Origin of the sequence: Nocardioides sp. cx-173, from assembly GCF_021117365.1 — a bacterium.
Lineage (GTDB): Bacteria > Actinomycetota > Actinomycetes > Propionibacteriales > Nocardioidaceae > Nocardioides.
In genome coordinates, this window is sequence record NZ_CP088262.1 from 1,237,038 (window position 1) to 1,461,792 (window position 224,755).

At 72.7% G+C, this 224,755-nt stretch carries 220 protein-coding genes, 2 tRNA genes and 1 pseudogene (2 of these 223 only partly in view); 154 read left to right on the forward strand and 69 right to left on the reverse strand.

Annotated elements, in window-relative coordinates; translation table 11 throughout:
- The 4 genes from proB to LQ940_RS05965 form a co-directional block, all read left to right on the forward strand.
- Nucleotides 1–687, forward strand: partial view of a glutamate 5-kinase gene (gene proB / locus LQ940_RS05950; RefSeq protein ID WP_231241969.1) — the 3' portion only. Its footprint begins 435 nt before the window's first position; only the last 687 of its 1,122 coding nucleotides appear in the window; the start codon falls outside the window, past its left edge; the stop codon is at nt 685–687.
- Nucleotides 688–784: 97 nt separating this feature from the next.
- Nucleotides 785–1,969, forward strand: a complete 1,185-nt coding sequence (locus LQ940_RS05955; RefSeq protein WP_231241968.1) for a cysteine desulfurase family protein — start codon at nt 785–787, stop codon at nt 1,967–1,969.
- Entirely contained in the window at nt 1,966–3,051 is a 1,086-nt protein-coding gene (mnmA, locus tag LQ940_RS05960) for a tRNA 2-thiouridine(34) synthase MnmA (RefSeq protein WP_231241967.1), read from the forward strand. Before LQ940_RS05955 ends, mnmA begins: the two co-directional genes overlap by 4 nt.
- A complete protein-coding gene (locus tag LQ940_RS05965; RefSeq protein WP_231241966.1) occupies nt 3,048–4,037 on the forward strand; it encodes a methionine synthase in 990 nt (329 codons plus the stop codon). The genes mnmA and LQ940_RS05965 overlap by 4 nt, the downstream gene beginning before the upstream one ends.
- Before the next feature lie 12 nt (nt 4,038–4,049).
- Here the strand turns inward: LQ940_RS05965 and LQ940_RS05970 are convergent, their stop codons facing one another.
- Together LQ940_RS05970 and LQ940_RS05975 are read right to left on the reverse strand one after the other, a co-directional pair.
- On the reverse strand, nt 4,050–5,654 hold the full coding sequence (locus tag LQ940_RS05970; RefSeq protein WP_231241965.1) for an MFS transporter: 1,605 nt from the start codon (nt 5,652–5,654) through the stop codon (nt 4,050–4,052).
- Nucleotides 5,651–6,286, reverse strand: a complete 636-nt coding sequence (locus LQ940_RS05975; protein WP_231241964.1) for a TetR/AcrR family transcriptional regulator — start codon at nt 6,284–6,286, stop codon at nt 5,651–5,653. Before LQ940_RS05975 ends, LQ940_RS05970 begins: the two co-directional genes overlap by 4 nt.
- A 210-nt stretch (nt 6,287–6,496) precedes the next feature.
- Between LQ940_RS05975 and ligA the strand changes: the two genes are divergently transcribed.
- From ligA to gatB, 5 genes are all read left to right on the forward strand, one after another.
- Nucleotides 6,497–8,638, forward strand: a complete 2,142-nt coding sequence (ligA, locus tag LQ940_RS05980) for an NAD-dependent DNA ligase LigA (protein WP_231241963.1) — start codon at nt 6,497–6,499, stop codon at nt 8,636–8,638.
- Between the two features lie 104 nt (nt 8,639–8,742).
- Nucleotides 8,743–9,171 carry a hypothetical protein gene (locus LQ940_RS05985; RefSeq protein ID WP_231241962.1) on the forward strand — a complete coding sequence of 143 codons (429 nt, stop codon included), beginning with the start codon at nt 8,743–8,745 and terminating at the stop codon, nt 9,169–9,171.
- Between the two features lie 112 nt (nt 9,172–9,283).
- Nucleotides 9,284–9,583 (forward strand): Asp-tRNA(Asn)/Glu-tRNA(Gln) amidotransferase subunit GatC, encoded by a 300-nt coding sequence (gatC, locus tag LQ940_RS05990; protein ID WP_231241961.1) that lies wholly within the window; start codon nt 9,284–9,286, stop codon nt 9,581–9,583.
- On the forward strand, nt 9,580–11,112 hold the full coding sequence (gene gatA / locus LQ940_RS05995; protein ID WP_231241960.1) for an Asp-tRNA(Asn)/Glu-tRNA(Gln) amidotransferase subunit GatA: 1,533 nt from the start codon (nt 9,580–9,582) through the stop codon (nt 11,110–11,112). Before gatC ends, gatA begins: the two co-directional genes overlap by 4 nt.
- Nucleotides 11,109–12,614, forward strand: a complete 1,506-nt coding sequence (gatB, locus tag LQ940_RS06000; protein ID WP_231241959.1) for an Asp-tRNA(Asn)/Glu-tRNA(Gln) amidotransferase subunit GatB — start codon at nt 11,109–11,111, stop codon at nt 12,612–12,614. The genes gatA and gatB overlap by 4 nt, the downstream gene beginning before the upstream one ends.
- A gap of 3 nt (nt 12,615–12,617) precedes the next feature.
- On the opposite strand, the gene LQ940_RS06005 is transcribed toward gatB, so the two are convergent.
- Nucleotides 12,618–13,748: an ATP-binding protein gene (locus LQ940_RS06005; RefSeq protein ID WP_231241958.1), complete on the reverse strand. Its 1,131-nt coding sequence runs from the start codon at nt 13,746–13,748 to the stop codon at nt 12,618–12,620.
- Nucleotides 13,749–14,058: 310 nt separating this feature from the next.
- Between LQ940_RS06005 and LQ940_RS06010 the strand changes: the two genes are divergently transcribed.
- From LQ940_RS06010 to LQ940_RS06030, 5 genes are read left to right on the forward strand one after another with little or no spacing between them, the layout of a single operon-like run.
- On the forward strand, nt 14,059–15,213 hold the full coding sequence (locus LQ940_RS06010) for a hypothetical protein (protein WP_231241957.1): 1,155 nt from the start codon (nt 14,059–14,061) through the stop codon (nt 15,211–15,213).
- Nucleotides 15,210–15,860 carry a hypothetical protein gene (locus LQ940_RS06015; RefSeq protein ID WP_231241956.1) on the forward strand — a complete coding sequence of 217 codons (651 nt, stop codon included), beginning with the start codon at nt 15,210–15,212 and terminating at the stop codon, nt 15,858–15,860. The genes LQ940_RS06010 and LQ940_RS06015 overlap by 4 nt, the downstream gene beginning before the upstream one ends.
- 7 nt (nt 15,861–15,867) lie before the next feature.
- On the forward strand, nt 15,868–16,947 hold the full coding sequence (locus tag LQ940_RS06020) for an energy-coupling factor transporter transmembrane protein EcfT (protein WP_231241955.1): 1,080 nt from the start codon (nt 15,868–15,870) through the stop codon (nt 16,945–16,947).
- The gene (locus LQ940_RS06025) at nt 16,944–18,515 is read left to right on the forward strand and encodes an ABC transporter ATP-binding protein (protein WP_231241954.1); all 1,572 of its coding nucleotides are present in this window, start codon (nt 16,944–16,946) and stop codon (nt 18,513–18,515) included. Before LQ940_RS06020 ends, LQ940_RS06025 begins: the two co-directional genes overlap by 4 nt.
- Nucleotides 18,512–19,327, forward strand: a complete 816-nt coding sequence (locus LQ940_RS06030; protein ID WP_231241953.1) for an ECF transporter S component — start codon at nt 18,512–18,514, stop codon at nt 19,325–19,327. Before LQ940_RS06025 ends, LQ940_RS06030 begins: the two co-directional genes overlap by 4 nt.
- 3 nt (nt 19,328–19,330) lie before the next feature.
- Here the strand turns inward: LQ940_RS06030 and LQ940_RS06035 are convergent, their stop codons facing one another.
- Entirely contained in the window at nt 19,331–19,819 is a 489-nt protein-coding gene (locus LQ940_RS06035) for a MarR family winged helix-turn-helix transcriptional regulator (protein WP_231241952.1), read from the reverse strand.
- A gap of 89 nt (nt 19,820–19,908) precedes the next feature.
- Between LQ940_RS06035 and LQ940_RS06040 the strand changes: the two genes are divergently transcribed.
- Complete coding sequence (locus LQ940_RS06040) at nt 19,909–20,700, forward strand: SDR family NAD(P)-dependent oxidoreductase (RefSeq protein ID WP_231241951.1); 792 nt, start codon at nt 19,909–19,911, stop codon at nt 20,698–20,700.
- A gap of 16 nt (nt 20,701–20,716) precedes the next feature.
- On the opposite strand, the gene LQ940_RS06045 is transcribed toward LQ940_RS06040, so the two are convergent.
- On the reverse strand, nt 20,717–21,904 hold the full coding sequence (locus LQ940_RS06045; RefSeq protein WP_231241950.1) for an MFS transporter: 1,188 nt from the start codon (nt 21,902–21,904) through the stop codon (nt 20,717–20,719).
- A gap of 31 nt (nt 21,905–21,935) precedes the next feature.
- On the opposite strand from LQ940_RS06045, the gene LQ940_RS06050 reads away from it, so the two are divergent.
- A complete protein-coding gene (locus LQ940_RS06050) occupies nt 21,936–22,979 on the forward strand; it encodes a LacI family DNA-binding transcriptional regulator (RefSeq protein WP_231241949.1) in 1,044 nt (347 codons plus the stop codon).
- A gap of 17 nt (nt 22,980–22,996) precedes the next feature.
- Here LQ940_RS06050 and LQ940_RS06055 read toward each other — a convergent pair whose 3' ends face one another.
- The 5 genes from LQ940_RS06055 to LQ940_RS06075 form a co-directional block, all read right to left on the reverse strand.
- Nucleotides 22,997–24,223, reverse strand: a complete 1,227-nt coding sequence (locus tag LQ940_RS06055; RefSeq protein WP_231241948.1) for an HNH endonuclease signature motif containing protein — start codon at nt 24,221–24,223, stop codon at nt 22,997–22,999.
- A gap of 237 nt (nt 24,224–24,460) precedes the next feature.
- Nucleotides 24,461–25,600, reverse strand: a complete 1,140-nt coding sequence (locus tag LQ940_RS06060; RefSeq protein WP_231241947.1) for a PQQ-dependent sugar dehydrogenase — start codon at nt 25,598–25,600, stop codon at nt 24,461–24,463.
- A 1-nt stretch (nt 25,601) separates the two neighbouring features.
- Nucleotides 25,602–26,516 (reverse strand): alpha/beta fold hydrolase, encoded by a 915-nt coding sequence (locus LQ940_RS06065; RefSeq protein WP_231241946.1) that lies wholly within the window; start codon nt 26,514–26,516, stop codon nt 25,602–25,604.
- Nucleotides 26,517–26,552: 36 nt separating this feature from the next.
- A complete protein-coding gene (locus LQ940_RS06070) occupies nt 26,553–26,771 on the reverse strand; it encodes a hypothetical protein (protein ID WP_231241945.1) in 219 nt (72 codons plus the stop codon).
- A gap of 112 nt (nt 26,772–26,883) precedes the next feature.
- Nucleotides 26,884–27,753: an EamA family transporter gene (locus LQ940_RS06075; RefSeq protein ID WP_231241944.1), complete on the reverse strand. Its 870-nt coding sequence runs from the start codon at nt 27,751–27,753 to the stop codon at nt 26,884–26,886.
- 49 nt (nt 27,754–27,802) lie between these two features.
- Between LQ940_RS06075 and LQ940_RS06080 the strand changes: the two genes are divergently transcribed.
- Nucleotides 27,803–28,879: a WD40/YVTN/BNR-like repeat-containing protein gene (locus tag LQ940_RS06080; protein WP_231241943.1), complete on the forward strand. Its 1,077-nt coding sequence runs from the start codon at nt 27,803–27,805 to the stop codon at nt 28,877–28,879.
- Here the strand turns inward: LQ940_RS06080 and LQ940_RS06085 are convergent.
- Both LQ940_RS06085 and LQ940_RS06090 read right to left on the reverse strand, forming a co-directional pair.
- Nucleotides 28,876–31,461, reverse strand: a complete 2,586-nt coding sequence (locus LQ940_RS06085; RefSeq protein ID WP_231242161.1) for a glycoside hydrolase family 65 protein — start codon at nt 31,459–31,461, stop codon at nt 28,876–28,878. The genes LQ940_RS06080 and LQ940_RS06085 overlap by 4 nt on opposite strands.
- A gap of 26 nt (nt 31,462–31,487) precedes the next feature.
- The gene (locus LQ940_RS06090; RefSeq protein WP_231241942.1) at nt 31,488–32,228 is read right to left on the reverse strand and encodes an HAD family hydrolase; all 741 of its coding nucleotides are present in this window, start codon (nt 32,226–32,228) and stop codon (nt 31,488–31,490) included.
- A gap of 85 nt (nt 32,229–32,313) precedes the next feature.
- Between LQ940_RS06090 and ilvD the strand changes: the two genes are divergently transcribed.
- Genes ilvD through LQ940_RS06115 form a run of 5 tightly spaced genes read left to right on the forward strand, consistent with a single transcriptional unit; the run spans nt 32,314 to nt 37,868 of the window.
- On the forward strand, nt 32,314–33,999 hold the full coding sequence (gene ilvD, locus LQ940_RS06095) for a dihydroxy-acid dehydratase (RefSeq protein WP_231241941.1): 1,686 nt from the start codon (nt 32,314–32,316) through the stop codon (nt 33,997–33,999).
- Nucleotides 34,000–34,011: 12 nt separating this feature from the next.
- Nucleotides 34,012–34,593 (forward strand): pyridoxamine 5'-phosphate oxidase family protein, encoded by a 582-nt coding sequence (locus LQ940_RS06100; RefSeq protein WP_231241940.1) that lies wholly within the window; start codon nt 34,012–34,014, stop codon nt 34,591–34,593.
- Nucleotides 34,590–35,612: a hypothetical protein gene (locus tag LQ940_RS06105; RefSeq protein WP_231241939.1), complete on the forward strand. Its 1,023-nt coding sequence runs from the start codon at nt 34,590–34,592 to the stop codon at nt 35,610–35,612. The genes LQ940_RS06100 and LQ940_RS06105 overlap by 4 nt, the downstream gene beginning before the upstream one ends.
- Before the next feature lie 34 nt (nt 35,613–35,646).
- A complete protein-coding gene (locus tag LQ940_RS06110; RefSeq protein ID WP_231241938.1) occupies nt 35,647–36,849 on the forward strand; it encodes a kynureninase in 1,203 nt (400 codons plus the stop codon).
- 5 nt (nt 36,850–36,854) lie between these two features.
- Nucleotides 36,855–37,868, forward strand: a complete 1,014-nt coding sequence (locus LQ940_RS06115; protein ID WP_231241937.1) for a S66 family peptidase — start codon at nt 36,855–36,857, stop codon at nt 37,866–37,868.
- A 20-nt stretch (nt 37,869–37,888) separates the two neighbouring features.
- Here LQ940_RS06115 and LQ940_RS06120 read toward each other — a convergent pair whose 3' ends face one another.
- Nucleotides 37,889–38,230, reverse strand: coding sequence for a UBP-type zinc finger domain-containing protein (locus LQ940_RS06120; protein WP_231241936.1), 342 nt, complete (start codon nt 38,228–38,230; stop codon nt 37,889–37,891).
- A 48-nt stretch (nt 38,231–38,278) separates the two neighbouring features.
- Here LQ940_RS06120 and LQ940_RS06125 point away from each other — a divergent pair, with 48 nt between their 5' ends.
- From LQ940_RS06125 to ilvC, 5 genes are all read left to right on the forward strand, one after another.
- Complete coding sequence (locus LQ940_RS06125) at nt 38,279–38,695, forward strand: VOC family protein (RefSeq protein WP_231241935.1); 417 nt, start codon at nt 38,279–38,281, stop codon at nt 38,693–38,695.
- The gene (locus LQ940_RS06130; protein ID WP_231241934.1) at nt 38,692–39,363 is read left to right on the forward strand and encodes a 4a-hydroxytetrahydrobiopterin dehydratase; all 672 of its coding nucleotides are present in this window, start codon (nt 38,692–38,694) and stop codon (nt 39,361–39,363) included. The genes LQ940_RS06125 and LQ940_RS06130 overlap by 4 nt, the downstream gene beginning before the upstream one ends.
- A 249-nt stretch (nt 39,364–39,612) precedes the next feature.
- A complete protein-coding gene (locus LQ940_RS06135; RefSeq protein WP_231241933.1) occupies nt 39,613–41,355 on the forward strand; it encodes an acetolactate synthase large subunit in 1,743 nt (580 codons plus the stop codon).
- A gap of 1 nt (nt 41,356) precedes the next feature.
- Nucleotides 41,357–41,899, forward strand: coding sequence for an acetolactate synthase small subunit (ilvN, locus tag LQ940_RS06140; protein WP_231241932.1), 543 nt, complete (start codon nt 41,357–41,359; stop codon nt 41,897–41,899).
- 54 nt (nt 41,900–41,953) lie between these two features.
- Nucleotides 41,954–42,982: a ketol-acid reductoisomerase gene (gene ilvC / locus LQ940_RS06145; RefSeq protein WP_269217234.1), complete on the forward strand. Its 1,029-nt coding sequence runs from the start codon at nt 41,954–41,956 to the stop codon at nt 42,980–42,982.
- A gap of 73 nt (nt 42,983–43,055) precedes the next feature.
- On the opposite strand, the gene LQ940_RS06150 is transcribed toward ilvC, so the two are convergent.
- The 3 genes from LQ940_RS06150 to LQ940_RS06160 all read right to left on the reverse strand — a co-directional run bounded on the left by LQ940_RS06150 (nt 43,056) and on the right by LQ940_RS06160 (nt 45,753).
- Nucleotides 43,056–43,862 carry an ABC transporter permease subunit gene (locus tag LQ940_RS06150; protein ID WP_231241931.1) on the reverse strand — a complete coding sequence of 269 codons (807 nt, stop codon included), beginning with the start codon at nt 43,860–43,862 and terminating at the stop codon, nt 43,056–43,058.
- Complete coding sequence (locus LQ940_RS06155; RefSeq protein ID WP_231241930.1) at nt 43,859–44,758, reverse strand: ABC transporter ATP-binding protein; 900 nt, start codon at nt 44,756–44,758, stop codon at nt 43,859–43,861. The genes LQ940_RS06150 and LQ940_RS06155 overlap by 4 nt, the downstream gene beginning before the upstream one ends.
- Nucleotides 44,759–44,853: 95 nt before the next feature.
- Complete coding sequence (locus tag LQ940_RS06160; RefSeq protein ID WP_231241929.1) at nt 44,854–45,753, reverse strand: hydroxymethylglutaryl-CoA lyase; 900 nt, start codon at nt 45,751–45,753, stop codon at nt 44,854–44,856.
- A 31-nt stretch (nt 45,754–45,784) separates the two neighbouring features.
- Here LQ940_RS06160 and LQ940_RS06165 point away from each other — a divergent pair, with 31 nt between their 5' ends.
- Genes LQ940_RS06165 through LQ940_RS06175 form a run of 3 tightly spaced genes read left to right on the forward strand, consistent with a single transcriptional unit; the run spans nt 45,785 to nt 48,219 of the window.
- Complete coding sequence (locus LQ940_RS06165; RefSeq protein ID WP_231241928.1) at nt 45,785–46,993, forward strand: CaiB/BaiF CoA transferase family protein; 1,209 nt, start codon at nt 45,785–45,787, stop codon at nt 46,991–46,993.
- A gap of 2 nt (nt 46,994–46,995) precedes the next feature.
- Nucleotides 46,996–47,631: an isochorismatase family protein gene (locus tag LQ940_RS06170; RefSeq protein ID WP_231241927.1), complete on the forward strand. Its 636-nt coding sequence runs from the start codon at nt 46,996–46,998 to the stop codon at nt 47,629–47,631.
- 9 nt (nt 47,632–47,640) lie between these two features.
- Entirely contained in the window at nt 47,641–48,219 is a 579-nt protein-coding gene (locus tag LQ940_RS06175) for a hypothetical protein (protein ID WP_231241926.1), read from the forward strand.
- 33 nt (nt 48,220–48,252) lie between these two features.
- On the opposite strand, the gene LQ940_RS06180 is transcribed toward LQ940_RS06175, so the two are convergent.
- Nucleotides 48,253–49,647, reverse strand: a complete 1,395-nt coding sequence (locus LQ940_RS06180; RefSeq protein WP_231241925.1) for an MFS transporter — start codon at nt 49,645–49,647, stop codon at nt 48,253–48,255.
- 71 nt (nt 49,648–49,718) lie between these two features.
- Here LQ940_RS06180 and LQ940_RS06185 point away from each other — a divergent pair, with 71 nt between their 5' ends.
- Nucleotides 49,719–51,362 carry a nitrilase-related carbon-nitrogen hydrolase gene (locus LQ940_RS06185; protein ID WP_231241924.1) on the forward strand — a complete coding sequence of 548 codons (1,644 nt, stop codon included), beginning with the start codon at nt 49,719–49,721 and terminating at the stop codon, nt 51,360–51,362.
- 6 nt (nt 51,363–51,368) lie between these two features.
- Here the strand turns inward: LQ940_RS06185 and LQ940_RS06190 are convergent, their stop codons facing one another.
- Nucleotides 51,369–52,076 carry a GntR family transcriptional regulator gene (locus tag LQ940_RS06190; RefSeq protein WP_231241923.1) on the reverse strand — a complete coding sequence of 236 codons (708 nt, stop codon included), beginning with the start codon at nt 52,074–52,076 and terminating at the stop codon, nt 51,369–51,371.
- A gap of 128 nt (nt 52,077–52,204) precedes the next feature.
- On the opposite strand from LQ940_RS06190, the gene LQ940_RS06195 reads away from it, so the two are divergent.
- The 15 genes from LQ940_RS06195 (at nt 52,205) to LQ940_RS06265 (ending at nt 67,231) form a co-directional block, all read left to right on the forward strand.
- On the forward strand, nt 52,205–53,494 hold the full coding sequence (locus LQ940_RS06195; protein WP_231241922.1) for a flavin reductase: 1,290 nt from the start codon (nt 52,205–52,207) through the stop codon (nt 53,492–53,494).
- The gene (locus tag LQ940_RS06200; RefSeq protein WP_231241921.1) at nt 53,491–54,819 is read left to right on the forward strand and encodes an acyl-CoA dehydrogenase family protein; all 1,329 of its coding nucleotides are present in this window, start codon (nt 53,491–53,493) and stop codon (nt 54,817–54,819) included. The genes LQ940_RS06195 and LQ940_RS06200 overlap by 4 nt, the downstream gene beginning before the upstream one ends.
- Nucleotides 54,816–56,339: an aldehyde dehydrogenase family protein gene (locus LQ940_RS06205; protein ID WP_231241920.1), complete on the forward strand. Its 1,524-nt coding sequence runs from the start codon at nt 54,816–54,818 to the stop codon at nt 56,337–56,339. The genes LQ940_RS06200 and LQ940_RS06205 overlap by 4 nt, the downstream gene beginning before the upstream one ends.
- 5 nt (nt 56,340–56,344) lie before the next feature.
- Nucleotides 56,345–57,244 carry an isocitrate lyase/PEP mutase family protein gene (locus LQ940_RS06210; RefSeq protein WP_231241919.1) on the forward strand — a complete coding sequence of 300 codons (900 nt, stop codon included), beginning with the start codon at nt 56,345–56,347 and terminating at the stop codon, nt 57,242–57,244.
- Nucleotides 57,241–58,434 carry an FAD-dependent oxidoreductase gene (locus LQ940_RS06215; RefSeq protein ID WP_231241918.1) on the forward strand — a complete coding sequence of 398 codons (1,194 nt, stop codon included), beginning with the start codon at nt 57,241–57,243 and terminating at the stop codon, nt 58,432–58,434. Before LQ940_RS06210 ends, LQ940_RS06215 begins: the two co-directional genes overlap by 4 nt.
- Nucleotides 58,431–59,870, forward strand: coding sequence for an aldehyde dehydrogenase family protein (locus LQ940_RS06220; RefSeq protein ID WP_231241917.1), 1,440 nt, complete (start codon nt 58,431–58,433; stop codon nt 59,868–59,870). The genes LQ940_RS06215 and LQ940_RS06220 overlap by 4 nt, the downstream gene beginning before the upstream one ends.
- A gap of 148 nt (nt 59,871–60,018) precedes the next feature.
- Nucleotides 60,019–60,831: a hypothetical protein gene (locus tag LQ940_RS06225; protein WP_231241916.1), complete on the forward strand. Its 813-nt coding sequence runs from the start codon at nt 60,019–60,021 to the stop codon at nt 60,829–60,831.
- Between the two features lie 3 nt (nt 60,832–60,834).
- Nucleotides 60,835–61,824 (forward strand): alpha/beta hydrolase family protein, encoded by a 990-nt coding sequence (locus LQ940_RS06230; protein WP_231241915.1) that lies wholly within the window; start codon nt 60,835–60,837, stop codon nt 61,822–61,824.
- 8 nt (nt 61,825–61,832) lie between these two features.
- Entirely contained in the window at nt 61,833–63,059 is a 1,227-nt protein-coding gene (locus tag LQ940_RS06235) for an aromatic ring-hydroxylating dioxygenase subunit alpha (protein WP_231241914.1), read from the forward strand.
- Nucleotides 63,056–63,826, forward strand: coding sequence for a hypothetical protein (locus LQ940_RS06240; RefSeq protein ID WP_231241913.1), 771 nt, complete (start codon nt 63,056–63,058; stop codon nt 63,824–63,826). The genes LQ940_RS06235 and LQ940_RS06240 overlap by 4 nt, the downstream gene beginning before the upstream one ends.
- Nucleotides 63,823–64,800, forward strand: coding sequence for a hypothetical protein (locus tag LQ940_RS06245; RefSeq protein ID WP_231241912.1), 978 nt, complete (start codon nt 63,823–63,825; stop codon nt 64,798–64,800). Before LQ940_RS06240 ends, LQ940_RS06245 begins: the two co-directional genes overlap by 4 nt.
- Nucleotides 64,797–65,630 (forward strand): SDR family oxidoreductase, encoded by an 834-nt coding sequence (locus LQ940_RS06250; protein ID WP_231241911.1) that lies wholly within the window; start codon nt 64,797–64,799, stop codon nt 65,628–65,630. The genes LQ940_RS06245 and LQ940_RS06250 overlap by 4 nt, the downstream gene beginning before the upstream one ends.
- Nucleotides 65,630–66,310 (forward strand): hypothetical protein, encoded by a 681-nt coding sequence (locus tag LQ940_RS06255; protein WP_231241910.1) that lies wholly within the window; start codon nt 65,630–65,632, stop codon nt 66,308–66,310. Before LQ940_RS06250 ends, LQ940_RS06255 begins: the two co-directional genes overlap by 1 nt.
- The gene (locus LQ940_RS06260) at nt 66,307–67,053 is read left to right on the forward strand and encodes a maleate cis-trans isomerase family protein (RefSeq protein WP_231241909.1); all 747 of its coding nucleotides are present in this window, start codon (nt 66,307–66,309) and stop codon (nt 67,051–67,053) included. The genes LQ940_RS06255 and LQ940_RS06260 overlap by 4 nt, the downstream gene beginning before the upstream one ends.
- Nucleotides 67,054–67,072: 19 nt before the next feature.
- Nucleotides 67,073–67,231, forward strand: a complete 159-nt coding sequence (locus LQ940_RS06265) for a hypothetical protein (protein WP_231241908.1) — start codon at nt 67,073–67,075, stop codon at nt 67,229–67,231.
- Nucleotides 67,232–67,244: 13 nt separating this feature from the next.
- Here LQ940_RS06265 and LQ940_RS06270 read toward each other — a convergent pair whose 3' ends face one another.
- A complete protein-coding gene (locus tag LQ940_RS06270) occupies nt 67,245–67,904 on the reverse strand; it encodes a class E sortase (protein ID WP_231241907.1) in 660 nt (219 codons plus the stop codon).
- Nucleotides 67,905–67,977: 73 nt separating this feature from the next.
- Here LQ940_RS06270 and LQ940_RS06275 point away from each other — a divergent pair, with 73 nt between their 5' ends.
- Genes LQ940_RS06275 through LQ940_RS06300 form a run of 6 tightly spaced genes read left to right on the forward strand, consistent with a single transcriptional unit; the run spans nt 67,978 to nt 76,891 of the window.
- Nucleotides 67,978–69,975 (forward strand): hypothetical protein, encoded by a 1,998-nt coding sequence (locus tag LQ940_RS06275; protein ID WP_231241906.1) that lies wholly within the window; start codon nt 67,978–67,980, stop codon nt 69,973–69,975.
- 36 nt (nt 69,976–70,011) lie between these two features.
- Nucleotides 70,012–71,406, forward strand: a complete 1,395-nt coding sequence (locus LQ940_RS06280; protein ID WP_231241905.1) for an ABC transporter substrate-binding protein — start codon at nt 70,012–70,014, stop codon at nt 71,404–71,406.
- Nucleotides 71,396–72,154: an ABC transporter ATP-binding protein gene (locus LQ940_RS06285; RefSeq protein WP_231241904.1), complete on the forward strand. Its 759-nt coding sequence runs from the start codon at nt 71,396–71,398 to the stop codon at nt 72,152–72,154. The genes LQ940_RS06280 and LQ940_RS06285 overlap by 11 nt, the downstream gene beginning before the upstream one ends.
- Nucleotides 72,151–75,012 carry a branched-chain amino acid ABC transporter permease/ATP-binding protein gene (locus LQ940_RS06290; RefSeq protein WP_231241903.1) on the forward strand — a complete coding sequence of 954 codons (2,862 nt, stop codon included), beginning with the start codon at nt 72,151–72,153 and terminating at the stop codon, nt 75,010–75,012. The genes LQ940_RS06285 and LQ940_RS06290 overlap by 4 nt, the downstream gene beginning before the upstream one ends.
- Nucleotides 75,013–75,032: 20 nt before the next feature.
- Entirely contained in the window at nt 75,033–75,653 is a 621-nt protein-coding gene (locus LQ940_RS06295; protein WP_231241902.1) for a neocarzinostatin apoprotein domain-containing protein, read from the forward strand.
- Nucleotides 75,650–76,891 carry a hypothetical protein gene (locus tag LQ940_RS06300; RefSeq protein ID WP_231241901.1) on the forward strand — a complete coding sequence of 414 codons (1,242 nt, stop codon included), beginning with the start codon at nt 75,650–75,652 and terminating at the stop codon, nt 76,889–76,891. The genes LQ940_RS06295 and LQ940_RS06300 overlap by 4 nt, the downstream gene beginning before the upstream one ends.
- Before the next feature lie 60 nt (nt 76,892–76,951).
- Here LQ940_RS06300 and LQ940_RS06305 read toward each other — a convergent pair whose 3' ends face one another.
- Nucleotides 76,952–77,821, reverse strand: coding sequence for an NAD-dependent epimerase/dehydratase family protein (locus tag LQ940_RS06305; protein WP_231241900.1), 870 nt, complete (start codon nt 77,819–77,821; stop codon nt 76,952–76,954).
- Nucleotides 77,818–78,642 carry a hypothetical protein gene (locus LQ940_RS06310; protein WP_231241899.1) on the reverse strand — a complete coding sequence of 275 codons (825 nt, stop codon included), beginning with the start codon at nt 78,640–78,642 and terminating at the stop codon, nt 77,818–77,820. The genes LQ940_RS06305 and LQ940_RS06310 overlap by 4 nt, the downstream gene beginning before the upstream one ends.
- Nucleotides 78,643–78,722: 80 nt before the next feature.
- On the opposite strand from LQ940_RS06310, the gene LQ940_RS06315 reads away from it, so the two are divergent.
- The 15 genes from LQ940_RS06315 to LQ940_RS06385 all read left to right on the forward strand — a co-directional run bounded on the left by LQ940_RS06315 (nt 78,723) and on the right by LQ940_RS06385 (nt 92,060).
- A complete protein-coding gene (locus tag LQ940_RS06315) occupies nt 78,723–79,052 on the forward strand; it encodes an antibiotic biosynthesis monooxygenase (protein ID WP_231241898.1) in 330 nt (109 codons plus the stop codon).
- Complete coding sequence (locus LQ940_RS06320; protein WP_231241897.1) at nt 79,049–79,738, forward strand: alpha/beta fold hydrolase; 690 nt, start codon at nt 79,049–79,051, stop codon at nt 79,736–79,738. Before LQ940_RS06315 ends, LQ940_RS06320 begins: the two co-directional genes overlap by 4 nt.
- The gene (locus LQ940_RS06325; protein ID WP_231241896.1) at nt 79,735–80,280 is read left to right on the forward strand and encodes a MaoC family dehydratase; all 546 of its coding nucleotides are present in this window, start codon (nt 79,735–79,737) and stop codon (nt 80,278–80,280) included. The genes LQ940_RS06320 and LQ940_RS06325 overlap by 4 nt, the downstream gene beginning before the upstream one ends.
- A gap of 2 nt (nt 80,281–80,282) precedes the next feature.
- Complete coding sequence (locus LQ940_RS06330; protein WP_231241895.1) at nt 80,283–81,317, forward strand: LLM class flavin-dependent oxidoreductase; 1,035 nt, start codon at nt 80,283–80,285, stop codon at nt 81,315–81,317.
- A complete protein-coding gene (locus tag LQ940_RS06335; RefSeq protein WP_231241894.1) occupies nt 81,314–82,519 on the forward strand; it encodes a CaiB/BaiF CoA transferase family protein in 1,206 nt (401 codons plus the stop codon). The genes LQ940_RS06330 and LQ940_RS06335 overlap by 4 nt, the downstream gene beginning before the upstream one ends.
- A complete protein-coding gene (locus LQ940_RS06340; protein ID WP_231241893.1) occupies nt 82,516–83,904 on the forward strand; it encodes an MmgE/PrpD family protein in 1,389 nt (462 codons plus the stop codon). The genes LQ940_RS06335 and LQ940_RS06340 overlap by 4 nt, the downstream gene beginning before the upstream one ends.
- Nucleotides 83,901–85,145, forward strand: a complete 1,245-nt coding sequence (locus LQ940_RS06345; RefSeq protein WP_231241892.1) for a RidA family protein — start codon at nt 83,901–83,903, stop codon at nt 85,143–85,145. Before LQ940_RS06340 ends, LQ940_RS06345 begins: the two co-directional genes overlap by 4 nt.
- Entirely contained in the window at nt 85,142–85,642 is a 501-nt protein-coding gene (locus LQ940_RS06350) for an FAS1-like dehydratase domain-containing protein (RefSeq protein WP_231241891.1), read from the forward strand. The genes LQ940_RS06345 and LQ940_RS06350 overlap by 4 nt, the downstream gene beginning before the upstream one ends.
- A complete protein-coding gene (locus tag LQ940_RS06355) occupies nt 85,639–86,067 on the forward strand; it encodes a MaoC/PaaZ C-terminal domain-containing protein (protein WP_231241890.1) in 429 nt (142 codons plus the stop codon). Before LQ940_RS06350 ends, LQ940_RS06355 begins: the two co-directional genes overlap by 4 nt.
- Nucleotides 86,064–87,224 carry an acetyl-CoA acetyltransferase gene (locus LQ940_RS06360; RefSeq protein WP_231241889.1) on the forward strand — a complete coding sequence of 387 codons (1,161 nt, stop codon included), beginning with the start codon at nt 86,064–86,066 and terminating at the stop codon, nt 87,222–87,224. The genes LQ940_RS06355 and LQ940_RS06360 overlap by 4 nt, the downstream gene beginning before the upstream one ends.
- Nucleotides 87,221–87,649 carry a Zn-ribbon domain-containing OB-fold protein gene (locus tag LQ940_RS06365; RefSeq protein ID WP_231241888.1) on the forward strand — a complete coding sequence of 143 codons (429 nt, stop codon included), beginning with the start codon at nt 87,221–87,223 and terminating at the stop codon, nt 87,647–87,649. The genes LQ940_RS06360 and LQ940_RS06365 overlap by 4 nt, the downstream gene beginning before the upstream one ends.
- A 16-nt stretch (nt 87,650–87,665) precedes the next feature.
- On the forward strand, nt 87,666–88,838 hold the full coding sequence (locus tag LQ940_RS06370) for an acyl-CoA dehydrogenase family protein (protein WP_231241887.1): 1,173 nt from the start codon (nt 87,666–87,668) through the stop codon (nt 88,836–88,838).
- Entirely contained in the window at nt 88,828–89,676 is an 849-nt protein-coding gene (locus LQ940_RS06375) for an HpcH/HpaI aldolase/citrate lyase family protein (RefSeq protein ID WP_231241886.1), read from the forward strand. Before LQ940_RS06370 ends, LQ940_RS06375 begins: the two co-directional genes overlap by 11 nt.
- 124 nt (nt 89,677–89,800) lie before the next feature.
- Nucleotides 89,801–91,177, forward strand: coding sequence for a hypothetical protein (locus tag LQ940_RS06380; protein ID WP_231241885.1), 1,377 nt, complete (start codon nt 89,801–89,803; stop codon nt 91,175–91,177).
- 85 nt (nt 91,178–91,262) lie between these two features.
- Nucleotides 91,263–92,060 (forward strand): SDR family oxidoreductase, encoded by a 798-nt coding sequence (locus tag LQ940_RS06385; RefSeq protein ID WP_231241884.1) that lies wholly within the window; start codon nt 91,263–91,265, stop codon nt 92,058–92,060.
- Between the two features lie 3 nt (nt 92,061–92,063).
- Here the strand turns inward: LQ940_RS06385 and LQ940_RS06390 are convergent, their stop codons facing one another.
- Genes LQ940_RS06390 through LQ940_RS06410 form a run of 5 tightly spaced genes read right to left on the reverse strand, consistent with a single transcriptional unit; the run spans nt 92,064 to nt 98,010 of the window.
- Nucleotides 92,064–93,065 (reverse strand): MDR family NADP-dependent oxidoreductase, encoded by a 1,002-nt coding sequence (locus LQ940_RS06390; RefSeq protein ID WP_231241883.1) that lies wholly within the window; start codon nt 93,063–93,065, stop codon nt 92,064–92,066.
- A gap of 10 nt (nt 93,066–93,075) precedes the next feature.
- Nucleotides 93,076–94,542 (reverse strand): dihydroorotase, encoded by a 1,467-nt coding sequence (locus LQ940_RS06395; protein WP_231241882.1) that lies wholly within the window; start codon nt 94,540–94,542, stop codon nt 93,076–93,078.
- Entirely contained in the window at nt 94,539–95,969 is a 1,431-nt protein-coding gene (locus LQ940_RS06400) for an MmgE/PrpD family protein (RefSeq protein ID WP_231241881.1), read from the reverse strand. Before LQ940_RS06400 ends, LQ940_RS06395 begins: the two co-directional genes overlap by 4 nt.
- Nucleotides 95,966–96,796 (reverse strand): cyclase family protein, encoded by an 831-nt coding sequence (locus LQ940_RS06405; RefSeq protein WP_231241880.1) that lies wholly within the window; start codon nt 96,794–96,796, stop codon nt 95,966–95,968. Before LQ940_RS06405 ends, LQ940_RS06400 begins: the two co-directional genes overlap by 4 nt.
- Nucleotides 96,793–98,010 (reverse strand): CaiB/BaiF CoA transferase family protein, encoded by a 1,218-nt coding sequence (locus tag LQ940_RS06410; RefSeq protein WP_231241879.1) that lies wholly within the window; start codon nt 98,008–98,010, stop codon nt 96,793–96,795. Before LQ940_RS06410 ends, LQ940_RS06405 begins: the two co-directional genes overlap by 4 nt.
- Nucleotides 98,011–98,036: 26 nt before the next feature.
- Here LQ940_RS06410 and LQ940_RS06415 point away from each other — a divergent pair, with 26 nt between their 5' ends.
- A complete protein-coding gene (locus LQ940_RS06415) occupies nt 98,037–99,485 on the forward strand; it encodes an FAD-dependent oxidoreductase (RefSeq protein ID WP_231241878.1) in 1,449 nt (482 codons plus the stop codon).
- On the opposite strand, the gene LQ940_RS06420 is transcribed toward LQ940_RS06415, so the two are convergent.
- Genes LQ940_RS06420 through LQ940_RS06430 form a run of 3 tightly spaced genes read right to left on the reverse strand, consistent with a single transcriptional unit; the run spans nt 99,460 to nt 103,015 of the window.
- Nucleotides 99,460–100,176: a hypothetical protein gene (locus tag LQ940_RS06420; protein ID WP_231241877.1), complete on the reverse strand. Its 717-nt coding sequence runs from the start codon at nt 100,174–100,176 to the stop codon at nt 99,460–99,462. The genes LQ940_RS06415 and LQ940_RS06420 overlap by 26 nt on opposite strands.
- Nucleotides 100,176–101,435 carry a DUF4437 domain-containing protein gene (locus tag LQ940_RS06425; RefSeq protein ID WP_231241876.1) on the reverse strand — a complete coding sequence of 420 codons (1,260 nt, stop codon included), beginning with the start codon at nt 101,433–101,435 and terminating at the stop codon, nt 100,176–100,178. Before LQ940_RS06425 ends, LQ940_RS06420 begins: the two co-directional genes overlap by 1 nt.
- A gap of 32 nt (nt 101,436–101,467) precedes the next feature.
- The gene (locus tag LQ940_RS06430) at nt 101,468–103,015 is read right to left on the reverse strand and encodes a class I adenylate-forming enzyme family protein (RefSeq protein ID WP_231241875.1); all 1,548 of its coding nucleotides are present in this window, start codon (nt 103,013–103,015) and stop codon (nt 101,468–101,470) included.
- Nucleotides 103,016–103,130: 115 nt separating this feature from the next.
- Here LQ940_RS06430 and LQ940_RS06435 point away from each other — a divergent pair, with 115 nt between their 5' ends.
- From LQ940_RS06435 to efeB, 4 genes are read left to right on the forward strand one after another with little or no spacing between them, the layout of a single operon-like run.
- On the forward strand, nt 103,131–103,844 hold the full coding sequence (locus LQ940_RS06435) for a DsbA family oxidoreductase (protein ID WP_231241874.1): 714 nt from the start codon (nt 103,131–103,133) through the stop codon (nt 103,842–103,844).
- Nucleotides 103,845–103,900: 56 nt separating this feature from the next.
- Nucleotides 103,901–104,779 carry an iron uptake transporter permease EfeU gene (gene efeU, locus LQ940_RS06440; RefSeq protein ID WP_231241873.1) on the forward strand — a complete coding sequence of 293 codons (879 nt, stop codon included), beginning with the start codon at nt 103,901–103,903 and terminating at the stop codon, nt 104,777–104,779.
- A complete protein-coding gene (gene efeO, locus LQ940_RS06445; protein ID WP_231241872.1) occupies nt 104,776–105,960 on the forward strand; it encodes an iron uptake system protein EfeO in 1,185 nt (394 codons plus the stop codon). Before efeU ends, efeO begins: the two co-directional genes overlap by 4 nt.
- Nucleotides 105,961–105,962: 2 nt before the next feature.
- Nucleotides 105,963–107,231, forward strand: a complete 1,269-nt coding sequence (efeB, locus tag LQ940_RS06450) for an iron uptake transporter deferrochelatase/peroxidase subunit (protein WP_231241871.1) — start codon at nt 105,963–105,965, stop codon at nt 107,229–107,231.
- A 34-nt stretch (nt 107,232–107,265) separates the two neighbouring features.
- On the opposite strand, the gene LQ940_RS06455 is transcribed toward efeB, so the two are convergent.
- Both LQ940_RS06455 and LQ940_RS06460 read right to left on the reverse strand, forming a co-directional pair.
- Nucleotides 107,266–107,745 carry a VOC family protein gene (locus LQ940_RS06455; RefSeq protein ID WP_231241870.1) on the reverse strand — a complete coding sequence of 160 codons (480 nt, stop codon included), beginning with the start codon at nt 107,743–107,745 and terminating at the stop codon, nt 107,266–107,268.
- Between the two features lie 126 nt (nt 107,746–107,871).
- The gene (locus LQ940_RS06460; protein ID WP_231241869.1) at nt 107,872–108,675 is read right to left on the reverse strand and encodes a DinB family protein; all 804 of its coding nucleotides are present in this window, start codon (nt 108,673–108,675) and stop codon (nt 107,872–107,874) included.
- Nucleotides 108,676–108,829: 154 nt separating this feature from the next.
- On the opposite strand from LQ940_RS06460, the gene LQ940_RS06465 reads away from it, so the two are divergent.
- The 6 genes from LQ940_RS06465 to LQ940_RS06490 all read left to right on the forward strand — a co-directional run bounded on the left by LQ940_RS06465 (nt 108,830) and on the right by LQ940_RS06490 (nt 114,349).
- Complete coding sequence (locus LQ940_RS06465) at nt 108,830–110,194, forward strand: HNH endonuclease signature motif containing protein (RefSeq protein ID WP_231365078.1); 1,365 nt, start codon at nt 108,830–108,832, stop codon at nt 110,192–110,194.
- A 118-nt stretch (nt 110,195–110,312) separates the two neighbouring features.
- Entirely contained in the window at nt 110,313–110,633 is a 321-nt protein-coding gene (locus LQ940_RS06470) for a hypothetical protein (RefSeq protein WP_231365079.1), read from the forward strand.
- 111 nt (nt 110,634–110,744) lie between these two features.
- Nucleotides 110,745–110,921, forward strand: coding sequence for a hypothetical protein (locus LQ940_RS21735; RefSeq protein ID WP_269215184.1), 177 nt, complete (start codon nt 110,745–110,747; stop codon nt 110,919–110,921).
- Nucleotides 110,922–111,214: 293 nt separating this feature from the next.
- On the forward strand, nt 111,215–112,639 hold the full coding sequence (locus tag LQ940_RS06480) for a hypothetical protein (protein WP_231245223.1): 1,425 nt from the start codon (nt 111,215–111,217) through the stop codon (nt 112,637–112,639).
- A gap of 409 nt (nt 112,640–113,048) precedes the next feature.
- On the forward strand, nt 113,049–113,612 hold the full coding sequence (locus LQ940_RS06485) for a hypothetical protein (protein ID WP_231245222.1): 564 nt from the start codon (nt 113,049–113,051) through the stop codon (nt 113,610–113,612).
- Nucleotides 113,609–114,349: a glycosyltransferase family 2 protein gene (locus LQ940_RS06490; protein WP_231245221.1), complete on the forward strand. Its 741-nt coding sequence runs from the start codon at nt 113,609–113,611 to the stop codon at nt 114,347–114,349. Before LQ940_RS06485 ends, LQ940_RS06490 begins: the two co-directional genes overlap by 4 nt.
- Here the strand turns inward: LQ940_RS06490 and LQ940_RS06495 are convergent.
- Genes LQ940_RS06495 through LQ940_RS06520 form a run of 6 tightly spaced genes read right to left on the reverse strand, consistent with a single transcriptional unit; the run spans nt 114,339 to nt 119,355 of the window.
- Nucleotides 114,339–115,238 carry a prenyltransferase gene (locus LQ940_RS06495; RefSeq protein ID WP_231245220.1) on the reverse strand — a complete coding sequence of 300 codons (900 nt, stop codon included), beginning with the start codon at nt 115,236–115,238 and terminating at the stop codon, nt 114,339–114,341. The two genes, LQ940_RS06490 and LQ940_RS06495, sit on opposite strands and share 11 nt — an antisense overlap.
- On the reverse strand, nt 115,235–115,540 hold the full coding sequence (locus LQ940_RS06500; RefSeq protein ID WP_231245219.1) for a lycopene cyclase domain-containing protein: 306 nt from the start codon (nt 115,538–115,540) through the stop codon (nt 115,235–115,237). Before LQ940_RS06500 ends, LQ940_RS06495 begins: the two co-directional genes overlap by 4 nt.
- Entirely contained in the window at nt 115,537–115,869 is a 333-nt protein-coding gene (locus LQ940_RS06505; RefSeq protein WP_231245218.1) for a lycopene cyclase domain-containing protein, read from the reverse strand. Before LQ940_RS06505 ends, LQ940_RS06500 begins: the two co-directional genes overlap by 4 nt.
- Complete coding sequence (gene crtI, locus LQ940_RS06510; RefSeq protein WP_231245217.1) at nt 115,866–117,434, reverse strand: phytoene desaturase family protein; 1,569 nt, start codon at nt 117,432–117,434, stop codon at nt 115,866–115,868. The genes LQ940_RS06505 and crtI overlap by 4 nt, the downstream gene beginning before the upstream one ends.
- Nucleotides 117,431–118,321: a phytoene/squalene synthase family protein gene (locus LQ940_RS06515; RefSeq protein WP_231245216.1), complete on the reverse strand. Its 891-nt coding sequence runs from the start codon at nt 118,319–118,321 to the stop codon at nt 117,431–117,433. The genes crtI and LQ940_RS06515 overlap by 4 nt, the downstream gene beginning before the upstream one ends.
- Complete coding sequence (locus tag LQ940_RS06520) at nt 118,321–119,355, reverse strand: polyprenyl synthetase family protein (RefSeq protein ID WP_231245215.1); 1,035 nt, start codon at nt 119,353–119,355, stop codon at nt 118,321–118,323. Before LQ940_RS06520 ends, LQ940_RS06515 begins: the two co-directional genes overlap by 1 nt.
- A 206-nt stretch (nt 119,356–119,561) precedes the next feature.
- Between LQ940_RS06520 and LQ940_RS06525 the strand changes: the two genes are divergently transcribed.
- Together LQ940_RS06525 and LQ940_RS06530 are read left to right on the forward strand one after the other, a co-directional pair.
- The gene (locus LQ940_RS06525; protein WP_231245214.1) at nt 119,562–119,981 is read left to right on the forward strand and encodes a YciI family protein; all 420 of its coding nucleotides are present in this window, start codon (nt 119,562–119,564) and stop codon (nt 119,979–119,981) included.
- The gene (locus LQ940_RS06530; protein ID WP_231245213.1) at nt 119,978–121,249 is read left to right on the forward strand and encodes an RNA polymerase sigma factor; all 1,272 of its coding nucleotides are present in this window, start codon (nt 119,978–119,980) and stop codon (nt 121,247–121,249) included. Before LQ940_RS06525 ends, LQ940_RS06530 begins: the two co-directional genes overlap by 4 nt.
- A 73-nt stretch (nt 121,250–121,322) precedes the next feature.
- On the opposite strand, the gene LQ940_RS21820 is transcribed toward LQ940_RS06530, so the two are convergent.
- Together LQ940_RS21820 and LQ940_RS06535 are read right to left on the reverse strand one after the other, a co-directional pair.
- Entirely contained in the window at nt 121,323–121,439 is a 117-nt protein-coding gene (locus LQ940_RS21820) for an excalibur calcium-binding domain-containing protein (protein WP_231272071.1), read from the reverse strand.
- Nucleotides 121,440–121,484: 45 nt separating this feature from the next.
- Nucleotides 121,485–122,147 (reverse strand): annotated as a pseudogene (locus LQ940_RS06535) (HNH endonuclease family protein); the annotation flags it as partial.
- A gap of 151 nt (nt 122,148–122,298) precedes the next feature.
- Here LQ940_RS06535 and LQ940_RS06540 point away from each other — a divergent pair.
- From LQ940_RS06540 to LQ940_RS06555, 4 genes are all read left to right on the forward strand, one after another.
- Nucleotides 122,299–123,309, forward strand: coding sequence for a hypothetical protein (locus LQ940_RS06540; protein WP_231245211.1), 1,011 nt, complete (start codon nt 122,299–122,301; stop codon nt 123,307–123,309).
- A 139-nt stretch (nt 123,310–123,448) separates the two neighbouring features.
- Nucleotides 123,449–124,498 (forward strand): IS30 family transposase, encoded by a 1,050-nt coding sequence (locus LQ940_RS06545; RefSeq protein ID WP_231365080.1) that lies wholly within the window; start codon nt 123,449–123,451, stop codon nt 124,496–124,498.
- 46 nt (nt 124,499–124,544) lie between these two features.
- Nucleotides 124,545–125,843, forward strand: coding sequence for an HNH endonuclease (locus LQ940_RS06550; RefSeq protein ID WP_231242192.1), 1,299 nt, complete (start codon nt 124,545–124,547; stop codon nt 125,841–125,843).
- Between the two features lie 87 nt (nt 125,844–125,930).
- On the forward strand, nt 125,931–126,344 hold the full coding sequence (locus LQ940_RS06555) for a YciI family protein (RefSeq protein ID WP_231242193.1): 414 nt from the start codon (nt 125,931–125,933) through the stop codon (nt 126,342–126,344).
- On the opposite strand, the gene LQ940_RS06560 is transcribed toward LQ940_RS06555, so the two are convergent.
- Complete coding sequence (locus LQ940_RS06560) at nt 126,302–126,859, reverse strand: GNAT family N-acetyltransferase (RefSeq protein WP_231242194.1); 558 nt, start codon at nt 126,857–126,859, stop codon at nt 126,302–126,304. The genes LQ940_RS06555 and LQ940_RS06560 overlap by 43 nt on opposite strands.
- Nucleotides 126,860–126,945: 86 nt before the next feature.
- On the opposite strand from LQ940_RS06560, the gene LQ940_RS06565 reads away from it, so the two are divergent.
- Nucleotides 126,946–127,095, forward strand: coding sequence for a hypothetical protein (locus LQ940_RS06565; RefSeq protein ID WP_231242195.1), 150 nt, complete (start codon nt 126,946–126,948; stop codon nt 127,093–127,095).
- Nucleotides 127,096–127,110: 15 nt separating this feature from the next.
- On the opposite strand, the gene LQ940_RS06570 is transcribed toward LQ940_RS06565, so the two are convergent.
- A complete protein-coding gene (locus tag LQ940_RS06570; RefSeq protein WP_231242196.1) occupies nt 127,111–127,647 on the reverse strand; it encodes a dihydrofolate reductase family protein in 537 nt (178 codons plus the stop codon).
- 168 nt (nt 127,648–127,815) lie between these two features.
- Here LQ940_RS06570 and serA point away from each other — a divergent pair, with 168 nt between their 5' ends.
- Complete coding sequence (gene serA / locus LQ940_RS06575) at nt 127,816–129,402, forward strand: phosphoglycerate dehydrogenase (RefSeq protein ID WP_231242197.1); 1,587 nt, start codon at nt 127,816–127,818, stop codon at nt 129,400–129,402.
- Nucleotides 129,403–129,410: 8 nt separating this feature from the next.
- Here serA and yczR read toward each other — a convergent pair whose 3' ends face one another.
- A complete protein-coding gene (gene yczR / locus LQ940_RS06580; RefSeq protein WP_231242198.1) occupies nt 129,411–130,853 on the reverse strand; it encodes a MocR-like transcription factor YczR in 1,443 nt (480 codons plus the stop codon).
- A gap of 61 nt (nt 130,854–130,914) precedes the next feature.
- Between yczR and yczE the strand changes: the two genes are divergently transcribed.
- From yczE to LQ940_RS06640, 12 genes are all read left to right on the forward strand, one after another.
- Complete coding sequence (gene yczE / locus LQ940_RS06585) at nt 130,915–131,577, forward strand: membrane protein YczE (protein ID WP_231242199.1); 663 nt, start codon at nt 130,915–130,917, stop codon at nt 131,575–131,577.
- 19 nt (nt 131,578–131,596) lie between these two features.
- Nucleotides 131,597–132,694: an NAD(P)H-binding protein gene (locus LQ940_RS06590; RefSeq protein WP_231242200.1), complete on the forward strand. Its 1,098-nt coding sequence runs from the start codon at nt 131,597–131,599 to the stop codon at nt 132,692–132,694.
- Nucleotides 132,695–132,772: 78 nt separating this feature from the next.
- Nucleotides 132,773–134,014: a toxic anion resistance protein gene (locus LQ940_RS06595; protein ID WP_231242201.1), complete on the forward strand. Its 1,242-nt coding sequence runs from the start codon at nt 132,773–132,775 to the stop codon at nt 134,012–134,014.
- On the forward strand, nt 134,011–134,541 hold the full coding sequence (locus tag LQ940_RS06600; RefSeq protein ID WP_231242202.1) for a hypothetical protein: 531 nt from the start codon (nt 134,011–134,013) through the stop codon (nt 134,539–134,541). Before LQ940_RS06595 ends, LQ940_RS06600 begins: the two co-directional genes overlap by 4 nt.
- Nucleotides 134,534–136,060, forward strand: coding sequence for an AAA family ATPase (locus LQ940_RS06605; protein ID WP_231242203.1), 1,527 nt, complete (start codon nt 134,534–134,536; stop codon nt 136,058–136,060). Before LQ940_RS06600 ends, LQ940_RS06605 begins: the two co-directional genes overlap by 8 nt.
- Nucleotides 136,057–137,361, forward strand: a complete 1,305-nt coding sequence (locus tag LQ940_RS06610; RefSeq protein WP_231242204.1) for a hypothetical protein — start codon at nt 136,057–136,059, stop codon at nt 137,359–137,361. The genes LQ940_RS06605 and LQ940_RS06610 overlap by 4 nt, the downstream gene beginning before the upstream one ends.
- Nucleotides 137,358–138,341, forward strand: a complete 984-nt coding sequence (locus LQ940_RS06615) for a glutamate ABC transporter substrate-binding protein (protein WP_231242205.1) — start codon at nt 137,358–137,360, stop codon at nt 138,339–138,341. The genes LQ940_RS06610 and LQ940_RS06615 overlap by 4 nt, the downstream gene beginning before the upstream one ends.
- Complete coding sequence (locus LQ940_RS06620; RefSeq protein WP_231242206.1) at nt 138,338–139,468, forward strand: hypothetical protein; 1,131 nt, start codon at nt 138,338–138,340, stop codon at nt 139,466–139,468. Before LQ940_RS06615 ends, LQ940_RS06620 begins: the two co-directional genes overlap by 4 nt.
- Nucleotides 139,465–141,831, forward strand: coding sequence for a serine/threonine-protein kinase (locus LQ940_RS06625; RefSeq protein ID WP_231242207.1), 2,367 nt, complete (start codon nt 139,465–139,467; stop codon nt 141,829–141,831). Before LQ940_RS06620 ends, LQ940_RS06625 begins: the two co-directional genes overlap by 4 nt.
- Complete coding sequence (locus tag LQ940_RS06630) at nt 141,828–142,988, forward strand: protein phosphatase 2C domain-containing protein (RefSeq protein WP_231242208.1); 1,161 nt, start codon at nt 141,828–141,830, stop codon at nt 142,986–142,988. Before LQ940_RS06625 ends, LQ940_RS06630 begins: the two co-directional genes overlap by 4 nt.
- The gene (locus LQ940_RS06635; protein WP_231242209.1) at nt 142,981–144,258 is read left to right on the forward strand and encodes a VWA domain-containing protein; all 1,278 of its coding nucleotides are present in this window, start codon (nt 142,981–142,983) and stop codon (nt 144,256–144,258) included. The genes LQ940_RS06630 and LQ940_RS06635 overlap by 8 nt, the downstream gene beginning before the upstream one ends.
- Nucleotides 144,255–144,974, forward strand: a complete 720-nt coding sequence (locus LQ940_RS06640; protein WP_231242210.1) for an FHA domain-containing protein — start codon at nt 144,255–144,257, stop codon at nt 144,972–144,974. Before LQ940_RS06635 ends, LQ940_RS06640 begins: the two co-directional genes overlap by 4 nt.
- Before the next feature lie 4 nt (nt 144,975–144,978).
- Here LQ940_RS06640 and LQ940_RS06645 read toward each other — a convergent pair whose 3' ends face one another.
- The gene (locus LQ940_RS06645; RefSeq protein ID WP_231242211.1) at nt 144,979–145,545 is read right to left on the reverse strand and encodes an O-methyltransferase; all 567 of its coding nucleotides are present in this window, start codon (nt 145,543–145,545) and stop codon (nt 144,979–144,981) included.
- Between the two features lie 508 nt (nt 145,546–146,053).
- Here LQ940_RS06645 and LQ940_RS06650 point away from each other — a divergent pair.
- The 3 genes from LQ940_RS06650 (at nt 146,054) to LQ940_RS06660 (ending at nt 149,012) form a co-directional block, all read left to right on the forward strand.
- Nucleotides 146,054–147,130 (forward strand): 3-isopropylmalate dehydrogenase, encoded by a 1,077-nt coding sequence (locus LQ940_RS06650; protein ID WP_231242212.1) that lies wholly within the window; start codon nt 146,054–146,056, stop codon nt 147,128–147,130.
- Between the two features lie 51 nt (nt 147,131–147,181).
- Complete coding sequence (locus LQ940_RS06655) at nt 147,182–148,255, forward strand: branched-chain amino acid aminotransferase (RefSeq protein WP_231242213.1); 1,074 nt, start codon at nt 147,182–147,184, stop codon at nt 148,253–148,255.
- A gap of 121 nt (nt 148,256–148,376) precedes the next feature.
- Nucleotides 148,377–149,012: a hypothetical protein gene (locus LQ940_RS06660; RefSeq protein WP_231242214.1), complete on the forward strand. Its 636-nt coding sequence runs from the start codon at nt 148,377–148,379 to the stop codon at nt 149,010–149,012.
- 36 nt (nt 149,013–149,048) lie between these two features.
- On the opposite strand, the gene LQ940_RS06665 is transcribed toward LQ940_RS06660, so the two are convergent.
- Nucleotides 149,049–149,375 (reverse strand): ArsR/SmtB family transcription factor, encoded by a 327-nt coding sequence (locus LQ940_RS06665; RefSeq protein WP_231242215.1) that lies wholly within the window; start codon nt 149,373–149,375, stop codon nt 149,049–149,051.
- 1 nt (nt 149,376) lies between these two features.
- Complete coding sequence (locus LQ940_RS06670; protein WP_231242216.1) at nt 149,377–150,003, reverse strand: SRPBCC family protein; 627 nt, start codon at nt 150,001–150,003, stop codon at nt 149,377–149,379.
- Nucleotides 150,004–150,107: 104 nt separating this feature from the next.
- Between LQ940_RS06670 and LQ940_RS06675 the strand changes: the two genes are divergently transcribed.
- The 6 genes from LQ940_RS06675 (at nt 150,108) to cimA (ending at nt 157,576) form a co-directional block, all read left to right on the forward strand.
- The gene (locus tag LQ940_RS06675) at nt 150,108–151,154 is read left to right on the forward strand and encodes a FecCD family ABC transporter permease (RefSeq protein WP_231242217.1); all 1,047 of its coding nucleotides are present in this window, start codon (nt 150,108–150,110) and stop codon (nt 151,152–151,154) included.
- On the forward strand, nt 151,151–152,215 hold the full coding sequence (locus tag LQ940_RS06680; protein WP_231242218.1) for a FecCD family ABC transporter permease: 1,065 nt from the start codon (nt 151,151–151,153) through the stop codon (nt 152,213–152,215). Before LQ940_RS06675 ends, LQ940_RS06680 begins: the two co-directional genes overlap by 4 nt.
- Nucleotides 152,216–152,226: 11 nt before the next feature.
- Nucleotides 152,227–153,036, forward strand: a complete 810-nt coding sequence (locus LQ940_RS06685; protein WP_231242219.1) for an ABC transporter ATP-binding protein — start codon at nt 152,227–152,229, stop codon at nt 153,034–153,036.
- A 40-nt stretch (nt 153,037–153,076) separates the two neighbouring features.
- A complete protein-coding gene (locus tag LQ940_RS06690) occupies nt 153,077–154,123 on the forward strand; it encodes an iron-siderophore ABC transporter substrate-binding protein (RefSeq protein ID WP_231242220.1) in 1,047 nt (348 codons plus the stop codon).
- Nucleotides 154,124–154,175: 52 nt separating this feature from the next.
- A complete protein-coding gene (locus LQ940_RS06695) occupies nt 154,176–155,798 on the forward strand; it encodes a serine/threonine-protein kinase (protein WP_231242221.1) in 1,623 nt (540 codons plus the stop codon).
- A gap of 182 nt (nt 155,799–155,980) precedes the next feature.
- Nucleotides 155,981–157,576, forward strand: coding sequence for a citramalate synthase (gene cimA / locus LQ940_RS06700; protein ID WP_231242222.1), 1,596 nt, complete (start codon nt 155,981–155,983; stop codon nt 157,574–157,576).
- Here the strand turns inward: cimA and LQ940_RS06705 are convergent.
- The gene (locus LQ940_RS06705; protein WP_231242223.1) at nt 157,475–158,167 is read right to left on the reverse strand and encodes a TetR/AcrR family transcriptional regulator; all 693 of its coding nucleotides are present in this window, start codon (nt 158,165–158,167) and stop codon (nt 157,475–157,477) included. The genes cimA and LQ940_RS06705 overlap by 102 nt on opposite strands.
- Nucleotides 158,168–158,240: 73 nt before the next feature.
- On the opposite strand from LQ940_RS06705, the gene LQ940_RS06710 reads away from it, so the two are divergent.
- Genes LQ940_RS06710 through LQ940_RS06720 form a run of 3 tightly spaced genes read left to right on the forward strand, consistent with a single transcriptional unit; the run spans nt 158,241 to nt 160,753 of the window.
- Nucleotides 158,241–158,789, forward strand: coding sequence for an NADPH-dependent FMN reductase (locus LQ940_RS06710; RefSeq protein WP_231242224.1), 549 nt, complete (start codon nt 158,241–158,243; stop codon nt 158,787–158,789).
- A gap of 31 nt (nt 158,790–158,820) precedes the next feature.
- Entirely contained in the window at nt 158,821–160,221 is a 1,401-nt protein-coding gene (locus tag LQ940_RS06715; protein ID WP_231242225.1) for an amidase, read from the forward strand.
- 4 nt (nt 160,222–160,225) lie between these two features.
- Entirely contained in the window at nt 160,226–160,753 is a 528-nt protein-coding gene (locus LQ940_RS06720) for a GNAT family N-acetyltransferase (protein ID WP_231242226.1), read from the forward strand.
- A gap of 4 nt (nt 160,754–160,757) precedes the next feature.
- Here LQ940_RS06720 and LQ940_RS06725 read toward each other — a convergent pair whose 3' ends face one another.
- The 3 genes from LQ940_RS06725 to LQ940_RS06735 form a co-directional block, all read right to left on the reverse strand.
- Nucleotides 160,758–161,333, reverse strand: a complete 576-nt coding sequence (locus tag LQ940_RS06725; protein ID WP_231242227.1) for a GNAT family N-acetyltransferase — start codon at nt 161,331–161,333, stop codon at nt 160,758–160,760.
- A 45-nt stretch (nt 161,334–161,378) separates the two neighbouring features.
- Entirely contained in the window at nt 161,379–161,993 is a 615-nt protein-coding gene (locus LQ940_RS06730; protein ID WP_231242228.1) for a M23 family metallopeptidase, read from the reverse strand.
- Between the two features lie 120 nt (nt 161,994–162,113).
- Nucleotides 162,114–162,356 carry a hypothetical protein gene (locus LQ940_RS06735; RefSeq protein ID WP_231242229.1) on the reverse strand — a complete coding sequence of 81 codons (243 nt, stop codon included), beginning with the start codon at nt 162,354–162,356 and terminating at the stop codon, nt 162,114–162,116.
- Nucleotides 162,357–162,733: 377 nt separating this feature from the next.
- Between LQ940_RS06735 and LQ940_RS06740 the strand changes: the two genes are divergently transcribed.
- Nucleotides 162,734–164,035, forward strand: a complete 1,302-nt coding sequence (locus tag LQ940_RS06740; protein WP_231242230.1) for an HNH endonuclease — start codon at nt 162,734–162,736, stop codon at nt 164,033–164,035.
- A 254-nt stretch (nt 164,036–164,289) separates the two neighbouring features.
- On the opposite strand, the gene LQ940_RS06745 is transcribed toward LQ940_RS06740, so the two are convergent.
- Complete coding sequence (locus tag LQ940_RS06745) at nt 164,290–164,766, reverse strand: VOC family protein (protein WP_231242231.1); 477 nt, start codon at nt 164,764–164,766, stop codon at nt 164,290–164,292.
- Between the two features lie 354 nt (nt 164,767–165,120).
- A complete protein-coding gene (locus LQ940_RS06750; protein ID WP_231242232.1) occupies nt 165,121–166,398 on the reverse strand; it encodes a hypothetical protein in 1,278 nt (425 codons plus the stop codon).
- Nucleotides 166,399–166,470: 72 nt separating this feature from the next.
- On the opposite strand from LQ940_RS06750, the gene LQ940_RS06755 reads away from it, so the two are divergent.
- Both LQ940_RS06755 and LQ940_RS06760 read left to right on the forward strand, forming a co-directional pair.
- Nucleotides 166,471–166,887, forward strand: coding sequence for a hypothetical protein (locus LQ940_RS06755; protein WP_231242233.1), 417 nt, complete (start codon nt 166,471–166,473; stop codon nt 166,885–166,887).
- A complete protein-coding gene (locus LQ940_RS06760; RefSeq protein WP_231242234.1) occupies nt 166,857–167,387 on the forward strand; it encodes a hypothetical protein in 531 nt (176 codons plus the stop codon). The genes LQ940_RS06755 and LQ940_RS06760 overlap by 31 nt, the downstream gene beginning before the upstream one ends.
- Before the next feature lie 201 nt (nt 167,388–167,588).
- Here the strand turns inward: LQ940_RS06760 and LQ940_RS06765 are convergent, their stop codons facing one another.
- Genes LQ940_RS06765 through LQ940_RS06775 form a run of 3 tightly spaced genes read right to left on the reverse strand, consistent with a single transcriptional unit; the run spans nt 167,589 to nt 171,262 of the window.
- Entirely contained in the window at nt 167,589–167,993 is a 405-nt protein-coding gene (locus LQ940_RS06765) for a hypothetical protein (RefSeq protein ID WP_231365081.1), read from the reverse strand.
- A 45-nt stretch (nt 167,994–168,038) separates the two neighbouring features.
- On the reverse strand, nt 168,039–170,564 hold the full coding sequence (locus tag LQ940_RS06770) for a DUF4153 domain-containing protein (RefSeq protein ID WP_231242236.1): 2,526 nt from the start codon (nt 170,562–170,564) through the stop codon (nt 168,039–168,041).
- Nucleotides 170,561–171,262 (reverse strand): response regulator transcription factor, encoded by a 702-nt coding sequence (locus LQ940_RS06775; RefSeq protein WP_231242237.1) that lies wholly within the window; start codon nt 171,260–171,262, stop codon nt 170,561–170,563. The genes LQ940_RS06770 and LQ940_RS06775 overlap by 4 nt, the downstream gene beginning before the upstream one ends.
- Nucleotides 171,263–171,376: 114 nt before the next feature.
- On the opposite strand from LQ940_RS06775, the gene LQ940_RS06780 reads away from it, so the two are divergent.
- Nucleotides 171,377–171,784: a VOC family protein gene (locus tag LQ940_RS06780; RefSeq protein WP_231242238.1), complete on the forward strand. Its 408-nt coding sequence runs from the start codon at nt 171,377–171,379 to the stop codon at nt 171,782–171,784.
- 21 nt (nt 171,785–171,805) lie between these two features.
- On the forward strand, nt 171,806–172,069 hold the full coding sequence (locus LQ940_RS06785; protein WP_231242239.1) for a hypothetical protein: 264 nt from the start codon (nt 171,806–171,808) through the stop codon (nt 172,067–172,069).
- Here LQ940_RS06785 and LQ940_RS06790 read toward each other — a convergent pair.
- The 3 genes from LQ940_RS06790 to LQ940_RS06800 are packed head-to-tail and all read right to left on the reverse strand — an operon-like array spanning nt 172,060 to nt 173,988.
- Complete coding sequence (locus LQ940_RS06790) at nt 172,060–172,677, reverse strand: energy-coupling factor transporter transmembrane component T family protein (RefSeq protein ID WP_231242240.1); 618 nt, start codon at nt 172,675–172,677, stop codon at nt 172,060–172,062. The genes LQ940_RS06785 and LQ940_RS06790 overlap by 10 nt on opposite strands.
- On the reverse strand, nt 172,674–173,369 hold the full coding sequence (locus LQ940_RS06795; RefSeq protein WP_231242241.1) for an energy-coupling factor ABC transporter ATP-binding protein: 696 nt from the start codon (nt 173,367–173,369) through the stop codon (nt 172,674–172,676). The genes LQ940_RS06790 and LQ940_RS06795 overlap by 4 nt, the downstream gene beginning before the upstream one ends.
- Before the next feature lie 10 nt (nt 173,370–173,379).
- Entirely contained in the window at nt 173,380–173,988 is a 609-nt protein-coding gene (locus LQ940_RS06800) for a biotin transporter BioY (protein WP_231242242.1), read from the reverse strand.
- Nucleotides 173,989–174,086: 98 nt separating this feature from the next.
- Between LQ940_RS06800 and LQ940_RS06805 the strand changes: the two genes are divergently transcribed.
- From LQ940_RS06805 to LQ940_RS06815, 3 genes are all read left to right on the forward strand, one after another.
- Nucleotides 174,087–174,659, forward strand: coding sequence for a TetR/AcrR family transcriptional regulator C-terminal domain-containing protein (locus tag LQ940_RS06805; RefSeq protein WP_231242243.1), 573 nt, complete (start codon nt 174,087–174,089; stop codon nt 174,657–174,659).
- A gap of 854 nt (nt 174,660–175,513) precedes the next feature.
- Nucleotides 175,514–176,740 carry an HNH endonuclease signature motif containing protein gene (locus LQ940_RS06810; RefSeq protein WP_231242244.1) on the forward strand — a complete coding sequence of 409 codons (1,227 nt, stop codon included), beginning with the start codon at nt 175,514–175,516 and terminating at the stop codon, nt 176,738–176,740.
- A 109-nt stretch (nt 176,741–176,849) separates the two neighbouring features.
- Entirely contained in the window at nt 176,850–177,242 is a 393-nt protein-coding gene (locus tag LQ940_RS06815; protein WP_231242245.1) for a hypothetical protein, read from the forward strand.
- A 10-nt stretch (nt 177,243–177,252) separates the two neighbouring features.
- On the opposite strand, the gene LQ940_RS06820 is transcribed toward LQ940_RS06815, so the two are convergent.
- Both LQ940_RS06820 and LQ940_RS06825 read right to left on the reverse strand, forming a co-directional pair.
- Entirely contained in the window at nt 177,253–177,591 is a 339-nt protein-coding gene (locus tag LQ940_RS06820; RefSeq protein WP_231242246.1) for a hypothetical protein, read from the reverse strand.
- Nucleotides 177,588–178,445 (reverse strand): 3-methyladenine DNA glycosylase, encoded by an 858-nt coding sequence (locus LQ940_RS06825; RefSeq protein WP_231242247.1) that lies wholly within the window; start codon nt 178,443–178,445, stop codon nt 177,588–177,590. Before LQ940_RS06825 ends, LQ940_RS06820 begins: the two co-directional genes overlap by 4 nt.
- 79 nt (nt 178,446–178,524) lie before the next feature.
- On the opposite strand from LQ940_RS06825, the gene LQ940_RS06830 reads away from it, so the two are divergent.
- The 5 genes from LQ940_RS06830 to LQ940_RS06850 all read left to right on the forward strand — a co-directional run bounded on the left by LQ940_RS06830 (nt 178,525) and on the right by LQ940_RS06850 (nt 182,053).
- Nucleotides 178,525–179,334, forward strand: coding sequence for a fumarylacetoacetate hydrolase family protein (locus LQ940_RS06830; RefSeq protein WP_231242248.1), 810 nt, complete (start codon nt 178,525–178,527; stop codon nt 179,332–179,334).
- A complete protein-coding gene (gene gltX / locus LQ940_RS06835; RefSeq protein WP_231242249.1) occupies nt 179,331–180,824 on the forward strand; it encodes a glutamate--tRNA ligase in 1,494 nt (497 codons plus the stop codon). Before LQ940_RS06830 ends, gltX begins: the two co-directional genes overlap by 4 nt.
- Nucleotides 180,824–181,762: a CPBP family intramembrane glutamic endopeptidase gene (locus LQ940_RS06840; protein ID WP_231242250.1), complete on the forward strand. Its 939-nt coding sequence runs from the start codon at nt 180,824–180,826 to the stop codon at nt 181,760–181,762. The genes gltX and LQ940_RS06840 overlap by 1 nt, the downstream gene beginning before the upstream one ends.
- A gap of 55 nt (nt 181,763–181,817) precedes the next feature.
- A tRNA-Gln gene (locus tag LQ940_RS06845) sits at nt 181,818–181,889 on the forward strand.
- 91 nt (nt 181,890–181,980) lie between these two features.
- A tRNA-Glu gene (locus tag LQ940_RS06850) sits at nt 181,981–182,053 on the forward strand.
- A gap of 63 nt (nt 182,054–182,116) precedes the next feature.
- On the opposite strand, the gene LQ940_RS06855 is transcribed toward LQ940_RS06850, so the two are convergent.
- Nucleotides 182,117–183,298, reverse strand: coding sequence for an LCP family protein (locus LQ940_RS06855; protein WP_231242251.1), 1,182 nt, complete (start codon nt 183,296–183,298; stop codon nt 182,117–182,119).
- Between the two features lie 126 nt (nt 183,299–183,424).
- Between LQ940_RS06855 and LQ940_RS06860 the strand changes: the two genes are divergently transcribed.
- Both LQ940_RS06860 and LQ940_RS06865 read left to right on the forward strand, forming a co-directional pair.
- Nucleotides 183,425–184,924 carry an AlkA N-terminal domain-containing protein gene (locus tag LQ940_RS06860; protein WP_231242252.1) on the forward strand — a complete coding sequence of 500 codons (1,500 nt, stop codon included), beginning with the start codon at nt 183,425–183,427 and terminating at the stop codon, nt 184,922–184,924.
- A gap of 1 nt (nt 184,925) precedes the next feature.
- Complete coding sequence (locus tag LQ940_RS06865) at nt 184,926–185,405, forward strand: methylated-DNA--[protein]-cysteine S-methyltransferase (RefSeq protein WP_231242253.1); 480 nt, start codon at nt 184,926–184,928, stop codon at nt 185,403–185,405.
- A 101-nt stretch (nt 185,406–185,506) separates the two neighbouring features.
- On the opposite strand, the gene LQ940_RS06870 is transcribed toward LQ940_RS06865, so the two are convergent.
- Nucleotides 185,507–186,229, reverse strand: coding sequence for an IclR family transcriptional regulator (locus LQ940_RS06870; protein WP_231242254.1), 723 nt, complete (start codon nt 186,227–186,229; stop codon nt 185,507–185,509).
- A 165-nt stretch (nt 186,230–186,394) separates the two neighbouring features.
- Here LQ940_RS06870 and leuC point away from each other — a divergent pair, with 165 nt between their 5' ends.
- The 3 genes from leuC to LQ940_RS06885 all read left to right on the forward strand — a co-directional run bounded on the left by leuC (nt 186,395) and on the right by LQ940_RS06885 (nt 189,278).
- Complete coding sequence (leuC, locus tag LQ940_RS06875) at nt 186,395–187,816, forward strand: 3-isopropylmalate dehydratase large subunit (protein ID WP_231242255.1); 1,422 nt, start codon at nt 186,395–186,397, stop codon at nt 187,814–187,816.
- Nucleotide 187,817: 1 nt separating this feature from the next.
- The gene (leuD, locus tag LQ940_RS06880) at nt 187,818–188,417 is read left to right on the forward strand and encodes a 3-isopropylmalate dehydratase small subunit (RefSeq protein WP_231242256.1); all 600 of its coding nucleotides are present in this window, start codon (nt 187,818–187,820) and stop codon (nt 188,415–188,417) included.
- 228 nt (nt 188,418–188,645) lie between these two features.
- Nucleotides 188,646–189,278 carry an HU family DNA-binding protein gene (locus LQ940_RS06885; RefSeq protein ID WP_231242257.1) on the forward strand — a complete coding sequence of 211 codons (633 nt, stop codon included), beginning with the start codon at nt 188,646–188,648 and terminating at the stop codon, nt 189,276–189,278.
- Between the two features lie 48 nt (nt 189,279–189,326).
- On the opposite strand, the gene cofC is transcribed toward LQ940_RS06885, so the two are convergent.
- Nucleotides 189,327–189,956 (reverse strand): 2-phospho-L-lactate guanylyltransferase, encoded by a 630-nt coding sequence (gene cofC, locus LQ940_RS06890; RefSeq protein WP_231365082.1) that lies wholly within the window; start codon nt 189,954–189,956, stop codon nt 189,327–189,329.
- A 72-nt stretch (nt 189,957–190,028) separates the two neighbouring features.
- On the opposite strand from cofC, the gene LQ940_RS06895 reads away from it, so the two are divergent.
- The gene (locus LQ940_RS06895; protein WP_231242259.1) at nt 190,029–190,793 is read left to right on the forward strand and encodes a lysophospholipid acyltransferase family protein; all 765 of its coding nucleotides are present in this window, start codon (nt 190,029–190,031) and stop codon (nt 190,791–190,793) included.
- Nucleotides 190,790–191,794 carry an NAD(P)H-dependent glycerol-3-phosphate dehydrogenase gene (locus tag LQ940_RS06900; protein ID WP_231242260.1) on the forward strand — a complete coding sequence of 335 codons (1,005 nt, stop codon included), beginning with the start codon at nt 190,790–190,792 and terminating at the stop codon, nt 191,792–191,794. The genes LQ940_RS06895 and LQ940_RS06900 overlap by 4 nt, the downstream gene beginning before the upstream one ends.
- A gap of 69 nt (nt 191,795–191,863) precedes the next feature.
- Here the strand turns inward: LQ940_RS06900 and LQ940_RS06905 are convergent, their stop codons facing one another.
- Nucleotides 191,864–192,940: a trans-sulfuration enzyme family protein gene (locus LQ940_RS06905; RefSeq protein ID WP_231242261.1), complete on the reverse strand. Its 1,077-nt coding sequence runs from the start codon at nt 192,938–192,940 to the stop codon at nt 191,864–191,866.
- Between the two features lie 32 nt (nt 192,941–192,972).
- Between LQ940_RS06905 and LQ940_RS06910 the strand changes: the two genes are divergently transcribed.
- The gene (locus LQ940_RS06910; RefSeq protein ID WP_231242262.1) at nt 192,973–194,115 is read left to right on the forward strand and encodes a D-alanine--D-alanine ligase family protein; all 1,143 of its coding nucleotides are present in this window, start codon (nt 192,973–192,975) and stop codon (nt 194,113–194,115) included.
- A gap of 6 nt (nt 194,116–194,121) precedes the next feature.
- Here LQ940_RS06910 and LQ940_RS06915 read toward each other — a convergent pair whose 3' ends face one another.
- Together LQ940_RS06915 and LQ940_RS06920 are read right to left on the reverse strand one after the other, a co-directional pair.
- The gene (locus LQ940_RS06915) at nt 194,122–194,640 is read right to left on the reverse strand and encodes a DUF3515 domain-containing protein (protein ID WP_269214537.1); all 519 of its coding nucleotides are present in this window, start codon (nt 194,638–194,640) and stop codon (nt 194,122–194,124) included.
- A 7-nt stretch (nt 194,641–194,647) separates the two neighbouring features.
- The gene (locus LQ940_RS06920) at nt 194,648–194,884 is read right to left on the reverse strand and encodes an Lrp/AsnC family transcriptional regulator (RefSeq protein ID WP_134738580.1); all 237 of its coding nucleotides are present in this window, start codon (nt 194,882–194,884) and stop codon (nt 194,648–194,650) included.
- A 115-nt stretch (nt 194,885–194,999) separates the two neighbouring features.
- Between LQ940_RS06920 and LQ940_RS06925 the strand changes: the two genes are divergently transcribed.
- Nucleotides 195,000–195,953, forward strand: a complete 954-nt coding sequence (locus tag LQ940_RS06925; RefSeq protein WP_231242263.1) for a thiamine-phosphate kinase — start codon at nt 195,000–195,002, stop codon at nt 195,951–195,953.
- A 177-nt stretch (nt 195,954–196,130) separates the two neighbouring features.
- Here the strand turns inward: LQ940_RS06925 and rpmB are convergent, their stop codons facing one another.
- Complete coding sequence (rpmB, locus tag LQ940_RS06930) at nt 196,131–196,316, reverse strand: 50S ribosomal protein L28 (protein WP_134738582.1); 186 nt, start codon at nt 196,314–196,316, stop codon at nt 196,131–196,133.
- 151 nt (nt 196,317–196,467) lie between these two features.
- Here rpmB and LQ940_RS06935 point away from each other — a divergent pair, with 151 nt between their 5' ends.
- The 14 genes from LQ940_RS06935 to ftsY all read left to right on the forward strand — a co-directional run bounded on the left by LQ940_RS06935 (nt 196,468) and on the right by ftsY (nt 211,448).
- Nucleotides 196,468–198,147, forward strand: coding sequence for a DAK2 domain-containing protein (locus tag LQ940_RS06935; protein ID WP_231242264.1), 1,680 nt, complete (start codon nt 196,468–196,470; stop codon nt 198,145–198,147).
- Nucleotides 198,148–198,157: 10 nt separating this feature from the next.
- The gene (locus LQ940_RS06940; protein WP_231242265.1) at nt 198,158–200,389 is read left to right on the forward strand and encodes an ATP-dependent DNA helicase RecG; all 2,232 of its coding nucleotides are present in this window, start codon (nt 198,158–198,160) and stop codon (nt 200,387–200,389) included.
- A 7-nt stretch (nt 200,390–200,396) separates the two neighbouring features.
- Complete coding sequence (gene rsmD / locus LQ940_RS06945) at nt 200,397–200,984, forward strand: 16S rRNA (guanine(966)-N(2))-methyltransferase RsmD (protein WP_231242266.1); 588 nt, start codon at nt 200,397–200,399, stop codon at nt 200,982–200,984.
- 9 nt (nt 200,985–200,993) lie between these two features.
- Nucleotides 200,994–201,518 carry a pantetheine-phosphate adenylyltransferase gene (gene coaD / locus LQ940_RS06950; RefSeq protein WP_231242267.1) on the forward strand — a complete coding sequence of 175 codons (525 nt, stop codon included), beginning with the start codon at nt 200,994–200,996 and terminating at the stop codon, nt 201,516–201,518.
- Nucleotides 201,519–201,642: 124 nt separating this feature from the next.
- Nucleotides 201,643–202,164, forward strand: coding sequence for a YceD family protein (locus LQ940_RS06955; protein WP_231242268.1), 522 nt, complete (start codon nt 201,643–201,645; stop codon nt 202,162–202,164).
- 74 nt (nt 202,165–202,238) lie between these two features.
- Complete coding sequence (rpmF, locus tag LQ940_RS06960) at nt 202,239–202,424, forward strand: 50S ribosomal protein L32 (protein WP_149751386.1); 186 nt, start codon at nt 202,239–202,241, stop codon at nt 202,422–202,424.
- On the forward strand, nt 202,345–203,181 hold the full coding sequence (rnc, locus tag LQ940_RS06965) for a ribonuclease III (RefSeq protein ID WP_269217235.1): 837 nt from the start codon (nt 202,345–202,347) through the stop codon (nt 203,179–203,181). Before rpmF ends, rnc begins: the two co-directional genes overlap by 80 nt.
- 1 nt (nt 203,182) lies before the next feature.
- Nucleotides 203,183–204,070, forward strand: a complete 888-nt coding sequence (gene mutM, locus LQ940_RS06970) for a bifunctional DNA-formamidopyrimidine glycosylase/DNA-(apurinic or apyrimidinic site) lyase (protein ID WP_231242269.1) — start codon at nt 203,183–203,185, stop codon at nt 204,068–204,070.
- Nucleotides 204,071–204,148: 78 nt separating this feature from the next.
- Nucleotides 204,149–204,355, forward strand: a complete 207-nt coding sequence (locus LQ940_RS06975; RefSeq protein WP_231242270.1) for a hypothetical protein — start codon at nt 204,149–204,151, stop codon at nt 204,353–204,355.
- Between the two features lie 68 nt (nt 204,356–204,423).
- Nucleotides 204,424–205,665: an MFS transporter gene (locus tag LQ940_RS06980; RefSeq protein WP_231242271.1), complete on the forward strand. Its 1,242-nt coding sequence runs from the start codon at nt 204,424–204,426 to the stop codon at nt 205,663–205,665.
- A 288-nt stretch (nt 205,666–205,953) separates the two neighbouring features.
- Entirely contained in the window at nt 205,954–209,511 is a 3,558-nt protein-coding gene (smc, locus tag LQ940_RS06985) for a chromosome segregation protein SMC (RefSeq protein ID WP_231242272.1), read from the forward strand.
- Nucleotides 209,508–209,954 carry an acyl-CoA thioesterase gene (locus LQ940_RS06990; RefSeq protein ID WP_231242273.1) on the forward strand — a complete coding sequence of 149 codons (447 nt, stop codon included), beginning with the start codon at nt 209,508–209,510 and terminating at the stop codon, nt 209,952–209,954. Before smc ends, LQ940_RS06990 begins: the two co-directional genes overlap by 4 nt.
- 78 nt (nt 209,955–210,032) lie before the next feature.
- Nucleotides 210,033–210,251, forward strand: a complete 219-nt coding sequence (locus LQ940_RS06995; RefSeq protein ID WP_231242274.1) for a hypothetical protein — start codon at nt 210,033–210,035, stop codon at nt 210,249–210,251.
- 63 nt (nt 210,252–210,314) lie between these two features.
- The gene (ftsY, locus tag LQ940_RS07000) at nt 210,315–211,448 is read left to right on the forward strand and encodes a signal recognition particle-docking protein FtsY (protein WP_231242275.1); all 1,134 of its coding nucleotides are present in this window, start codon (nt 210,315–210,317) and stop codon (nt 211,446–211,448) included.
- Nucleotides 211,449–211,467: 19 nt separating this feature from the next.
- On the opposite strand, the gene LQ940_RS07005 is transcribed toward ftsY, so the two are convergent.
- On the reverse strand, nt 211,468–212,217 hold the full coding sequence (locus LQ940_RS07005) for a sulfotransferase family protein (protein ID WP_231242276.1): 750 nt from the start codon (nt 212,215–212,217) through the stop codon (nt 211,468–211,470).
- A 113-nt stretch (nt 212,218–212,330) separates the two neighbouring features.
- Between LQ940_RS07005 and LQ940_RS07010 the strand changes: the two genes are divergently transcribed.
- From LQ940_RS07010 to LQ940_RS07020, 3 genes are read left to right on the forward strand one after another with little or no spacing between them, the layout of a single operon-like run.
- A complete protein-coding gene (locus LQ940_RS07010) occupies nt 212,331–213,263 on the forward strand; it encodes a class I SAM-dependent methyltransferase (protein ID WP_231242277.1) in 933 nt (310 codons plus the stop codon).
- 46 nt (nt 213,264–213,309) lie between these two features.
- Nucleotides 213,310–214,326: a glycosyltransferase family 61 protein gene (locus LQ940_RS07015; RefSeq protein ID WP_231242278.1), complete on the forward strand. Its 1,017-nt coding sequence runs from the start codon at nt 213,310–213,312 to the stop codon at nt 214,324–214,326.
- The gene (locus tag LQ940_RS07020; protein ID WP_231242279.1) at nt 214,323–215,108 is read left to right on the forward strand and encodes a class I SAM-dependent methyltransferase; all 786 of its coding nucleotides are present in this window, start codon (nt 214,323–214,325) and stop codon (nt 215,106–215,108) included. The genes LQ940_RS07015 and LQ940_RS07020 overlap by 4 nt, the downstream gene beginning before the upstream one ends.
- Nucleotides 215,109–215,120: 12 nt before the next feature.
- Here the strand turns inward: LQ940_RS07020 and LQ940_RS07025 are convergent, their stop codons facing one another.
- Entirely contained in the window at nt 215,121–218,300 is a 3,180-nt protein-coding gene (locus LQ940_RS07025; RefSeq protein ID WP_231242280.1) for a glycosyltransferase, read from the reverse strand.
- Nucleotides 218,290–219,213 (reverse strand): rhamnan synthesis F family protein, encoded by a 924-nt coding sequence (locus tag LQ940_RS07030; protein ID WP_231242281.1) that lies wholly within the window; start codon nt 219,211–219,213, stop codon nt 218,290–218,292. Before LQ940_RS07030 ends, LQ940_RS07025 begins: the two co-directional genes overlap by 11 nt.
- Nucleotides 219,214–219,501: 288 nt before the next feature.
- Here LQ940_RS07030 and LQ940_RS07035 point away from each other — a divergent pair, with 288 nt between their 5' ends.
- The 5 genes from LQ940_RS07035 to ffh all read left to right on the forward strand — a co-directional run.
- Nucleotides 219,502–220,794, forward strand: a complete 1,293-nt coding sequence (locus LQ940_RS07035) for an ammonium transporter (RefSeq protein WP_231365083.1) — start codon at nt 219,502–219,504, stop codon at nt 220,792–220,794.
- Nucleotides 220,791–221,129 (forward strand): P-II family nitrogen regulator, encoded by a 339-nt coding sequence (locus LQ940_RS07040; protein WP_231242283.1) that lies wholly within the window; start codon nt 220,791–220,793, stop codon nt 221,127–221,129. The genes LQ940_RS07035 and LQ940_RS07040 overlap by 4 nt, the downstream gene beginning before the upstream one ends.
- A 126-nt stretch (nt 221,130–221,255) precedes the next feature.
- Nucleotides 221,256–221,594, forward strand: coding sequence for a P-II family nitrogen regulator (locus LQ940_RS07045; RefSeq protein ID WP_231242284.1), 339 nt, complete (start codon nt 221,256–221,258; stop codon nt 221,592–221,594).
- 13 nt (nt 221,595–221,607) lie between these two features.
- Nucleotides 221,608–223,827, forward strand: coding sequence for a [protein-PII] uridylyltransferase (locus tag LQ940_RS07050; protein WP_231242285.1), 2,220 nt, complete (start codon nt 221,608–221,610; stop codon nt 223,825–223,827).
- A 52-nt stretch (nt 223,828–223,879) separates the two neighbouring features.
- Nucleotides 223,880–224,755: the 5' portion of a signal recognition particle protein gene (gene ffh / locus LQ940_RS07055; RefSeq protein ID WP_231242286.1), read on the forward strand. 717 nt of this gene lie beyond the right edge of the window; 876 of the gene's 1,593 nt are visible here — the first part of the coding sequence; its start codon is at nt 223,880–223,882; the stop codon falls past the right edge of the window.

Sequence of the window (224,755 nt, forward strand, 5' to 3'; positions counted from 1 at the left end):
ACGGTGGCGACCAACGAGATCCGCTTCGGCGACAACGACCGGCTCGCCTCGCTGGTCGCGCACCTGGTGCACGCGGACCTGCTGGTGCTGCTCTCCGACGTCGACGGCCTCTACGACGCCGACCCGCGGCAGCCCGGCGCCGCGCTGGTGCCCGAGGTGACGTCGTACGCCGAGCTCGAGCACGTGCAGATCGGCCGCGCCGGCGCGGCCGGCGTGGGCACCGGCGGCATGCAGACCAAGATCGAGGCGGCGCGCATCGCGACCGGCGCCGGCATCCCGGTCGTCCTCGCCGCCGCCGGCCAGGCCGCCGCTGCGCTGGCCGGTGACCCGGTCGGCACCCTCTTCCACGCCACCGGCCGTCGTCGCCCCACGCGCCTGCTGTGGCTCGCCCACGCCACCGACCCCCAGGGCACGCTGGTGCTGGACGCCGGGGCCGTCCGTGCCGTCGTCGAGCGCCGCGCCTCACTCCTGGCCGCCGGCATCACCGGCGTCCTCGGGCGCTTCACCGCCGGCGACCCGGTCAACCTGGCCGGCCCCGACGGCGCCGTCGTCGCGCGCGGGCTGGTCAACTTCGACGCCGACGAGGTGCCGCAGCTGCTCGGCCGCAGCTCGCAGGACCTCAAGCGCGACCTCGGCGCGGCGTACGAGCGCGAGGTCGTGCACCGCGACGACCTGGTGCTGCTGTAGGACCGCCCCCGGGATACCCGGGCAGCCGGTATCCATCCCGCCTCGACCGGCTCTGCCGACCGGCCGCGGAAGGCCGCGCCGTACGCTGGACCATGACATGAGCGCCACCAGCCCCGACCGGGTCGTCTATCTCGACCACGCCGCCACCACCCCGATGGTGAAGCCGGCCGTGGAGGCGCTCACCGCGCACCTGCTGGACGTCGGCAACCCGAGCTCGCTGCACGCCTCGGGACGCCGGGCGCGCCGGATCGTGGAGGAGTCGCGCGAGACCATCGCCCAGGCGCTCAACTGCCGCCCCGGCGAGGTGGTCTTCACCGCCGGCGGCACCGAGGCCGACAACCTCGCGCTCAAGGGCATCTACTGGGCCCGCCAGGCCGCCGACCCCCGCCGCAACCGGATCCTGGTCACCGCCATCGAGCACCACGCCGTCCTGGACCCGGTCTTCTGGCTCGGCGAGGACGAGGGCGCCCAGGTCGACCTGGTGCCTGTCGACCGCGACGGGCGGGTCGACCTCGACGCGCTGCGCGTCCTCGTCGAGCGGGAGCCGGAGACCGTAGCGCTGCTCTCGGTCATGTGGGCCAACAACGAGGTCGGCACCGTGCAGCCGATCGACGAGGTCGTGGCGCTGGTCGCCGAGTACGGCATCCCGGTGCACACCGACGCCGTGCAGGCCGTCGGGACGGTGCCGATCGACTTCGCGAAGTCGGGCGTCGACGCGCTCACACTGACCGGCCACAAGCTCGGCGGACCCTACGGCGTCGGCGCGCTCGTCGTACGCCGCGAGCTCGAGGTCACCGCGCTGGTCCACGGCGGCGGCCAGGAGCGCGACATCCGCAGCGGCACCATCGACACCCCGGCCATCGCCGGCTTCGCGGCCGCGGTCGAGCTCGCGGTGAAGCACCAGGCCGAGCACGCCGCCCGGGTCGCCGCGCTGCGGGACCGGCTGATCGCCGGTGTGCTCGAGGCGGTTCCCGACGCGATCGTCAACGGCGACCCCGTGCACCGGCTGCCCGGCAACGCCCACCTCAGCTTCCCGGGCTGCGAGGGCGACTCCCTGCTGATGCTGCTCGACGCCCGCGGCATCGAGTGCTCCACCGGCTCGGCCTGCTCGGCCGGCGTGCCGCAGCCCTCCCACGTGCTGCTGGCCATGGGTCGCGCCGATGACGAGGCGCGCAGCTCGCTGCGCTTCTCGCTCGGCCACACCTCGGCCGAGGCCGACGTCGAGGCGCTCATCGAGGCGATCGGCCCGTGCGTCGAACGGGCCCGGGCAGCATCCCGATGAGAGTCCTGGCCGCCATGTCCGGCGGCGTCGACTCGGCGGTCGCCGCGGCCCGCGCCGCCGACGCCGGCCACGACGTCACCGGCATCCACCTGGCGCTCTCGCGCAACCCGGCGTCGTACCGCTCCGGCGCCCGCGGCTGCTGCACGATCGAGGACAGCAACGACGCGCGCCGCGCGGCCGATGTCATCGGCATCCCCTTCTACGTGTGGGACCTCAGCGAGCGCTTCCACGAGGACGTGGTCGAGGACTTCATGGACGAGTACGCCGCCGGCCGCACACCCAACCCGTGCCTGCGCTGCAATGAGAAGATCAAGTTCTCGGCGGTGCTCGACCGCGCGCTGGCACTGGGCTTCGACGCGGTCGCCACCGGCCATTACGCGCAGCTGCGCACCGGAGCCGACGGGCTGATCGAGATGCATCGCGCGGTCGACCACGGCAAGGACCAGTCCTACGTCCTCGGTGTCCTCGACCAGCACCAGCTCGCGCACTCGCTGTTCCCGCTCGGCGACTCGCCCAAGTCGGCGGTGCGCGCGGAGGCGGCCGAGCGGGGACTGCTGGTGGCCGACAAGCCCGACAGCCACGACATCTGCTTCGTCGCCGACGGCGACAACGCCGGCTGGCTGCGCGAGAAGCTCGGCGACCGGGCGCCCAACCACGGCGGGGCGATCGTCGACGACGCCACCGGTGAGGAGCTGGGCCGCCACGACGGCACCTACGGCTTCACGATCGGGCAGCGCAAGGGGCTGCGGCTCGGCGTGCCTGCGGCCGACGGCAAGCCGCGCTTCGTGCTCGACATCGAGCCGGTCTCCGGCACGGTCACGGTCGGTCCGCGCGATCGCCTCGCGGTGCACCGGCTCAGCGGGATCAAGCCGCGCTGGTGCGGCAGCGTGCCGGTGCGCCTGGACGCCACCGTCCAGCTGCGCGCCCACGGCGACGAGCACCGCGCGGTCGTGGCGACCGACGGCGAGCACGTCGACATCGAGCTGCTCGACCCGGCCTTCGGCATCGCGCCGGGCCAGGCCGCCGTCATCTACGACGGCAGCCGGGTTGTCGGCTCCGCGACCATCGCGGCCACCGCATGATCGCCACCGGCGTCGGGTCGATGCCCGGCGGAGACCAGGCGTCGTACGACGAGGCGGTGCGGGTGGTCCTCGGGGAGCTGACCGACCTGCCGCACCTGCCCGAGGTGCCGGGTCGCGGCGCACCCGCCGGCATGCTCGGGCGCGCCTTGGCCGTGACCGACGGTCTCGGCGTCGACCTGCAGCCGGCCGGCTGGCGGCTCACCGACGCCTCCGGGGTCGACCATCGCCGCGCGCGCAGCCTGCTCGCGCAGGACCTCGACGGTCTCGAGGAGCGGGCCCAGGGGCTGACCGGGAGCTTCAAGGTGCAGGTCGCCGGCCCGTGGACGCTCTCCGCGAGTGTCGAGAAGCCGCGCGGCGACAAGGTGCTCTCCGACGTGGGTGCGCGCCGCGACCTCGCCCAGTCGCTCGCCGAGGGCGTGCGCAGCCACGTCCGCGACCTGCGACGGCGGTTGCCGGGCGTCGAGCGGCTGGTCGTCCAGGTCGACGAGCCGTCGCTGGCCGCCGTGCTGGGTGGCCGGGTGCCCACGGCGTCGGGCTTCGGCCGACACCGCACCGTGCACCCGCCCGAGGCCTCCGAGCACCTCCAGTGGGTCCTGGAGGCCGTCGCCGCCGAGGACGCCGAGCCCTGGGTGCACTCCTGCGCCCCCGAGACCCCGTGGGCGCTGCTGCGCGGCGCCGGCGCTCGCGGGCTCTCGGCCGACCTCGACACGCTCTCCGCGCGCGACCACGAGGCATTGGCCGAGGCGCTGGACGCGGGGGAGACGGTCGTCCTCGGCGTCGTCTCGTCACGCGAGCCCGCCACCGCGCCCACCGACACCGAGGTCACCGAGCGGGTGCTGCGCTGGCTCGACCTGGTCGGCCTGGACGTCGCCACCCTCGGCGACACGCTCGTCCTCTCGCCCACCTGCGGCCTGGCCGGCGCGACGCCCGGGTGGTCGGGGCCGGCGCTGCGCCTGCTCACCGCGAGCGCGCGCCACCTGTCCTGAGCCTGAGCGGCGTCAGCCGACGTGGACCCCGCTCTCGGGGCCGTCCGTGGCGAGCTCCTCGTGCTTGACGTTGAGGAAGGCCCAGATGGCCACCGAGCCGATCGCGATCAGCCCTGCGCCGACCAGGAAGGCCGCCGCCGCGCCCTCGGTGAACGAGCCGAGGAAGGCCAACCGCCCCGCATCGACGGGTGGCAGGCCCCGGGCGACCAGGTCGCCGGCGAGGGCGCTCTTGGTGCCCTCGGCGTAGTGCAGCGAGACCGTGCCCAAGATGGCCAGGCCGAGCGCGCCGCCGACCTGCTGCATCGTGTTGAGCACCCCCGACCCGATGCCGGAGTCCTCGGCGCGCAGGTGGTGCACCGCGGTGAGGGTGAGCGGCACGAACACCATGCCCATGCCGACCGACATCAGCATGATGAACGGGAAGATCGCGGTCCAGTAGTTGACGTCGGCGCCCAGCGGGTTGTCCGGGGTCACGGCCAGGAGGGCCTCGGTGCTGGTCGGGACGTCGAGCATCGAGAAGCCCACGAGCGCGGCGACGGACATGATCGTGCCGACGCCGGCGATGTAGCGCGGGTTGATCCGGTTCACCAGGTTGGAGGAGAGCGCCGCGCCGAACACGATGCCGACCGAGAACGGCAGGAACGCGAAGCCCGTGCGCAGGGGGCTGTAGCCCACCACGAGCTGGATGAAGAGGCTCAGGAAGTAGAACATCGCGAACATCGCCGCCGGGACCAGCGCCATCACCAGGAAGCTGGTGGCGCGGGTGCGGTTGGCGAAGACCCGGACCGGCAGCAGCGGGTGCTTCACCCGCGACTCGATGAGGGCGAAGACCGCGAGCAGCACGACCCCGGCGGCCAGTGACGCGATGGTCCACGTGTCACCCCAGCCGTGCGCCTCCTCGCCGGCGCGGCTGAAGCCGTAGACCAGGCCGAGCAGGCCCAGCGTGCCGGTGATGGCGCCGGGGACGTCGAGCTGGCCCGGGTGCGACTCGGACTCGTTGAGGAAGCGCGGCGCCAAGAACGCCGCCACGAGGCCGATCGGCACGTTGATCAGGAAGGTCCAGCGCCAGCCCTCGAGGCCCAGGACCGGGTCGAGGCCGGTGAGCCAGCCCCCGAGGATGAGACCGACCGCGGCGCCGGCGCCGGACATGGCGGCGTAGACGGCGAACGCCCGGTTGCGGGGCGGGCCGGCCGGGAACGTCGTCGTGATCAGGGCGAGCGCCGCGGGGGAGGCGAGCGCTGCGCCGAGGCCCTGCAGTCCTCGCGACCCGAGCAGCAGCGCCTCGTTCTGGGCGAACCCGCCCAGGAGCGAGGCGACGGCGAAGACGACCAGGCCGACCATGAAGATCCGGCGGCGACCGTAGAGGTCACCGAGCCGGCCGCCGAGGAGGAGCAGTCCTCCGAAGGCCAGGGCGTAGCCGGTGACGATCCAGGTCAGGTTGGCCTGGTCGATGCTCAGGTCCTCGCCGATGAACGGCAGGGCGATGTTGGCGATGGAGGCGTCGAGCACCACCATCAGCTGGGCCATCGAGATGAGCACCAGAGCCCACCCGAGGTGGAGCGTGCGCTCCTGTGTGGGCTCCGGGGTCTGCCCCCCGGCCGTCTTGACGTCGGTCATGAGTCTTCTTTCGTGACGGGCTGGGACTGCGCGCCGCAGGTGGCGGCGGGCAGGACGATCTGGTCGATGACACGGGTGACGAGGTCCTCGTCGGGGAGCTCCCCGAGCAGGAACAGGCGGTGCAGGACGATGCCGGGCACGGCGGTCGCGAGCAGGTCGACGTCGACGTCCGGGCCGAGCTCGCCGCGGGCCTGCGCCCGCTCGTAGACGAGCCGGCTCGTCTCGGCCTTGGGGGCGATGAAGTCGGCGCGGAACTTCTCCGCGAACGACGCGTCCCGGCTGATCGCGGTCAGCACGCTGGCGACGACCCCGATCTGCCGGGTGTCGGTCAGCCCCCCGATGCCGCAGAACGAGGCGACCAGGTCGCCGCGCAGGCTGCCGGTGTCGGGCGCCGCGAACTCGTCCTTCTGGGCCATCAAGGCGTCGATCACGAGGCTGGCCTTGTCGTTCCACCGCCGGTAGAGCGTCGCCTTCGACGCCCGGGCCCGGGCCGCGACGGCGTCCATCGTGAGCCGGTCGTAGCCGACCTCCGCGAGCGCCGCCAGGGCGGCCTCGAGGATCTCCTGCTCCCGGTCGCCCTCCACCCGGGGTCGCTGGGCGGCCCGCTCGCTGGGGGTGTCGACGTCGGTCATGGTGTCCTCCTCCGCGCTCGCATCCATGAAACGGAACTGTTCCGTTTCATCCCGAACACCCTAGGCACGTGACCCATTCCCCGCCAAGAGGTTTTTCTTTTCCGTTGGTTGAAATCCCGGTGGCGGGCGTCCCGCCGCGTGTGCTGGGGACCGCGGCCGTGCCCGGACCGGCCTGTCGGCACCGTCGGTGGCAGGCGGCAAGATGTCCCCATGAGCGACGCCGCCGAGGAGCCGACTGCTGCCCCGACCCCCGCGACCCCCGAGGCCCGCGACGAGCACCAGCAGCTGGTCGAGCAGGTCGAGGACGCCCGCTGGCGCTACTACGTCCTCGACGACCCCACGCTCTCCGACGCCGACTTCGACCGTCGGCTGCGGCGCCTCGAGGAGCTGGAGGAGGAGTTCCCGGAGCTGCGCACGCCCGACTCCCCGACGCAGAAGGTCGGGGGAGCGGTCTCGACCGAGTTCACCGCGGTGGACCACCTGCAGCGCATGGAGTCCCTCGACAACGCGTTCTCCTACGACGAGCTCGCCGGTTGGCACGCCCGGCTGGCCCGCGACGGCGTCGCGTCGCCCGACCTGCTCTGCGAGCTCAAGGTCGACGGCCTCGCGATCAACCTGCTCTACGAGAAGGGCCGCCTGGTGCGCGCGCTCACCCGTGGCGACGGCCGCACCGGCGAGGACGTCACGCCCAACGTCAAGACTATCGACTCCGTGCCGCACCGGCTGCAGCCGTCCGAGACCCACGCCGTGCCCGACCTGCTCGAGGTCCGCGGGGAGGTGTTCCTGCCGCGCGACGCGTTCGAGCGGCTCAACGAGTCGATGACCGACGCCGGCAAGCCGATGTTCGCGAACCCCCGCAACGCCGCCGCCGGCTCCCTGCGGCAGAAGGACCCCCGCGTCACCGCCACCCGCGCCCTGGGGATGGTCTGCCATGGCATCGGCGCGCGGCAGGGCTTCGAGCCCACGGCGCAGTCGATGGCCTACGACGCCCTGCGCGCGTGGGGGCTGCCGATCTCCGACCAGGTGCGGGTCCTGCCCACGCTCGAGGAGGTCCAGGCCTACATCGCCCACGCCGGCGAGCACCGGCACACGATCGTGCCCTACGAGATCGACGGCGTCGTGGTCAAGGTCGACGACGTGTCCCTGCAGCGGCGCCTCGGCTCGACCAGCCGTGCGCCGCGCTGGGCGATCGCCTTCAAGTACCCGCCCGAGGAGGTCAACGCCGAGCTCCTCGACATCCGGGTCAACGTCGGCCGCACCGGCCGCGTCACGCCGTACGGCGTGATGGTGCCGACGCTCGTGGCCGGGTCCACCGTCGAGAACGCCACCCTCCACAACGCCCACGAGGTCCGGCGCAAGGACGTCCGCCCCGGCGACACCGTCATCCTGCGCAAGGCAGGCGACGTGATCCCCGAGATCCTCGGCCCGGTGCTGGCGCTGCGGCCGGAGGGCCTGCCCGAGTGGGTGATGCCCACCGAGTGCCCTGCCTGCGCCACCCCGCTGGCTCAGCAGAAGGAGGGCGACAAGGACCTGCGCTGCCCCAATCACCAGTTCTGTCCGGCCCAGGTGCGCGAGCGGGTCTTCCACGTCGCCGGCCGCGGCGCCTTCGACATCGAGGGGCTCGGCTACGAGGCGGCCACGGCGCTGCTCGAGGCCGAGGTCATCGGCAACGAGGGCGACGTGTTCGACCTCGACGAGGACCGCCTGCTGCGCACCGATCTGTTCACCCGCGCGGCCAAGAAGACCGAGGCCGACCACGCCGTGGCGGGCCGGGTGCTGTCGGCCAACGGCCGCCGGCTGCTCGACAACCTGGACCAGGCCAAGTCCGTGCCGCTGTGGCGGGTGCTGGTCGCGCTGTCCATCCGCCACGTCGGCCCGACCGCAGCTCGGGCCCTGGCCCAGGAGTTCGGCTCCATGGCGGCGATCCGCGGCGCCACCGAGGCCGAGCTGGCCGCCGCCGAGGGGGTCGGGCCGACGATCGCCGAGGCGGTCATCGAGTGGTTCGCCGTCGAGTGGCACCGCGAGATCGTCGACAAGTGGGAGGCCGCCGGAGTCACCATGGTGGACGCCCGCGACGAGTCAACCCCCCGCACCCTCGAGGGGCTGAGCATCGTGGTCACCGGCTCGCTCGTCGACTTCTCCCGCGACTCCGCGAAGGAGGCGATCCTCAGCCGCGGGGGCAAGGCCTCCGGCTCGGTGTCGAAGAAGACCGACTACGTCGTCGTCGGCGAGAGCGCCGGCTCCAAGGCCGACAAGGCCGAGCAGCTGAAGGTGCCGATCCTCGACGAGGACGGCTTCAAGCGGCTGCTGGAGCAGGGCCCGGAGGCTCCCGAGCCGGACGAGGGCGACTGAGCGCGGGCCGGTCCGTGGCCGATCCTTGCCGCGACCGGATTCGGTCAGCCGCCGTGCGGAGATTTCACCCCGAGCCCGTCCGCAGCCGTGCCACAGTGCCTCCCATGATGACCACGACGCGAGCCATCGGGGCAGCCATCGCCGCCTCCGTCCTCCTGATTCCGACCCACGCGGCGAGCGCCGCTCCCGACGACGCCGCCCGCGCCGGCAAGAACTTCCAGAAGGTGATGGGCCTCTCCGGCGCCGAGCTGCAGGCCTGCAAGACCCGGGCCGGCGCGGGCAAGTACCGCGTGTTCGCCCGCCTGGACAACCGCAAGGGCGCCGGGCCCACCGGTGGCCAGGTCAAGGTCCTCAACAAGGGCGAGGCGACCAAGCAGAAGTTCAACTCCGGCCTGGTCGGGAAGGGCAGGATCTCCAGAGTCGGCTCCGTCGTCATCGCCGACAAGCCCGGCTTCCGCCTCGAGGTCTCGGTGTTCCAGGCCGCGATGGGCAACGGCGGCACCCGCGCGCTGGCCAAGATCAAGCCCTGCTGACCCGCCACGACCCAAGGAGGGCCGCTCGCCCGTGGGGTGGGCGGCCCCTCCTGCGTGGCGGCTCGCGCAAACCGCCGACGGGTGCGCGGGGGGCTCACCCTAGGATTGGCGCATGCCTGAAATCACCAGGGAGGAGGTCGCGCACCTCGCCGACCTCGCCCGGATCGACCTCGACGACGCGGAGCTCGACCACCTGGCCCCGCAGCTCTCGGTCATCCTCGACTCGGTCGCCTCGATCAGCGGGGTGGCCGGCGACGACGTGCCGCCCACGTCGCACCCGATGCCGCTGACCAACGTGTTCCGCGAGGACGTCGTCACGCCCAGCCTCACGGCCGAGCAGGCGCTGTCCGGCGCTCCGGCCTCCGACCAGCAGCGCTTCATGGTCCCGCGGATCCTGGGGGACGAGCAGTGAGCACCGGAGGCGACCTGACCCGGCGCACCGCCGCCCAGCTGGCCGACGCCCTGGCTGCGGGGGAGACCACCTCGGTCGAGATCACCCAGGCCCAGCTCGACCGCATCGGCGAGGTCGACGGTGCGGTCCACGCCTTCTTGCACGTCGACGCCGAGGGCGCGCTGGCACAGGCAGCCGAGTCCGACGCCCGCCGCGCCGCCGGCCGGCCCGCCTCGAGCCTCGACGGGGTGCCGATCGCGGTCAAGGACGTCCTGACCACCGAGGGCCTGCCCACGACCTGCGGGTCCAAGATCCTCGAGGGCTGGATCCCGCCCTACGACGCCACGGTCGTACGCCGCCTGCGCGCGGCCGGTCTGCCGATCCTGGGCAAGACCAACATGGACGAGTTCGCGATGGGCTCCTCCACCGAGCACTCCGCCTACGGGCCGACCCACAACCCGTGGGACCTCGACCGCATCCCCGGCGGCTCCGGCGGCGGGTCCGCGGCTGCCGTGGCCGCCTTCGAGGCGCCGCTCGCGCTCGGCACCGACACCGGCGGCTCGATCCGCCAGCCCGGTGCCGTGACCGGCACCGTGGGGGTCAAGCCCACCTACGGCTCGGTCTCGCGCTACGGGCTGGTCGCGCTGGCCAACTCCCTCGACCAGGTCGGCCCGGTGACCCGCACGGTCCTCGACGCCGCCCTGCTCCACGAGCTCATCGGCGGACACGACCCGATGGACTCGACGTCGATCACCCAGCCCGTGCCCGACCTCACCGACGCGGTGCGCCGCGGCGCCACGGGCGACCTCACCGGCGTCCGCGTCGGCGTGGTGAAGGAGCTCGGCGGCGAGGGCTACCAGGACGGCGTGCAGGCGCGCTTCCAGGAGGCCGTCGACCTCATGGTCGGCGCCGGGGCCGAGGTCGTGGAGGTGTCCTGCCCGACGTTCGTCCACGCGTTGGCCACCTACTACCTGATCCTGCCGGCCGAGGCGTCCAGCAACCTCGCGAAGTTCGACGCGATGCGCTACGGCCTGCGGGTGATGCCCGAGGGCATCGAGAGCCCGAGCGCCGAGGACGTCATGCGCGCCACCCGCGACGCGGGCTTCGGCGACGAGGTGAAGCGCCGCATCATCCTGGGCACCTACGCGCTGTCCAGCGGCTACTACGACGCCTACTACGGTCAGGCGCAGAAGGTCCGCACCCTGATCTCGCGCGACTTCGACGCGGCCTTCGAGCAGGCCGACGTGCTGATCTCGCCGACCGCGCCGACGACGGCGTTCAAGCTGGGGGAGAAGGTCGACGACCCGATGGCGATGTACCTCAACGACCTCGCGACGATCCCGGCCAACCTCTCCGGCGTCCCCGGCATCTCGGTGCCCGGCGGCCTCGCCGACGAGGACGGACTGCCCGTGGGCGTGCAGATCCTCGCCCCGACCATGGCCGACGACCGGGTCTACCGCGTCGGCGCCGCGCTCGAGGCGCTGCTCGCCGACAGGTGGGGCGGCCCGCTGCTCGACCGCGCACCGGCCCTGACAGGAGTGACCCGATGACCGAGACCCTCGTCCCGTGGGACGACGTGCTGGCGGCGTACGACCCGGCGCTCGGCCTCGAGGTCCACGTCGAGCTCAACACCGCGACCAAGATGTTCTGCGGCTGCCCGGCCGTGTTCGGCGGTGAGCCCAACACCCACGTCTGCCCGACCTGCCTGGGGCTGCCCGGGGCGATGCCGGTGGTCAACGGCAAGGCCGTGGAGTCCGCGATCCGGATCGGGCTGGCGCTCAACTGCGAGATCGCCGAGTGGTGCCGCTTCGCCCGGAAGAACTACTTCTACCCGGACATGCCTAAGAACTTCCAGACCTCCCAGTACGACGAGCCCATCTGCTTCGAGGGATGGATGGACGTGGAAGTCCAAGGAGAGACCGGCCCCGAGATTTTTAGGGTCGAGATCGAGCGCGCCCACATGGAGGAGGACACCGGGAAGTCGCTGCACGTCGGCGGCTCGACCGGTCGCATCCACGGTGCCGACTACTCGCTGGTCGACTACAACCGCGCCGGGATCCCGCTCATCGAGATCGTCACCAAGCCGATCATGGGCGCCGGCGCGAAGGCGCCGGCCGTGGCCCGCGCCTACGTCAGCCAGCTGCGCGACCTGATCCTCGCGCTCGGTGTCTCCGAGGCGCGGATGGACCAGGGCAACCTGCGCGCCGACGTCAACCTCTCCCTGGCGCCCAAGGGCTCGGGGACCCTCGGCACCCGCACGGAGACCAAGAACGTCAACTCCTTCCGCTCCGTCGAGCGCGCGGTGCGCTACGAGATGCAGCGCCACGCCGCGGTGCTGGAGGCCGGCGGCTCGATCTTCCAGGAGACCCGTCACTGGCACGAGGACACCGGGGTCACCACCAGCGGGCGCCCGAAGTCCGACGCCGACGACTACCGCTACTTCCCCGAGCCGGACCTGGTGCCGGTCGCGCCCAGCCGGGAGTGGGTCGAGGAGCTGCGTGGCACGCTGCCCGAGAACCCGGTCGAGCGCCGGGCCCGGCTCCAGGCCGACTGGGGCTACACCGACCTGGAGATGCGCGACGTCGTCGCCTCCGGCGTGCTGGTGCCCATCGAGGAGACCGTGGCCGCCGGCGCCTCGCCGCAGGCGGCGCGCAAGTGGTGGAGCTCCGAGCTCGCCCGGCGCGCCAACGACGCCGGCGTCGACGTCGTCGACCTGGGGGTGAGCCCGGCGCAGGTCGCGGCCGTCCAGGCGCTCGTGGACGCGGGCACGGTGAACGACAAGCTCGCCCGCCAGGTCTTCGACGGCCTGATCGCCGGCGAGGGCACCCCGGAGGAGATCGTCGCCGCCCGCGGGCTGGCCGTCGTGTCCGACGAGGGCGCGCTCGGTGCCGCGGTCGACGCCGCCATCGCCGCCAACCCCGACGTGGCCGACAAGATCCGCGACGGCAAGGTCGCCGCCGCGGGCGCCCTCATCGGGGCGGTCATGAAGGAGATGCGCGGCCAGGCCGACGCCGCCCGGGTCCGCGAGCTGGTCCTGGAGAAGCTGACCTGACCGTTACGCCTCAGGGGAGCGCGGCAGCTGCACGGTGACCAGCGTCCCGGCGCCGGGGTCGCTCGCGATGGAGACCGTGCCGCGGTGCGCCGTCACGATGGACTGGACGATCGACAGTCCCAGCCCGGCGCCCGGCGACTGGGCGGTCAGCGCGTTGCTGCCGCGGTGCAGACGCTCGAAGACCCGGCCCTGGTCCTCGAGGGGGATCCCCGCCCCGGTGTCGGCCACCGACACGATCACGCTGTCGGCGAGCCCCTCGGCCGACAGCGTGATGACCCCGCCGGCCGGTGAGAACTTCACCGCGTTGCCGACCAGGTTGTCCAGCACTTGCAGCAGCCGGTGCCGGTCGCCGTGGGCCGTGAGCGCCGGCGGAGCGTCGGGGTCCGGTCCGGCAGCGGAGACCACCAGCTCGAGGCCGGCCGCACGTGCGGTCTGCGTGTGGGCGGCACGGGCCTCGTGCAGCAGGCTGACGACGTCGACGGGAGCGAGGATGAGCCGGGTCTGGCCGAGCGAGCCCACTGCCACGTCGAGCAGGTCGGTGACGAGCTGGAGCTCGCGCTCTGCGTTGCGTTGCACCACGTCCAGCATCCGCCGCGCCTCCGGGCCGAGCTCCGCGTCGTCGAGGCCCTGCATCACCTCGACGTACCCGAGGATCGATGTCAGTGGCGTGCGCAGCTCGTGGGTCACATTGGCGAGCAGGTCGTGGCGCGCTCGCTCGGCGTCATCCTCCAGTCGCAGCCGCTCGCTGATGTCGCGCACCGTGGCCACGGTCAGCCGGTCGGCGTGCTCGGTCTCGATCGGCGAGAGCGAGATCTCGGCGGGGAACTCGTCGCCGTCCTTGCGGACCGCGGCGAGCTTGAGCAGCCCCATCGGACGCCGCGGGTAGCCGGAGCGCTGGTGGGGGTGCCCCTCCCGGACCCGGGGCGGGATCAGCATCTCGATCTGCCGGCCCTCGAGCTCGTCCTGCTCGTAGCCGAACACCTCCCGCACCTGGGTGTTGGCGAACCGGATGCACCCGGACCCGTCGACCACCACCACCGCGTCCGGGATGCCGTCCAGTGCCGCGCCGAACAATCGCAGGTCCGGTCCTGGAGCCACCACCGGCGCCGCGCGCTCGTCGTGGGCCTCGCTCATGCCTAGCTTCCCCCTCCGGACCGCCAGGGTCGCACCTCGGCGTGCATTTTCTCATGGGCCCGGAGGTGACCCGTGGCCGCCCACCGTTGCTAGGGTGTCGCCCGTAGTACTACGCCCACGCCAGGGGAAGCCGGTCCGATTCCGGCGCTGACCCGCAACCGTAGGCATCGTGATCCCTCCGGGGACCACGGTGCGAGCCGGAGCACCTGGGGTGACGCGTCCGATCACACGCTGTCGAGGACAAGCAGCGGTGGCGCCCCCCAGGCAACGGGCCTGGACGCCTCCGCTGCGTGCAGCGGAGAGGAACCCCATGAGAAAGCCTGCCTTCGGGCGACCCGGCCTGCTGGCCGCGGCCCTCACCCTCGTGGCCGGCACCGCGGTGTCGTGCGGATCGCCGGAGTCGGAGCCGGAGTCACCGCCGGCCGGCGACAGCTCCGGTCCCACGGCGGCCGACACCGCGGTGGCCTGGCTGAGCGAGCACATGACCGACGGGCTGCTGGACGGTGCGTGCCCCGACTACTGCGGCCGCAACATCGACGCCGCTTTGGCGCTCGAGGCGGCCGGCGCCGACCCGGCGGTGCTCGACGAGATGGAGAAGGGGTTCGAGCCCGTCGTGGCCGGCTACATCTCCTACAGCTACCCCGACGAGAAGGGCGGCGAGGTCACCGGTGACGTGGGCGGAGCCGCCGCCAAGTCGGCGGTCTTCGCGCAGCTGGTCGACGCCGCCCCCGGTTACGGCGGCGTCGACCTGATCGCGAGGGTCGCCGACCACGTCAGCGATGAGCCGGGACTGGAGGGCCGGCTCTTCGACCGTACGAACGGCAAGGTCGACTACCAGTACGCCAACACGCTCGGCCAGGCGTTCGCCGCCCACGCCCTCGACGCGGCCGACCACCCGGAGGCGGAGGCGGCGACGCAGTGGCTGGTCCAGCAGCAGTGCGAGGAGGGCTTCTTCCGGGAGAGCTTCAGCCCGGCGTCCTCACCCGACCAGGGCTGCGACAGCGACCCCGCGGCGGCCGGGAGCGTCGACACCACCGCGACCGCGCTGCTCATGCTGCACGACCAGGCCGACGACGCCGAGATCGAGGCGGTGCTCAGCGCCGGCGCGGCCTGGCTCGCCGAGGTGCAGAACGCCGACGGCTCCTGGGGCACCCAGCCGGGCGAGCCCGGCAACGCCAACAGCACGGGCGTCGCCGGTCAGGCACTGGGCGAGCTCGGCGACCGGGAGGCGGTGCAGCAGGCTGCCCGCTGGGTGGGCGGGGTGCAGGTCGACGACTCCGGCTCGCAGCCCCAGGGGCTCGCCGGTGAGGCCGGCGCCATCGCCTTCGACCGTGGCGCCTACGACGCCGCCCGGAGCAAGGGCATCGGGGCCGAGGGCCTGACCCAGTGGCAGTACGCCACGGCGCAAGGCCTCGGCGCCCTTGCGTTCGCCTCCGACACCGACGACGGAGCGACCTCGCCGTGACCTCTGCGGCGCGGCTCCTGACCGCCGCGGCCCTGGTGGTCGCGGCGGTCGGAGGCGCGTCCGCACCCACTCAGGCGGCAGCCGCGATGGCCGCCCCCTGCTCCGGCGGTGGCGTCACCGTCGTGGTCGACTTCCACGAGCTGGGCGGCGGTGTCGATGCCGACTGTGACCAAGACGGTGCCGGCAAGCGGGCCGCCGACCTCTTCGCCTCGGTCGGCCACCCGCTCACCTACGCCGCGCGCCAGGCCGGGTTCGTCTGCCGGGTGAGCGGTCTCCCGCAGGACGACCCCTGCGTCACGACCGCTCCGGCCGATGCCTACTGGGGGCTGTGGTGGTCCGACGGCGAGTCGGGGACCTGGACCTACTCGGGGCTGGGCGCGGGTGCGCTGACGATCCCCGACGGCGGCTACGTGGCGCTGTCCTGGGACCAGCGCGGCGGCGATGCGCGACCGCGCCTCGAGCCGGGGGCCGCCTCGTCGGGCGCGACCCCGGGCGCACCGGCCGATCGCGCCCCCGCCGACACGGCTCCGGCGACGGCTCCGGCCGGCGACGGCCTGCCCGCCTTCGTCGCCCCGGTGCTGATCGGCACGCTGTTCGGCGCCGCCGGCGTGGCGTTCCTGCTGCGGCGCCGGTCCGGCCGGACGTGAGCTCGCGATGAGCGGGGCCCGGCTCCCGCGCGACGTGCATCCCGTGGCCTGGTGGCTGTGGGCGGTCGGCCTTGCCACGGCCGCCTCCCTGACCACCAACCCGCTCGTCCTCCTGCTGCTCGTCGGCGTCGCGACCGTGGTGGTCATGGCGCGGCGCTCGGAGCAGCCGTGGGCCCGCTCGTTCCGCCTGTACGTCTGGCTCGGCGTGGTGATCGTGGTGCTCCGCGTCGTGCTGCGCCTGCTCTTCGGCGGCACCTACCCGGGCACCGTCCTGCTGGACCTGCCGACGATCCCCCTGCCCGACTGGGTCCTCGGGTTCACGCTCCTCGGCCCGGTCACCCGGGAGTCGCTGCTGGCCGGGCTCTACGACGGGCTGCGGCTCGCCACGATCGTGATCTGCATCGGGGCCGCCAACGCCCTGGCCAACCCCAAGCGGCTGCTGCGCTCGATGCCGCCGGCGCTGTACGAGATCGGCACTGCCCTGGTCGTGGCGGTGACCGTGCTGCCGCAGTTCGCCGACAGCGTCCGCCGGGTGCGCGCCGCCCAGTCGCTGCGCGCGGGGGAGACCGGGCGCGTGCGCCGGCTGCGCCGCACCCTGGTGCCGGTGCTGGAGGACGCCCTCGAGCGCTCGCTGGCCCTCGCCGCCGGGATGGACACCCGGGGCTATGGGCGCGCCGCGGGGCTCACGCCCGGCCAGCGGCGTACGACGGGCGCGCTGATGCTGGCCGGCCTCGGCGGGGTGTGCGTCGGTGTCTACGCGCTGCTCGACCAGACGGCCCCGAGGCTGCTCGCGCTGCCCATGCTCGGGCTCGGCGTGGTTGTCGCCGTGGCCGGCCTGGTGAGCGCGGGACGCCGGGTCGAGCGGACCCGCTACCGGCCCGACCGCTGGCAGTGGCCGGAGCTCGCCGTCGTCGCGTCCGGCCTCGCCGCCGGCGTCGCCGGCTGGTGGGTCAGCGAGCACCAGCTGCTCATCGCCTACCCCGACCTGTCGGTGGCACCCGAGATCAGCCTGGTCGCGCTGGTGGGGGTCCTGACCGGGGTGGTCGCCGCCGCGGCGGCCCCGCCCCCACGGGAGGTCGCGCCATGATCGAGCTGCGCGGCATCTCCTTCGCCTACGACGACCGGCGGGTCCTGGACGCGGTCGACCTCACGATCGAGGAGGGCGAGCTGGTCCTCGTCTCCGGCCCGACCGGCGTCGGCAAGTCCACGCTGCTCGGGGTGGTGACCGGGCTGGTTCCCCGGTTCACCGGCGGCACGCTCAGCGGCGACCTGCTGCTCGACGGCACCAGCATCCTGCACACGGCGCCGCGCGACCGCGCCCACGTCGTCGGGTACGTCGGTCAGGACCCGGCCGCCGGGTTCGTCACCGACACCGTCGAGGAGGAGCTCGCCTACGGGATGGAGCAGCTCGGGCTGGCGCCGGACAGCATGCGGCGGCGCGTCGAGGAGACGCTCGACCTGCTGGGCATCGCCGACCTGCGCCACCGCGACCTGCGCACGCTCTCAGGCGGCCAGCAGCAGCGGGTGGCCATCGGCTCGGTGCTCACCACCCACCCGCGCCTGCTGGTCCTCGACGAGCCGACGTCCGCGCTCGACCCCACCGCCGCCGAGGACGTGCTGGCCACGCTGACCCGCCTCGTGCACGACGTCGGGGTCTCGGTGCTGGTCGCCGAGCACCGCCTCGAGCGGGTGGTCCCGTTCGCCGACCGGATGTGCCTGCTCACCGGGGACGGCCGGGTCCAGGTCGGCCGCCCGGCCGAGCTCCTGGCGCACTCGCCCGTCGTACCCCCGATCGTGGAGCTCGGCCGGGCCGCCGGCTGGCACCCGCTCCCGCTGACGGTGCGCGAGGCCCGACGCGAGGCCCGCACCCTGGACCTCGCCCCACCGGGGCCCGACGCCGTGGTCGCCACCACGGACGCCCTGACGGCGCGCGAGCTGACCGTGACCCACGGCCGGACCGTCGCCGTCCGCGCCCTGGACCTCGGACTCGGGGCGGGGCGCGTCACCGCGCTCATGGGCCGCAACGGCTCCGGAAAGTCCTCGCTGCTGTGGGCGCTGCAGGGGACCGGCCGCCGTCAGCACGGCCGGGTCACCGCCGGCGGCACCGACCCGGCCGGGCTCGCGCCGGCCGAGCGCCGCAACGTCGTCGGACTGCTGCCGCAGAGCTCGGCGGACCTGCTCTACCTCGAGACCGTCGACGAGGAGTGCGCGGCCGGCGGCCCCGGCACCCGCGAGATCCTGGACGGCCTGGTCCCCGGGATCCCGGGCGACAGCCACCCGCGCGACCTCTCCGAGGGCCAGCGCCTGGCGGTGGCTCTCGCCCTCGTGCTCGTCGCCCGCCCCCACGTCGTCCTGCTCGACGAGCCCACCCGCGGCCTGGACTACGCCGCGAAGCGATCGCTGGCCGGCATGCTCCGCGCGCTCGCGGACGAGGGCCACGCCGTCCTGGTCGCGACCCACGACGTGGAGTTCACCGCCCTTGCCGCCGACGACGTCGTGGTGATGGCCGAGGGCGAGGTCGTATCCGCCGGCCCGGCGCGCCGCGTGGTCGCCGAGTCGCCCGCGTTCGCGCCGCAGGTCACCAAGGTGCTGGGCGCCCCCTGGCTGCGGGTGGACGAGGTCGTCGCCGCACTGGACACCGCGGACACGGCATGAGCGCGCCCGCCGTCCCCATCTCGCCGCGTTCCGTGGCCGTCCTCGGCGTGGCGTCGCTGGGCGGGCTGATGATGCTCTGCTGGCCGCTGCTGCTGCGGGTGCCGCAGGACGCGCGGGTGGATCCGCCGTTCCTGTTCCTGGCGCTGCTCCCGGTCATCGTGGCGGTCGTGCTGGCCGAGCTCAGCGAGGGCGGCATGGACGCGCGGGTGCTGGCCGTGCTCGGGGTGCTCAGCGCGGTCAACGCGATCCTGCGCACCGTCTCCGCCGGTACCGCCGGGGTGGAGTTCGTCTTCTTCCTGCTGATCCTCGGCGGGCGGGTCTTCGGGGCCGGCTTCGGGTTCGTGCTGGGGTGCACCTCGCTGTTCGCCTCCGCCCTGATGACCGCCGGCGTGGGGCCGTGGCTGCCGTTCCAGATGATCGTGTCGGCCTGGATCGGCATGGGGGCGGGGCTGCTGCCGCGACGGGTGAGCGGGCGCGCCGAGATCGCGATGCTCGCCGCGTACGGCGTGGTGGCGGCCTACGTCTTCGGGCTGCTGATGAACCTGTCCAGCTGGCCGTTCCTGCTCGGCATCCAGGTGCCCGGGCACGAGGGGTCGCTGTCCTATGTGCCGGGCGCGGCACTGCTGGACAACCTGACGACGTTCCTGAAGTACACGCTCATCACCTCGACCGGCAGCTTCGACACCGGCCGCGCGATCACCAACGCCGTCGCCATCGCGCTGCTCGGCCCGGCGATCCTGACGACGCTGCGCCGCGCCGCGAGGCGTGCCACCGTGACCGCGGACCCGGGGTCACGGGGCGCGCCCCGCTAGCGCTCAGGCCGGAGGCGTCCAGCCGCCCTCGTCCCGGATGGAGGCCAGGATGCGCCGGCTGATCTCGCGCAGCTGACGGGCCTGGGCGGACGTCAGCGGGTCGAGCACGAGGCGGCGGACGGTGGCGACGTGGCCGGGGGTGGCCTGGTCGACCTTCCGCGCCCCTTCCTCGGTGAGGTGGGCCAGGGTGTAGCGGCCGTCGGCGGGATCGGTCGAGCGCTGCAGCCAGCCCCGCGTCTCCAGGCGGGCGGCGGCACGGGACAGCCGGGACAGCGAGCTGTTCGCGTACCCGGCCAGGACGCTCATGCGCAGCGTGTGGTCGGGGGCACCCGCGAGGGCGTAGAGGACGCCGTACTCGAAGTGGGTGAGCTCGGCATCGCGCTGCAGCTGGGCGTCGAGAGCCGGGGGCAGCCACTCCAGGACGGTGGCCAGCGCGGCCCAGGTCTCGAGGTCCTCGCCGCTGAGCGGGGCGGTCGTGCGGTCGTCCGACATGGGCCGAGACTACGGGGTGATGACTTGATCAGGAAAGTCATTCGGCTAGGGTTCACTTTCCTGAGCAAGTCAACATGAGTGGAGATGACATGGACCTTCGACTGTCGGGCCGGACCGCCCTGGTGAGCGGCTCCACCCAGGGGATCGGCTACGCGATCGCGGAGGCCCTCCTCCGGGAGGGCGCCTCCGTCACCGTCAACGGCCGCGACCCCGAACGGGTGCGCGCGGCCGTGGCCGGGCTGACGGCCGCGGTGCCGGGGGCGAAGGCGTCGGGGCTGGCCGCCGACCTCGCGGATCCCGAGCAGGTGAGCCGGCTGCTGGGCGACCTCGGCTCCATCGACATCCTGGTCAACAACGTCGGCCTGTTCGAGGTCGCGCCGTTCGCCGACATTCACGACGAGGCGTGGCAGCGCTACTGGGAGGTCAACGTGATGAGCGGGGTCCGTCTCACGCGGCACCTCCTGCCCCTGATGCTCGAGCGCGGGTGGGGCCGGGTCATCTTCGTGGGGACCGAGTCGGGGGTGAGCGTGCCGGGGGACATGCTGCACTACGGAGTGACCAAGGCAGGCGTGCTCGCCCTGAGCAACGGGCTCGCCAAGCTGACCCGCGGCACCGAGGTCACGGTGAACACCATCCTCGGCGGTCCCACGTACTCCGACGGGGTCGCCGACGCCGTCGCGCAGATCTCCCAGGCGCAGTCGGTGCCGGTGGACGCCCTGAAGGCGGCCGTCATCGGCGGCAACCAGACCTCGCTGCTGGAGCGCTTCATCGAGCCGTCGGAGATCGCCCACCTCGCGGCGTACCTGGCCAGCCCGGTCTCGTCCGCGACGAACGGCGCCGCTCTCCGCGCGGACGGTGGGGTGCTGACCGGGATCCTCTGAGCCGGGTCGAGGGGGATCAGGTGGCCTCGCTCCGACGGCGGGCCCGGTTGCCGGCGAGGAGCAGGATCAGACAGAGCGCGATGAGCACCGGCTCGATGGCGTACGCGCGGGTGAGGCCCACGCGGTCGGCCAGGCTGCCGAGGGCGTACGGCGCCGCGACGACGAGGAGGCCGCCGAGCAGCTGCGAGCGGGAGTTGGCCTGGTCCTCGCGTCCCGGCGCGGCGGCGAGGCTGAGGGCCACCGCGAGCGGGTAGAGGTTCGCGATGCCGAGTCCGGCCACGAACAGGCCCAGTGTCACGGCGACGGTGTCGGATGCGAGCCAGAACAGTGCGAACCCCCCGGCGGTGGCGACGAGCGAGGCGTACAGCAGCTCGCCGCTGCGGCCCGGGCGTCCGGTCGCGACCGCGCCGACGATGCGCCCGAGCAGCAGGCCGACGTAGTGGCTGCTCATGGCGAGGACCGCGCTGCTGGTCGCCAGCCCGTTGTCCTTCAGCTGCTCGGTCCCGAAGTAGGCGAGGCAGAACTCCACGGCCATGCTCGCAGCGGCCAGGCCGGCGTACAGCCAGCAGGCCGTCGGCAGTGGCCCCGGGCGGGCGCCGTGGTGCGGGGACGCCGCAGGCAGCGGCAGGCGCCGAAAGCACAGGTAGAGCGCCGCGAGCGCGACCGCCGGGAACGCGAACGCCGCCCGCCACCCCACGGCGGTGACTGCGAGCGCACCCAGGGCGAGCGGCGCGGCGACGGCGCAGGCCGCCGCTCCGATGTTGGCCTCGACGAGCGCGCGCTCGCGCAGCTCGGCGTGGGTGTCTGACAGGAGCGCCTGGATGGTGGTGAGCAGCATGGTCCCGCCCACCCCGAGGACCGCCCCGCCCGCCAGTGTGGGCCCCACGCCGCTGCCGAGCACGAAGAGTGCCAGCCCCGCGGTGGCCACGATCGACGAGCCCCAGAGCAGCGCGGCGCGCGGCAGCAGGCGGGCGGCCGTGGGGAACAGTAGGCCGGTCAGGACCGTGCCCGCCGACCAGGCGGCCGTGTAGGCCCCCAGCACCGTGTAGGAGAAGCGCAGGTCGTCGCGCAGCAGCGACAGTGCGGGCCCGTAGCCGTAGACCCAGAACGCGAAGCAGAGCAGGGCCGCATAGGACAGCACGGTGGGGGAGTCGCGCACGAAGGACGAGCCCTGCGCCGTGCTCCCGGGTGGTCTGCCGGCCATTTGTGTAACGCTACACACCTAGACTGCGCGCATGCAATCCCCTGCACCGCGCCGCGTGACCATGTCCGAGGTGGCGCGCCTCGCCGGGGTCTCGCCGATGACGGTCTCCTACACCTACAACCGCCCCGAGCGGGTCTCCGGCGAGAGCCGCGCCAAGGTGCTGGAGGCCGCCGCCGTGCTGGGCTACCCCGGCCCCGACCCGAGCGCCCGCTCCCTGCGGTACGGCGCGACGCGCACGCTGGGCGTCGTGATGGGCGAGCACCTCACCTACGCCTTCGACGACGGTCAGGCCGTCGCCTTCCTCGCGGGCGTGGCCGAGGTGTGCGCCGAGCGTGGCTACGGCCTGCTCATCGTCCCGACGGGGACGGGCGAGGAGGACCCGGGCCGGGTGGTCGCCGCCGCGGTGGACGCCTACGTCGTGTGGACCACGACCGCCGACGACCCGGTCCTCGATGCGGCGTGCAGCACCCAACGGCCGGTGGTCGTGCACGGCGGCCCCGACCGTCCGGGGACGACCCTGGTCACCATCGACAACCGGGCCGCGGCCCGCGCGGTCGCGCTCGAGGTGTGGACCGGGGCGGGGCGCCCGGTCGTGCTCAGCCTCCCCGTCGACCGTCGGCGCGAGAGCTTCCTGCGCCCCGGCCTGGACCCCGATACGGTCGCCTACCCGGTGACCCGGGACCGGCTCGCCGGCTTCCGGGACGCGGCGGGCAACCTCGGTCTCCACTGGTCGCGCCTGCCGGTCGGCGTGTGCCACACCAACGACGAGGCCGACGCTCAGGCGGTCATGGCGCGACTGCGGGAGAGCGCCTCCGACCTCGATGCCGTCGCCGCGATGAGCGACCGGCTCGCCCTGGGTGCGCTGCGATCCGGCGGGGCGCCGCTGCGGGTCAGCGGCTGGGACGACTCCGCGCTCGCGCGCGAGCACGACCTGACCACCGTCGCCCAGTCCATGCGCGCGCAGGGCGCCTCCTGCGCCGCCGCGGCGCTGGGCGATGCCCCGACGGTCGACCACCGCGACGCCTGGCACGTCGTCCGCCGGGGCTCCACCGGCGGTGGAGCCGGCACTCGCTAGCGGCGGGACCGGGTGGCCTACTCGCGCTTGGTGAAGGCGACCTTCCCGCCGGGCAGGTGGGTCATCGAGTAGTTGGGGTGGTGGGCCAGGGTGTGGTGGCGTCGGCAGAGCAGGACGCCGTCCTCGACGGTGGTGTCACCGCCTTTAGACCAGGGGGTGAGGTGATGGGCCTGACACCATGCCGAGGGGCGTTCGCAGCCCTGGGCGTAGCAGCCGCCGTGCTGCACGGCCAATGCGATGCGTTGGGCCTTGGTGTGGAACCGGGCCTTGCGGCCGAGGTCGAGGACCTGGGACCGGGTGCCGAGGACGGCGGGGATGACTCCGGCCTGGCAGGCGAGCGTGCGGGCCAGGGCGGGGCTGATCCGGGTGCCGGTGTCGAGCTGGGCCGCCTTCAGCCCACCCATCAGCGTCTCGAGGGTCATGGTGACCACCACGGTGGCGTCCAGGCCGCCGGAGTCCGGGAGCCGGTCGACCGGGTAGCGCTGCACGTACTCGATCAGGGCGAGCCCCATCCCGTGCGGGGTACTGCCTTCCCCTCCGGCCTGGGGGTTGGCGATCGCGCCGAGCTGTTTGCGGAACCGGTCCGCGACGTGGGTGGGGATCTGGAATCGGCCGTAGGTGGCGCCGTGGCCGTCGTCGTGCAGCGTGAGCCGGGCCTTCTGCTCGGCCCGGCGTTCTTCGGCTTCGAGGGCCTTGGCCTCGTGGGCCTCGCCGACCTCGGGGGCGAGGACGTCGAGGATCCGTCTGCCCAGGATCCGCAACGCTCTCGCGTCGTGGTGCTCGGCCTGGCCCAGCAGGTGCGCGCGGGCCTCCGCGCGGACCTCGGGTGGCAGGTCCTCGGGCAGGGCGTCGACGGCTTCGACGATGACCTGGGCCTGGTCGGTGAGGATCACGCCTTTTGCGAGCGCGGCGGCGATGGTGTCGTGGCGCTCGAGGGCGTGGGCGAGCTTCATCGCTGTGGCGGTGGCGCGTTGGGTCTGGTGGGTGGTGTGGGCCCAGTAGACCGCGGTCGAGGTCGCGCCGGTCTCGACGCCGGCCTGGGTGGTGTCGGCGTGGGCGGCCAGGCGCAGCGTGAGCTCGTCGGCCTGGGCGCGCAGCCGGGTCGCGTCGGCCAGCGCCTGGGCGGTCTCGGTGGGGGTCATCGACCACACCGGGGTCTGGTTGAGGTCGGCGACTTGGGTGCGCAGCCGTGCCACTCCGGCGGCCACGGGGTGGCTCGCGGTGGGGGCGGCGGGGCTGCTCATAGGACTACTCAAGCAGGTGCCACCGACAGTGGGTGGGTTGAGAATCCCCTTTATCCACAGGGCATTCTCGCTCCTCGGTGGTCGAGGTGTGAAGGCGTGCAACGCCTGAGCCTCGAGACCTGGTGACCCGAGGTTGCTTGTCGGCTCACGGGGTCTCGAGGCTCGTCGCTGACGCTCCTCGCACCTCGACCACCGAAGCGCTGGCGCTCCTCGCGCCTCGACCACCGGGGGTGGAGGTCAGGGGGCGACGAGGAGGATCTTGTCGTCGCCGTCGCGGGGGGTGCCGCGGGTGTCGCGGTTGCTGGTCATGACCCACAGGTTGCCGTCGGGGGCGACGGCGACGGTGCGGACGCGGCCGTACTCGCCGATGAAGAAGCCCTCGGGCTCGACCGCGCGGTCGCCGTTGACGCGGACCCGCCAGAGCCGCTCGCCTCGGAGTGCGGCCATCCAGAGGTGGCCGTCGAGGTAGGCGAGGCCGGAGGGGGAGGAGTCGTCGGGGTTCCAGACCTGCTGGGGGTCGGTGAGGCCCTGACCGCCGCCCTCGCCCTCCACCTCGGGCCAGCCGTAGTTGGCGCCCGCGTCGATCCGGTTGAGCTCGTCGAACTCGTCCTGCCCGAACTCCGAGGCCCACAGGCTGCCGGCGTCGTCGAAGGCGAGGCCCTGGACGTTGCGGTGGCCCCACGACCAGACGGCGGTGCCGAACGGGTTGCCCGGCGCGGGCCGGCCGTCGGGCGTGAGGCGCAGGATCTTGCCGGCGAGGCCGTCTCGCTGCTGGGCGAGCTCCGGCTGCCCGGTCTCCCCGGTGGAGACGTAGAGGAGGCCGTCCGGGCCGAACTCCAGGCGGCCGCCGTCGTGGATGAAGCCGTTGGGGATGCCGGTGAGGATGGGCTCCGGGGTGCCGAGGCGGTCGCCGTCGAGGGTGGCGCGGACGACGCGGTTGTCGGAGTCGGTGCTGAGGTAGAGGTAGACGAGCCGGTCCTGGTCGAACTCGGGGGAGACCGCCAGCCCGAGCAGGCCGCCCTCGCCCTCCGGTGCGGCCTCATCCACGGTGCCGACCTCGGTGACCTGCCGGTCCTCTGCGGAGATCCGCAGCACCCTGCGGGTGTCGCGCTCGGTGACCAGCGCGTCGCCGTCGGGCAGGAAGTCCAGCCCCCACGGCGCCTCGAGCCCGGTGGCGACCTCCTCCACCACCTGCGGGCCGGCCGGGGCGGCGCTCGAGGGCGGCGCGGAGTCCGACGGGGACGGGGTCGAGGTGTCATCGGCGGACGGGGTGCCGGACGGGGTGCCGGTGATCGTCACCTCGCTCTCGTTGCCGCCCTGCCCGCAGCCGGCGAGCAGCAGCGCGGCAGCGGCGACGCCGGCGGTCAGCAGCCGCACCTCAGCCCACCCGCGCCAGGAAGTCGACCAGCAGGCGGTGGACCTGGTCGGGCTTCTCCATCTGGATGAAGTGCGACCCGCTCAGCTCGGCGTACGTCGCGTCCTTGACCCGCCCGGCCGCGGTCGCCATGTGGCGGGTGCCGGCCAGGACGTCGTAGCGCCCCGCGACGAAGGCGCACGGGACGCTCACCTTGCTGAGGGAGACCCGCCCGTGTCGCGAGGTGCTGAGGGCCAGCTGCATGTACCAGCCGATCGGCGTCGTGAGGAACTCGCTCACCGCCGTCGCGGCGAGCTCGGTGTCCGCCACCGGGAACATGAAGCCGGAGTGGGACAGCACCCGGATCGCACGAGGCCCGATCGGGAGCCGGGACGCGATCGGGGTGAGCGCCCAGTCGCTGTAGCGCAGGACGTGGGTCAGCCCCACGGTCACCGTGCGGGCGACCGCTCGGGGGAGCCGCAGGGGGCCCAGCATGGTGCCAAACGTGTCGCCCGGTACGCCGGCGACGGCGAACAGCCCCCGCACCCGCTCGGGATGGCGCACCGCCATCTCGAACATCGTGTTGACCCCCATCGACCAGCCCATCAGCACGGCCCGGTCGACGCCGAAGTGGTCCATGACCGAGAGCCCGTCCTCGACGAAGTGCTCGATCTCGATGTGGCTGGGATCCGCGGGGCGCTCCGAGCCGCCGGTGCCGCGGTGGTTCCACGAGACGACGCGCACGCCGCAGTCGGGGCGCAGCAGTGCCGGCCAGGCGTAGGCGCTGGTGCCGAGCCCGTTGCAGAGCACGACGGTGGGGCCCTCGATGGCGCCCTCGGGGTCGTTGGTCCAGGCGCGGATCACCGTCCCGTCATCGGAGAGCACGTCATGGAACGACAGGGCCGGGCTGGTCGTCGCCCGGGCTGCGGAGGTCGGCATGCACCGATTGTGCCCCAGCCGGCCGGTCGGAAGGGCTCAACCGTGCGCCGCGTGCGGCGCGGCGACCTCCTCGCGTGGCGCCAGCAGCGCCGCGAAGAAGTCCTCGACCTCCTGGCGCTCGGCCCGACGCTGGGCGCACTCGGTCGACGCCACGATGGCGTTGCGGCGGGCCGCCTGCTGGGAGCCGACGGCCCACCGATGGACGGCGTCGCGGGCCGATCCCACGAGGGCGGGTGGTGCGATCGCGACGAACATGGCGGCTCCCGAGCTTGCTGGCTGCGTCGGGGTCGACACTAGCGACGCGGGGCGTCGGGAGCGTCTCCTGCGTGTGACATCCAGGTGACGAGAGCGCTGCGGGACTCCCGTCCTAGTCCGGCACCGGCTCGGCGATGGTGGCACCGGACCGGGTGGCGCCGATGCTGGCGGCGACGACGCAGGCCATGGCGACGAGCTGGGCCGGGGTCAGCAGCTCGTGCAGGACGACCAGGCCGGCGAGCGCGGCGGCGGCCGGCTCCAGGCTCATCAGGATGCCGAACACCGCGGGGCGCAGCGAGCGCAGCGCGACCAGCTCGCAGGTGTAGGGGATCACCGAGCTGAGCAGGCCGACGGCGGCGCCGATGAGCAGGATCCGCGGGTCGGCGAGCGCCGTGCCGCCGGCGCCGAGCGCGAACGGCAGCAGCAGCGCTGTGGCGACCACGCTGGCCAGCGTGAGCCCGTCGAAGCCGGGCCAGCGTCGCCCGGTCGAGGCGCTGAGCAGGATGTACGCCGCCCACGCGGCGCCCGCGAGCAGCGCGAACAGGACGCCGGCGATCGACAGGTCGGCCCGCTCGAAGCCCAGCAGCGCCACGCCGGCGGCCGCGAGCAGCACCCACACCAGGTCGCGCGGTCGCCGCGACCCGATCACGGCCAGCGTGAGCGGACCGACGAACTCGATGGTCACCGCGATCCCGAGCGGGATCCGGGAGAAGGACTGGTAGATCGCCCAGTTCATGAGCCCGAGGCTGAGCCCGAAGCCGAGCACGACCAGCCAGTCCTGACGGGAGCGGCCGCGCAGCGTGGGCCGCGCGAGCAGCCAGAGGATGACCGAGCTGGCCACCAGCCGCAGCCACACGATGGCGGTCGGCGAGACCTCGTCGAAGAGGCTCTTGGCCACGCCGGCCCCGAGCTGGACCGACAGGATCCCGACCAGGACCAGCCAGATGGGCGAGACGGCCGGCGATGACTTTGCGGCGCTCACCAGGTCACCCTAGGAGCAGGTGTACCCGCGCGCGGACAAGGGAGCCAGGATGGGCACGGTACTGATGGTCGGGACCCGCAAGGGCCTGTGGGTGGGCCGGTCGGACGACGACCGGCAGGATTGGGAGTTCACCGGGCCCCACCACGACATGGAGGAGGTCTACTCCTGCCTCGTCGACCTGCGGGGCGAGACGCCGCGGCTCTACTCCGGCGCGTCCTCGATGTGGCTCGGCCCCCAGGTGCGCTGGTCCGACGACCTCGGCGCGACCTGGCAGGAGGGCGAGGGCGTCCGCTTCCCCGAGGGGTACGACGCCTCGGTCGAGCGGGTCTGGCAGCTGGCCCTCGGAGTGGACCCCGGCGTCGTCTGGGCAGGCACCGAGCCCGGCGCCGTCTGGCGCTCGACGGACGGCGCGCGCACCTTCGCACTCGAGGAGGCCCTGTGGCACCACCCGCAGCGGCCGGAGTGGGGCGCCGGCTTCGGCGGCCAGGCCTTCCACACGATCCTGCCGCACCCCACGAACCCCGACTCGGTGACGGTGGCGATCTCCACGGGCGGGGTCTACCAGACCACGGACGGCGGTGGCTCCTGGACGGCGCGCAACCAGGGCATCCGCGCGGAGTTCCTGCCCGAGGGCCAGCAGTACCCCGAGTTCGGGCAGTGCGTGCACAAGGTGACCCGCCACCCCTCGCGTCCCGAGCGGCTCTACCTGCAGAACCACGGCGGCGTCTACCGCTCCGACGACGAGGCCGGCAGCTGGGACTACATCGGCGACGGGCTGCCCTCGGACTTCGGCTTCCCCGTGGTGGTCCACCCGCACGATCCGGACACGATCTTCGTCTTCCCGATCGGCGCCGGCGACGGCCGCTACCCGCCGGCCGCGAAGGCGCGGGTCTACCGGTCCCGCGATGCCGGCGACACGTGGGAGGAGCTCGGCAACGGGCTGCCCGACGACTTCTACGTCGGGGTCATGCGCGACGCCATGACCGCCGACGGCCACGACGCCGCCGGCCTGTACGTCGGTGCCCGCAACGGTGCGGTGTGGGGCTCGGCGGACGCGGGGGAGAGCTGGCGCCAGCTGGTCTGCAACCTGCCGGACGTGCTGGTGGTCCGCGCGGCGAGCGTCTAGCGCTCGGTCAGCAGCGGGCCCATCGGCGGCGGGTCGGGCGGCAGCGGGGTCTCCTCCTGCCCGTCCTCGTGGAACACCATCGGCTCCGGCACGCCCGCGGTGATCTGGGTGCCGTCGGCGCGGTGACCGCCGACCAGCGGTCGGTAGTCCAGGTCGCCGTCGATGCGGGCGCCGTGGGCGTCCAGCTCGACCTCCAGCGGCTGGCCGGGGGTCACGACGTGGATGGCACCGCGTACGCGCAGGATCACCCGGTCCTCCGGCTCGACCGCGAGCCCGTCGGAGTCCTCGGTCACGGCCTCGCCGAGCTCGGTGTTGGCGCCCTCGACGCTCACCCGGAACCGCCCGGAGGTGACCTCGACGCGCATCCGCGAGCCGCGCCAGGTCAGGGGGAAGCGCAGCGCCTCCCAGCCGTCGGGCAGCCGCGGGTCAAAGGTGAGCTCCGCGCCGTAGGCGCGCATGCCGGCGAAGCCGAAGACCAGGGCGCTCCACACGCCGCCCGCGGAGGCGACGTGCAGGCCGTCGACGGTGTTGCCGTGCAGGTTCGCGAGGTCGACGTAGAGCGCGGCGCGGAAGTAGTTGAGCGCCTCGTCGTGGTAGCCGACCTCGGCCGCCATGATCGCCTGGGCCACCGCCGAGAGGGTCGAGTCACCGGTGGTGATGGGGTCGTAGTACTCGAAGTCGGCCCGCTTCTCCTCCCGCGTGAACCGGTCGCCGTGCAGGAACAGCGCCATCACGACGTCGGCCTGCTTGAGCACCTGGAACCGGTAGATCACCAGCGGGTGGTAGTGCAGCATCAGCGGCCGGTTCTCCGGGGGCGTGCGGGAGAGGTCCCACACCTCCCGGTCGAGGAAGAAGTCGTCCTGGGGGTGGATGCCCAGCCCCTCGTCGAAGGGGATGTGCATCCCCGCGGCGCACCGGCGCCACTCGTCGACCTCGTCCATGCTGACCCCGAGGCGGTGCACGAGCTGGGAGTACTCGACGGGGTGGTGGTCGCGCATCAGCTCCACGGTGGCGACAGCCTGCTCGAGGTTGAAGCGGGCCATCACGTTGGTGAAGAGGTTGTTGTTGACGACTGTCGTGTACTCGTCGGGGCCGGTCACGCCGTGGATGTGGAAGGAGCGCTCACCGTTGCTGCGCCAGAACCCGAGGTCGGCCCACATCCGCGCGGTCTCGACGAGGACGTCGATGCCGTCGCGCAGCAGGAAGCCGAGGTCGCCGGAGCCGGCGACGTACTGCATGAGCGCGTAGACGATGTCGGCGTCGATGTGCACCTGGGCGCTGCCGGCGGCGTAGTAGGCCGAGGCCTCCTCGCCGTTGATGGTGCGCCACGGGTAGAGCGCGCCGCTCTGGGCCATCTCCCGGGCGCGGGTCCGCGCCGCGGGGAGCATCCGGGTGCGGAAGTGCAGCAGGTTGCGGGCCAGGTGCGGCTGGGTGAAGGTCAGGAACGGCGCGACGTAGATCTCGGAGTCCCAGAAGTAGTGGCCCTCGTAGCCGGAGCCGGAGACCCCCTTGGCCGGCACGCCCTGCTGGTCGGCGCGGGCGCTGGCCTGCGCGAGCGTGAACAGGTTGAAGCGGATCGCCTGCTGCTGGGCGTCGTCCCCGGGGACCTGGACGTCGGTGTGCTGCCAGAACCGGTCGTACCACTCGCGCTGCTCGTCGGCGTAGTGGGCGACGCCGTGCCGCGCCGCGCGGTCGAGGGTGCGGTCGCAGCGGTCGGAGAGCTCGCGGACCGGCACGCCCCGCGAGGTGTGGTAGGCGACGGTCTTCTCCAGGCGCACGGTCCGCCCCTGGGTGGCGTCGACCCGGATCACCAGCTTGGTGAGGTCCTGGTGCTCGCGTACGACGGTCTCGTGCTCGTCCTCGGTCGTGAGCCGGTGGTCGGCGGCGACGGCGATCGTCATCCCCGAGTTGGCGCACCGGTAGCCGAGCATCATCCGGTCCTCGCGGGCGTAGTGCTCCTCGGGCATCAGGACCCGGCCCTCGAAGGTGGCGGTCTTGCGCGGGTCGCCCTTCTCGCCCATGGCGGCCGACGGGACGTGGTACTCGTCCTCGCCGTCCTGGCGGTTCAGCACCTGCGAGGAGATCACCAGGGGCGCGTCGCCCTCGAGCATGGTGACCTCGAGGGTCAGGATCGCCAGGTGGCGCTGGGTCATCGAGACCATGCGGGTCGAGTCGATGCGCACGCGCTTGCCCGACGGCGTACGCCAGATCAGGCTGCGGCGCAGCATGCCGTCGCGGAAGTCGAGGACCCGCTCGTAGTGCTCGAGGTCGGCGGTGCCGATGATGAGCGGCTCGTCGTCGACGTAGAGCTTGAGCAGCTTGGCGTCGGGGGCGTTGACGATGGTCTGACCGGTGCGGGCGAAGCCGAACGCGGCCTCGGCGTGGCGGATCGGCCAGGTCTCGTGGAAGCCGTTGACGAAGGTGCCGTGGGCGAACGCGTCGCGGCCCTCCTCGGGGTTGCCGCGCATGCCGAGGTAGCCGTTGGCCACGGTGAACAGGGTCTCGGTGACGCCGAGGTCCTCGGCGCGGTACGCGCACTCGACCAGGCGCCACGGGTCGACGGGGAACCGGCCCCGGTCCATGGGGTCCTCGGTCACGGCCTGGCCGATCACGCGAGCGTCTCCGCCAGGTCCGCGACGACGACGTCGGCGCCGGCGTCGGTGAGCGCCTCGGGGCCGGCTCCGCGGTCGACGCCGACGACCAGCCCGAAGCTTCCGGCCCGGCCGGCGCGCACGCCGGACACGGCGTCCTCCAGCACCACCGAGGTCGCGGCCGTGGCGCCGAGCACCTCCGCCGCGTGCAAAAAGGTGTCGGGGGCGGGCTTGCCCCGCAGCCCGAGCTCCTTGGCGACCGCGCCGTCGACGACGCTCTGGAACCGGTCGGCCAGCCCGGCCGCCTCGAGCACCACCGGTGCGTTGGCCGAGGAGGAGACCACCGCGAGCGGCAGGCCCAGGCCGCGGAGGTGGTCCAGCAGCCGAACGGAGCCGGGGTAGGCCGTCACCCCGTCGCGCGCCAGCACCTCGTTGAACGCGTCGTTCTTGCGGTTGCCCAGGCCCTTGATCGTCCGGGCCGTGCCGGGGTCGTCGTCCTCTCCCTCGGGCAGCTCGATCCCCCGCGAGGCGAGGAAGTCGCGTACGCCGTCGTAGCGCGGCTTGCCGTCGACGTGGGCGAAGTAGTCGGCGTCGGTGTAGGGGGCGGTGTCGCCGCCGCCGCCGTAGGAGCCGAGGAACCCGTTGAACATCTCAGCCCAGGCGCGCATGTGCACCTCGGCGGTCGGGGTGACCACGCCGTCGAGGTCGAAGAGGACCGCGTCGAAGTCGGTCCAGGGCACGGCGTGGGCGGAGGTCATGGCTCCAGCCTAGGGATGTGCCCGAGGTCACCGGCTGCTGAGATCCACAGGTCGTGTCGTGGGCCACGCCGATAGGCTCGTCAGCATGAGCGACGAGTCCCCGCAGCACGACCTGAAGCCCCGCTCCCGCGCCGTCACCGACGGCCTCGAGGCGACCGCCTCGCGCGGCATGCTCCGTGCCGTCGGGATGGGAGACGACGACTGGCAGAAGCCGCAGATCGGCGTGGCGTCCAGCTGGAACGAGATCACTCCCTGCAACCTCTCGCTCGACCGGCTCGCGAAGGCCGTGAAGAACGGCGTGCACGCGGCCGGCGGCTACCCGCTGGAGTTCGGCACGATCTCGGTCTCCGACGGCATCTCGATGGGCCACGAGGGGATGCACTTCTCGCTGGTCTCCCGCGAGGTCATCGCGGACTCGGTCGAGACGGTGATGATGGCCGAGCGCCTCGACGGCTCGGTGCTGCTGGCGGGCTGCGACAAGTCGCTGCCGGGAATGCTCATGGCGGCCGCGCGCCTGGACCTGGCGAGCGTGTTCCTCTACGCCGGCTCGATCATGCCCGGGCAGGTCGACGGCCAGGACGTGACGATCATCGACGCCTTCGAGGCGGTCGGCGCCTGCCTGGCCGGCAAGATGAGCCGCGAGCAGGTCGACAAGATCGAGCGCGCGATCTGCCCCGGCGAGGGCGCCTGCGGTGGCATGTACACCGCGAACACCATGGCCGCCGTCGGCGAGGCGCTCGGCATGTCCCTGCCCGGCTCTGCCGCCCCGCCGGCCGTCGACCGGCGCCGCGACGGGTTCGCGCACCGCTCCGGCCAGGCCGTCGTCGAGATGCTGCGCCGCGGCATCACCGCCCGCCAGATCATGACCAAGGAGGCGTTCGAGAACGCCGTGACCGTGGTGATGGCCCTCGGTGGCTCCACCAACGCCGTGCTGCACCTGCTCGCCATCGCGCGCGAGGCCGAGGTCGACCTCACCCTGGACGACTTCAACCGCATCGGCGACAAGGTGCCGCACCTCGGCGACCTCAAGCCGTTCGGCAAGTACGTCATGAACGACGTCGACAAGGTCGGCGGCATCCCGATGGTGATGAAGGCGCTGCTCGACGCCGGCCTCATGCACGGCGACTGCCTCACCGTCACCGGCCGCACCCTGGCCGAGAACCTCGCCGACCTCGCGCCCCCGACCGTCGACGACGACGTCATCCGCACCATCGACCGCCCGATCCACCGCACCGGCGGCATCACCATCCTCAAGGGCTCGCTGGCCCCCGAGGGCGCGGTCGTCAAGAGCGCCGGCTTCGACGAGTCGGTCTTCACCGGCACGGCCCGGGTCTTCGACGGCGAGCGCGCCGCCATGGATGCGCTCGCGGCCGGCGAGATCAAGCCCCAGGACGTCGTGGTCATCCGCTACGAGGGCCCCAAGGGCGGCCCCGGCATGCGCGAGATGCTCGCCATCACCGGCGCCATCAAGGGCGCCGGCCTGGGCAAGGACGTGCTGCTGCTCACCGATGGCCGGTTCTCCGGCGGCACGACGGGGCTGTGCGTCGGCCACGTCGCCCCCGAGGCCGTGGACGGCGGTCCGATCGCGTTCGTGCGCGACGGGGACCCGATCACCCTCGACGTCCTCAACCGCACCCTCGAGGTCGAGATCGACGACCTCGAGGCGCGCAAGGTCGGGTGGGAGCCGCTGCCGCCGAAGTACACCCGCGGGGTGCTCGGCAAGTACGCCAAGGTGGTCCAGTCGGCCGCCCACGGCGCCGTCACCTCGTGACGAGGCGTTGACGTGGGCAAGGTCCACGCCGCGATCACCGGTCGGGTCCGCTCGTTCATCGAGCGCCAGCCGGTGTTCTTCGTGGCGACCGCGCCGTCGGGTGACGGCGGGCACGTCAACGTCTCGCCCAAGGGGCTGGCCGACACCTTCGTGGTCGTCGACGAGCACACCGTGGCCTACCTGGACCTGACTGCCAGCGGCGCGGAGACGATCGCGCACCTGCGGCAGAACGGCCGGGTCACGGTCATGTTCTGCTCGTTCGAGGCCAAGCCCAACGTCGTCCGGCTGCACGGCCGCGGCCGCGTGGTCGGGCTGTACGACGACGACTTCGCCGCCTGGGCGTCGCGCTTCCCGGCCAACGCCGCGGCCCGCGCGGTCATCGTGGTCGACGTCGAGCGGGTCAGCGACTCGTGCGGCTACGCGCTGCCGCTGATGAGCCTGGACCAGGAGCGCGACCTGCTCACGCCCAACATGGAGCGCCGCGGACCCGACGGTGTGCTCGCCTACCGGCGGCGCAAGAACCGCACCAGCATCGACGGGCTGCCGGCCTTCGACGACGACGACGACCACGACGGACCCGGGTCTGACGAGTGACCTCCCGGCGGCTCGACCGCAACGCCCTGGCGCTCGCGCTGGTGCTGGTGCTGATCGCGGCGCTGATCGGGCTGGCCTGGGGCGCCGGGCGCACCGGCGGGGACCGGGAGCCGCCGGACGCGCGCGGCGAGCGGACCGGCGTACCGAGCGCGACGCCCACGCCGACGCCCACGCCGACGCCCACGCCGGCCGCGCCTCCGACGGCGGAGACGACGCCGGTCGACCCCGCGCCGGCGACACTGCCCGGCGGCCGGACGCGGGTCTTCGGCGGCGGCCACTTCCTGGTCGCCTACTACGGGACCGCCGGGACCGGCGCCCTGGGCGTGCTGGGGGAGACGGGGCCGGACGGGGCGCTGACGCGGGTACGCCGCGCCGCGGCGCCGTTCGCGGGACCCGGGCGGCCGGTGCAGCCGGTCTACGAGCTCATCGTCACCGTGGCCGACCCCAGCCCCGGCCGCGACGGGGACTTCAGCCACGACATCGACCGGGCCTCGGTGCTGGCCTACGTCCGCGCGGCGCAGCGCGACGGCGCGCTGCTGCTGCTGGACCTCCAGCCCGGCCGCTCGGACTTCCTCGACGTCGCGAAGCGGTGGCGTTGGGCCCTGGAGTACCCCCACGTCGGCCTGGCGCTGGATCCCGAGTGGCGCATGGGCAGGCGCGAGGTGCCGGGCGGCGTCATCGGGTCGGTGCGCGCGCCGGAGGTCAACCGGGTCTCGGCCTGGCTGTCCCGGCTGACCCGGGCCGGCCGGCTGCCGGAGAAGCTGTTCGTGCTGCACCAGTTCCGCACGGCGATGGTCGAGGACATCCACCTGGTCGAGCGCCGGCCGGGGCTGGCGATGGTCCAGCACGTCGACGGGTTCGGGACGCGCTCGCAGAAGCGGGCGACGTACGGCGCGGTGGCCCGGCCCGGCCGGTTCACGATGGGCTTCAAGCTCTTCTACGACGAGGACGTCAACCGGATGGGCCCGCGCGAGGTGCACGCCCTGCGTCCGCGGGTGCGCTTCATCAGCTTCCAGTGACCGGGGCCGCCGAGGGCGCGGCTACCCTCTGCCCGTGACCGACACCGACCTCGACCAGCGCGACCCCCTCGCGCCCTACCGCGACCGCTTCGTCGGCGCGGAGACCCCGCTGGTGTACTTCGACGGCAACTCGCTCGGCAGGCCGCTGCGCAGCACCGGCCCCCGGCTGGCGCAGTTCGTCACCGAGGAGTGGGGCGGGCGGCTGATCCGGGGCTGGGACGAGCGGTGGTTCCACCTGCCCGAGACGATCGGCGACGACCTCGGCCGCACGGTCCTGGGCGCGGCGCCGGGGCAGACCGTGGTCGGCGACTCCACGACGGTGCTGCTCTACAAGGCCATGCGCGCGGCCGTGGCGGTGCGCCCCGGGCGCACCGAGATCGTGGTCGACCGCGACAACTTCCCGACCGACCGCTACGTCGCCGACGGCGTCGCCCGGGAGTGCGGGCTGACCCTGCGCTGGATCGACGTCGACACCGCCGCGGGCGTCGAGGCCGAGCAGCTCGCGGCCGTCGTCGGGCCGCACACGGCGCTGGTGCTGCTCAGCCACGTCGCCTACCGCTCGGCGCACCTCGCCGACATGGCGACGCTCACCGCGATCGCGCACGACGCCGGCGCGCTGGTGCTCTGGGACCTCAGCCACTCGGTCGGCTCCGTTCCGGTGCGCCTCGACGAGTGCGGCGTCGACCTCGCCGTCGGCTGCACCTACAAGTACCTCAACGGCGGGCCCGGCGCGCCGGCGTTCGTGTACGTCGCCGAGCGGCTGCTCGACCAGGTCAGCCAGCCGGTCCAGGGGTGGATGGGCGCGAGCGACCCGTTCCTCATGGGGCCCGACTACCGCCCGGCGCCCGGCGTACGCCGGATGCTGAGCGGCACTCCGCCGGTGGTCGGCATGCTCGCGATGCAGGACATGCTCGCGCTGGTCGAGGAGGTCGGGATCGAGGCGGTGCGCGCCAAGTCGGTCGCGCTGGCCGAGCACGCGATCGCGCTCGCCGACGAGCGGCTGCCGGGCGTCACCGTCGCCTCGCCACGCGAGTCGTCGCGCCGCGGCGGCCACGTGACCCTCAACCACCCGCTGATGAAGGACGTGACCACGGCGCTGTGGGCCGAGGACGTGATCCCGGACTACCGCGACCCCCACGGCCTGCGCCTGGGGCTCTCGCCGCTGTCGACCTCCTTCGCCGAGGTCGAGGCCGGGCTGGAGCGGGTCCGGCTCACACTGGAGCGGCTGGGAGGGTGACGGGCGTGAGGTTCCCTCGCCCGCTCGCTCCCGGCGACCGGATCGGCGTCACGGCGCCCTCCAGCGGCGTCGGCGCCGACCTGCGACCACGCCTGGACGTCGCCGTCGACCACCTGCGCCGGCGCGGCTACGAGGTCGTCGTGGGGGAGTGCATGTCCGGGGAGGGGATCACCTCGGCGCCCAAGGACGCGCGGGCCGCCGAGCTCACCGCGATGCTCAGCGACCCGACGATCGCGGCCGTCGTGCCGCCGTGGGGCGGGGAGCTGGCCATCGACCTGCTGGACCGGCTCGACTGGGACGTCCTGGCCGCCGCCGAGCCGACCTGGCTGGTCGGCTGGAGCGACCTGTCCACGGTCATGCTCCCGCTCACGCTCCGCCTCGGCTGGGCGAGCCTGCACAGCCTCAACCTCATGGACACGCCGTACGACCCGGCGCCGGGCCTGGCCCACTGGCTCGACGTCGCGTCCGCGACCGGTCCGGTGACGCAGACCAGCCCCGGGCTCTACCGCGAGGGGTGGGACGACTACCGCGCCGATCCCGGCGCGACGACCATGGCGCTCGACCTCGAGGGGCCATGGCGGGTGCTCGGAGGCGGCGGCGTGGACGTCGGCGGCGTCCTCGTCGGTGGTTGCCTGGAGGTGCTGAGCCCGCTCGCCGGGACGCCGTACGGCGACGTGCCGGCCTTCGGCCGCGCGCACGCCGACGAGGGGCTGCTGGTCTACCTCGAGGCCTGCGCGGCGCCGGCGCCCGACGTCGCCCGGATGCTGCACGGGCTGCGCCTGGCCGGCTGGTTCGACGACGCGTCCGGGATCCTGATCGGCCGGACCGCGGCCCCGGACGCGCCCGGCCTGACCCAGCAGGAGGCGGTGGCCGACGCGCTCGGCATGCTCGACGTGCCGATCGTGCTGGATCTCGAGATCGGCCACGTCCAGCCGTTCCTGCCGCTGGTCAACGGCGCCAGCGCGCGGGTGGTCGCCGACGACCGGCGCCGGGAGATCACCCAGACCATCGGTGGCTGAGGAGGGACGAGCCCTACCGGTCAGTGCACGTGGTCGCGCCAGTCCGCGGGGACACGTCCGGCGGGGCCGGGGGCCGGCTGGTCCTCGGGGTGGGACCGCGGCGGCGCGAGCGGCTGGCCCAGGACGCCCACCTCGCGGGTGAAGTCCCAGAACCACTCCTCGCCGGGCTCGAAGCTGGCCATCACCGGATGGCCGGACTCGCGGAAGTGGGCCGTGGCGTGCTGACCGGGGGAGCTGTCGCAGCAGCCGACGTGCCCGCACTGGGCGCAGCGACGCAGGTGCACCCACCAGCCGCCCGCGTCGTCGCACTCGACGCAGCCCGTGCCGCTCGGAGGGACGGAGGGGTCGATGCCGTCGGTCATGCATCCGAACCTACGACAAGGTCGGCGGGGTGTGGCAGGGTCCGTGGGGTGGACCAGCGGATCAGCTTCGTGACCTTGGCGGTGACCGACCTCGACGCCACCCGCGCCTTCTACCTCGACGGCCTCGGCTGGCAGACCTCGCTCGACGTGCCGGGGGAGGTGCTGATGATCCGCGCCGGCGAGCACCTGGTGCTCTCGCTGTGGGACCGGGCGCAGTTCGAGGCGGAGGTCGGTCCCATCGCCCGCGGCGAGGGCGTGGCGCCGTTCACCCTTGCCCACAACGTCCCCACCCGGGAGGACGTCGACTCCGTCCTCGCGACCGCTCGCGCCGCCGGCGCCGACCCCGTCCACGACGCCTTCGAGCGCGAGTGGGGCGGCTACAGCGGTTACTTCGGCGACCCCGACGGGTATCGATGGGAGATCGCCTTCAACCCCGGACCGATAGGACAGGTGGTGCTGCCGTGAGTGACCAGACGAGCGACCCGAGGAAGATCCTGGACGGGCACGAGCTCGAGACCGAGCTCCTCGCCGACTGGCGAGTGCTGTTCTCCGCCCTGCACGGGCGCTTCGAGACCGGCGACTTCGCCACCGGCCTGCGGCTGGTGGAGGGCATCGGCGCGGCGGCCGAGGAGCTCGACCACCACCCCGACGTCGACCTGACCTACCCGCGAGTGACGGTGCGCCTGACCAGCCACGACGTCGGCGGCGTCACCAGCCGCGACGTCGAGCTCGCGCGGCGCATCAGCGACCTGGCCGGCAGCCTCGGCGCCAAGGCCGACCCGGGCGGGGTCTCGGTGCTCGAGCTCGGTCTCGACACCTGGGACGCCGACGAGATCAAGCCGTTCTGGGTGGCACTGCTGGGCTACGAGGCGACCGGGGACGACGTCGAGCTGGTCGACCCGACCGGCACCCGGCCGACCATCTGGTTCCAGGAGACCGAGCAGCACGAGACCCCGCGGCAGCGCTGGCACCTCGACATCCGGATCCCGCCCGAGGAGGCCGACGGCCGCATCAAGGCGGCGCTCGACGCCGGCGGGACCATGGTGAGCGACGCGGTCGCGCCCCGCTTCTGGGTGCTCGCCGACCCGCAGGGCAACCAGGCCTGCATCACCACCTGGATCGGCCGCTCCTGAGCGCCGCCGTCCTCCACATGGTGGGACCGGCGTCCCACACGCTGGGACGCCTGTCACACTTGGCTGACGGCACGTGACAGCGGCGATACGGTGGGCCCATGCACTTCGGACTCCTCGTACGCACGGGACGCGCCCGCTGATCTCTGACCAGCCAGCGCGTCGCCCCTCGTTGCCCCGGCAACCGAGGGGTTTTTTGTTGGGGAAACGCCAGTGACCGTGCCAGACCAGACGTAAGGAAAAGAGCACCAGATGAGCGAGCAGATGACGGGCGCACAGAGCCTGGTCAAGTCGCTGGAGGCGGCGGGCGCCGAGAACATCTTCGGCATCCCGGGGGGCGCGATCCTTCCGGCGTACGACCCGCTCATGGACTCCTCGATCCGGCACATCCTGGTGCGGCACGAGCAGGGCGCCGGCCACGCCGCGCAGGGCTACGCCTCGGCCTCCGGCAAGGTCGGCGTCTGCATGGCGACCTCCGGGCCGGGCGCGACCAACCTGGTGACGCCGATCGCCGACGCGCACATGGACTCGGTGCCGATGGTGGCCGTGACCGGACAGGTCGGCGCCAGCGCGATCGGCACGGACGCCTTCCAGGAGGCCGACATCCGCGGCATCACGATGCCGATCACCAAGCACAACTTCCTGGTCACCGACCCCGCCGAGATCCCGCGCACCATCGCGGAGGCGTTCTACATCGCCTCCACCGGCCGCCCCGGACCGGTGCTGGTCGACGTCGCCAAGTCGGCCCTGCAGGCGATGACGAGCTACGAGTGGCCGACCGAGCTGCACCTGCCCGGCTACCGCCCCGTCACCCGCCCGCACGCGAAGCAGATCCGCGAGGCCGCCCGGCTGATCCTGGAGTCGCGCCGCCCCGTGCTGTACGTCGGCGGCGGCACGATCCGCTCGGGCGCCTCGAAGGAGCTGCGCACCCTCGCCGAGCTCACCGGGATGCCGGTCGTGACCACCCTGATGGCGCGCGGCGCCTTCCCCGACAGCCACCCCCAGCACCTGGGCATGCCGGGCATGCACGGCACCGTCGCCGCGGTCGCCGGACTCCAGCGCAGCGACCTGATCATCAGCCTCGGCGCGCGCTTCGACGACCGGGTGACCGGCAACCTCGACTCCTTCGCGCCCGGCGCGAAGGTCATCCACGCCGACATCGACCCCGCGGAGATCGGCAAGAACCGCCACGCCGACGTCCCGATCGTGGGCGACGTCCGCGAGGTCATCAGCGACCTGGTCCTGGCGCTGCAGACCGAGGCCGACGCCGGCACGACCGGCGACTACGAGGGCTGGGTGGAGTTCCTGGCCGGCGTGAAGCGGACCTACCCGCTCGGGTACGACCTCCCCGCCGACGGCGGCCTGTCCCCGCAGTACGTCATCGAGCGGCTGGGCGAGATCGCTGGCGAGGACACGATCTACGCCTCCGGCGTCGGGCAGCACCAGATGTGGGCCGCCCAGTTCGTGCAGTACGAGAAGCCGCGCACCTGGATCAACTCCGGAGGCCTGGGCACGATGGGCTTCGCGGTCCCGGGCGCCATGGGCGCCAAGGTCGGGTGCCCCGACCAGACGGTGTGGGCCATCGACGGCGACGGCTGCTTCCAGATGACCAACCAGGAGCTGGCCACCTGCGCGATCAACGACATCCCGATCAAGGTCGCGATCATCAACAACGAGTCGCTCGGCATGGTGCGGCAGTGGCAGACGCTCTTCTACAACGAGCGCTACTCCAACACCGACCTGCACAGCAAGCGGATCCCCGACTTCGTCAAGCTGGCCGAGGCCTACGGCTGCGTCGGCCTGTCGTGCGACAGCCCCGGCGACGTCGACGCCACCATCCGCAAGGCGATGGAGATCAACGACGTGCCGGTCGTCGTCGACTTCCGGGTCCACCGCGACGCCATGGTGTGGCCGATGGTCGCCGCCGGCACCAGCAACGACGACATCAAGTACGCGCGCGACCTGGCGCCCCAGTTCGAGGAGGACGATCTCTGACATGAGCGCCACTCACACCCTGAGCGTCCTGGTCGAGAACAAGCCCGGCGTCCTGGCCCGGATCGCCGGGCTGTTCAGCCGCCGCGGGTTCAACATCGACTCCCTCGCCGTCGGCCCGACCGAGCACGCCGAGATCTCGCGCATGACCATCGTGGTCAACGTCGAGGACTCGCCGCTGGAGCAGGTCACCAAGCAGCTCAACAAGCTGGTCGAGGTCATCAAGATCGTCGAGCTCGACCCGCAGGCCTCGGTCAACCGCGAGCTGATCCTGGTCAAGGTCGCGGCCACGGCCGAGACCCGCGGCCAGGTGCTCGACACCGTCCAGCTGTTCCGCGCCAAGGTCATCGATGTCGCCAGCGACGCCGTGACCATCCAGCTGGTCGGCAACGCCGCCAAGATCGGCGACTTCCTGCGCGTGCTCGAGCCGTTCGGCGTGCGCGAGCTCGTCCAGTCCGGCCAGGTCGCCATCGGCCGTGGCTCCCGCTCCATCTCCGAGCGCAGCCTGCGCCCGGTTGTCGTGCCTGCCCCGCCCGCCGCGGGCTGAGCGCCGTACCCCCTGATCTTCCCGAGAAGAACCCACCAGAAGGAGAAGCCCGACGTGGCTGAGATGTTCTACGACGATGACGCCGACCTGTCCCTGATCCAGGGCAAGAACGTGGCGGTGATCGGCTACGGCAGCCAGGGCCACGCCCACGCACTGTCGCTGCGCGACTCGGGCGTCGACGTCCGCGTCGGCCTGCAGCCGGGCTCCAAGAGCCGCGCCAAGGCCGAGGCCGAGGGGCTGCGCGTCGTGACGCCGGCCGAGGCCGCCGAGGAGTCCGACTTGATCGTGATCCTGGCTCCCGACCAGCACCAGCGCAAGCTGTACGCCGAGGAGATCGCCCCCCACCTCGCCGAGGGTGACACCCTGGTCTTCGGCCACGGGTTCAACATCCGCTTCGGCTACATCACCCCGCCCGAGGGCGTCGACGTGTTCATGGTCGCGCCCAAGGGCCCCGGCCACCTGGTGCGCCGCGAGTACGTCGACGGGCGCGGCGTGCCCGTCCTCGTCGCCGTCGAGAAGGACGCGTCGGGCAACGCCTGGCCGCTCGCGCTGTCCTACGCGAAGGGGATCGGCGGCCTGCGCGCCGGCGGCATCAAGACCACCTTCACCGAGGAGACCGAGACCGACCTCTTCGGCGAGCAGGCCGTCCTCTGCGGTGGCGCCTCCAAGCTGGTGCAGTACGGCTTCGAGGTCCTCACCGAGGCCGGCTACCAGCCCGAGGTCGCCTACTTCGAGTGCCTGCACGAGCTGAAGCTGATCGTCGACCTGATGTACGAGGGCGGCATCGCCAAGCAGCGCTGGTCGGTCTCCGACACCGCCGAGTTCGGCGACTACGTCTCCGGCACCCGCGTCATCACCCCCGACGTGAAGCGCAACATGGAGGCCGTCCTCGAGGACATCAAGAACGGCAAGTTCGCCGAGCGGTTCATCGCCGACATGGACAACGGCTCCCCGGAGTTCACCAAGTTCCGCGAGGAGGGCGAGTCCCACCCGATCGAGAAGACCGGCCGCGAGCTCCGCAAGCTCATGGCCTGGGTGAAGAGCCACGACTCCGACTACGTCGAGGGCACCTCCGCCCGCTGACCGCCGTACGAACCGCTGACCCGTCAGAAACTTTCTGACGGGTCAGCGGTCATTTCGAGCAGTTGGTGACGGGTCACTTCACCTCGGAGCGCATGACCAGGGCCAGGCCGACGGCCAGGGGGAGGATCAGCCAGAGGGTGCCGGTGGTGGCGAGCTGGGCCCAGGCCTCCCCGGACATCTGCCCCTCGAAGAGCGAGCCCTGGGCGAAGTTGAAGTCGACCCAGCTCTGCAGGTCGGCGAACCACTCCTGCGTGGTGGCCAGCAGCATCGACAGGGTGGGCAGCACGAACGAGTAGACGAAGTACGCCACGATCGCGCCGGGGGAGTTGCGGATGAGCACCCCGAGCATGAAGCCGATCAGCATGCCGAGCACGTTGGCCAGGATGATGTAGGCGAACTCGGTCGCCGACACGTTCCAGACCGTGTCGGTGCCGGTGATCGCGGTCCCGACGACATTGCCGAGGGCGCCGATCGCGCCGGCGAGGAACATGGACACCACGCCGACCGCGACGGCGACGAGCAGCTTGGCGGCGATGACGCGCTCGCGGTGCGGCACGAGGGTGAACGTCGTGAGGCCCGTGCGCTGGCTCCACTCGCCGGTCACGGACAGCACGGCGACCATCGGCAGGATGACCGCGATCGGGAAGCCGATGGCGGAGGCGAAGGACTCGTAGGTGAGCTCGCTGTCGGGGGCGAACAGGATCACCGCGCCGGTGGCGAGGACGGCGGTGATCGCGATGCTGGCCATGAGCCAGAAGCCGGAGCGGGTGTCGAACATCTTGCGCAGCTCGACACCCGCGACGCGGGTGAGCGGGATCGGGGGATGGACGGGCCGGGTGGTGGCGCTGGTGTCGACCGCGTCGACGGTGATGGCGGTCATGCCGCTGCTCCTTCTCGTTGGGTGTCTGCGGTGAGCTCGAGGAACATCTCCTCGAGCCCGGCGCCGTCGGCGGCGCGGAGCTCGGTGAGGGCGACGCCGGCCGCGAGCGCGACCTTGCCGACGACCGACGCGTGGGCGTCGGTGCGCAGCGCGCCGTCGGCGTACGGCGTGCCGCCGATCTCGGCGGCGTCCAGCGCCCCGACCAGGCCGGCCAGGTCGTCGCTGCGCACGATCGTGCCGGCCGCCTCGAGCAGCTCGGCCTTGGTGCCCTGCGCGACGATGCGCCCGTGGCCGATGACCACGATGTCGTCGGCGATGACCTCGATCTCGTGCAGCAGGTGCGAGGACAGCAGCACGGTGCCGCCGCGGTTGGCGTAGCCGCGCAGCAGGTCGCGCATCCAGCGGATTCCGGCCGGGTCGAGGCCGTTGGCCGGCTCGTCGAGGATCAGCACCTGGGGGTCGCCGATGAGGGCGGTGGCGATGCCCAGCCGCTGGCGCATGCCCAGCGAGTAGTTGCGCACCCGCCGCGAGGCCTCGGCGTCGGTGAGGCTGACGACGTCGAGCATCTCGTCGACCCGCGCGGCGGGCAGGCCCATCGTGCGCTGGGCGATGGTGAGGATCTCGCGGCCGGTGCGGCCGGCGTGCTGCGCCGAGGCGTCGAGCAGCACCCCCACCTCCCGGCCCGGGTTGGGCAGGTCCGCGAAGCGGCGCCCCGCGATCAGGGCGGTGCCGGAGGTCGGGGGAGTGAGCCCGACCATGACCCGCATGGAGGTGGACTTCCCGGCCCCGTTGGGGCCGAGGAACCCGGTCACGCGGCCCGGTCGGGCCTCGAACGTGACGTCGTCGACGGCGGTGAAGGAGCCGTACGTCCTGGTCAGTGAGTCGATGGTGATCATGTCGAGAAGCCTCGTCCGCAGACGATCCTTCCCGCATCGGGGAACGCTCTGACCCGACCCCGGGCCGGACCCCGGGCCGCGACCCCGAGACGGGGTCAGGGGTGCGGGAAGAGTCCCGCGCGGCCGAGCTGTGCGGGGGCCTGGGGCAGGCCGAGGAGGCCGCTGACCCAGGTGCCGGTGGCGGCCAGGCAGGCGGCGTCCAGTCCGGTCTCGTGCCCGGAGCGGTGCAGCAGGTAGAGCAGGTCCTCGGTGGCGATGTTGCCGGTGGCGCCGGGGGCGAAGGGGCAGCCGCCGATGCCCCCGGCGGAGGCGTCGAGGACCGAGACCCCCGCCTCGACGGCGGCCAGCGCGTTGGCGTAGCCGGTGTTGCGGGTGTTGTGGAAGTGCGCGCGCAGAGGGAGCCGCGCGTCGAGGGCCCGCAGCCCGGAGACGATCGAGCGGACCTGCTGGGGGACCCCGACGCCGATGGTGTCCGCGATCGCCAGCTCGTCGGGCCCGCCCTCGAGCACCCCGCGGGCGACCTCGAGCACGCGCGCGGTCGGCACCTCGCCGTCGAAGGGACAGCCGAACGCCGCCGCCAGGATCACGGTGGTCGCCAGTCCGGCCGCTCTCGCGTCGTCGGCCATCGCCTGCCACGCGGCGACCTGGCCGGCGGTGTCGACCCCCTGGTTGCGCAGGGCCAGCCCGTCGCTGACGACCACGACCACCGTCACCTCGTCGCACCCCGCGGCGATGGCGCGCTCGAGGCCGCGCCGGTTGAGCACCAGCCCGATGGAGCGCAGCCGCGGGTCGTCGCGCACCTCGGCCATCACCGCCTCGGCGTCGGCCATCTGGGGAACGCGGTCGGGGTGGGCGAAGGCGGTGACCTCGACGCGCCGCGCCCCCGCGTCGAGGCAGCGGCGCACGAGGGCCGCCTTGTCCGCGGTGGACACCAGGCGCGACTCGTTCTGCAGCCCGTCGCGCGGGGACACCTCGACGATCTGGACCTGGCTCATCCCGAAACCCTATCGGATATATGATGCAGGCATGACGAACGCAGCCACCGGCCCCCTCGCGGGCGTCCGAGTCATCGAGGCCGGCCAGCTCCTGGCCGGCCCCTTCGCCGGCCAGCTGATGGGCGACATGGGGGCCGACGTGATCAAGGTCGAGCCGCCGGGCGTCGGCGACCCGATGCGCCAGTGGGGGCGCGAGAAGTCCGAGGGCAGCTCGCTGTGGTGGCCCGTCGTGGGCCGCAACAAGCGCTCGGTGACGCTGAACCTGCGCGAGGCGCCCGGCCAGCGGATCTTCGAGCGGCTGGTGGCCGAGGCCGACATCGTCGTCGAGAACTTCCGGCCCGGCACCTTCGAGAAGTGGAACCTCGGCTACGACCGGCTCCGCGAGCTCAACCCCCGGCTGGTCCTGGTCCGCGTGAGCGGCTACGGACAGACCGGCCCCTACTCCTCGCGCGCCGGCTACGGCTCGATCGGCGAGGCGATGGGCGGCCTGCGCTACATCACCGGCGAGCCGGACCGGCAGCCCTCGCGCACCGGCATCTCCATCGGCGACGCGCTGGCCGCGATGCACGCGACCATCGGCGCTCTGGCGGCGCTGCGGCACCGCGACGTCACGGGGCAGGGCCAGGTCGTCGACAGCGCCATCTACGAGTCCGTGCTCGCGATGATGGAGAGCACCGTGACCGAGTGGGACGTCCAGGGCTACCAGCGCGAGCGCACCGGCGCGGTGCTGCCGAACGTCGCGCCCAGCAATGTCTACCCGACCGCCGACGGCCAGCTGATCCTGATCGCGGCCAACCAGGACTCGGTGTTCCGGCGGCTGGCCGCGCTCATGGACGAGCCCGAGCTCGCCGAGCCGGGCAGCCGGTACGCCGACCACTCCGGCCGCGGCGAGCGCCAGCAGGAGCTCGACGACCACATCGCGATCTGGACCGCCAAGCACGACTCGGACGCGCTGCTCGCGCTCCTCCACGAGGGTGGCGTGCCCGCAGGCCGGATCTTCAAGGCGGCGGACATGCTGTCCGACCCGCACTTCCAGGCACGCGACGCGATCGTGAGGGTGCCGGACGCGCGCTTCGGCGAGCTCGCCATGCAGAACGTGGTGCCCAAGCTGTCGGCGACGCCGGGCAGCATCCGCTGGACCGGCCCGGAGCTCGGCCAGCACAACGACGAGGTCTACGGAGACCTGCTGGGCCTGGCGCCCGAGGAGCGCAGTGCCCTCGCCGCGGACGGCGTGATCTGAGGATGGACCGCGAGGCCGACTACGAGTCCGTGGGCTTCCGGGGCCGCATCGGCTTCGGCACGCGCCCGGCGGTGCTGGTCGTCGACGTCGCGCGCGCCTACCTCGACGGCCCGCTGGGCGACGGGGCGGGCCGCTTCGAGGCGGCACGCGCGAGCGCCGAGCGCGTGGTCGACGCCGCCCGCCAGGCCGGCCACCCGGTGCTGTTCACGCAGGTCGTCATCGCGGCGGGCGGCGCCGACGCCGGGTGGTTCGCGGTCAAGGTGCCGGGGCTGTCGGTGTTCGAGCCCGGCTCGCCGTACGCCGCCTTCCCGAGCGCTCCTGCACCGCGCGCCGGCGAGCTGGTGGTCAGCAAGCAGTACGCCTCGTCGTTCTTCGGCACCAGCCTGGCCGCCTCGCTGACCGCGGCCCGCGTCGACACCGTGGTCGTCACCGGCTTCTCGACCAGCGGCTGCGTGCGCGCCTCGGCGCTCGACGCGCTGCAGCACGGCTTCCGCCCCGTGGTCGTGGCCGAGGCGTGCGGTGATCGCGACGTGGCGGCCCACGAGCAGAGCCTCTTCGACCTCGACGCCAAGTACGCCGACGTCCTCACCGAGTCCGAGGTCGTCGCCCATCTCACCTCTCACCCGTCTCGACCCTAGGAGCAGCAGATGACCGTTCTCGACCTGGACGCCCCCGACCTGGAGTGGCGTGAGCACCAGATCGCGGGAGCCGAGAAGCCGGCCCGGATGGTGCTGCTGCACGCCGACGCCGAGCGCGGCACGCGCACGGTGATGGTGCAGTTCCCCGACGGCTGGCGGCGCGACGCCGTGGGTCACCAGCCCGCGGGCGAGGAGATGGTGCTGCTCTCGGGTGCCCTGAGCATCAGCGGCCACACCGCCGCCCTGGGCGACCTGCTCGTCGTCGAGCCGCGCGCGACCCGCTCCGCGACGTCGGTCGCCGACGGCACCCGCGCGCTGGTGTGGTTCTCCGGGCCCGGCGGCGGCTGGACCGACGGTCCGGCCGCGGACGCCGGCACCGCCCGGGTGGCCCCGCTCGCCGTGGGCGAGCAGCGGGCGGCTCACGACGAGCTCGTCGGGACGCTCAGCGTGCACGACGACCTGCCGGAGCAGAGCTTCGACGCCGACGTGGACGTCCTGTGGCTCGACGAGCGGAGCTGGCTCCACGCCCCGGCCGGTACGACGGTCCCCGCCCGGCCGGGCCGCGCGGTCGTCCGCCACTACGGCTGACCGCTCCGGCTGACCGCTCCGGGGCGGCAGCCCTCAGGTGGCGGCGAGGGCCCTGGCGGCGTCCTCGTCGTAGGTGTGGCGGATCTTCGCGGCCATCCCGATGCAGATGAACAGGGGCGGCAGCAGGGTCAGCATGGCGAACTGCAGCGAGTCGGCCTTGTTGAGGTCGAAGGTGTCGGCCAGCATCGTCGAGACGAACCCGATCAGCAGCGGGCCGGCCGAGCCGCCGAGGGTGACCAGAAAGGTCAGCACGGCGAAGCCCATGCCGCGGCCGTTGGCCGGCAGCACGTCGGCGTTGGCGGCGGTCATGTTGGGGATCGCGGCGGCGAAGCCGATGCAGGCCAGCGCGATCATCGCGCTGCGCACCCCGACGCCGGGCAGCAGCACGGTCCCGGTCAGGCCGAGGGCCCCCACGAGCAGGAAGACGGCGGAGACGTTGATCCGCCAGCCCTTCCGGACACCGTGGTAGCGGTCCCCGAACCGCGAGCCGAGCACGATGCCGATCACGATGCCGGTGCCGCCGACCGCGCCGGACAGGGCGGATCCGGTGGACTCGCTGACGCCCTCGACGCGGACCAGAAAGGTCGGGATCCAGTAGAAGAGGCCCGCGACCCCCAGCGACAGCATCGCCAGGGAGACGGTGACGCCGCGCAGGGTGGGGATCCGCAGCAGGTCGGCGGTCTGGGCCCAGATCGACCGGTCGTCGACGACGTGCACGCCGCGCGCGGCGTCCCGGTCTCCGGCGCGGGTCTGGTCGAGCCGGTCGCCGAGGCCACGCAGCGGGTCCTTGACGGTGAGGACGAGGACGGCCACGAGCAGCCCGGGCACCGCGGCGACGAAGAACACCGTGCGCCAGTCGTAGGCGTCGGCCACGGCTCCACCGAGGATGACGCCGCAGGGCAGGCCCATGTAGTAGCCGGCGCGCTCGAAGCCGTAGGCCTTGGCCCGGCTGCGCGCCGGGTAGTAGTCGGCGAGCAGCGAGGAGGCGGGGGGGTTGTAGAGCTGACCGGCGCCGCCGATGGCGATCCGGATGATGAAGAACATCAGGAAGCTGGTCGCCAGGCCGCTCGCCACCGAGCACAGGGCCCAGATCAGCACGACCAGCGAGATGGTCACCACGCGCGGCGCGCGGTCGGCGAGGCGACCGGCCGGCAGCACCAGGAGGGCGCCGGCGACCGAGGCGGCCGTGGGGATCGCGCCCGCCCAGGCGTCGCTGAAGCCGAAGTGGTCCTGGATCTGGGGCAGGGCGCCCGCGATCAGGTTGACCTCGACCCGGTCGATGAAGGCGACGAGGGCGATGACCACGGCCGGCCACCACCCGAAGGGGGCGGCCTTGGCGAGGTCCACCGTGACCGGCGGCCTCCCGGCGAAGGCCTGGACCTCCACGGTGTCGGACGGGGCGACTGTCTCACGGGTGGTGTCCGACATGCCTCATGCTCCTGTCCTCGGGATACTCTGCGGAGCGTATCGGCAATCATAGAAGATATATAGGAGTCGCCGTGACCGTCGTTCGTGTGGCCGCCGTCCAGTTCGCCGTCTCCGAGGACGTCGAGGCCAACCTCGCGACCGCGCTGCGGATGACCGACGCCGCCGCCGCGCGGGGCGCACGGATCGTGGTCCTGCCGGAGTTCACCCATCACGTCTCCTGGTACGCCGACCGCGAGCACGCCCGGCGCCTGGCCGTGACGCTGGACGGCGCCTTCGTCACCACGCTGGGGGAGCGGGCCGCGCGGCACGGCATCTACCTGATGGCCAACTGCGTCGTGGCCCGCGCCGACGGGCGCGCCACCGGCACGAACATCCTCTTCGCGCCGGACGGGAGCATCGCGGCCACCAGCGACAAGCAGGTGCTCATGGGCAGCGAGCGCGACCACCTCGACCCGGCGACGGAGGGCTCGCCGGTCGTCGAGACGCCGTACGGCCGGATCGGGCTCTACTCGTGCATGGACGGCGTCATCAACGAGACCCCGCGCATGCTCGCGCTCGGCGGGGCGCAGATCCTCCTCAACAGCCTCAACTCCTTCGCCCTCGACGAGGCCTCCCTGCACGTCCCGGTCCGCGGGGTCGAGAACCGCGTCTGGGTGGTGGCCGCCAACAAGGTGGGGCCGCTGGTGCCCGAGCACAGCATCGCCATGGTGTCCGAGCGCACGGGAGTGCCCGAGTCGCTGCTGCACGGGGCCGGTGAGAGCCAGGTGGTCGCTCCCGACGGGTCCGTGGTGGCGATCGCCCCGCATGCGGGGGAGGCCATCGCGGTCGCGGACATCGAGGTGGAGCTCGCCGACGACAAGCGTCGTGCCGACGGCACCGACGTCTTCGCCTCGCGCCGCCCCGAGCTGTACGGAGCCATCGTGGCGCCGCCGGTCGGGCGCCGCGCCCCCGCCGGTGCTGAGGAGCTGGTCGCGGCGGTCGTGACCCCGTCGTCGGACGCCGAGGTCACGGCGCTGGTGCGGGAGGCCCTCGACGCCGGCGCCGCCCTGGTCGTGCTGCCCGAGCTCGCCGGGCCCGCGCCCGAGGAGCTCGCCGCGCTGCTGGCCGGGAGCGACGCCCTGGTCGTGACCAGCGTCGCCGAGGGTGAGCGGCACGTCGGGCTCGTGATCGGCGCGGACGGCGTCCGGATGCGCCAGCCCCAGCTGCACCGCAGCGAGCGGCACGCCGCCTGGGCGACGGATCTCGGCGACGGCCTGGAGATCCACGACGCGCCGTGGGGGCGGCTGGCGGTGGTCGTCGGCGACGACGCCCTCTACCCCGAGACGTTCCGGCTGGCCGCGCTGCGGGACGCCGACGTGGTCGCCGTCCCATTCACCGTGGGCTCCGTGCACGACCTGGAGCTGCTGCTGCTCGAGCGCGCGGCGGAGAACCGGCTCAACCTCGCGGTCGCCAGCGTGCCGACCGAGCACGGCGCCGGAGGCCTGATCCCGCTCTCGGCCGACTTCACCCTCTGGACCGCCTGGGAGCGGCCGTTCGCGGGCGTGATCAGCCGCCCGGAGCCGGTGCCGGCGGACGCCGCCGTCACCGTGGCGACCCTGCGGCCGGCGTGTGCGGTCAACCGCTTCGTCACGCGCGGCACCGACGTCGTCGACGGGCGCCCCTGGGCGCTGGCCGGGAGCCTGGTGGCCGCGGCGGACCGGACGCCCGCGCTCTGAGGACCCTCAGGCCTCGAGCGCGGCGGTGCGGGCCTCGAGGGCGGCGCGCAGCGCGTCCTCGCTGGCGTCGAGGTGGGCCACCCAGGCCTCGCGCGTCTGCGCGGCGTCGCGCGCGCGAGCGTGCTCCAGGATCGTGCGGTGCTCGCTGATCCGGTGCTCGCGGGCCTCCGGGGCGACGTCGAGCTCGCCCATGAGCAGGTGCAGGTAGCGGTCGGCGGTGTGCCACAGCAGCTCGAGGACGCGCAGGTCGGTCGCGCCCATGACGTCCTCGAGCAGGACGGCGTGGAAGTGGTGGTGGGCCGCGGTGAGGGCGGCCGGCTCGCGCTCGATGGCGACGTAGTCCTCGAGCGCGTCCTCGGCCTCGGCGATGCGCTCGTCGGTCATCTGCGCCACGGCGCGCTCGACGAGGTCGCCCTCGATGATGCGGCGCAGGCGGTAGATGTCGGTGAGGTCCTGGACGCTGAGCGAGGCGACGAGGGCGGACCGGCCCGGACGCAGGCTGACGATGCCCTCGCTCTCGAGCCGGCGCAGGGCCTCACGGACCGGGATGTGGCTGACGTCGAACTGCTCGCACAGCTCCACGATGGAGACCGCCGAGCCGGGCAGGATGTCGCCGACCAGGATGGCGCGCCGCAGCTCGTCGGTCACCCGGTCCACCAGGGACAGGTGCTCGATCGGTCGGACGGTCGACGTTGACCGCGCTCGTCGCGCCATGGGGGGAGCTCCTCTATCCGGACACCGGACGGTGTTGCTGAGATTCTATATCCTCCTCAACCCTGCGCTCGATGAGGGCGTTCGCCGCACCTTGTCCCCGGCAGCCCGATATCGTATATTCTCTACAAATGAGAGGGGGAGCCATGGTCGATGCGGCCGCGTTCCGCGACATGCTGTCGCAGTGGCCCAGTGGGGTCACGATCGTGACCACGCTGGTCGACGGCGTGCGCCACGGCATGACGGCGAGCTCGTTCTCCAGCGTCAGCCTCTCGCCTCCACTGGTCTCCATCTGCCTGGACCGCAAGCTCTACACCCACGGCCTGATCGCCGACAGCGGCGTGTTCGGGGTCAGCGTGCTGGCCAAGGACCAGGCCGAGCTCGCCCGCCGCTTCGCCGGCATGGTCCCCGAGGTCACCGACCGGTTCGCGGGGGAGACGTGGTCGACGGCGACCACCGGGGTGCCGCTCCTGGACTCCGGGCTGGGCTGGGTCGACTGCACGGTCGTCCACCAGCACCCGGGCGGGGATCACACGATCTTCGTGGGCGAGGTGAGCGCCGCCCACACCGCGCGGCGTACGGCACCGCTGCTCTTCCACTCGCGCGGCTGGGGCCAGTTCGCCGACGTGCTGCCCGACGTCGCGGCCCTGTCCGACAGCGGCCTGGTGGCCGCTCTCGCGGCCCGCGACGGGGACGCGGCGTGGGTGGCCGAGGCCGCCGCCCGGGTGGCCGCGACCGGCATCCGGGTCCGGGTGCTCGACCTCACCACCGGCGACGCCGCTGCGGTGCCGCTCCCCGACGGGGCGAGCGGGTCCGCGCTCGTCGCGGACCCCGGGCAGGCCCGGCAGGCCCTCGACCTCGGCGTGCCGACGCTCGAGCTGGCTCTGGCCGACCCGCGTGAGGCCGCGCAGGTCGTCGAGCGGCTCGGTCCCCTCGCGCCGCGGACCTCCGTGATCGTCCCCCATGCCTTTCTGCCCCGGTGCGCCGACGACGTCCTCGCCGCCGTGCACGTGCTCTCCGGCGCCGGTGTCCTGGAGATCTGCCTCGACGACACCGCGGGGGAGGCGACCCTGCTCGAGATCCGCGCGACGCTGCAGGAGGCGGTCGGCGTCGCCCGGCCGGTGCCGCTGCGCGTGAGCCTGGAGGACCGGGACCGACTCGGCCTGGTCAAGGCGCTCACCGCCCTCAAGAGCGGGGTGAACCACTTCGACACCACCCTGGTCGGCCTCGACGGCGCGCTTGCCACGGAGGACCTGATCCGGCTGCTCGGAACCATCGACGTCCACACCCCGGTGGACGGCGCCGCCCTCGGTCTGCTGGCCGAGCACGTGCGGCGGCGTCTTGCCGACCGGGCGGACCTGCCGGCGCGGCGCCACGACCTCAGTCCATACCCACCCGACCACGTAGGAGCCGCAGGATGACGGCACGACTGACTGCTGAGCAACTTCTCTCCGACCTCACCGAGGCCGAGCGGGAGCGTGCCGCCCGCGTGGAGTCGGTGCTGCCGACGATCCGGGCCGCGGCCATGGAGGCCGACGCGCGCGGGGAGTTCCCTCCGGGCCACGTCAAGCTGCTCGCCGACGCCGGGCTGCTCGGCCTCGTCGTGCCCGTCGAGTACGGCGGTCTCGGTGGCGGCCTGCGCGACCTCGCGGCGACGACGTACGCCCTCGGGACCGCGTGCGGCTCGACGGCGCTGGCGTTCTTCTTCCACTGCTCGGCCTCCTCGCGGGGCATGCTGCCGCTGGCGGCGATCGAGGCCGGGCTGTACGCCGACGAGGAGCGCGAGGAGGTGCGGGCCTTCGCCGAGCAGGTGCTGCATCTGATGGGCCGCGACCAGCGGTGCCTGGCCAACTTCGCGAGCGAGGCGGTCAAGGCGAGCAACGCCAACGTGCTGATCAGCACCTTGGCGACCGCGACCGAGGGCGGCTGGCTGCTCAACGGCGAGAAGTCGTTCGGGTGCCTGTCCGGCACGGCCGACTACTACCTGGTGACCGCGCGGCGCGAGGACGTGGAGGGCCTCGACGCGCTCAGCCTCTTCCTGGTCGCCCGGGACTCCGCCGGGGTGCGTCCGCGCCAGCAGTGGAACGGCCTGGGCATGCGCGCCTCCGACAACCACGGGCTGGTGATGGAGGAGTGCTTCGTCCCCGCCGACAAGGCGCTCACCGTGCCCGGCGGCTTCGGCCGGGCCACGCAGATGTCGCGCGGCTCGTGGGTCGGCAACCAGATCGCGATCGCCGCGATCTACGCCGGGATCGCGCGCGGCGCGTGGGAGTACGCCTTCGACCGGACCATGTCGGCGACCTTCGCCGACACCGGCAAGCCGATCGCCTCCAGCCCGATGCACCAGGTGCTGATCGGGGACGGGGAGCAGCAGCTGGCCGAGGCGCACCTGTGGCTGCGTCGCCAGATCGAGCTCGAGGTCAGCGATCCGCCGATCCTGCCCAAGGAGGAGGTCGTGCAGAGCTGGAAGCTCGCGAAGGGCGCCATCTGCGAGCGCGCCTTCGCGGTCGCGATCGACGCCCTCAAGATGTGCGGCACCTCCGGCGCCCTGCTCGACAACGTCGTGGGACGCTCGGTGCGCGACACCGCGATGGGGCTCGTGCAGGCGTTCCCGGCCGAGCGCGGCCGGCTGGACCTGGCGCGGCTGCTGGTCGAGGAGGAATCATGGGCCGGGCTGACCACCAGCGACTCCTTCGACAAGCCGCCGGCCGCCCAGCCGGCCCTCGCAGGACAGGGTGAGGGGTGACGACCACGTCGTACGACGCCGGCGCCGTGCGCCTGGAGCTGCCGGAGGTCTCGCAGCTCGTGGCCGGGCGCTGGTCGGTGCCGAGCGAGCGGCTCGACCTGGTCCTGGAGGACCCGTTCCTGGGGACGCAGCTGGGCTCCGCCGTCGCGACCGGCGCCGAGGACGTCGAGCGCGCGGGCGCCGCGGCCGCCGCGGCCTACCAGTCGGGCGCGTGGGTGCGGATGTCGCCCGGCGCGCGCGCCGACGTGCTGGACGCGATCGCCACCGAGCTCGAGGAGGAGGTGCCCCGGCTCGCGGCGCTCGAGGCGTTCGCCACAGGCGTGCCGGTCAGCCAGACGAGCATCGTCGGGGTGATCGTGCCCGGCGCCTTCCGGCTCGCCGCGCAGATGCTGCGGGGCGGCGCCCTGCTCGAGGTGCTGGATGGCCCGGCCGGGCACCCGGTCGAGGTGCACCGGCTGCCTCTCGGCCCGGCCCTGTGCCTGGTGCCCTGGAACGCCCCCGCCCCCATGGCCGCCCACAAGGTCGCGAGCTCGCTCGCGGCCGGCTGCCCCACCATCCTCAAGCCGAGCGAGTTCGCCCCGTACGCGACCACGGAGATGGCGCGCGTCGTCTCCCGCGTGCTCGCGGACGCCGGCCTGGACAGCGGCGCCGACGTCGGCACCTTCCAGCTCGTGCAGGGCGGTCCTGCCGTGGGCGGGGCGCTGGTGCGGGACCCGCGGGTGCGGGCCGTCTCCTTCACCGGCGGCCTCGAGGGCGGGCGCGCCATCGCGACCGCGTGCGCCCCCGACTTCACCGCGACCCAGCTCGAGCTCGGCGGCAACAACGCGCTGATCGTGCTGCCGGACGCCGACCCCACCGACGCCGCCCGGGCGGCGGTCGACCTGCTGACCACCCTCAACGGCCAGTGGTGCCGCGCGCTGGGCCGGCTGATCCTGCCCGCCGACTCCGCCGACGAGATCCTCCGGCTCGCGCTGGAGCGGCTCGCCGGCCTGCGGACCGGCGACCCGCTCGACCCGGCCACCGAGCTGGGCCCGGTCGTGCACTCGGCCCACCTGGCCCGCCTGCGTGCGGCCATCGCGGACCGGGTCGCCCTCGGCGGGACGGCGGCGGCCACCACGCCGCTGCCCGACGGCGGCCACTTCCTGGCGCCGACCCTGCTGACGGGGGTGGCCTCCGAGGACGCCCTGCACGAGGTCTTCGGCCCCGTCGCCACCGTCCACGTCTACCGCGACGTGGACGGTGACGACGGCGCGGTCGCCCTGGCCAACGCGACGCCGTACGGCCTCGAGGGCTACGTCGTCGGCGCCGACACCGAGCGGGCGCTGAACGTCGCGCGACGGGTCCGCGCCGGCGAGGTGAAGGTCAACGGGTCGACCATCATGAGCCTGCACCTGATGACGCCGCGCCCCGCCTGGGGACTCTCCGGGCTGGGTGAGGAGGGCACGCTGGAGACCATCCGCGTGTTCACCGGTGCCCGGGTCGTCGGCCTCGAGGGTGGCTTCGCGCTGCACTCGCGGTGAGCGGCGTGACCTCTGACATCGGCGCGCCCCAGCGGCTGCGCGCGCTGGTCGGCGGGCCCGACGTGGTGCACCTGCCCGGCGTGTACGACGCGGTGACGGCGCTGCTCGCGGCCCGCGCCGGAGCCGCGGCGGTCTGCCTCTCCGGTGCGGCGACCTCCGCGGTGGCGCTCGGACTGCCCGACCTCGGCCACGTCCACGGCACCGACATCGCCGGGCGGGCCGCCGAGCTCACCGCCGTCCTGGGGGGCCTCCCCGTCCTCGCCGACGCCGACACCGGCTACGGCAGCGCCCTGCAGGCGCGCCGCACCACCCGGCTGTACGCGGCCGCGGGGGTCGGCGGCCTGCACCTGGAGGACCAGGCCTCGCCCAAGCGGTGCGGCCACCTCGCCGGCAAGGCGGTCGTCGGCCTCGCCGAGGCCGCGGGCCGGGTCCGGGCCGCCGCCGAGGCGGGCACCGACCTGGTCGTCGTGGCGCGCACCGACGCGCTGTCGGTCGAGGGGCTGGACTCCGTGGTCGAGCGCGCGGTCGCCTACGCCCGCGCGGGTGCCGACGCGATCTTCGTGGAGGGCGCCGACCTGACGGCCCACACCGCGGTGGCCGCCGCCCTCGAGCGGACCGTGGGGCCGGTGCCGCTGGTGCACAACCGCTCGGAGGCAGCGGGACCGGTCGACGCCGGTCCCACCGACGCCGAGCTGCGCGCCGTCGGGGTGCGCCTGGTCATCCACCCGGTCTCGGCGCTGCTCGCCGCGGCCGCCGCCGCCGCCGAGGTCTACGCCGCCATCGCGCGCGACGGCCACGCCGCCGCGACCTCCCGTCTGGAGTGGACGGGGCTCACCGACCTGCTGGGGCTGCCCGACCAGCTCGAGCTCGACCAGCGGTACGCCGCTTCCCTGGAGGTGCCATGAGCAACCCGGTCATCGTCGTGGGGGCCGGGCCGGTCGGCCTGACCGCCGCCCTCACCCTGGTCCGCCGCGGCCTGCAGGTGGTCGTCCTCGAGGCGGGGCCGGGCCTGGCGGCCGAGTCGCGCGCCTCGACGTACCACCCGCCGAGCCTGGAGATGCTCGCGGAGCTGGGCGTCCTGGACGCGCTCCTGGAGCGCGGCATCGTCTCCACCACCTTCCAGTACCGCGACCGGGTCGACGGGCCGATCGCCGAGCTCGACCTGGGCGCGCTCGCCGCGGACACGCCGTACCCGTTCCGGGTGCAGTGCGAGCAGAGCAAGCTCACGCCGATCCTGCTCCGGGCGCTGGAGGAGAGCGGGTCCGCCACCGTGCACTTCGAGCAGGAGGTGGTCGCGGTCGAGCAGGACCGGCACGGCACGGCCGTGCGCACCGGCAGCGGGCAGGAGTGGCGCAGCGACTGGCTGGTCGCAGCGGACGGCGCCAGCTCGGTGGTCCGCAAGAGCGTCGGCGCACAGTTCGAGGGGATCACCTATCCCGAGCGGTTTCTGGTCGTCTCCACGACCGAGGACCTGTCGACGGCGCTGCCGGGCATCGCGGCCGTCAACTACGTCTTCGACCCGCACGAGTGGCTGGTCCTGCTGCAGACCCCCGAGCACTGGCGGATCCTGTTCCCCACCGACCCGGACACGCCGGACGAGGTCGAGACCGGCGCCGTACGCGTCCAGGAGCGGCTGCGGGGGGTGGCCGACCTGGGCCGTGACTGGGACCTCCTGCATGCCTCGCTGTACCGGGTCCACCAGCGGGTCGCCGACCGGTTCCGCATCGGCCGGGCCCTGCTCGTGGGCGACGCCGCTCACGTCAACAACCCGCTGGGCGGGATGGGCATGAACAGCGGCATCCACGATGCCTGCCTGGCCGGTGCCGCGCTGGCCGACGTCATCGCCGGCGCCGACGCGGGCGTCCTCGACGCCGTGCTGGACGCGCGGCGCGACGTCGCCCTCTCCTACGTGCGCACGGTCACCCACGACAACTGGAAGCAGCTGCGCGAGACCGACCCGGACGCGCGCCGCGCCCACCACGACGAGCTGCGAGCCTTGGCGGCCGACCCGGCCGCCAGCCGTGCCCACCTCAGGCGGACCTCCATGATCGACTCGCTCCGTCCGCGCGACCTGGTCCCGGAGCCGCCGCGGTGATCACCCGCGAGAACCCCGCCCGCACCGACGAGCTGGTCGGCACCGTCTGCGTCACCACGCCCGCGCAGGTCGACCGGGCGCTCGAGCGGGCGCGCGACGCGCAGCGCGGGTGGGCGGCTCTGGCCGTGCCGGACCGGGCGGGCGCGGTGCGCGCCGCGACGGGTGCGGTCGAGCCGGTGCTCGAGGAGCTGGCCGAGTTGATGGCGCGCGAGACCGGCAAGGTGCTGGGCGACAGCCGGGGTGAGCTCGCGTTCGCGCTGACCGTGCTGCGGTGGGCGGCCGACCGCGCCGAGGCGCTGCTGGTCGACCGCGAGCTCGACGACACCCAAGGCAGGCTCCTGGTCCGGCACCGCCCGTTCGGGGTCGTCGGCGCCATCACCCCCTGGAACGCGCCGGTGGTGCTGGCCGCGCTCAAGGTCGGACCGGCCCTCGCGGCCGGCAACGCCGTAGTGGTCAAGCCGTCGCCACTGGCGCCGTTCGCCGTGCAGCGGTTTCTGGAGACCGTCGCGGCGCGGCTGCCGGCCGGGCTGCTCCAGGTCGTGCAGGGTCACGCCGAGACCGCGGCCGCCCTGGTCGGCAGCTCGCTGGTCGACCGGGTGGCCTTCACGGGCGGGGAGTCCGCCGGCCGCGCGATCGGCTCGCTGGCCGGTCGCGCCCTGACGCCGGCCCTGCTCGAGCTGGGCGGCAACGACCCCGCCGTGCTGCTCCACGACGTGGTCCTCGACGACGGCGCCGCCGACCGGCTGCTCATGGCGGCGTTCGCCACCAGCGGCCAGGTGTGCATGGCCGTCAAGCGGCTCTACGTGCACCGCTCCCGCTACGACGAGGCGGTCGAGGCCCTGCGCGCCGCCGCCGACCGGATGCTGTGCGTCGGCGACCCGCTGCACGACGGGGTCTCGATGGGCCCGGTGGTGAGCGGCCAGTCCGCCGACCGGGTCTCCGCGCTCGTCGCGCAGGCCGTGGCTGGTGGCGCAGAGGCACTGGTGCTCGGCTCGGTCGATGCACAGACCGACCTCGGCCGCGGCTACTTCGTCCGCCCGAGCCTAGTGCTCGGTGCCGGCGACGCGGACCCGCTGGTCGCGGCCGAGCAGTTCGGCCCGGCGCTTCCGGTGCTCGCCTTCGACGACGAGGAGGAGGTGCTCGCGCGCGCCAACGCCGGGGACCTGGGCCTCGGCGCGTCGGTCTGGTCGGCCGACGAGGAGCACGCCTTCGCGCTGGGCGCCCGGATGGAGGCCGGCTTCACGTTCGTGAACACGCACAACCGCACCGGCCTGACTCTGCGGGCGCCGTTCGGCGGGGTGAAGCGCTCCGGCTGGGGTCGCGAGTACGGCGACGAGGGCGTGCTGGAGTACGTCCAGCCGTGCGTCGTCCACGCTCCCGCGGCCTTCCGCGCCGGTGGCGCGCCCCTGGCGGCGGCGGCGTACCCCACCGGCTGAGCCGGCCGGATGACGATCGCGTAAATCGCCCCCGGCGGCAGCGCTGGGGGACGAGACTCGGGTCCACCCGGAGAGGCCCCGGACCCCCTTGCACTGCCTATAGATCATATATAGTCTCGGAAAGACCTCACCACAGGAGCCGCGCAAGATGAGCCAGAACCTGAAGTCCGTGCAGGAGCACTTCGACGCGGCTGCGCCGATCGACGTCTCGGAGACCTTCGCGACCTGGCTGGCGCTGGTCGAGCGGCTGCGGGCGCGGCTCGCCGAGCGGTTCGAGCTCACCCGCGACCCGTCCTCGGAGGTGCTCGAGTCCTTCGGCGGCAACGGCGGACCGACCGGCCGGGTGCGCACCTACGCCGGCCCGGAGATCGACTGGCTGGTGCACTCCCACATGGAGAACGCCGCACTCGGCTTCTGCAACGTGCACCTCACGGTGTGGCTCGGCCCCCAGGTGCGGGTGCCGCACTTCGGGATGGCGCTGGGCGCCTTCCCGCACGGCTGGGTCTACCTCGACTCCGTGCCTCGCTCGAACCTGCTGACCGACACCGACTCGTTCGACCGCTACTACGCGCCGATCAACGCCCGGTGGGAGCAGATCCGCACCGAGAACACCTTCCTCGAGCCGTTCGTCAGCCGCAGCGCCTTCGTGCGTGCGGGGCTCTCGCCCACGGCGCACTGCTACATGGCGCCGCCCGACAGTCGCACCACGGACCTGGTGGCCGAGATCGCCGAGGAGCACCTGGAGCGCTGGCTCGGCTGGGTCGACGAGGCGGAGCGGGTGCCGCTCGAGGAGCAGGCCGAGCTCGCCGCCAGCGACGAGGCGATCCGCCGCAACATCGCCGAGCGGGACCCGGCCAACGAGATGGGCGACCGGTTCTTCGGCCCCGACATGACCACCACCCTGGTGCGTGCCCTCTGGGGCGGCGACCGGGTCCTCGCCCGCGCGCACGAGCGGGGCTGACCCGTGTCGGTCTACGTCCGCACGGCGCGCACCGCCGTCCGCGTCCCCGGGGCACCCGCCCCCTACGACACGGTGCACGTGGTTGCGCGCTACCCGGCGCTGCCGGCCCAGGACGAGGCCCAGCGCATGAGTGGCCGGCTCGACGCCGACGCCGCCGGCGCGCCGTACCCGGTCGTGGTGATCGCCTCCGGCGTGAACCTGCCGGCGGACGGCTACCGATGGCTCGCCTGCCGCCTGGTCGAGGCCGGCTTCGTCGTGGCGGGCTACGACTGGCTGGGTGAGCTGTTCCCCGGCGAGCCGGGCCTCACCCCCGGCATCGACCTGGAGGCCGCCGGCCCCGAGCACTACGGCGAACGGCCGACCACGCCCGCGCTCGCGCCGGTGCTCGACGCCCTCGCGTCGCTCAACGGCTCCGGGCCCCTGGCCGGACTCCTGGACCTCGAGCGGGTCGGGGTGTTCGGTCACTCCGCCGGTGGCACGGTCCTGCTGCAGTCGGCGCGGGCCGAGTGGTTCCCCCAGGTGCGTGCCGTGGTCACCTACGCCGCCCACACCATGGCCGCGCAGGCGCTCGGCCACGCGCCCCGCACCCTGCTCGCCGCGCCCGTCGCGGCCCCGACCCTGCTGATCGACGGCACCGCCGACGGCGTGATCGCCGCGAGCGCGATCCGTTACGGCGAGCAGGCCGGCGCCGCGGCGCACGACCCGGTCGAGCGCACGTGGCGCGAGGCCCTGCCGGAGTCCACCGAGGCCTGGCTGGTCCGGCTCGCGGGCGGCGGCCACCTGCTGCCGGTGCACCCCGAGGACCCCTCGACCGCTCGCGGGTTCCTCGAGGAGCCCACCGACGCCGACCCCGAGCGGCTGCGCCAGGTCCTCGCGGACCTCGTCACCTCGTTCCTGGCCGCGAAGCTCCTCGGTCGCCCCGAGGACAAGCAGCGGCTGGAGCAGCTCACCGAGCAGCCGCCGTCCGAGATCGCCGACATCCACCGTCGCTAGGAGAAGCCGTGTTCAAGAACTTCTGGTACGCCGTCGAGTTCAGCTCCGACGTCGAGCCCGGGAAGCCCAAGAAGGTCAAGATCCTCGGCCAGCAGCTGGTGCTGTACCGCAAGACCAGCGACAACTCGGTGGTCGCGATGTCGGACCTGTGCGTGCACCGGGGTGCGGCGCTCTCGGGCGGCGAGGTCAAGGGCGACTGCATCGTGTGCCCCTACCACGGCTGGGAGTACAAGCCGGACGGGCAGGTGGAGAGGATCCCCGCCCACCCCGACAAGGGCATCCCGCGCAAGGCGCGGGTCGACGCCTACCCGGTTGTGGAGAAGTACTCCTTCGTGTGGGTCTACATGGGCGACCTCCCCGAGGAGGAGCGCCCGCCGATCCCGGACTGGTCCGACATCGACGACACCGAGACCTATCGCGCGGTCCGGGGGGAGTTCCTCTGGAAGTCCAACTACGAGCGGATCCTCGAGAACGGCGTCGACGTCGCCCACACGCCGTTCGTGCACGGTGGCGTCTTCGGCAACCGCGAGAAGCCCGAGGTCCCGGAGTTCGAGGTCGAGAGCTCGCCGTGGCACTGCAAGGTGTCGGTGGTCCTCAACCCGCCGCGCTCCAAGGGCCTGTGGGGCGCGATCAACCCCAACAAGCAGGCGCTCGCCGACCGCCCGCCGGTCCCGGTCTCGACGACCTGGTGGCTGCCCAACATGATCCTGCTGCACATCCAGACCCCGATGGGCGACCTGAAGATCTTCGACGTCAACATCCCGATCGACGAGGAGACCACGCTGGTCAAGTTCGTCGCGCTGCGCACCTTCTTCAAGGGCAAGTGGGCCGACCGTGACGCCCGCCGTCGCGTCTTCAAGGTGCTCTACGAGGACCAGGCGATCGTCGACAACGTCCGGCCCGAGCTGCTGCCCTTCGACCTCTCCGACGAGCTGCACGTGAAGAGCGACATCAACGCCGTGATCTACCGTCGCCGCCGCCGTGAGCTCATCGAGATGGGCTGGGGAGTCGAGGGCAACATGATCGCCGGCGAGGGGCCGGCCCGGGTGGAGGCCCGCGTCATCCCCTCCCCGATCCGCAAGGAGGTGCCCGAGCTCGCGAGCGCCTGGAACTTCAAGGAGGTCCGCAGCCGGGAGATCCTCTCCGGCAACGCCGACCGGGCCCAGCGCGGCGACTCGCCGCGCACCGACCCCGTGCCCGAGGGCACGGAGACCATCGAGGAGATCACCGCATGACCGCCGACATCAGCCTGCCCGCCGCCCTCTGCCAGGGGGCGCTCGACCGGGTGGTCGAGCGCGCCCACCTCACCGAGGTGACCGGCGCCGACGGCGGAGCGCTGCTCCCGCTCACCTCGAGCGCCTTCGGCGAGCCGATGTCCGTCGGTGAGGCGCGGGTGTTCCACGGCGAGAAGGTGGCCAAGGCCGTCTACGTCGGCATCGTGGTCCCGCAGATCCAGATGGACAGCCACATGGTCTTCGCCTTCACGCCCGAGGACAGCCCGGTGCCGCACTTCACCCTGGACTCCGTGCACGCCGGCGGGCACCACGCCTTCCACCTCGACCTGATCCAGCGGGTCGACGCCGGCACGCACATGGCCTACAACGACTGGGCGCACGCGCCTCTCACCGAGGCCTACGAGTCGGTCCAGGGCAACCCCGGCTACACCAAGGCCGCGCTGGAGCCCCGTCAGCTCACGGTCATGTCGTCGTGGATGCTGGCCGCCCGCTCCACGGTGGAGGCCTTCGCCGAGCTGGACGCGCCGGTGCACACCTACCTGGACCACTGGCTCTCGCTGCTGGAGGGCGAGGTGCCGGCCGAGGTCGCCGCCGACATCGCCGACACGGACCTCGCGGCTCGTGACGCCCGCAACCGCGGCCTGCTGTTCAGCCCGCAGGTCGACAAGGTCTGGGCACAGATCTCCCGGCTGCTCGGCGACGAGCAGGCCGAGGCCGTCCGCCTGCTGCTGCTCGACAACTCGCTCCCCGTGGGGCAGCCGGCGTGACCGCTGTCTCCGCCCCGGCGACCGGCGAGGCCGGCACCAGCGAGTGGCAGCAGCGCATCGCGGGGGAGTGGCACGGTCGCCCCGGGCTGTTCGACGCCCAGGGCAACCACGTCGGCTTCGAGCGGGTCGACCGCGCGAGCGTCGTCGAGGACGGGGTCTCCCGCTACTGGATGAACACCGAGCTCGAGGGCTCCGGCCCGCTGCGCAACCGCTTCGAGCTGGGGGCGCACTTCGACTTCGGCATCGTCGACTCCGACGAGAACCGGGTCTACTGCGGGCCTGACTTCTACGGCACCGGGCAGCCCTACGGCCTGTTCGTCGAGGCCAACTACTACTCGCCGGGCTGGCAGGCGGACCTGCGCACCTGGAACCAGGTGCTCGCCGACGGCGAGACCCAGGTCTACTCCTCGGTCCTCCACGACGGGTGGGCGGTGTGCGCGGTCTTCAACGGCATCTACAAGCGCACCTTCGACCACGAGACGAACCCGGAGACCCAGCGCTTCGTCGAGGACTGGATCGCGCTGGAGACCCGGCGCGGCCCCCGGCCGCAGGTGCTGCCGACCAAGGAGCAGGGCGCCTGGAGCGGGACGCTGTTCGTCGACCCCGTCGACCACAGCGAGGCCGGCGAGGTGCAGGTCGTCATCGAGCACGCCCCGCAGTCGCTGCGCCAGGCGCACCAGCAGGTCACCTGGAGCGGCGCGCTGGACCGGAGCTACGGCTTCGACCGGGTCCGTGACGGCGCCCGCACCCTCTACGAGGGCCCCGAGGTGTTCGGCAACGCGCTCTCCTACGGTCGCGCGCTCTTCACCACCCAGCACCTGGTCGGTGCCGACGCGCGGGGAGTGGAGAAGATCCGCGGGCGCGAGGTGCTCATCGACGCCGACACCCGCGAGCTCGCCGTCGTCTGGCAGCTCTTCCACGGCGAGACCGCCACGCACTTCGTCCACGGCCTGCTCACCTGGGAGGGTGTGTGAGCGGCGGCTCCGGCCGGGTCGTCGTCGTCACCGGCGGCACCCGGGGGATCGGCCTGGGCCTGGCCCGTGAGCTGATCGCCCGCGGGTGTCGCGTCGTGGTCTGCGGACGCTCGGCGGCCGCGGTCGACGACGCCGTGGCCGGGCTGGCCGGGCTGGCCGGGGTGGGGGGTCCGCAGGTCGTCACCGGCCTCGCCACCGACGTCACCTCGCGCGTGCAGGTCCAGGCGCTGTGGGACCACGCCGTCGCCACCTTCGGCCGGGTCGACGTGTGGATCAACAACGCCGGGATGTCGGCGCCGCGCGGCCCGCTCCCGGAGCTCTCCGAGGAGACCTTCGCCGAGGTCGTCGCGACCAACCTGGTCGGCGTGGCCAACGGCTGCGCGGTGGCGCTGCCCGGCCTGCAGGCGCAGGCCGCGGGCGGGTGGCTGTGGAACATGGAGGGCTTCGGCTCCAACGGCCAGCACCAGCCCGGCCTGGCGGCGTACGGCGCCACGAAGCGCGCGGTGACGTACCTGACCGAGTCCCTGGTCCGAGACGCCAAGGGCGGCAATGTCAAGGTCGGCTTCCTCTCGCCGGGCATCGTCGCCACCGACCTGCTCACCGCCGACTACGACGGCCAGCCCGAGGCGTTCGAGAAGGCGCGCAGGATCTTCAACATCCTCGGCGACCGCGTCGAGACCGTGACCCCGTGGCTGGCCGAGCACCTGCTGGATGCTCGCAAGAACGGCGCGCGGGTGGCGTGGCTGACCACGCCCAAGGTCATGGGGCGCTTCCTGACCGCCGGCTTCCGCACGCGCGACATCTTCGCCGCGCCCGCCGAGGCCCGCTGATGGCGATCGACCCCTGCACGGAGTACGGGCTGGCGCTCGCGGTGGAGGACTTCGTCCCGGTGCTGCTCGCCGGCGCCGGCAGCGTCGTGCTGGCCCTCGCCGCGGGCCGGGTCGTGCCGTCGGTCCGGCTCCCGGCCCTGCTCGCCGGTGCCCTGGTCACGCTGGGCGGCTTCGCCAAGGCGCTGTGGAAGCTGCTGGTCGCCGCGGAGCCCTGCCGCGACTACCCGTTCCTGGAGGGCCTGCTGTTCCCGTGCCTGGCGTTCGGCTTCGCCGGGATCGCGTGCGCCCTGGTCGGGGTGTGGCGCGGCCGGCCGGCCCCCTGGTGGCCGTTCCTGGTCGCCCCCGGCGTCGGCGCCCTGCTCGCGGTGCAGACCTCGGACACCTGGCCGCTGCTGGTCGTCTCCGCCATCGGCGCGGTCTTCGTCGGCATCCTCGGGATCCGGCTCTCGCACCGGGAGGGGCACTCCCTCGGCGTCGTGCTCTTCGTCGTCTACATCGTCGGCACGCTCGTGCTGCCGCCGCTGGCCTCTCGTCCCCACCAGTCCGAAGAGCTGCAGTGGGCCGAGCAGCTGACCAACTCCGTCGTCCAGCTGTGCTTCCTGCTCGGCGCCCTCGGGCTCCGCAGGCACGTGCCGGCCCAGGACACCGCCACCCCTCGTACCGTAGGAGCACCCCAGTGACCGACCGCCTCGGCTGGCGCCGCAAGTTCGGCGTGATCGCCCCGAGCACCAACACCATCGTCCAGCCCGAGTTCGACGCGATGCGGGTCCCGGGCGTGACCTCGCACTATGGGCGGATCCTGATCCGCGACGGCCGGATCGCCGACGACGAGGGCATGCAGAACCTACTGGTGCAGATCCGGGCCGCGATGGACGACTGCGTCGAGGGCATCATGACCATGGAGCCCGACTACATGGTCATGGGCATGAGCGCCGAGACCTTCTGGGACGGCGTCGAGGGCAACCGCCAGTTCGTCCAGCAGATCAAGGACCTCTCGGGCGGCCTGGGGGTCGCGACCGGCGCCGAGGCGTGCGAGCGGGCCCTGAACCTGTTCGGGGCGAAGCGGATCGCCGTGATCACGCCGTACACGCCGATCGGCGACGAGAACGTCGCCAAGTTCTTCACCGAGCTCGGCTTCGACGTCGCGCAGGTCAAGGGCCTCAGCTGCCCCACCGCGGTGTCCATCGCCCATGTCAGCGAGCAGACCCTGCGCGAGTCCCTCCTGGAGGTCGACGACGCCGACGTGGACGCGATCGTCCAGTGCGGGACCAACCTGTGCATGACCGAGCTCGCCGACGAGGCCGAGCGCTGGCTCGGCAAGCCGGTCATCGCGATCAACGCGGCGACCTGGTGGATGGCGCTGCGCGACAACGGCATCGAGGACCGCATCCACGGCTACGGCTCCCTGCTGCGCGAGCACTGAGCCGCTCTAGGCTGCCCTCGTGTACGTCGCTCTGTGGCACCTGCTGCCCGGCCCCACGTGGCTGAAGTCGCTCCAGGCGCTGGCGCTCCTCGGGCTGGTCGTGTGGGCGCTGCTCGGCTGGGTGTTCCCCGCGGTCGAGCCGCACCTGCCCTTCGACCGGATCACCGTGGGGGAGTAGGCCGGGCCGCAGGTCAGCCCAGCACCGAGGGCGGGCCGTCGTCGGCCCCGCGGCGCTCGACCAGCTGCGCGCCCACGACCAGCCGCTCGCTGGAGCTCCAGCGCGGGTGGCAGGTCACGAGCGTCATCGTGCGCTGGCGGGCCCGCGCCCCGGGGTGCCCCGCCACGGGCGCGAGCACCTCGGTGGCGCTCGGGCTGAGGATCCGCACCCAGGTCACCTGGTAGACCAGCCAGCCCTCGACGGTCTCGACGACCACCGGGTCGCCCTCCTCGAGCCGGTCCAGGTCGGCGAACGGCTCGCCGTGGGTGGCGCGGTGCCCGGCGACGGCGAAGTTGCCGACCTCGCCGGGCAGCGCGGTGTCGGGGAAGTGGCCGGGGCCGCGGGCGAGGTCCTCGTCCGCGACGCCCTCGACGACCACCCAGCTCCACTCGCCGAGCGCCGGGATGTGCAGGATGCCGAAGCCCTCACCGGAGTCCGGCGGGCCGTCGCCAGCGGGGCCGCGCTTGCCGCCCTGCTCGTGGCGCTGCTGGTCCTGGAAGGCGGCCCGCAGGTCGTCCTGGGCCGCCGCGGTGCGGTGGTTCGTCCAGACCAGCAGGTAGAAGACGAACACCGCCAGCACCAGCCCGCAGGTGATCGCGAGCTCCGCGACCGAACGAACTGTGATGCGTGTCACCGAATCCCACCGCTCTCGCATCAAATGAATATATCATCGCGGGATTGCCCTGGAAGGTCGTCTGGAGGTGGGAATGAGGTCCCGAGCTCGCGCTCTCGCCGCGCTGCTGGTCGTGCTGGCCTCCAGTACGCCGGGGCTGGTCCTCGGCGGCGCGGCCGCTGCGGTGCCCACCCTGGTGGGCGGCTGCTGGGCCTACGTGCCGTCGTCCGCCCCGCTGGACGCGCCGCCCGCCAGCGACGTGTCCACCACCCTGCAGCCGTGGACCACGGTGGCGGACGGCGGGTTCACCCTCGAGAGCGCGGGCGCCACGGCGGTGGGCGGCAACCGCACGGTGACCGTCTCGATCGCCAGCGGCCCCGTGGTGTCGAGCACCGACCCGGTGACCGGCACCGCCTCGTTCCTGCTCTCGCTGGACGGGGAGCCGCTGGCGGCCCCTCTCACCACGACGTTCACCGCGGCCCCGGGAGCTCCGGTGACGGGGCTGAGCGCGACCGCGCAGCTCCCGGTCGCGGACGCCGGCCCGCACGTCCTGCGGCTCGATGCCGTCTACCTCGATGCGCCGGAGAGTGCGCTGCGGCTGGCCTGCAACGGCCAACCGGTCGGCGTGCCCACCGGGCCCAACCCCGCCACGACTCCGCTGCCGACCGCGCTCGTCGGCGGTTACTCCGCGGTCGCCTCGCCGTCGGTCGCGGTCACCGCGGTGGCCGACCAGGAGGTCCTCGACACCGCCCGCCCCGGTGACGTCGTGACGGTGTCGCTGGCCGGCCTGGCCTCCGCGGTGCCGGCGACGCTCGAGCTCTGTGACGCCGCCCAGGCGTGCACCGTCGTCGGCGGCGCCGTGACCGGCCCGGACGGCTCGGCGACGGCGAGCTTCACCGTGGCGGGCACCGCCCCCGTCGGGGCCGGCACGCTGCGGGTCGACGACGGGACGACCCAGGCCACGACCGCCCTGCGGGTGCTCGGGGTGCAGGTCGTCGCGGCCGCCGAGGAGCTCGCCTCGGAGTCCACCCTGGTCACCCTGACCGGCAGCGGCTGGGACCCCGCGCGCCAGGTCACCGTGCGCGGCCACACCGGGAGCGACAGCTCGACCGAGCCGACCGCGGATGCGGAGATCGTCGTCGAGGTCGACGCGGCCGGGGAGTTCGTGGCGGAGTTCGAGGTGGCCGACCCGGCCACCACGTCGGTCATCGTCGACCAGGCGCGCACCGGCAGTCACATCGGCTCGGTGTACCTCATCTCCGGGGTGATCGGCGGCGCCCCGGCGGACCCGGGCGAGGAGCCCGGGACCGACGAGCCGACCGAGGAGCCCGAGTCGCCCACCGACAGCGGCACCGGCAGCGGCAGTGGCAGTGGCAGTAGCAGTGGCAGTGGGACGGCCGCGCCGCCGCTCGCCCCTCCCGTGGACATCCCGCTGCCCGGCGAGATCCCGGTCGTGGAGCCGCCGCCCGCGGCGGTGCCGGAGAGCACCTCGGAGCCGAAGATCGAGGTGTCCGAGGTGCGCCTCGACGGTCGGCGCACCCTCTCGGAGCTCTTCGGCGGCTCGCCGCAGCGCGACCTGATCTTCCTGGTCACGAACCTGGGCGAGTCGGCGGTGAGCTCGCCCGTGGTGCGGGTCTCGGTGGGGCGCTCCGACGACGTCGAGCCGCAGCTGGTCGACGCCGAGGTGGGCGACCTCGACCCCGGCGACCAGACCGTGGTGACGGTGCCGCTGGAGCTGCCCATGGCGGCGTTCGGCGAGTACGTCGTCGTGGGCCAGGTGGGCGACGGTGCGGGCGGGCGGTTCCAGACCGACTGGACGACCTACCCCGTGGGGCTGTTCGTGCTCAACGCGCTGGCGCTGGCCCTGCTCGGGTGGGGCGTGCGGCACCGGATGGCGCTGCGCCGTGCGCCGGCCGGGGCCGCGCTGGCGCTGCCCGAGGGCGACGCCGTGGTGGACTTGGCCGCCGCCGACGCCTACTGGGCCCGGCGCTCAGGTGTCCCGGCGGGCTCGTCGGGCGCGGACGGCGATCTGGCCGTCATCGACCTCGAGGCGGCCGAGCGCTGGTGGGAGAGGTCTTCTCATGCTAGTTGATATCGTATATTGTCTCACCACGAGGATGACCCGGCCGTGAGCGGAGTGACGTCAGACGTGCACCAGAAGCGCAGATGGACGCGGGACCGCTCGGCGCTGCTGCGAGTCGGCGCGGTCGGGGCCGGGCTCGCCCTGGCCCTGGCCGGCTGCGGGACGCTGATGCCCGGGGGCTACTCGGGCGGCGCGGACCTGGGGGCCGCGGCGGCCGGGGGACCGGGACCGGGCGTCACCGACGACTCGGTCAAGGTGGTCTTCGTGGCCGTCGACCTCGACGCGGTCAAGAAGATCACCAAGTTCAACACTGCCGAGGTCGGCGACCAGGAGGCTCAGGTCCAGGCCCTGGAGGACTGGGTCAACGACCACGGCGGACTCGACGGCAGGAAGATGGATGCGGTCTTCCGCATCTACGACGGTCGCAACGACACGCCGGCCGCGGAGGAGCAGCTCTGCAACCAGATCACTCAGGACGACCGGGCGTTCGCGGTCGTGATGACCGGTCAGTACCAGACCAACGCCCGCCCCTGCTACGCCGACCGCGGCACGCTGGTGCTCGACGCGTCGCTGTACGCGATGAGCCAGGACTACCTCGACAAGTACTCGCCGTACCTGTGGACCCCGAGCTTCCCGGAGTACGACACCTTCGTGCGCTCCTACGTCAAGGTGCTCTCGGACCAGCAGTTCTTCGAGGGTGAGGAGAGCGTCGGCATCGTGGCCGGCGACTCGCCGGTCAACCGGGCGACCATCGAGGACCTGGCGGTGCCGCTGCTCGAGGACGCCGGCGTCACCCCGGAGGTGGCGTGGGTGGACACGACGGACACCAACACCCTGATGCAGGGGCTGGAGCAGGCCGGCGTGACCATGCGGAGCAAGGGCGTCGAGCGGATCATGTTCCTCGGCGGATCGCGGATGGCCTCGGTGTTCGCGACGGTGGCCGGCTCGCAGGAGGGCTTCGAGCCGCGCTACGCGATCTCCAGCTTCGACAACCCCTCGTTCTTCGTCAGCAACCCCACGACGATCCCCGACGGCACGATGGAGGGGATGGTCGGGATCGGGTTCCACCCGCCCCAGGACGTCCCCGACTCCGAGCTGCCGTTCCCCTCGGGTGCGGCCGAGACCGAGTGCCTGGCCATCTACGCCGACGCGGGCATCGAGTTCTCCTCGCGCGAGGCGGCCCGCGTCGCGCTGCCCTACTGCGACGCGGCCCGCGTGCTCAAGCTCGGCGCGGACGGCCTCGACGGCGAGCTCAACGCCGCCGGCTGGGCGCAGGCCGTCGAGCGCGACGGCTCGCAGTTCCAGTCGGCCTCCGGGGCCGGCAACTCACTCGGAGGCAAGGGCCGCGCGGCCGTCGGCTCCTACCGGGTGCTGCGCTTCGACGCGGACAAGGGGCACTTCGTCTACGAGGGCCCCGAGGTGCCCTTCGATGACGAGTGAGGCGGTGCGCCCGGGCAGCGCAGCCGCGCTCGCGTGCTCCGGCATCCAGGCGTCGTACGGCCAGGTCCAGGTGCTGTTCGACGCCGGCCTCGTGGTGGAGCAGGGCGAGATGGTCGCCCTGCTCGGCCCCAACGGCGTCGGCAAGAGCACCCTGCTGAAGGTGATCGGCGGGCTGCTGCGCCCCGACGCCGGCTCGGTCACCCTCCACGGCGCCGACATCACCTCGGTGTCGGCACGCCGCAGGGTGGGGCTCGGCCTGTGCCAGGTCGTCGGCCAGGCGACCTTCCCCTCGCTCACCGTCGCGGAGAACCTCGCGATGCACAGCTACACCAGCGGCAGCCGCAAGTGGACCGCGGAGTCGGTGGAGGCCGCGCTCGCGATCTTCCCGCGCCTGCACGCCCGGCGCGACCAGCCCGCGTCCAACCTCTCCGGCGGGGAGCGGCAGATGCTGGCCCTGGCGAAGGCCGTGGTGTCCCAGCCGAAGGTGCTCGTCATCGACGAGTTCTCCCTGGGCCTGGCCCCGGTCGTCGTGGGCGGGCTCCTGCAGCTCGTGCGCCGGGTCAACGAGCGGGGGACCTCGGTCCTCCTGGTCGAGCAGTCGGTCAACGTCGCGCTCTCCCTGGTCGACCGGGTCTACATGATGGAGAAGGGCGAGATCATCGCCGAGGAGACCGCCGCCGCCCTCGCGGCCGACCCGCAGCGGGTCCAGACCCTCATGCTCGGCGGGCACACGGCGGTCGGCGCATGAGCGGCTTCGACTTCGGTCTCGACCGGCTCGTCATCGGCCTGTTCACCGGCCTGACGTACGGCCTGCTGGCCGTGGGGCTCGTGCTGGTCTACCGCTCCAGCCGCTTCGTGAACTTCGCGCACGGGTCGGTGGGCGCGTTCGGCGCCTCGATGCTGGCGCTCTTCGTCGTCGACTGGGGAGCGCCGTACTGGCTAGCGTTCGTGGTCGCGCTCGTGCTGGCCGGGCTGCTGTCGGGCCTGATCGAGATCTTCGTCATCCGCCGCCTCGCCGGGCGCCCGGGCCTGGTCGGGATGATCGCGACGCTGGGTCTCTCGCAGCTGATCCTGGTGATGTCGCTGCTGATCAACAGCGACGGCGTCAGCGGGTTCACCTTCCCCAAGCCCACGCACCTGCCGACCTTCGAGATCCAGGCGCTGCCGATCGGCACGCCGTACGTCGCCATGCTGGTGCTGGCGCCGTTGCTCCTGGTCGGGCTCGGCTGGTTCCTGCGCCACCACCGCATGGGCATCGGGATCCGCGCGGCGGCCGACGACCCGGACATCGCGCGCCTCGAGGGCATCCCGGCGCAGTGGATGGCGACCCTGGCCTGGACGATCGCGGGCGCGATCGCGGCGTTCTCGGCCATCCTGGTGACGCCGACCACCGCGGGCTCCGGACTGGACGGCCTGGGCCCGGACCTGCTGCTCAAGGGGCTCGCCGGCGCCGTGATCGCGCGGATGTCGTCGATCCCGATCGCCATCGCCGCCTCCCTCGGCATCGGCGTGATCGAGCAGCTGCTGCTCTCCAATCCCGACACCCGCGGCCTGGTGACGGTCGTCATCGCCGTGATCATCGTGACGGCCCTGCTCCGCCAGCCCGAGCTCGGTCGCGCCGGCCAGGACAAGGGCCGCTGGCGCCGGGTGGTGCTCCCGCCCCTGCCGCAGGCCTACCGCAGCGTGCGCACCATCGTCTGGCTGCCGCGGGTCCTGGTCGCGGTCGGCATCACGGTCTCGGTGGGGCTGGCCTACGTGGTCAGCAACGACACCGCCTCCGTGCTGACGCTGGTGTCCGGCTACACGCTGGTGGGGCTCAGCGTCGGTCTGCTCACCGGTGTCTCCGGCCAGCTCTCGCTCGGTCAGTTCGCCTACGCCGGCATCGCCGCCGCCGCCTCGGTGCACGTCACCGAGTCGACCGGCAACTTCCTGTTCGGGATGCTGTGCGGCGTCGTCACGGCGGCGCTCGCCTCGGCCCTCGTGGGCATCCCGGCCATGAAGCTGCGCGGGCTCGCCCTCGCCGTGTCGACCCTGGCGTTCGCGCTGGCGACCTCCACCTGGCTGCTGCGCCAGGGGATCTTCCTGGGCGACGGCATCCGGCCGGCCAAGCCGACGTGGTGGAACTACCCGCTCGACTACGCCGTCGACTACTACCTCTTCGCACTGCTGCTCCTGTGCCTCGGCGTCTGGGTCACCAACAACCTGCGGCACGGCGGCGTCGGCCGACTCGTGCAGGCCCTGCGCGACAACGAGCACGCGGCGCGCGCCTTCACGGTGCCGCACCGGATGCGGATGCTCCAGCTGTACGCCGTCTCCGGGGCCCTCGCCGGGGTCGGCGGCATCGTCATCGGGCACGGCCAGTCCCAGCTCACCGTCAACTCGTTCCCTGCCGCCGGCAGCATCGACGTCGTGGCCGTCACCGTCATCGGCGGGCTCACGGTCACCCTCGGACCCCTCATCGGCGCCCTCGTCATCGTGGGCCTCCCGGCCCTCACCGGGATGGGGATGGCCGGCGAGGCGATGCTCGCGGTGGCCTGGCTGCTGGTCGTGATCTTCCTGCCCGACGGCCTCGGCGGGGTGCTGGTCCGCGGCCGCGACCTGCTCTACGACGCCCTCGCGCGCCGCCACGGCATCGACCCGCTGCGCGAGCGGCACGGCGTCGTTGACCTCAGCGCCCAGGCCAGGTCTCCGCTGCACGAGAGGCCGCGGCTGGAGGGGCTGGTGCCGCGGGCGGCACCGCAGGCGAGCCCGACCGGCCCCGTGCTCGTGGTCGACGGGGTGTCGCGCCGCTTCGGTGGCGTGGTCGCGGTGGACCACGTGTCGTTCGACGTCGCGCCGGGCGAGATCCTCGGCGTCATCGGGCCCAACGGCGCCGGCAAGACCACCTGCTTCGAGATCGTCGCGGGCTTCACCCGGCCCGACCGAGGACGCGTCGTCTTCGACGGGATGGACGTGACCGCGGCCAGCCCGGAGGAGCGCGCGGCGGAGGGGCTGGTCCGCTCCTTCCAGGACGCCGCGCTGTTCCCCACGCTCACCGTGCACGAGACGCTGATGGTCGCCCAGGAGCGGACCGAGGCGACCCGGCTGTGGACCTCCGCCCTGGGCGTCCGCTCCGCCGAGCGGGACAAGGCGCTCGCCGCCGACGAGGTGCTCGAGCGGATGCACCTGACCCGCTACGCGCGCCACGCCGTGGGCGAGCTGTCGACCGGCACCCGCCGCGTCGTCGAGCTCGCCTGCCTGTTGACCCTCCGGCCGCGGGTGCTGCTGCTGGACGAGCCGTCGGCCGGCATCGCGCAGAGCGAGAGCGAGGCGCTGGGCGACCTGCTGCTGGCGATCCGCCAGGAGCTCGGCACGACCATGGTGATCATCGAGCACGACCTGCCCCTGCTCTCCCGGCTGTCCGACCGGATGCTCGCGATGACGCTCGGCCGGGTGATCGCGAGCGGCACGCCCGACGAGGTGCGCAACGACCCCACGGTCGTCACCTCCTACCTCGGCGCCGACCAGGACGCCATCCACCGCTCGGGCCTGCGCCTCGCCGGCGACCCCGAGGACCCCGCTCCCGACCCGCTGGCCACGCGGGTCCTGCCCGTGCCCAGCCGATGACCCGACCCGAGGAGAACAACGTGCGTAGACAAGTGACCCTGCTGCTTCGCGGCACGGCCGCCGCACTGCTGATGGTGCTGGTGAGCGCGCCGCCGAGCTTCGCGGCCCCGACGCTGACCGTGAGCGCGTCCGAGAACCTCGAGGACGGGCAGACCGTCACGGTGTCGGGAGTCGGCTTCGACCCCGGTCTCAAGGGCATCGCGATCGGGCAGTGCGTGGTGGGCTACATCGGCCCCGGCGACTGCAACATCCAGGGCGGCGCCAAGTTCCGTGACGCCGACGGGAGCGGCAACGTGTCGGCCTTCGACATCGTCGTCAAGGAGAAGTTCGGCACCGTCGACTGCACGGTGCAGGAGTGCGTGATCGCTGCGGGCCCGCTGCCGACCGCGGTGGACCAGGCCACGGTCGAGGCCAACACCCACGAGATCCCGATCACCTTCGGCGAGGCGCCGGCCGAGGCGCCTGCCGAGGCGCCGGCCGAGCCGGCCCCGACGACGCCCGAGGAGCCGGGCGCGCTCCCCAAGACCGGTGCCGGCGACTCGCTGCCGGTGCTCGTCCTGGGCGCCACCACGCTGCTCGCCGCCGGGGTGGGCGCGATCCTGCTCGTCCCGGGTCGGCGCCGCGGAGAGGTCACGCGATGACGTCGCTCTCCCTGCGCTCCCGCCTGCGACACCCGGTGGCCGCGGTCCTCGGCGTCGCCGGCGTCCTCGCCGCCTCCGTCGCCGTCACCGGGTCGCCGGCGGCGGCCGCTGCCGACGAGCTGGTGTCCACCACCACCTTCAGCTGCCAGATCTCGACCTTCCCGGCCTACAGCTGGGACGGTGAGATCACCCTGTCGGCGGTGCGACCTGCCGACTCCACCACCGTGACCGTGACGGCGAGCCTGTCGCAGATGGCGGGCAAGTCCCCGGCGCGGATCAACGACGACTTCACCAACGAGCTCCGTCTGACGCTCGGCGGTGCGCCGGTCACGCTCACCGGCTCCGGCCATGTCGAGGCGGCGCCCAATGCGCCGTTCGACATGCCGGACCTGACCGGGACCTTCACCTCCAGCGCCGACGACCTGGCGGCGGTGGTCACGGGGTACTACTTCTCGATCCCCAGGTACGCGATGAACGGCGTCTGCACCCCCACCGCGAACGCCGACCTCGGGTCGCTGACGGTGGTCGAGGGCGCGCCGCCGACGGCCAGCCCCACGCCGACCACCACCACCAGCGCCACGGCCACGCCGTCGGCCAGCCCGTCGGCCACGGAGCCGGCCCCCAGCGGCGGCACCCCCGCCAAGGGCAAGGCCACCTTCGCCTGCACGCTCACGATCGGGAGCGAGTTCGACTACGAGGCCACGATCTCGGTCGCCGGCTACCGTGCCGAGGAGGGCGACGACGTCTCGCTGGTCGCCACCATGAGCGACCTGCCGGGCATCGCGCCGGTCCCCATCGACGGCTCGATGGACTACACCCTCGAGGGCGACGTCGGCGGCGAGGACGCCACCCTCACCAGCACCGACGACGTCTCGGCGGCGCCGATGGAGGAGGTCGCCGTGGCCGACCTCGCCGGCAGCGTCGCGGCCGACGGTGACGAGATGGAGGTGGCGGTGAGCAGCTTCGCCTTCGACTTCCCCTCGGCCGGCATCGGCGCCGAGTGCACGAGCCCGCGCACCGTCCTCGGCACGATGGTCGTGGGCTCCGAGCCGATCGCCGTCGAGAGCCCCGGCGGCGGCGACGACTCCGGCGGCGGCACCGGCGGCAGTGCCGGAGGCGAGCTGCCGAAGACCGGCGGCGCGGACTCGCTGCCGGTCGTGGGGCTGTGGGCGCTCGCCCTCACCCTGCTGGGGGCCGCCGGGCTGCTCTGCGTGCCCCGCGCCCGCCGGACGCACTGACGCCGGCACCGACGCGAAGGGCCCCCACGACCGGTCGTGGGGGCCCTTCGCGCGTGCCGGTCAGCCGCGGTCGGCCGCCGCCAGCGTGTCTGCGTCGTACGAGCGGCTCGCGACGAACCCGCTCTCACCGAGCCGGTCGACCGAGATGGGGCGGGTCGGGGACGCGATCTCGTCGCGGTAGGTCAGCGCGGGCAGCGACTGGGCCGCGGAGATGGCGTCGAAGAGCGCGGCATTGGTCGGCGGCGTCTCGGGGTGGGTGAGGTTGTGGACGCCGGTGATGCGCGACTCGAGCGCGTGCACGACCGCGTCCGCGGCGTCCTCGACGGCCAGCCGGTAGAACAGGGCGTCGGCGGAGAAGGGAACGGAGCCGCCGAGGTACTGGTGGGCCATGGCGATCTTCGCCTCGATGGGCGGGTCCTGGGCGCCGAAGATGTCGCCGCAGCGGAAGACGCACGCCCGCTCGCCGGCCCCCTCCAGGTAGACCTTCTCCATGGCCAGGAACATGGTCGGGCTGGGATCGGAGGACTCGGTCACCGGCGAGTCCTCGGCCACCCGGTCCAGGTGGTCGGCGGCGGTGCCGTAGACCGAGAGCGACGAGAGCGCCACGAGGTACGGCGCCCCGTCGGCGGCCACGACGGACTCGGCGGTCTCGACGAGGATCTCGCGGTAGGTGACCGCCCGCTCCTCGGGCGTCATCGAGGTCTGGGCCGAGGGCCCGGCCGCGACGACGACCGCGTCCCGGCCGGCCATCGCCGCCCGGACGGCGTCGCGGTCGCTGCCGCGCAGCACCAGGACCTCCTCGAAGCCCTCGCGCAGCCCCTCGACCTTGCCCGGGGTGGTGGTCGTGACGGCCACGTCGTGACCGAGCTCGCGCAGCCGTGCGCCGGCGGCGGTGCCGACCAGGCCGGCTCCGATGATCAGGACCTTCATGCGTTGTCTCCTTGCTCGCGGATCTGGCCCAGTCCGGCGCGGGTCGCCACCAGCTCCTCGACGCGCTCGGCGCCGAGGAACCTCTTGGACAGCTCGTTCATGGGATCGAGGGTGTAGCCGTAGGTGCGCACCAGATGGTCTCGCTCGCGCAGGGCGGCGCGCTGCTCGACCGGCACCGGCTGCGCGTCGCGCACCCAGCCCAGCCAGGTGTCGACCCGCTCGCGCACCACCTCGCGCAGGGTCTCGACCACGTCGTCGGTGCGCGCCGCGGTGTAGGAGTGCGCGACGGGGGAGAGGTAGGCGCGCATGTAGGTGCCGTGGCTCACCGACCAGGTGAAGCGGTCGTCGCCGCGCAGGCTCAGGAAGGAGTCGTTGAGCGGCTCGTAGTAGCGGCGCAGGTAGTCGACGTCGACCATCAGGTCGCGGCGCGGCGTCAGCTCGCTGTAGAAGAAGATGTTCGGGATCGTGCCGAACACGATGATCAGGTGCGGCACGTCGATGTGCGGCCCCAGCCAGACCTGGAGGTTCATGTCCAGGATCGAGGCCTTGCGGTTGCCGATCCAGGAGTGGACCAGCCACTCGACGCCCTCGTCGGGGTCGCCGGCGTAGGGGTTCAGGGAGCCCTCGTAGCTCCCGTCGTCGGTCGCCCAGTACTCCAGCCCGGCGCCCGAGGGGTGCTCGCGGACCGGCAGCTGCGCGGTGATCTTCTCCTTGGCCTCGCTGAGGATCTCCCAGAACGCCGCCCACAGCTCGGAGCTGTCGACGTCGGGTGCCTCGGCGAGGAACTCGTGGATCGTCTTGGTCTGCGCACTGCTGCTCATGCCGCCACGCTACAGATATATGATCTATGTTGTCACTGTTCGGGAAGCATCCCGGCGGCCGAGACCCGGAGGAGGGTGCCGTGATCGTGGTCGTCAGCCAGGCCTGGACCAAGCCGGGCGAGGAGCACGCGGCGGCGTACCTGGGCCTGTCGGTCGACTTCGGGCGGTTCTTCCGCGACCACCCCGGCTACCGTGGCCGGCGGCTCGTGCGCGGGGTCGAGGACCGCACCCACTTCACGCACCTGCGGTACTTCGACACCGTCGCCGACTACGAGGAGTGCACGCAGCACCCCGAGTACCAGGCCCACCTGCTGGCGATGTACGAGCACCTCGAGCCCTACGACTCCTACCCGCGCGAGTACCTCGAGGTGGTCCTCGACGAGCCCGGCAGCGAGGCGGAGGGCCGGTGAGCACCTTCGTGCTCGTCCACGGCGCCTTCCGCGGCGGCTGGGCCTGGTCGCGGCTGAGCCCGCTGCTCGCCGCCCACGGGCACCGGGTCGAGGCACCGACCCTGAGCCCGGCCGCCGAGGGCCTCGGGGCCTGGGTGGACCAGGTCGCCTCCCTCCTGGTCGAGCAGGACCTGCGTGAGGTCGTGCTGGTCGGCCACAGCCAGGGCGGGGTGGTGGTCCGGGAGGTCGCGGTCCGCCTGCCCGAGCGCCTGCGCGTGCTCGTCTACCTCGACGCCGCCGTGCCGGACGCGGGCGAGCGGGCGATCGATGTGGCGCCGAGCGCCCCGGACGCCGCGCTCCTGCCCGCACGGGACGCGATGGTCGCGCCCCGGGCGCTGACGCCGGGCGCCGACCTCGACGCCGCGACCGCGCGGTGGGTCAACGAGCGGCTGGTCCCCACGCCGTTCGCCCCGTCCCTCGACCCGGGCTCGATGCTCGAGCCGGACGTGCCGGCGGCGTACGCGTTCTTCGCCGGCACCCCGGCCGGCTATCCCTGCGCCACCACGCGGGCGCGCCTCGACGCGCGCGGCACGGCGTACGACGTGCTGGACGGCGGCCACGACGCACCCCTGACCCGACCCGAGGCGGTCGCGGGGCTCCTGCTCCGCGCCGCCACCACCACCAGGAAAGAGGAGACGACGGCGTGAGCGTGCAGGCCGGTTGGCAAGGACGGTTCTTCGAGGACTTCGCCGTGGGCGACATCTACCAGCACCCGCTGGGGCGGACGGTGACCGAGGCGGACAACATCCAGTTCTCGCTGCTCACCATGAACACCAACCAGATGCACTTCAACAGCGAGTACGCCGCCCGGTCGGAGTTCGGCCGGCCGCTGGTCGTCTCGACGCTGACGGTCGCGATCGCGGTGGGCCAGAGCGTCACGGACCTGACCCAGAACGCCTTCGCGAACCTGGGGTGGGACGACATCAGGATGACCCACCCGGTGTTCGCCGGCGACACCCTCTACAGCGAGTCGGTCGTCCTGGAGAAGCGCGAGTCGTCCTCGCGCCCGCACGCGGGCATCGTGACGGTCAAGACCCGGGCGCTGAACCAGCGCGGCGACGAGGTCTGCTCCTTCCGCCGCATGTTCTACGTCTACAAGGCCGGCGCCGAGCAGCTCGAGGGGATCTTCCCCCAGGGCGCGACGAGCCTCCTGGAGGGCACCCCGCTGGCGGACGACGGGACGCCCTGACCATGCGGATCACCTTCGCGCCGTGGGGCGAGACCCTCGCCGAGCTCGCCGACGCCGCCCGGCGCGCCGAGCTGGCCGGCGCCGAGGTCGTGTGGGCGCCCGAGCTGCACCGCAGCGCCACGGTGAGCGCGGCCGCCCTGATCCAGGCCACCAGCACCGCCCGGGTGGGCACCGCCATCGCGCTGGCCTTCACGCGCAGCCCGATGGTGACCGCCCTCGAGGCGCTCGACCTGGACGAGCTCTCCGGCGGCCGGTTCGTACTCGGCCTCGGGACCGGGGTCCAGCGCCTCAACGAGGACTGGCACCACGCCCGCTGGGGCAAGCCGGTCGGCCACCTGCGCGAGACCGTCCGCAACATCCGGCACTTCGTCGCCCACGCGACCTCGGGCGACGAGATGGCCCTCGAGGGGGAGTTCGAGCCGATGCGGATCCGCGGCTACGAGCGCCCCTACCCGGTGCAGCGCACCGAGATCCCCGTCTACCTGGCGGCCATGGGGCCGGCGATGACCCGGCTGGCCGCCCGGATCGGCGACGGCTGGATCAGCCACGAGCTGTGCTCCCCGGCCTACCTCGCCGAGCGGATCCTGCCGGAGATCGACGCGGGGCTGGCCCAGGCCGAGGGCCGCAGCCGCCAGGACGTCGAGCTCGTCGTCTCGGCGTGCTGCTCGGTGGACGCCGACCCGGCGTCGGCGCTCGAGCGGGTCCGCGGTCACGTCGGCTTCTACGCCAGCGTGCGCACCTACGCCGACTTCTTCGCCTTCCACGGCCTCGGCGAGGCCCAGCAGCGGGTGGTCGAGGCGTTCCGCAGTGGCCGGGGGGCCGAGCACCTCGCCCAGGTGGTCACCCCCGAGATGGTCGACGCGGTGACCCTCAACGGCGACCGCGACCGGGTCGTCGAGCAGCTCGCCGCCTACGACGGCCTCGCCGACGCGGTGAAGCTGTCCGCCCCCACCCACGGCCTGACCCCGGCGGAGATCCGGGCCGGCCAGGACCAGGTCGTCGACCTGATCGAGACCCTCACAGGAGGTCGGCCGTGAAGCCGCTTCAGGACATCCGCATCATCTCGCTCGAGCAGTACGGCGCAGGCCCGTTCGGCAGCGTGCACCTGGCCGACCTCGGCGCGGACGTGATCAAGATCGAGGACCCCAGCGTCGGCGGCGACGTGGGCCGCTACGTGCCGCCGTACCACGAGGAGGAGGACTCGCTCTTCTTCGAGACCTTCAACCGCAACAAGCGCTCCATCTCGCTGGACATCAAGACCGCGGAGGGCCGCGCGGTCTTCGAGGACCTGGTCCGCAACGCCGACGCCGTCTACTCCAACCTGCGCGGCGACGTGCCGCAGAAGATCGGCATCACCTACGACCAGCTCAAGCACCTCAACCCGGCGATCGTGTGCTGCTCGCTGACCGGGTTCGGGATGACCGGCCCGCGCCAGCAGGAGCCCGGCTACGACTACGTGCTGCAGGGCCTGGCCGGCTGGATGGAGCTCACCGGCGAGCCGGACGGGCCGCCGACCAAGTCCGGGCTCTCGCTGGTCGACTTCTCCGGCGGGTACGTCGCCGCCGTGGCGCTGCTCGCGGGCCTGCACGCCGCCAAGCGCGACGGGATCGGCATGGACTGCGACGTCAGCCTCTACGACACCGCGATGGCGATGCTGACCTACCCCGCCACCTGGCACCTCAACGCCGGCTACACCCCACAGCGCACCAGCCACTCCGCCCACCCCTCGCTGGTGCCGTTCCAGGCCTTCGAGGCCTCCGACGGCTGGTTCGTCGTCGGCTGCGCCAAGGAGAAGTTCTGGGTCCGCCTCGCGGCCGTCCTCGGCCACCCGGAGTGGGCGCAGCCAGGCTCGCCGTACGCCACCTTCTCGCTGCGCCAGCAGCATCAGGGGGAGCTGACCGCCGAGCTGGACGCGATCTTCCGCACCGGGACCGTCGAGCACTGGCTCTCGCTGTGCTACCCGGCCTCGATCCCGTGCGGTCCCATCAACGACGTCGAGCAGGCGCTGAAGGACGAGCACCTCGCCGCCCGCAACATGCTGGTGACCACCGAGCACCCGCGCTACGGCACCGTGACCCAGCTGGCCTCGCCGGTCCGGGTCGGCGCGGAGGTCCCGACCTACGTCCGGGCGCCGCAGCGCAACGAGCACGCCCACCAGGTGCTGACCGAGGTCGCCGGGTACGACGAGGCGAGGATCGCCGAGCTGCGGGCCGCCGGTGCGTTCGGGGCCGTGACGTGAGCATCGCCCCCGACCTGGCGCGGTGGGTCGTCGGACCGCTCGACGTCCCGGCCGCGGTCGAGCACGCCGCGCTGCGACACCTGCTCGACGGGGTCGCGAACGCCGTCGCGGCCGCGCGCGCCGGGGCCGCCGACCCGGCGGTCACGGTGGCCACCGGCCTCGGCGGGCCGGCCGAGGCGACGATCCTGGGCTCCACGACGCGCGTCTCCGCGGTCGCGGCCGGCCTGGCCAACGGCACGCTCGTGCATGCCCTCGACTTCGACGACACCCACGCCGGAGGTCTGGTGCACGCGACCGCCGTCGTCCTGCCCGCCGCCTTCGCGGTCGGGGAGCAGGTCGGCGCCAGCGGGCGGGAGATCCTCGACGCGTCCGTCGTCGGCTACGAGGTCGCCTGCCGGGTCGCCGCCGCCGCACCGCACGGCTTCCACGCCGGCGGCCTGCACGCCACGATGGTGGCGGGCGTCTTCTCCTCCGCGGCGGTCGCCGCCCGGCTGACCGGCCTGGACGCGGTCACCACCGCCCACGCACTGGGCATCGCCGGCAGCCAGGCCGGCGGGCTGCTCGCCTTCCTGGCCACCGGCGCCAGCACCAAGCAGCTGCACCCGGGTTTCGCCTCGCAGTCCGGCATCCTGGCCGCCCGGCTGGCCGCTGCCGGCGCGACCGGCCCGGAGACGGTCTTCGACGGCCCGCACGGTGTCTACGACGCGCTGGCGACCGGGCCCGTCGACACCGGGGTCATCCTGCGCGACCTCGGCAGCAGCTGGGAGACCACCCGGATCGGCATCAAGCCCTGGCCGACCTGCCAGCTGGCCCACGTCACGATGGCCGCGGCCCAGCGGGCGCTGGCCGACGCCGGGGTCGCGGCCGCCGAGATCGTCGGCCTGCACGCGCAGGTGCACCCCGACTCCGCCTCGGTGGTCTGTGCGGGCGACCGCGACCTGACCCGGCCGGCCAGCCCCTACGCCGCCAAGTTCAGCCTGCCGTGGAGCGTCGCGGCGATCCTGGTCGACGGCCGGGTGGGCGTCGACACCTACGACGCGGCCGCCCTGTCCCGCCCGGAGCTCAGCGCCCTCGCCGCCCGGGTCACCTGGGACGTCACCGACCGGTCCGGCGTCGTCGCAGCCGACGCGCCGGGCGACGTCGTCCTCACCCTGGCCGACGGGCGGACCGTGACCGGCCACCTGGACCGCAGTCCCGGCGGCGGCTCGGCGCCGCTGTCCGACGAGAGCCTGCTGAGCAAGGTCGTGGGCAACGTCGGCCCCACTGGGCCCGACCTCGCCGCCGCCGTACGCCGGCTGCCCGGCGCCCCCGACCTGACCGAGATCCTCGCGCTGGCCGCTGCGGCCGCCGAGCCGACCCGCGCCTCGCAGGAGGTCCCCGCATGACCCTGTCCGCGATCAAGCCCGCCGACTTCCCGTGGTTCCCCTACGAGGGGTTCACCTTCAGCCTCGGCCTCACCGAGGCCGACCACGGGCAGCGCAGCGCCTGGACCTCGGGTCACACCTCGGCGCGCCACGACCAGGCCCTCGGCAAGATGACCGTCCACGGCACGATGGAGGAGCAGGCGCGCATCGCCTACGCCAAGTGCCTGGCCGTCCTCGAGGCCGCCGGCTTCGGCCCCGAGGACGTCACCCGGGTCAGCGAGAACGTCACCATCGCCGGGCTCGCCGCCTACGAGGAGGCGGCCGGTGTCCGGCGCGAGCTGCTCGGCGAGCGCCCCACCGTCCGCACGGTCGTGGTGGAGCGACTGGTCCGCCGGGCCGCCCGGCTCGAGGTCGAGCTGCACGCGGTCACCGGCGGCGGACGTCAGCTGCGGGCCGCCTCCGAGTCGCGCGAGGCCGGGACCTGGCAGGCCTCGGCCATCACCGAGGGCCAGGACGGCGTCGTGTACCTGCCGACCGTGACCCCGATCGACGAGCACGGCGAGGTCGTGCACCCCGGCGACTTCGTGGCCCAGTACCGCTACGTGCTGGAGCGGGCCGGGGTCCTGCTCGAGCAGGTCGGGCTGAGCCTGGCCCACGCGGTCACGACCTACGACTACTCCACGCCCGAGACCCGCGCGGTCTACCGCGGCACCCACCGGGTCCGCAAGGAGCTGCTCGGCAACAACGAGGGCGGCGTCTACCCGGGGGCCGGTGGCATCCTGATGAGCCGGCTGCACGCACCGGGCGCGCTGGTGGCCATCGACGTCACCGCCTCCCGGCACCCGTTGCAGATCGTCAACCCCGGCTGGTCGCGCTACGACACGCTGACCTACGCGCCGGGCGTCAGGGCCGGGCGGACCCTGTTCATGTCCGGCTTCGCGGCGCTCGACATGGAGACCCAGCAGGCGCTGCACCCGGGCGACCTCGGCGCGCAGGCCGAGGTGACCTACGGCGCGATCCGGCACCTGCTCGAGCACGCCGGACTCGGCCCCGCCGACCTGCTGGAGACCACCGAGTACTGCGTGGAGTCGGCGGTCGGCGACTACCGGGCCGTGGCGCAGGTGCGCGAGCGCCTGCTCGGCCCGCCGTGGCCGGCGTCCACCGGCGCGCTGTGCCACAGCCTGCTTCGCCCGGAGTTCCTGCTCGAGGTCTTCCCGACCGCGCTCTACCCGGCCGTCGACCCCGGGCAGGCCGGCGCATGAGCCTGCTCACCGAGGAGGTCCGCGCCCTCGAGGGCCGCACCGCCGTCTACACCGCACCGGAGCCGATGGGCGCCGCAGCGGGGCGCTACTTCGGGCTCGCGATCGGCGACGACAACCCGCTCTACTCCGACCCCGACTTCGCCCGGGCCCAGGGCCTGGCCGGCGTCACCGCGCCGCTGACCCTGGTCTGCGAGACCAACCAGTACGCCGGGCTGCCGATGGACCACGAGGGCTACGCCGGCCACACGTGGGGCCTGGACATCCCCGGCACCCGGCAGGTCCGCGGCGGCAACCGGTATGTCTTCCACCGCCGGATCCGGCCCGACGACGTGGTCACCGCGACCTGGAGGATCGCCTCGGTGACCGAGAAGGTCACCGGCTCGGGCAGCCCGATGCTGGTCATCGGCTCCACCGCGACCTACACCAACCAGGACGGCGAGGCGCTGGCGGAGAACGCCGAGACGATCATCTTCGTCGGGCTGGGGCCGGCCTCATGAGCATCGCGGTGGGCGAGACCGTCCCGGTCCTCGAGCGCACGATCGGGCTGACCGACATGGTCGCCTACGCCGGCGCCACCTGGGACTGGCACCGGCTGCACTACGACACCGCCTACGTCCAGGAGCGGGGGCTGCCCGGCCCGATCGTCGACGGCCAGGTCTACGGCGCGCTGCTGGTCGAGATGCTGCAGGACTGGCTCGGTCCGCAGTCCTTCGTGCACGAGCTGGAGTTCACCTTCCGCAACCTGGTCTTCGCGGGCGAGACGCTGCGCTGCGCGGGCACCGTGTCGTCGGTCGGCGAGGACCGGATCGAGGTCGCGATGACCGTGGTCGTCGTGGCGGAGGACGGCTCCGACGGGCGGGTCGCCGCCGCGCCGTGCCGGGCCGTGGTCCTCCTCGGGCGCCCCGACGGGCCGGGAGCATGAGCGTCCGCGGACGCACGGGCGTCGCGGTCGTCGGCGCCGCCGAGTGCGACCTCGGAGTCACCGACTCCTCGGTCCTCACCCTGCAGACCCAGGCAGTCACCCGGGCGCTGGCCGATGCCGGCCTCGGACTCGCCGACGTCGACGGCATCGCGGCCACCGGCGTCGGCCGCTTCTCCGCCACCCAGCTCGCCGACTACCTCGGGGTGGTGCCCACCTGGACCGACTCGACCTTCGCCGGCGGCAGCGCCTTCGAGATGTTCGTGGCCCGGGCCGCGCAGGCGATCGCCGCGGGCCAGTGCCGCACGGTGGTGATCAGCTTCGCCTCGAACCAGCGCTCGGCACGCTCCCGACGGCTGGGCGGCGTCCATGAGCCGTGGCTGCCCGAGGCGCAGTTCGAGGAGCCCTACGACGTGCTCTACCCGCTGTCGTACTACGCGATGGCGGCGCAGGCCTACCTGCACCGCTACGGCGGCACCCGCGAGCAGCTCGCGGAGGTCGCGGTGGCCGCCCGCGAGTGGGCGCTGCTCAACCCGCAGGCGTTCCGCTACGGCGCGGGCCCGCTCAGCGTCGAGGACGTCGTCGGCTCCACGATGATCTCCAGCCCGCTGACCGCCGCCGACTGCTGCCTGGTCACCGACGGCGGGGGAGCGGTCGTCCTCACCTCCCTCGAGCGGGCACGCGACCTGCGGCGGCGGCCCGTCGAGGTGCTCGGCTACGGCGAGCGCACGACCAACTCCTCCTTCACCTCCGTCGACGACCTCGCCGTCCCGGGCGCGCGGGGCTCGGTGCAGGACGCCTACGCGCGGGCGGGCATCACGGCCGCCGACCTCGACCTGGCCCAGGTCTACGACTCGTTCACGATCACCGCCGCCCTCAGCGTGGAGGCGCTCGGGCTCTGCGGTCCGGGTGAGGCCCTCGAGTACATCCAGGGCGGCACCATCCGCCCCGGCGGTGCGCTGCCGCTGAACACCAGCGGCGGCGGGCTGTCCTACTGCCACCCCGGTCAGTACGGCGTGCTGCTGCTCGTCGAGGCCGTGCGCCAGCTGCGCGGCGAGTGCGGTGCTCGTCAGGTGCCCGGCGCCGAGGTCGCGGTCGCGCACGGCACCGGCGGCATCCTGTCCACGCACGCCACCGTGGTCCTGGGGGCGCAGCGATGAGCGACTGGGTGCCCGGCGCCGTCCCGCCGGCGGACGAGACCACCGCGGCCTACTGGGCCGCCACCGGAGAGCACCGGCTCACCGTGCAGGCGTGCACCGCCTGCGAGACGGTCCAGCACCCGCCGCGCGCGCTGTGCACCGGCTGCGGCTCGATGGACGACCTGGTCCGGGCCGACGCCGCCGGCACCGGCGTCGTCGACGCCTTCACCGTCGTGCACCGGGCCCCGCGCCCGGAGCTGAGCGTGCCGTACACGCTCGCGCGGGTGCGGCTCGCGGAGGGCCCCGTCGTCCTGACCCGCCTCGAGCCCGCCGAGCCCGGCGAGCAGGGCTGGCGCACCGGCGACCCCGTCGCCGTGGCCTGGGCCGACCTGCCCGACGGCCGCGCCCTGCCGTACTTCATCGCCTCGACCCACCCCGCCCCGTGACCAGCAAGGAGCACTGATGGACTTCCAGCTCGACGAGGACCAGCGCGAGTTCAAGGCGCTGCTGCGCCAGTTCGTCGACAAGGAGGTCGTCCCGGTCGCCCGCGAGTGGGAGCAGGCGGGCCGCTACCCGACCGAGATCGTCGACGGCATGAAGGACATGGGGCTCTTCGGCATCACGGTGCCCGAGGAGTACGGCGGACTCGACCTCGACCCGGTCTCGTTCGCGCTGGTCTTCGAGGAGATCTCCCGCGGTTGGATGGGCATCGCGGGCATCCTCGGCAGCCACTCGCTGGCCTGCCGGCTGATCGCGATGCACGGCACCCAGGAGCAGAAGGACGCCTACCTGCCCGGCCTGGCCACCGGCGAGCGGCGCACCGGCATCGGCCTCACCGAGCCCGATGCCGGCACCGACCTGCAGGGCATCCGCACGACCGCGCGCCTCGAGGGCCCGCCCGGCGACCAGCACTACGTCGTCAACGGCGCCAAGATGTGGATCACCAACGCCCGCCACGCCGACCCGCTCCCGGTGCTGGTCAAGACCGACCCCTCGGCGTCCCCGGCACACCGGGGGATGAGCGTGCTGCTGATCGAGGCCGACACCCCCGGCTACGAGGTCACCAAGGACATCCCCAAGCTCGGCTACAAGGGCACCGAGTCCTGCGAGATCACGATGACCGACGTACGGGTGCCCGTCTCCCAGCTGGTCGGCGGCGTGGAGGGCCGCGGCATGCAGCAGGTGCTCTCGGCGCTGGAGTGGGGGCGGGTCAACATCGCCGCCCGCTCCGTCGGGATCGCCCAGCGGGCCCACGACGAGGCGCTGTCCTACGCCCAGCAGCGCAAGGCGTTCGGCAAGCCCATCTCGGACTTCCAGGCCATCCAGCTCAAGCTCGGGGAGCTCGGCACCCAGGTGCAGGCCGCTCGGCTGATGGCCTACTGGGCGGCGGACGCGGTGAGTCGCGGCCGCGCCGACGGGGCCACCGGCATGGCCAAGATCTTCTGCTCCGAGGTGGCCCTGCAGGCCGCGATCGACGCGATGAAGGTCCACGGCGGCTACGGCTACTCGACCGAGTTCGAGGTGGAGCGGCTCTACCGCGACTCCATCCTCATGAGCATCGGCGAGGGCACCAACGACGTCCTTCGCACGGTCGTGGCGAAGTCACTGATCAAGGGAGAGACTCGTGTCGGTTGACCTCAGCACCTGGTTGGCGCGCTCGGCGCTGTACGTCCCCGGCGACGCCCGGGACAAGCTCGACCGGGTCCTCGAGCGCGGTGCGGACGAGGTCATCGTCGACCTCGAGGACGCCGTCGCGCCGAAGGCGAAGGACGCGGCGCGCGAGACCGTCCGGATCTGGCTCCACGACCTGCCCGAGCTCGACAACGTCGCGGTCTGGGTGCGGGTCAACTCAGGCGGGCTCCGCGAGGCCGACGTCCGCGCGGTGGCCGGCGCGCCCGCGCTCACCGGCTTCCTGGTCGCCAAGACCGAGACCGTCGACGAGCTCCTCGACCTCGACCGGCTGCTGTCCTCGCTCGGGTCCCTGGCCGGCGTCGTCCCGCTGCTCGAGAGCGCCGGCGCGGTGCTGCGGGCAGGCGAGCTCGCCGGCGCACCGCGGGTGCAGCGGCTCCAGATGGGGGAGGCGGACCTGCGCGCCGACGTGGGCATCACGCCGGGGCCCGACGAGCGCGAGCTGCTCTACGCCCGCTCGCACGTGGTGATGGCCTCCCGCGCCGCCGGCATCAAGCCGCCGATCGCGCCGGTGTCGACCGACTTCCGCGACCTCGACGCGTTCGCGGAGTCGACGCGCGAGCTCTCCCGGCTGGGCTTCGTCGGCCGGGCCTGCATCCACCCCGGTCAGGTGGCCGTGGCCAACGAGGTCTTCACGCCGACAGCCGACCAGGTCGACACCGCCGCCCGGCTGGTGGAGCGCTGGGAGTTCGCCGGCGCCGGCGTCGCGGTCGATGACGAGGGGCGCTTCGTCGACGAGGCGGTCGTCCGCCAGGCGCGACTGGTGCTCGCCCGCGCCCGCTGAGCCTGAGTGTCTCGAAGAATTAACACGTTCGTCTCCCGAAACCCTGGGCGAACTCATAGATATCGTATATCTTCGCGTGAGATGTAGACCACACCGTGGGGTGCGGTCGCCACGAGGAGGATTGATGCGTTTTCGCAAGCTAGCCGGCCTGTCGGCCGGAGCCCTGACTCTGGGCATGCTGTCGGTGCCGATGCTGATGGCACCGGCCCATGCCGCGGTCTCGTCGACCGCACAGGCGGTATTCACGTGCGGGACGGGGACGCAGACCTCGACCTACGACGCCACCATCACCTTCTCGCTCGCGCACGACAACGGTGGAGCGAAGCTGAGCGCCACGTTCACCGACATGCCCAACGGGGCGCCCCCGCGGTTCGTGAACTTCCCGGGTGCGACGATCTCGAACAAGCTGACCGTCACCTCCGAGGGCGCCGATGTCGTCCTCACGGGCTCGCACACGGCCGACTTCGTCGGCGGTAAGCCGACGAAGATGCCGAAGGCCACGGGCTCGCTGGCGACTCGCCCCAGCTCGATCAGCATCAAGAGCTACTACTACAAGGTCGACAAGGCCGATGGCACCGGCCAGGCCGCCGCTCAGGACTGCACCCTGTCCGCGCCGGTCACCGTGTCGTTCGCCGACGAGCCGCAGCTGGCCGGCGTGAACGCGACCTGCACCGTCGACATGACCGAGAGCGGGTTCGGGGGGAAGAGCAGCTACCCGGCCAAGCTGGAGCTGGCGGCGACCATGCCCGCGACCGGCACCGTCGGCACCGCGCTGAGCGTCCCGGTCACGACCACGCTCACCTTCGGCCGTGAGTTCTCCGACTACATCCAGACCTCGCCCGTCAAGAAGGTCACCGGCGCCGTGACGCCGGGGATCGCCGCGGGCCCGGACAGTGCCGCGGGCAGTGTCCCGCTCAGCACCTGGGACCGGACCCTGACGCCCGGAGGCACGGGTATCGGGCAGCCGGTGCCCGAGTTCATCTCCCTCACGGGTGAGGGCGCCATGTCCCTGACCCCGTCGGCCGCCGGCACGCACGCTGTCACCCTGGCGGGCGCGGCGGGCGTGGCCACCATGACGGTCACCTTCGGTGACGCCGTCATGGACGCTCCGCTCGAGTGCGGGCTCACCACCGCCCAGGCGATGGGCTCCCTTGCGGTCGCCGAGGCGGGCCCGACGCCCGCCTGCACCAAGGCCCAGGCCGACGTGAAGACTGCCGACGCTGCGGTCACCAAGGCGGAGAACCAGGTCACCCAGGCCAAGAAGGCCGTGACCAAGGCGAAGGCTTCGGTCAAGAAGGCCCAGGCCAAGGTGACCAAGCTGTCGAAGAAGAAGCAGACGCCGGCCGTGAAGAGGCAGCTCAAGGCCGCGAAGAAGCAGCTCAAGGCGGCCAAGGCCAAGGTGGCGAAGGCCAACAAGCAGCTGACCACGGCCAAGAAGCAGCTGACGACGGCGAAGCAGAAGCTCGCGGCCGCGAACGCCGCGGTCAAGGCCGAGTGCTGACCCGCTGACGCACGGCGATGCCCCGGTCCCCTCGTGGGGCCGGGGCATCGTCGCTCCGACCTGACCCACTCCTGGAGGGACCCCCATGACCAACGCCGTCATCACCGGAAGCACGAAGGGCATCGGCTTCGCGCTCGCGCGTGAGCTGCTGCTCCGCGGCCATCACGTCGTCGTGACCGGACGCGGTCGCGAGGCCGTCGACGAGGCGGTGAAGCGCCTCGGCGCCGAGACGAGCGGCGGTGGCCGCGCGCTCGGCGTCCCGACCGACGTGACCGACCCGGCCCAGGTCCAGGCGCTCTGGGACGCGGCCGTCGCGGACCTCGGCTCCGTCGACCTGTGGGTCAACAACGCGGGGGTCGCCTACACGATGCGCACCATCGTGGAGACCACCTCCGAGGAGGTCGCCACCATGGTCGGCACCAACATGCTGGGCACCATCAACGGCTCCCAGGTCGCCGTCCGCGGCATGACGGCCGCCGGTGGGGGTCGGCTGTTCAACGTCCTCGGAGGTGGCAGCGACGGCTCGATCCGTCCCGGCATGGGCGTCTACTCGACGACCAAGCGCGGGCTGGACCTGTTCACCAGGGCGCTGGTGAAGGAGGTCGCCGGCACGCCCGTGCGCGTGGGCCAGGTGCGGCCCGGGATCCTCATCACCGACGGCTGGCTGCGCGAGGCCGCCAGCCACCCCGAGTCGGTCTCGAGCCAGCGCAAGATGCTCAACATCCTCGCCGACCACGTGGACGAGGTCGCGCCGTACCTAGTGGAGCGGATGCTCGCGAGCACCAAGAACGGCGAGGAGATCTCCTGGCTGACCAACGGGCGCATGATGCGCAAGTTCCTGCGCGGCGCCAAGGACGACAAGCTGGCCCGCTACGGCCTGTAGCCCTCACCCGAGATCCACGACCACCTTGCCGACGTTGCGCCCGCTCATCAGGCGGGAGAAGGCCACGGGGGCCTCGGCCAGGCCGACGTAGCGGTCCTCGAGGGCGACGAGGTCTCCCGACGTGAGCAGGGCGCCCACGTGCTCGGCGTGCTCCGCGGCCAGGTCGGCGTGGTCGTAGACGACCATGCCGCGCACCTGCGCCCGTGCCGTCATCACCGCGCCGGCGCGCAGCCGGGTGGGTGCGCCGCCGTTGTACTGGTCCATGAGCCCGCACAGCGAGACCCGGGCGCCGAGGGCCAGCCGCTCCATCACGACGTCGAGCGTGGCCTGGTCGCCCAGGTGCAGGTAGGCGTCGACCCCGTCGGGGCAGGCCTGGGCCAGTGCCTCGTCCAGGCCGGGGCCGCGGCGCACGGCGGCGGTGAGCCCCAGCCGGCCGGTGGCGAGGGCGGCCTTGTCGTCGGACCCGACGATGCCGACGACGCGCGCCCCCGCCCGCAGGGCGAGCCGGCCGGCGACGGCGCCGACCCCACCGGTGGCGGCGCCCAGGACGACGGTCTCACCCGCGCGCGGGCACAGCTGGCGCACGTGGGCGGCGTACGCCGTCAGGCCGGGCATGCCCAGCGCGCCGAGAGCGGCGGACACGGCGACCCCCGGCGGGACCGCGACCACCGAGACGTCGGCGCCGGGGACCACCGCCTCACTGCGCCAGCCGGTCTCGGCCAGCACCAGCCGGCCGACCTCCACGTCCGCGCACCGCGACTCCACGACCTCGCCGACCGAGCGGCCGGGCGGGACGTCACCGGGCCCCACCGGGGCGTCGCCGAAGTGCCTGCCGCCGAGGGTGGAGCGCTGGTAGGGGTCCAGCGAGAGGCAGCGGACCGCGAGCCGCACCTGACCCTCGGTCAGCGGGCTGCGGGGCAGCTGCACGAGCGCGAAGTCCGCCGGCGCCGGGACGCCGTCCGGGACGCGGGCGAGCGCGATGGCGCTCACCGACTGCGGGTCCATGCCGAGCCCCTCAGGCCGTCGGCCGGCGGAGGTAGCGCCCGACCGGCTCGCCCCCGACGACCCCGTCGGTCATCACCCGGTGTCCGCGCACGAAGGTGTCGGTCACCTTGGCGGTCAGCTCGGCGCCCTCGAACGGCGTGTACTCCTGGGTCGACTCGGAGTCGGCGGCGTGCACGGTCCACAACGCCGCGGTGTCGACCAGCGCGATGTCGGCGTCCTTGCCGATGGCGAGGGACCCCTTGGTGGCGCCCAGCCCGTAGCGCGTGGCGGGGTTGGTCGCGGTCAGCTCGGCGACGCGGCCGAGCGGCAGGCCGCGCCGGGTCCCCTCCGAGACCATGCCGGCGAGCAGGTACTCGGCACCCCCGAAGCCGGACTTGGCCAGGAAGACGTCGTCCTTCGGCTCGCCGAACTTCAGCTCCTCCTTGCAGCAGGCGTGGTCCGAGACGACCCAGTCGATCTTGCCGTCGATCAGGTAGGCCCACAGCGCCTCGACGTCCTCGCGGGGGCGCAGCGGCGGGTTGACCTTGCCGCCGACGCCGTGGGCGGTGTCGCAGTCGGCGAGCAGGTGACCGACCGTGACCTCGCGGCGGAAGTCGATGTGCGGGAAGGCGTCGGCCATCAGGAGCGCCGCCTCGACGGCCTTGCGCGAGGTCAGGTGCAGCAGGTTGATCGTGGGCAGCTCGGTCTCGTGGGCGAGGTAGGAGGCGATCGTGACCGCGAGGCCCTCGGAGTGCGGGGGGCGCGAGGCGTGATAGGCCGGGAGCCCGCTGAGGGTGCCGTCCTCCTCGACGAGCTGGGTGTAGGCGGTCATGATCTCGGCCGTCTCGCAGTGCAGGGACAGCGAGATCTGGTCGGCGATCTCGGGGAACTTCTCCCGCGCCGCCTGGATGCCGCGCATCACGAACTCGAAGTGCGCGTAGTCGTAGCGCTCGCCCTCGGGCGTCATCAGGAACGAGCTCTGGTCGGCGCTGCGCCCGTGCAGCCCGTGCCCGCCGTAGAACATGAAGATCTTGAACGACGTCACGCCGTGCTCGCCGACCAGGTCGGGGATCTCCGCGATGTGCTCCCTGCTCATCGGCGCCAGGTGGTAGGCGTAGTCGACCATCGCCCGGCCCTCGGTCAGCGACAGCACCTCGGGGAAGAAGTCGGCGTAGGCGCCGCCCTTGTTGAGGTAGTACTGCCCGGTGCGCATGTAGGTGATCGCGGTCGTCACGCCACCCTGGGCGGACGCGCGGCTCTCGCTCGCGGCGTCCTCGGCGAGCGGGTTGTAGATGCCCCAGTGCTGGTGGGCGTCGACCACGCCGGGGAACGCCACCTTCCCACCGCCGTCCACCACGCTCGCGGCCGGCTCGGCGGCCAGGCCGGCCTCGAGCCGGACGATCCTGCCGTCGCGCACGCCGATGTCGAGCGGCTGCGGCTCGGCCTCGCCCGGCACCACGACCGAGACGTTGGTGATGATCAGGTCGAGCTCGGTCATGAGGGCTCCTCGGGGGTCGTGAGGCTGGACAGCTGGGTGAGTACGGCGCTCAGGTCGCCGGCGGCGCGCAGGTCGAGCACCCCGCGGCGCACGGCGTCGGCGGCGGCCGGGTCGAGCCGGCCGGCGACGTTGTCGGTGAACTTGCGGCCGAGCTCGTCGTCACTGAGAGGGCGTGCCGGTCCACCGCGGTTGGCGAGCACCTCCTCGACGAGCTCCTCGCCGGATCCGGTGCGCAGCGTGACGACAGCGGGGAACTGGTGGGGGTAGATCGCCCCGCACCGCTGGTCGGGCACCACCTCGACGCGCGCCATCACCGCCCGCCGGGCCGGGTCCTGCGCCAGTGCGTCGGTGAAGTCGTCGAGGCCGAGGCCGAGGCCGCCGCCGCCGAAGAGCCCCGCGGTGACGGCGTACGGCGCGCTGAACTGCGCCTGGTAGCCGGTCTCCGGCGCGCGCTTGACCTCGATCGGCTCCCCGATGGTGCGGATCACCGACGGTGCGACGCCCACGGTGATGGACACGACGTCCTCCGGGGCGACCCCGCGGGCCCGGAAGGCCAGGCCGGCGTCGATCACCGCGTGGGTGAAGTGGTTGGCCGGGTAGGGCTTGAAGAAGATGCCGGGCACCGACCACTCGGTGCCGAGACCCGCCGAGACGGCGGTGGGGGAGTAGCGCCCGTGCAGCCAGGCCTCGAAGAACCCGAAGCGCCCCTCCAGCACGGTCGGGGGGCCGGTGAACCCGCGCCGCACGAGCTGGGCGGCGGCGACGCCGGCCTGGGCGGCCAGGCCGCAGTGCAGGCGCTTGACGGTCCCGCCGGTCCGGTTGGCCTCGATGATCCCCGAGGCCATCGAGGCGGTCAGCCCGAGCGCGTCGAGCACCCCCTTGCGGTCCGCGCCGTAGAGCAGCGAGGCGGCGACCGCCGCGCCCATCGCGCCGGTGATGGAGGTGGCGTGCTGGCCGTGCTCGAAGTAGACCGAGTTGCCCAGCTCCTCGTCGTAGCCGGCCATGCCGAGCCGCACGGCGACCTCGAGACCGACCGCGACCGCCCGCACGACCTGCTCCCCGGACGCGCCGCCGTGCTCGGCGGCTGCCAGGGCGGCGGGCACCACAGCGGCACTGGGGTGCAGGACGGAGGGCAGGTGGGTGTCGTCGTAGTCGAGGGAGTGCGCGAGCACGCCGTTGGCGAGCGCGGCCTGCCCCGCGGTCACCTGCGTGGGCAGCCCGATGGCCGTGGCCTGCGGGTGGCCGCCCTGGTCGACGACGTGGGCGAGGATCGCGGCGCTGGTCGGCAGCCGGTGCGCGGCCACGCACAGGCCCAGCACGTCGAGCACGCGCTGCTGCACGCTGGTCGCGACGTCGTCGGGGACGCCGTCGGTGCCGGCGGTCACCGCGAAGTCGGCGACCAGTCCGCCCAGCGTCTGCTCGCTCATCGCCCCACCACCGCGAGCGGCCGGGCCGGGGACCCGGTCGCACCGACGAGCGGCAGGGGAGACAGCACGAACAGGAACTCGTGGACCTCCTCGCGCGCGAGCTCCTCGAGGTCCATCGTCTCGATGATGTAGATGCCGTGCTCGACCAGCAGCACCCGGTGGGCCGGCAGCAGCCCGTGCCCCGCCCCCGGTGCCAGCCGCTCGAACGCGATCGTGTCGGCGCCCGCGGCGTGCACCCCGCGGCCGGCGAGCCAGGTCGCGCCGGCCTCGCCGACGCCGGGCACTCCGGAGCTCTGCCCCATGAAGAGCTCGCGGTCCCCGGCGTCGAAGTGCTGCCCCCACCCGCTGCGCACCAGCACCACGTCGCCGGCGCCGATCGTCGTGCCCTGCCGCTCGAGCGTGGCCTCGAGGTCGGCCACGGTGATCTCCTGGCCGGGCTCGAGCCGGCCGACGCCGAGGGTGCCCGGCACGTCGAGCAGCACGCCGCGGCGCACCATCGGCTCGACCGTCTGCACGCCCAGCTCGACGTAGCGTCCGCCCTGGAGCGCGGCGCCGGCGTCCAGACCGCCGTACAGCAGGCCGTCCTGGGAGACGTGCACCAGCGCGTCGACGTGGGTCCCCACGTGGGTGCCCATCGAGATCATGTCGTTGGCCGCCGAGCCGCCGTCGGCGCGCACCAGGTCACCGTGACGGCGCGGGTGGGCGTGCCAGTACGCCGGGTGGTTGGGCGACTGCGGCATGCCCACGGTCAGCGGGCGCCCGAGGTCGAGGACCCGCAGCCCGGCGGCGGCGAGGTCGAGCAGCTGGGTGGTGGCGGGGGCAGTCATCGGATCGTCTCCTGGTCGCGCAGGCGGGCGAGCTCCTCGGCGGGGACGCCGAGCTCGGTGAGGACGGCGTCGGTGTCGGCTCCGAGCGCACGGCCGGGAAACCGGACCTGCCCGGGCGTCCGCGACATCCGCCACATGACGTTGTGCTGCAGCACCCGCCCGAGAGCCGGGTCGTCGACCTCGGTGAGCATCTCGGTGGCTCGCACGTGCTCGTCCTCCACGAGGTCGCGGGCGCTGTAGACCGGGGCGACGGCGGCGCCGGCCTCCGTGAACGCGGCCACCACCTGCTCCCGGGTGCGCGCACCGATCCAGCCGCCGACCAGCCCGTCCAGCAGGTCGGCGTGCTGGGCGCGGGTGTGGCCCGAGGCGAACCACGGCTCGTCGAGGACCTCCGGGTGGCCGACCAGCACCAGGACCCGCTCGGCGATCGCCTGGGCGCTGGTCGACACCGCGACCCAGTGACCGTCGCTGGTCTCGTAGGCGTTGCGTGGCGCGTTGTTGGTCGACCGGTTGCCGTGGCGCGTGCCGACCTCGCCGGTGAGGCCGTAGACCGACGGACCGGGGCCGACGGCGGCCATGATCGGCTCCAGCAGGCTCAGGTCGACCACCTGGCCGAGGCCGCCGTTGCGCTCGCGCTCGAGCAGCGCCATCGACACGGCCGACGACGCGGCGATGCCGCAGATGGAGTCGGCCAGGCCGAACGCCGGCAGCGTGGGCGGCCCGTCCGCGGCGCCGGTCAGGTGCGCGAAGCCGCTCATCGCCTCGGCGAGCGTGCCGAACCCGGCGCGGGCGGCGTACGGGCCGGTCTGGCCGAAGCCGGTGATCCGGACCAGCACCAGCCCGGGGTTGACCTCGTGCAGCTGCTCGGGCCCGACGCCCCAGCGCTCGAGCGTGCCCGGGCGGAAGTTCTCGACCACGACGTCGGCGGTCGCGGCGAGCCGCAGGAACAGGGCCGCCCCCTCCGGCTGCGACAGGCTCAGCGCCACGGTCTGCTTGTTGCGCGAGATCTCCGACCACCAGATCGGGGTGCCGGCGAGCGCCGGGCCGTGCCCGCGCATGCCGTCGCCGGCCACCGGGTGCTCGATCTTGACGACCTCGGCGCCGAAGTCCCCGAGGATCTGGCAGGCGAGCGGGCCGGCGAGGATCGTCGAGGCGTCGATGACCCGGACCCCGCGCAGCGGGCCGGTCACGTCCGAGGCGGGCGGAGTACTCATTCCCAAGATCATATATGATCTAGAGCGTGGCAGACGAGGGGTTCGACCTGGTGGTCGTCGGCACCGGACCGGCGGGCCTGACCTGCGCCATCCGCGCCGCCCGGGGCGGTGCCCGGGTGCTCCTGGTCGAGAAGGACCGCCGCATCGGCGGCACCCTGCATCTCAGCGGTGGCCACCTCTCCGCCGGCGGGACCAGCCTGCAGCGCGAGCGCGGGATCGACGACGACCCCGAGCGGCACCTCGCCGACATCCAGCGCATCAGCCACGGCACCGGACGTCGCGACCTCATGAGCCTGGTGACCACCCACGCGCCCGAGGTCGTCGAGTGGCTCGTGGAGCGCGGGATGCCCTTCGACCCCGAGACCCCGCGACTGGTCTACGGCCACGAGCCCTACGAGGTCCCGAGGACCGTCTACGGGGTCGAGGGCGGCCTGTCGATCCTGCAGGTGCTCGCGGCCGAGCTCGACGAGGTCCGGGCCGCTCATGACCTCCTCCTGTGGACCGACGCCCCGGTCACGGGGCTGACCACCGACGCCGACGGGCGAGTCACCGGTGTGGAGGTCTATCGCGGCGGTGCCGAGCTCGAGGTCGAGGCGCAGGCCGTGGTGCTGGCCACTGGCGGCTACGGCGCCGACGCCGAGCTGTTCGCCGAGCGGCACGGCATCGCCCTGGTCACCGTCGCCTCCCGGACCTCGACCGGCGACGGGATCCACCTCGGCCGCAGCGTGGGCGCGGGCCTGCAGGGGGAGGGCACCTACCTGCCCACCTTCGGCGGGATGCCGGACCCGCAGGCGCCGCACCGCGCCAACTGGGCCGAGCGGGTGCTGCTCACCACGGAGCGGGCGCCGCGCGAGATCTACGTCGACCGCGCCGGTCGGCGCTGGATCGCCGAGGACGAGCCGTCGATCGACCTCAAGGAGCGGGCCCTGACCGGGCTTCCGGACCAGGTCTTCTGGACCGTCTTCGACGACGACGCCGTGGCCCGCGCCGGGGGCGACCAGCCGCCGATCGTCCTGGGCTGGGCGCCCGACGACCTGCGTCGCCACGCCAACGTGCGCCCGGGCGTGTACGCCGCCGACACCTTGGAGGAGCTGGCCGGGCTCGCGGGGATCGACCCGACCGGGCTGGTCGCGTCGGTCGCGGCGTACAACCGGGCGGTCGCCGAGGGGCACGACCCGGAGTTCGGGCGGACCCACCTGCCCGCGCCGATCGCGGCGCCCCCGTTCTACGCGCTGCTCAACCAGGGCATCGCCGTCGTCACCTTCGACGGCCTGGACATCGACGACTCGTTCGCCGTGCGGGACGAGGCGGGGGCGCCGATCCCCGGCCTGTTCGCGATCGGCGAGGTGATCGGCGCCGGCGCCACCTGCGGCAACAGCTTCTGCTCCGGGATGCTGCTCACCCCGGCGCTGGTCTTCGGGCGGCTGCTCGGCGAGCGGTGCGGCAGCCTCAGAAGGCCGACGACCCCGGCTTGATGACGCCGAGCGCGGCCGCCAGGAGCACCAGCGCCCAGATGCCGTAGACCCACGGCTCGCACCGCCGGATCGAGCCGAGGATCGCCCTCTCCACCTCCGGCGTCGTCCCGGACGTGACCAGGCGCCCGAACGCCGGGCCGAACGGCACCAGCTGGCGCCGGATCATCACGCCGCAGAAGATGCACAGCGCGTAGGCCACGACCTTGGCACCCAGCCACTTCGGGTTCGTGTCGACGCCGAACGGGTCGGTGGCGACCATGGTGTAGATCCCGGCCGCGAGCAGCCCGGCGCTCAGCGCGTAGCGCACCAGCAGATCGGCCCGCTGCGAGAGCCGCGCGATCGCGGTGTCCCCGCCCCGGTAGTCGATCACCGAGACCGCGAGCCAGGCCAGGCTCGCGACCCACACGAGCGCCAGCAGCCAGCCGTGCACGAAGAAGTCGTCGCCGAGCGGACCCCAGGCCATCAGGGTGACCCCGCTGGGCAGGATCAGCACCAGCGAGACCCGCGGCGCGATGTCGACGCCGTGCATGATCTTCGTCGACACCGCGCGCGCCTCCGGCCCGAGGTCGGACTTGAGGATGTAGCGGCTGGCGTAGTAGACGCCGACGTCGCCGCCGAGCCAGTAGGCGAACAGCACGATGTGCAGGAGCACCGCGAAGCTGTGCCCGTCGAACCCGTGGACGGCCTCCATCACATCCCGTCGCCGTCCCAGCGGCCGCGCGAGCGGCTGCGCACGGGCATGCTGGAGAGGATCGGCGCCGGGATCGGGTCGCCCTTCTGCCAGGGCCGCCCGGCGCCCCAGTTGTGGGCGTGCTCGTCGGTGCGCTCGTCGGCGTGCTCGGTCTCGCGCCCGCTCCAGCCCCAGTCGAGGTCGGCCGGCGCGTGCCCGTGGTCGTGGTCGTGCCCGTGGTCGTGGCCGTGCTCGCCGCCGCCGTGCCCACCTTGCAGGTTGAAGGCGTCGAGCGCCTTGGCGATGGCGATGTCGGCCTTGTGGGCCCCGGAGCCGTGGTGGGCCACCGGGGCGTCGTACTGCCCCTGGTCCCTCTGGAACTGCCAGGACGCGGTCAGCTGGCGCATGTCCTCGTCGGTGCGCCACGGCTGGGCCATGTCGTGCGTCGAGTGCGCCCACCGGGCGGCCGGGTGCGGGGCCTCGTCGAGCCCGTCGGGGCCGTAGTTGACGCCCTCGCCGCCCCAGCGGACCCACTCGTTCTGGGTGTACCAGTTGGCCAGCTCGCCGTCGGAGCGCAGCAGCCAGGTGGCGCCGCCCTCCATCGTGGTGAAGTGGCCGTGCTTGACCCGCGCGGGGCGGAAGAAGTAGGTGCCGAGGTCCAGGGTGCCGAAGTTGTACTCCATGTGGCCCTGGGTCGTGTAGGCCTCCTCGTAGCAGGGGTGGTGGGCCAGGCGGTGGTCCGACCAGCCCTCCTGCGCGTGCACCAGGCGGGTGTAGAAGCCGCTGACCGGGTCGACGTGGAGGTACTTGATGAACAGCCCCGGCATGGGGCCGGGGTTGGGCACGGCGTCCCACGTCATCGCCTCGGAGTCGATGACGATGACGTCCTCGCGGGCGTCGGCCCAGCGCGAGGCGCCGGCCAGCGAGTCGACCGGGTCGAAGCCGGCGTCGCCGTACTCGCGGTAGTGCAGCATCCGGGTGCCCTCGGCGGCTTTGAGGTAGTCGATCGGCACGCCCTTGGGTGCGTAGACGTAGCCGCCCTTGCCGATGCGCCGCCCGCCGTAGTCGATCTCGCCCTCGACCACGTAGTACTCGGTGTTGGCGTGGTGGATGCCGGGGCCGCGGCCCCAGTCGGTGTGGAAGTCGATGCGCAGCGACGAGGAGCCGTCCTCCTCGTCGACCGAGAGCCGGCGCTCGCTCGCGCGGCCCTCGCCGCCGGGCAGCTCGGCGGCGTGCCAGACGTAGTCGTCTTCCTGGATGAGCTCGACATGGGGTCGCACGGGGGCTCCTCGTTTCGGTGGTGTGGGTGGGGTCAGTCGGTGGTGACGAGGCCCGCGCGCAGCTCGCGCTTGAGGACCTTGCCGCCCGCGTTGCGGGGGAGCGCCTCCAGGGCGTCCCAGTGGCGGGGCATCTTGTAGCCGGCCAGCCGGTCTCGGCAGTGCGCGCTCAGCGAGTCGCGGCAGGCGTCGTCGAGGGCGCCGCGCAGCACGACGTACGCCGCGACCTCCTCGCCCCAGGTGGTGCTGGGGACGCCGATGACCGCGACGTCGACGACGGCGGGGTGCTCGCGCAGCACGTCCTCGACCTCGCGGGGGTAGACGTTGAGCCCGCCGGAGATGATCAGGTCCTTGAGCCGGTCGACGATGTGGACGTAGCCGTCCTCGTCGCGGACGACGACGTCGCCGCAGGTCACGAAGCCGTCCTCGGTGGTGCAGGCGGCCGTCGCCTCGGGGTCGTCGTGGTAGCCGTTCATGAGGAACGGCGAGCGGCTGAACAGCTCGCCCGGCTCGCCGGGGCCGACGGGGGCGCCGTGCTCGTCGACCACCCTGAGCTCGGTGAGGAACCAGGCATGGCCGACGGAGCCCGGGCGGGTGTGCTGGTCGACCGGGCGCAGGTTGGTGATGATGCCGGACTCGGTGGACCCGTAGAGCTCGTGGATCCCGCACTGGGCGAACTCGGCCATGACCCACTGCTTGAGCGTCCAGGGCAGCGCGGCCGCGTTGAAGTAGAGGGTGTCGAGCGCGCTCAGGTCGTGGCGGGCCACGGCGCCCTCGCCGAGCGCCCGCAGCATCTGGGCGTGCGTCGGCACCAGGAACGTCGACTGCACCCGGTCGCGCTCGGCCAGGCGCAGGAACTCCTCGGGGTCCCAGGAGCGCAGCATCGACACGGTGCCGCCGGCGAAGACCGGCGCGTAGCCGAACGCGAAGCCGGCGCCGTGATACATCGGCGCGACCGCCGCGGAGCGCCGTCCGGGGCCCAGCCCCCACTCCAGCGCGCTCAGGTAGAAGGTCAGCGCCCGGCTGCGGTGCGAGATCAGCACGCCCTTGGGGCGACCGGTCGTGCCGGAGGTGTAGGCGATGCAGAACGGGTCCAGCTCGGCGACCGCCACCTGCGGGTCGGCGGCGCGCGAGGTCTCCAGCACGGCGTCGTACGACGGGCCAAGCTGGGTGCCGTCGAGGCAGAGCGCGAGCAGCCCGAGCTCCGTGACGGCGTCGCCGACGATGCCCGCCAGCGCGTCGTCGAGCACGACCGCGCGGGCGCCGGAGTGCTCCAGGATGAACCGCGCCTCGGATGCGGTGAGCCGGGGGTTGAGGGGCACCATGACCAGGCCGGCCTTGGCGATCCCGGCTGCCAGCTCCGGGTACTCCAGGCGGTTGCCGAGCAGAACGGCGACGCGCTCGCCGGGGGCGAGGCCGGCTGTGAGCAGCGCCTGCGCCACCCGGCTGGACCGCTCGTCCAGCGCGGCGAAGGTCAGCTTCCGGTCCCCATCGATCACGGCCGTGGCGCCGGGCGTGGCCCGGCCGAACTCACGGACGCCCGCAGCGATCGACAGCGCGGCGCCACCGGGGTGGATCGGCATCCGGGTTCCTCTCGCGCGCTCGGTGGGAATTCCTACACAATATACGATATTGCCCGGCGACCGGAAGGGCGACGTCCGCGGGAATGGCCACCACGGCGGCCGACGTTGGCGCTACATGCGCATCGAGATCTGGTCCGACGTCGTCTGCCCCTGGTGCTATATCGGCAAGCGCCGTCTGGAGGCCGCGCTGAGCGGCTTCGAGCACGCCGACGACGTCGAGGTCGTCTACCGCTCCTTCGAGCTGGACCCCTCCGCGCCCCATCACGGCACGGAGAAGACGCTGCCGAGCATCGCGCGCAAGTACGGGCGCAGTGTGTACGAGATGCGGCCGATGATGGAGGGCGTCATGGCGACGGCCGTGGAGGAGGGGCTCGACCTCAAGCTGTTCGACACCGTCCACACCAACACCATCGATGCCCACCGCCTGCTCCACCTGGCACTCGAGGCCGGTGGCCCGACGCTGCAGCGGCGGCTCAAGGAGGCCCTGCTGGCGGCGTACTTCACCCGCGCCGAGGACGTCGGCGACCACGCCGTCCTGCGCCGCGTCGCCGTCGAGGCCGGCCTGGACCCCGCGCGCGTCGACACCGTCCTCTCCGGCGATGAGTACGCCGCCGACGTCGCCGCCGACATCGCCCAGGCGCGGGCCTACGGAGCCACCGGCGTCCCCTTCTTCGTCGTCGACCAGCGCTACGGGATCTCCGGCGCCCAGCCGGTCGAGGCGTTCACCCAGGTCCTCGAGCGCGCGTGGGCCGACACCCACCCCGCCATCGAGGTCCTCGCGGGGGGACCCGACGCCGCCGTCTGCGGGCCCGACGGCTGCGCGGTGTGATCTTGCTCCGATGAAAGGTTAGGCAGGCCTAAGGATGCGGCGTAGGCTGCAATCTTGTGCTTGCCAACTACCTGATCGGCCTCCGCGAGGGGCTGGAGGCCGCGCTCGTGGTCTCGATCCTCGTGGCCTATCTGGTCAAGACCGAGCGCCGGCACCTGCTGCCGCGGATCTGGCTCGGCGTCGCGGTCGCGATCGCGCTCAGCGTCGCCGTGACCCTCGGGCTGGGCCTGCAGTCGCGCAAGTTCACCTTCGAGACCCAGGAGCTCATCGGCGGCACCCTGTCCCTGGTCGCGGTCGCGTTCGTGACCTGGATGATCTTCTGGATGGCCGGCGCGGCGCGCACCATCGGCAGCGAGCTGCGCGGGCGCATCGACGTCGCGGCCGACGGTCGCGCGTGGTCGCTGGTCGTCGTGGCGTTCCTCGCCGTCGGCCGCGAGGGGCTCGAGACCGCGCTGATCCTGTGGACCAACACCCAGGCCGCCATCGGCCGGGACCTGGCGCCCACCGCCCAGCAGACCGCCGAGCCGCTCATCGCGGCGCTGGCCGGCATCCTCACCGCCGTCGTCCTCGGCTACCTCATCTACCGCGGCGCCATCTCGATCAACCTCACCCGCTTCTTCACCTGGACCGGCGCGTTCCTGATCGTCGTCGCGGCCGGCGTCCTGGCCTACGGCGTGCACGACCTGCAGGAGGCGGGCTTCCTGCCGGGCCTGCACACCCTCGCCTTCGACGTCAGCCACATCATCGCGCCCGGCTCCTGGTACGGCACCCTGCTCAAGGGCGTCTTCAACTTCTCGCCCGCCACGACGGTGCTCGAGGCGATCGCCTGGGTGGCCTACGTCGTGCCCGTCTCCTACCTGTTCTTCCGCATGACGCGGCGCCGTACGGCCGCCTCGTCCCGGCCCACCTCCGTCCCCGAAGGAAGCAACCTGTGAAGTCTCTGACCTGGCTGGCCGCCGGCCTGCTCGTCGCCGCGCCCGTCCTCGCCGCCTGTGGCACCGAGAGCACCGAGCCGTCGGGCGGCGGGGGCGGCGCCGGCGGTGACGCCCGCGCGCTGGCGGTCGACTCCACCGACGAGGAGTGCACGGTCTCCGCCACCGAGGCGCCTGCCGGCACGCTCACCTTCGACGTGACCAACAACGGCTCGCAGGTCACCGAGTTCTACCTGCTCGCAGAGGACGGTCTGCGGATCGTCGCCGAGGTCGAGAACATCGGGCCCAGCATCACCCGGCCGCTGACCGCCAAGGTCCCGGCCGGCTCCTACGTCACCGCGTGCAAGCCCGGGATGGCCGGCGACGGGATCCGCGCCGACTTCACCGTCACGGAGTCCGACGAGGACGTCGAGGTGAGCGAGGACGAGGAGGCCCTGGTCACGGCCGCCCAGGACAACTACGCCGCCTACGTGCAGGACCAGTCCGACCAGCTGCTCGTGAAGACCCGCGAGTTCGTCGCGCTCTACCAGGCCGGCGACAAGGACGACGAGGCCCGCGCCCTGTACGCCGACGCCCGCACCCACTGGGAGCGCATCGAGACCGTGGCCGAGTCGTTCGGCGACCTCGACCCGAAGATGGACGCCCGCGAGGCCGACCTCGAGCCCGGCCAGAAGTGGACCGGCTGGCACCTCATCGAGAAGGACCTGTGGCCGGCGCGTGCGGGCAAGTACCAGGCACTGACCGCCAAGGAGCGCGCCTTCTACGCCGACGACCTGCTCGCCAACACCGAGACGCTCGACGGGCGCATCCAGGAGCTCACCTTCACGGTCGACCAGATCGCCAACGGCTCGCGCGGCCTGCTCGAGGAGGTCGCGACCGGCAAGGTCACCGGCGAGGAGGAGTACTGGTCGCGGACCGACCTGTGGGACTTCCAGGCCAACGTCGACGGCGCCAAGGTCGGCTTCGACGGGGTCAAGCCGCTGCTGGAGCAGAAGGACCCCGAGCTCGCGACCCAGCTCGAGAGCCGCTTCGCCGAGCTGCAGACCCTGCTCGACGCGCAGCGGACCGAGGACGGCTTCCGCTACTACGACGAGCTGTCGGCCGAGGAGATCAAGGCGTTCTCGGACGCGGTCAACGCCCTGTCCGAGCCGCTCTCGCGCCTGACGGCCGCGGTCCTGGGCTGACCATGGCGCCCCAGGTCTCCCGACGCGGGCTCCTCGGTGGCGGCGTGGCCGCCGCCGGGGTCGCCGGCGCCTTCGCGACCGGTCGGGCGACGGCCGACCCGGAGGCGGTGCTGCAGCACGCCTCGGCCCGCTCCGCGTCGTACGACTTCCGCGGCGCGCACCAGGCCGGCATCGTCACGCCGGCCCAGGACCGGCTGCACTTCGCGGCCCTCGACGTCACCAGCGACTCGCGCGAGGACCTGATCGACCTGCTCCAGCGGTGGACCGCCGCGGCGGAGCGGATGACGAAGGGCGAGGCCGCCGGGGAGATCGGGCCCGTCGAGGGGTCCCTCGACCTGCCGCCCGACGACACCGGCGAGGCCATCGGGCTGCCGGCCAGCGGGCTGACCATCACCTTCGGCTTCGGCCCCGGGCTGTTCCGCGACGCCGAGGGCCGCGACCGCTTCGGCCTGGCGGACCGGCAGCCCGAGGCGCTGCGGACGCTGCCGCACTTCCCGGCCGACAACCTCGACCCCGCCCGCTCCTACGGCGACCTGTGCATCCAGGCCTGCGCCGACGACCCGCAGGTCGCCGTCCACGCGGTGCGCAACCTGGTGCGGCTCGGCTTCGGGACCGTCTCGGTGCGCTGGTCGCAGCTCGGCTTCGGCCGCACGTCGTCGACGTCGACGACCCAGGAGACCCCCCGCAACCTGTTCGGCTTCAAGGACGGCACCGCCAACGTGAAGGCCGAGGAGGAGGCCGCCCTCGGCGAGCACGTCTGGGTCGGCGCGGACGACGACCCGCGCGGCGGCTGGCTGGCCGGCGGCTCCTACCTGGTCGCCCGCCGGATCAACATGACCATCGAGGTCTGGGACCGCCAGCCGCTCGGCGAGCAGGAGCGCTTCGTCGGCCGCACCAAGGGCACCGGCGCGCCGCTGTCGGGAGGCGAGGAGTTCAGCGAGCCCGACTTCGAGATGCCCGGCCGGGGCGGTCCGATCATCCCCGCCGACGCGCACGTGCGCCTGGTCCACCCCGACCGGCACGGCGGCGCCCGGATGCTGCGCCGCGGCTACAACTTCGTCGACGGCAGCGACGCCCTCGGCGGCCTGAACGCCGGGCTGTTCTTCATCGCCTACGTGCGCGACCCGCGCACCGGCTTCATCCCCGTCCAGAACGCCATGGCCAAGAGCGACGCGCTCATGGAGTACCTCAAGACCACCGGCTCCGCACTGTTCGCCGTGCCGCCCGGTGTGCAGCCGGGGGAGTGGGTCGGTCAGTCGCTGTTCGCCTGACTCGAGACTCGGGGACAGACCGGTGCCTCGGCGGTCAGTCTCCGTCGTAGGCCTTCTGCATGGAGGCGATGTCGATCTTGACCATCTGGAGCATCGCCTGGGTGGCGCGGATGTTGGCCTCGGTGGTCAGGTCGCCGCAGAGCTCCTCAAGTTGTGTGGGCACGATCTGCCACGACACCCCGAACTTGTCCTTGCACCAGCCGCACGCCTGCTCCTGGCCGCCGTCGGCGGTGAGCAGGTCCCAGAAATGGTCGACTTCCGCCTGGGTGTCGACGTTGAGGTAGATGGAGAAGGCCTCGTCCAGGGTGAACTCGGCTCCGGCGTTGATCGCGGTGACCGGCATCCCGGCCACGGTGAAGTCGACGATGAACTCGCCCGGCGTCGTCTGCGGCAGTCCTTCGGGTGCGACGACGACGTTGGTGACCTTGGAGTCGGGGATGTGCTGCTCGTAGAAGCGGGCGGCGTCGCCCGCCTTGCCGTTGCTGAACCACAGGTGGGCTCGTGCGGTGACCATGACGACCTCCTCGGGGCGAGCCTCCGGGCGAGGCCGCTGTCGAGTCAGACTCAGGACCGTCCCGGGATTCATCGTCCTGGTGCGCGATCCCCGCGCTGAGGAGTACCTCGGACAGGCGCCTGTCGCCTACGTCCGGGTCTCGAGGATCGCGAGGTCGCGCTCGGCGTAGAGCCGGTGCTCCCACTCCTCGTTGAGGATGGTGCGCAGGCACTGCGCGACCGGGAAGCTCTCCGGCGGCGGCCAGCCCGGGCCGTCGATCGGCTCGGTGTCGCCGTCGAGCGTCTCCTGAGTCAGCTCGTCGAGGTAGCGGCGTACGGCGTCGCGGCGGCTCTCGCGCAGCTCGAGCACCTCCTCGAGGGAGGGTCGAGCGGCGCGGTCGCGGGGGATGCCCGGGGTGTCGGGCATCTGGTCCCATGGCAGCTCGAGCGGGTGCCACGGGGAGGGGTCGCCCAGGATGGCGCGGCTCAGCCACGCGTCCGTGGCGAAGGCGAGGTGGCGCAGGGTCTCGATGAACGACCACTCGCCGTCGACGGACTCGTGCAGCACGGCCGGGTCGAGGCGCCGGGCCCGCTCGACGGTGCCGGCCCAGAGCTCCTCGAGCAGGTCCCAGGCAGCCCGGAAGCCGTCGGGGTCCGTCGGCCGCATCGCCGCCCGGCCGGGATGGCGCCGGTCGAGCTCCTCCTGCACGAAGGAGGCGACGTCGATGCCGTTGACGGTCAGCTTCACCACCTCCCCGACGATGTCGAGGTCGACGATCTCGACGCCGTGCATGCGCACGCCGACCAGGTCGGTGCCGCGGATGGTCATGTCGTACATCTCGGAGTCGATGAGCTCGACGTGCTCGAGGTGGACGCGCTCGAAGCGCGTGTTGCTCAGGTCGACCCGGGTGAGGCGCGAGCCGCTCAGGTCCTCGTCGGTGAAGTCAGCCATGGCCCGACGCTAGACCCGCCCCCCGACACCGTCACCCCCCGTTGACCGAGCAGCGACGAGCGCCAGCGAGGAGCGCCCGTCGAGATCCGGTGACCCGACCAGGAACCCCACACAAAGCCTTGCGCCTCGAACGTCTGTTCGGTTAGTATAGACCATGTCCATCGCGCACCTCGACGACCACCGGCCCAGCGCCGATGGGCCAGGCGCGCCCGAGGACCTGATCGCCGCAGTCCGCCAGGCGCGGACCCGCGCCGACGCCGCCGAGGCCGACCTGCTGCGACTCGGCCTGGCCTGGGCCCACACCCACCTCGAGGACCCCGCCGACGACACCTGGCACGCCGCCCGCAGCCGCGGCGCCTACCACGACGGCGCGCCGCACGTCGAGGACCTGACCGACCCCGGGGTGCTGGAGTGGTTCGGGCTCCCGCGCCTGGCCTGGGACGCGCCGGCCGCGTTCGCGGTGGCCAACCAGATGACCACCACCGCCGGCAAGGCCTACCTGCGCGACGCCCTGACCCTGGCCCACCGCCTGCCCCGCGTCCACGCCCGCGTGCTGGCCGGCCAGGTCCCGGTCTGGCGGGCGCGCCGGATCGCGCAGGCCGTGCTCGGCAAGCCCGCCGACGTGGCCGCCTACGTCGACCTCGAGGTCGCCGAGCGCGCCCACCAGGTCGGCGCCACCACCCTGGACCAGGTCCTGGACGAGGCGATGCTGCGGCTCTACCCCGAGCAGCGCGAGGCCGAGCAGCTCGAGGCCCTCGACCACCGCCACGCCACCGTGCACGAGGGCTCGCTCAACCACACCGGCGTCGCCGAGATGACCCTGCGCGCCGACTGGTCCGACCTCACCGACTTCGACCGCGCCCTGTCCCTGGTCGCGGCCGCGCTGCTGCGTGACGGCTGCACCGAGTCCTTCGACGTACGCCGCGCGATGGCGATCGGCATCCTCGCCGACCCCGCCCGAGCCCTCGCGCTCATCAACGGCGACCAGGCCCCCGTGCCGACCAAGGGCATCGTGGCCTACCTCCACCTGAGCGGCGACGCGCCCCTGGGCTGCGACCCCGTCGCCACCGACGAGACCGGGCGGACCTGGCTGGTCGACACCGTGCGCGAGTGGCTCGCCCGCAACGACCGCTTCGTCACCGTCCGCCCCGTCATCGACCTCAACGACCACTGCGACGGCACCCGCCACCGCCCCGGCGAGACCGACCCGTACGTCCCCTCCCCGCTGATCGCCGAGAAGGTCCGCCTGCGCGATCCGACCTGCGTCTTCCCCTGGTGCACCCGACCTGCCCGCTCCTGCGACCTCGACCACATCACCCCCTACGACCACGGCGGGCCGACCTGCGAGTGCAACCTCGCCGCCCTGTGCCGACATCACCACCGCCTCAAGACCCACGCCGGCTGGACCTACCGACCACTCGCCCCCGGCACCTACCTCTGGCACGACCCCCACGGCCAGAGCTTCCTCACCACACCCCAGGGCACCACCGACCTCACCTACGCTGCCGATACCGGCTGACCGGCGGATAGCATCGCCGCGTGCCAGTGCCGCGCTGGACCTGTCCTATTGCGCGCTGCTGCTCTTCGGCGCCTGGGCCGCCCAGCTCGACCTCTACCTGCGCGTCGGGTGGCTCGACGTGGTCGTCCACGCCGCCGCGACCGGCCTCATCGCCGCCATGGCCTACCTCGCCCTCGTGCGGCTCGGCGCCCTGAGCCTGGCGCGCGACCCGGCCACCCCGCGCTGGCGGCTCGGCCGGGCCGTCGTCACACTGGCCCTCGGCACGTCGCTGGCCGTGGTCTGGGAGATGTGCGAGTGGTTCGGGCACACCCAGATCGACGACCGGATCCAGGTCGGCTACACCGACACCATGGGCGACCTGGTCGCCGGCGGGGTCGGCTCTGCAGTGGCCGCGGTCCTCCTGGCCCGCGGGCTGCTGCTCGCGGATGCGCGCCGATGAGCACCCCGACCGTCTCGGTCGTCATCCCGGTGCGCGACGACGCCGAGGCGCTGCGCGCGTGCCTACGGGCTCCTCGCCCTCCAGACCACGCCCCCGCTCGAGGTGGTCGTCGTGGACAACGGATCGAGCGACGAGTCGGCCGCGGTCGCCCGTGCCGGCGACGCGCCCCTGGGCCGCGACCCCGTCGCCACCGACGAGACCGGGCGCACCTGGCTGGTCGACACCGTGCGCGAGTGGCTCGCCCGCGACGACCGCTTCGTCACCGTCCGCCCCGTCATCGACCTCTGACGACCACTGCGACGGCACCCGCCACTCGGGAAAGTCCACCGGCCCCGCCTCCTACGCGCCGCCACCACTGATCGCGGAGAAGGTCCGCCTGCGCGACCGGACCCTGCGTCTTCCCGAGGTTCACCCGCCCGGCCCGGTCCTGCGACCTCGACCACATCACGCCTTACGACCGTGGCGGGCGGCGTGCGAATGCAACCTGACAAGTTCTTAGACACACCACTGCGGGGTGTCGGTGCTCGCCGTCTCGGGCCGAGCTTGAGAGGGTGTCTCTCGCACCTACAAGGGAGGGCAACGTGGCCGTGCGGATTCCGACCCGCTTCGAGCATCTGCGGGGTGACCCCACGCCGCTGATCGTCGGAGTCGAGCAGGATCTCGCCGCGTTCGAACGGCTCCGCCGGGCGGCAGAGACACAGCAAGGCGGTGTCCTCGGGCTCATGTCGGCTCCATCGGGTACCGGCAAGACCACGGCGGTGTACTCGCTGGCGTCGATCCTGTCGGATCGCTACACCGGTGTGTTCGTCGTTCCGTCAACCGTGCCCATTCGAGAGCTACCTAACTGGCTCGAAGACAATCTCCCGGAGCCAGATGGGCGGACAATCCCCGTCCTGATCGACAATCGCGAGGCTTCGGACGATGACGTCGGCCTCAAACAGCTCATGTCTAGCTTGAACGGGCTTCTGCGGCGGCGCGCAGACCTGATGGCGCTGTGGCCGACAACCGATGATGACTGGCGTGCGAGCCTTACTAATGCGGCCCGGCAAGTTGGAGGCGATTCCATCGTGCCGCGTGCAGGCGATCTCGAAATCGCGGGACCAAGCAAGGATGACTGGTCGACAGTCCTTGAGCGACTATTGATTCAGCTCGATCAAGCCCGCGAAGATCTTGCAATCGACGATGCCGCCATCGGTGTCGCCGTCGCCGACGCTGACCACGTTGGCGCATTCCTTGAGAAGATCCGCGACGTTGTTGCGGAGCGTGTGGACGATGTCCAGCTCAACAAGTCGTTGCCGAAGGTCCTCTTCGTAGTGTCGTCAGACAGCGCAGTTGTCGGCGAGGCAAACCGGTTACGGCGAGCAGGCACACTCAGGGTTCGAGGCGAGGAGCTGCTCTCCTACTCCAGACGTTCTGGCTCTGGGCTGTACTGGCAAGCGCGTCTGGACAATCCCCAGCACCACCTGGCGTACATCATCTCTCTCTTCGAAGCGCGGGTCGCGACCATGACACCCAGCTCCGTGAGTTACGCGGCGCTTCACTACGGTGACGAGGGTCTGCAGCAACTGGTGAGGGATGCAGGGCTGGGGCGGAGCCCCGCGAACGCGCGGACGACGTTCATGAACACGGACTTCTACAAGTTGCTCACGGGCACGACCAGCTACGAACTCACGTCAACGACAAAGGGCAAGACGGCCGATACGACACAAGCCGCCTATGCAGCCGTGCAGGGAGCATCGTCCAAACGACACAAGGCGATCAACCAGTCGATCTGCGCCCTGGCTGAGTCGGTGGTCCCCGAGTTCGCGGCAGGGGCGGGCAAGTTCGAAGTAGATCTTGGGGAGGCGCGCGCGTTCGCTGACGCAGTCATCCCGCTCGGCGTTGAGGACCTTCACCTTGAGTTCCATCATCTGAGCGCTGCCCATTGCAAGGCCTCGTCAATGGCCTCCTACATCATGGACAAGCTCAAGGTCTACGCGCAGCAATACAACCTGATCCCCCGGTAGGAAGCGCGCGGGGCTCGGGTCGCCGCTTGCCGGAGTAGGCCGACAGGTCGTTGTCGAGTTACTCCCCACCGATCTGCCAACCGAGCTGGGCGGCGAGCTTGCGGCAGTCCTCGACTTGGCGCGCCACACCTGCGCCTGCACCTTCGGCGTCGTTCGAGATCCGGGCGTAGAGCGCCACGCGAGTGGGTGAGTTGGGAGGTCACGTCAGCGATGCGCGAAGTAACCTCGCCGCCCTGTGCCGACATCACCACCGCCTCAAGACCCACGCCGGCTGGACCTACCGACCACTCGCCCCCGGCACCTACCTCTGGCACGACCCCCACGGCCAGAGACTCCTCACCACCCCCCAGGGCACCACCGACCTCACTACGCTGCCGGGTACCGGCTGACCGGCGGATAGCATCGCCGCGTGCCGGTGCCGCGCTTCGTCCTGGGCGACGTCCTGCGGTGGGCGGCCCTTGTCAGCGTCGTGGTGGCGCTGCCGCCGTGGGGGTGGGTGGGCGGCGCGCTCTTCTTCCTGGTGCTGGGCGGCTGCGTCATCCCCCGCGCGCTGGAGGCGCCGGCGGCGCTGGACCTGTCCTACTGCGCGCTGCTGCTCTTCGGCGCCTGGGCCGCCCAGCTCGACCTCTACCTGCGCGTCGGGTGGCTCGACGTGGTCGTCCACGCCGCCGCGACCGGCCTCATCGCCGCCATGGCCTACCTCGCCCTCGTGCGGCTCGGCGCCCTGAGCCTGGCGCGCGACCCGGCCACCCCGCGCTGGCGGCTCGGCCGGGCCGTCGTCACACTGGCCCTCGGCACGTCGCTGGCCGTGGTCTGGGAGATGTGCGAGTGGTTCGGGCACACGCAGATCGACGACCGGATCCAGGTCGGCTACACCGACACCATGGGCGACCTGGTCGCCGGCGGGGTCGGCTCCGCGGTGGCCGCGGTCCTCCTGGCCCGCGGGCTGCTGCTCGCGGGTGCGCGCCGATGAGCACGCCGACCGTCTCGGTCGTCATCCCGGTGCGCGACGACGCCGAGGCGCTGCGCGCGTGCCTGCGGCTCCTCGCGGTCCAGACCACGCCCCCGCTCGAGGTGGTCGTCGTGGACAACGGATCGAGCGACGAGTCGGCCGCGGTCGCCCGCGCCGGCGGGGCTCGCGTGGTCGCGGAGCCGGCGGTGGGCATCCCGAGCGCGGCCGCCACCGGGTACGACGCGGCGCGCGGCGAGGTCATCGCCCGCTGCGACGCCGACAGCCGGCCGGGCCCCGAGTGGGTCGCCAGGATCGCCGACGCCTTCGCCTCTCGCCCGGACCTCGACGCGGTGACGGGCTGGGGGTGGTTCCACGACCTGCCGCGCGGGCTGCGGTGGCCGGCCGCGGCGGCGTACCTCGGCACCTACTACGCCACCACGCACCTGGCCCTGGGTCACACCTCGCTGTGGGGCTCCAGCATGGCGCTGCGCCGCTCGGCCTGGCAGGCGGTGCGCGGGGAGGTCCATCGCGACGACCCCGAGCTTCACGACGACCTGGATCTCGCCTTCGTCCTCGGCCCCTCGCGGGTGGTGCGACTCGACCCGCGGCTGCTGGTCGGCGTGTCGGCGCGGTCGCTGCGCGGAGCCGAGCAGCGCCGCCGGCGCCTGGACCGCGCGTGGCGCACCCTGCGCGTCAACTGGGCCGTGCAGCCGCCCTGGCTGCGCTGGCAGGAGCGGTGGCGCCGAGTCACCAGGTGAGCCAGATGAGCAGCTGGGTGAGGAGGAACCCGGTCACGTAGTTGAGCCACAGGAAGCGCCGCCAGCCGCCGTGGGCGCGCTCGCAGTCGTCGTCGCGCACCGACAGGTAGGCCGCGACGTTGGCGGCGTAGGGCAACACCAGCAGCGCGCTCAGCGCCGCCGGCCAGCCGGTGGTCGCCAGCAGCAGCCCGGCCGCGACGTACGACGCCAGGGCCAGCCGCACGGTGCCCGCAGCGCCCAGCCAGGTGCCGACCGAGGCGATGCCGGCCTCGCGGTCGGCCCGGATGTCCTGCACCGCCCCGAACGCGTGCGAGGCGACGCCCCACAGGAAGAAGCCGGCGAGCGCCGCGAGGGCCTCGCGGGTCAGGGACCCGCCCGCGAGCGCGAGGCCGAAGCAGGCCGGACTGACGAAGTGGGTGCTGGAGGTCAGCGAGTCGAGGAAGGGGCGCTCCTTGAAGCGCAGCCACGGGGCGGAGTAGGCCACGACGGCGAACACCGACACCGCGAGCACCGCCGTCGAGGCGGTGTCGCCGAGCACGACGAGCGCCACGACGAACGGCAGGTTGAGGATCCCCGCGGCCCAGAGCGTCAGCCGGTGCACCCGCCGGTCGAGGACGATGCCCTCGACCCCGCCCTTGCGCGGGTTGCGCACGTCGGACTCGTAGTCGAAGACGTCGTTCACGCCGTACATCAGCAGGTTGTAGGGCACCAGGAACCACAGCACGCCGAGCACCAGCCGGAGGTCGACGCCGCCGCCGGCGAGCAGGTAGGCGGCGCCGAACGGGTAGGCGGTGTTGACCCAGCTCAGGGGTCGCGACGTGCCCACGAGCTGCGCCAGCCGCGACGGCGCCGTGGTCGGCCCCGTGGTCGGCCCGGTGGCGGCGGTCATCGGTCCCGCCCGCCGAGCAGGAGCCACACCGAGGGCAGCAGAGCGACCGCGGCGAGCGGCCACGCGAGGTCCTCGACGGGCGCCAGGATCAGCCGCACGCCGACGAGCGCGCCGTCGCCGTAGCGGAACAGGTCCGCGGCGATCATCAGGCTGTCGAACACCACCGTGAGCACGCCCATGGCGAGCACGGTCAGGCCGGTGGTCGCCCACCACCGGCGCGAGGGACGGCGCAGGACCACCGCCGTGGCCAGCACCGCGGCGGCCAGCGCCAGGAACCACACGGCGACGTCGAGATACGTCACGAGACCGACCCCTCCCGCCGACGGGAGAGCAGGCGCGCGGCCAGGCCGTGCAGGACCATCGTGGTGTAGCAGAGGAAGCCGATGAAGAAGAGCTCCTCCACGGGCAGCTCGTCGGCCACCTCGATGCCGGTCATGGCGGGGGAGTCGCCGCGGCGGTAGATCGCCTGGTCGAGCGCGGCGAGGTCCCAGACCAGGAAGAAGGCGAAGCCCACCGCGAGCACCGCGAGCGCCCGCAGCGGCCGGGCGAACAGGAACAGCCGCCAGCGCCGGTCGACCAGGCCGAGGCAGAGCGCCGAGACCAGGATGCTGGCCAGGTAGGCGAACCTCATCGCTGCGCCGAGGGGGCCGAGGGGCCGGTCGAGCGGTCGCCGCGCAGGCGCTTGAGCACCAGCTCGGCGCTGATCAGGCACATGGGCAGGCCGATCCCGGGGATCGTGCTGTAGCCGGCGTACAGGAGGCCGTCGACCTTGCGGGAGGCGTTGCGGGCGCGGAAGAACGCGCTCTGGGTCAGCACGTGCCCCGGCCCGAGCGCGCCGCCGCGCCAGGAGTGCAGGTCGTCGGCGAAGTCGGCGGGGCCGACGGTGTGGCGGACCCGCACCCGAGCCGCAAGGTCCGCGATGCCGGCCCAGTCGGCCACCTGGGCGATCGCGGCATCCGTCGCCTTCTCCACCGCGGGGTCGCCGGCGCCGTCGCGGCCCCCGTGCCCGATCCCGACGTCGGCGGGCACCGGCACGAGGAGGAAGAGGTTCTCCATGCCCGGGGGAGCGACCGTGTGGTCGGTCGCCGAGGGGCGGCACACGTAGACCGAGGCGGGGTCCGGGACCCGGGTGGGCCGCTCGAAGATCGCGTCGAAGTTGTCCTTCCAGTCCGCGGTGAAGAACAGCGAGTGGTGGGCCAGCTCCGGGAGGGTGCCGTCGACGCCGAGGAACGCCAGCACCGCGCCCGGACCCGAGACCTGCTTGTCCCACCACGACTGCGGGTAGGTCTGGAGCTCGGGTGCCACCAGGGCGGTCTCGACGTGGTGCAGGTCGGCCGCGCCGACGACCACGTCGGCCTCGAGGGCGGCGGGCCGGCCGTCGGCGTCGACGTAGTCCACGCCCGTGACGCGAGCGCGGCGCCCTCCGGGCCGCGTGCGTACGGCGGTCGCCTCGCAGCCCGTGTGCAGCCGGGCGCCGTGCTCGCGAGCGAGCCCCGCGACGGCCTCGATGAGCCGCGAGAAGCCGCCGCGGGGGTAGAGCACCCCGTCGTCGCCCAGGTCCATCCAGCTCATCAGGTGGTACATGCTCGGCGCCCGGTCCGGCGACGTGCCGAGGAACACCGCGGGGTAGCCCAGGACCTGGCGCAGCCGCCGGTCGCGGAAGGAGCGCGCGACGCGGGACTCCAGCGACCGCGTCAGCAGCGAGGTGAGCTCGCCGCCACGGCGCAGGACGTCGGCCTTGAGCAGCGATCGCGGCGACTCGAAGCTGGTGTAGAGGAAGCGGCTCACGCTGAGCTCGTAGACCCGCCGGGCCGAGTCCAGGTAGGCCTCCAGCCGGCGCCCGGCGCCCGGCTCGAGCTCCTCGAACAGCGCGACGTTGGCCGCGCGGCCCGCCCGCACGTCGACCGGCTCGTCGAGCCCCTCGTAGAAGACCCGGTAGCCCGGGTCGAGCCGCTCCAGGTCGAGCTGCTCGGCGGTCGTGGTGCCGAGCATGGCGAAGAAGTGGTCGAAGACCTCCGGCATCAGCCACCACGACGGCCCGGTGTCGAACCGGAAGCCGTCCACCTCCAGCGACCCGGCGCGTCCGCCCAGCTCGTCGCGCCGCTCCAGGACATCGACGCTCCAGCCGTCGCGGGCCAGCAGGGCCGCGGTCGCCAGACCGGTGATCCCGCCGCCGACCACCACTGCGCGGCTCACCGCTCCGGCCTCAGCAGGCTGGTCACCAGGAGCCGGGCCTTCACCGGGTCGGGCACCCGCACCCGCATGCGCCCCAGCCGCTCCGGCGGGGTCGCGCGCACGCGTCGGGAGAGCTCGCCGAACAGCGCGTGCGCGACCCGCACGGCGCGCCGGCTGCTGGGCGGGAGCAGCACGAGGGACCGCGCGCCCGACGCGAGGTCGGCGTCGATGTCGTCGAGGAGTGCGTCCCGCGTGGCGACGTCCAGCCGGGTGGGGTCCACGTCCGGGAAGTACGAGCGCCCCAGGGCCTCGTAGTCGGCGCCCAGGTCCCGCAGGAAATTCAGCTTCTGGAAGGCCGCGCCCAGGCGGCGGGCCCCGGCCGCGAGGTCGTCGTACGACGCGCCGGCGCCGGGCTCGGCGGCCAGGAAGGCGCGCAGGCACATCAGCCCCACGACCTCGGCCGAGCCGTGGACGTAGCGCTCGAAGCTGGCCCGGTCGTGCTCGACCGGGGTGAGGTCGGCACGCATGGAGGCGAAGAACGGGTCGAGCAGGCCCTGCTCGATCCCCGTCTCTCGTGCGGTGCGGGCGAACGCGTGGACGACCAGGTTGCCCGAGTGGCCGGTGCCCAGGGCGCGACGGGTCTCGCGCTCCAGCTCGGTCAGCGTCGCCTCCTGCGCCTCGGTGCTGCCATCGGGACGCGGGGCGTCGACGATCTCGTCGGCGACCCGGACCAGCGCGTAGACGTTGCGCACGTGGCGGCGTACCGGCGGCTCCAGCAGGCGGCTGGCCAGGCCGAACGACGTCGAGTAGCGCTTGATCACCAGGGCCGCGCTGGCGTCCGCCACCTCGTCGTAGGTCCGGTGCGCGCTGAGGGGGCCGGCGTTCGCCCCCGGCGGCAGCCGGAACATCACGCGGCTCCCGCCGCGCGGTCGGAGGCGACCGCGCCGACGATGTGGACCAGGTCCGTCGGCAGCCCCAGGACTTCGGACTGCTCGGCCGCCTCGCGCAGGTGCCTGCGCGCCAGCTCCTCGACGAACGCGTGGGACCCGCCCTCCTCCAGGGCGTTGCGTACGCGGGCGGCGTCGGCCGGGTCCAGGTCGGCGCGGCCCAGGTACGGCGACACGCGGCCCCAGGTCGAGCTGGACTGCGCGTGCACCATGAGCGGGGTCCGCTTGCCCTCGCGAAGGTCTCCCAACGGGGCCTTGCCGGTGCCCTCGGGGTCGCCGAACACGCCCTCGAGGTCGTCGAGCAGCTGGTAGGCGACGCCCAGCAGCCGGCCGACCCGGCCCACCCCGTCGACCACGGCCGACTCGGCGCCCGCCAGCACGGCGCCGGCCTGCATCGGCAGCTCGAAGGAGTAGGCGGCCGTCTTCTGCGCCTCCATCGCGAGCACCTCGGCGAGCGTGGGCTCCGCGACCCCCAGGCTCAGCCGCACGTCGGCCAGCTCGCCGGTGGCCGAGACCCGCAGCGCGGTGTCGAAGAGGTCGAGCAGGCTCGCCCGGGTCCCGGCGTCCACGTCGCACAGGGTGACCGCGCGCAGCGCGTGGCTCAGGGCCAGGTCGCCGACGAGCACCGAGGCCGCGCGCGCGTAGCTCTCGGCACCCTGGGGCGTCGCGCCGTCGGCGAGCGCCTCCGCGCGGAAGCGGCCGGGGGTGCTGGGACGCCCGCGGCGCAGGTCGTCGCCGTCGATCACGTCGTCGTGCACCAGGAAGGCGGTGTGCAGCAGCTCCACCGCGGCGCCGACCTCGGCCACGGCCGTCCGGGCGGTGCCGCCGAGGGCGTCGTGGACCGCGGCGACCAGCCGCGGGCGGAACCGCTTGCCGCCGCTCAGCGCGTCCCGCAGCGCCTCGTCCAGGGCCCGGCGGTCCGGCCCGGCGTTCGGTGGGAGGGGGCCCACCGCGGCGTCGAGGGCTCCCTGCAGGTCGCTCGGTGCCGCTGTCACGACTGCCCGGCTCGCGGGGAGCGCCGCGTCCTGCAGATGGGCACTGACGCTCTCCGTCCGACGGCGGCGGGCCTGGCGCCCCTGACTTAGGCCCGGTACCCACTTGCCCCGGGACGGAGTCGCGGGCCGGTGTCGATCGGGGGCGGCGCCGTTCGACTGCAGGGTGAGAGGGTCTGACGGAGACCCGCCCACGGCAGGAGCACCCCATGAAGTACATGCTGATCATGCGCGCCGACGACGAGGCCAACGAGTCGTTCAAGGACGTCGATTTCGAGAAGATCATGGAGGTGATGGGGCGCTTCAACGAGGAGATGATCTCCGCCGGCGTCCTCGTCGCCGCCGAAGGGCTGGACGACGCCTCGCTGGGCGTCGTCGTCGACTACTCGGCGCAGCCCCCGGTCGTCACCGACGGTCCCTACGGCGAGACCAAGGAGCTGTTCGGCGGCTTCTGGATCCTCGACGTGGCCTCCATCGAGGAGGCCGTCGAGTGGGCCAAGCGCGCGCCCATGGCCGGCCCCGGCATGAAGACCGAGATCCGCCGGGTGGCCAGCGTCGACGAGTTCCCCCAGGACAACCCCTGGATCCAGAAGGAGCGCGCCTGGCGCGAGGCGACCGGCCAGCTGTGAGCCAGGGGCGGGAGGTGCGCCGGGCGGTCGAGGCCGTCTGGCGCATCGAGTCCGCCCGGATCGTCGGCACGCTGGCGCGCTACACCGGCGACTTCGCCCTTGCCGAGGACCTCGCGCAGGAGGCGCTGGCCGAGGCGCTCGTCGGCTGGCCGCGCGACGGCGTACCCGCCAACCCGGCCGGGTGGCTGCTCACCGTCGGACGGCGCCGGGCCATCGACGCGTTCCGTCGGCGGGCGGCCCTCGACGAGAGGTACGCCGTGCTGGCGCGCGACGCCGACGACGGGCCCGACGCGGGGGCGGCGGGGGACGTCGACCTGCTCTGGGACCCCGACCGGGTCGACGACGACCAGCTGGCGCTGATGTTCATCTCCTGTCACCCGGTCCTCTCTCGCGAGGCGCAGGTGGCGCTGACGCTGCGGGTGCTGGGCGGTCTGTCCAGCGACGAGATCGCCCGCGCCTTCCTGGCGCCCACAGCGACGGTGCAGGCGCGCATCACGCGCGCGAAGAAGACGCTGGCCGCGGCGCGGGTGCGCTTCGAGGTGCCGACGCGCGAGGAGTGCCGCGAGCGGCTGGGGCCGGTGCTGAGCGTCATCTACCTGATCTTCACCGAGGGATCCAGCGCGAGCGGCGGCGGCGACTGGATCCGCCCGGACGTGGCCCGGGAGGCGGTCCGGTTGGCCCGGATCCTGGCGCGGCTGCTGCCCGACGAGCCGGAGACCCACGGACTGCTCGCCCTGGTCGAGCTGACCGCGGCGCGCTTCCCCGCACGCGTCGGCCCCGACGGGGAGCCGGTGCTCCTCGAGCACCAGGACCGCGAGCGGTGGGACCGGTCGGCGATCGGGCGCGGCAGGGCGTCCCTGGCCCGCGCCGGGCAGGTCGGGCGAGGGCTCGGCGCCTACGGCGTCCAGGCCGCGATCGCCGAGTGTCACGCCATCGCGCGGAGCGTGGCCGACACCGACTGGGACCGGATCGTCCTGCTCTACGAGGCGCTCGGCCGGCTCGCCCCCTCGCCGGTCGTCGAGCTCAACCGTGCGGTCGCGGTGTCCATGGCGTCGGGGCCGGCGGCCGCGCTGCCGGCGGTCGACGCCCTGGTCGCCTCGGGCGCCCTCTCCGGCTCCCACCTGCTGCCCAGCGTTCGCGGCGAGATGCTGCGCCGGCTCGGCCGCCTCGACGAGGCCCGACACGAGCTCGACCTCGCGCTGCGGCTGTGCGGCAACGAGCGCGAGCGCGCAGTCCTTGCGGCCAAGCTGGCCGCCCTCGCTGGTTGAGGTGCGAGCGTCTCGACACCACCGGTGCACCACCTAGGTCACGCAGCGTCGCAGCCCAGGGTCCAGTGAGTGGCTACTCGCAGGCCGACCCGTCACCGTCTCGGTCCAGGTGGCTGCCGTAGCCCGGCTCGCCGCGGCGGATCGGTGCCGCGCCGGCCGCGCGTACGGCGTCGCAGCTCGGGTAGCGCACATCCTCGGTGAGGCTGAGCGGGGCCTCGGTCGGCGCACCGGAGTCGGCCGGCAGGTCGTGGTCGACGCACGCGGTGAGCACGCGAGCCATGGCGGCCTTCTCGGGGGCGGTGACCCACAGCTCGTACTTCGCCTTGACCGCGATCTGACGCGCGACGTAGTCGCACCGGAATGCCTTGCTCGGCGGCAGCCAGGTGGCGGCGTCGGCGTCGGACTTGGCGCGGTTCTCGCCGGCGTCGACCGGGAGCAGGTTCAGCGGGTCGTTGGCCAGGGCGGCCCTCTTCCTGATCGACCACCGGAGCGCACCGGTGGCCCAGGCGTTGCCGAGCGCCACGACGTGGTCGATGTCGACGAGGAACCCGTCGCCCTTGACGTAGTCGACGGTGGCGGCGGTGTAGGGGTCGGCGAGGACGCCGGAGACCACGACGCAGCCTCGTGTTCCCTGCTGGTAGACGACCCGGGTGAGGTCGCGGGCGAGCATGTCGTTGCGGGTGTCGCATCCGTTGCGGTCCGTGTCGGCCCACGCTGGCCCGAAGGAGTCCCGGTCGTAGCCGGTCATCGGGGCGCGGCCCTTGACGGCCAACGTGGCCAGGACGGCGACGGCGGTCCCGGCCTGCGGCCGAGGGGCGGGACTCGGGGTCTGTACCGAGGTCGCCGGCTCGCGGGCGGCGTCGGTCGGCGCCTCGAGAGGGCTGCAGCCGGTGAGCATCAGTGCGGCCGCGAGCAGCGCGGCGAGCGCGCGGAGGAGGGTGATGGCGGGTGGCATGAGGTGAGGTGCGGATCGTGTGTGCGGGTGCACCTGGATCCCGGTGCCGTCGGAGAACCTATCGCTCGGGCCGCGGCAGTCCTACCATCACCGGGTGCTTCGGACCTGGGTTGCCGTCCTCGCCGCGCTGGCGGCCGTCGGCGCGATACCGACGTGGTCGATGGCGGCGCCGGGGGAGGTCGAGAGCCGCGTCGCGGAGACCGACGTACGGACGGTGGGAGACGGGTCGCGAGCCAGCTGCACCTCCGCCGCGGTGGTGCGAGCGGTGCGCCGCGGCGGGGTGATCCGGTTCGACTGCGGCCCGCGGCCGGTGACCATCGCGATGCGGCGGACCGCCAAGGTCAGCAACACCTCACGGCGTGTGGTGATCGACGGCGGCGGGCTGGTGACCCTGAGCGGGATGGGCAAGCGCCGGATCCTCTACCAGAACACCTGCGACCCGAAGCAGACCTGGACGACCTCCCACTGCGACGACCAGGCCTACCCGCGACTCGTCCTGCGCGACCTGACCTTTGCTCGGGGCAACGCCACCGGCCAGCGCTACGACGGCGGCGGTGGCGGCGCGGTGTTCGTCCGTGGCGGGCAGCTGAAGATCGTCGGCTCGACGTTCCTCGCCAACCGGTGCGACCGGCGCGGACCCGACCTGGGTGGGGCCGCGGTCCGGGTGCTGGACCAGCACCGCGACCGGGCGGTGCAGGTCCTCGACAGCACCTTCAAGAACGGCACCTGCAGCAACGGTGGCGCGCTCAGCAGCATCGGGGTCTCCTGGCGCATCGAGGACAGCACCTTCGTGGGCAACCGCGCCGTCGGCCGCGGCGCCAACCCCGCCCGTCCCGGCACGCGGGGCGGCGGCAGCGGTGGCGCGATCTACCTGGACGGCAACCGGTTCACGCTCTCGCTCATCCGCACGACGGTGCGCGGCAACGTGGCCAACGAGGGGGGAGGCGCGGTCTTCTTCGTGAGCAACGACCGGACCGGGACGATGCTGATCCGTCGCTCCCGCCTGGTGCGCAACCCCAGCCGGGGCTTCGAGACCCCGGGCCTGCCCGGGATCTTCTTCCTCGGTGCCCGGCCCCCGACCATCATCCGCTCCGAGGTGCGCTGAGCTCACGACGCTCGGCGCCGCGGGCCAGTTGCCTTCCACAGCGGGGCTCTCGGACGACAGTCATCCCCAGGCCGAGTCCGACTCGGGCGATCTCAATCGGTTGTTGCACTTCTGCCTGAGTGAGTGGAGGTTGCAGCGCATGCCTGGAGCACGGTTGACAGTGGAGCAGCGTCGGACGATTGAGCGGTGTTATCGCATTGGGCTGTCGCAGGGTCAGATCGCGTCGATCATCGGGAAGTCGGCCTCGACGGTGAGCAGAGAGCTGGCGCGGAGTTTCTCCTCGCCAGGTTCTCGCTCACCAAGGGCCCGCACGGCTCCTGATGCGGGTCGTGGCTACCTCCGCTCGTACAACGCTGAGCGGGCTCAGGCCGTTGCGGCCCTGCGTGCTCGTAGGCCCAAGGCGCGACGGCTGGATCATCCGCCGTTGCGGGAGAAGGTCTGGGAGCTGCTACGCGCTGACTGGTCGCCGGAGCAGATCGCAGCCATGCTGCCGGTGTTGTTCCCCCACGACCAGGACATGCGTGTGAGTCACGAGACGATCTACCAGTCCTTGTTCATCCAGACCAAGGGCGAGCTGAAACGTGAGCTGACCGCGCACCTGCGCAGTCGCCGCACGCGGCGCAAGACTCAGACCGGCGGCGCCAAGCGCGTCACGTTGGGCATCACCGACGACCTCATGATTCGGGCCCGGCCCGCTGAGGTAGAGGATCGGGCTGTGCCCGGTCACTGGGAGGGTGACCTGCTGCTGGGTGGCACCGGCAAGGGGGCGGTCATGACCCTGGTCGAGCGCTCGAGTCGATTCGTGCTCCTCGCACCGATGCCGGGACGTCACACGGCGGATCTGGCGCGCATGAGTCTGGCCGAGATGATCGCGACCCTGCCCCTGAGCCTGCGCCGCTCGATCACCTGGGACCGGGGTAGCGAGATGGCCCAGCATGCGAGGTTCAAGGTCGAGACCGGTTTGCCGATCTACTTCTGTGATCCCCAGTCGCCGTGGCAACGCGGTACGAACGAGAACACCAATGGCCTGCTCCGCCAGTACTGGCCCAAGGGAGCAGACCTGAGTCACCTCACGATGGCTGAGTGTGACGACGTCGCCTTGCGACTCAACACCCGCCCGCGCAAGACCCTCGACTGGCAGACTCCCGGACAAGCCCTCGATCGAGGACTCATTGCAACAGCCCTTTGAGATCGCCTCGGCGGCAATGTCGGCGGTGCGACCTATTATCGAAGACATGTTCGAGTTGCTCATCTCCCGGGTCCGCGAGGCGAAGACCGCCCTCGCGCAGGACCCGAGCGACCTCTCCGACGCCGAGCTCGTCGACCTGCTCCGCGAGGTGGAGGAGCTCAAGTGCGCCGCGGCGGCGGCACAGGCAGTCGCGGCTGTGCGGCTCGACGAGTCCCAGCGCCAGGCCCAGGTCGCGGCCGGTGTGCGCGCCGAGCGGGTGGGTGAGGGCATCGCCGAGCAGGTCGGCCTGGCCCGCCACGAGTCACCCACCAAAGCCGCCCGCCTCCTCGGCCTCGCGAAGGTCCTGCACCACGAGATGCCCCAAACCATGGCGCTCATGCGCGCCGGGCGGCTCAACGAGTGGCGCGCCACGATCCTGGCCCGCGAGACCGCCTGCCTGCCCCTGGCCGACCGGCAGGTCGTCGACGAGCGGCTGTGCGCGGACGGGCGTGCGGCCACCATGAGCGACCTCGCCCTGACCCGGGCCGCGAAGAAGCTCGCCTGCGAGCTCGACCCCGCCTCCGTCGCCGAGCGCGCCCGCCGCGCCGAGACCGAGCGGCACGTCACCATCCGCCCGGCCCCGGACACGATGTGCTGGGTCAGCGCCCTGCTCCCGGTCAAACAGGGCGTGAGCATCTACGCCACCCTCCTCGCCGCCGCGGCCGCAGGCCGCGCCCAGGGCGATGAGCGGTCGAAGGGCCAAGTCATGGCCGACACCCTCGTCGAGCGCGTCACCGGCGCCCCGGCCGACGAGCCCGCCCGGGTCGAGGTCAAGCTCGTCATGACCGACCGCGCCCTCTTCGCCGCCACCGACGACGCCGCCCACCTCGAGGGCTACGGGCCGGTGCCGGCTCCCTGGGCGCGGGCGTTCGTCACCGACGCGATGCGCGCCACCCGGCTCTGGATCCGGCGCCTCTACACCTCACCGCTGACCGGGCAGCTTGTCTCGATGGACTCCCGCGCCCGTCTGGCCCCCGAGGCCCTGGCCGAGTTCGTCGCCACTCGCGACCAGGACCTGTGCCGCACCCCGTGGTGCGGAGCCCCGATCCGCCACACCGACCACATCCGGTCCTGGGAGCACGGCGGCCCCACCACCGCGACCAACCTCCAAGGACTCTGCGAACGCTGCAACCACGCCAAACAGGCCCCCGGCTGGTTGGCACGCGCCTCCACCGACCCCTCCGGTGTCCACACCGTCGAGATCACCACCCCCACCGGCCACCGACATCGCTCCCGCGCACCCGACCCACCCGGCGAGGTCTGCCCCGTTCCTCGCCAGCCGGTCGAGTATGAGCTCATTGGCTGACAGGCGCGTGAGTGTCGTATCGACCCGCTGCTGTTCGTAGCGTGGGTAGTGGGGGACATCAGGGTCCGCCCGGCGAGAGGAGCAGGGATGCCGCACTACCTCATCTACTTCAACCAGCAGTGGGTCGGTGACCACGACGAGGCGTGGTTCGAGAGCCGTGTCGAGCCGTCCACGGCCGTCGTCCGGGACATGCAGGACCAAGGCGTTCTGGTCTACGCCGGCGGGCTGGTCGAGGAACTGGAGCAGGCGGCCAGCGCGGACGCCACGGGCGGAGAGCTGGTCATCACCGACGGGCCCTTCGCGGAGACCAAGGAGTGGCTCGGCGGGCTGACCATCGTGGACGTGCCCGACGACGAGTCCGCTCGCGTGTGGGCGGGGAGGGTGGCCGAGGGCTGCGGCTGGCCGCAGGAGGTGCGCCGCTTCAAGGCCGGCTCGTTGCAGGCGCTCGCCCTCGAGGCTCAGCCGGCGGCCGCCCCCCAGTCGGGCCTGAGGAGGCCGTAGATCCAGGAGTCGGAGACGACGCCGTCGACGACGCAGTCCTCGCGCAGCGTGCCCTCGTGCCGGAAGCCGAGCTTCTCCAGGACCCGAGCGGAGGCGGGGTTGCGGGTGTCGACCTCCGCCTGCACGCGGTGGAGGTCGAGAGTGTCGAAGGCCCACTGCAGCAGGGCGCGGGCCGCCTCGGTGGTGTAGCCGTGGCCCCAGGCGGCCTCGGCGAGGATGTAGCCGAGGGTCGCCCGCCGGTGCGCAGGCTCCCAGCGGGCGAGGGTGCACCAGCCGAGGAAGGCGGAGTCAGTGGCGCGCTCGATGACCAGTCGCGTGCCGCTGGCCTCCTCCTCCATCCGGCGGCAGGTCGCGAGGAAGCGCTCGCCCTGGGCGCGATCGGTCCAGGGCGGGGAGTCCCAGTAGCGCAGGACGTGGGCGTCACTCTGCAGCGCGTACAGGTCGTCGGAGTCGCTCTCGGCGAAGGGGCGCAGCCGCAGGCGAGCGGTGGTCAGTGTCGGGGTGGGCAACGGCATGGAGCCATCGTGTCGTGTCGAGGGGGGTCGAGGACAACGGGTTTCGGTGCCAGGCATGTCTCCCGGCGGGCGGGGGACCGGCGGGCATGGACGAACGTCGCAAGCCCACCGCCGAGCAGCCACTGAACGCTCCCGGGCCGCGCAAGAAGTTTCCGGCGGCGCTGGCCGTGCTCGCGCTGATCGCCGTGGTGGCGGCGATCTTCGCGCTGATCACCTACCTGCAGCAGCGGACCTGAGCCGCACGGGACACCTCAACCCCGGAGATAGCGCAGGAACACGGCACCGGTGGCGCTGGCCGCGACGGTGTCCAGCCTCAGCCGGCCCGGCTCCGCCCGGTCGCCGAACAGCCGTCTCCCGCTGCCCGCGAGGGTGGGGACGACGACGAGCTCGAGGACGTCGACGAGGTCGGCGTCCAGCAGGGTGGTCGCGAGGGTGAGGCTGCCGTGGATGCCGATGTCGCCGCCCTCGCCCTCCTTCAGTCGAGCCACGTAGTCGGCGGCCGGCTCGTGGACCAGGACGGTGTTGGTCCAGGAGGTGGCCGGGGCGGTCGAGGTGACGACGTGCTTCGGGGTGGTGTTGATGAAGTCCGCGAAGGGCTGGACGTCGGAAGTCGGCCAGTAGCCGGACCAGTAGTCGTAGGTGCCGCGGCCGAGCAGCACGTCGTCCTGGGCGGCGATGACGCGCCTCATGTTGGCGAACACGTCGTCGTCGACCTCGAACATCCAGTCGCTCGGCTCCTCAGCGACGCCGTCGAGGGACATCAGCTCGTACATCACGACCTTGCGCATGCCATCCCAGACCGGCGCCGGACCCGGAACTCATCGCCTCGGGCACCGGGCCTGAGGGGGCCCTCTCACCACGTGCACGCGATTCATTCACCCGTGTGACGGTCAGGTAACGTGGACCCGGCACAGCGTCGTGCGACTCCCTTCTGGAACAACCTTGAGGACATCGCTGTGAGCAAGCCCGTCGTACTCATCGCCGAAGAGCTGAGCCCCGCCACCGTCGAGGCGCTCGGCCCGGACTTCGAGATCCGCAGCTGCAACGGCGCCGACCGCGCCGAGCTGCTGCCCGCGATCGCCGACGTCGACGCGATCCTGGTCCGCTCGGCGACCAAGGTCGACGCCGAGGCGCTCGCCGCCGCCACCCGGCTGAAGGTCGTGGCTCGCGCGGGCGTGGGTCTCGACAACGTCGACGTGAAGGCCGCGACCCAGTCCGGTGTCATGGTCGTCAACGCGCCGACCTCCAACATCGTCTCGGCCGCCGAGCTCGCGGTCGCGCTGATGCTCGCCGCCGCGCGCCACGTCTCGCCGGCGCACGCCGCGCTGCGGGGCGGGGAGTGGAAGCGCTCCAAGTACACCGGCATCGAGCTCTACGAGAAGACCGTCGGCATCGTCGGCCTGGGTCGCATCGGCGTCCTGGTCGCGCAGCGCCTGAGCGCGTTCGGGATGAACGTCATCGCCTACGACCCCTACGTGCAGGCCGGCCGGGCCGCCCAGATGGGCGTGCGCCTCGTCGACCTCGACACCCTGCTCGCCGAGGCCGACTTCATGTCGGTCCACCTGCCCAAGACCCCCGAGACGGTGGGCCTGATCGGCGCCGAGCAGCTGGCCAAGGCCAAGACCTCGCTGGTGCTCGTCAACGCCGCCCGCGGCGGCATCGTCGACGAGGCGGCGCTCTACGACGCGCTGAAGACCGGCAGCATCGCCGCCGCCGGCCTCGACGTGTTCGCCAAGGAGCCGTGCACCGACAGCCCGCTCTTCGAGCTCGAGAATGTCGTCGCCACGCCCCACCTCGGCGCGTCCACCGACGAGGCGCAGGAGAAGGCCGGCATCGCGGTCGCCAAGTCGGTGCGGCTCGCGCTGTCCGGCGAGCTCGTGCCGGACGCGGTCAACGTCCAGGGCGGCGTGATCGCCGAGGACGTGCGCCCGGGCATCCCGCTCACCGAGAAGCTCGGCCGCGTGTTCACCGCGCTGGCCGGCGAGGTCGCCCAGCAGATCGACGTCGAGGTCCGCGGTGAGATCACCGAGTTCGACGTGAAGGTGCTCGAGCTGGCTGCCCTCAAGGGCGTCTTCAGCGACGTCGTCGAGGACCAGGTCTCCTACGTCAACGCGCCGCTGCTGGCCGCCGAGCGCGGGACCGCCGTACGCCTCGTGACCGACGGCGAGAGCGCCGACCACCGCAACCTGATCACGATCCGCGGCACCCTCGCCGACGGCTCGCAGGTCTCGGTCAGCGGCACGCTGGTGGGCATCAACCAGAAGGAGCGCCTGGTCGAGGTCAACGGCTTCGAGATCGACATCGAGCCGACCAACCACCTGGCGTTCTTCACCTACGACGACCGCCCGGGCATGGTCGGCACCGTCGGGCAGATCCTGGGCAGCTCGCAGGTCAACATCGCCGGCATGCAGGTCGCCCGCGCGGCCAAGGGCGGCCTCGCCCTCGTCGCGCTCTCCGTCGACAGCGCCATCCCCGCCGACGCCCTCGCCGACATCGAGAGCGCCATCGACGCCGCCTCCGTGCGCGCCGTCGACCTCGGCTGATTCGTCCCTCAGGCCACCATCACCCGCGCGGAGCCGCGGGGGGTGGTGCCCTGGCGGTCGCGTACGGCGGACCAGGCCTCGGCGAGCCGGGCGACGGCCTCCTCCATGACGTGGGGCGGTCGGGTCCAGGGCACCCGGACGAACTGGTCGAGCCCGCCCTCGGCCGCGAAGACCGGGCCCGGGGCGATGATCACGCCCCGGCGCTCGGCCTCGTCGGTGAGGGCGGTGCCGAGCGGGCCGGGCAGCTGCAGCCAGAGCGCCAGACCGCCGCCGGGCAGGTGGAAGCGCCAGTCGGGCAGCTGTTCGCGCACCCCGGCGGCCAGCCGGTCGCGCTGCTCGCGGAGCCGCTCGCGGTGCGCGTCGACGACCTCCTCGCCGCGGGCCAGCAGCCGGGCGAGCACGAGCTGCTCCATCACCGGTGCGCCCAGGTCGAGGCCCACGCGGGCCGTGGTCAGCTGGTCCATCCGGCCCTCCGGGGCTCGGATCCAGCCCAGGCGCAGGCCGCCCCAGTAGGTCTTGCTCGCGCTCCCGAGCGTGATCGTCTCCGGCGCGAAGGCAGCGAACGGCCGCGGCATCTCCTGTCCGTCCAGCGCCAGTGCCTGGTGCGCCTCGTCGACCACCGCGACCGTGCCGGCGCGTCGCAGGAGGGCGGCGTACTCCTCGCGCTGGGCCTCGGTCATGAGGTGACCCGTGGGGTTCTGGAAGTCCGGGATCAGGTAGGCCAGGCGGGGTGAGGTCTGGCGAAGCGCGGCGGCGACCGAGCCGAGGTCCCAGCCGTCCGGGTCGACCGGCACCCCGGTGAGGCGGGCGCCGCTGTGGCGGATCGCGAGCGTCGCGTTGGGATAGACCGGTGACTCGACCAGGACCCGGTCGCCCGGACCGGTGTAGGCCTGCGCCACGATCGCGGCCGCCGACAGCGCGCCGGGGGTCACCATCACCTGCTCCGGCGTGGTCGGCAGGCCGCGCGCCTCGTACGTCGCGGCGATGGCGGCCTGCAGCTCGGGCAGGCCGGCGGGGAAGTAGCCGTGTCCGCCGAAGTACGCCGGCAGGTCGCTCGCCGCCTCGGCATAGGCCGCCGCCACACCGGGCGGGGCCGAGGCGGCCGCGCAGTTGAGGTCGATGGCCTCGTGGTCGCCGGCGCGGGGGAGCAGGGCACGGTCGTGGGCGCGCGCCCGGCCGCCCGGCACCCGGGTGAACGTCCCGGAGCCCTGGCGCGCCTCGGCGTACCCGGTGTCGCGCAGCGTCGCGTAGGCGCGGGTGACCGTCGTGCGCGAGACCCCGAGCGCCTCGGTCAGCTCGCGCTCGCTGGGCAGCCGGGTGCCGAAGCCGATCCGGCCGTCGCCGATCAGCAGCCGCAGCGCGTCGGCGAGGCCGGCGTAGGCCGGGGTGCGGTCGAAGTCGCCGACCAGGGCGGCGGTGCGCGCGGCGGAGATCGCGGTGGACGTGCTCATGCAGTCCACCGTCCCACGATTGGCTATTTGTTGGAAGGCCAATCTGCGAGAGATTGGGTGCATGCGCAGCACCGCCGGGCCCCGGGCGCCCCACCCCGCCCCCGCCGATCTCGGCCCCGTCGCCCAGCTGCGGGCCGGGCGCCTCGGGCGCCGGCTGGTGCAGCTCTACGTCGGCCTCGTGGCCTACGGCGTCTCGCTCGGGATGATGGTGCGCGGCGACCTCGGCCTCGCGCCCTGGGACGTGCTGCACTCCGGACTGATCCGGCACGTGCCGCTGAGCCTGGGTCAGGCCGTCGTCGTCATGAGCTTCGTGGTGCTGCTGCTGTGGATCCCGCTGCGGGAGATGCCGGGGCTCGGCACCGTCTCCAACGCGCTCGTCGTCGGCGTCGCGGCCGACGGGACGCTGTGGCTGCTGGACCGGCCCGATGTGCTGGTGCTGCGGACCGCGCTGATGGTCGGCGGCATCGTCCTGTGCGGCTTCGCGACGGCGCTCTACATCGGCGCGCAGCTCGGACGCGGGCCGCGCGACGGCCTGATGACCGGCCTGGTGCGGCGCTCCGGCGGCTCTTTGCGGCTGGTGCGCACCGGCCTGGAGGTAGCCGTGGTGGTGATCGGGCTGCTGCTCGGGGGCGCCGTCGGCCTCGGCACCCTGCTGTACGCCGTCGCGATCGGCCCGCTCGCCCAGCTGTGGCTCCCGTTATGCACCGTCCGCCTGCCAAAGTAAAACTGTATATGATCTCAGCATGGCCTTCAGCACGATCACCGACCTCGACGTCGTCGCGACCCAGCAGCACAGCCGCGAGCTGAGGAGCCGCCTGCTCGCGACCGGCTCCTCGACCTACGTCACCGGCCCGTCGGGCGCCGGCAACGGGGAGCGGGTGCTCGTCCTGGGCGGCACCGGCTACATCGGCCGGGCGCTCGTCCCCGAGCTCGCGCGCCGCGGCTACCGCCCGGTCGTGCTCGCGCGCAGCGTCCAGGCCAAGAACGAGGCGGAGTACGCCGACGCCGAGGTGATCGTCGGTGACCCGACCCTGGCCGCCGACGTGCTGGCGGCCGTGGCCGCGGCACCCACCGACGTGGTGATCTCACTGCTCTCCGGCCGTCGCCCCAACGACGCCGAGGAGTGCCGCCTGGTCGACCACGAGGCGGTGGGGAACGGCATCAGGGCCGCGGTCGCCCACGACGTGCGTCAGTTCATCCAGGTCAGCGACTTCGGCGCCTACCGCCCCGAGCTGATCCCACAGGTCTACAAGCTCCAGGTCGAGGGCGAGCTGATGGGCCAGCACCACGGCGCGCTGCCGTGGACGATCGTGCGCCCGACGGCGTACTTCCCCTATCTGTCGGCCACCTTCGGCGACGTGAAGAACGGCCTGCCCTACCGGATCTTCGACCACGGCGAGCACAGCGTGGTCAACCCGATCGCCCGCGAGGACCTCGCCGAGTTCATCGTCAACCAGGTCCTGAACGACGATGCCCTCGGTCGGGTGCTCCCGGTCGGCGGCCCGTGGACGGAGGACAACATGGTCACCCTCAAGGGCGCGGGCCAGATGATGTTCGACGTCACCGGCCGCGAGCCGCAGTGGGACGTCGTCACGCTCAAGGCCTGGGACAAGAAGACCGCGCGCCTCGCCCGGCTCGGCAGGTTCAGCACGCAGCTCAAGCCCGTGGCCTTCTACCTCGAGGCGGCGAAGTACTGGTCGGTGGTCGACCACGTCGCGCCGTCCTACGGCGAGCGCACGCTGCGCGGGTTCATGGAGCGGCTCAAGGACCGGGAGTTTCCGACGGGCAGCTTCCGGGAACGAATGAAGAGCGGCACGAACGCCATGCCGACCGACATCTGAACATCGCCCTCGGCGGGCATGTCAGACTCTGGCCCATGCGGCTCGCAGGAGCCCCCCGACGTCGCCCTGGAGATGCTCATGACCAACCCCACCGGAGAACCCCAGGCCGCGGCCGCCGTCGCTCCGCTGGCCCCGCCCGACCAGGCGCTGACCCTCACCGCCCCCGAGGCCCCGGCGCTGGTGATCGAGACCCAGGCGCCCAAGATGGCGCCGCAGGTCTCGCCCGAGGCGATCCCCGAGCTCGACGGCAAGGTCGACTCCTTCATGACCGCGCTCACCAGCACGACCGCGCGCAGCCCGGAGTTCGCCGCGCAGGCCGAGAGCGTGCGCACCATGGGCGACGCCGACATCCGCAAGGCCGCCGAGACCTCCAACCGGATGCTCAACCAGCCGGTCCGTGCCCTCAAGGAGGGCGGGCTCTCCCAGGGCTCGCAGGTCGGCCAGACCCTGCTCGAGCTGCGCCGCACGATCGAGGACCTCGACCCGAGCGAGGCCAAGGGCGCCCGCAAGCTCATGGACTGGCTGCCGTTCGGCGACAAGGTGGAGGACTACTTCCGCAAGTACCAGTCCAGCCAGAGCCAGCTCAACGGCATCCTGCACAGCCTGCGCAACGGCCAGGACGAGCTGACCAAGGACAACGTCGCGCTCAACCTGGAGAAGACCAACCTGTGGTCGGTCATGGGCCGGCTCAACCAGTACGTCTACGTCGCCGAGCGCCTCGACGCCAAGCTGTCGGCCAAGATCGCCGAGCTCGAGCTCTCCGACCCCGAGGCGGCGAAGGCGCTCTCGCAGGACGTGCTGTTCTACGTGCGCCAGAAGCACCAGGACCTGCTGACCCAGCTCGCGGTGTCGATCCAGAGCTACCTCGCGATCGACATCATCATCAAGAACAACGTCGAGCTCATCAAGGGCGTCGACCGGGCCTCCACGACCACCGTCTCCGCGCTGCGTACGGCGGTCATCGTGGCGCAGGCGCTGGGCAACCAGAAGCTGGTGCTCGACCAGATCACGGCGCTCAACACCACGACGTCCGGGATGATCCAGCGCACCTCCGAGATGCTGCGCGAGAACAGCGCGGCGATCCAGGAGCAGGCCGCCTCCTCGACGATCGGCATGGAGCAGCTGCAGGCGGCGTTCGCCAACATCTACGCGACCATGGACTCGATCGACGACTTCAAGCTCAAGGCGCTCGACTCCATGTCGGCCACCATCGGCGTGCTCGAGGGCGAGGTCGTGAAGTCGCGTGAGTACCTCGAGCGGGTGCAGTCCCACGACGCGCGCAACTCGGCCGGCACGCTGGACCTGACCGACGTACGTTGAGCCTCAGGTCGTGGCTGAAGAGACGGCGCGCACCGGACGACGCGGCTCCGCCGGCGGTGCCGGCCGCGCCGACGGAGCAGGACATCCTGGCGTCGCTGAACCGGGTCAACGCGATGCTCACCGAGGGCAACGCGCCGCCGGTGGTGACCTCGCGGGTCATCCGGATCGCGCGGACGATCAACGACACCCTGCCCCGGCTGCGCCATCTCGGGCTGGGCAGCATGGAGAGCTACTCGGTCGTGGCGACCGCGACCGACTACCTGCCCGAGGCCGTCGGCGGCTACCTGCGCCTGCCGCGCGAGTGGGCCGACACCCGGCCGATCGACGGCTACAAGACCTCGCTGATGGTGCTCATCGACCAGCTCGAGCTGCTCGGCTCGACGATGGACAAGATCTTCGACGCGGCCAACCGCGCGGATGCCCAGGCGCTGCTGGCGCACGGCATGTTCCTCGAGAGCAGGTTCGGCCACTCCGGTGGCACCGACATGACTCTCGGCTCACCGGATGGGGGGTCCCCCGATGACTGACGCGCTGCCCCTGACCGCCGCCCTCGACGCGCTGAGCGCCGCCGCCGCCGCGGCCGGCGTCGACACCGCGACCGCCCGCCGCGAGGGGGAGTGCCTGGCCGCGACGATCGCCGAGCCCGCGCGCGGCGCCTTCGTGGACTGGTCCGCGGCGACCGGGCGCGAGCGCTCCTCGGAGGACTTCATGGACGCCGCCTCGCGCGGGCGGCGCTACCGCTCGGCCCCCACGCCGACCATGAGCCAGCTCTCGCTGTCCGGCTCGGCCCACGCGCCGGCGTACGCCAAGGCGCTCTCGGACGTGGCGCTGGCCGCCGCGACCCTCGGCGAGGAGAACCCCCGCACCGTCGGCAACGCCGCGACCGCGGCCGCCGCCCAGCTGGGCGAGGCCCGCGCGGCGCCCACCCTGGACCTGCCGCCGGCGCGCGAGCCGGTCCCCGGCGTCGGCGACCACTTCCTCGCGCAGATGAGGGACCAGCTCACGACGGTCCAGCGCAACCTCGCGGGCCTCGACCTGCAGCAGGCCGGCGCGCGGCCCGAGCCCTCGCCGCCGGTGGCGGCGGCGCCACCGCCGGCCCCCGCCGAGCCCCAGCCCGAGGACCAGCCCGAGCCCGAGCCCGAGCCCAAGACCGTCGAGGAGCTGCTGGCCGAGCTCGACGAGCTGGTCGGGCTGACCGAGGTGAAGGCCGAGATCCACCGGCAGGCGGCGATCCTGCGGGTGGAGGGGCTGCGCAAGGAGGCGGGGCTGTCCTCGCCGACGATCACCCGGCACATGATCTTCAACGGCAACCCCGGCACCGGCAAGACCACGGTGGCCCGGCTCGTGGCCGGCATCTACCGCGCCCTCGGGCTGCTGTCGAAGGGGCAGCTGGTCGAGGTCGACCGCTCCGAGCTGGTCGCGGGCTACCTCGGCCAGACCGCCATGAAGACAGCCGAGGTCGTGGCGTCGGCGGAGGGCGGGGTGCTGTTCATCGACGAGGCCTACTCGCTCGCCGGCGACCAGTACGGCCAGGAGGCCATCGACACCCTGGTCAAGGAGATGGAGGACAAGCGCGACGACCTGGTCGTGATCGTGGCCGGCTACCCGGTCCCGATGGCGGTCTTCATCTCCCAGAACCCCGGCCTCGAGAGCCGCTTCCGCACCCAGATCGACTTCGCCGACTACACCGACGACGAGCTGGCGAGGATCTTCGGCGTGATGGCGGGTGCGGCGGAGTACGACGTGGACGACGCGGTCCTCGATCGGCTGCGCGAGCTGCTGGCCGCGGTCGAGCGCGGGTCCAGCTTCGGCAACGCGCGCTACGTCCGCAACGTGCTCGAGGCCGCGATCGGGCGCCACGCCTGGCGCCTGCGCGAGATCGAGACGCCGACGCTCGAGGAGCTGCGCACGCTGCACGCCGACGACCTGGACCAGGCCGTGCCCGTCGAGACGCCTGGTCCCTCGGCTCCTGAGGAACCACCCGACGGGCCGGCAGAGGCCGTCGCCTGGCCCGACGCCGCCCCGACCGAGGAGGAGCCCGCATGACCCAGGCCACACAAGGCCAGTCGGCGCCCGCGCCGGCGAGCGCCCCGGCCCACGTCCGGGGCAGCGTCCCGGCGAGCGCCGCGGCGCACGCCCCGGGACCGGCCGCCGGGGCGTCGACGGTCGAGGACACCCCGCGGCTGCTCAACCGGCTGCAGGCGCTGGCCGTCGCGGCCTGTGTCCTGTTCGGGCTGGTGGCCGCGCTGCTGCAGCTGCTCGCCTGGCAGGCCACCGGCCGCGCCGCCGACAACACCGAGCAGGTCGTGCGGGTCCAGCAGATCCAGTCCTCGCTGTTCCGCGCCGACGCCCTGGCCACCAACGCCTTCCTCGTCGGGGGCCTGGAGGACGCCGAGCAGCGCGCCGAGTACGACGACGCCATCGAGCAGGCGCTGCGCGGCATCGCGGGCGCCGCGGAGGCCCAGCCGGCCGACCGCAAGGTGCTGGCCGACCTCAACACCGAGGTGGCGGCGTACGCGTCGGGCATCACGCAGGCCCGGGACAACAACCGGCAGGGCTTCCCGATCGGGGCGCAGTACCTCCGGGAGGCCGGGGCCGGCCTGCGCGCCGACGCCGTGCCGATCCTGCAGGCGCTCGTGGACGCCAACGCCGAGCGCGCCGACGAGGAGATGAACGGGCAGAACACCTTGCCGCTCCTGCTCGCGGGCGTCGCCGCGGTCGCCGTGCTGTGGTGGGTCAACCGTGAGCTCGCACGGCGCTTCCGGCGCCGTGTCAACGTCGGCCTGGCCGTGGCGGCACTCGCCATCACGCTGCTCACCCTGGTCGGGGCCGTGGTCAGCGCCGGCAAGTCCGGGGACAACGACGACCTCCGCGCCGGCAGCTTCGAGCGCGCGCTGCAGGAGTCGCGCGCCCGCACCGCCGCCAACGACGCGAAGGCGGAGGAGAGCCTGCGGCTGATCGCGCGGGGATCGGGCGCCGCGGCCGAGCCCCGGTGGGACGAGCGGGCGGAGATCGTCGAGGAGTCCGCCTCGGCCGACACGCTGGGGCGGTGGAGCGCCTACGCCGACAAGCACGCCGTGATCATCGAGACCGACGACGAGGGCGACTGGAGCGCCGCCGTCGACCTCGCCACCACCACGGAGCCCGGTAGCGCCAGCGCTGCCCTCACCGAGTTCGACCAGGCGTCGCAGGAGGTCGTGGCCCAGGCGGCCGACGAGACCTCCGACAGCCTGCGGTCGGGAGGCATCACCGCGTGGATGCTCATCGTCGTCAGCCTGCTGGTGGGCCTCGGGTCGGCGGGAGCCGTCGCCTGGGGAGTCAACCAGCGGCGAAGGGAGTACGCATGAACAGGCGCGCGCGCCCCCTGGCCGCCCTCGCGGTGCTCGCCCTCCTGCTCTCCGGCTGCGGCGGTTATGACGAGACGAAGGTCCAGGCCGAGCCGGACGGCACGACGGCCCCACCACCGGCGGCGGTCACGCCGCCGGGGTGCCTCACCGACGAGAGCCCGACCCGCTCCTACGAGCCCACGGGCGCGCTGCCGGCACCGGGCGACCTCCCCTCGGGGAGCACCATGGCCGAGATCCGCCAGCGTGGCCGGCTGGTCGCGGGCGTCTCCGCCGACACCTACCTGCTGGCCTCCAACAACCCGTTCACCGGCCAGATCGAGGGCTTCGACATCGACATGGTCGAGCAGGTCGCCAAGGCGATCTTCGGCGACCGGTCGGCCTACGAGCTCAAGGTCATCAGTGCCGCCGACCGGCTGACGTCGCTGCAGGAGCGCGAGGTCGACATCGTCGTGCGCAACATGACGATCAACTGCGTCCGCTGGCAGGACATCGCGTTCTCCGCGGAGTACTACCGCTCCGGGCAGAAGATCCTGGTCCGCCAGGACCTGGCCGACCAGGGGGTCGACTCGGTGCCGGAGCTGGCCGGGGTCACCGTCTGCGCGCCGACCGGCACCTCGAGCCTGGAGAACGTCCGGGAGCTCGCGCCCGGCGCCTTCATCGAGGAGGCCGCCAACCACACCGGCTGCCTGGCGCTCTTCCAGCAGGGCGCGGTCGACGCGATCACCGGCGACGACACCGTGCTCGCCGGCCTGGCCGCCCAGGACCCGTACGCCGTCGTGCCCGAGCAGAAGGCGTTCACCGAGGAGCCGTACGGCATCGGCGTCCACGAGGACGACGTCGACCTGGTGCGCTTCGTCAACGGGGTGCTGGAGCGGATGCGCGCCGACGGCAGCTGGCAGGCCAGCTACGACCGCTGGCTCGCGCCGACGCTCGGCAAGGGCGGCGTCCAGCCGGCGCCGGTCTACGGCAGGACCACGTGACGCTGACCGCGCCGCCCGCGCCGGGGGGGATCGGGCAGGCGCCGGAGCCGGCCGCGCTGCAGGCCTACCTCTCCGACCTGGAGGCCTGGGTCCGCGGCCGGCGCACGGAGCTCGACGAGCTGGACCAGGCGGCGCTCGCGGCCAACCGCGGCGCCGACGTCGCCTCCGACATGGCGCTCTCGCTGGCGCTGTGGAAGGCCGTCTCCGACCGCTACCAGCTGGTCTTCGCGACCTGGGACGGCGGCCGGGTCCTGCAGGCCGAGCGTGAGCGGATCTCCACCCTCGTCTGGGGACGGCTGGACGGCGCCAGCTCGCTGCCCGGCGGCCTGGTGGTCTCGCTGCCCGAGGCCTGCCGCCTCTCCGACGCGCTGGCCGGGCAGCTGCGCACCCGGCTCGCGCTGGTGCCCGGTGCCGACGCTGCCGCGGCGCGGATCAAGGACCTGCGCGCGCAGTGCGAGCGGCTGCGCGACCAGGTGGCGCTGGAGCCGGCCACGGGCCGTGACGCCGCCGTGCGCGAGCTCGCGGGACTGATGAGCCGCCTGGAGGTCGTCGCCGACAAGGCGCAGCGGGGCGCCGACGTCGGTGGGCTGCTCGGCCCGCTCGAGATCGACGCCACCCGCTTCGAGCGCGACCTGATCGTCGGCAACGCGCGCCGCCGCGAGGCTCGCGGCCAGGTGCAGCAGGCCCGCGAGCTGCGTGCCGACCTGGAGGCCCGCGAGGCCGCGCTCGCCCAGCTGGCCGAGACGTGCGTGCGCACCGTCGACCCGGCGCCCCGCTACGCCGTGCCCGACGTCGACGCCCTCGGCCCGATCCCCAACACCCCCGAGCAGATCGGGCCGTACCTGGCCCGCCTGGACCGGGTCGGTCAGGCGATGAGCCTGGCCCAGGAGCGGTACGCCGCCGCGCTGGCCGAGCGCGACGACCTGGTCGCCCTGCTCGACGCCTACGCCGCGAAGGCCCGGGCGCTGGGCGTCGCCGAGCACGACGACCTGCGCGACAGCGAGCGCCTGGCCCGCCAGGTCCTGGCCCGCGAGCCCGCACCCATGGCGGTCTGCCGCCAGCTCGTCTCGACCTACCAGGCCTGGCTCACCCAGGCCCAGTCCGCCCACCAGCAGGAGACCGCATGAGCACCTGCACCCAGCCCGGTTGCACGGGCACCATCGCCGACGGCTACTGCGACGTGTGCGGCATGGCCGCGGCGCCGGGAGCCTCCGCGGCGGCCGCCGTCTCGACCGGGACCCCGGCTACCGCCGCGCCGGCGGCCCCGAGCACACCCGTCGCCGACGGCTCGCCCTGCGGCCAGCCGGGCTGCCAGGGGACCATCACCGACGGCTACTGCGACACCTGCGGCATGGCCGGCACGAGCGCCTCGAGCGCCGCACCGGCCGCCTTCGACGCCGACGCCGCGGTCTCCGCGCGCACCTCCTCCACGCAGATCGAGTCGGCCGCCATCGGCTCGCGCCGCGCCGCCGGCACCGCCTCCACCCACCGCACCCGCGCCGGCTCGCAGCGGATGCGCGCCGCCCGGCTCGGCGCCGGCCTGACCGTCGTACCCCCGGCGCCGCCGGTCGACGCCAGCAAGGCGATCAACCCCGACCCGTCGGTGCCCGAAGACAAGCGGGTCTGCTCCAAGTGCGGCACCGAGATCGGCCGCTCCCGAGACGGTCGGCCCGGGCGCAGCGAGGGGTTCTGCCCGCAGTGCGGCCAGGAGTTCTCGTTCTCGCCCAAGCTGCAGTCCGGCGACCTGGTGGGCGGGCAGTACGAGGTCGCCGGGGCGATCGCCCACGGCGGCCTGGGCTGGATCTACCTCGCCAAGGACCGCAACGTCTCCAACCGCTGGGTCGTGCTCAAGGGCCTGCTCAACTCCGGCGACCCCGACGCCCTGGCCGCGGCCATCGCCGAGCAGCAGTTCCTCGCCCAGGTCGAGCACCCCCTGATCGTCGAGATCTACAACTTCGTCACCCACGAGGGTGCCGGCTACATCGTCATGGAGTACGTCGGCGGCAAGTCGCTCAAGCAGATCCTCAAGCAGCGGATGAAGGACAACCACGGCGCCTACGACCCGCTCCCGGTCGACCAGGCGCTGGCCTACCTGCTCGAGGTGCTGCCGGCGTTCCAGTACCTGCACGACCTCGGACTCGTCTACTGCGACTTCAAGCCCGACAACCTGATCCAGGTGGGCGACGCGGTCAAGCTCATCGACCTCGGCGGCGTGCGTCGGATCGACGACCAGGAGTCGGCCATCTACGGCACCGTCGGCTACCAGGCCCCGGAGGTCGCCGAGGTCGGGCCGAGCGTCGCCTCCGACATCTACACGATCGGGCGCACCCTGGTCGTGCTGTGCATGGAGTTCCGCGGCTACCAGGGCACCTACCTGCACACGCTGCCACCGCCGGAGTCGACTCCGCTGTTCGCCGAGCACGACTCGCTCTACTGGCTGATCGCCAAGTGCTGCGCCACCGACCCGGCCGACCGGTTCGCGTCGGCCGACGAGCTGCGCATCCAGCTGCTCGGGGTGCTCCGCGAGGTGGTCGCGGCGCGCACCAAGGGCACTGCCCTGACCTCGGCGGCGTCGGTGCTCTTCGAGTCGCCGTCGACGTCGGGGTCCGCGCTCGAGTGGTCGCACCTGCCGGAGCTGCGCGTGGACACCACCGATGCCCAGTACTCCTGGCTCTCCGGCATCGGCGCGGAGGACCCGCGGCAGCGGCTCGAGGACCTGGAGGCGGCACCGGAGCACACCGCCGAGGTGTGGCTGGCCCGCGCGCAGACGGCCCTCGAGCTCGACCAGCCGGCACAGGCCCGCGGCTACGCCGCCGACCTCCTCGCCCAGGACCCCTGGGAGTGGCGCGCGCTGTGGATGGACGGGCTGGCCGCCCTGCAGCTGCAGGAGTGGGACAGCGCCGCGGCGTCGTTCAACGCGGTCTACCAGCAGGTGCCCGGTGAGCTCGCCCCCAAGCTGGCGCTCGCGCTGGCCTGTGAGCGGGGCGGTCAGGGGGAGGTCGCGGAGCGGCTCTACGCCACCTGCGCCGCCACCGACGCGACGTACGTCGCGCCCTCGTCGTTCGGGATGGCGCGCGTCCGCGCCCAGCGCCAGGACCTGCAGGGCGCCGTGGCGGCGCTCGACATGGTGCCCAAGACCAGCCGCGGTTACCCCGAGAGCCGCCAGCTGCGCGCCGACGTGCTGCTGTCGGGCGGGGCCGCCGACCTCGCCCTGCTCGACCAGGCCATGCGCTCGATCGAGTCGGTGCCGATGGACCCGCGCACCCGGGAGACCTACGCGGTGCGGATCCTCGAGCAGGCGCTCGAGGTGGTGCTGCGGGGCGCGCCGAGCCCGGATGCGAGGGTAGGCGCTCACCCGGCCACCGAGCCGGGGCTGCGGGACGCGCTCGAGCGCTCGTACCGCGCCCTGGCCCGCGACGCCAGCGAGCTGCGACACCGCGTCGAGCTCGTCAACCAGGCCAACGCCGTACGGATGTGGACGCTGACATGACCGATGCCCCCTGCCCCTCCTGCGGCTCCGCGATGCCCGCGGGCACCCTGTTCTGCGAGCACTGCGGCGCCTCGCTGGGCGCCGCGCCCGTTGCCGAGGGCGCGCGCCCGGTGTCGCTGCAGGGCGCCGTGGCGCCCGGCGCGAGCACCCCGATCGACGACGTGGCGCCGATCAGCGCCGCCACCCACGCCACCGGCGGGGCGGCCGTGGCGACCGCGCCGGGGCGGGTCCCGTGCCGCAGCTGCGGCGGCGTGGTCGGTCCCGACGGCTACTGCGAGCAGTGCGGCACCAAGGCTCCGAGCGAGCGCGACCACTTCCGCGAGGCGCCGGCCGACTGGGTCGCGGGCGTCTGCGACCGCGGCATCCGCCACAGCCGCAACGAGGACGCGATGGCGCTGCTGGCCTCGCCGACCCCGGGGGAGCGGGCGGTGCTGCTGGTGCTGGACGGTGTCTCCAACACCGACGACTCCCACCTCGCCTCGCTGGCCGGCGCCCGCGCCGCGCGCGAGGTGCTGCGCACCCCGCTCCCGCAGGGGATGGGCACGCCCGAGAGCCGGCTCGCCGCCGTGACCAAGGTCTTCAGCGAGGCGGTCCTGGCCGCCAACGAGGCCGTCGTCGCGACGACTCCCGCCGGCTCGCCCAACCCACCGTCGGCGACGTTCGTGTGCGTGGTCGTCGAGGGCTCGATGCTGTCGTTCGCCAACCTCGGCGACTCGCGCGCCTACTGGCTGCCCGACGGGGCCTCCGGTGTCCAGCTCTCCGTCGACGACTCCGTGGCCCAGCAGCTGATCGCGGCGGGCACGCCGCGCCAGCAGGCCGAGACCTCGGCGCAGGCGCACGCGATCACCAAGTGGCTGGGCCGCGACGCGCGCGACCTCACGCCGCGAGTGGGCCAGCTCGAGGTCACCGGGCCCGGCTGGGTGCTGGTCTGCTCCGACGGGCTGTGGAACTACGCCTCGGAGCCCGACGCGCTGGTCGCCCAGGTCGCGGCCAGCGGGGCCACCGCTCCGGACGCCCTCGCGCTCGCGCTGACCGACTGGGCCAACGCCCAGGGCGGCATCGACAACATCACCGTCACGCTGGCACGACTGGACGGGCCCCCCGCGGGGCACAATGCTGCCCAGTCCGCCGTACCCCAGGAGGAGACCCATGGCTGAGTTCACCGCCGCCGTCTACCAGAACGAGTTCCTGCCCGACGGCGGGACGGACGTCAACGCGATCGTCACGGTCACGTGCGCCGGAGCCGGGACGGCCGGGCAGTCCGGTGGTGGCTCGGCCGGCGAGATCATCCTCGTGGACACCTCCGGGTCCATGGGGCCGCAGACGATGGCCGCCGCCAAGGAGGCCGCCCAGGCCGCCATCGCCGAGATCGTCGACGGCACCTGGTTCGCCGTCGTCGCCGGCTCCGACCGCGCGATGCTGGCCTACCCACAGGTGTCCTCCGGGCCGGGCATGGTCCAGGCCGACGCGCGCACCCGCCAGGAGGCGGCCGCCGCGGTGGGCCGCTTCGTCGGCAGCGGCGGCACCGCGATCAGCACCTGGCTCGACCTGGCCGGCTCCCTCTTCGCCTCGGTGCCCGAGGTGACCCAGCGGCACGCCATCCTGCTCACCGACGGCGAGAACCGCGAGCAGCCCGGCGCGCTCGACGCCGCGATCCGCCGGGCCACCGGCGTCTTCCAGTGCGACTGCCGTGGCGCGGGCACCGACTGGCAGGTCGAGGAGATCCGACGCATCGCCCAGGCGCTGCTCGGCACCGTCGACATCATCCCGGAGCCCTCGCAGATGCAGGCGCAGTTCCAGGAGATGATGCGCACCTCCATGTCGCGCGGCGTCGCCGACGCGCAGCTGCGGCTGTGGACGCCGCAGGGCGCGCAGGTCCTGTTCGTCCGGCAGGTGTCGCCGACCGTCGAGGACCTCACCGACCGTCGCGTCGAGGTCAACCCGCTCACGGGCGCCTACCCCACCGGGGCCTGGGCCGACGAGTCGCGCGACTACCACGTCGCCGTCCGCGTGGCCGCCAAGGCGATCGGGCAGGAGCAGCTGGCCGCCCGCGTCCAGCTCGCGCTGGGCGACAACGTCGTGGCCCAGGCGCTGGTCAAGGCCACCTGGTCCAACAACTCCGAGCTCACCACGCGCATCGACCAGCAGGTCGCCCACTACACCGGGCAGACCGAACTGGCCTCGATGATCCAGGAGGGGCTGGCGGCCAAGGCCGCGGGCGACGAGGCCACGGCCACGACCAAGCTCGGCCGCGCCGTCCAGCTGGCCGCGGAGACCGGCAACGACGAGGCCACCTCCAAGCTCCGCAAGGTCGTCGACATCACCGACGAGCATGAGGGCACCGTGCGGCTCAAGGCCGCGATCGCGAAGGCCGACGAGATGGCGCTCGACACCGCGTCGACCAAGACGACCCGGATCAAGAAGTGAGCGTCTGCCCGGCGGGCCACGACACCGCCGCCACCGACTACTGCGACGTGTGCGGGATCGTGATGCCCGCGGACGGGGCCGACGCGACCGGCACGCTCCCGGTGGTCGAGCCGGCCGCGCCGGACACGGCGGCGTGCCCGCACTGCTCGGCGGCCAACCCGCCCAACGCCCTGTTCTGCGAGGCCTGCGGCTACGACTTCACGACCGGGACGCTCCCGCGCCCGCTCAACCCGCTCGACGTGTCGTCCCCGTCCGCCCCGGCCCCTGCGGCCGCCGCGCCCGCCGCGGACGCCAACCCCGCGCCGGCGCCGGCGGACTCCTGGGTCGCGGAGGTCTGGATCGACCCCGACTGGTACGCCGACCAGAAGAGCACCGACCCGCTGCCCTCGCCCGGCCTGCCGAGCGTCGTACCGCTGAAGCACACGTCGGTCCTCATCGGCCGCGCCTCGCGCAGCCGCAACATCACCCCGGACATCGACCTGTCCTCCGACAACGGCATCAGCCGCCGCCACGCCCAGCTCACCACCGACGGCACCCGCTGGTTCGTCGAGGACCTCGGGTCCTCCAACGGCACCTACGTCGGCGGCTCCGTCGGCCCGCTCCCGAGCACGCCGGTCCCGCCCGGGCAGAAGCAGGAGATCGCCTCGGACGACCGGGTCTACGTCGGCGCCTGGACCCGCATCGTCGTCCGGAGGGCGACCGACGGCGAGGTCTGACCGGTCAGCGCTTGGTGGCCACGATCGTGCTGGCGTCGGGGGCGACCATCACCTCGACGGCGGTGAAGCGCTCGTCGGTGAGCCAGCGCTCGCGCAGGGTGTCGACCCGGCCGCCGCTGACGGGGGGCCACATCTCGCAGGGGACGAAGTCGTCGAGGACCACGATGCCGCCGTCCTCGACCAGGTCGGCGACGGCGTCGACGCCCACCTCGTTGGGCTGGCCGGCGTCGAGGAACAGCAGCGAGAAGGGGCCCTTGTCCAGCAGCGTGGACCAGTCGGCGGCCAGCACCTCGACCTGCGGGTCGTCGGAGAAGATCGCGGCCGCGGCCGTGGCCAGCTTGGCGTCGAGCTCGGCGGTCACGATCCGGGCGTCGCCGCGGACTCCGGAGCGCAGCCAGGCGGTGCCGACGCCGCAGCCGGTGCCGAACTCCGCCATCGTGCCGGACCGGGTCGCGGCCAGCATGGCGAGCAGCCGGCCGGTCTCGTTGCGGCAGAACGAGACGTAGCCGGCTTTGCGGGAGACGGCGAAGGCGCGGCTCACCACGTCGGGAAGCTCAGGTGGGGCGCTCATGTGGGGAGTCTTTCATCTTGGGACGAGCGTCTCGACATGTGACCAGTTCCGGCCAACCGGTGGCCGCGCCGTCACGTCGTCCCTTAGTCTCGCCTCACCATGCGGAGCGTTTTCGTACTTATCGTGCGCCGCGGCGAGGCCAAGCAGTAATCCACTGCACATAGAGGCCACCTCGCCGCGGTGAGCGGCGTTGTGCGGTCTCTTCCCTCGTCTCTCGCTCCGCCGCAGGATCCCGATCAGCGTTCGCGCGATCCGCATCCTGCTCGGTCACGCATCTCCCACGCGATCCGTGGGTCCCGCCTCTCCTGCGGCGGAGCGCAGACGGTCCGTCTGACCTTCCGTCCCGACCGATCCAGAACCAGGAGCAGCGACATGTACGACATGTACCCCGAGTGGGGCCCGGCCCAGCACCACCCTGAGAACCCGCGCAGCCACGAGGCGGTCCAAGCCTCGCTTGACCTGCGAGACAATGGCGGTCAGCGCCCCGACGACAACTAGCCTCTGCGCCATGACGACCACTGACTCGACCTCTTCCGGCACCCTCAAGCTCGCCGTGATCCCCGGCGACGGGATCGGCCAGGAGGTCACCGCCGAGGCGCTCAAGGTCCTCGAGGTGGCCGCGCCCGCGGGTGTGAAGTTCGAGCCCACCCGCTACGACCTCGGGGCGGAGCGCTACCTCGCGACCGGCGAGGTGCTGCCCGACTCCGTGCTCGGCGAGATCCGCGAGCACGACGCCATCCTCCTCGGCGCGGTCGGCGGCAAGCCCAACGACCCGAACCTCCCGCCGGGCATCCTCGAGCGCGGGCTGCTGCTGCGACTGCGCTTCGAGCTCGACCACTACGTCAACCTGCGCCCCTCGCGCATCTTCCCGGGCGTGGCCTCGCCCCTCGCCAACCCCGGCGACGTCGACTTCGTCGTGGTCCGCGAGGGCACCGAAGGCCCCTACACGGGCAACGGCGGGGCCCTGCGGGTCGGTACGCCGCACGAGATCGCCACCGAGGTCTCGGTCAACACCGCGTTCGGCGTGGAGCGGGTCGTGCGCGACGCGTTCGCGCGCGCCCAGCGGCGTCCTCGCCAGAAGCTCACCCTGCTCCACAAGACCAACGTGCTCGTCAACGCCGGCTCCGTGTGGTGGCGCCTGACCCAGGAGGTCGCCCGCGAGTTCCCCGAGGTGAGCGTCGACTACATGCACATCGACGCGGCCATGATCTTCATGACCACCGACCCGTCCCGCTTCGACGTGATCGTCACCGACAACCTCTTCGGCGACATCATCACCGACCTCGCCGCCGCCATCACCGGCGGCATCGGCCTGGCCGCGTCCGGCAACATCAACCCCGACCGGACCGCGCCGTCGATGTTCGAGCCGGTCCACGGCTCCGCGCCGGACATCGCGGGCCAGCAGAAGGCCGACCCCACCGCCGCGATCCTCTCGGTGTCGCTGCTGCTGGACCACCTCGGGCACACCGACGCCGCCGCGGTCGTCGAGGCCGCGGTCATCGCCGACCTGGCCGACCGCACGCCCGGCACCGTGCGCCGTACCTCCGAGGTCGGGGACGCCATCGCGTCGCGAGTAGGCGGCTGACGCCGCCCGCACCCGTCCACCAGACCCGAAGGGTCGGATACCGTGAGATCCATGCAGATCAGCACCACCACCAGCACCACCCCCGTCGACGAGGCCCGGCTCGCGGAGATCCTGGCCAACCCCGGCTTCGGCACCCACTTCACCGACCACATGTTCCTGGTGGAGTGGACGCCGGACGCCGGCTGGCACCGCGCGCGGATCGAGCCCTACGGCCCGCTCTCGCTGGACCCCGCGACCGCGGTCCTGCACTACGCGCAGGAGACCTTCGAGGGGATGAAGGCCTACCGCCACGACGACGGCTCCGTGTGGTCCTTCCGGCCCGAGGAGAACGCCGCCCGCATGGTGCGCTCGAGCCAGCGGCTGGCGCTGCCCGAGCTGCCGGTCGCCGACTTCATGCAGGCCGTGGACGCGCTCGTGGAGGTCGACCAGCGCTGGGTCCCGGACCCGGCGGGGGAGAAGAGCCTCTACCTGCGCCCGTTCATGATCGCCACCGAGGTGTTCCTCGGCGTGCGCCCCGCGCAGCACGTCACGTTCCTGGTGATCGCCAGCCCGGCGGGCTCCTACTTCAAGGGCGGCGTCAAGCCGGTGACGCTCTGGCTGACCGAGGACTACACGCGCGCCGGTCGCGGCGGCATGGGTGCAGCCAAGACCGGCGGCAACTACGCGAGCTCGCTGGTCGCGCAGCAGGAGGCGACGGACCAGGGCTGTGACCAGGTGGTCTTCCTGGACGCCCAGGAGGGCAGGTACGTCGAGGAGCTCGGCGGGATGAACCTCTACTTCGTCCACGACGACGGCCGGATCGTCACGCCCGAGACCGGCACCATCCTCGAGGGCATCACCCGCGACAGCATCATCGAGCTCGCCGGCAAGCTGGGCCACCAGGTCGAGGAGCGCCGCTTCTCGATCGACGAGTGGCGCGAGGGCGTCACCAGCGGCCGGATCACCGAGATCTTCGCCTGCGGCACCGCCGCGGTCGTCACCCCGGTGGGCTCGCTGAAGTGGGACGGGGGAGAGGTGCCGGCTCCGGCCAGCACCGACCTGACCATGCGGGTGCGTCAGGCGCTGGTGGACGTGCAGTACGGCCGCGCCGAGGACACCTTCGGCTGGATGCACCGCATCGTCTGAGGCGGACTGACCCGTCCGGGTGAGGTGACCCAGGTCACACGGGCCTACTGTCGAGCCGTACGGCGTCGCCGTGCGGTTGGGTTACTCCAGGGCCTGGCCTTCACTCGGGAGGGAAACCCACATGAAGGTGCAGCACAGTAGAACCGGCATTCCGACCGCGGGGGTGGCGATCCTCGTCGCCCTCACCATGAGCCTCAGCCTGGCTCTCGCCTCGGGGGCGTCCGCCTCCGCGGCTCCCTCCGGTGCCGCCGCCTCCGACAGGTCGGTCGTCGCCTCCACGCCCCAGGGCAAGCTCCGCTCGCGCGTCGTCGGCACCACCGGCAACGGTCGCCGGGTCACGGGCGACTTCGTGCCGATGCGCTTCGTCAAGCGCGACGGCAAGGTGTTCGTGCGCGGCCTGATCCAAGGCGTCGTCCACAACGCCGACGGGTCCACCCGGACGTTCTCGGCCATGCGCACCATGCGGGTCAAGTCCATCGGCGGGGCGCCCGTCAAGGCGGGCAGGAGCGTCAACGCCCGGGCGACCTGCGACATCCTGGACCTGGTCCTCGGCCCGCTCGACCTGGACCTGCTCGGTCTGCGCGTCCACCTGGACCGGGTCGTCCTCACCATCATCGCGGCGACGGGGGCCGGCAACCTGCTCGGCAACCTGCTCTGCGCGGTGACGGGACTGCTCGACGGGGGCCTCGACGGTCTGTTGGGGAGGCTGGTCCTGCTGCTCAACCGGATCCTGTCCCAGCTCGGCCTCGGCCTGTAGCAACGACCGCTGACCCGTCAGAGACTTTCTGACGGGTCAGCGGTGCGCACGGTGCCCGCGGCGGAGCTCGGTGTCCAGGGCATCGAGGCGCTGCTCCCAGAAGGCGCGGAACGGCGCGAGCCAGGCGTCGACCTCGGCCAGGGGGCCGGCGGCGACGGCGTAGATGCGGCGACGCCCCTCGGCGCGCACGTCGGTGAAGCCGTGCTCGCGCAGGACCTTGAGCTGCATCGACACCGCCGGCTGCCCGATCCCGAACTCCGCCGAGATCACCTCGACCACCGCCCCCGCCGACCGCTCGCCGTCCGCGAGCAGCTCGAGGATGCGGCGGCGGACGGGGTCTCCGAGGACGTCGAGGGCGTGCACCTCAGTCCTCGGGCGCGGCCGTGTACGCCTCGGCGGTACGGCGGGCGGCCGCGCGGGCGGTCTCCGGGTCGGCGCCGGCGCTGATGTCGACCTCGCCCCACGCGGCGCTGGAGGCCCACAGGTACTCGCCCAGGTCGGGCACCGTCTCGCGCGGCGGGCGCTCCGCGTCCGGCGCGGCCAGGTGCTCGGCCAGGCCCATGAGCCCCATCTCCCAGCCGATGCCGACCGCTCCGGGGCCGAACTGCTCCCACATCTCCGGCGGCACGGGGGCCGAGTGGTCCAGCTGCAGCAGCGTGCCGCTCTCGGTCGGGCGCAGGCTCAGGTCGACCCAGCTCACCTGGCCGTCGTACTCCCAGGTGAGCGCGAGCCGCTCGGGCGGGACGCACTCGAGCACCTCGCCGCCGGCGTTGCCCTCGAGCTGGTAGCGGCCGCCGACCTCGAGGTCGCCGGACACGGGCATCATCCAGCGCGTGATCCGCTCGCGCGTGGTGAGCGCGTCCCAGACGTCGTCCAGGCTCGCGTCGTAGGTGCGGGTGACCGTGAGCAGCCGCAGCTCCCGGCCGTCGCGGGTGATCGTCGTGAGCGCACGCTCGACCGCGCCCAGGTGGTCGGCGGGGGTGAGGTTCATGTCACCCAACCTATCAGGCATCGTTGATATGACAACCGCGAGAGGTCGCCGGCGCTGCGGTGGTTACCCTTGCCTAACTAGAGGGGCGAGACGAGGAGGCGACCGTGTCCGTGCTCGTCCCCGCGCGCCCGCCCGCCGCGTCCGGGCGCCCGCGCACCGCCGTTCGCGGCCTGCTCGCGGTCGCCGTCCTGCTCCTGCTGCTGGCCGTCGTGGCCCTGGCCAGCCTGATGTGGGGGGTGCGCGACATCCCCGCCGGCCAGGTCTGGGACGCGCTCGTCTCGCCGGTGGCGGGGGACAACGACCACGGGGTGGTGCGCACCGAGCGCGTGCCCCGCACGCTGATCGGGCTCATGGGCGGCGCCGCCCTCGGCGCGGCGGGCGCGCTCATGCAAGGCGTGACGCGTAACCCCATCGCCGACCCCGGCCTCCTCGGGCTCAACTCGGGGGCGTCGCTGGCGGTCATCGTCGCCATCGCCGGCTTCCACGTGACCTCCGTGGACGGCTACGTGTGGTTCGCGTTCCTGGGCGCCGCCGTCGCGGCGGTGATCGTGTACGGCGCGGCGTCGGTCGGCTGGGAGGGCGTCACCCCGGTCAAGCTGGCCCTGGTCGGCGCCGCCGTCACCGCCACGGCGACCTCGCTCATCACCCTGGTGCTGCTGACCGATCGTCACACGCTCCAGGAGTACCGCTTCTGGCAGGTCGGCTCGCTCGCGAACCGGTCGCTGGACGCCCTCGCCTCGGTGCTGCCGTTCGTCGGCGTGGGCCTGCTGCTGGCGCTGGCCGCCGGCCGGGTCCTCAACGCGCTGGCCCTGGGCGACGACGTGGCGCGCGGCCTCGGCCAGGACGTCGTGCGCGGCCGGCTGCTCGTCGTGCTCGCCGTGGTCCTGCTGTGCGGCTCGGCCGTGTCGCTGGTCGGGCCGATCGCCTTCGTCGGGCTGGTCGTGCCCCACGTCGCCCGGGTCGTCGTCGGGCCCGACTACCGCTGGCTGGTCGTGCTGTCGATCCTGATCGGGCCGCTCCTGCTGCTGGTCGCCGACATCGTCGGGCGCCTGCTGGTGCCCGGCGAGCTGGAGGCGGGACTGGTCGTCGCCCTGGTCGGGACCCCGGTCCTGCTGGTGCTCGTACGCCGCTCGCGGAGCGTGGCCGCGTGAGCAGCCTCGCGGCACCCGAGGCGGTGGCACGCGAGGGCCTGCGCGCCTCCCGGCTGCGGCGCCGGGCCCGCACGACCGCCGTCACGCTGGCCCTGCTGCTCGTGGCCGCCACCCTCGCCGTGGTGGCGCTGATGCTAGGGGACTTCCGGCTCTCGGCCGCCCAGGTCGTGGGCGCGCTGGCCGGCAGCGACGAGGAGCCGGCCCGGTTCGTGGTCTTCGACCTGCGCCTGCCCCGGCTCACGCTCGGCATCCTCGTCGGCGTGGCGTTCGGCCTGGCCGGCGCGCTCTTCCAGTCCGTGCTGCGCAACCCGCTGGCCAGCCCCGACGTCATCGGCGTCTCCCAGGGGGCCAGCGCCGGGGCGGTCGCCGCGCTCCTGCTCGGCGGGGTCACCGGCCTGTGGGTCTCGGTCGCGGCCTTCGCCGGGGGCGCCGCCGTCGGCCTGCTCCTGTACGCCGTGGCGTGGCGCGGTGGGCTGACCGGCCACCGGTTCGTGCTGTCGGGGATCGGTGTGGCCTACGTGTGCACCAGCGTCGTCGGCTACCTGCTGACCCGCAGCGAGGTCCGCGAGGCGCAGGCGGCGCTGCTGTGGATGACCGGCAGCCTGGCGCAGGCCGACTGGGACCTGGTCGCGACGCTCGCCCTCGCCGTGGCGGTGCTGGCGCCGCTCGTGGCGCTGGCCGCGCGCGGCCTCGACCTGCTGCTCCTCGGCGACGAGCAGGCCGCCGCACTCGGGCTGCGGCCCGAGCTCGCCCGGGGCGCGGTCATCGCCCTCGGGGTCGCGCTGGCGTGCGCGGCGACGGCGGCCGCAGGCCCGGTCGCGTTCGTCGCGCTGGTCGCCGCCCCCGTGGCCCGGCGGCTGCTCGGCGACGGCTCGCTGGCCCTGGTGCAGTCGGCCCTGGTCGGGGTGGTGCTCGTGGTCGGCGCCGACGTCGCGGCCCAGCACCTGCTGCCCGCCGTCCTGCCCATCGACCTGTCCGTGCCCGTCGGCGTCGTCACCGGCGCCGTGGGCGGCCCCTACCTGATCTGGCTGATGGTGGCCGGACGCACCCGCAGCTCGTGAAGGAGCAGCCCATGAGCCTGGTCGCCCACGACGTGCACCTCGCCTACGACCGGCGCACCGTCGTGCACGGGGTGGACTTCACCGTCCCGGCGGGTGAGATCACGGCGATCGTCGGCGCCAACGGGTGCGGCAAGTCCACGCTGCTGCGCGGTCTGGGCCGGATCATGCGCCCCACCCGGGGTCGCGTCGAGCTGGACGGGACGGACCTGCGCCGGATCCGCCCGCGCGACGTCGCCACCCGTCTGGGCCTGCTGCCGCAGCAGCCCTCGGCGCCCGACGGCATCACCGTCGCCGACCTCGTGGGGCGCGGGCGCCACCCGCACCAAGGTGCCTTCCGTCGCTGGAGCGCCGACGACGCCGAGGCGGTCTCGCACGCGCTCGCGCTCACCGACACCCACGAGCTCGCCGAGCGGCGCGTCGACGAGCTCTCCGGCGGTCAGCGGCAGCGGGTCTGGATCGCGATGATGCTGGCCCAGGATCCCGGGATCATGCTGCTCGACGAGCCGACGACGTACCTGGACATCGCCCACCAGGTCGAGGTCCTCGACCTGCTCGCCGAGCTCAACGCCGAGCGCGGCACGACGGTCGTCATGGTGCTGCACGACCTCAACCTCGCCGCCCGCTACGCCTCCCAGCTCGTGGTGATGAAGGAGGGCCGGATCCTGCGGTGCGGTGCGCCCGCGGAGGTGCTCGACGCCGAGTGCGTGCGCGAGGCGTTCGGGCTCGAGTCGCGGGTGCTGGCCGACCCCGTGACCGGCTCGCCGATGGTCGTCCCGATCGGACGCTGGGAAGGGTTCGGGAGACGGGCGAGCATCAAGTAAGGTATGCCTGACCTAACCATGACTCTCATCGAGGAGTGACGTGAGCCGTCTCCCGCACCGCCCCCGCCGTACCGTCTCGCGCATCGTCGCACCGCTCGCCGCCGCGCTCCTCGCGCTGCCCCTGGCCGCCTGCGGCTCGGAGTCCGAGGACTCCCAGGACGACGGGACCTCCGAGAGCGGCGGCGCCTTCGAGCCGGTCACCATCGAGCACGCCTTCGGGGAGACCGAGATCGACGAGCGCCCCGAGCGCGTCGTGACCTGGGGCTGGGGCACCGCCGACGCCGCGCTCGCCCTCGGCGTGACGCCGGTGGCCATGGAGAAGCTGGCCTACGGCGCCAACGAGGAGGGCTTCATGCCCTGGCAGGAGGAGGCGTTCGCCGAGTCCGGCGACGACAAGCCCACGACCCTGACGCCGGGCGAGTCCCCGCCGTTCGAGGAGATCCTCGCCGCCAAGCCCGACCTGATCCTGGCCAACTACTCCGGCATCACCGAGGCCGACTACGAGAAGCTGTCCAAGATCGCCGACACGGTGGCCTACCCCGACCAGCCCTGGGCGACCCCGTGGCGCGAGGTCATCACCACCGTCGGTGAGGCTCTGGGCGAGCCCGAGAAGGCCGAGGAGGTCCTCGCCGACATCGACGCCGAGGTGGCGGCCGCGGCCGAGGAGCACCCGGAGTTCGAGGGCAAGACCATCGCCGCCGTGGCCATCGACCCGAGCGCCTTCTACGTCTACCGCGGCGCCGACCCGCGCGTGGAGTTCCTGGAGGACCTCGGCTTCGAGCTGGCGCCCAGCGTCGACGAGCTCGACACCGAGGAGTCCACGTTCTACTACACGATCAGCACCGAGGTGGTCGACCGGCTGACCTCCGACGTGCTCCTGTCGTACGCCGCCAACGAGGACGTCGCGGCCACGATCGAGAAGGACCCGACGTACCAGGCGATGTCGCAGTTCCAGGAGGACCGCGTGGCCACCGTCGTCGGCGAGGACGTCGTCTCGTCGGTCTCGCCGCCGACCGCGCTCTCGCTCACCTGGGGCCTCGACGCGTTCGTCGACGCGCTGGTGCCGGCCGTGCAGGCCGCCGACTAGCGCGGCCTGTCGCGGCGGCGGGGTTCCGGGGGACACGGGTAGATTCGTCCCTGTGTCCGAGCTTCCGGTGACCCCGCTGCCGCGCGCCGGCGCGCCCAGCCGCGACCGGGTCGGGCCCTACACGCTGCTCTCCAAGATCGGCGAGGGCGGCATGGGAGTCGTCCACCTGGCCCGCCAGGACGGCGGCCCCCGGGTCGCGCTCAAGATGCTGCGCCCCCACATCGTCGGCGACGACGAGGCGCGGGCCCGCTTCGCCCGCGAGGTCAACTCGCTGCAGCGCATCCGCAGCCGCTGGGTGGCCGAGATCGTCGACGCCGACCCGTGGGCGCCGGTGCCGTACGTCGCCACCCGCTACGTGCCGGGCCTCTCGCTGCACGACCACGTCGTGGAGGAGGGCCCGATCGAGGGGCCCAACCTGATCTGGTTCGCCGGCTGCCTGGCCGAGGGCCTGGCCTCCGTGCACGCGGTCGGCGTCCTGCACCGTGACATCAAGCCCTCCAACGTGCTGATGGAGGGGCGCACGCCGATCCTGATCGACTTCGGGCTGGCCCGTGTCGCCGACGACCCGAAGCTCACCCACACCGGCTGGCTCCTGGGCACCCCGGGCTACCTCGCCCCCGAGATCCTGTACGGCGACGACGCCACCGCCGCCTCGGACATCCACTCCTGGGCGGCGACCGTCGCCTACGCCGGCACCGGCAACCCGCCGTTCGGGCGCGGGCCGAGCATGGCGATCATGGACCGGGTCCGCCGCGGCCAGCACGACCTGACCGGCCTGCCCTACGCGCTGCGCCAGCTGGTCGAGGCCGCCCTGGACCCCGAGCCCGAGCGGCGCCCGGACCTGGACGCGATCCTGGGATGGCTGCGCCCCCAGACGACCGGGCCACGGACCGCCGTACCGCCGGTGCCGACCGGTCCCGAGGACATCTTCACGATCCCGCTGGCGCTCGCCGGGGCGCAGGCCGCCGAGGCGCCGACCGCGGTCGAGCGGGAGGAGCCGCGACCGACCCGGGTGCTGCCGCAGGAGCCCCGGGTCGACCCGCAGCCCTGGGCCCAGGAGTGGGCCCAGGAGTGGCAGGAGCCCGCGCCGCCCCCGCAGGTGGGGTTCGGCGAGCGCGTGCGGCGCGCGACGCTGCTGGGTGGGGCCGCGGTGGCCCTGGGCGCCGGGCTGAGCCTGGCCCCGTGGGTCGTGGCCGCGCTGGTCTGCCTGGTCGTCTGGCTGCTGCGCAGTGGCTCGCTCGCGGCGAGCGCGGCGGGCGACCGACGGCTGCGCCGCGGCCGGAGGTGGTACGACGGACCGCAGGTGCTGCTCGGTGCACCGTGGCACCTCGTGCAGTCGGTCGGCGGCACCTTGATGTTGCTGACGTGGAGCGCCGGCCTCGCCGTCTCGGCGGCGCTGGTCGGCTACGCGCTGGCGGCGAGCGTACAGCCGATGCTGTTCGTGATGGGGCTGGTGCTCGCGGTCTCGCTGTGGTGGGGTCCGGGCGGGAGTCGGGTGCGCCGGCCGGTCTCGCGGGTGGTCCACCCGCTCGCCCGCACCCAGGGCGCCTGGTCGGTCGCGATGGTCGCGCTCCTGGTCCTGGCGGCCGGGCTCGGCCTGCGCGCGGCCGGTGCGGGGACCACCTGGTCGCCGGCGCAGGACCAGCCGTTCGCGTCGTACACGTCGTCTCGCTGAGGCCCGGATCGCGAGACCGCTGTCCCCGGTGCGGCCGGCATGGCACGATGGGCTCCATGCAGCAGCACCGCATCATCATTTCCTAGCGCATCGAGCCCCTCGCCCGATGCGCCGCCTCTCGTACTCCGAGAGGTTTTTTTGTGCCCAAATCGTCTCCCCGTACCCGACCCGAGAGTGATCCGATGGACCTGCACGGCGCCTTCCACGTCTACGACACCACCCTGCGCGACGGCGCACAGCAGGAGGGCCTCAACCTCTCCGTCGCCGACAAGCTCACCATCGCGCGGCAGCTGGACGGCCTGGGCGTCGGCTACATCGAGGGCGGCTGGCCGGGGGCGAACCCCAAGGACACCGAGTTCTTCCGCCGCGCGAGCCAGGAGCTGGACCTGCGGCACGCGAAGCTGGCGGCGTTCGGGGCCACGCGCAAGGCCGGGGTGCGCGCCGCCGACGACCCCCAGGTCGCCGCCCTGCGCGACAGCGGCGCCGGGGTCGTCACGCTCGTCGCGAAGTCGCACGACCGCCACGTCGAGCTGGCGCTGCGCACCACCCTCGAGGAGAACCTCGAGATGATCCGCGACACCGTGAGCCACCTCAGGGCCGAGGGGCAGCAGGTGTTCCTGGACGCCGAGCACTTCTTCGACGGCTACCGCGCCAACCGCGACTACGCGCTCGAGGTGCTGCGCACGGCCTACGGCGCCGGCGCCGAGGTGATCGCGCTGTGCGACACCAACGGCGGGATGCTGCCGCCGTGGGTCTCCGACGTCGTGCACGACGTCATCGAGTCGACCGGCGTGCGGGTCGGCATCCACTGCCACAACGACACCGGCTGCGCGGTCGCCAACACCCTGGCCGCGGTCGACGCCGGCGCCAGCCACGTGCAGGGCTGCATCAACGGCTACGGCGAGCGCACCGGCAACGCCGACCTGGTCACGGTCGTGGCCAACCTCGAGCTCAAGCTGGAGCGCGAGGTCCTTCCGCAGGGGCTGCTGCGCGAGTCCACCCGGATCGCCCACGCGGTCGCCGAGGTGACCAACTTCCCGCCCGCCTCCCGGCAGCCTTACGTCGGGACGTCGGCGTTCGCGCACAAGGCCGGCCTGCACGCGAGCGCGATCAAGGTCGACCCGAACCTCTACCAGCACATGGACCCGGTCGGCGTCGGCAACGACATGCGGCTGCTGATCTCCGACATGGCCGGTCGGGCCTCGATCGAGCTCAAGGGCAAGGAGCTCGGCTTCGACCTGTCCGGGGACCGCGAGCTCGTGGGCCGCGTGACCGCGCGGGTCAAGGAGCTCGAGCAGCGGGGCTACACCTTCGAGGCGGCCGACGCGTCGTTCGAGCTGCTGCTGGTCGAGGAGGTCGAGGGCGCGCGCCCGTCGTACTTCGAGGTCGAGTCGTGGCGGGTGATCACCGAGACGCTCACCCACGCGCAGGTGGGGGAGGAAGCGGTCTCGGAGGCCACCGTGAAGCTCCAGGCCGCGGGCGTGCGCTACGTCGTCACCGGCGAGGGCAACGGGCCGGTCAACGCCCTCGACTCGGCGCTGCGCTCGGCGATCGTGCAGGCGTTCCCCGAGGTCGCGAAGTTCGAGCTGATCGACTACAAGGTGCGGATCCTCGACCAGGGCCACGGCACCGACGCGATCACCCGGGTGCTCATCGAGACCACCGACGGCGCGTCGTCATGGGTGACCGTCGGGGTCGGTCACAACGTGATCGAGGCCTCCTGGGGTGCGCTTGTCGACGGGCTCACCTACGGGCTGCGGCGCCTCCACACCGCCTGAGACCACGCGCCGTACGAGGTCGTCCCAGCCGTGCTGGATCCGCTCGAGCGGGATCTGCTCGAGGTGGAGCTGCTGCTCCAGGATCACGATCTCGAGCGGCGCGAGGAGCGCGGTGGCCAGCATCGGCACGTCTCCGCCGACCCCGATCTCGGTGAGCAGGTACCGCACGTGCATGGCGGTGAACGACACGGCGGCGTAGGCGCGGGAGCCGGCCTGACCGGCGGCCTGGATCAGCTCGCCGTGCAGCAGGTTGGTCTCCATGCGCGAGTGCCCGAAGGCGAGCAGCCGCTCCAACGGCGGTGCGCCGGGACCGAGCGGTGGGGGGCCGGACAGCACCGAGGCCTGCCAGGCCGTCTCGGAGCGGTTGAGCAGGGCCGCCATCAGCCCCTCGCGGCTCTCGAAGCGCCGGTAGACGGTGCCCTTGCCGACCCCGGCGCGGGCGGCGACGGCGTCCATGGTCACCGCCTGCACGCCGGCGGACTCGTGGACGAGCTCGCTCGCGGCGGCGAGCAGCGCCTCGCGGTTGCGGGCCGCGTCGCTGCGCTCGACGGGACCGTCGTCGAGGAGCGGCAGCGATCGGAGCCCGTCCATGACTCGCACTGTAGGGCGCGAGGGAAGGGGAGGCCCCGGGAATAGAACCGGACCGTAGTCCGTTTAGCGTGGCATGACTCAGACCCCCACCCGCATCGTTGCCCTCGTCGGCAGCCTCCGCGCCGACTCCCTCAACCGCCGCATCGCCGAGGCGCTGCGCGACCAGGCGCCCGAGGGCGTCACCGTGGACATCGCCGAGGGCCTGGCCGACCTGCCGTTCTACAACGAGGACCTGGACGCCAGCGAGACGCCGGCTACCGCGGTCGCGCTGCGCGAGCTCGTCGCGGGCGCCGACGCGGTCCTGGCCGTCACCCCCGAGTACAACGGCACCATGCCGGCCGTGCTCAACAACGCCATCGACTGGCTCTCGCGCCCTTACGGTGCCGCCGCGCTGAGCGGCAAGCCGTTCGGCGTCGTCGGCGCCACCCCCACGCCGTACGGCGGCAAGTGGGCGCACGAGGACGCCGTCCGGTCCTTCGGCGTCGCCGGAGCGGTCGTCGTCGACGGTGCCGTCCACTCGCAGTCCGCGATCGACGTCGACGTCCTCGAGGACGCCGACATCCTGGCCCGCCTGAAGGCCGTCGTCGACTCGCTCGCCGCGTTCCGCACCGCCGCTGCCTGACGCCGAGCCCCCGGGTCGCTAGGTTCGACCCGTGACCGAGCTGCACGACCTGACCGCCCTCGAGCAGGGGGCGCTGGTCCGCTCGGGCGCGGTGACGCCCTCCGAGCTGACCGAGCACTACCTCGAACGCGCCGACCGTCTCGACGACGTCGGCGCGTTCGTCACGCTCACCCCCGACCTCGCGCGCGAGCGGGCGCGCTCGCTCCCGGCACCAGGCGAGGCGGCTGGCCCGCTGTACGGCGTCCCGACCGCCATCAAGGACCTGAACCTGACCGCGGGGGTGCGCACGACGTTCGGGTCGGCGGCCTTCTCCGACTTCGTGCCGGACATATCCGACGGCGTCACGCTGGGCATGGAGGCCGCGGGACTGGTGAGCCTGGGCAAGACCACCACGCCGGAGTTCGGGTCGCCCTGCTACACCGAGCCCGAGGGCCGGCCCCCGGCCGTCACGCCGTGGGACCGCACCCGCATGGCCGGCGGCAGCTCCGGCGGTGCCGCGGCGGCCGTGGCCGCCGGGCTGGTGCCGCTCGCGCAGGGCTCCGACGGAGGTGGCTCCCTCCGGATCCCGGCCTCCTGCTGCGGCCTGGTCGGCCTCAAGCCTTCCCGTGGGCGGATCTCGGGCTCGCCGAGGTACGGCGACCCCACCGGCCTGACCACCGCCGGCTCGATCGCCCGCACCGTGCGCGACGCGGCCGCGCTGCTCGACGTGCTCGCCGGCCGTCGTCCGGGTGACCCCTCCTGGGCCCCTGCGCCCTCCACGACCTTCTTGAGCGCCTGCGACCGCGAGCCGGGGCGCCTGCGGGTCGCGCGCTTCATCACCCCCGTCATCGCCGACATCCCCGTCGACCCCGAGTGCGTCAACGCCTACGAGGACGCCTCGAGGCTGCTGGAGTCGCTGGGCCACGACGTCGTCGACATCGCCGTCCCGCTGCCGCACGAAGCCGTGCCGGTCTTCGAGACCTGCTGGGCCGTGCTGACCGCGCTCTCGGTGGTCCCGCCGGAGCAGGAGCCGGTGCTCCGGCCGCTCACCCGCTGGCTCACCGAGCGCGGGCGGGCTGTGAGCGGGCCGGAGTTCGGGCTGGCGATCGGAGCGCTGCGCCGCCTCGCCGCGGACGCGCTGGTCGCCCTGGCGCCGTACGACGCGGTGCTGACGCCGACGCTGGCCGCGCCGCCGCTCCCGGTCGGGGCGCTGCGCGACGACGCGGACCCGGCCGCCGACTTCGAGGCGCAGAAGGCGTTCACGCCCTGGACGTCGGCGTGGAACGTCACCGGCATGCCGGCCGTCTCGCTGCCGCTGCACTGGACGGCGGACGGCCTGCCCGTCGGGATCATGCTCGCCGCGCGCCCGGCCGAGGAGGAGCTGCTGCTCTCGCTGTCCGCGCAGGTCGAGGCCGCCGCGCCCTGGTCGGAGCGGAGGCCTCCGCAGTGGTGACCCGATGGTGACGCGGCTGGTCATGTGCCACACCGCCGAGATGACCCCCGAGGAGCTGCACGCAGTCCGGGCGCTGCTGGACGGGGCGTTCCGGGAGTTCACCGACCAGGACTGGGGCCACACCCTCGGTGGACAGCACGCGCTCGTCGTCGAGGACGGCGTGGTCGTCGCCCACGGCGCGCTGGTCATGCGCCGCCTGCTCCACGCCGGCCGCTCGCTGCGCACCGGCTACCTCGAGAGCGTCGCCACCCGCCCGGACCGCACCCGCCGCGGGCACGCGGACCGGGTCATGACCGCGCTGGAGTCGCTCGCTCCGGCGTACGACGTGCTGGCGCTGTCGGCGTCGGAGGCGGGGGTCCCGCTCTACGAGTCGCGCGGCTGGCAGCTCTGGCGTGGGCCCTCGTCGGTGCTCGCGCCGGACGGCATCACCCGGACGCCAGCGGACGACAGCTCGATCTACGTGCTCGGCGGGTCCGACCTCGACCTCGACGGCGAGCTCACCTGCGACTGGCGCGACGGGGACCTCTGGTAGCCGGTCAGGCCAGCCGCCGCATCACGACGCGGGGGAACCCGCCCGAGACCGCGTCGGTGTCGGCGACCTTGGTGTAGCCCGCGTCCTCGAACAGCTTGCGGGTGCCGACGTAGGCCATGGTCAGGTCGACCTTGGCACCCGCGTTGTCCGCGGGGTAGCCCTCCACCACCGGGGCCCCCTGGTCGAAGGCGTACGTCGTGGCGCCCTCGATGAGCGAGTGCGCGATGCCCTGACCACGATGGCCGGGACGCACCCGGACGCAGAACAGCGACCAGGCCTCGAGCTCGTCGACGTGCGGGTACTTCCGCGACCGGGCGAACGGCAGCTCCGCGCGGGGCGCCACGGCCGCCCATCCGACGACCTCGTCGCCGTCGTAGGCCAGCACGCCCGGCGCCACCTGCCGCCCGCACAGCTCCCTGACGTACGCGCCGCGCGCCGGCCCGACCAGCTCGCGGTTGGTCTTGGAGTCGATGCGGTGGCTCAGGCACCAGCACACCGACGAGGTGGGCTTCTTGGGGCCGAGCATCGTGGCGACGTCGTCGAAGCGGGCGAGGGTGGCGGGCACGATCTCGAAGCTCACGTGCCCCACGCTAGTACGGCGATCGCGTCCCGCCGACGGTCGCTGCTACCCGCCGTCGATGATCTCGCCGTTGCGGGGCAGGCGCCCGCCGAAGGTGAGGGGGCCAGCGGCGGCGTGGGACACGTCCGAGCGGTCCATGGCCTGAAGGTGGACATGGGGTTCGGTGCTATTGCCTGAGTTGCCGCACCGCCCGAGGCTCTCGCCCACCCGAACGCTTTGACCACGTTGCACCTGGACACTGCCGCGTTGCAGGTGGCAGACCGCGACCACCGGGCCTTCGCGCGTTTCGATCATCACGTGGTTGCCGGCCAGCTCCACCCAACCCGCTGCCAACCTGCGGCGCTGAGTGATCGCATAGCCGACGGACGGCAGCCCCCTGAACGCCTCGTGATCGGGCGCCGTGTCATGCACGCGGACGACCACGCCCTGGACGGGGGCGAGGATGGGGCGCCCGAAGCCCGGAAACCGCTCTGCTGGCTCCGGGCGCAGAAGCGACTCCCACGTGATCGGTGCCGATCGCCCGGCCTCGTCGACCGGGACGAAGTCGATCGAGTACGCCGTAGCGAGCAGGGTGGTGCCATGACTGGGCACTCGATTCGCGGGGCTGTTCTGGATCAGCCAGCGGCCCTCGAACGGGTATGCCAGGTCGACTGTCAGCAACTCTCGGCCCCCCAACTCTCCTCCATGACGACCCATTCTGCTCCTGCCGGGTACGACGCAGGTGGTCTGGAGTATTAGCCGACTCGCGTTGGAAGGAGGCAGGACGCGCGTCGACTTCCCTCAGGGTCGCGACGAGTGCCGAGGCACGGCCCGGTACTCGGTGGCCGGACCGCCGGTGATGGGGTTCGTCCATTTTGCGCTGTCGCGGGTTTCGTACCGCCCGCGCTCGCGTCCCTCTCTGAACGCGACGCTTAGGGTCGACCGGTCGTAGCCCAGCCGCTTGGCGGCGGCGCCGGGCGTGACGAACTCGTCCAGCTTGCGCATGTGGCGGTAGATGAGCTCCACGTTGTCCTCGGCGACCATGGCACGAGGATGCATCAGGCCGCCGACACGTGCCCAGGACCCCCTCCGGCGATGCCTCCGACTGCACGCCGCTCGAAGGTCCTCGGCCCGCAAGCGACGATATGACTGTGGGGATCGCGAACGCAGCCTGGAGGTGCTGGGCTGTGGTTGGTGACCGCGAGGTGGAACGCGCGACGGTATGTGGCTGTTGAGCTGCGAGCCCGGTCCCGTTTCGGTGGTTGAGGTGCGAGCGAAGCGAGCCTCGAAACCACCTCGCCGTCACGCTCCTGCCGTCCGGGAGGCCAGGTTCTGTCCACAGCAACCCTTTGCATCGCCGTCCTCCCCCGCCCGGGTCGAGCTCGGCGAGGATGTCGGCGGGCAGACGTAATATCGATCACATGTTCGAGCCGTTGATCACCCAGCTCCGGGAGGCGCAGACCGCCCTCGCGGAGATTCCGGGCGACCTCTCAGACGCCGAGCTGATCGAGGTGCTCCGCGCGGCGGAGGGGCTGAAGTCCGCCGCGTCCGCGGCGCAGGCCGCGGCCGCGGTGCGCCTCGAAGTGTCCCAGCGTGCGGCCCAGGTCGCAGCCGGCGTCCCCCCTCGGCGGGTGGGGGAGGGCATCGCGGAGCAGATCGGGCTGGCGCGGCGCGAGTCGGCCAACAAGGGTGCCCGGTTGCTCGGTCTGGCTAAGGCCCTCGAGGAGATGCCGCACACCCGTGCGCTGATGCGTGCGGGTTGGCTCAACGAGTGGCGCGCCACGATCCTGGTCCGCGAGACCGCCTGCCTGTCCCTGGCCGATCGTCGTGTGGTCGATGAGCGCCTGTGCGCCGGGGCCCAGGCGGCGGCGACGATGAGCGACCTCGGCCTGGAGCGCGCGACCAAGGCGCTCGCGGCCGAGTTGGACCCTGCTGCGGTCGTTCAGCGTGCCCGGCGCGCCGAGTCCGAGCGCCACGTCTCGATCCGGCCCGCACCGGACACGATGGCCTGGGTCACCGCGCTGCTTCCGGTCAAGGAGGCGGTGCGCGTCTACGCCACGATCCTGACCGCGGCCCACGCTGCCCGGGCTCGGGGGGATGGGCGGAGCCGGGGTCAGGTCATGGCCGACACCCTGGTCGAGCGGGTCACCGGCGCCCCCGCCACGCAGACCCCCACGGTCGAGGTCAAGGTCGTGATGAGCGACCGGTCCCTGTTCGGGACATCGGCCGAGGCGGCACACCTGGCCGGCTACGGCCCGGTGCCCGCCGCCTGGGCGCGGGACCTGGTCGCCGACGCCGCCCGCGAAGCGCGGGCCTTCATCCGTCGCCTCTACCTCGCCCCCACCGGTGGGGAGCTGGTCGCGATGGACTCCCGCGCCCGCTTCGCTCCCGCCGGCCTGGCCGAGTTCGTGGTCACCCGGGACCAGGGCCTGTGCCGTACCCCGTGGTGTGGTGCCCCGATCCGCGAGATCGACCACGTCATCGCGTGGGACGACGGTGGTCCGACGACCGCGGCCAACACCCAGGGGCTGTGCCAGCGTTGCAACCTCGCCAAGCAGGCCCCCGGCTGGAGCGCCACCCCCACCGCCGCCCCGGACGGGCGGCACACCGTGGAGACCACCACCCCCACCGGTCACCGACACCGCTCCCGCGCCCCCGACCCACCCGGCGCCGCCTCGGTCACCACCTCACCCGGGCGACCCGGGTACGAACTCACCGCTTGATGCCACGGTCCTTGGAGACCGGTCTTGTCGACCCGCAACCGCGTCGTGCCATCAGCGGCGGAAGACGCATCCGCCGATCGTGTCGAACCCCCGATGATCCTCGCGAGCGACGGCCAGGCCCGATGGCTGGCGCGCGACATCAAGTCAGCGCGATGGGCCGCCCCGGTACCCCGGGACCGTGACACCGGGCGCGCTTGGTCGTCATGCCTCGAGAAGCAGTGGGCCCGCGTCAGAGGCGAAGCACGATCACCCCCTTAGCCCTCAGGGGCCCGCGCGGTTCCGAACCACATGTCCGCTGCCGCTTGTAAGCCGTCATCGGGCGGATCAAGCAGCACACGGAAGAACTTCCAGGAGTACCCGTACGGGTCCTCGACCTCCACGTAACGCTCGCCCCAGGGAGCAGATTCAGGTCCCGCCGTGATCACGCATCCTGCGACCTCGCAGCGTCGGGCCATCTCATCGACGTCATCCACCTCGACGCCGATGACCACGCCGAGACCCCGAGGGCCGGCCTTCGTGAGCCGCTCGCGCTCAGTTTCGGGGAACGGGATCCCCTCTAACGCGTCGACGAGCAGCTGCAACGGTCCCCGTCGCAGGATCGCCATCAGCACGAGACCGCTTGGATCCGGGACTGTCCCTGTCTGAACGAAGCCAAGCTCTTCGTACAGGGCTGCAGCGCCGGACACATCATGGACCCTTAGCGCCACGCGCACCGGAGGTTCGTCGCTCACCCACCGACCGTAGCGTGGTGGTCGTGACGCACGGTTGGTCTTCGACCGCTTGCGCTGGTGCGGCCAGTGTCCTCGTTGAACGGCGGCCGGCTCGTACGACGTCCTGACGTTGGAAAGCGACTCTCAGTAGGTCTGTGCGTCCGTCTCGCGGTGGTAGGACGCATCTCGGAGCGCGCACGATCAACGGCTGCCAGATACGGGTGTGCGTAGCCGCCCCTCAACGCGGCAACGCGGGCGCACGGCGCGTCGCACGGAGGCCGCACAACAGCCGGGTCTGCTGCACGCACTGGTGAGACGTCAACCTGTCGCCAGTTCGTGCAGCAGACCCGACCGCCATCGGTCGCCGAGGGCCGACTAGCTCGTCTCGCCCCTGCTGCTTCGCTCGGTGTCAGTCGTCAGCCCGTCAGCATGGAGCGCCTCGACGAGGGTCTGGAGGTTCGAAAAGACGTTGATCTTCATCCCGAGCCTCCGCTGGATCTGTTGGAGATGGGTCGCAGTCTTGGTCTCAGCGACGACGTAGTCGCAGTAAGCCGCAGCGCACGAGAGATAGAGCATGTCGACCAAGTCGTTGGACTGCCACTTCGTCGACTGATCTACGAACCGTGTTGCGAACAGCTCGCTGAGGAGAGCCGTCATTCGGCCCTCTCGCAGGAGTTTCTTCAGCTCCTTGTCGGAGAACGTCGGGAAGTCGATGGTCCCGAAGACCTTGGACAGCGCTTGTCGATACGTCCCAATGTTCTCGTTCCAGAACCGTCGACGCGCCAGAGCCCGCCGCTGGTCCTTCTGCAGTTTCAGCGTCTTAAACTGGTCGGTGATCCGCTCATGGATGCTTACCCAGACCGCAATAGATTCTCGTTGTTCCGCTTCAGGGTCGATTAACTCCTGGACCATCACGCCTGCTGCGCTGAGCATCGAGATGAACAGCGCCGTGTTCGCTTCGGGTCGCGGACCCAAGCCCATCGTGTCGGTGTCCTGCATCCACGCGTTGGGTTCGGTCGTGACCACGGGCCGACCAGTGTCGATGTACTTGTCAGGCAGCCGCCTGGCGAGAGCCTCAATCGCTTCCTGCTCGAACACCTTCCACGGATGCCGCATCTGCCACCCGGCGGAGAAGCTCGCGATCGTGACGCCCACCTCGTAGCGACGGTCCCCACTCAACCCTGAAGTCTCTAGCAAATGGGCCGCGGACAAGGGCAAGATCACGCCATCGTCGGAGGCGAAACGCACGATCTCCTGTGCCGCGTACATCTCTTCGCTGGTCCGAACTCGCTCAGGAACGAGCACAGCCCTAGCGAGCTCGCTCCATTTGTTCTGGTCCAAGTAGACGGTCGGACGATGCGGCCTCACCTCTTTCTGGCTAGCCGCGTTGTAGCCCATCGTTTGAATCGTGTGGTGACGGCGGGTGACGGTGGTGATCCAGAACTTCTCCCAGTCAAAGATCGAGTGGGCGATGTCTGGAAGAGCGACGAACGCGTCGTCACCGAGTGGCCCGGTGAGGTTCTCGCCCTCTTGAGGGACAATGGTGACCTGCCGTTTCTCATGATCAATGGGCCCAGAACTTGTACTTTTCGGCTGAGATAATGAAGACGTCGCTATCGGCCATGCCGCAACAGTACGAGCCGGCGCCGACATCCGCGTCCGCTCAGTACCGTGGCAGCGAAAACCGGGTAGGTCGACGTCGGTGGTGCGAGAGAGGATCGAGGGATGTCTCATGACCGGGTGGCCCGCATTCCCCTGGTGTGGCCCACCACCCTGGTGCGGCCTACGCGAGCGAAGGTCGTGTACTTAGATCTCAACCATTTCATCAACCTCGCGAAGTACGCGCACGGTCACCACGCGTTCCGCCACTACGCCGGACTCATGTCTGCGGTGCTGCGCGCCCAAGCGGATGGACGGACAGTGTTCCCCCTCTCGACGGTCCACTACGTCGAGATGGCTGGCATTCCAGATCTGGGTCGACGCGGCGACGGCGCCGAGGTGATGGAGACGGTCACAGACGCGGCCCGCAACGCGGCTCTTGATCCCGTCGAGTTCGACCGACGTTTCGCCAGGCCGAGCGCGATCTCGACCGCGCAGCTCTCAGCGGCGTTTTGGCTGCCGAATACGGCTCCCAGCCTCTAGCGCTCTCGAATGCCACAGCCGACCTTGCATCAGCGACGCGAAGCAGACTGGACTTCGAGACGGACTTCATCGAAATCCTTCAAAACCCTCAGCACCGCCAGTTCCGGACAGAACGTCTGCGTGATGCAGTCAGTGCCCGCGAACTGACGCACGAGTGGCTCGACGCATTCAATGCTGAACTCCACAGCGTCGGCGCATCAATGGAGGACGTCATGGGTGGTGGCCGCGAGAGCGCTCTCGCGTTCGCCGAATCGATGCCGTCAACACGCGTGACGATCTCGATGAAGTGCTCGTACCACCGCAACCCGCAACGCTCGTGGTCAATGAACGACGTCCACGACATCGACGCAGCGAGCGCCGCGGTCGCGTACTGCGACGCCGTTCTTACCGATAAACACGTCTGGAACGCCGTTACGACCGCGCGGGAACTCCAACCAATGCAGACGTTCATGCCACGCAAACCCGAACAGCTCGGGGAGTGGTTGGATCAGATCCCTTAGCGGAGCCGTGCTTGATCGGATAGGAGAATCAGAACTGGCGGGTCCCCTCTGGGTGAGCCCGATGACGCTGGCCCACGTCCATCTGGCGCTGCGCACCTGCGTCTTTGTGGGGCGGGATGCCCTAGCGCTTAGGCCGACCGGCTCTCGGCACGAGCGGTCGGTCGGTGCACGAGCGGCCCGGCCCGGGCGTCCTGCGGGCGCTCAGCTGCGCGGTGTCCTGTGGACCCAGCCCGTCATCAGGAAGCCGACCGAGATGAGGGTCCAAGGCAGGACACTGATCAGGCTCCACGGGGGCTCGTCCCTCGGGAAGAAGGTGATGTAGACGTAGAGCGAGGAGACGCCGACCGCGCAGGCCCAGTAGCCGATCAGCAGCCTGCTCCGCCGCGGACTCGGGTCGGCATTCGGCGGTCTCGGGGTCGGACTGGGCCCGTGCGTACGACGGGGTCCGGCGCGGGCGGCGGGCCACGAGACCAGAAGGGCCACCAGCGCGAGGACCAGAAGGCGAGCCGTCGTCGACTCGGTCGGTGAGGCGACGAACTCGACGGTCAGCGACGTGGCCATCACGATCGCGACGTACACCAGCACGGTGGTGAGGACCAGCTCCAAGGGCTTTATCGCGCTCGATGTGCTCACCCCAAAGGCTCAGGAGTCCTAGAAACAGCGGGCGTCCGGGGGCAGCGGGTCGCTCAGGTACGGGGCTGCCCGGTGCCGGCCGAGGTTCCAGGAGAGCCAGTCGTCGTCGGCGGGCTCGCGCCCAGCGAGCGCGCAGGCGGCCTCGTCGGCGGGGAGCTCGGCGAGCACCGGGACGGCGTCGTCGGAGAGGCCGCGCAGGTAGGTCCAGTCGACCTTGCCGGTCTCGGCGTACCGGTCCAGGTTGTGGCGGGCGATCCAGGCGTCCGGGTTGATCGCGGCCAGGGCGAGCAGCAGGCCGGCGCCGCTGAGCAGCGCGGCGCGGGGCAACCACGCCGCGCGCAGCGTTACGCCCGCGGCGAGCACGGCGAGCACCAGCAGGCCGAGCCAGCCCTCGAAGACGTCAACGAGCAGCCGCAGCCGGGTGAAACCGTAGGCCTCCTGGTAGACGTGCATCCGGTACAGCGCGGAGCCGACCACGACCAGCGTGAGGACGCAGAGCAGGCCGAGCGCGCCGCGCAGCCAGGCGCGGTCGGCGGGGGTCGCGCGCGGCGCCTTGCGGGCGGCGGCCCAGACGACCAGCAGGGTCAGGGCGGTGGCGACCGTGAGCTGCCCGAAGCCCTGGTGGACGTACTCGGCGTAGGTGAGCCCGGTGGTGCGCTCGAGATAGTCGTGGCCGCCGAAGACGACGGTGGCCTGAGCCAGCAGGAACACCACGAAGACGGCGTCGACGAGCAGCACCGGCGCCAGCCACTCGTAGCGGTGGGCGACGGGACGGGGCGGCCCGCCTCGGGACTCGAGGTGCGGCGGGTTGAGGGCGAGGTACGCCGCCGCCAGGACCAGGCCGCCCACCGCGACGGTCAGGAACGAGCGCAGCACGAACGACTCGAGCTCCAGCTCGGGGACGAGCGCGCCCACCCACTCGGCGAAGACCGCGTCGGCCGACGCGAAGAGCAGTCCGAATACGAGCAGCGCGAGCACCGACCACACGAGGGTGCGCAAGGCCGCGGCGCTCGCGCTGAGACCGGCGACCCCGCGCAGGGAGCGGCCGAGCCAGGGCAGCCCGCGCAGCCCGGCCAGGGGCCACGCGAGGCCGGCCAGCACGAACGCCGGCAGGGTGCGACCGTGGACGACCCCGGCCACGCAGACCGCACCGCCGGCGAACAGGCAGAGCAACACGATCCAGTCCGCGTCGCGCACGGCCACGGTCGAGGCAGGCAGCGCGCAGAACGCCGCGCAGCCCAGCGTGAACGGGGAGCGGCGGTGCACGCTGAAGGCGAGGACCACACCGCCGGCCGCGAGCAGCAGCGCGGTGGCGCCGAGCCCCGGGTCGCGGTAGGGCAGGACGACGGCGGCGAGCAGGCCCACCGCGAGGCTGGCCAGCACCGCCCCCAGGCTGCCGGGGACGGCGTCGGGCCAGAACCGCCCGAACAGGGCGTCCAGCGCGGGCTGGGGGGCCTCGGTCGCCGGCCACGGCGCCGTCGCCGGGGGAGCGGACGATGGGGTAGGCGGGTGGGCCGGCGCGGTCGCGGCGGTGCTCGTTCGCGGCTCGAGCGGGAGGTCGACGCGCACCAGGGCGCCCGTGCGGGGCGGCTGCGGATCCACGACGTGGATCGAGCCACCGTGCAGGTCGGTGACCCACCGGGCGATCGCGAGCCCGAGGCCGGTGCCGCCGCCGCCCTCGACCTCCGCCAGCGTCCCGAAGCGCTCGAAGACCCGGTCCCGGTCGGTCGCGGGGATGCCGGGGCCGTCGTCGGCCACCTCCAGCCGCCAGCCGATGCCCGTTTCCGCCGCGGTGACGGTGACGACTCCCTCGCGCGGGCTGTGCCGCGAGGCGTTGTCGAGCAGGTTGGCGACCAACTGGTGCAGCCGGTCCGGGTCGGCCTCGACGCTGAGCGAGGGCGGCGAGACCCGGACGTCGTAGGTCACCTCGCGCGCCGTCGCCCGCGCCTCCGCGACGGCCCGCTCCAGCAGGTCGCGCACCGGCACCGCCGCGGTGGCGAGCGGCGCCTGGCCCGCGTCGACACGGGCGAGGTCGAGGAGGTCGGAGGCCAGCGCGGACAGCCGCTCGGCCTGGTCGAGAGCGGTGCGCAGGGCGACCGGGTCGGGCTCGGCGACGCCGTCCGCGAGGTTCTCGAGTACGGCGCACAGTGCGGCGAGCGGCGTACGCAGCTCGTGGCTCACGTTGGCGACGAGCTCGCGGCGCTGGCGGTCGACCGCGGCCAGGTCCTCCGCCATCCGGTTGAAGGCGCGGGCCAGCTCGCCGACCTCGTCGCTGGAGGTGGCCGTGACCCGGCCGGAGTAGTCGCCGCGAGCCATCCGCCGAGCCGCCGCGGTCATCTCGCGCAGCGGCGAGGTCATGCCCACCGCGAGCAGCTGCGTCACGCCGAGGGCGAGCGCGACCGTGACCGGGAGGTAGAGCCAGACCGGGACGTCGCTGGCGGCGCCGGCCGTCGCGACCACGGCGGCCACCGTGACGCTCACGGCCACGAGCACCCCGAGCTTCACCTTGACCGAGGTCACCTGGTCCAGCAGCGGGCCGCTCACGCCGGGTCCCCGGGCTCCAGCGCGTAGCCGACACCGTGCACCGTCCGCACGCGGTGGGCGCCGATCTTGGCGCGCAGCGCCTTGACGTGGCTGTCCACCGTGCGGGTCCCCGACGCGCCCGACCAGCCCCAGACCTCGGCGTACAGGTGCTCGCGGGTCAGCACGGTGCGGGCACTGCCGGCAAGGCAGAGCAGCAGGTCGAACTCGGTCGGCGTCAGGTGCACCTCCTCACCGCCCACGTGGACCCGGCGCGCGCCCTCGTCGATGCGCAGGTCGCCGAGGTCGTCGAGCTCGGTGGGGGAGCGCTCGGCGAGCTCGGCGGCCCGCTCGACGCGTCGGAGCAGCGCTCCCACCCGCGCGACCAGCTCGCGCATCCGGAACGGCTTGGTGAGGTAGTCGTCGGCCCCCACGCCCAGCCCCACCAGGATGTCGGCCTCGTCGTCGCGCGCGGTGAGCATCAGCACCGGGACCGGTCTCGCGGCCTGGATCCGTCGGCACACCTCGAGGCCGTCGTAGCCCGGGAGCATCACGTCCAGCACCACCAGGTCGGGTGCGGCCTGCGCGCACAGCGCCACCGCGGCCGGCCCGTCCCAGGCCTGCACGACGTCGTAGCCGGCCCCGCGCAGCCGGTCGGCCACCGCCTCGTTGATCACCGGCTCGTCCTCGACGACGAGGATCAACGGTGCGGTGACGGCCATGAGCCGAGCCTAGGAGTGCGATCGCCCCCAGGCGGCGGACGACTCGTGAAGGTTGTGTGCAGGTGTGCAGGCCTGGGGGTGGCGGTGCGCGCGCCGCAGGAGGACGCTGGTGCGATGAGCCAGCTGACGCCGTACCTCTGCGTGTCCGACTGCGAGATCGCCGTCGACTGGTACGTCGAGACGCTGGGCGCCAAGGTCGTCTACCCGCCGATCGTGATGCCGGACGGTCGCACCGGCCACGTGGAGCTCGCGCTGGACGGCGCGCGCTGGATGATGTCCGACGAGTTCGTCGAGCTGGGCGTCATGGCCCCGGACCCGTCCCGCGGCGCCGCGGTGACTCTGCACCTCACGCTCACCGACGTCGACGCGCTCTGCCGCCGGGTGGTCGCGGGCGGGGTCGTGCTGGACCGCGGGCCCGAGGACAGCCCGCCCGCCGGCCGGGTCGCGGTCTTCCGGGACCCGTTCGGGCACCGATGGTTCCTGAACCAGCCCCCGCCGGAGGATGTCGGCGCCGGGGCCTAGGCTCATGCCCGTGAGTGGACGATGAGCAAGATGGACGGCCTGCGCGCGATGCGCGAGGCAAAGTACGCCGCAGCCCAGAAGGCGGCCAAGGCGACCAAGCCGGCAGCCCGGCCCAAGGTGGCACCCGAGGCGAAGCCGTCCAAGGCGGCCGCGGCGGCGAAGGCCCTGGCCGCCGATCCCGGGCCGGTGACCGCGAGCGAGGAGCTGTGCGGCCACCGCAACATGAGCGGGCGCACGTGCACCCGCGAGGCCGGCCACGCGGCCAAGAGCCACCGCTACTCGTAGTCGCCGATGCCGCGGGCGTGCAGCGCGTCGCCGGTCTCGTGCGCGCGGGCGACGACCCGGACCACGAACGGCGTGAGGTAGGCGCGGGGGTGGCGGCCCAGGCCGCGGGCGCGGGCCGCGTCGCGGGTCTCGAGCGCCAGTGCGACCGTGCCGGGCAGTGACTGGATCGCGAGGGCGAAGGTCAACGCGACCCGGTCGGGGTCGACGCCGACCCGACGCAGCGGCCGGATCCAGCGCACCAGCGCGTCCAGCATCGCGTTGACCGGGGTCGTCGCGCTGACGAGCACGGCCGCGAGCGCGAGCGCCAGCAGGTCGACGAGGGTCTCGACGGCCTTGTCGCGGCCGTACCACCACCACTGCAGCCCCGCGACGAAGACCGCGAAGAGCAGCACGACCCGGGCAGCGCGGACCAGCACCGCGAGCCGTACCCGCGCCAGCAGGGCGAGGAGGATGGCGACCGCGAGGAAGACCCAGGACGCGCCGACGTCGCGGACCAGGACGACGGTCAGGCTGAAGGCCCCCAGGCCGATCACCTTCACGCCGACCGGCAGCCGGTGCAGGAGGGTCTCGCCCGGCTGGTAGACGCCGACCAGGATCGAGCCGCTCACGCCGTGGCCGACGCGACGTAGTGGTCGACGGCGGCGTCGGCGCCGCCGTCGAAGACGACCCGGGCGTCGTCGACGACGAGCACCCGGTCGCAGCGGCGGGCGAGCTCGAGGTCGTGGGTGACCAGGACCAGCTGCTGCTCCAGCCCGAACAGCAGCTCGGCCACGCGCCGGGTGTTGGCCAGATCCAGCAGCGTGGTCGGCTCATCGGCGACCAGCACCGACGGCTCAGTGGCCAGCACCCCGGCCAGCGCGAGCAGCTGCTTCTGACCGCCCGAGAGGGCGTGCACGCTGACGTGGGCGTGGCCGGCCAGGCCGAACCGCTCGAGCACCGCCAGCGCCAGCTCGCGTCGGCGACCAGCGTGGCGCTCCTTCCTGCGCAGCGACAGCTCGACGTCCTCGACGCAGGTCGGCATCACCAGCTGCGCGGCCGGGTCGGTGAACGCGAACGCCACCAGCCGGCGTACGGCGGAGCCCTGGCGCGCGACGTCCAGCCCGTCCACGAGGACCCGGCCCGCGGTGGGGGACACCAGGCCGTTGAGCAGTCGCGCCAGGGTCGACTTGCCGGAGCCGTTGGCGCCGATGACGCCGACGCGCCGCTCGGTCAGTGTCAGCGTGGTGGGGCCCAGGATGGTGCGCTCGCCGTCGGGGACGTCGACGGTGACGGCCGCGCCGTCCAGCTCGATCCTCGCCATGGCGCGGAGACTAGCGGCGGGGATGGAGCAGCTGCGGGAAGGCCCGGTGCACCTCGGCGGCGATCAGCGCGACGAGCGTCGTCTTGACCAGGTCGCCGAGCCAGAACGGGGCGTCGTAGCCGACCGCGTCCGACCACGGCACGTCGAAGAAGAGCTTCATCCCGACGATGCCCATCGGGTGGACGACGAGGACGCTGCCGGCGAGCGAGCACAGGAAGACGAACACGGCGCGGGTCTTGCGCGCGCGCCCGGCGACGTACCTGACCAGGAAGCCGGCGAGGGCGGCGGCGAACGGGAAGGACCACAGGTAGCCCGCGCTGGCACCGGTGAAGACGCCGAGGCCCGAGGAGTGCTCGGCGAAGACCGGCAGCCCGATGGCGCCCAGGCCGAGGTACAGCGCGGCCGCGAGGAAGCCGCGCACCGGTCCGAGCAGGCAGCCGGCGAGCATGAGCGCGAAGCTCTGCAGGGTGATCGGCACCCCCGCGCCGCCGACCGGGATGGCGCCGACGTAGGCGCAGGCCGAGATGAGCGCGGCGAACGCCGCGATCAAAGCCAGGTCCGTCGTCGACAGGCGCGGGCGCCGCTCGCTGCGAGTGCCGGGGGTCTCGGTCACGCTCATGCCTGGTCCTCCGGATCGGCACCTGAACGGTGGTCAGGTGAACGGTGTTCAGGCTAGGGTGAGTCCGCCGCTGCCGTCAACGAGGTGGGAGGAGCGACATGCGCTATCACCGCCAGGACGTCGTCGAGCGGGCGATCGAGGTGCTCGACCGCTACGGGCTCTCGGACCTGACGATGCGCCGCCTGGGCAGCGAGCTGGGCGTGCAGCCCAGCGCGCTCTACCACCACTTCGCCAACAAGCAGAGCTTGCTGGCCGCTGTCGCCGACGAGGTCCTCGCGCGCGGGGCGCGGCCCATGCCCGAGCGGCGGTGGGACGCGCGCGTGGTCGCGGTGTGCACCCAGCTGCGCGACGCGATGCTGGCCTACCGCGACGGCGCCGACCTCGTGGCCACGGTGCACGCGTTCGGCCTCGGCGCCTCGGCGCCGTACGACGCGCTGCTGGACGCGCTCGCCCGCGGCGGCTTCCCGGACGACCTGTCGCGAACCGCCGCCCGCACCCTGCTGCACTTCGTCTTCGGCCACGCCATCGACGAGCAGGCCCACCTGCAGGCCGGCAGCGCCGGCGCGATCGACGACGAGCCGCGTGACGCCTCCGACTTCGACCTCGGCCTGGCCCTGGTCGTCGACGGCATCCGCCTGCGCCAGCCCACCGACCTCCACCAACAGCTCTAGCACCGCCACCGACGAGCCGGTTTCGGTGGTCGAGGTGCGAGGAGCGTCAGCGACGAGCCTCGAGACCCCGTGAGCCGACAAGCAGCCCCGGGGTACGGCGGTCGGGTGGCGGGGGTCTCGAGGCTCAGGCGCCAGGGCGCCTTCGCACCTCGACCACCGAAGGCCCGGGCCGTCTCGGTGGTCAAGGTGCGAGGAGCGTCAGCAACGAGTCGGTTTCGGTGGTCGAGGTGCGAGGAGCGCCAGCGACGAGCCTCGAGACCCCGTGAGTCGACAAGCGGCCTCGGGTACGGCGGCCGGGCTGCGGGGGTCTCGAGGCTCAGGCGCCAGGGCGCCTTCGCACCTCGACCACCGAAGGGGCCCGCCCCTTTCGGTGGTCGAGGCGCGAGGAGCGTCAGCAACGAGTCGGTTTCGGTGGTCGAGGTGCGAGGAGCGCCAGCGACGAGCCTCGAGACCCCGTGAGTCGACAAGCGGCCTCGGGTACGGCGGTCAGGTCGCTAGTCACGTCACCGGGTCTCGAGGCTCAGGCGCCAGGGCGCCTTCGCACCTCGACCACCGAAGGCCCGCGCCGCCTCGGTGGTCGAGGTGCGAGGAGCGCCAGCAACGAGTCGGTTTCGGTGGTCGAGGTGCGAGGAGCGCCAGCGACGAGCCTCGAGACCCGGTGAGCCGAGAAGCATCCCGGGGTACGGCGGTCATGTCACCGGGTCTCGAGGCTCAGGCGTTGCACGCCTTCGCACCTCGACCACCGAGGGGGCCAGTGCGCCTTCGCGCCTCGACCACCGAGGAGCGAGAATGCCCTGTGGATAAAGGGGATTCTCGACCCTGCCACTGTCGGTGGGGCCTGGTTGAGTAGTCCTATGAGCAGCCCCGCCACCCCCACCGCGAGCCACCCCGTGGCCGCCGGAGTGGCACGCTTGCGCACCCAGGTCGCCGACCTCAACCACACCCCCGTGTGGTCGATGACCCCCGCCGAGACCGCCCAGGCGTTGGCCGATGCGACCCGGCTGCGCGCCCAGGCCGACGAGCTCACGCTGCGCCTGGCCGCACACGCCGACACCACCCAGATCGGGACCGAGACCGGGGCGACCTCGACCGCGGTCTACTGGGCCCACACCACCCACCAGACCCAACGCGCCACCGCCGCAGCGATGAAGCTCGCCCACGCCCTCGAGCGCCACGACACCATCGCCGCCGCGCTCGCAAAAGGCGTGATCCTCACCGACCAGGCCCAGGTCATCGTCGAAGCCGTCGATGCCCTGCCCGAGGACCTGCCACCCGAGGTCCGCGCGGAGGCGCGTGCGCACCTGCTGGGCCAGGCCGCGCACCACGACGCGAGAGCGTTGCGGGTCCTGGGCAGACGGATCCTCGACGTCGTCGCGCCCGAGGTCGGCGAAGCCCAGGAGGCCAAGGCCCTCGAAGCAGAAGAACGGCGTGCCGAGCAGAAGGCCCGGCTCACGATGCACGACGACGGCCACGGCACCACCTACGGCCGCTTCCAGATCCCCACCCACGTCGCGGACCGGTTCCGCAAGCACCTCGGCACGCTCGCGAACCCGAAAGCCGGCGGCGAAGGGTCCAGCCCGCACGGGATGGGGCTCGCCCTGATCGAGTACGTGCAGCGCTACCCGGTCGACCGGCTCCCGGACTCCGGCGGAATGGACGCCACCGTGGTGGTGACCATGAGCCTGGAGACGCTGATGGGCGGGTTGAAGGCGGCCCAGCTCGACACCGGGACCCGGATCAGCCCCGCCCTGGCCCGCACGCTGGCCTGCCAGGCCGGCGTGATCCCCGCCGTCCTGGGCACCCGGTCGCAGGTCCTCGACCTGGGACGCAAGGCCCGGTTCCACACCAAGGCCCAACGCATCGCGCTGGCCGTTCAGCACGGCGGCTGCTACGCCGCGGGCTGCGAACGCCCCTCCGCGTGGTGTCAGGCACATCACCTCACGCCCTGGTCTAAAGGCGGTGCCACCACCGTCGAGGACGGCGTCCTGCTCTGCCGACGCCACCACACCCTGGCCCACCACCTCGACTACTCGATGACCCACCTTCCCGGCGGGAAGGTCGCCTTCACCAAGCGCGAGTGAGCCACCTGACCGCGACGCATGACCATGAGGGCCGTCTCATGTTCGCCTCATGAGCCGCTCATCCGCCCGCCGGAGCGTGGAGTCATCAACCGATGCCAAGGAGAGCCTCATGCCGAAGTCCCGCAAGGTCACCGCCGCCCTCGCTGCCGCCGCCCTCGTCGCCGCGCCGGTGACGATGATCGCCGGTCCGGCCCACGCCGACGGACCCGAGCAGAAGCGCGAGTTCCGTCTCGCGGGCGCCGACGTCGACTTCAAGGTGGAGAAGGACGACGGACGCTTCGACGTCGAGGTGAGCATCGACCGCGCCCGGCCCGGGAGCAGGTGGCGCGTCGTCCTGCGTCATGACGGACGGGTCTTCGTCAACACGGTGCGCCGGGCCGACCGCGACGGCGAGATCGACATCGACCGCTTCCACCGCGACACCGCCGGCGCGGACGTCTTCAAGGTCCGGGTGAAGAAGGTCGGCGGCGGGGCCAAGGAGCGCACCATCCGGATGCGCTGACCCCGCCGGCTCAGCTCGCCGGGTCGGACAGGAGCAGGGGGTCGAGGTCGGTGTCCACGACGTCGTAGTGGTCGACGTGGAGGTCCTTCTCGACGAGGAGGTCGTCGTCGCCGGCGTAGAAGACGGCGACCTCGGGCTCCTCGCCGGCGAAGCGCCGGACGTCGTCCATGGACTCCCACAGGGAGAGGGTGACGACCTCGACGAGGTCGCCGACGGCTCGTCGCAGCACCACGACGCCGCGGTTGCCGGGGGTGGCGCGGTAGTCCCGCACCCCGGTGCTGCTCTGATGGGCCAGGTAGGCCTCGGCGTCCTCGGGCCGGACGGCTCCTCGCCAGCGACGCAGGATCATGGTGCTGCTCCTTCTCCCAGTAGACGTGCGCACTCCGTCACGAGCCGCTCCCGTAGCGGCGCGCCCCGCTCGGCGAAGGACCGCTGCGCCTCGACGTAGGCCGCCTTCCCCTCGGGCGTCTCGATGCGCACCGGCTCGAAGCCGAGGTCGGCGAGGTCGTACGGCGCCGCCCGCATGTCGAGCTCCCGGATGTCGCGGGCCAGCTCGAAGCAGTCGGCCACGAGGTCCGAGGAGATCATCGGGGTGAGCCGGAAGGCGTGCTTGTAGAGGTCCATCCCGGCGTGCAGGCAGGCCGGCTGCTCGTACGCCGGACGGTCGTCGCGGCCGGGGGAGAGGGTGTTGAGCGGGCGTGCCGGTGGGGTGAAGAAGCGGTAGGCGTCGAAGTGCGAGCAGGCGACCTTGTGTGACTCGACCACGGCGTCGGTGCCGGCGCCACCGAGGCGCAGCGGCCAGTCGGCGTGCCGGGTCTCGTCCTCGGCGAGGCGGTAGACCATCGCCCACTCGTGCAGGCCGAAGCAGCCGAAGTGGGGCGGCCGCGCGGCGGTCGCGGAGAGCAGCGCGTGGATCGACTCGACGAGCGGGCGCTGGGAGGCGACGAAGTCGGCGGAGACCGTGCCGCCGACGTAGCCCTTCAGCCCGTCGTACTCGGGCGCGTCCTCGAGGGTGACGCCGAAGCCGGGGTGCCAGCGGCGCAGCTGGGCGGGTCGCTGGGAGTAGTAGGTGAAGAGGAAGTCGTGCACCGGGTGCTTCACGCGGGCGCCGCGGCGCTCGAGGTGAGGCCGCACGAACGCATCGACCCGGGCCGCGTGGGCGCTCGCCCGCGGCTCCCACGACGAGCGTCCCAGCAGCTGCACCGAGCCAGCGTAGAACGGCGGCTCTGCGCGCTCCTGATCCGGATGGGGAGAACCAGGCACCGGTCGCTAGGCTCGAGAGGTGCGCATCGTGAGGTTCACCACCGAATCCGGGCCGTCCTACGGTGTGGTCACGGGTGAGGTCGACGAGTTCGGCCAGCCGGCCGACGACAGCGTCATCGTCGCGATCGCCGGCGACCCGCTCTACGTCGGGATCAAGCTGCTCGACCAGGAGCACCGGCTCTCCGACGTCCGGCTGCTGGCGCCAGTGCTGCCGCGCAGCAAGGTGGTCGGGATCGGGCGCAACTACGCCGCGCACGCCGCCGAGCTGGGCAACGACCTGCCCGCAGAGCCGTTGATGTTCCTCAAGCCCAACACGAGCGTGATCGGTCCCGACGACCCGATCTACTACCCGCGCCAGACGCAGGACCTCCACTACGAGGGCGAGCTCGCCGTCGTCATCGGTCGGATCTGCCGCGACGTGCCCCCCGAGCAGGCCACCGACGTCATCCACGGCTACACGATCGCCAACGACGTGACCGCGCGCGACCTGCAGCGCAGCGACGGTCACTTCACCCGCGCGAAGGGCTTCGACTCCTTCTGCCCGCTGGGCCCCTGGATCGAGACCGACCTGGATCCGCAGCACTTCAGCGACGGGGTGCGGCTGCAGACCCACCTCAACGGCGAGCTCGTGCAGGACGGCTCGACGGCCGACATGATCTTCGACATCCCGGCGCTGATCGCGCACGTGTCCAGCGTGATGACGCTGCTACCCGGCGACGTCATCCTCACCGGCACCCCCGAGGGTGTCGGCCCCATGGAGGTCGGTGACGAGGTCGAGATCTCGATCGCCGGCCTCGGCACCCTCACCAACAAGGTGGCAACACGATGACCGACCCCGTCCTGGGCGACCTCGCACCCGAGCAGGTGCGCGTCCGCTTCCCCCCCAGCCCGACCGGCTTCATCCACGTCGGCAACGTGCGCAGCGCGCTGTTCAACTGGGCCTTCGCCCGCCACTACGGCGGCACGCTTGTCCTGCGCATCGAGGACACCGACCTGGCGCGCAACACCGACGAGGGCTACGCCTCCATCCTGGACTCCCTGCGCTGGCTGGGGATCGGCTGGGACGAGGGCCCCGAGGTTGGCGGCCCCTACGCGCCGTACCGCCAGAGCGAGCGCTTCGGCATCTACGCCGACGTCGCCGCCCGGCTGCGCGAGGGCGGCAAGGCCTACGACTGCTACTGCACGACCGAGGAGGTCGACGCGCGCCGCAAGGCCGCCGGCTCGAAGATCCAGGGGTACGACGGCCACTGTCGCGAGCTGTCGGACGCGCAGCGTGACGCGTTCCTGGCCGAGGGGCGCCGCCCGACGCTGCGGCTGCGGATGCCCGACGCCCCGATCACCTTCGACGACCTGGTGCGCGGCGAGATCACCTTCCTGCCCGAGCACGTCCCGGACTTCGCGCTGCTGCGCGCCAACGGCGACCCGCTCTACACCCTGGTCAACCCCGTCGACGACGCGCTCATGGGCATCACCCACGTCCTGCGCGGCGAGGACCTGCTCTCGAGCACGCCGCGCCAGATCGCGCTCTACGAGGCGCTGCACGACCTCGGGGTCGGCACCGGCGCCCCGCGCTTCGGCCACCTGCCGATCGTCATGGGCGAGGGCAACAAGCGGCTCTCCAAGCGCGACAAGGGCTCCGGGCTCTCCGAGTACATCGAGCGCGGTTTCCTGCCCGAGGGTCTGCTCAACTACCTGGCCCTGCTCGGCTGGGGGATCGCCGCCGACCGCGACGTCTTCACGATGGCCGAGATGGTCGAGGCGTTCGACATCCGACGGGTCAACCCCAACCCCGCCCGCTTCGACCTGAAGAAGCTCGAGGCGATCAACACCGCCCACATGCGCCGGCTCTCGGTCGAGGACATCACGCACCGGGCGATCCCGTTCCTCAAGGCGGCGGGGGTGGTGTCCGACCCGGTGTCCGACGCCGACGCGCAGCTGCTGGAGCTGGCGATGCCGCTGGTCGCCGAGCGCATCAACACGCTCTCCGAGGCGCCCGCGATGCTGGGCTTCCTGTTCGTGGACGAGGCCGCCTTCACTCGCGACCCCGCCGACGTCGAGAAGCTCCTGAACGACGACGGCCGCGCGGTCGTCGCCCGCGGTCTCGCCCGGCTGGAGTACCTCGAGGAGTGGTCGGCAGCCGCCATCCAGGAGACGCTGCAGTCCGAGCTCGTCGACGGGATGGGACTCAAGCCGCGCGTGGCCTTCGGCCCGCTGCGCGTCGCCGTCACCGGTCGTCGCGTCTCGCCGCCGCTCTTCGAGTCGATGGAGCTCCTCGGACGTGAGCGCAGCCTGAGCCGGCTGCGCAGCGTGCTGGTCTGATGGAGCCGCTGGGCTACCACCGGCTGCAGCGTGCCGTCCGCTGGGCGTGGTGGCGGCCCCTGGTCGGGGTCGTCGCCGTCGTGGCGCTGGTCTTCGCCCTCCAGCTGGTCGTCACGCTGGCCGTGACCGTGCTCCTCGTCGTGCGGGGAACCTCGCCCGACGACGCGCTGGACCAGCTCTCCGGCATCGGCGAGGTCACGCCGGCGTACCTCGCCGTCATCAACCTGGGCTGGGCGGTGGCCATCCCGGCGGTCTGGCTGGTGGCGTGGGCGGTGCACCGCCTGCGGCCGGGCTGGCTGGCCTCGGTCGGCGGGCGGATCCGCTGGAGCTGGCTGGCGGCCTGCTTCGGCCTCGCCATGCTGGCCCTGATGGCGACCGTGGTCGTCGGGGCGTTCGTGCCGGCGCAGGACGTCGAGACGTCCGGCGACCTCAACGAGTTCACCCGTCAGACGCGCGACTTCCTGCTGGTGATCGTGCTGCTGACCCCGCTGCAGGCGGCGGGGGAGGAGTACGCCTTCCGCGGCTACCTGACCCAGGCCGTCGGCGGGGTGTTCCGCAGCCCGCGGCTCGCCATGGTCGCCGCGGTCGTGGTCCCGGCCCTGCTGTTCGCTCTCGCCCACGGCGCGCAGGACCCGCCGATCTTCGTCGACCGGCTGGCGTTCGGCCTGGTGGCCGGGGCGCTGGTGATCCTCACCGGCGGCCTCGAGGCCGGGATCGCGATGCACGTCCTCAACAACTTCCTGGCCTTCGGAGCGGCGCTCGCGTTCGGCGACATGACCTCCGCGCTGAACCCCACCGGCGGCACCTGGTGGAGTCTCCCGGTGACGCTGACGCAGTCGCTGGTCTACCTCGGCCTGGCCGTCTGGGTGTCGCGTCTGATGGGCGTACGGCGCACCTGGGAGCAACCCGTTTTGGAGCCGATCCGACCTCGCGTGTAAGGTTTCTCGTCGGCTGCTGAAGCACTGGCGGAGGCGCCGAACAGCAGTAAAACCATGGGATATGGTGTAATTGGCAACACGACTGGTTCTGGTCCAGTTATTCTAGGTTCGAGTCCTAGTATCCCAGCGAGATCCCGGTGGAGACCGGGATTTTGTGCGGCAGACTCCCTTCGATAGTCTGGCGCAGCACCACCAGCAACAACAGCAGCACCACGTTGGCCCCCGTTGTGTAGCGGCCTAGCACGCCGCCCTCTCACGGCGGTAGCGCCGGTTCGAATCCGGTCGGGGGTACAGCAGAAGGGCCTTGAGCGGCGGAGACGCTGCTCGAGGCCCTTCGTCGTCTTGTCGTCACCGTCAGGTGCAGAGGCCGGCCTGGCGGCGGGCCTCGGCTCGCTCCTCGGCCGCCTCGGGGGTCGACCCACCGTCGGGCGACGCGGAGCCGCTGGGCGTGCCGACCGGCTCGTCGGCGCTGAGGCTGTCGCCACTGAACGCCCGGCCGAGCGGGCGGTCGTGGCGGATGCGCTTCCACAGGTCCTCCGCCTGCTCGGTCCACACGAGCCGGTTGGGGTCCGGCTCGTACTCCGCGAACGGCACGGTCACGAACTTGATGTCGTCGAGACCGGTGGAGCGCAGGTCCATGGCGAGGTCGACCAGGGCCGGGAGGTTGGCGAGCTCCTCGTCGAGCTGCAGCGACTCGGTCGCCGCGTCCAGGAACTTGAAGACCCGGTCCGGCCTGGAGAGCGTGCGCCCGGAGACCACCTTGTTGATCATCGAGGCGATGAAGGCCTGCTGGCGCTTCATGCGACCGATGTCGCCGGTGAGCGACAGGACGTAGCGCTCGCGGACGTAGTTGAGGGCCTGGCGACCGGTCAGCGTCTGGGTGCCGGCGTCGAAGTGGATGTTGTGCTTGTCGTCGTCGACGTCCTTGGGGATGCAGACCTCGACGCCCTTGACGGCGTCGACCATGTCCTTGAACCCGTTGAAGTCGACGACGACCTGGTGGTCGATGCGGATGTCGGTGAGCCGCTCGACCATCTGCACGGTGCACAGCGGCCCGCCCAGCTTGTAGGCGTCGCTGAACATCGCCAGCTTCTCGCCGGGCACCTTCTCCCCGTCGGGGAGCAGACACTCGGGCCGGTCCACCAGGGCGTCGCGCGGCAGGCTCACGCCGTACGCGTCCTGACGGTCGGCGGAGATGTGGAGCAGGATCGTGGTGTCCGAGCCGCCGGCGCCCGCCTCCCGGTCGATCTTGTTGCCGGCGCCGACTCGGCTGTCGTCGCCCATCACCAGGATGTTGATCGGCTGCTTCGGTCCCTCGACCTCGACCTTGTCGGGACGCTCGACCTCGTCGGGGATCGCGGGCAGCGCCTCGATGTTGCCGTTGAGCTGGTGGTAGGCGAAGGAGACCCCGACGCCGGTGAGCAGCGCGAGCACCACCTGGGTCACCAGGATGACCCGCAGGACAGTGCGGCGATGCTGGGGATGCGGGGTCTGGGGCGCCGGGTCGTTCGTCGGCGCCGTCGGGTCGTCGGCCACGTTCACATCATCACAAACCCCTGGTCACCGCTGGTGAAGACCAGGAGTCACGGAGGTTTCGCGCGAGCGGCTCCCCATGTCCGATTCCCGCCAGTGCCGAGCTGGGGGGTGGGGGATGATGGGGGCATGCGGACGAGCCAGCGGTGGGACCCGGAGTCCTGCTACCGCGCCGTGAAGTCCCGTGACCGCCGCTTCGACGGGGTGTTCTACACCGCGGTCCGCACCACCGGCATCTACTGCCGCCCGTCCTGCCCGGCGCGCACGCCGGCGTTCGCCAACGTCAGCTTCCACGCGAGCCCCGCCGCGGCCCAGGCCGCCGGGTTCCGCGCCTGCAAGCGCTGCCTGCCGGACGCGACTCCGGGCAGCCCCGACTGGGACGTCGCCGCGACGGCGGCCGGCCGGGCGATGCGGCTGATCGCCGACGGCGTCGTCGACCGCGAGGGCGTCGCCGGGGTGGCCCGCCGAGTCGGCTACACCCCGCGCCACCTCTCGCGCCTGCTCGTCGCCGAGCTCGGCGCCGGCCCGCTCGCGCTGGCCCGCGCCAAGCGGGCGCAGACCGCGCGGGTGCTGATCGAGACCACCGACCTGTCGTACGCCGACATCGCCTTCGCGGCCGGCTTCGCCAGCGTGCGCCAGTTCAACGACACCGTGCGCGAGGTCTACGCCGCCTCGCCCACCGACCTGCGTGGGCGCCGGGGCGGCCGGCGGACGACGGGCGCGGTGACGATGCGCCTCGCGGTGCGCACGCCGTTCGCCGGTCGCGCACTGCTGGCCTTCCTGGCCCACCACCTGGTGCCGGGCGTGGAGACGGCCGGGCCCGGGTGGTACGCCCGCACGCTCGACCTGCCGCACGGTCCGGGGACGGTGCGGCTCGATGTGGACGACGCCGCCGAGCCGGGGGAGACCGCCTTCGCGACCGCGACGTTCGCGCTGCACGACCTGCGCGACACGGCGGCCGCCGTCGAGCGCGCACGCCGGCTGGTCGACGCCGACTGCGACCCGCTCGCGGTGGCTGACCACCTCGCCGGTGACCCGGTCGTGGGCCCGCTGGTCCGAGCGACGCCCGGGCTACGGGTCCCCGGGCAGGTGGACGGCGACGAGGTCGCGGTCCGCACGGTCATCGGCCAGCAGGTCAGCGTGGTCGGAGCGTGCACGGTCACGGGCCGGATCGTGGCGGCCCACGGCCGCCCGGTCGACTCGGACATCCCCGGACTGACGCACCTGTTCCCCGATGCCGCCACGCTGGCCGCGGTGGACCCGGAGTCGCTGCCGATGCCGCGCGCCCGCGGTCGCGCCGTCGTCGCTCTCTGCGCCGCGCTCGCCTCCGGTGCGGTGGCGCTGGACCGCGGCCCGGACCGTGACGCCGTACGCGGGTCGCTGCTGGCGCTGCCGGGGATCGGCCCGTGGACGGCCGACTACGTGGCGATGCGGGCGCTCGGCCACCCCGACGTCTTCCTCCCGACCGACGTGGGGGTGCGCCAGGCGCTCACCCGCCTCGGGCAGAATCCGGCCGCCGTGGTCGCCGCCTCCGACGCGTGGCGCCCCTGGCGCTCCTACGCCCTGATGCACCTGTGGAACACCCTGATGCCGGCCATGGCGCCCGCGTCGTCGAACGAGGAGGACTGACATGTGGACGACCCTGGACTCACCCGTCGGCGAGCTGCGCGTCGTCGAGCACGGCGGCGCGATCACGGCGATCGAGTTCTCGCCTTACGCCGCCGCCGACGGCCGCGTGCGCGGTGCGCGCGACGACGCCCATCCGGTGCTCGTCGAGGCGGTCCGCCAGCTGAGCGCGTACTTCGCCCGAGACCTCAAGGAGTTCGACCTCCCGCTCGCTCCCATCGGCACCGCCTTCCAGCAGCAGGTGTGGGCGCAGCTGGTCGGCATCCCCTACGGCCAGACCGCGTCGTACGGCCAGATCGCCGCGCAGCTCGGCCGCACCAACGCCGCCTCCCGCGCCGTCGGTCTGGCCAACGGCAGCAACCCGATCCCGATCGTCATCCCCTGCCACCGGGTCATCGGCGCCAACGGCACCCTCACCGGCTACGCCGGCGGAGTCGCCCGCAAGCAGACCCTCCTCGAGCTCGAGCAGGATGCCCTCTTCTGAGGGAGCGCGCAGCGCTCCCTCAGAAGACGAGGGCAGGTCGAGCGCGACGGAGCTGTCGAGACCCGGTGAGACGAACGCCGCCCGCGGGACTCGACAGGGGCTCAGTCAGCAGCAGCCCGGCGCAGCGACTCCGAGAGCCGCTCGGCGGCGGCGAGGACGGCGGGGGCGTGCATGCGGCCGGGCTGGCGGGACAGGCGCTCGAGCGGCCCGGAGACCGAGACGGCGGCGATGATCTTGCCGCCGGGGGAGCGGACGGGCGCGGAGACCGAGGCCACGCCCTGCTCGCGCTCGCCGACGGACTGGGCCCACCCCCGGCGGCGGATGCCGGAGAGGGCGGCGGCGGAGAACGCGGCGTTCTGCAGGCCGCGGTGCATGCGCTCGGGGTCCTCCCAGGCCAGCAGCACCTGGGCCGCGGAGCCGGCGCTCATGGTGAGCTGCGAGCCGACGGGGATCGTGTCGCGCAGGCCCGAGGGGCGCTCGGCGGCGGCCACACAGACGCGGTGCTCGCCCTGGCGGCGCCAGAGCTGGGCGGACTCGCCGGTGATGTCGCGCAGCCGGGCCAGCACCGGGCCGGCGGTCGCCAGCAGGCGGTCCTCGCCGGCGGCGGCGGAGAGCTCGGCGAGCCGCGGGCCCAGCACGAAGCGGCCCTGCATGTCGCGGGCGACCAGCCGGTGGTGCTCGAGCGCGACGGCGAGGCGGTGGGCCGTGGGCCGGGCGAGACCCGTCCCGGCCACGAGTCCGGCGAGCGTCGCGGGCCCGGACTCGAGCGCGGTCAGCACCAGCGCTGCCTTGTCGAGGACGCCGACACCACTGGAGTTGTCCATATGGCAATACTGCCGTCTCAGATCATGGGATGCAAGTGAGGGGGACGATCCTGGACCCGCGTGTCGAGGCGCGTTGCCCACATCGTAAGATGCCAGTCTCAGATCATGGGACGAAGGCGTAGCGTGGTTCGAGCACGAGACCGCGCGTCACGAAGGAGTGGAATCATGGGCAGGACATTGTCCGAGAAGGTGTGGGACGAGCACGTCGTTCGATCCCAGCCGGGAGAGCCGGACCTGCTCTACATCGACCTCCACCTCATCCACGAGGTGACCAGCCCGCAGGCGTTCGACGGACTCCGCCTCGCCGGGCGCAAGGTCCGCCGCCCGGACCTCACACTGGCGACGGAGGACCACAACGTCCCCACCGTCGACTGGGACAAGCCCATCGCCGACCCGGTCTCGCGCACGCAGGTGGAGACCCTGCGCAAGAACGCCGCGGAGTTCGGCGTACGGCTGCACCCGCTCGGCGACATCGAGCAGGGGATCGTGCACGTCGTCGGCCCGCAGCTGGGCCTCACCCAGCCCGGCATGACGATCGTCTGCGGCGACAGCCACACCAGCACGCACGGCGCGTTCGGCGCCATCGCGTTCGGCATCGGCACCTCCGAGGTCGAGCACGTGCTGGCGACGCAGACCCTCATGCAGGCCAAGCCCAAGACCATGGCCGTCACCATCAACGGCAGCCTGCCGCCCGGCGTCACCGCCAAGGACATGGTGCTCACGCTGATCGCCAAGACCGGTACCGGCGGGGGCCAGGGCTACATCGTGGAGTACCGCGGTCAGGCCATCGAGGAGCTCTCGATGGAGGGCCGCATGACGGTGTGCAACATGAGCATCGAGTGGGGCGCCAAGGCCGGGATGATCGCTCCCGACCAGACCACCTTCGACTACATCGAGGGCAAGCCCGAGGCGCCGAAGGGCGCCGACTGGGACGCCGCCGTCGCTCACTGGAAGACCCTGGTGACCGACGAGGACGCCACCTTCGACGAGGAGATCGTCCTCGACGCCAGCGAGATGACCCCGTTCGTCACCTGGGGCACCAATCCGGGGCAGGGCGTCCCGCTCGGCTCCGCGGTGCCGGACCCCGCCAGCTTCGACGACCAGCAGGACCGCGTCGCCGCCGAGCGGGCGCTGGAGTACATGGCGCTCGAGGCCGGCACCCCGATGCGGGAGGTCAAGGTCGACACCGTCTTCGTGGGCTCCTGCACCAACGGGCGCATCGAGGACCTGCGGCTCGCGGCCGAGATCATCCAGGGCCACACCGTCGCCCCGGGCACCCGCTTCCTGGTCGTGCCGGGCTCGGCGCGCGTCCGCCTCCAGGCCGAGGCCGAGGGGCTGGACGCGGTCTTCAAGGAGGCCGGCGCCGAGTGGCGCGGGGCGGGCTGCTCGATGTGCCTGGGCATGAACCCCGACACGCTGGCTCCCGGCGAGCGCAGCGCGTCGACGTCCAACCGCAACTTCGAGGGACGCCAGGGCAAGGGCGGCCGCACCCACCTGGTGTCCGTGCCGGTCGCCGCGGCGACCGCCGTACGCGGCACGCTGTCCTCGCCCGCCGATCTCGAGCCCGTCACCGTAGGGGGCAACTGACATGGAGAAGTTCTCGACGCACACCGGTGTCGGCGTCCCGCTGCGTCGCAGCAACGTCGACACCGACCAGATCATCCCGGCCGTCTACCTCAAGCGGGTGACCCGCGACGGCTTCGAGGACGGGCTGTTCAGCGCCTGGCGCAACGACCCCGGCTTCGTCCTCAACAACGAGGCGTACGCCGACGGCTCGGTGCTCGTCGCCGGACCCGACTTCGGCACCGGCTCCTCGCGCGAGCATGCCGTGTGGGCGCTGCAGAACTACGGTTTCAAGGCGGTCATCTCGCCGCGCTTCGCCGACATCTTCCGCGGCAACTCCGGCAAGGCCGGGCTGCTCGCCGCCCAGGTCGACGAGAAGGTCGTCCAGCGCCTCTGGGACTACCTCGAGGCGAACCCCGGCGCGGTCGTCACGGTGGACCTGGAGTCACGCACGGTCCGTGCCGGCGAGGGCCCTGAGGCCATCGAGGACTCCTTCGACATCGACGACTACACCCGGTGGCGCCTCCTCGAGGGGCTCGACGACATCGGAATCACCTTGGGCAACGCCGACGACATCACGGCCTACGAGTCGTCGCGCCCGAGCTGGAAGCCGGCCACTCTCTAACTGGCTTTTCCCAACCAGGGTTGCTGATTCTCGTAGGTCAGCGCCGGTGCTCGTGCTCTTTCGAGCCGGAATTCCGCGTGGCTGAGCGGAATTCGCGAAAAGCGCGCCGGAAAATAGGTCGTGCATTCGTCGGCGTGGTGATTGTGGCGAACGCCACTCATGCCTAGCGTGCGTTGATGAAAGTCGAGCGAATGTCTCGGCACCACCAGTTCATTGGAAGGGAAGCTAGTGAACAAGTCACAGCTCATCGACGCACTCGCAGCGCGCTACGAGGGCAACCGCAAGGCAGCGTCGCACGCCCTCGAGTCCGTGCTGGACACGATCACGCGTGAGGTCGCCAAGGGCGAGAAGGTCGCCATCACCGGCTTCGGGTCGTTCGAGAAGCGGATCCGCGAGGCCCGCTGGGTGCGCAACCCGCAGACCGGCGCGCGGATCAAGGCCAAGAAGACGGCGGTGCCGAAGTTCAGTGCCGGTGCCGATCTCAAGAACGTCGTCTCCGGCGCGAAGAAGCTGCCCAAGCTGACGGTCGGTGCCGCGACGCCTGCCGCCAAGAAGGCCGCCGCGACCGCCAAGAAGGCCGCCCCTGCGAAGAAGGCGGCCCCGGCCAAGAAGGCCGCTCCCGCCAAGAAGACCACCGCCAAGAAGGCGGCCCCGGCCAAGAAGGCGGCTCCCGCCAAGACCGCCGCCAAGAAGGCGGCTCCGGCCAAGACTGCCGCCAAGAAGGCCACTCCGGCCAAGAAGGCGGCGCCCGCCAAGAAGGCCACGCCGGCCAAGAAGACGGCAGCGAAGAAGACGGCTCCCGCCAAGAAGACCACCGCCAAGAAGGCTCCGGCGAAGAAGGCTGCCGCCAAGAAGTCCTGACCCGCCTCAGTCGAACGGGCCGTCCTCCTTCGGGAGGGCGGCCCGTCGTCAGGTCAGGTCGAGCTCGGCGGCGACCACCTGCGACGCGGCGCCCACCCCGAGCGCGATTGCGGCGCGCAGGCCGTCCACGTCGTCGACATCGCGTCGCAGGGACGGCAGATCGAGGCCGAGCTCCAGGGCGCCAGAGACCCGGTGGGCGTGGCGCGAGTCCGGTCCGAACTGCGGGTCGAACTGGTCGTACGGCGCCGTGTACATCGTCGTGCCCACGCCGTCGGCGTCGGCCACGAAGGACGGCCCCTGCGCATCGAAGGACGCGAGTGCCCGGTCGAGCTCACCCGCTCGCAGGGCGGGCAGGTCGGCGAGCAGGGCCGCGGGGGTGAGCTCGGGCCAGCGTCGCAGGGCCTCGGCGGCGGCCTGGCGCAGCGCGGAGTTGAGGTCGGTCGTGTCGCCGTCCGGGACCGTGGCGCAGCCCAGATCGCCCAGCTCGCGCGCGAACGACGCGTCGTCGGTGGCGACGAGGACCTGGGCGACGTGCTCGGCGGCGAGGCAGGCGGTGACCGTGTCGAGGGCGAACGCGCGGGCCAGCCCACGACGACGTGCGTCGTCGAGGCCGACGAGACGCGACTTGCCGAGGGCGGGAGGCTTCACCGGCACGATGACGACGTACGACGAGACCACGACACGATCCTGCCAGGCGCGTCGCGGGGGCGACGGGGTGGTGTCGGTCACCTCGGCGAGTAGCGTGCTCCCGTGAAGGTTCGTGTGCGCAAGTTGCAGGAGCGACGTGGCTGGGCGTTCGGCTTCGCTGTCGCCATCGTCAAGCCCGCGCTCCTGGCGACGACGACCCATGAGTGGATCGACGGCCACAAGCTGCCGGAGACCGGCGGGTTCGTGCTGGTCCTCAACCACGTCTCGCACCTGGACCCCCTGACCGCGGCGCACCTGGTCTACGACCACGGCCGGATCCCGCACTACCTGGCGAAGTCCGGGCTCTTCAAGAACCGTGCGCTGGGCGCGTTCCTGCGCTCGGCCGGACAGATCCCGGTGGAGCGCATGAGCCGCGGCGCGGCGGGCGCGTTCGACGCGGCGGTCACCGCAGTGCGCGAGGGCAAGTGCGTGGTGGTCTACCCCGAGGGCACGCTGACCCGCGACCCCGACCTGTGGCCGATGGCCGGCAAGTCCGGCGCGGCGCGGATCGCGCTCGAGACCGGATGCCCCGTGATCCCGGTCGGCCAGTGGGGGGCGCACGAGATCCTCTACCCCTACTCCACGCGGCCCGACCTGTTCCCCCGCAAGCGGATCACCATGAAGGTGGGCGACCCCGTCGACCTCTCCGACCTGCTCGAGCAGCCGCTCAGCGCCGGAGCGATCCAGGAGGCGACGAACCGGATCATGGCGGCGATCACCTCCCTCGTCGAGGATGTCCGCGGCGGGCACGCGCCCGCCGTCCGGTTCGACCCGCGCAAGGCCGGCATCAGGCCGACCGGCAACCCCCACAAGAAGGACAAGGCGTGAGCAACAAGGTAGCGATCCTCGGTGCCGGTTCCTGGGGCACCGCCTTCTCCATCGTCCTCGCCGACGGCGGCAACGACGTCACGATCTGGGGCCGCCGTGAGGAGGTCTGCGCGAGCATCAACGAGCAGCACGAGAACGTCGACTACCTGCCGGGCATCCAGCTGCCGCCGGCCGTCTCGGCCACCCATGACCACGAGGAGGCGCTCGCCGGAGCCGATGTGGTCGTGCTGGCGGTGCCGTCGCAGTCGCTGCGCGACAACCTCGTCGAGTGGGCGCCGTACGTCGACAAGGACGCGGTCATGGTCTCGCTCATGAAGGGCGTCGAGCTCGGCACGCTCAAGCGGATGAGCGAGGTCATCGCCGAGGTGACCGGTGCCGGACCCGAGCAGATCGCGGTCATCAGCGGCCCCAACCTCGCCAAGGAGATCGCGCGCCGGGAGCCGGCGGCCTCGGTCGTCGCCTGCCAGGACGAGGGCGTCGCGCGGATGCTGCAGAAGCGGGTGCACTCGGCGGCATTCCGCCCCTACACCAGTGTCGACGTGCTCGGCTGCGAGCTCGGTGGCGCGTACAAGAACGTGGTCGCGCTCTCGGTGGGGATGGCTGTCGGCCTGGGCTTCGGGGACAACACGACCGCCTCGGTCATCACCCGCGGCCTGGCCGAGACCGCGCGCCTCGCCATGAAGCTCGGCGCCAACCCGCTGACCCTCATGGGCCTCGCGGGGCTGGGGGATCTGGTCGCCACCTGCTCCTCCCCGCTCTCGCGCAACCGGACCTTCGGGGAGAAGCTCGGCCAGGGCCTGACCACCGAGGAGATCCTCGCCTCCACCCGTCAGGTCGCCGAGGGCGCCAAGTCCTGTGCCTCCCTGCTCGCGCTCGCCGAGCGCTCCGGGGTCGACGCCCCCGTCGCCCACCACGTCGACGCCGTCGTCGCCGGCACGATGACCGCCAAGGACATGGTCGACGCCTTCATCGCCCGCGACACCAAGGCCGAGACCGACTGACCGAGGCACGAGGTCATTCGGTCTGTTGGTGGTCGAGCCGCGACGGAGCGTGTCGGTCGGCGGTGGGAGCTAAGGCACCAACGTGTCCAGGGCGGTCCTGAGGTCGTGCCAGAGGTCCTCGACGTCCTCGATGCCGACGGAGAGGCGGACCAGGCCGTCGGGGATGGTGACGGGCTCGGCCTTCCAGCGGCGTCGGCGCTCGAACGTCGACTCGACGCCGCCGAGGCTGGTGGCGTGGACCCACAGCCGGGTCTTGGCCACCAGGAGGTCGGCGGCCAGCGCCTCCCCGGCGAGGACGATGGAGACGATCCCACCGAAGCCCGGGTAGCGGGTCTCGGCGACGGCGGGGTGCTCGCGCAGCCGGGCGACCAGCTCGGTGGCGTTGGCCTGGGCCCGCTCGACGCGCAGGTGCAGCGTGCGCAGGCCGCGCAGGGCGAGCCAGGCCTCGAGGGTGCCGGGGGTGGCGCCCAGCAGGTCGCGACGGCCCTTCAGTACGGCGAACAGCTCGTCGTCGGCGGTGGCGACGGCGCCCAGGAGCACGTCGCTGTGCCCGGCGAGGTACTTGGTGGCGGAGTGGACCACGATGTCGGCGCCCAGCGAGAGCGGCTGCTGGAGCAGCGGTGTGGCGAAGGTGTTGTCCACGACGACGTAGGCGCCCTCGTCGTGCGCGGCCTTCGCGATCGCCGCGATGTCGGCGACCTCGAGCGCCGGGTTGGTGGGCGACTCGAACCACACCAGCGCGGCGTCGGCGCATGCGGCCGTCACCGCCGCGGTGTCGGTGATGTCCACCAGCTCGGTGGTGATGCGGCCGCGGGCCTCCAGGTCCGCCAGCTGCAGCAGCGTGCCGGTGTAGGAGTGCGCGGGGGCGACCACCTTGCCGCCCTGGCCGACCAGGTCGAGGACGGTCGTGACCGCCGCCAGGCCGCTCGAGAAGGCCAGGCAGCGCCCGCCCTCCAGGGCGCCGAGCGCCTCCTCGAAGGCGGCCCAGGTCGGGTTGCCGTAGCGGCCGTACTCCAGGCTGCCGCCGGCGACGTAGGTCGAGGTCATGGTGATCGGGGTGTTGAGCGGCTGGTCCGGCTCGTGGGGCGGCCGTCCGGCCGTGACGGCGATCGTGGCGGGTTGCAGGTCGGGCGCGTCCTCGGGCATGCCGGAAGCCTAGGTGGATTAGGGTCGTCGCGATGAACGCCCCCAACGCCGCCCCTCCGACGGAGAGCCGCAAGCCCCGAGTCGCCGTCGTGTTCGGTGGTCGCTCCAGCGAGCATGCGATCTCCTGCGTGACCGCCGGGAGCGTGCTCCAGGCGATCGACCGGGACGCGTACGACGTGGTGCCGATCGGCATCGCTCCCGATGGCCGCTGGGTGCTGGAGAGCGGCGACCCCGAGCGGCTGCGCATCGAGGGGGCCGACCGGCTGCCCCACGTCGACGGCGATCGCGCCCCGATCGCGCTGTCGCTGGGCGTGGGGTCGACCGACCTGGTCATCTCGGAGCCGGCCGCGCCGCCGCACACCTTGGGGGAGGTCGACGTCGTCTTCCCGCTGCTGCACGGTCCGTGGGGCGAGGACGGCACGATCCAGGGGATGTTCGAGATGGCCGGCGTGCGCTACGTCGGCGCCGGGGTGCTGGCCTCCGCGGTCAGCATGGACAAGGCCTACATGAAGGTCGTGCTCGGCGCCGCCGGCCTGCCGCTGATGCCGAGCATCACCGTCACGGCGCGCGAGTGGCAGGCCGCACCGTCCGCGGTGCGGCACCGGGCGGCGGAGCTCGGCTATCCGCTCTTCGCCAAGCCGGCCCGAGGCGGCTCCAGCATCGGGATCTCGAAGATCCACGACGCCTCCGAGCTCGACGGGGCCATCGAGGGCGCGCTGGCGCACGACCCCAAGGTCCTCATCGAGGTGGCCGCCGAGGGCGCCCGCGAGGTGGAGTGCGGGGTCCTGCAGCGCTTCGATGGCGGCACCGACACCAGCGTGCCCGCGGAGGTGCGGATCACCGGAGAGCACGAGTTCTACGACTTCGCGGCCAAGTACCTGCCCGAGGAGCACACCGAGCTCGACGTGCCCGCCGACCTGCCGGAGGAGGTGGCGACCCGGCTGCGCGCGCTGGCGGCGCAGGCGTTCGAGGCGGTGGGCTGCGAGGGGCTGGCCCGCGTCGACTTCTTCCTGCACCCCGACGGGTCGCTTGTCGTCAACGAGATCAACACGATGCCGGGCTTCACGCCGCTGTCGATGTTCCCGCGGATGTGGGCCGCGACCGGAGTGGGCTACTCCGAGCTGGTCGACCGGCTGATCCGGCTTGCCCTGGCGCGCGACACCGGCCTGCGCTGAGCCCGCTCACAGGCAGGTCGCGTCAGCCTCCTCCAGGCTGTCGCTGAGGGGCCCCGCGAGGTCGGCGAGCGCCTCGGCCACCCCGTCCGGGCGGTAGTCCGCCGGGATCTCCAGCGACACCAGCGGGTCGTGGCTGACCGCCCAGACGGTGATGTCCTCGTCCTGCTGGTCCGCCTCGAGCAGGTCCGGGGGAGCCAGCCAGCCCACGCCCAGGGCGACCTCGCACTGCCAGGTCTCGTCGTACTCCGGCTCCTCGGCGCCGCAGGTCAGCACCAGCGCCGGGTCGCCCCAGGCGGCGCCGAGGGCGTCCTCGGGCTCCACGTCGACGCGGTCGTGGCCGGCCACGCTGTCCGGCAGCGCGGCGAGCAGGTCGCGGCACGCGGCCGTGTCGGCCTCGTCGAGGTCGACCGACTCGATCTCGGGGGCACCGCAGGAGGTGAGGACGCTGGCCAGGACGACGGCGGCCGCGGACGCGACGACGCCCCGGACCCCATGGGGCCCAGGGCGTCGGTCGACGGTGCTCAGGTCGGCCTCAGATGTGGACGACGGGGCAGGTCAGGGTGCGGGTGATCCCGTCGAGGGTCTGCACCTTGGCCACGACGAGCTTGCCCAGCTCGTCGACGTTGCGCGCCTCGGCGCGCACGATCACGTCGTAGGGCCCCGTGACGTCCTCGGCCAGCGTGACGCCCTTGACCGCCGCGATGGACTTGGCGACCTCCGCGGCCTTGCCGACATCGGTCTGGATCAGGATGTACGCCTGGACGACCATGGGGGTCTCCCTCGAATCTCGTGACAGCTGCGACGGGCGGTGTGACGGTCAACCTATCGCGCCCGCGGTGAGTGTCCATAGCCGCCCGGATGCCGCGATCTGGTGGGATGCCTGCATGACCTTCCCGCCCGACGCGACCCTGGCCGACGCTGGTGAGTTCGGCCTCATCTCCGAGATCGTCGGGCTCTTCCCGCAGGGAGAGCACGTCCTGATCGGCCCGGGCGACGACGCGGCCGTGCTGCGCGTGCGCACCGGGCACGTGGTGGTCTCCACCGACCTGATGGTCGAGGGCCGGCACTTCCGGCGCGACTGGGCCAGCGCCGAGGACGTCGGGCACCGCGCCGCGGCGCAGAACCTCTCCGACCTCAACGCCATGGGCGGACGCGCGCACTCCCTGACCGTGGGCCTGGCCGCGCCCCCGAACCTGCCGGCGCAGTGGGCCCTGGAGTTCGCCGCCGGGTTCGCCGCCGAGTGCGGGCTCGTCGGCGCCAGCGTCGTCGGGGGAGACGTGACCCGCGCGGACGAGATCGTCATCGCGGTCACCGTCATCGGCGCCTGCCTGCAGGCGCCCGTCGTACGCTCCGGCGCCCAGGCGGGCGACGTCCTGGCCCTGACCGGCCGCCAGGGCTGGGCCGCCGGCGGCCTCGCGGTCCTCGGCCGCGGGTTCCGCTCGCCGCGGGTCCTGGTCGAGGCCTACCGCCGTCCCGAGCCGCCGTACGACGCCGGGCCGGTCGCCGCCGCGGCGGGCGCCACCTCGATGATCGACGTCTCCGACGGCCTCCTGGCCGACGCCGGCCACCTGGCCGCCGACTCCGGGGTGGCGATCGACGTGCACCGGGGCGCCTTCGAGATCCCCGAGCCGCTCGTCGCCGTCGGCGCCGCGACCGGCGCGGACCCGCTGTCCTTCATCCTCGGCGGCGGCGACGACCACGCGCTGCTGGCCACCTTCCCCGACGCCGCCTCCGTCCCCGACGGCTGGCAGGTCATCGGCGACGTCCTCGCCGGCCCTGTCGGCGTCACCGTGGACGGTGGGGCGTACGAGGGGCCCACCGGCTGGACGCACTTCTAGCGGGTCGCATGAGTCACAAGATTCACCGGGCACCCGGTGAATCTGGTGCCTCCCCTACGAAGCTTCGTACCGGAGCCGTGAGTTTCACCGGGCACCCGGTGAAACTCATCGAGCGCCCGCAGACGCAGAAACGGCCGCCACCCGAGGGTGACGGCCGTGACGGCAGGACTGCTCAGGTCAGCGGGAGACCTTGCCGGCCTTGAGGCAGCCGGTGCAGACGTTGAGGCGCTGGGGGGTGCCGTTGATCTTGGCACGGACGCGCTGGATGTTCGGGTCGAAGCGGCGCTTCGTGATCTTGCGCGACCACGGACGGTTGTTGCCGAAGCCGGGCTTCTTGGCGCAGATGTCGCAGACGGCAGCCACGGTGATTGACTCCTGAGTAGTGGTGACAGACAAGGGGCCCGCTCGGCGGGCAACCGCACAAGAGTATCCGAACCCGGCCGGAGCCGAAAATCGCCCGCCTCGCACTACTCTGTGGCCACCGACACCCGACCCCCGTGACCCTAGGCAGGCGATGGAAGAGACACCCCGCAGCGGCCTCATCGAGCTCGCGGTCGTGCTCCGGTTCGTCGACATCGCCACGGACGCGCTGGGGCAGGCGCGCGAGGAGATCGACGCCCTCAATGTCTACCCGGTGCCGGACGGCGACACGGGCACGAACATGTTCCTCACGGTCTCGGCTGCCCGCGACGCGATTCGCGAGGCCGCCGAGGCCGCGGAGGGTGCCGAGGGCGGCAACCGCGACCTCGCTCTGGCCGCGTTCGGCCGCGGCGCACTGCTGGGCGCCCGCGGCAACTCGGGAGTGATCCTCAGCGAGATGCTGGGCGCCATCGCGCGGCGGATCTCCGCGGCGGCGCCGGGGGAGCGCAACGCCGAGATCATGGCCGACGCGCTGCACCAGGCGACCGAGGCGAGCTACGCCGCCGTGGGCCGGCCCGTCGAGGGCACCATGCTCACCGTGGCGCGCGCGGCCTCGGAGGCCGCGGTCGCGCTGGCGGGGGATCCGCAGGTACGTGCCCGCGACGTGTTCACGGCGGCGGCGCGGGCGGCCCGCGAGGCGCTGGCGAGGACGCCCGAGCAGCTCCAGATCCTCAAGGACGCCGGGGTGGTCGACGCCGGCGGCCGCGGGCTCAGCGTGATCCTGGACGCGGCCGAGACCGCGCTCACCGGGCGACGCCCGGTCCCGGTCGCCAGCCCGATCGGCCGGCACGCGATCCCGATCCCCCTGACCGACAGCCTGCCGGCGGGGGACCTGAGCCCGGACGGGCCGGCATACGAGGTCATGTACCTGCTGGACGCCGCACCGGAGGCGATTCCGGCGCTGCGCGAGACGCTGGACGGGCTGGGCGACTCGCTGGTCGTCGTCGGCGGCGAGGGCCTGTGGAACGTCCACGTCCACGTCGACGACGTGGGCGCCGCGATCGAGGCCGGCATCGAGGCCGGGCGGCCGCACCGGGTGCGCGTGACCCACTTCGCCGAGCAGGTCGCCGCCGCCCGCCACGGGGCGGGCCACGAGCGCGACGGGCGCCGGATCGTGTCCGTGGCGGCCGGGCCGGGGCTCGCGGCGCTGTTCGAGGAGGCGGGCGCGCTCGTCGTCCCCGGCGGCCCCGGGCGCCGCCCGTCGACCGGCCAGATCCTCGAGGCGATCACCGACTGCGGAGCGAGCGAGGTGGTCGTGCTGCCCAACGACGCCGACTCCGTGCGGGTGGCCCAGATCGCGGGCCAGATGGTCGAGAACGACCCCGCGCTGGCCGGCCGGGTCCGGGTCGCGGTGATCCCGACCCAGGCGCAGGTGCAGGGGCTCGCGGCGCTGGCCGTCCACGAGCCGGCCCGGTCGTTCGAGCAGGACGTCCTCGAGATGACCGCCACCGCGCGCCACGCCCGCCACGGCGCGGTCACCGTCGCGGCGCGCCAGGCGATGACGATGGCCGGCCCGTGCGAGCCCGGCGACGTCCTCGGCGTGATCGCCGGCGACTTCGCGGTGGTGGGCCACGACCTCGACGAGGTGGCCACCGGCGTGCTCGCCCGGCTGCTCGCCGGCGGCGGGGAGCTGGTGACCCTGGTGTCCGGTGCGGGCGGCGACGGCTTGGCCGAGCGGGCGGCCGCGTGGGTGGACCAGCGCCACCCCCATGTCGACGTCGTGGTGTACGACGGGGGGCAGGAGCGCTACCCGCTGCTGCTGTCCGTCGAGTGAAGGGCCCCGCGTGATCAGTCTCGACTCCCCGGTCGCCGCCGTCTTCGGCGACGCCAAGCACAAGCGCGACAAGATCGTGAAGAACCTCGGCATCGTCACCGTCGGCGACCTGCTGCGCCACTTCCCTCGTCGCTACATCAAGACCGGCGAGCTCACCCGGGTCGAGGACCTGCAGGTCGGTCAGATGCTCACGGTGGTGGGGGAGATCGCCGAGAGCAAGCCGCGCACCTACACCGACCGCCGCACCGGCAAGCCGGCGTACCGCCTCGAGACCGTGCTGCGCACCGACGGGCCGTCGCTGCGGATGACCTTCTTCGCCAAGAACGACTGGGTCTCCAAGTACCACCAGCGGCGGCTCCCGGTCGGGCGCAAGGGCCTCTTCATCGGGCAGGCGGGGCACTTCAACAACCAGTGGCAGCTCACCAACCCCACGATGGTGCTCTTCGGCGGGCCCGACGACGACGAGGAGATGATCCGCCCCGACCAGCTCCGCGGGCTCTACCCGCTCTACCCGCTCACCAAGGGCGTCGACCACTGGGACTTCCAGCGGGCCATCGCCTTCGCCCGCAGCGTCGTCGAGCCCCCGGTGGAGCTGCTGCCCGACGAGGTCCGCGAGGCCTACGACGTGATCGACGCCGTCCAGGCGCTCAACTGGATCCACGGGCCCGACGACTTCGAGCAGGTCGCGAAGGCACGCCGCCGCTACCGCTTCGAGGAGGCCCTGGTCACGCAGCTCGTGCTCGGCCGGCGGCGCCGCGCGGTCCGCGCCCTCGGCGCCCGCGAGCGCACCGGCGGTGACGGCGCGCTGCTGGCGGCGTTCGACGCGCGGCTGCCCTTCACCCTCACCGACGGCCAGCGCGAGATAGGCCGGCAGATCGAGGCCGACCTGGCCGAGCCGCACCCGATGAACCGCCTGCTCCAGGGGGAGGTCGGCTCCGGCAAGACGCTCGTCGCCCTGCGCGCGATGCTGCGCGTGGTCGACTCCGGTGGCCAGGCGGCCCTCCTCGCGCCGACCGAGGTCCTGGCCCAGCAGCACTACCGCTCGATCACCGCCATGCTCGGCGACCTCGCGCTGGGCGGCATGCTCGGCGGACCCGCCGAGGGCACGGCGGTCGAGCTGCTGACCGGCTCGATGACCAAGTCCCAGCGGACGGCCCCGATGTCGCGCCTGGCCAGCGGCGAGTCGGGCATCGTGATCGGCACCCACGCCCTGCTGGAGGACCGCGTGATGTTCGCCGACCTCGGCCTGGTCGTGGTCGACGAGCAGCACCGCTTCGGGGTCGAGCAGCGGGCCGCGCTGACCGGCAAGGCGGCCGTCCCGCCGCACGTCCTGGTCATGACCGCCACCCCGATCCCGCGCACCGTCGCGATGACCGTCTTCGGCGACCTGGAGACCTCGGTGCTGACCGAGCTCCCGGCCGGCCGCGCGCCGATCCAGACCAACGTCGTCAACCTGCTGGAGCACCCGACCTGGGTCGACCGGGTGTGGGAGCGCGTCCGCGAGGAGGTGGCGAAGGGCCACCAGGCCTACGTCGTGTGCCCGCGCATCTCCGGCGACGAGCTCGAGCAGGGTGAGCAGGACGAGCCCGAGCTCGACGAGGACGGCAACCCGGTCACCGTCGACCGGCCGCCCCTGGCCGCCGTGGAGGAGGTCGTGGCCGAGTTGAGCGAGGGCCCGTTGAAGGGGCTGCGGGTCACCACGCTGCACGGCCGGCAGGCCCCCGACGCCAAGGACGCCACCATGCGCGCGTTCGGCGCGGGGGAGATCGACGTCCTGGTGTCGACGACCGTGATCGAGGTCGGCGTCGACGTCGCCAACGCCACGACCATGGTGCTCCTGGACGCGGACCGCTTCGGGGTCTCCCAGCTCCACCAGTTGCGCGGTCGCGTCGGCCGCGGCGGCCACCCCGGCCTCTGTCTGCTGGTGACCCACGCCCCCGTCGACTCCTCGGCGCTGGAGCGACTGGACGCGGTCGCGTCGACGACCGACGGCTTCGAGCTGAGCCGGGTCGACCTCGAGCTGCGCCGCGAGGGCGACGTGCTCGGCCGCTCGCAGGCCGGCGGACGCTCCGGCCTGCAGAACCTCCGCGTCCTGCGCGACGAGCAGACCATCCTCGAGGCCCGTGCCGCGGCCGAGGACCTGCTCGACCGCGATCCCGACCTGCTCGCGAGTCCGGCGCTGGCAGTCGAGGTCGCCGACCTGGAGCTGAGCCAGCAGGGCCAGTTCATCGAGAAGTCATGAGGCACCCGTGACCCGAGTCATCGCCGGACGGGCCAAGGGTCGCCGTCTGGCCACACCCAAGGGCGACGCCACCCGCCCCACCAGCGACCGGGTGCGCGAGGCGTTGTTCTCCGCCGTCGAGTCGTGGGCCGGCTCGCTGCACGGCCTGCGGGTCCTCGACCTGTACGCCGGCAGCGGCGCCGTGGGGCTCGAGGCCTGGTCGCGGGGGGCCGAGGCGGTCACCCTCGTCGAGCAGGACCGCCGTACCGCCGCGCTGGTGGCCGACAACGCCCGCAGCATCGGGTTCCCCGAGGCCGACGTGCGCGCCTCCTTGGTCGCGGCGACGCTGCGCCACGGCCCGGCGGCGCCCTACGACGTGGTGTTCAGCGATCCGCCGTACCCGCTGCCCGACGACGCGGTCGCCGCCGACCTCGCCGCGCTCGTGGAGCACGGCTGGCTCGCGCCCGGTGCCCTGGTCGTGGTCGAGCGCGCCAAGCGAAGCACCGAGCCGGCCTGGCCCGCAGGGCTGGTCGGCGAGCGGTCCAAGCGCTACGGGGAGACCGTGCTTTGGTACGGTCACGCCGCCCCCGCCGAGGGGCCGGGCCAACCGAGCTGAGGAGTCGCCGTGCGCCGAGCCGTCTGCCCGGGGTCCTTCGACCCCGTCACCCACGGCCACCTGGACATCGTGGCCCGAGCCTCGAGGCTCTTCGACGAGGTCATCGTCGCGGTGGGCGTCAACCGGTCCAAGAGCCGGATGTTCTCCGCCGAGGAGCGCATCGCGATGCTCGAGCGGGCGTGCGCCCCGTTCGACAACGTCCGCGTCGACGGGTTCGCCGGCCTGCTGACGACCTACTGTGCCGAGCACGACGTCGCGGCCATCCTCAAGGGCCTGCGCGGTGTCTCCGACTTCGACTACGAGCTGCAGATGGCGCAGATGAACGCCTCGCTGACCGGGATCGAGACGGTCTTCGTGCCGACCAGCCCCGAGCACGCGTTCGTGTCGTCGAGCCTGGTCAAGGAGGTCGCGGCCTTCGGCGGCGACGTCTCGGCCTACCTGCCGGACTTCGTCCACGCAGCACTGTCCGAGCGACTGGCCCAGCGGTCGGCCCAGCAGTCGGCCGGCCAGCAGGACGCGGCCGGAGAGGGCTGAGCGGGCGGCGACGACGGCTGCGTTTTGCCCCTCCTGTGACCGGCGGATACCATTCCTGTGATCTGTTGTGTGCCCGGAACCTGAAAGTGATCCACTGAGCAAACTGGACCCGAGAGCGCCGCTCGTGCTCGACACTCGCGAGCTCGGCCGCCGCCCGGGGTCCCAGCGCGAGGTGTCACTCACGGTCCCGGCTCCGGCAGATCTCGGCATCGAAGTCCTCCACGTCCCCGAAGGCGCGCCGGTCCAGCTGGACCTGCGCATCGAGGCGGTCATGGAGGGCGTCCTGGTCACGGGTGAGGCGCAAGCCGCGCTCGAGGGCGAGTGCGTGCGGTGCCTGGAGCCGATCGACGACGAGATCGACGTACGGTTCCAGGAGCTGTGCCTCTACGACGACCAGGTCGCCCCCGGGGAACCTCCCGAGGACGACGGGGTCAGCATGCTGCAGGACGACCTGGTCGACCTGGAGCCCCTGCTGCGGGACGCGGTGGTGCTCGCACTACCCTTCCAGCCGGTGTGCGAGGACGACTGTCCCGGGTTGTGCGTCGAGTGCGGCGCGCGGCTGGCGGACGATCCCGAGCACTCGCACGAAGCCGCGATCGACCCGCGTTGGGCGGGGCTGACCGCGCTGAAGCAAGACGAAGACTGACCAGCAGCTAACCTGAGCTGTTCCAAGCTGTCAGAGCCTGACCGGGCCCCCGGTCGACGTATGAGGAGATCACAGTGGCTGTCCCGAAGCGGAAGATGTCACGCAGCAACACGCGCCACCGTCGCTCGCAGTGGAAGGCCGTCGCGCCGACCCTGGTGACCTGCGCCAACCCCGCCTGCGGTGCCAAGCACCTCCCGCACCGCGCGTGCGGGACCTGCGGCCAGTACGGCGCCAAGGCCGACCGTCGTCAGGTCCTCTGACCTCGTCGCCAGTCCGCTGACCGACTACGGCGAGCTCCGCAGCGCGCTCGGCGACCCGATCCTGGATCCCGAGCTGCTCGAGCGCGCCCTCACGCACCGCTCGTACGCCTACGAGAACGGCGGGCTCCCGACCAACGAGCGCCTGGAGTTCCTGGGCGACTCGGTGCTCGGCGTCGTCGTCACCGAGACCCTCTACCTCACCCACCCGGACCTCTCCGAGGGCCGGCTGGCCAAGCTGCGGGCCGCGGTGGTCAACGCGCGCGCCCTGGCCGAGGTCGGCCGCGGCATCCGGCTGGGCGAGTACGTCAAGCTCGGTCGCGGCGAGGAGGCCACGGGCGGGCGCAACAAGGCGTCGATCCTCTCCGACACCGTCGAGGCGGTCATCGGGGCGATCCACCTCAGCGGTGGCGGCATCGCCGCCTCCGCCGAGGTCGTGCACCGGCTCTTCGACCCGCTCCTCGAGGCTGCGTCCGCCATGGGAGCCGGACTCGACTGGAAGACCTCCCTGCAGGAGCTGGCCGCCGAGCACGCCCTGGGCGTGCCCGAGTACCTCATCGAGGACGAGGGACCCGACCACATGAAGACCTTCACCGCCCGCGTGCGCGTCGGCGAGGATGTCTACGGCGAGGGTGTCGGTCGCTCCAAGAAGGAGGCGGAGCAGGCCTGCGCCGAGACCGCCTACGGCGACATCATGCGCGCGCTCTCCGCCCGCGTCGGGGTGACCGACGCCGCCGGCGCCGAGCCGCCTCCCGACTGACGTGCCCGAGCTGCCCGAGGTCGAGGTCGTCCGCGCCGGCCTCGAGCGGCACGTCCTCGGCGCCACGATCACCCGCGTCGAGGTGCTCCACGAGCGCTCCGTGCGCCGCGACCCGCGCGGACCCACCGGCTTCGCCGAGGCGCTGACCGGCCGCCGGATCGAGGCGGCCCGCCGTCGCGGCAAGTACCTCTGGCTGCCGCTCGACAACGGCGACGCGCTGCTCGGCCACCTCGGCATGAGCGGCCAGCTGCTGGTCCAGCCGCCGTCCCTGCCCCCCGAGCGGCACCTGCGCGTCCGCCTCGACCTCGACGGCGCCGCCGAGGGCCGCGGCCTGCGCTTCGTCGACCAGCGGATGTTCGGCGGGCTGTCGGTCTCGGCCGGGGGAGCCGAGCTGCCCGCGGAGATCGCGCACATCGCCCGCGACCCCCTGGACCCGCTCTTCGACGACGCCGAGTTCGTACGCCGCGCGCGTCGCCGCACCGCGGGCGTCAAGCGGCTGCTGCTCGACCAGGGCCTGGTGTCCGGGGTCGGCAACATCTACGCCGACGAGGCGCTGTGGCGCGCGCGGATCCACGGGGACCGGCCGGGCGACCGGCTAAGCGGGCCGCAGCTGCGCCGCCTGCTCGACCACGCCCGGGAGGTGATGTCCGAGGCACTCGGCCAGGGCGGCACGTCCTTTGACTCGCTCTACGTCAACGTCAACGGAGAGTCCGGCTACTTCGACCGCTCCCTGCACGCCTACGGCCGCGAGCAGGAGCCCTGCGACCGCTGCGGCACGCCCATCCGCCGGATCGCCTTCATGAACCGCTCGTCGTACTTCTGCCCCACCTGCCAGCCGGCCCCGCGCCGGCGGCGCAGCGTCCCGCCCGTGGTGCCGCTGGCAGATTGACCGCACGCGGTGTTGGTGGGACTCTTGAAGACGGCCCGACCGGGCCGTCCATCCTCTCGAGACCGGAAGGCAGCATCCATGGCCAAGGCGCTGATCGGCTACCTGAACAGCGACCTGCGAGACCCCCGCCTGGCGGCCGAGAACGCCCGCCTGCGCACCCGTGTGGGAGAGCTCGAGGACCTCGTCCTCCGGCTCACCGAGGAGAACGACCGGCTCGTCGCGTCCCGCGCGGCGGACCTGCTCGACCTCGAGCCCGCGCACCTGCAGGAGATGCAGCCCGCCTGAGCCCTCGGGCTCGCACGCAGGCAGACCGCGCCGACCACGCCGGTCGGACGTACTAGCCTGTCGACCTCGTGAGCCGCTTCCTCGACACCGTCGCCCCGCGGCGGCTCGGGGTCCCGTTCCGGTGGGTGCTCGCCTCGTCCTGGGTGAGCCAGATCGGCGACGGGATCGCGCTCGCGGCGGGCCCGCTGCTGGTCGCGTCGCAGACCGACGAGGCCTTCCTGGTGGCCCTCGCCGCGCTGCTGCAGTGGGCGCCGCCGCTGCTGTTCGGGCTGTACGCCGGCGCACTGACCGACCGGCTGGACCGCAAGCTCATCGTGGCCGGCGTCAACCTGGTGCGGATCGCCGTCCTGGTGCTGCTCACGCTGTCGGTGGCCACCGACATGGTGTCGATCTGGCTGGTGCTGCTCGCGCTGTTCCTCATCGGGACCGCGGAGATGTTCGCCGACAACGCCGCGAGCACGATCCTGCCGATGATCGTGCACCGCGACGACCTCGCGATCGCCAACGCCCGCATCACGACCGGGTTCATCACCGTCAACCAGCTGGCCGGGCCGCCCGTGGGCGCGGCGCTGTTCGCCGCCGGCATGGCCTGGCCGTTCGCGGCCCAGGCGCTGCTGGTGCTCGTCGGGCTGTCGCTCTTCACCCGCGTACAGCTGCCGCCGCACGGACGCGACCCGGCCGCGAGGACGCACATCCGGCACGACATCGCCGAGGGCTTCCGGTGGGTCCGTCACCACGCCGCCGTCCGGACCCTGGTGCTCACGATCTTCACCTTCAACATCACCTTCGGTGCGGCCTGGTCGGTGCTGGTGCTCTATGCCACCGAGCATCTGGGTCTGGGCGCAGTGGGCTTCGGGCTGGTCACCACCGTCACCGCCGTCGGCGGGCTGCTCGGGACGTTGACCTACGCGTGGCTCACCCGCCGCGTCTCCCTCGGCGACATCATGCGGGTCGGGCTGGTCCTGGAGACGCTCGTGCATCTCGCGCTGGCCCTCACCACCAGCCCCTGGGTGGCGATGCCGGTGTTCTTCGTCTTCGGGGCGCACGCGTTCGTGTGGGGCACCACCTCGACCACGGTCCGCCAGCGCGCCGTACCCCTCGAGCTGCAGGGACGGGTGGGCTCGGTCAACCTGGTCGGCGTCTTCGGCGGCCTGGTCGTCGGCGCCGGCATCGGCGGTCTCCTCGCTCAGCACCACGGCGTCACCGCTCCGTTCTGGTTTGCGTTCGCCGGCTCCGCGGTCTTCCTCGTCCTGATCTGGAGCCAGCTCACCCACATCGCGCACGCCGACGAGGCGCCGGTGCCCGGTTGAGGGCGGGGGAGTTTCACCGGGTGCCCGGTGAAACTCACGCCGCCCGTATGAAGCTTCATGCGGAAGGCGTGACATTCACCGGGTGCCCGGTGAATCTTGGGACTGCAGTGACCCACGGGACACCGACAACCCGCGCGCGCCGCCGACCGGACGACGAGGCGCCGGCGTTCCCCGGATAGGGCGGCGAGGAAGGTAGGGTGAGGCGCGCTGAGCTTCCCCCGCGACGGGTGCGACCCACCCGCGCTTCAGTGCCGTAGATGCCCTGTCCACCACTGATGGAGTCTCGCGTTGTACCTGAAGAGCCTGACCCTCAAGGGGTTCAAGTCCTTCGCCTCCTCGACCACGCTCCAGCTCGAGCCGGGCATCACCTGCATCGTCGGTCCCAACGGCTCCGGCAAGTCCAACGTCGTGGACGCGCTCGCCTGGGTCATGGGCGAGGCCAGCGCCAAGTCGCTGCGCGGCGGCAAGATGGACGACGTCATCTTCGCCGGCACGTCCGGGCGCCCGCCGCTGGGCCGCGCCGAGGTGCTGCTCACGATCGACAACAGCGACGGCGCGCTGCCGATCGAGTACGCCGAGGTGACGATCAGTCGAACGATGTTCCGCAGCGGCGGGTCCGAGTACGCCATCAACGGCACCTCCTGCCGGCTGCTCGACGTCCAGGAGCTGCTCTCCGACTCCGGCATCGGCCGCGAGATGCACGTCATCGTCGGCCAGGGCCAGCTCGACCAGATCCTGCACGCCACCCCGGAGGACCGCCGCGGCTTCATCGAGGAGGCCGCGGGCGTCCTCAAGCACCGCAAGCGCAAGGAGAAGGCGCTCCGCAAGCTCGACTCCACCGACGGCAACCTCAACCGGCTGGGCGACCTGCTCAGCGAGATCCGCCGCCAGCTCAAGCCGCTGGGGCGCCAGGCCGAGGTGGCGCGGCGCGCGGCCGGTGTCCAGGCAGACGCGCGCGATGCCCGGGCCCGGCTCATGGCCGACGACCTGGTCACCGCCCGCACCGCGCTCGAGCAGGAGATGGCCGACGAGACCATCCTGGTCGAGCGGCGCGAGCAGGTGGAGGCCCAGCTCGCCCAGGGCCGCGAGGCCGAGGCCGCGCTCGAGGCGGCCCTGCGCGACGACCTGCCTGCCCTGTCGCGCGCCCAGGACGTCCAGTACGCGCTCAACGGCCTGCGCGAGCGGCTGCGCGGCACCCAGTCGCTCGCCGCGGAGCGGGTCCGCAACGCGGCCAGCGTCACCGACACCGAGCTGCAGCAGGGCCGTGACCCCGACGAGCTCGAGGCCGAGGCCGAGCGGGTGCGCGCCCGGGAGCAGCAGATCGCGGCGGAGGTCGACGCCGCCCGTACCGGCCTCGAGGAGGCGGTGACGGCACGGCGTGCGGCCGAGGACGCCGCGGCCGAGGAGGAGCGCCGCGTCGCCGGGCTGGTGCGCGCCGCCGCCGACCGGCGCGAGGGGCTCGCCCGGCTGCACGGTCAGGTCAACGCGCTGAGGTCCCGCGCCGCCGCCGCCGACGACGAGATCGGCCGGCTGAGCCTGGCCCGCGAGGAGGCCGTCGCCCGCGCCGACCGCGCCCAGCGCGACTTCACCTCGCTGGAGACGAAGGTCGCCGGCCTGGACGCGGGGGAGGAGGGCCTCGACGCCGAGCACGAGGCCGCCAGCAACGCGCTCGCCGACGTCGAGGAGCGCCTCGCCAAGACCCGCGAGGAGGCCCAGCAGGCCGACCGCGACCGGTCGACCCTCGCCGCCCGCAAGGACGCGCTCGAGATGGGCCTCAACCGCAAGGACGGCGCCGGCGCGCTGCTCGCGGCCACCGACTCCGTCTCGGGCCTGATGGGCTCGGTCGCCGCGCTGCTCACCGTGCGCAGCGGCTTCGAGACCGCGGTCGCCAGTGCGCTGGGCTCCGCCGCCGACGCCGTGGCGGTCACCGACGCCGGGTCGGCCGTGGCCGCCATCGGCCATCTCAAGGATGACGACCTGGGCCGCGCGGGGATGCTGCTCGGCGGGCTGGCCGAGACCGACGACCGGCCGTGGCCCGCCCTGCCCGGCCATGCGTCGTACGCCGTCGACGTCGTCGAGTGCCCCGAGACCCTGCGGCCCGCGCTGACCCGGCTGCTGTTCAAGGTGGCCGTCGTCGAGGACCTAGCGACCGCCCAGGCCCTGATCGCCGACCTGCCCGACGTCACCGCGGTCACCCGCGAGGGCGACGTGCTCGGCGCCCACTTCGCGGCCGGCGGGTCCAGCAGCCAGCCGAGCCTGATCGAGATCCAGGCGGCCGTCGACGAGGCGGCCTCGATGCTCGCCGAGGCGGTCGCCTCCGCCGAGCGCCTCACCTTCGACCTGTCCCGGCTCGAGAGCGAGCGGCTGGACGCGCAGAAGCGCGCCGACGTGGCGCTGGCCAAGCTGCACGAGTCCGACGCGACCCTGGCCGCCGTGGCCGAGGAGCTGGGCCAGTACGGCTCCCAGGCGCGCTCCGCCCGCGGCGAGGCCGACCGGCTCACCCAGGCCATCGAGAAGGCCCAGGCCGCCCGCGAGCAGGACCTGGCCGGCCTCGCCGATCTCGAGGCCCGGCTGGCCACCGCCGAGGACGCGCCCGACGAGGAGCCCGACACCTCCGAGCGGGAGCGGCTCGTCGAGGCCGCCAAGGCGTCGCGCCAGGCCGAGATGGATGCCCGGCTGGCGCTGCGCACCAACGAGGAGCGCTCCCGGGCACTGCACGGCCGGGCCGACAACCTGCTGCGCGCCGCTCGCACCGAGCGCGAGGCCCGGGCCAAGGCCGCCCAGCGCCGTGAGCGGCTGCTGCGCGAGGGCCGCGCCGCGGAGGCGGTCGGCGTCGCGACGTCCTACGTCCTGTCGCGCCTGGAGGTCTCCATCCACCAGGCCACCGTCGCCCGGCAGCAGGTCGAGCAGTCTCGCAGCGGTCGCGAGCGCGAGCTGCTCGAGGTCCGGGCAACGCTGCGCCAGCTGACCAAGGAGCACGACGAGCTGGTCAACTCCGTGCACCGCGACGAGATGGCCCGCACCCAGCAGCGGATGCGGATCGAGCAGATCGAGGAGAAGGCTCTCGAGGAGCTCGGCCTGGACGCGGACGGGCTGGCCCGCGACTACGGCCCGGACCAACCGGTGCCGGCGACGACGCCCGACGAGGAGGGCAACCTCCCCGAGCCGGTGCCCTACGACCGCGAGGAGCAGCAGAAGCGGCTGCGCAAGGCCGAGCGCGAGCTGACGACGCTCGGCAAGGTCAACCCGCTGGCGCTCGAGGAGTTCTCCGCGATGGAGGAGCGTCACAAGTTCCTCACCGAGCAGCTCGAGGACCTCAAGCGCACCCGCAAGGACCTGCTCGACATCGTCCGCGAGGTCGACGCCCGGGTCGAGACGGTGTTCACCGAGGCCTACGCCGACGTCAGCAACGCCTTCGACTCCACGTTCGCGCGGCTCTTCCCCGGCGGCGAGGGCCGGCTGGTGCTCACCGACCCCAACGACATGCTCAACACCGGCATCGAGGTCGAGGCGCGACCCGCCGGCAAGAAGGTCAAGCGGCTCTCGCTGCTCTCCGGCGGGGAGCGCTCCCTGGTCGCGGTCGCGTTCCTGGTCGCGCTGTTCAAGGCCCGGCCCTCGCCGTTCTACATCCTCGACGAGGTCGAGGCCGCGCTCGACGACACCAACCTCGGGCGGCTGCTGGAGATCTACGAGGAGCTGCGCGAGAACTCCCAGCTCCTGGTGATCACCCACCAGAAGCGCACGATGGAGGTCGGCGACGCGCTCTACGGCGTGACCATGCGCGGCGACGGCGTCTCCGCGGTCATCAGCCAGCGGCTGCGGGATCAGGACGGCGGGGCCGCGTGACCCACCGCCCCACCTGCGCCGACTACGTCGCCTGGCGCACGGTCACGACCCGCTGGCGCGACGATGACGCCTACGGCCACCTCAACAACGCCACCTACTACGAGCTGTTCGACACCGCGGTCAACGCCCACCTCTACGAGGCCACGGGGGTCGACGTGCGAGCCCTGCCGCAGATCGGCGTCGTCGCGGAGACCTCGTGCCGCTACTACCGCGAGCTGGGCTTCCCGGCGCCCATCGAGACCGGGCTCGTGGTCGACAAGGTCGGCACCTCGTCCGTGGTCTACCGGATCGGCCTCTTCCAGGGCGACGGCGACGACGCGGCGGCCGAGGGGCGCTTCGTGCACGTGTACGTCGACAACACCGACCCCGCGCGACCCGTGGCGCCGGTCCCCGACGCCATCCGCGCCGCCGTCCTGCCGCTGCTCCGACACGCCGCCGAATGACGCTCCCCACCGCGGGTGTGCGACCGTGGATCGTGGGGTACAGACCCACCCGCAACGACGTCTCGGAAGGCTCCTGCCGTGCTCATCATCATCCTCGTCATGGCCGCGATCCTCGTCCTGTGCGGCCTGGTCCTGACCTACGTCGCGTTCCCGCACCGAGGCGCGGACGTGCCCACGGCGCCCTGGCTGGGCAAGAGCATGGCCAAGGCGGTCGACGCCCTGCCGACGCTGGACGCCGAGGACGACGACCAGCCGCGCACTGCGGGGTCTCCGCTGGACCAGCGGGCCCCGCGCTGACCGGCGACCCCGGACCGCTGCCGGCCGCCGTCCTCGGCAGGCCCCTCTGGTTGGATTGAGCCCATGGATGCCCTGGCTCTCGTGATCCTGCTCGTCGCCGTCGTCGGCCTCGCCCTGGTGGGTGCGGTCGTGGGGCTGGTGACGACCAGGCGGCGCCGCCCCCGGCCGCTGCCCAACACCCACACCGACGTCCTCGGCACCCCGGTCGCCGAGGACGAGCCGCCGGTCGAGCTCTCGGCGCCACCGGCGACGATCGAGCCCGAGGTCCCCACGCTCGAGCGGCCCGAGGGGACCGCCTCCCGGCTGGCCCGGCTCCGGCAGCGCCTCGCCGGGTCGCAGGGCGGGCTCGGCCGCGGCCTGCTCGCCCTCCTCAGCCGGGACCGGCTCGACGAGGACACCTGGGAGTCGATCGAGGACACCCTGCTCACCGCCGACATCGGCGTCGCCCCGACCCAGCAGCTGGTCGACAACCTGCGGGCCCGGATGCGAGTCGAGGGCGGGGCCGACCCGCGCGCGGTCCTGCGCGAGGAGCTGCTCGCGCTGGTCGACCCGGACATGGACCGCCGGCTGAACGTCTCCGGCGCGGATGGGCAGCCCGGCGTCGTGCTGGTCGTGGGCGTCAACGGCGCCGGCAAGACCACCACGGTGGGCAAGATCGCCCGGATCCTGGTGTCCGAGGACCTGCGGGTCACGCTGGGTGCGGCCGACACGTTCCGCGCCGCCGCCGTCGAGCAGCTGGCCACCTGGGGTGAGCGAGTGGGCGTCGAGGTGGTCAGGGGGAGCGAGGGCTCCGACCCGGCCAGCGTGGCCTTCGAGGCGGTCAAGCAGGGGGCCGCCACCGAGGTGGACACCGTCATCGTCGACACCGCCGGCCGGCTCCAGAACAAGCAGGGCCTCATGGACGAGCTGGGCAAGGTCAAGCGCGTCATCGAGAAGCAGGCGCCGGTGACCGAGGTGCTGCTGGTGCTCGACGCCACCACCGGCCAGAACGGCATGATCCAGGCGCGCGTGTTCAGCGAGGTCGTCGACGTGACCGGCATCGTCCTCACCAAGCTCGACGGCTCCGCCAAGGGCGGGATCGTCGTGGCGGTCCAGCGCGAGCTCGGCGTGCCGGTCAAGCTGGTCGGGCTCGGGGAGGGCCCTGACGACCTCGCGCCGTTCAACGCCGAGGCGTTCGTCGACGCGCTCCTGGGCTAGTCGGGGCGCAAGGCCCCGCTCAGAGGCTGCGCTGCCGCAGCCGGCCCCACAGCTCGAGGTCCGCCCCCTGCTCGAGGTAGGCCGTGTCCTCGTCCGAGAGGGTGCGCTCTCGCCCGGCGATCGACTGGGTGTATCGGCGGTGCGCCTGGGCAAAGGCCGCGTCGAACAGCGGGTCCGGCTCGAGGCCGAGCCACTGCAGCGCTGCCGCTGCCGCCGCACCGTCCGGGTCGCCGAAGAGCCGCTCGTACTCGACGACCGCCACCCGCTGCGGGTGGCTCCTCCGCATGCGGCCGACGCGCCGGAGCGCCCTGTTCCAGGGCAGGAGAGCGGCGCGGGCGCCCTCGGTGGCCGCCCAGGCCGGGTCGGCCTCGTTGCGGGCCCGCCGGTCCCAGGAGGCCGCCACGTCGCGCACGTCCCGGATGATGCAGAGGAACCGGGCGTCGGGAAGCGACTCCAGGATCGGACGGATCCGGAGGTGGGTCAGCTTGTCGCCGACGTACTCGGCGTGGTCCCACTTGCGGTCCAGTGCCTCGTAGAGGTCGTGCCAGCGGGGGTGGACGTCGGGGCGGATGTTCGTCAGCCCGTCGGAGAAGTCGAAGAACCGCTCACGCGTGAAGTGGTCGGGCGTCAGCGTGCCCTTCATCTCCAGGCCCACGAGGACCTTGTAGCGCTCCATCCCGATCGCCACCTTGGGGTGGCTGTCGAAGAGCTCGGTGAGCGCGGTGGTGCCTGAGCGTCCGAGTCCGGCCAGGAAGAGGGGGCGGGGCATGGCGAGCAGTGTAGGGATCTCGGATGCGTGGACGGCACGGCTGTCCGCTCGTCGGAGTGCGGGAGCTAGGGTGCCTCGCGGAGGACCAGCAACGACAGAACAGGTGGTGTGAGGTGACCGGGCTCCTCGAGTATCCGCGGAGGTACTGCAGCGTCTGTCACCAGGTCGTGCGGCGCGAGTTCCGGCCCGGGCCCGGGGGGCGGCCCAACGCGTCGTGCCCGCGCTGCCGCAGCCTCGAACGGCACCGCTTCTTCGCCATCCTGCTCAGCGTGCTCGGGCCCACCCTCGAAGACCTCGACACCCTCCTGGAGGTCGCGCCTGCCACCGAGACCTCGCCGATCCTCGGAGATCTCGGCGCGCGCCGGCACCTCCGGCTGGACCTCGGCGCCGACAACCGGCTGGTCGACGTGCTCGGCAGCCTGACCGACCTGCCGCTGGCCGACGACTCGGTCGACCTGCTCGTCTGCTACCACGTTCTGGAGCACATCCCGGACGACCGGGCCGCCATGCGGGAGATGGCCCGGGTGCTGTCGACGTCGGGTATCGCCCTGCTGCAGGTGCCGTTCCGAGCGGGGAAGCGCACGGACGAGGATCCCGATGCTCCGGAGGAGGAGCGGGTGCGGCGCTTCGGCCAGGTCGACCACGTTCGCTTCTACGGCGACGACTTCGAGGACCGTCTGGTCGAGTCCGGTCTGGCGATCCAGAGGGTCACTCCACGCTCCCTGCTCGGCGCAGAGATGAGCACCTGGCTGCACGTCAATCCCGACGAGCTCGTCTGGATCGCCCGGCCGCTGGCAGGAGCGGAGGTGCCGCCACGAGAGCTCCCGAGGCCGACGTCGCTCACCCGGTCGCTGACGGCGATGCTGGGCGAGCTGACCCGTCTGCACGGGGAGCTGGACCGGCAGCGCCAGGAGACCCGCCGGCTGCGCTCGGTGGTCGACCGGCTCCGACAGGAGCGCGACCGGCCCCTGGGGATCAAGGAGAGCGCGCGGGCCGGCGCCCTGGCAGTACGGCGCCGAGTCGGCCGGACGATGGCGCGCGACTGACACGTCGGTCACCGACAGGCGCACGCGCCTGTCGTACCGTGTCCCCGTGCCCTGGGCCCGTCCTGAGTCTCCCGTCCAGCGCCCCCAGGAGCCGCTGGTGGAGCGCGTGGTGACCGACGCGGTGCTGACCCGGACCACCCATGGCAACCTGGCGGTCCTCGGTCGCCCGGACCGCTGGATCCGGGGGGCGGTCCACACGAGGGGCGGCGCGGTCGTGTCGGAGTCCCAGCGCGTCTGCGGCGGAGGCGGCGAGCGCTACGCCGCCTGCGACCCCGCGCTGCTCAAGGATCTCGGACAGCAGGCGCCGGGTCGCCGGCTGCGCGGGACCTGGCTCTACGGCGGCCACTGGATGCCGATGTTCGGCCACTTCATCACCGAGACGCTCACGAGCCTGTGGACCGAGACGTCGGTCGACGGTCTGGTCTTCCACTCCTGGCTGGCACCCCGCGGTGAGGTGAGCCCGTGGCAGCAGCGTCTGGTCGAGCTCGCGGGACGGCAGGGTCTCGACGTGCGCGTCGTCGGCACCCGGCACGCGGTGGATCGGCTGGTCGTCGCGGAGCGCCCCTACGTCGTCAACGGCTGGGCCCGCCCGGAGGCGGTGGCGGTGTGGCGCACGGTCGCCTCCGGCGTCACGTCCGATCGGTCCCCGGACCGGGTCTACTTCTCCCGCACCCGCCACAACGCCGACGCGGTGAACCGGGGCCGACCCGTGCGCTCGTCGCCGCAACGCGACCGGGAGCTCGACCAGGACTTCGAGCGTGCCGGGTTCGCCGTGTTCTTCCCCGAGGAGCTGAGCGTCGACCAGCAGATCGGTCTGGCGGCGGGAGCCCGGGTGATCGGGGGCAACTCGGGCTCCGCCCTCCATCTCTCCGCGTTCGCGTCGCACCCGGCGTACGTGGTGGAGGTCGGTGACGAGCGAGCACCGCACGGAGGCCTTCGCAACCAGCAGGTCATCGACGCCGCACGCGGCCACCACCACGCGTTCGTCCCTGCCGCACGGCGTGCCGCTGACATACTCGACGAGCTCGAGCTCATGTCTCCACCGACGAAGGAAGCCAGATGACCGCGACGCCCCTCGGCAACGCCGAGCCCTCCGCCGAGAAGCGCTCACCCGCGAAGCAGTACGTTCCCCGCTCCAAGGTCGTCCAGCGTCTGCTGAGCCTGTTCGACGAGCCGAGCTACCTCGAGGTCGGGGTGAGCAGGGGAGTCACCTTCCACGCGGTCAAGGCGCGTCGCAAGGTGGCCGTGGATCCGGTCTTCGACTTCGACTGGCAGACCGAGCAGGAGAAGCGCCGCGACACGACGACCTACCACCAGGTGACCAGTGACGAGTACTTCGGGTCCATCATCGGGGAAGGTGAGAGGTTCGACGTCATCTTCCTCGACGGGCTCCACACCTTCGAGCAGACGCTGCGAGACCTCCTCAACGCGCTGGACCACCTGTCGGAGGGCGGCATCATCGTCATCGACGACGTCCGTCCGAGCAGCTACCACGCCTCCCTGCCCGACCACCTGCAGTCCGTCCGCGTGCGGCAGTGGGTCAAGGGAGACAACAAGGACTGGATGGGTGACGTCTACCGCCTGCTGTGGTTCATCGACACCTTCTGCCAGCAGCTGACCTACCGCACGGTGAGCAACAACCACGGCGTGGCCGTCGTGTGGCGGCAGCGGCGCTCCTCGGTGGTCGAGCGCTCCGTCCGCACGACGGCGGAGCTCTCCTTCGAGGACTTCGTACTGCAGCAGGACGTCCTCTCCCTCGCGCCGTTCGGGAAGATCTTCCGCGAGATCCGTGCCCTGCGCGAGCCGGCCGGCGCCGACCCGTCCGGCATCGACGCGACCGGCTGACCTGTCACCGGGTCAGTCCTCGTGGGCCCGCGCAGACCGCTGCATGAGCAGCTGCACCGCATCGTCGAGGAGCTGCGCCGCGCGCGCGTCGAATGAGTGCTCGGCCGCGACCAGTTCTGCCGCGGCACGTCGGCCAGCCTCATCGGGGAACAGGGTCTCGCGCTGCGCGACGATGCCGACCAGCTCCTGCTGGTCCTGCCACGGCTGCACGAGGCCGTGGAACAGCTCGCGCAGGTCCACCCCGGGGACATCGTCGCTCGCCACGCGGGCGCCCGCGGCCGCCGCGTCCATGAGTCGGTTGGAGACGAAGCCGGCGGCGCGCATGTCCTCCCAGTGGTCGTTGAGGACGACGCCCGCGGACGCGTAGAGCTCGCCGAGCTCGGCGTTGTCGACGAGCAGCGAGCTCACCGCGCCCTCGGGCAGGATGTCGTGCCAGCCGGCGCCGTGGACCGTGACGGGGAGACCGGCCGCGTTCGCGTGGCGCAGGGACGTGCGGTAGACGCCGCGGGAGTTGCCGACGAAGAGCACCTCGGGCCCCGTGTCGAAGGTGGCGCGGCCGGGGTGGAAGAGGGTCGGGTCGGTCGCCTGCAGCAGGGGCCGCACCTCGACCCCCCACTCGGCGCTGACCTGCTCGGACCACGCGACGCTGGCGGCGTACACCCGGTCGAAGCGCGCGACCTCCTGCGGTGTCACCAGGTCGGGGTGGCTGATGACCCACTCCAGGTTGACCCGCCCGGGGCGGGGCACGACGAGGTCGAGGCCGCGCAGGACGAGCACCACGTCGTCGAGGTCACGGCTCGGGCGGTGGCGCTGCTCCCGGGCGTCGACCGCGACGTGCTGCCCGAGTCGACGCAGCGCGGCGGCCAGGGCCTCGCCGAAGTGGGTGTCGCCCCAGGCGAGCCCCTTGGGGCCGGCGGGCGAGGCGAGGTCGATCGCCCACCGCAGCACGGGCGCTGCCTGCGTGACCTGCAGCGAGCCGCGCAGCGGCTGAAGCACCGCGCTGGGGCACAGGGCGGGGTTGTCCTCCGGCCCGGTGGCCTGCCCCGGCAGTACGTCGTAGCGGTGGCGGACCACGTCGAGGCCCGCGGCACGCCAGGCGTCCGCCGAGCCGCCCGGCGGCCGGTGGCGCGCCGCGAGGGTCCGCATCGCGGCTGCGGTCACCGCCGGGTCGGGGGTCGGGGTGGGACGGGCGACGATCTCGACATCGGGCACCAGGCCGGTGGCGCCGTGGCCGGCCGCGGCCCCACGCAGAGAGAGGTCCGACATGGTCAACGGGCCGCACAGGGCATCGAGCCCGTCCAGGTCGGCGAGGTGCTCGCCGCGCATGGCGACGACCGGTCCCGCGGCGGCGGGGACGGGTCGCCGGCCGGCGCGGCGGGCGTCCTCGGCCGGATGGCCGGCCAGGAAGGGGTAGGGCACCGCCAGGTCGTCGTCGAAGGCCGCCCCGGCGGTCTGCACGGTGCGGGTCGTGTCCAGCACCAAGGGCTGAGCGAACGCGACGCCGTCCTCGAGCGCGCCGGCGAGCCGCAGGGCGGCGGGCAGGTCGGGGTCGATGGGGTCGAGCACGAGCACCACCTGCTCCCCGCGCGTGGCGGCGAAGCCGACGTTGGCCCGGACCGCCGCGCCCCGGTCCATCTGGAGTGTCACCAGCCGGGCGTGGCCGAGGACCTCGGTGAGCACGCCGAGAAGCACGTGGTGCGAGCGGGGGAGCCGTTCGCCGACGACGACGGCGTCCACCGGCAGCCCCTCGCGGGCCGCCGCGGACACCGCCCGCAGCCACAGGACCAGAGGGCGGATGGAGCCCGCCGCGGGGAGCACCACGCTGGTGTGCCCCGGCACCCGCTCGGCGGCGCGTGCGGCCTCCCAGTCGACGAGGTGGCGCGAGGCGATGACCGAGAGCCAGGCCGGCGACTCCTGGTTGCTGATGCGCGGGCCCGCGGTCGCATCGTCGGAGTCGTCGGTGTAGTCGACGCCGAGATAGCTCACCAGGTGCGGCGGGGTGCGCTCGGCCATCTTGAGCACCAGGTCGTAGTCGACCCCCCGCCGCAGGCTCTCGTCGAAGCCACCTACCTGGGTGACGAGCTCGCGCCGGGCCACCAGGACGTTGAGGTCGATGTGGTTGGCCACGAGCAGGTGTCGGTGCGTGCCCTCGAACGCGCGGTAGTAGACCTCGCCGTCCCTGGCCGCCTGCAGGGCGGCGTGTGCCATCTGCCAGTCGGGGTGGGCCTCCAGCTCGGCGAGCATCACCTGGAGGAAGCCCGGGCGCCACTGGTTGTCGGTGTCGAGGAAAGCGACGTAGCGGCCGCGGGCGCGGGCGAGCCCGGTGTTGCGCGCCGCGGAGACCCCGTGATGGCCCGCGGGCACCACGACGATCCGCTCGTCGAATGCGGCCATGCCCCGCACGACGGAGAGGGAGTCGTCGGTGGAGCCGTCGTCCACGATCAGCAGCTCCCAGTCACCGAACGTCTGGCGCTGGACGGACTCCACCGCGTCACGCACCACGGTGGCGCGGTTCCACAGCGGCATCACGATGCTGACCAACGGCGTTCCGTCGTCCGGTGCGACCGGCATCGTGCCGGGCTCGAGCAGGTCGCCGGGTCGCTCCGCGCTCACGCGGGGCGCGTTGCGCAGCCCCAGATCCCGCTGCCACTGCCGCAAGGCTCGCGCGCTGGCCACCGCGACCTCGCCGAGCGTCACGGTGGGGGCATCCGGGCCGCCTGGAAGGACCGAGTCGGGCGTGGCCCGCTCCAACCACCCCACGAGGGGGCCGAGACGGTGCTCGGCGGCCGCGGGGTCGGCACGAGTGATGGCCTCCAGGTCCACCAGCGGATGGGGCGAGGCGTTGCTGCGTACGCGATGGTTGTTGAGGAACCACAGCAGCGGGTTGCGCAGTGCCGGCGGCCTGCCGAAGCGCGGGTCGACGGCCTCGATGAAGAACAGCGGGTGCGGCGAGAGTGCCGGGTTGGCCACGTAGGCGTCCACCGCCGCCGCCCTGGAGCCCAGCTTGCGCCCCAGCTGCTGCTCCACCCAGTGCTGGTCGAAGAGCGGGGTGTCGAGGAGGACCTGGCGGCCCTTGGCGGTGATTCGGCTGGCGGGCGGGGTCGGCGCCCCGGGGCGCAGGCCGGTGCGTCGGGCGGCCGCGCCGGCGACGCTGCGGGCGCGGCGGAGGAGGTCGGGTGTCTCAGGAGGCACGTCGGTACTCCACCAGCCGTCGGAGCGGGCGCAGCGCCCGGGGGGTCGGGCGCAGCACGGTGTCCGGGCGCACGGTCGAGATCGCGGACGTCGCGTCGAGGTACTCGCGGACCCCGGCGAAGGCCTCGGGGTAGCGCTGCTCGCAGAGCAGCAGCAGCCGGTCTGCGCCCAGGCCGTAGGGGTCATAGCGCAGGGTGTCGATCTTGACGTACGGCAGGCGGCCGCCGTCGAGCGCGACGTCGGCGAGGGCGATGGCGGGGTTCCAGGGGTCCTTCGCCCGCTCGAGCAGCCAGGACAGCTGGCGACGCGATCGCGGCGGCGGCAGCCGGTGCACCGTCCACCACGCGACCCGGCGCTGCGCGAGCGTGCGGTCCGCGTCGGTCTCGGAGAAGTACGAGGACCAGCGGAACCCGGCGTCGGTCAGGGACCGGCTCAGCCCGACCTCGTAGGCGGCGATCACCTTGCCGCGGTCCGAGACCGGCGACATCGTCCGCCAGAACCGCGCGAACGCCTGCGAGTCGAGGACCCAGGGCCGGAAGGCGACGAAGAAGCTCTGCACGTGGGGGTGGACGCGTTGGGAGGCCGTGAGCCCCCAGAAGTCGGCGGGCCGGCTCCCCATCGTCTCGAAGATCTCGGAGTAGTCGACCAACGGCCCGACGTAGGTGTCGTTGCAGACGATCACCTCGTCGTGCCCGGTGAGCCGGCTCGCCTCCAGCCCGGTCTTGTAGCTGAAGAAGTCGTAGCCGTAGTTGGGCCGGCGGATGAGCCGGGCGTGGCTCTCGAGGAAGGCCGCGCCCTCGTCGTCCAGCTCGGCGGTGGACACGACCACCAGCTCGTCGACCGCCGAGGCCAACGCCGCGACGTGGCGGCGGACGTGGGGGGCCACCAGGCCGCGGGGGTCGTAGTGAGCCATCACGGCCAACCGAGACAAGGCTCCTCCTGGTGCCGGATGCGGGTGTGCGCGATCGGTGATCGTACGCGACGGCGCCCGTCGTCCCGGGCTGCGGATCCCGTAACGCAGACGTAACACCAGGAGGGAACTCGTTGCCTGCCCGCAACATCGGACGGCGGGCCGCGAAACCTCGGACCCCGAAAGTTCTGACCAATGAGGTGGGGATCTCGCGGCGACAGTGCGGTCGCCGGCGGGCCGCGTCTCCCCGGTTAGATTTCTGGAGGTTCTGTGGACGGCTATTACGCCTTCATGCTCGTCGCGACGGCCCTTGTCCTGATGATGACGGTGCCGGCGCTGGCGCTCTTCTACGGCGGCATGTCGCGGTCGAAGTCCGTGCTGAACATGATGATGATGTCCTACATCGCCGCGGCGATCGTCGGCATCCTGTACGTCGCCGTCGGCTGGTCGATGGGCTGGGCCGGAGACGGGACGTTCTTCGCCAACCCCTTCGACCTGTTCTGGCTGAAGGACGTCCCGACCGACACCTACATCGGCGTGATGTTCCAGATGACCTTCGCGATCATCACCGTCGCCCTGATCAGCGGCGCGGTCGCGGACCGGATGAAGTTCTCGGCCTGGCTGCTCTTCGTCCCGCTGTGGGCGCTGCTGGCCTACTTCCCGATGGCCCACATGGTCTTCAGCTGCACCGAGGACTCGCTGATCTGCGGCCGCATCGGGGCCCAGGACTACGCCGGCGGCACGGCGGTCCACATCAACGCCGGTATCGCGGCGCTGGTGCTCGTGCTCCTGCTCGGCAAGCGCATCGGTTGGCCCAAGGACCAGATGCGCCCGCACAACCTGACCCTGACGATGCTCGGCGCCGGCCTGCTGTGGTTTGGCTGGTACGGCTTCAACGTCGGCTCGATCGTCTTCACCGGCGCCACGGACGAGGAGAACATCGCGCAGTTCTTCTCCGAGACCGGCCGCACCTTCGCCAACACCACGCTCGCCACGATGGCCGCGATCCTCGGCTGGCTGCTCATCGAGCGCCTGATGCACGGCAAGGCCACCTCGCTGGGTGCCGCCTCCGGCATCGTCGCGGGCCTCGTCGCGATCACCCCGGCCGCCGGCGCGGTCGACATCGAGGGTGCGGTCGCCATCGGCCTCATCGCCGGCGCGGTGTGTGCCTGGGCGGTCGGCCTGAAGTACAAGCTGGGCTACGACGACTCGCTCGACGTCGTGGGCGTCCACCTGGTCGGCGGCATCGTCGGCACCGTCCTGATCGGTCTCTTCTCGACCTCCGACGGTGCCGGTGGGATCGACGGCCTCTTCTACGGCGGCGGCGTCGGCTCCCTGGGCGACCAGGTGCTGGGTGTGCTCGTGGCGATCGTCTTCTCCGGCATCGTCACGGCGGTCATCGCCCTCGCCATCAAGTACACCGTGGGCCTGCGGATCTCCGAGGAGGACGAGGTCGAGGGCATCGACCTCGCCGCCCACGGTGAGACGGCCTACGACCTGCACACCGGGATGGGTGGGGGCGGCGGCAAGACCGGCGTCCTCGGCACCCAGACCGTCCCCGCCTCGGAAGGAGCACGCGCATGAAGCTCGTGACCGCGGTCATCAAGCCGCACAAGTGGGAGGACGTCCGCGAGGCCCTTGAGACCTTCGGCGTCACCGGCATGACGGTCTCCGAGGTCAGCGGCTACGGCCGCCAGAAGGGCCACACGGAGGTCTACCGCGGTGCCGAGTACGACATCGCGCTGGTGCCGAAGATCCGGATCGAGATCGTGGTCGACGGCGAGGACGCGGACGACATCGTCGGCATCATCGTCAAGACCGCGGCGACCGGCCGGATCGGTGACGGGAAGGTCTGGGTCAGCCCGGTCGAGACCGTCATCCGGGTCCGTACCGGCGACAAGGACGAGGCGGCCCTCTAGCCGCCGCGGCCCCCTCGTAGAGCCCCGACGACCCGGCCGTCCTGAGACGGCCGGGTCGTCGGCACGTCCTGGGGGCATCATCGGCACCGTCCCGGGCGCCGCCCACCCTCAGCAAGGAGCGCACGCATGAAGCTCGTCACCGCGGTCATCAAGCCCCACAAGTGGGAGGAGGTCCGGATGGCCCTCGAGGCCGCCGGCGTCACCGGCATGACGGTCTCCGAGGTCAGCGGCTACGGCCGCCAGAAGGGCCACACCGAGGTCTACCGCGGCGCCGAGTACGACGTGGCGCTCGTGCCGAAGATCCGCTTGGAGATCGTCGTCGGCGACGACGACGCCGCGACGATCGTCTCGACGATCCAGACCAGCGCCGGCACCGGCCGCATCGGGGACGGCAAGATCTGGACCTCGCCGCTCGACTCCGTGATCCGCGTGCGCACCGGCGACCGGGACGACGCGGCCATCTAGTGGTCGCCCTCGGATGACCGCCTCGGAGCGAGCCGCCCGGACCGCCGACGCCGACGCCCTGTGCGTCACCGCCTACGAGGGCTGCGGGGGCCCGGCCTCGGGAGCGGCACTGGTCGCGGTCGGCGGGTACGGCCGCGGCGAGCTCGCGCCGTACTCGGACCTGGACGTGGTGCTGGTCTCCGACCAGGGCGTCGACCTGGGCGACCTGGCCGAGAAGGTCTGGTACCCGCTGTGGGACAGCGGGAGCCGGCTCGACCACTCGGTGCGCACGATGCCCGAGATGCTGACCGCGGCCGCGGCGGACCTGCGCGTGGCGTCCGGGCTGCTGGACGTGCGCCACGTCGCCGGCGACCCCAACCTGACCCTGCGCCTGCGCACGACGATGCTCGCGGAGTGGCGCCGCGGGGCGCGCGAGCGGCTGCCGGCCCTACACGACCTGGTGCGGGCGCGCCACGACCTGCTGGGAGAGCTGGCGCATCTATCGGTTCCCGACGTCAAGGAGGCCGAGGGCGGCCTGCGCGACGCGACCGTGCTCCGCGGGCTGGTCGCCACGTGGCTGGTCGACGTGCCCCACGTGGACCTCGAGCGCAGCCGGAGGTCGCTGCTGGACGTCCGCGACCTGCTGCACGCCACCACGGGGCGGGCCACCGATCGGATCGCTCCCGAGGTGTGGCCGGACCTCGCCGAGGCGCTGGACCTGGCCGACGACCTGGCCGCGCAGGTGCACGTGCGCGACCTCGGGCGCCGGATCGCGCACCTGTCGCGGCTGGCGTGGCGGCGCGTGGACGCGGTCCTGGCGCGTCCGGTGTCGGTGAAGGGGGCCCGACGCCCCTCCCTCGAGCCGGTGGCCGCCGGGGTCGCCCTGTCGGCGGGGGAGATCGTGCTCGACCGCAGGGCCCGCCCCGCCGAGGACCCGGTGCTGCTGCTGCGCGCGGCGACCGCCGCCGCCGAGCGCGACGTCGTGCTCGCGCCGGCCACCGCCGCGCGGCTGGTGCGGGAGTGCCCGCCGCTGCCCGACCCGTGGCCGGACGAGGCCCGGCAGCTGCTGGTGCGGCTGCTGGCGTCCGGCCGCAGCCTGCTCGCGGTCTGGGAGACGCTGGAGGAGACCCAGGCGCTGAGCGGGTTCCTGCCGGAGTGGGAGCGGGTGCGCTCCCTGCCGCATGCCTCGGTCATCCACCGCTTCACCGTCGACCGGCACGTCATCGAGACCTGCATCGAGGCCTCGTCCCTGATCCGCTCCGTGGCCCGGCCCGACGTCCTGATGGTGGCCGCGCTGCTGCACGACATCGGCAAGGGCGGGCTGACCGAGCACAGCGTCGCGGGGGAGCCCTTCGCCCGCGGGATCGCCACCCGCATGGGCTTCGCGCCGGACTGCGTCGACCTGATCTCGCTGCTCGTGCGCTGGCACCTGCTGCTCGCCCAGAGCGCGACCACCCGCGACCCCGACGACCCCGCGACCGTCGAGCTGGTGACCTCGCGCCTGGGCTCGGTCGAGGCGGTCGCACTTCTCGGCGCCCTCACCGAGGCCGACGCCAAGGCCACCTCGCCCAAGGCCTGGTCGTCCTGGCGCTCCGGGCTGATCCTCGACCTGGCCCGCCGCGCGCACGCCGCCCTCGACACCGGCGCCGCCCTGCCGCCGATCCACAGCGACGACGTGCCCGTCCCCGCCGACCTGCGCCCCGACTCCGTCTACATCTCCGTGGAGCCCGTGCCCGGTGGCTCCCGCGTCACCACCATCGCCATCGACCGGATCGGGCTGCTCGCCGACTTCGCCGCCATGTTCGCGCTGCAGCGCACGGTCGTGCGCGCGGCGCGCGTGTGGGCGCAGGGGGAGCACGGCATCTCGGTCTGGGACGTCGCGGACGAGGACCTCGACCCGGCGATCCTGCGACAGAAGTACGACGCGATCGTCGACGGGCGGCTCGACCCGTCGGCCCGGCTGCGGCCCGGGGGCGGCGGTGCGCTCGCCCCGACGGTCGTGGTCCGTCCGGAGGCCAGCGACCACGCGACGGTCCTCGAGGTGCGCACCGCCGACCGGCCCGGCGTGGTCTACCTGGTGTGCGCCACGCTCGCGCGACTCGACGTCGAGGTCCGCTCGGCGCACGTGGACACGCTGGGACCGCAGGCCGTCGATGTGTTCTACGTGGTGGAGCCGTCTGCGGGAGCGCTCTCGGAGACCCGTGCGGCGGGCGCGGCGCACGCCGTACGCGAGGCACTCACGGGTCCCGGCTAGGCTGGACCCTCCACGAGACTCCCGACTTCGCCTGCCCGAGGACGCCACACCTGTGTTTGCCACCCTTTCCGACCGGCTTGCCGACACCTTCAAGAACCTGCGCGGCAAGGGCCGGCTCTCCGAAGCCGACATCGACGCCACCGCGCGCGAGATCCGCATCGCGCTGCTCGAGGCCGATGTCGCGCTGCCGGTGGTCAAGGAGTTCGTGGGCGCGGTCAAGGAGCGGGCGCGCGGCGAGGAGGTCAGCGGTGCGCTGAACCCCGCCCAGCAGATCATCAAGATCGTCAACGAGGAGCTCGTCGAGATCCTCGGCGGCGAGACCCGCCGGCTGCGCTACGCCAAGTCCGGGCCCACCGTGATCATGCTGGCCGGCCTCCAGGGTGCGGGCAAGACGACGCTCGCGGCCAAGCTGGCGCTGTGGCTCAAGGACCAGGGCAAGTCCCCGGTCCTCGTCGCGTGCGACCTCCAGCGCCCCAACGCCGTCAAGCAGCTGCAGGTCAACGGCGAGCGCGCCGGCGTACCCGTCTTCGCCCCCGAGCCCGGCAACGCCCAAGGAGTCGAGCACGGAGGGGACCCGGTCGGCGTCGCCCGGGCGTCGCTCGAGGAGGCCAAGCGCAAGCTGTACGACGTCGTCATCGTCGACACCGCCGGCCGGCTCGGCGTCGACGCGGAGCTGATGCAGCAGGCCTCGGACATCCGCGACGCCGTACAGCCCGACGAGGTGCTGTTCGTCGTCGACGCGATGATCGGCCAGGACGCGGTCGTCACCGCGCAGGCGTTCCTCGACGGCGTCGGCTATGACGGCGTCGTGCTCACCAAGCTCGACGGCGACGCCCGCGGTGGTGCCGCCCTGTCGATCGCGTCGCTGACCGGGCGCCCGGTCATGTTCGCCTCCAACGGCGAGAAGCTGACCGACTTCGACCTCTTC

Excerpts from the sequence above, each read along its gene's own strand:
- LQ940_RS06285 (WP_231241904.1), top strand. The coding sequence starts at position 71,396 with ATGACGAGTGAGGCGGTGCGCCCGGGCAGCGCAGCCGCGCTCGCGTGC.
- LQ940_RS05965 (WP_231241966.1), top strand. The coding sequence starts at position 3,048 with ATGATCGCCACCGGCGTCGGGTCGATGCCCGGCGGAGACCAGGCGTCG.
- LQ940_RS06860 (WP_231242252.1), top strand. The coding sequence starts at position 183,425 with ATGCGGACGAGCCAGCGGTGGGACCCGGAGTCCTGCTACCGCGCCGTG.
- LQ940_RS06410 (WP_231241879.1), bottom strand. The coding sequence starts at position 98,010 with ATGAGTACTCCGCCCGCCTCGGACGTGACCGGCCCGCTGCGCGGGGTC.
- ilvD (WP_231241941.1), top strand. The coding sequence starts at position 32,314 with ATGAGCGACGAGTCCCCGCAGCACGACCTGAAGCCCCGCTCCCGCGCC.
- LQ940_RS06345 (WP_231241892.1), top strand. The coding sequence starts at position 83,901 with ATGACCCTGTCCGCGATCAAGCCCGCCGACTTCCCGTGGTTCCCCTAC.
- LQ940_RS07050 (WP_231242285.1), top strand. The coding sequence starts at position 221,608 with ATGACCGCCTCGGAGCGAGCCGCCCGGACCGCCGACGCCGACGCCCTG.
- LQ940_RS06435 (WP_231241874.1), top strand. The coding sequence starts at position 103,131 with ATGCGCATCGAGATCTGGTCCGACGTCGTCTGCCCCTGGTGCTATATC.
- LQ940_RS06160 (WP_231241929.1), bottom strand. The coding sequence starts at position 45,753 with ATGAGCCAGGTCCAGATCGTCGAGGTGTCCCCGCGCGACGGGCTGCAG.
- LQ940_RS06455 (WP_231241870.1), bottom strand. The coding sequence starts at position 107,745 with ATGGTCACCGCACGAGCCCACCTGTGGTTCAGCAACGGCAAGGCGGGC.
- LQ940_RS06045 (WP_231241950.1), bottom strand. The coding sequence starts at position 21,904 with ATGGCCGGCAGACCACCCGGGAGCACGGCGCAGGGCTCGTCCTTCGTG.
- LQ940_RS06035 (WP_231241952.1), bottom strand. The coding sequence starts at position 19,819 with ATGTCGGACGACCGCACGACCGCCCCGCTCAGCGGCGAGGACCTCGAG.
- LQ940_RS07035 (WP_231365083.1), top strand. The coding sequence starts at position 219,502 with ATGCTCGTCGCGACGGCCCTTGTCCTGATGATGACGGTGCCGGCGCTG.
- LQ940_RS06655 (WP_231242213.1), top strand. The coding sequence starts at position 147,182 with ATGCAGATCAGCACCACCACCAGCACCACCCCCGTCGACGAGGCCCGG.
- LQ940_RS06010 (WP_231241957.1), top strand. The coding sequence starts at position 14,059 with ATGAGAAAGCCTGCCTTCGGGCGACCCGGCCTGCTGGCCGCGGCCCTC.
- LQ940_RS06820 (WP_231242246.1), bottom strand. The coding sequence starts at position 177,591 with ATGATCCTGCGTCGCTGGCGAGGAGCCGTCCGGCCCGAGGACGCCGAG.
- LQ940_RS06055 (WP_231241948.1), bottom strand. The coding sequence starts at position 24,223 with ATGAGCAGCCCCGCCGCCCCCACCGCGAGCCACCCCGTGGCCGCCGGA.
- LQ940_RS06605 (WP_231242203.1), top strand. The coding sequence starts at position 134,534 with ATGACTGACGCGCTGCCCCTGACCGCCGCCCTCGACGCGCTGAGCGCC.
- LQ940_RS06065 (WP_231241946.1), bottom strand. The coding sequence starts at position 26,516 with ATGCCGACCTCCGCAGCCCGGGCGACGACCAGCCCGGCCCTGTCGTTC.
- LQ940_RS06040 (WP_231241951.1), top strand. The coding sequence starts at position 19,909 with ATGGACCTTCGACTGTCGGGCCGGACCGCCCTGGTGAGCGGCTCCACC.
- LQ940_RS06555 (WP_231242193.1), top strand. The coding sequence starts at position 125,931 with ATGCCGCACTACCTCATCTACTTCAACCAGCAGTGGGTCGGTGACCAC.
- mnmA (WP_231241967.1), top strand. The coding sequence starts at position 1,966 with ATGAGAGTCCTGGCCGCCATGTCCGGCGGCGTCGACTCGGCGGTCGCC.
- LQ940_RS06780 (WP_231242238.1), top strand. The coding sequence starts at position 171,377 with ATGAGCCAGCTGACGCCGTACCTCTGCGTGTCCGACTGCGAGATCGCC.
- LQ940_RS06405 (WP_231241880.1), bottom strand. The coding sequence starts at position 96,796 with ATGACTGCCCCCGCCACCACCCAGCTGCTCGACCTCGCCGCCGCCGGG.
- leuD (WP_231242256.1), top strand. The coding sequence starts at position 187,818 with ATGGAGAAGTTCTCGACGCACACCGGTGTCGGCGTCCCGCTGCGTCGC.
- LQ940_RS06020 (WP_231241955.1), top strand. The coding sequence starts at position 15,868 with ATGAGCGGGGCCCGGCTCCCGCGCGACGTGCATCCCGTGGCCTGGTGG.
- LQ940_RS06870 (WP_231242254.1), bottom strand. The coding sequence starts at position 186,229 with ATGGACAACTCCAGTGGTGTCGGCGTCCTCGACAAGGCAGCGCTGGTG.
- LQ940_RS06360 (WP_231241889.1), top strand. The coding sequence starts at position 86,064 with ATGAGCGTCCGCGGACGCACGGGCGTCGCGGTCGTCGGCGCCGCCGAG.
- LQ940_RS07045 (WP_231242284.1), top strand. The coding sequence starts at position 221,256 with ATGAAGCTCGTCACCGCGGTCATCAAGCCCCACAAGTGGGAGGAGGTC.
- LQ940_RS06460 (WP_231241869.1), bottom strand. The coding sequence starts at position 108,675 with ATGGCTGACTTCACCGACGAGGACCTGAGCGGCTCGCGCCTCACCCGG.
- LQ940_RS06365 (WP_231241888.1), top strand. The coding sequence starts at position 87,221 with ATGAGCGACTGGGTGCCCGGCGCCGTCCCGCCGGCGGACGAGACCACC.
- LQ940_RS06705 (WP_231242223.1), bottom strand. The coding sequence starts at position 158,167 with ATGGACGGGCTCCGATCGCTGCCGCTCCTCGACGACGGTCCCGTCGAG.
- LQ940_RS05955 (WP_231241968.1), top strand. The coding sequence starts at position 785 with ATGAGCGCCACCAGCCCCGACCGGGTCGTCTATCTCGACCACGCCGCC.
- LQ940_RS06750 (WP_231242232.1), bottom strand. The coding sequence starts at position 166,398 with ATGTCGGCGCCGGCTCGTACTGTTGCGGCATGGCCGATAGCGACGTCT.
- LQ940_RS06740 (WP_231242230.1), top strand. The coding sequence starts at position 162,734 with ATGTTCGAGCCGTTGATCACCCAGCTCCGGGAGGCGCAGACCGCCCTC.
- LQ940_RS06935 (WP_231242264.1), top strand. The coding sequence starts at position 196,468 with ATGGAAGAGACACCCCGCAGCGGCCTCATCGAGCTCGCGGTCGTGCTC.
- LQ940_RS06505 (WP_231245218.1), bottom strand. The coding sequence starts at position 115,869 with ATGAGGTTCGCCTACCTGGCCAGCATCCTGGTCTCGGCGCTCTGCCTC.
- leuC (WP_231242255.1), top strand. The coding sequence starts at position 186,395 with ATGGGCAGGACATTGTCCGAGAAGGTGTGGGACGAGCACGTCGTTCGA.
- LQ940_RS07040 (WP_231242283.1), top strand. The coding sequence starts at position 220,791 with ATGAAGCTCGTGACCGCGGTCATCAAGCCGCACAAGTGGGAGGACGTC.
- LQ940_RS06255 (WP_231241910.1), top strand. The coding sequence starts at position 65,630 with ATGGCGATCGACCCCTGCACGGAGTACGGGCTGGCGCTCGCGGTGGAG.
- LQ940_RS06215 (WP_231241918.1), top strand. The coding sequence starts at position 57,241 with ATGAGCAACCCGGTCATCGTCGTGGGGGCCGGGCCGGTCGGCCTGACC.
- LQ940_RS06025 (WP_231241954.1), top strand. The coding sequence starts at position 16,944 with ATGATCGAGCTGCGCGGCATCTCCTTCGCCTACGACGACCGGCGGGTC.
- LQ940_RS06080 (WP_231241943.1), top strand. The coding sequence starts at position 27,803 with ATGGGCACGGTACTGATGGTCGGGACCCGCAAGGGCCTGTGGGTGGGC.
- LQ940_RS07005 (WP_231242276.1), bottom strand. The coding sequence starts at position 212,217 with ATGCCCCGCCCCCTCTTCCTGGCCGGACTCGGACGCTCAGGCACCACC.
- LQ940_RS06635 (WP_231242209.1), top strand. The coding sequence starts at position 142,981 with ATGGCTGAGTTCACCGCCGCCGTCTACCAGAACGAGTTCCTGCCCGAC.
- LQ940_RS06615 (WP_231242205.1), top strand. The coding sequence starts at position 137,358 with ATGAACAGGCGCGCGCGCCCCCTGGCCGCCCTCGCGGTGCTCGCCCTC.
- LQ940_RS06050 (WP_231241949.1), top strand. The coding sequence starts at position 21,936 with ATGCAATCCCCTGCACCGCGCCGCGTGACCATGTCCGAGGTGGCGCGC.
- LQ940_RS06330 (WP_231241895.1), top strand. The coding sequence starts at position 80,283 with ATGCGGATCACCTTCGCGCCGTGGGGCGAGACCCTCGCCGAGCTCGCC.
- LQ940_RS06525 (WP_231245214.1), top strand. The coding sequence starts at position 119,562 with ATGAAGTACATGCTGATCATGCGCGCCGACGACGAGGCCAACGAGTCG.
- LQ940_RS05970 (WP_231241965.1), bottom strand. The coding sequence starts at position 5,654 with ATGACCGACGTCAAGACGGCCGGGGGGCAGACCCCGGAGCCCACACAG.
- LQ940_RS06290 (WP_231241903.1), top strand. The coding sequence starts at position 72,151 with ATGAGCGGCTTCGACTTCGGTCTCGACCGGCTCGTCATCGGCCTGTTC.
- LQ940_RS06465 (WP_231365078.1), top strand. The coding sequence starts at position 108,830 with ATGTCCATCGCGCACCTCGACGACCACCGGCCCAGCGCCGATGGGCCA.
- LQ940_RS06420 (WP_231241877.1), bottom strand. The coding sequence starts at position 100,176 with ATGGAGGCCGTCCACGGGTTCGACGGGCACAGCTTCGCGGTGCTCCTG.
- LQ940_RS06735 (WP_231242229.1), bottom strand. The coding sequence starts at position 162,356 with ATGGTCGCCGAGGACAACGTGGAGCTCATCTACCGCCACATGCGCAAG.
- LQ940_RS06630 (WP_231242208.1), top strand. The coding sequence starts at position 141,828 with ATGACCGATGCCCCCTGCCCCTCCTGCGGCTCCGCGATGCCCGCGGGC.
- LQ940_RS06925 (WP_231242263.1), top strand. The coding sequence starts at position 195,000 with ATGACCTTCCCGCCCGACGCGACCCTGGCCGACGCTGGTGAGTTCGGC.
- LQ940_RS06225 (WP_231241916.1), top strand. The coding sequence starts at position 60,019 with ATGAGCCAGAACCTGAAGTCCGTGCAGGAGCACTTCGACGCGGCTGCG.
- LQ940_RS06565 (WP_231242195.1), top strand. The coding sequence starts at position 126,946 with ATGGACGAACGTCGCAAGCCCACCGCCGAGCAGCCACTGAACGCTCCC.
- LQ940_RS06610 (WP_231242204.1), top strand. The coding sequence starts at position 136,057 with ATGACCCAGGCCACACAAGGCCAGTCGGCGCCCGCGCCGGCGAGCGCC.
- LQ940_RS06800 (WP_231242242.1), bottom strand. The coding sequence starts at position 173,988 with ATGAGCGTGACCGAGACCCCCGGCACTCGCAGCGAGCGGCGCCCGCGC.
- LQ940_RS06355 (WP_231241890.1), top strand. The coding sequence starts at position 85,639 with ATGAGCATCGCGGTGGGCGAGACCGTCCCGGTCCTCGAGCGCACGATC.
- yczR (WP_231242198.1), bottom strand. The coding sequence starts at position 130,853 with ATGAGCACGTCCACCGCGATCTCCGCCGCGCGCACCGCCGCCCTGGTC.
- LQ940_RS06810 (WP_231242244.1), top strand. The coding sequence starts at position 175,514 with ATGAGCAGCCCCGCCACCCCCACCGCGAGCCACCCCGTGGCCGCCGGA.
- LQ940_RS06910 (WP_231242262.1), top strand. The coding sequence starts at position 192,973 with ATGAACGCCCCCAACGCCGCCCCTCCGACGGAGAGCCGCAAGCCCCGA.
- LQ940_RS06795 (WP_231242241.1), bottom strand. The coding sequence starts at position 173,369 with ATGGCGAGGATCGAGCTGGACGGCGCGGCCGTCACCGTCGACGTCCCC.
- LQ940_RS06650 (WP_231242212.1), top strand. The coding sequence starts at position 146,054 with ATGACGACCACTGACTCGACCTCTTCCGGCACCCTCAAGCTCGCCGTG.
- LQ940_RS06275 (WP_231241906.1), top strand. The coding sequence starts at position 67,978 with ATGAGGTCCCGAGCTCGCGCTCTCGCCGCGCTGCTGGTCGTGCTGGCC.
- LQ940_RS07020 (WP_231242279.1), top strand. The coding sequence starts at position 214,323 with ATGACCGCGACGCCCCTCGGCAACGCCGAGCCCTCCGCCGAGAAGCGC.
- LQ940_RS06645 (WP_231242211.1), bottom strand. The coding sequence starts at position 145,545 with ATGAGCGCCCCACCTGAGCTTCCCGACGTGGTGAGCCGCGCCTTCGCC.
- LQ940_RS06155 (WP_231241930.1), bottom strand. The coding sequence starts at position 44,758 with ATGATCACCATCGACTCACTGACCAGGACGTACGGCTCCTTCACCGCC.
- LQ940_RS06975 (WP_231242270.1), top strand. The coding sequence starts at position 204,149 with ATGGCCAAGGCGCTGATCGGCTACCTGAACAGCGACCTGCGAGACCCC.
- LQ940_RS06150 (WP_231241931.1), bottom strand. The coding sequence starts at position 43,862 with ATGACCGCCATCACCGTCGACGCGGTCGACACCAGCGCCACCACCCGG.
- LQ940_RS06175 (WP_231241926.1), top strand. The coding sequence starts at position 47,641 with ATGACCGTTCTCGACCTGGACGCCCCCGACCTGGAGTGGCGTGAGCAC.
- LQ940_RS06515 (WP_231245216.1), bottom strand. The coding sequence starts at position 118,321 with ATGTTCCGGCTGCCGCCGGGGGCGAACGCCGGCCCCCTCAGCGCGCAC.
- LQ940_RS06310 (WP_231241899.1), bottom strand. The coding sequence starts at position 78,642 with ATGAGCAGCAGTGCGCAGACCAAGACGATCCACGAGTTCCTCGCCGAG.
- LQ940_RS06660 (WP_231242214.1), top strand. The coding sequence starts at position 148,377 with ATGAAGGTGCAGCACAGTAGAACCGGCATTCCGACCGCGGGGGTGGCG.
- LQ940_RS06085 (WP_231242161.1), bottom strand. The coding sequence starts at position 31,461 with ATGGACCGGGGCCGGTTCCCCGTCGACCCGTGGCGCCTGGTCGAGTGC.
- ilvN (WP_231241932.1), top strand. The coding sequence starts at position 41,357 with ATGAGCGCCACTCACACCCTGAGCGTCCTGGTCGAGAACAAGCCCGGC.
- LQ940_RS06090 (WP_231241942.1), bottom strand. The coding sequence starts at position 32,228 with ATGACCTCCGCCCACGCCGTGCCCTGGACCGACTTCGACGCGGTCCTC.
- cimA (WP_231242222.1), top strand. The coding sequence starts at position 155,981 with ATGGACCTGCACGGCGCCTTCCACGTCTACGACACCACCCTGCGCGAC.
- LQ940_RS06135 (WP_231241933.1), top strand. The coding sequence starts at position 39,613 with ATGAGCGAGCAGATGACGGGCGCACAGAGCCTGGTCAAGTCGCTGGAG.
- LQ940_RS06395 (WP_231241882.1), bottom strand. The coding sequence starts at position 94,542 with ATGACCGAGCTCGACCTGATCATCACCAACGTCTCGGTCGTGGTGCCG.
- LQ940_RS06305 (WP_231241900.1), bottom strand. The coding sequence starts at position 77,821 with ATGAAGGTCCTGATCATCGGAGCCGGCCTGGTCGGCACCGCCGCCGGC.
- gatC (WP_231241961.1), top strand. The coding sequence starts at position 9,284 with ATGCCTGAAATCACCAGGGAGGAGGTCGCGCACCTCGCCGACCTCGCC.
- LQ940_RS07030 (WP_231242281.1), bottom strand. The coding sequence starts at position 219,213 with ATGGCTCACTACGACCCCCGCGGCCTGGTGGCCCCCCACGTCCGCCGC.
- LQ940_RS06390 (WP_231241883.1), bottom strand. The coding sequence starts at position 93,065 with ATGGACCCGCAGTCGGTGAGCGCCATCGCGCTCGCCCGCGTCCCGGAC.
- LQ940_RS06595 (WP_231242201.1), top strand. The coding sequence starts at position 132,773 with ATGACCAACCCCACCGGAGAACCCCAGGCCGCGGCCGCCGTCGCTCCG.
- LQ940_RS06370 (WP_231241887.1), top strand. The coding sequence starts at position 87,666 with ATGGACTTCCAGCTCGACGAGGACCAGCGCGAGTTCAAGGCGCTGCTG.
- LQ940_RS05985 (WP_231241962.1), top strand. The coding sequence starts at position 8,743 with ATGATGACCACGACGCGAGCCATCGGGGCAGCCATCGCCGCCTCCGTC.
- LQ940_RS06720 (WP_231242226.1), top strand. The coding sequence starts at position 160,226 with ATGGTGACGCGGCTGGTCATGTGCCACACCGCCGAGATGACCCCCGAG.
- LQ940_RS06710 (WP_231242224.1), top strand. The coding sequence starts at position 158,241 with ATGACTCAGACCCCCACCCGCATCGTTGCCCTCGTCGGCAGCCTCCGC.
- LQ940_RS06545 (WP_231365080.1), top strand. The coding sequence starts at position 123,449 with ATGCCTGGAGCACGGTTGACAGTGGAGCAGCGTCGGACGATTGAGCGG.
- LQ940_RS06005 (WP_231241958.1), bottom strand. The coding sequence starts at position 13,748 with ATGAGCGAGGCCCACGACGAGCGCGCGGCGCCGGTGGTGGCTCCAGGA.
- LQ940_RS06590 (WP_231242200.1), top strand. The coding sequence starts at position 131,597 with ATGGCCTTCAGCACGATCACCGACCTCGACGTCGTCGCGACCCAGCAG.
- LQ940_RS06120 (WP_231241936.1), bottom strand. The coding sequence starts at position 38,230 with ATGACCGACGGCATCGACCCCTCCGTCCCTCCGAGCGGCACGGGCTGC.
- LQ940_RS06190 (WP_231241923.1), bottom strand. The coding sequence starts at position 52,076 with ATGGCGCGACGAGCGCGGTCAACGTCGACCGTCCGACCGATCGAGCAC.
- LQ940_RS06775 (WP_231242237.1), bottom strand. The coding sequence starts at position 171,262 with ATGGCCGTCACCGCACCGTTGATCCTCGTCGTCGAGGACGAGCCGGTG.
- gatB (WP_231241959.1), top strand. The coding sequence starts at position 11,109 with ATGACCGAGACCCTCGTCCCGTGGGACGACGTGCTGGCGGCGTACGAC.
- LQ940_RS06195 (WP_231241922.1), top strand. The coding sequence starts at position 52,205 with ATGAGAGGGGGAGCCATGGTCGATGCGGCCGCGTTCCGCGACATGCTG.
- LQ940_RS06625 (WP_231242207.1), top strand. The coding sequence starts at position 139,465 with ATGAGCACCTGCACCCAGCCCGGTTGCACGGGCACCATCGCCGACGGC.
- LQ940_RS06300 (WP_231241901.1), top strand. The coding sequence starts at position 75,650 with ATGACGTCGCTCTCCCTGCGCTCCCGCCTGCGACACCCGGTGGCCGCG.
- LQ940_RS06920 (WP_134738580.1), bottom strand. The coding sequence starts at position 194,884 with ATGGTCGTCCAGGCGTACATCCTGATCCAGACCGATGTCGGCAAGGCC.
- efeB (WP_231241871.1), top strand. The coding sequence starts at position 105,963 with ATGGCGCCCCAGGTCTCCCGACGCGGGCTCCTCGGTGGCGGCGTGGCC.
- LQ940_RS06400 (WP_231241881.1), bottom strand. The coding sequence starts at position 95,969 with ATGAGCGAGCAGACGCTGGGCGGACTGGTCGCCGACTTCGCGGTGACC.
- LQ940_RS06495 (WP_231245220.1), bottom strand. The coding sequence starts at position 115,238 with ATGACCGCCGCCACCGGGCCGACCACGGGGCCGACCACGGCGCCGTCG.
- LQ940_RS06380 (WP_231241885.1), top strand. The coding sequence starts at position 89,801 with ATGCGTTTTCGCAAGCTAGCCGGCCTGTCGGCCGGAGCCCTGACTCTG.
- LQ940_RS06240 (WP_231241913.1), top strand. The coding sequence starts at position 63,056 with ATGACCGCCGACATCAGCCTGCCCGCCGCCCTCTGCCAGGGGGCGCTC.
- ligA (WP_231241963.1), top strand. The coding sequence starts at position 6,497 with ATGAGCGACGCCGCCGAGGAGCCGACTGCTGCCCCGACCCCCGCGACC.
- LQ940_RS06070 (WP_231241945.1), bottom strand. The coding sequence starts at position 26,771 with ATGTTCGTCGCGATCGCACCACCCGCCCTCGTGGGATCGGCCCGCGAC.
- LQ940_RS06550 (WP_231242192.1), top strand. The coding sequence starts at position 124,545 with ATGTTCGAGTTGCTCATCTCCCGGGTCCGCGAGGCGAAGACCGCCCTC.
- LQ940_RS06350 (WP_231241891.1), top strand. The coding sequence starts at position 85,142 with ATGAGCCTGCTCACCGAGGAGGTCCGCGCCCTCGAGGGCCGCACCGCC.
- LQ940_RS06570 (WP_231242196.1), bottom strand. The coding sequence starts at position 127,647 with ATGCGCAAGGTCGTGATGTACGAGCTGATGTCCCTCGACGGCGTCGCT.
- LQ940_RS06180 (WP_231241925.1), bottom strand. The coding sequence starts at position 49,647 with ATGTCGGACACCACCCGTGAGACAGTCGCCCCGTCCGACACCGTGGAG.
- LQ940_RS06430 (WP_231241875.1), bottom strand. The coding sequence starts at position 103,015 with ATGCCGATCCACCCCGGTGGCGCCGCGCTGTCGATCGCTGCGGGCGTC.
- LQ940_RS06170 (WP_231241927.1), top strand. The coding sequence starts at position 46,996 with ATGGACCGCGAGGCCGACTACGAGTCCGTGGGCTTCCGGGGCCGCATC.
- LQ940_RS06165 (WP_231241928.1), top strand. The coding sequence starts at position 45,785 with ATGACGAACGCAGCCACCGGCCCCCTCGCGGGCGTCCGAGTCATCGAG.
- LQ940_RS06865 (WP_231242253.1), top strand. The coding sequence starts at position 184,926 with ATGTGGACGACCCTGGACTCACCCGTCGGCGAGCTGCGCGTCGTCGAG.
- LQ940_RS06755 (WP_231242233.1), top strand. The coding sequence starts at position 166,471 with ATGTCTCATGACCGGGTGGCCCGCATTCCCCTGGTGTGGCCCACCACC.
- LQ940_RS05975 (WP_231241964.1), bottom strand. The coding sequence starts at position 6,286 with ATGACCGACGTCGACACCCCCAGCGAGCGGGCCGCCCAGCGACCCCGG.
- yczE (WP_231242199.1), top strand. The coding sequence starts at position 130,915 with ATGCGCAGCACCGCCGGGCCCCGGGCGCCCCACCCCGCCCCCGCCGAT.
- LQ940_RS06785 (WP_231242239.1), top strand. The coding sequence starts at position 171,806 with ATGAGCAAGATGGACGGCCTGCGCGCGATGCGCGAGGCAAAGTACGCC.
- LQ940_RS06030 (WP_231241953.1), top strand. The coding sequence starts at position 18,512 with ATGAGCGCGCCCGCCGTCCCCATCTCGCCGCGTTCCGTGGCCGTCCTC.
- LQ940_RS06670 (WP_231242216.1), bottom strand. The coding sequence starts at position 150,003 with ATGAACCTCACCCCCGCCGACCACCTGGGCGCGGTCGAGCGTGCGCTC.
- ftsY (WP_231242275.1), top strand. The coding sequence starts at position 210,315 with ATGGATGCCCTGGCTCTCGTGATCCTGCTCGTCGCCGTCGTCGGCCTC.
- LQ940_RS06385 (WP_231241884.1), top strand. The coding sequence starts at position 91,263 with ATGACCAACGCCGTCATCACCGGAAGCACGAAGGGCATCGGCTTCGCG.
- gltX (WP_231242249.1), top strand. The coding sequence starts at position 179,331 with ATGACCGACCCCGTCCTGGGCGACCTCGCACCCGAGCAGGTGCGCGTC.
- LQ940_RS06560 (WP_231242194.1), bottom strand. The coding sequence starts at position 126,859 with ATGCCGTTGCCCACCCCGACACTGACCACCGCTCGCCTGCGGCTGCGC.
- LQ940_RS06905 (WP_231242261.1), bottom strand. The coding sequence starts at position 192,940 with ATGCCCGAGGACGCGCCCGACCTGCAACCCGCCACGATCGCCGTCACG.
- LQ940_RS06685 (WP_231242219.1), top strand. The coding sequence starts at position 152,227 with ATGAGCCTGGTCGCCCACGACGTGCACCTCGCCTACGACCGGCGCACC.
- LQ940_RS06815 (WP_231242245.1), top strand. The coding sequence starts at position 176,850 with ATGCCGAAGTCCCGCAAGGTCACCGCCGCCCTCGCTGCCGCCGCCCTC.
- LQ940_RS06805 (WP_231242243.1), top strand. The coding sequence starts at position 174,087 with ATGCGCTATCACCGCCAGGACGTCGTCGAGCGGGCGATCGAGGTGCTC.
- LQ940_RS06200 (WP_231241921.1), top strand. The coding sequence starts at position 53,491 with ATGACGGCACGACTGACTGCTGAGCAACTTCTCTCCGACCTCACCGAG.
- LQ940_RS06490 (WP_231245221.1), top strand. The coding sequence starts at position 113,609 with ATGAGCACGCCGACCGTCTCGGTCGTCATCCCGGTGCGCGACGACGCC.
- LQ940_RS06840 (WP_231242250.1), top strand. The coding sequence starts at position 180,824 with ATGGAGCCGCTGGGCTACCACCGGCTGCAGCGTGCCGTCCGCTGGGCG.